This window comes from Acinetobacter sp. LMB-5 (genome assembly GCF_001541635.1).
Lineage (GTDB): Bacteria > Pseudomonadota > Gammaproteobacteria > Pseudomonadales > Moraxellaceae > Acinetobacter > Acinetobacter pittii.
In genome coordinates, this window is the sequence record NZ_LRDR01000001.1 from 230,686 (window position 1) to 461,371 (window position 230,686).

190 protein-coding genes and 6 tRNA genes (2 of these 196 running past the window's edge) are annotated in these 230,686 nt (G+C 38.5%); 95 read left to right on the plus strand and 101 right to left on the minus strand.

Going from position 1 to position 230,686, the window contains the following annotated elements; genetic code table 11:
• The 4 genes from AW165_RS01090 to abeS form a co-directional block, all read left to right on the plus strand.
• Positions 1–1,279 carry the 3' portion of a PLP-dependent aminotransferase family protein gene (locus tag AW165_RS01090; RefSeq protein WP_081410482.1) on the plus strand. Its footprint begins 188 nt before the window's first position, so 1,279 of the gene's 1,467 nt are visible here — the last part of the coding sequence; its start codon lies beyond the left edge, outside the window; its stop codon occupies positions 1,277–1,279.
• 56 nt (positions 1,280–1,335) lie between these two features.
• Entirely contained in the window at positions 1,336–2,706 is a 1,371-nt protein-coding gene (gene yegQ / locus AW165_RS01095) for a tRNA 5-hydroxyuridine modification protein YegQ (RefSeq protein ID WP_060464741.1), read from the plus strand.
• A 2-nt stretch (positions 2,707–2,708) separates the two neighbouring features.
• Positions 2,709–2,972 carry a YfhL family 4Fe-4S dicluster ferredoxin gene (locus AW165_RS01100; RefSeq protein WP_002118193.1) on the plus strand — a complete coding sequence of 88 codons (264 nt, stop codon included), beginning with the start codon at positions 2,709–2,711 and terminating at the stop codon, positions 2,970–2,972.
• Positions 2,973–3,208: 236 nt separating this feature from the next.
• Complete coding sequence (gene abeS, locus AW165_RS01105) at positions 3,209–3,538, plus strand: multidrug efflux SMR transporter AbeS (RefSeq protein WP_003650669.1); 330 nt, start codon at positions 3,209–3,211, stop codon at positions 3,536–3,538.
• 74 nt (positions 3,539–3,612) lie between these two features.
• Here abeS and AW165_RS01110 read toward each other — a convergent pair whose 3' ends face one another.
• The 5 genes from AW165_RS01110 to AW165_RS01130 all read right to left on the minus strand — a co-directional run bounded on the left by AW165_RS01110 (position 3,613) and on the right by AW165_RS01130 (position 7,879).
• Positions 3,613–4,389 (minus strand): ABC transporter ATP-binding protein, encoded by a 777-nt coding sequence (locus AW165_RS01110; protein ID WP_005068251.1) that lies wholly within the window; start codon positions 4,387–4,389, stop codon positions 3,613–3,615.
• Positions 4,390–4,398: 9 nt separating this feature from the next.
• Positions 4,399–5,112 carry an ABC transporter permease gene (locus tag AW165_RS01115; RefSeq protein WP_060464742.1) on the minus strand — a complete coding sequence of 238 codons (714 nt, stop codon included), beginning with the start codon at positions 5,110–5,112 and terminating at the stop codon, positions 4,399–4,401.
• On the minus strand, positions 5,109–5,798 hold the full coding sequence (locus AW165_RS01120) for an ABC transporter permease (protein ID WP_060464743.1): 690 nt from the start codon (positions 5,796–5,798) through the stop codon (positions 5,109–5,111). Before AW165_RS01120 ends, AW165_RS01115 begins: the two co-directional genes overlap by 4 nt.
• Positions 5,799–5,889: 91 nt before the next feature.
• Positions 5,890–6,675: an ABC transporter substrate-binding protein gene (locus AW165_RS01125; protein WP_014207231.1), complete on the minus strand. Its 786-nt coding sequence runs from the start codon at positions 6,673–6,675 to the stop codon at positions 5,890–5,892.
• 175 nt (positions 6,676–6,850) lie between these two features.
• Positions 6,851–7,879, minus strand: coding sequence for a LysR family transcriptional regulator (locus AW165_RS01130; protein ID WP_005068243.1), 1,029 nt, complete (start codon positions 7,877–7,879; stop codon positions 6,851–6,853).
• A 200-nt stretch (positions 7,880–8,079) separates the two neighbouring features.
• On the opposite strand from AW165_RS01130, the gene adeF reads away from it, so the two are divergent.
• From adeF to AW165_RS01145, 3 genes are read left to right on the plus strand one after another with little or no spacing between them, the layout of a single operon-like run.
• Entirely contained in the window at positions 8,080–9,300 is a 1,221-nt protein-coding gene (gene adeF / locus AW165_RS01135; RefSeq protein ID WP_057084841.1) for a multidrug efflux RND transporter periplasmic adaptor subunit AdeF, read from the plus strand.
• 6 nt (positions 9,301–9,306) lie between these two features.
• A complete protein-coding gene (gene adeG / locus AW165_RS01140) occupies positions 9,307–12,486 on the plus strand; it encodes a multidrug efflux RND transporter permease subunit AdeG (RefSeq protein WP_032035685.1) in 3,180 nt (1,059 codons plus the stop codon).
• Positions 12,487–12,498: 12 nt separating this feature from the next.
• The gene (locus AW165_RS01145; RefSeq protein WP_060464744.1) at positions 12,499–13,974 is read left to right on the plus strand and encodes an efflux transporter outer membrane subunit; all 1,476 of its coding nucleotides are present in this window, start codon (positions 12,499–12,501) and stop codon (positions 13,972–13,974) included.
• Between the two features lie 62 nt (positions 13,975–14,036).
• On the opposite strand, the gene glyA is transcribed toward AW165_RS01145, so the two are convergent.
• Positions 14,037–15,290, minus strand: coding sequence for a serine hydroxymethyltransferase (gene glyA, locus AW165_RS01150; RefSeq protein ID WP_060464745.1), 1,254 nt, complete (start codon positions 15,288–15,290; stop codon positions 14,037–14,039).
• A gap of 60 nt (positions 15,291–15,350) precedes the next feature.
• Between glyA and AW165_RS18950 the strand changes: the two genes are divergently transcribed.
• Positions 15,351–15,512: a hypothetical protein gene (locus AW165_RS18950; protein ID WP_081410483.1), complete on the plus strand. Its 162-nt coding sequence runs from the start codon at positions 15,351–15,353 to the stop codon at positions 15,510–15,512.
• A 23-nt stretch (positions 15,513–15,535) separates the two neighbouring features.
• On the opposite strand, the gene AW165_RS01155 is transcribed toward AW165_RS18950, so the two are convergent.
• A complete protein-coding gene (locus AW165_RS01155; RefSeq protein ID WP_060464746.1) occupies positions 15,536–16,765 on the minus strand; it encodes an alpha/beta hydrolase in 1,230 nt (409 codons plus the stop codon).
• A gap of 249 nt (positions 16,766–17,014) precedes the next feature.
• Between AW165_RS01155 and AW165_RS01160 the strand changes: the two genes are divergently transcribed.
• The 11 genes from AW165_RS01160 (at position 17,015) to AW165_RS01210 (ending at position 26,175) form a co-directional block, all read left to right on the plus strand.
• Positions 17,015–17,701: a putative quorum-sensing-regulated virulence factor gene (locus tag AW165_RS01160; RefSeq protein ID WP_060464747.1), complete on the plus strand. Its 687-nt coding sequence runs from the start codon at positions 17,015–17,017 to the stop codon at positions 17,699–17,701.
• 144 nt (positions 17,702–17,845) lie between these two features.
• Positions 17,846–18,475 carry a hypothetical protein gene (locus AW165_RS01165; protein WP_081410484.1) on the plus strand — a complete coding sequence of 210 codons (630 nt, stop codon included), beginning with the start codon at positions 17,846–17,848 and terminating at the stop codon, positions 18,473–18,475.
• 102 nt (positions 18,476–18,577) lie between these two features.
• Positions 18,578–18,654: transfer RNA gene (locus AW165_RS01170), tRNA-Arg, on the plus strand.
• Positions 18,655–18,771: 117 nt separating this feature from the next.
• Positions 18,772–19,707, plus strand: a complete 936-nt coding sequence (locus AW165_RS01175; protein ID WP_017386538.1) for an ABC transporter ATP-binding protein — start codon at positions 18,772–18,774, stop codon at positions 19,705–19,707.
• A complete protein-coding gene (locus AW165_RS01180) occupies positions 19,704–20,477 on the plus strand; it encodes an ABC transporter permease (protein ID WP_002118099.1) in 774 nt (257 codons plus the stop codon). Before AW165_RS01175 ends, AW165_RS01180 begins: the two co-directional genes overlap by 4 nt.
• Entirely contained in the window at positions 20,474–21,286 is an 813-nt protein-coding gene (queF, locus tag AW165_RS01185; RefSeq protein WP_060464749.1) for an NADPH-dependent 7-cyano-7-deazaguanine reductase QueF, read from the plus strand. The genes AW165_RS01180 and queF overlap by 4 nt, the downstream gene beginning before the upstream one ends.
• Before the next feature lie 23 nt (positions 21,287–21,309).
• Positions 21,310–21,960, plus strand: a complete 651-nt coding sequence (locus AW165_RS01190; RefSeq protein WP_002118229.1) for a hypothetical protein — start codon at positions 21,310–21,312, stop codon at positions 21,958–21,960.
• 126 nt (positions 21,961–22,086) lie between these two features.
• Entirely contained in the window at positions 22,087–23,229 is a 1,143-nt protein-coding gene (gene rodA, locus AW165_RS01195; protein ID WP_017386541.1) for a rod shape-determining protein RodA, read from the plus strand.
• Positions 23,230–23,248: 19 nt separating this feature from the next.
• Positions 23,249–24,250, plus strand: coding sequence for a lytic murein transglycosylase B (gene mltB, locus AW165_RS01200; protein WP_060464750.1), 1,002 nt, complete (start codon positions 23,249–23,251; stop codon positions 24,248–24,250).
• A 289-nt stretch (positions 24,251–24,539) separates the two neighbouring features.
• Positions 24,540–25,151 (plus strand): septal ring lytic transglycosylase RlpA family protein, encoded by a 612-nt coding sequence (locus AW165_RS01205; protein ID WP_002118141.1) that lies wholly within the window; start codon positions 24,540–24,542, stop codon positions 25,149–25,151.
• A gap of 574 nt (positions 25,152–25,725) precedes the next feature.
• On the plus strand, positions 25,726–26,175 hold the full coding sequence (locus AW165_RS01210) for a DUF962 domain-containing protein (protein WP_002118194.1): 450 nt from the start codon (positions 25,726–25,728) through the stop codon (positions 26,173–26,175).
• 43 nt (positions 26,176–26,218) lie between these two features.
• Here AW165_RS01210 and AW165_RS01215 read toward each other — a convergent pair whose 3' ends face one another.
• The 6 genes from AW165_RS01215 to rpsB all read right to left on the minus strand — a co-directional run bounded on the left by AW165_RS01215 (position 26,219) and on the right by rpsB (position 30,589).
• Entirely contained in the window at positions 26,219–26,536 is a 318-nt protein-coding gene (locus AW165_RS01215) for an AzlD domain-containing protein (protein ID WP_017386543.1), read from the minus strand.
• Between the two features lies 1 nt (position 26,537).
• Entirely contained in the window at positions 26,538–27,254 is a 717-nt protein-coding gene (locus AW165_RS01220; RefSeq protein WP_060464751.1) for an AzlC family ABC transporter permease, read from the minus strand.
• An 88-nt stretch (positions 27,255–27,342) separates the two neighbouring features.
• The gene (locus tag AW165_RS01225) at positions 27,343–28,167 is read right to left on the minus strand and encodes a helix-turn-helix transcriptional regulator (RefSeq protein ID WP_005068210.1); all 825 of its coding nucleotides are present in this window, start codon (positions 28,165–28,167) and stop codon (positions 27,343–27,345) included.
• A gap of 105 nt (positions 28,168–28,272) precedes the next feature.
• Positions 28,273–28,758: a DUF3465 domain-containing protein gene (locus tag AW165_RS01230; protein ID WP_060464752.1), complete on the minus strand. Its 486-nt coding sequence runs from the start codon at positions 28,756–28,758 to the stop codon at positions 28,273–28,275.
• 65 nt (positions 28,759–28,823) lie between these two features.
• The gene (tsf, locus tag AW165_RS01235; protein WP_002118238.1) at positions 28,824–29,699 is read right to left on the minus strand and encodes a translation elongation factor Ts; all 876 of its coding nucleotides are present in this window, start codon (positions 29,697–29,699) and stop codon (positions 28,824–28,826) included.
• Positions 29,700–29,836: 137 nt separating this feature from the next.
• Positions 29,837–30,589, minus strand: coding sequence for a 30S ribosomal protein S2 (rpsB, locus tag AW165_RS01240; RefSeq protein WP_002118204.1), 753 nt, complete (start codon positions 30,587–30,589; stop codon positions 29,837–29,839).
• Between the two features lie 210 nt (positions 30,590–30,799).
• Here rpsB and map point away from each other — a divergent pair, with 210 nt between their 5' ends.
• From map to AW165_RS01260, 4 genes are all read left to right on the plus strand, one after another.
• Positions 30,800–31,627 carry a type I methionyl aminopeptidase gene (gene map, locus AW165_RS01245; protein WP_002118165.1) on the plus strand — a complete coding sequence of 276 codons (828 nt, stop codon included), beginning with the start codon at positions 30,800–30,802 and terminating at the stop codon, positions 31,625–31,627.
• Positions 31,628–31,830: 203 nt separating this feature from the next.
• A complete protein-coding gene (locus AW165_RS01250) occupies positions 31,831–32,949 on the plus strand; it encodes an OmpW/AlkL family protein (RefSeq protein ID WP_032055410.1) in 1,119 nt (372 codons plus the stop codon).
• A 404-nt stretch (positions 32,950–33,353) separates the two neighbouring features.
• Entirely contained in the window at positions 33,354–34,700 is a 1,347-nt protein-coding gene (locus tag AW165_RS01255; RefSeq protein WP_014207247.1) for an MFS transporter, read from the plus strand.
• A 170-nt stretch (positions 34,701–34,870) separates the two neighbouring features.
• On the plus strand, positions 34,871–36,085 hold the full coding sequence (locus AW165_RS01260) for an MFS transporter (protein WP_060464753.1): 1,215 nt from the start codon (positions 34,871–34,873) through the stop codon (positions 36,083–36,085).
• Between the two features lie 243 nt (positions 36,086–36,328).
• Here AW165_RS01260 and sthA read toward each other — a convergent pair whose 3' ends face one another.
• Positions 36,329–37,741 carry a Si-specific NAD(P)(+) transhydrogenase gene (gene sthA, locus AW165_RS01265; RefSeq protein WP_002118117.1) on the minus strand — a complete coding sequence of 471 codons (1,413 nt, stop codon included), beginning with the start codon at positions 37,739–37,741 and terminating at the stop codon, positions 36,329–36,331.
• Between the two features lie 196 nt (positions 37,742–37,937).
• Between sthA and lipA the strand changes: the two genes are divergently transcribed.
• The 3 genes from lipA to AW165_RS01280 all read left to right on the plus strand — a co-directional run bounded on the left by lipA (position 37,938) and on the right by AW165_RS01280 (position 42,183).
• Positions 37,938–38,951 (plus strand): lipoyl synthase, encoded by a 1,014-nt coding sequence (gene lipA, locus AW165_RS01270; RefSeq protein ID WP_002118167.1) that lies wholly within the window; start codon positions 37,938–37,940, stop codon positions 38,949–38,951.
• A gap of 279 nt (positions 38,952–39,230) precedes the next feature.
• A complete protein-coding gene (locus AW165_RS01275; protein WP_060464754.1) occupies positions 39,231–41,693 on the plus strand; it encodes an acyl-CoA dehydrogenase in 2,463 nt (820 codons plus the stop codon).
• Positions 41,694–41,799: 106 nt separating this feature from the next.
• Positions 41,800–42,183 (plus strand): carboxymuconolactone decarboxylase family protein, encoded by a 384-nt coding sequence (locus AW165_RS01280; protein WP_060464755.1) that lies wholly within the window; start codon positions 41,800–41,802, stop codon positions 42,181–42,183.
• Positions 42,184–42,220: 37 nt separating this feature from the next.
• On the opposite strand, the gene AW165_RS01285 is transcribed toward AW165_RS01280, so the two are convergent.
• Entirely contained in the window at positions 42,221–42,757 is a 537-nt protein-coding gene (locus AW165_RS01285) for a cysteine peptidase family C39 domain-containing protein (protein WP_060464756.1), read from the minus strand.
• 221 nt (positions 42,758–42,978) lie between these two features.
• Here AW165_RS01285 and ahcY point away from each other — a divergent pair, with 221 nt between their 5' ends.
• The 6 genes from ahcY (at position 42,979) to AW165_RS01315 (ending at position 52,833) form a co-directional block, all read left to right on the plus strand.
• Positions 42,979–44,361, plus strand: a complete 1,383-nt coding sequence (ahcY, locus tag AW165_RS01290; RefSeq protein WP_033847673.1) for an adenosylhomocysteinase — start codon at positions 42,979–42,981, stop codon at positions 44,359–44,361.
• Positions 44,362–44,431: 70 nt separating this feature from the next.
• Positions 44,432–45,268 carry a methylenetetrahydrofolate reductase [NAD(P)H] gene (gene metF, locus AW165_RS01295; RefSeq protein ID WP_032004580.1) on the plus strand — a complete coding sequence of 279 codons (837 nt, stop codon included), beginning with the start codon at positions 44,432–44,434 and terminating at the stop codon, positions 45,266–45,268.
• 18 nt (positions 45,269–45,286) lie between these two features.
• Positions 45,287–46,009, plus strand: coding sequence for a 16S rRNA (uracil(1498)-N(3))-methyltransferase (locus tag AW165_RS01300; RefSeq protein WP_060464757.1), 723 nt, complete (start codon positions 45,287–45,289; stop codon positions 46,007–46,009).
• A 134-nt stretch (positions 46,010–46,143) separates the two neighbouring features.
• Positions 46,144–48,996, plus strand: coding sequence for a putative bifunctional diguanylate cyclase/phosphodiesterase (locus AW165_RS01305; RefSeq protein WP_060464758.1), 2,853 nt, complete (start codon positions 46,144–46,146; stop codon positions 48,994–48,996).
• Positions 48,997–49,232: 236 nt separating this feature from the next.
• Complete coding sequence (locus AW165_RS01310) at positions 49,233–51,503, plus strand: NADP-dependent malic enzyme (RefSeq protein WP_002118176.1); 2,271 nt, start codon at positions 49,233–49,235, stop codon at positions 51,501–51,503.
• A 91-nt stretch (positions 51,504–51,594) separates the two neighbouring features.
• Positions 51,595–52,833 (plus strand): multifunctional CCA addition/repair protein, encoded by a 1,239-nt coding sequence (locus tag AW165_RS01315; RefSeq protein ID WP_060464759.1) that lies wholly within the window; start codon positions 51,595–51,597, stop codon positions 52,831–52,833.
• A gap of 42 nt (positions 52,834–52,875) precedes the next feature.
• On the opposite strand, the gene AW165_RS01320 is transcribed toward AW165_RS01315, so the two are convergent.
• Positions 52,876–54,051, minus strand: coding sequence for a S1C family serine protease (locus AW165_RS01320; RefSeq protein ID WP_005068179.1), 1,176 nt, complete (start codon positions 54,049–54,051; stop codon positions 52,876–52,878).
• A 194-nt stretch (positions 54,052–54,245) separates the two neighbouring features.
• On the opposite strand from AW165_RS01320, the gene AW165_RS01325 reads away from it, so the two are divergent.
• The 7 genes from AW165_RS01325 (at position 54,246) to AW165_RS01355 (ending at position 57,094) form a co-directional block, all read left to right on the plus strand.
• On the plus strand, positions 54,246–55,004 hold the full coding sequence (locus AW165_RS01325; protein WP_017386556.1) for a Nif3-like dinuclear metal center hexameric protein: 759 nt from the start codon (positions 54,246–54,248) through the stop codon (positions 55,002–55,004).
• A gap of 145 nt (positions 55,005–55,149) precedes the next feature.
• Positions 55,150–55,776 carry a superoxide dismutase gene (locus AW165_RS01330; protein WP_000208083.1) on the plus strand — a complete coding sequence of 209 codons (627 nt, stop codon included), beginning with the start codon at positions 55,150–55,152 and terminating at the stop codon, positions 55,774–55,776.
• Positions 55,777–55,922: 146 nt separating this feature from the next.
• Positions 55,923–55,998 (plus strand) — tRNA-Asn (locus tag AW165_RS01335).
• Positions 55,999–56,006: 8 nt separating this feature from the next.
• Positions 56,007–56,082: transfer RNA gene (locus AW165_RS01340), tRNA-Asn, on the plus strand.
• 180 nt (positions 56,083–56,262) lie between these two features.
• Positions 56,263–56,338 (plus strand) — tRNA-Asn (locus tag AW165_RS01345).
• A 180-nt stretch (positions 56,339–56,518) separates the two neighbouring features.
• Positions 56,519–56,594, plus strand: a tRNA-Asn gene (locus AW165_RS01350).
• Positions 56,595–56,650: 56 nt separating this feature from the next.
• Complete coding sequence (locus AW165_RS01355) at positions 56,651–57,094, plus strand: DUF2726 domain-containing protein (RefSeq protein ID WP_005068176.1); 444 nt, start codon at positions 56,651–56,653, stop codon at positions 57,092–57,094.
• A 4-nt stretch (positions 57,095–57,098) separates the two neighbouring features.
• Here AW165_RS01355 and AW165_RS01360 read toward each other — a convergent pair whose 3' ends face one another.
• The 5 genes from AW165_RS01360 to glnA form a co-directional block, all read right to left on the minus strand.
• Positions 57,099–57,299, minus strand: a complete 201-nt coding sequence (locus tag AW165_RS01360) for a hypothetical protein (protein WP_031965257.1) — start codon at positions 57,297–57,299, stop codon at positions 57,099–57,101.
• Positions 57,300–57,411: 112 nt separating this feature from the next.
• A complete protein-coding gene (locus AW165_RS01365) occupies positions 57,412–58,869 on the minus strand; it encodes an alpha/beta hydrolase family protein (RefSeq protein WP_060464760.1) in 1,458 nt (485 codons plus the stop codon).
• 110 nt (positions 58,870–58,979) lie between these two features.
• The gene (ubiA, locus tag AW165_RS01370) at positions 58,980–59,858 is read right to left on the minus strand and encodes a 4-hydroxybenzoate octaprenyltransferase (protein WP_060464761.1); all 879 of its coding nucleotides are present in this window, start codon (positions 59,856–59,858) and stop codon (positions 58,980–58,982) included.
• Positions 59,855–60,364, minus strand: coding sequence for a chorismate--pyruvate lyase family protein (locus tag AW165_RS01375; protein ID WP_060464762.1), 510 nt, complete (start codon positions 60,362–60,364; stop codon positions 59,855–59,857). Before AW165_RS01375 ends, ubiA begins: the two co-directional genes overlap by 4 nt.
• A 125-nt stretch (positions 60,365–60,489) precedes the next feature.
• Positions 60,490–61,905 (minus strand): type I glutamate--ammonia ligase, encoded by a 1,416-nt coding sequence (glnA, locus tag AW165_RS01380; protein WP_002052696.1) that lies wholly within the window; start codon positions 61,903–61,905, stop codon positions 60,490–60,492.
• Between the two features lie 762 nt (positions 61,906–62,667).
• Between glnA and AW165_RS01385 the strand changes: the two genes are divergently transcribed.
• The 3 genes from AW165_RS01385 to AW165_RS01395 all read left to right on the plus strand — a co-directional run bounded on the left by AW165_RS01385 (position 62,668) and on the right by AW165_RS01395 (position 66,908).
• On the plus strand, positions 62,668–64,227 hold the full coding sequence (locus AW165_RS01385) for a peptide MFS transporter (protein ID WP_081410485.1): 1,560 nt from the start codon (positions 62,668–62,670) through the stop codon (positions 64,225–64,227).
• Positions 64,224–66,026, plus strand: coding sequence for an aminopeptidase P family protein (locus AW165_RS01390; RefSeq protein WP_060464764.1), 1,803 nt, complete (start codon positions 64,224–64,226; stop codon positions 66,024–66,026). Before AW165_RS01385 ends, AW165_RS01390 begins: the two co-directional genes overlap by 4 nt.
• Before the next feature lie 297 nt (positions 66,027–66,323).
• Positions 66,324–66,908 (plus strand): anthranilate synthase component II, encoded by a 585-nt coding sequence (locus AW165_RS01395; protein ID WP_000925676.1) that lies wholly within the window; start codon positions 66,324–66,326, stop codon positions 66,906–66,908.
• Positions 66,909–67,004: 96 nt separating this feature from the next.
• On the opposite strand, the gene AW165_RS01400 is transcribed toward AW165_RS01395, so the two are convergent.
• Complete coding sequence (locus AW165_RS01400; protein WP_081410486.1) at positions 67,005–69,770, minus strand: M1 family metallopeptidase; 2,766 nt, start codon at positions 69,768–69,770, stop codon at positions 67,005–67,007.
• A gap of 13 nt (positions 69,771–69,783) precedes the next feature.
• The gene (locus AW165_RS01405) at positions 69,784–72,516 is read right to left on the minus strand and encodes a TonB-dependent receptor plug domain-containing protein (RefSeq protein ID WP_060464766.1); all 2,733 of its coding nucleotides are present in this window, start codon (positions 72,514–72,516) and stop codon (positions 69,784–69,786) included.
• Positions 72,517–72,873: 357 nt separating this feature from the next.
• On the opposite strand from AW165_RS01405, the gene trpD reads away from it, so the two are divergent.
• The 3 genes from trpD to AW165_RS01420 are packed head-to-tail and all read left to right on the plus strand — an operon-like array spanning position 72,874 to position 75,444.
• Positions 72,874–73,923, plus strand: coding sequence for an anthranilate phosphoribosyltransferase (gene trpD / locus AW165_RS01410; RefSeq protein ID WP_002118605.1), 1,050 nt, complete (start codon positions 72,874–72,876; stop codon positions 73,921–73,923).
• Positions 73,924–73,932: 9 nt separating this feature from the next.
• On the plus strand, positions 73,933–74,739 hold the full coding sequence (gene trpC / locus AW165_RS01415) for an indole-3-glycerol phosphate synthase TrpC (protein WP_032035720.1): 807 nt from the start codon (positions 73,933–73,935) through the stop codon (positions 74,737–74,739).
• 9 nt (positions 74,740–74,748) lie between these two features.
• Positions 74,749–75,444, plus strand: coding sequence for a Smr/MutS family protein (locus AW165_RS01420; RefSeq protein ID WP_014207268.1), 696 nt, complete (start codon positions 74,749–74,751; stop codon positions 75,442–75,444).
• 10 nt (positions 75,445–75,454) lie between these two features.
• Here the strand turns inward: AW165_RS01420 and xdhC are convergent, their stop codons facing one another.
• The 3 genes from xdhC to xdhA are packed head-to-tail and all read right to left on the minus strand — an operon-like array spanning position 75,455 to position 80,321.
• Positions 75,455–76,438 (minus strand): xanthine dehydrogenase accessory protein XdhC, encoded by a 984-nt coding sequence (gene xdhC, locus AW165_RS01425; protein ID WP_060464767.1) that lies wholly within the window; start codon positions 76,436–76,438, stop codon positions 75,455–75,457.
• A 6-nt stretch (positions 76,439–76,444) separates the two neighbouring features.
• Entirely contained in the window at positions 76,445–78,820 is a 2,376-nt protein-coding gene (xdhB, locus tag AW165_RS01430; RefSeq protein ID WP_060464768.1) for a xanthine dehydrogenase molybdopterin binding subunit, read from the minus strand.
• Between the two features lies 1 nt (position 78,821).
• On the minus strand, positions 78,822–80,321 hold the full coding sequence (xdhA, locus tag AW165_RS01435; protein WP_060464769.1) for a xanthine dehydrogenase small subunit: 1,500 nt from the start codon (positions 80,319–80,321) through the stop codon (positions 78,822–78,824).
• A gap of 261 nt (positions 80,322–80,582) precedes the next feature.
• Here xdhA and folE point away from each other — a divergent pair, with 261 nt between their 5' ends.
• Together folE and blaADC are read left to right on the plus strand one after the other, a co-directional pair.
• Positions 80,583–81,131 carry a GTP cyclohydrolase I FolE gene (gene folE / locus AW165_RS01440; RefSeq protein WP_002118643.1) on the plus strand — a complete coding sequence of 183 codons (549 nt, stop codon included), beginning with the start codon at positions 80,583–80,585 and terminating at the stop codon, positions 81,129–81,131.
• A 150-nt stretch (positions 81,132–81,281) separates the two neighbouring features.
• Entirely contained in the window at positions 81,282–82,433 is a 1,152-nt protein-coding gene (gene blaADC / locus AW165_RS01445) for an ADC family extended-spectrum class C beta-lactamase (protein ID WP_060464770.1), read from the plus strand.
• A 69-nt stretch (positions 82,434–82,502) separates the two neighbouring features.
• Here the strand turns inward: blaADC and AW165_RS01450 are convergent, their stop codons facing one another.
• The 4 genes from AW165_RS01450 to hemE all read right to left on the minus strand — a co-directional run bounded on the left by AW165_RS01450 (position 82,503) and on the right by hemE (position 86,950).
• Complete coding sequence (locus AW165_RS01450; protein ID WP_060464771.1) at positions 82,503–84,395, minus strand: DUF4105 domain-containing protein; 1,893 nt, start codon at positions 84,393–84,395, stop codon at positions 82,503–82,505.
• Positions 84,396–84,456: 61 nt separating this feature from the next.
• A complete protein-coding gene (locus AW165_RS01455) occupies positions 84,457–84,927 on the minus strand; it encodes a DUF3015 family protein (RefSeq protein ID WP_060464772.1) in 471 nt (156 codons plus the stop codon).
• A 149-nt stretch (positions 84,928–85,076) separates the two neighbouring features.
• Entirely contained in the window at positions 85,077–85,871 is a 795-nt protein-coding gene (locus AW165_RS01460) for a DUF817 family protein (RefSeq protein WP_057074388.1), read from the minus strand.
• Positions 85,872–85,876: 5 nt separating this feature from the next.
• Positions 85,877–86,950 (minus strand): uroporphyrinogen decarboxylase, encoded by a 1,074-nt coding sequence (hemE, locus tag AW165_RS01465; protein ID WP_060464773.1) that lies wholly within the window; start codon positions 86,948–86,950, stop codon positions 85,877–85,879.
• Positions 86,951–87,251: 301 nt separating this feature from the next.
• Between hemE and AW165_RS01470 the strand changes: the two genes are divergently transcribed.
• Positions 87,252–88,490: a L,D-transpeptidase family protein gene (locus AW165_RS01470; RefSeq protein ID WP_060464774.1), complete on the plus strand. Its 1,239-nt coding sequence runs from the start codon at positions 87,252–87,254 to the stop codon at positions 88,488–88,490.
• Between the two features lie 125 nt (positions 88,491–88,615).
• On the opposite strand, the gene basJ is transcribed toward AW165_RS01470, so the two are convergent.
• The 8 genes from basJ to basE form a co-directional block, all read right to left on the minus strand.
• A complete protein-coding gene (basJ, locus tag AW165_RS01475; RefSeq protein WP_060464775.1) occupies positions 88,616–89,785 on the minus strand; it encodes an acinetobactin biosynthesis isochorismate synthase BasJ in 1,170 nt (389 codons plus the stop codon).
• Between the two features lie 124 nt (positions 89,786–89,909).
• On the minus strand, positions 89,910–90,665 hold the full coding sequence (locus AW165_RS01480; RefSeq protein ID WP_060464919.1) for a 4'-phosphopantetheinyl transferase family protein: 756 nt from the start codon (positions 90,663–90,665) through the stop codon (positions 89,910–89,912).
• Positions 90,666–90,675: 10 nt separating this feature from the next.
• Positions 90,676–91,410 (minus strand): acinetobactin biosynthesis thioesterase BasH, encoded by a 735-nt coding sequence (gene basH, locus AW165_RS01485; RefSeq protein WP_060464776.1) that lies wholly within the window; start codon positions 91,408–91,410, stop codon positions 90,676–90,678.
• A gap of 72 nt (positions 91,411–91,482) precedes the next feature.
• The gene (gene barB / locus AW165_RS01490) at positions 91,483–93,078 is read right to left on the minus strand and encodes an acinetobactin export ABC transporter permease/ATP-binding subunit BarB (RefSeq protein ID WP_060464777.1); all 1,596 of its coding nucleotides are present in this window, start codon (positions 93,076–93,078) and stop codon (positions 91,483–91,485) included.
• Positions 93,075–94,685 carry an acinetobactin export ABC transporter permease/ATP-binding subunit BarA gene (gene barA / locus AW165_RS01495; protein ID WP_060464778.1) on the minus strand — a complete coding sequence of 537 codons (1,611 nt, stop codon included), beginning with the start codon at positions 94,683–94,685 and terminating at the stop codon, positions 93,075–93,077. Before barA ends, barB begins: the two co-directional genes overlap by 4 nt.
• Positions 94,686–94,930: 245 nt before the next feature.
• Positions 94,931–96,082, minus strand: a complete 1,152-nt coding sequence (basG, locus tag AW165_RS01500) for an acinetobactin biosynthesis histidine decarboxylase BasG (protein WP_060464779.1) — start codon at positions 96,080–96,082, stop codon at positions 94,931–94,933.
• A 117-nt stretch (positions 96,083–96,199) separates the two neighbouring features.
• On the minus strand, positions 96,200–97,069 hold the full coding sequence (gene basF / locus AW165_RS01505; RefSeq protein ID WP_005138336.1) for an acinetobactin biosynthesis bifunctional isochorismatase/aryl carrier protein BasF: 870 nt from the start codon (positions 97,067–97,069) through the stop codon (positions 96,200–96,202).
• Positions 97,070–97,086: 17 nt separating this feature from the next.
• On the minus strand, positions 97,087–98,715 hold the full coding sequence (basE, locus tag AW165_RS01510; RefSeq protein WP_060464780.1) for a (2,3-dihydroxybenzoyl)adenylate synthase BasE: 1,629 nt from the start codon (positions 98,713–98,715) through the stop codon (positions 97,087–97,089).
• A 161-nt stretch (positions 98,716–98,876) separates the two neighbouring features.
• On the opposite strand from basE, the gene basD reads away from it, so the two are divergent.
• Together basD and basC are read left to right on the plus strand one after the other, a co-directional pair.
• The gene (gene basD, locus AW165_RS01515) at positions 98,877–101,819 is read left to right on the plus strand and encodes an acinetobactin non-ribosomal peptide synthetase subunit BasD (RefSeq protein WP_060464781.1); all 2,943 of its coding nucleotides are present in this window, start codon (positions 98,877–98,879) and stop codon (positions 101,817–101,819) included.
• A 47-nt stretch (positions 101,820–101,866) separates the two neighbouring features.
• Positions 101,867–103,177, plus strand: coding sequence for a putative histamine N-monooxygenase (gene basC / locus AW165_RS01520; RefSeq protein WP_060464782.1), 1,311 nt, complete (start codon positions 101,867–101,869; stop codon positions 103,175–103,177).
• 63 nt (positions 103,178–103,240) lie between these two features.
• Here the strand turns inward: basC and bauA are convergent, their stop codons facing one another.
• The 6 genes from bauA to AW165_RS20215 form a co-directional block, all read right to left on the minus strand.
• Positions 103,241–105,526, minus strand: a complete 2,286-nt coding sequence (gene bauA, locus AW165_RS01525) for a TonB-dependent siderophore receptor BauA (RefSeq protein WP_171254235.1) — start codon at positions 105,524–105,526, stop codon at positions 103,241–103,243.
• An 85-nt stretch (positions 105,527–105,611) separates the two neighbouring features.
• A complete protein-coding gene (bauB, locus tag AW165_RS01530; RefSeq protein ID WP_060464784.1) occupies positions 105,612–106,580 on the minus strand; it encodes a siderophore-binding periplasmic lipoprotein BauB in 969 nt (322 codons plus the stop codon).
• A gap of 6 nt (positions 106,581–106,586) precedes the next feature.
• Positions 106,587–107,357, minus strand: a complete 771-nt coding sequence (bauE, locus tag AW165_RS01535; protein ID WP_000582117.1) for a ferric acinetobactin ABC transporter ATP-binding protein BauE — start codon at positions 107,355–107,357, stop codon at positions 106,587–106,589.
• Positions 107,354–108,301, minus strand: coding sequence for a ferric acinetobactin ABC transporter permease subunit BauC (gene bauC, locus AW165_RS01540; protein WP_060464785.1), 948 nt, complete (start codon positions 108,299–108,301; stop codon positions 107,354–107,356). Before bauC ends, bauE begins: the two co-directional genes overlap by 4 nt.
• A complete protein-coding gene (gene bauD, locus AW165_RS01545) occupies positions 108,301–109,242 on the minus strand; it encodes a ferric acinetobactin ABC transporter permease subunit BauD (protein WP_060464786.1) in 942 nt (313 codons plus the stop codon). Before bauD ends, bauC begins: the two co-directional genes overlap by 1 nt.
• Positions 109,242–109,373 carry a hypothetical protein gene (locus tag AW165_RS20215; RefSeq protein ID WP_255787958.1) on the minus strand — a complete coding sequence of 44 codons (132 nt, stop codon included), beginning with the start codon at positions 109,371–109,373 and terminating at the stop codon, positions 109,242–109,244. The genes bauD and AW165_RS20215 overlap by 1 nt, the downstream gene beginning before the upstream one ends.
• A gap of 500 nt (positions 109,374–109,873) precedes the next feature.
• Between AW165_RS20215 and basB the strand changes: the two genes are divergently transcribed.
• On the plus strand, positions 109,874–111,904 hold the full coding sequence (gene basB, locus AW165_RS01550; protein ID WP_081410489.1) for an acinetobactin non-ribosomal peptide synthetase subunit BasB: 2,031 nt from the start codon (positions 109,874–109,876) through the stop codon (positions 111,902–111,904).
• 70 nt (positions 111,905–111,974) lie between these two features.
• Here the strand turns inward: basB and AW165_RS01555 are convergent, their stop codons facing one another.
• Complete coding sequence (locus AW165_RS01555) at positions 111,975–113,822, minus strand: AMP-binding protein (RefSeq protein WP_060464788.1); 1,848 nt, start codon at positions 113,820–113,822, stop codon at positions 111,975–111,977.
• 393 nt (positions 113,823–114,215) lie between these two features.
• Here AW165_RS01555 and AW165_RS01560 point away from each other — a divergent pair, with 393 nt between their 5' ends.
• Both AW165_RS01560 and AW165_RS01565 read left to right on the plus strand, forming a co-directional pair.
• The gene (locus tag AW165_RS01560) at positions 114,216–115,076 is read left to right on the plus strand and encodes a siderophore-interacting protein (RefSeq protein WP_014207292.1); all 861 of its coding nucleotides are present in this window, start codon (positions 114,216–114,218) and stop codon (positions 115,074–115,076) included.
• 190 nt (positions 115,077–115,266) lie between these two features.
• Positions 115,267–115,953 carry a pirin family protein gene (locus tag AW165_RS01565; protein WP_005068005.1) on the plus strand — a complete coding sequence of 229 codons (687 nt, stop codon included), beginning with the start codon at positions 115,267–115,269 and terminating at the stop codon, positions 115,951–115,953.
• A 35-nt stretch (positions 115,954–115,988) separates the two neighbouring features.
• Here the strand turns inward: AW165_RS01565 and AW165_RS20255 are convergent, their stop codons facing one another.
• Together AW165_RS20255 and AW165_RS01575 are read right to left on the minus strand one after the other, a co-directional pair.
• Complete coding sequence (locus tag AW165_RS20255) at positions 115,989–116,234, minus strand: hypothetical protein (protein ID WP_078225176.1); 246 nt, start codon at positions 116,232–116,234, stop codon at positions 115,989–115,991.
• 105 nt (positions 116,235–116,339) lie between these two features.
• A complete protein-coding gene (locus AW165_RS01575; RefSeq protein ID WP_017402695.1) occupies positions 116,340–116,963 on the minus strand; it encodes a helix-turn-helix transcriptional regulator in 624 nt (207 codons plus the stop codon).
• A gap of 254 nt (positions 116,964–117,217) precedes the next feature.
• Here AW165_RS01575 and AW165_RS01580 point away from each other — a divergent pair, with 254 nt between their 5' ends.
• Together AW165_RS01580 and AW165_RS01585 are read left to right on the plus strand one after the other, a co-directional pair.
• Positions 117,218–118,186 (plus strand): threo-3-hydroxy-L-aspartate ammonia-lyase, encoded by a 969-nt coding sequence (locus AW165_RS01580; RefSeq protein ID WP_060464790.1) that lies wholly within the window; start codon positions 117,218–117,220, stop codon positions 118,184–118,186.
• Between the two features lie 118 nt (positions 118,187–118,304).
• Complete coding sequence (locus tag AW165_RS01585) at positions 118,305–119,216, plus strand: ornithine cyclodeaminase family protein (RefSeq protein WP_060464791.1); 912 nt, start codon at positions 118,305–118,307, stop codon at positions 119,214–119,216.
• Positions 119,217–119,308: 92 nt separating this feature from the next.
• Here AW165_RS01585 and AW165_RS01590 read toward each other — a convergent pair whose 3' ends face one another.
• The 4 genes from AW165_RS01590 to AW165_RS01605 form a co-directional block, all read right to left on the minus strand.
• A complete protein-coding gene (locus tag AW165_RS01590) occupies positions 119,309–119,929 on the minus strand; it encodes a M17 family peptidase N-terminal domain-containing protein (RefSeq protein ID WP_060464792.1) in 621 nt (206 codons plus the stop codon).
• A gap of 18 nt (positions 119,930–119,947) precedes the next feature.
• The gene (locus AW165_RS01595) at positions 119,948–121,408 is read right to left on the minus strand and encodes an alginate export family protein (RefSeq protein WP_060464793.1); all 1,461 of its coding nucleotides are present in this window, start codon (positions 121,406–121,408) and stop codon (positions 119,948–119,950) included.
• Between the two features lie 109 nt (positions 121,409–121,517).
• Complete coding sequence (locus tag AW165_RS01600; RefSeq protein ID WP_060464794.1) at positions 121,518–122,432, minus strand: hypothetical protein; 915 nt, start codon at positions 122,430–122,432, stop codon at positions 121,518–121,520.
• A gap of 32 nt (positions 122,433–122,464) precedes the next feature.
• The gene (locus tag AW165_RS01605) at positions 122,465–122,896 is read right to left on the minus strand and encodes a DoxX family protein (RefSeq protein WP_032038770.1); all 432 of its coding nucleotides are present in this window, start codon (positions 122,894–122,896) and stop codon (positions 122,465–122,467) included.
• Positions 122,897–123,223: 327 nt separating this feature from the next.
• On the opposite strand from AW165_RS01605, the gene AW165_RS01610 reads away from it, so the two are divergent.
• Positions 123,224–124,090 (plus strand): LysR family transcriptional regulator, encoded by an 867-nt coding sequence (locus AW165_RS01610; protein ID WP_060464795.1) that lies wholly within the window; start codon positions 123,224–123,226, stop codon positions 124,088–124,090.
• Positions 124,091–124,128: 38 nt separating this feature from the next.
• Here the strand turns inward: AW165_RS01610 and AW165_RS01615 are convergent, their stop codons facing one another.
• Positions 124,129–124,689: a TetR/AcrR family transcriptional regulator gene (locus AW165_RS01615; RefSeq protein WP_060464796.1), complete on the minus strand. Its 561-nt coding sequence runs from the start codon at positions 124,687–124,689 to the stop codon at positions 124,129–124,131.
• Positions 124,690–125,408: 719 nt separating this feature from the next.
• Between AW165_RS01615 and AW165_RS01625 the strand changes: the two genes are divergently transcribed.
• From AW165_RS01625 to AW165_RS01635, 3 genes are read left to right on the plus strand one after another with little or no spacing between them, the layout of a single operon-like run.
• A complete protein-coding gene (locus AW165_RS01625) occupies positions 125,409–126,473 on the plus strand; it encodes a hypothetical protein (protein WP_155859628.1) in 1,065 nt (354 codons plus the stop codon).
• Positions 126,466–127,470 carry a restriction endonuclease gene (locus tag AW165_RS01630; protein WP_060464799.1) on the plus strand — a complete coding sequence of 335 codons (1,005 nt, stop codon included), beginning with the start codon at positions 126,466–126,468 and terminating at the stop codon, positions 127,468–127,470. The genes AW165_RS01625 and AW165_RS01630 overlap by 8 nt, the downstream gene beginning before the upstream one ends.
• Positions 127,471–127,521: 51 nt before the next feature.
• Positions 127,522–128,898: a hypothetical protein gene (locus AW165_RS01635; RefSeq protein WP_081410490.1), complete on the plus strand. Its 1,377-nt coding sequence runs from the start codon at positions 127,522–127,524 to the stop codon at positions 128,896–128,898.
• Positions 128,899–129,170: 272 nt separating this feature from the next.
• Here the strand turns inward: AW165_RS01635 and AW165_RS01640 are convergent.
• From AW165_RS01640 to efp, 4 genes are all read right to left on the minus strand, one after another.
• Positions 129,171–129,247 (minus strand) — tRNA-Val (locus tag AW165_RS01640).
• A gap of 166 nt (positions 129,248–129,413) precedes the next feature.
• A complete protein-coding gene (locus AW165_RS01645; RefSeq protein ID WP_081410491.1) occupies positions 129,414–129,719 on the minus strand; it encodes a YbdD/YjiX family protein in 306 nt (101 codons plus the stop codon).
• Positions 129,719–131,815: a carbon starvation CstA family protein gene (locus tag AW165_RS01650; RefSeq protein WP_005068001.1), complete on the minus strand. Its 2,097-nt coding sequence runs from the start codon at positions 131,813–131,815 to the stop codon at positions 129,719–129,721. Before AW165_RS01650 ends, AW165_RS01645 begins: the two co-directional genes overlap by 1 nt.
• A gap of 164 nt (positions 131,816–131,979) precedes the next feature.
• Entirely contained in the window at positions 131,980–132,549 is a 570-nt protein-coding gene (gene efp, locus AW165_RS01655) for an elongation factor P (protein WP_002118666.1), read from the minus strand.
• A 73-nt stretch (positions 132,550–132,622) separates the two neighbouring features.
• Here efp and epmB point away from each other — a divergent pair, with 73 nt between their 5' ends.
• The 3 genes from epmB to AW165_RS01670 are packed head-to-tail and all read left to right on the plus strand — an operon-like array spanning position 132,623 to position 137,508.
• Positions 132,623–133,639: an EF-P beta-lysylation protein EpmB gene (epmB, locus tag AW165_RS01660; protein ID WP_005067999.1), complete on the plus strand. Its 1,017-nt coding sequence runs from the start codon at positions 132,623–132,625 to the stop codon at positions 133,637–133,639.
• A 15-nt stretch (positions 133,640–133,654) separates the two neighbouring features.
• Positions 133,655–135,400 carry a hypothetical protein gene (locus AW165_RS01665; RefSeq protein WP_060464801.1) on the plus strand — a complete coding sequence of 582 codons (1,746 nt, stop codon included), beginning with the start codon at positions 133,655–133,657 and terminating at the stop codon, positions 135,398–135,400.
• The gene (locus AW165_RS01670; RefSeq protein ID WP_081410512.1) at positions 135,397–137,508 is read left to right on the plus strand and encodes an EAL domain-containing protein; all 2,112 of its coding nucleotides are present in this window, start codon (positions 135,397–135,399) and stop codon (positions 137,506–137,508) included. Before AW165_RS01665 ends, AW165_RS01670 begins: the two co-directional genes overlap by 4 nt.
• Before the next feature lie 62 nt (positions 137,509–137,570).
• Here AW165_RS01670 and rpmE read toward each other — a convergent pair whose 3' ends face one another.
• From rpmE to AW165_RS01690, 4 genes are all read right to left on the minus strand, one after another.
• The gene (gene rpmE / locus AW165_RS01675) at positions 137,571–137,795 is read right to left on the minus strand and encodes a 50S ribosomal protein L31 (RefSeq protein ID WP_001200845.1); all 225 of its coding nucleotides are present in this window, start codon (positions 137,793–137,795) and stop codon (positions 137,571–137,573) included.
• A gap of 197 nt (positions 137,796–137,992) precedes the next feature.
• The gene (locus AW165_RS01680) at positions 137,993–138,964 is read right to left on the minus strand and encodes a bile acid:sodium symporter family protein (RefSeq protein WP_014207306.1); all 972 of its coding nucleotides are present in this window, start codon (positions 138,962–138,964) and stop codon (positions 137,993–137,995) included.
• Between the two features lie 133 nt (positions 138,965–139,097).
• Positions 139,098–139,499 (minus strand): lactoylglutathione lyase, encoded by a 402-nt coding sequence (gloA, locus tag AW165_RS01685; protein ID WP_005067992.1) that lies wholly within the window; start codon positions 139,497–139,499, stop codon positions 139,098–139,100.
• 2 nt (positions 139,500–139,501) lie between these two features.
• Positions 139,502–141,685, minus strand: coding sequence for an AmpG family muropeptide MFS transporter (locus AW165_RS01690; RefSeq protein ID WP_081410492.1), 2,184 nt, complete (start codon positions 141,683–141,685; stop codon positions 139,502–139,504).
• A 165-nt stretch (positions 141,686–141,850) separates the two neighbouring features.
• On the opposite strand from AW165_RS01690, the gene AW165_RS01695 reads away from it, so the two are divergent.
• Complete coding sequence (locus AW165_RS01695) at positions 141,851–144,469, plus strand: Lon protease family protein (RefSeq protein ID WP_060464803.1); 2,619 nt, start codon at positions 141,851–141,853, stop codon at positions 144,467–144,469.
• Positions 144,470–144,520: 51 nt separating this feature from the next.
• Here the strand turns inward: AW165_RS01695 and AW165_RS01700 are convergent, their stop codons facing one another.
• The 3 genes from AW165_RS01700 to surE form a co-directional block, all read right to left on the minus strand.
• On the minus strand, positions 144,521–145,450 hold the full coding sequence (locus AW165_RS01700; protein WP_033847769.1) for a LysR family transcriptional regulator: 930 nt from the start codon (positions 145,448–145,450) through the stop codon (positions 144,521–144,523).
• A gap of 102 nt (positions 145,451–145,552) precedes the next feature.
• Positions 145,553–146,380 carry a peptidoglycan DD-metalloendopeptidase family protein gene (locus tag AW165_RS01705; protein WP_033847771.1) on the minus strand — a complete coding sequence of 276 codons (828 nt, stop codon included), beginning with the start codon at positions 146,378–146,380 and terminating at the stop codon, positions 145,553–145,555.
• A 111-nt stretch (positions 146,381–146,491) separates the two neighbouring features.
• Positions 146,492–147,262: a 5'/3'-nucleotidase SurE gene (surE, locus tag AW165_RS01710; protein ID WP_060464804.1), complete on the minus strand. Its 771-nt coding sequence runs from the start codon at positions 147,260–147,262 to the stop codon at positions 146,492–146,494.
• Between the two features lie 101 nt (positions 147,263–147,363).
• Between surE and AW165_RS01715 the strand changes: the two genes are divergently transcribed.
• From AW165_RS01715 to AW165_RS01755, 9 genes are all read left to right on the plus strand, one after another.
• On the plus strand, positions 147,364–147,735 hold the full coding sequence (locus AW165_RS01715) for an MCR_0457 family protein (RefSeq protein WP_057062852.1): 372 nt from the start codon (positions 147,364–147,366) through the stop codon (positions 147,733–147,735).
• A 154-nt stretch (positions 147,736–147,889) separates the two neighbouring features.
• Positions 147,890–148,312 (plus strand): MCR_0457 family protein, encoded by a 423-nt coding sequence (locus AW165_RS01720; RefSeq protein WP_002118406.1) that lies wholly within the window; start codon positions 147,890–147,892, stop codon positions 148,310–148,312.
• Positions 148,313–148,438: 126 nt separating this feature from the next.
• Positions 148,439–149,587, plus strand: a complete 1,149-nt coding sequence (gene dacC, locus AW165_RS01725) for a D-alanyl-D-alanine carboxypeptidase PBP5/6 (protein ID WP_002118558.1) — start codon at positions 148,439–148,441, stop codon at positions 149,585–149,587.
• A gap of 90 nt (positions 149,588–149,677) precedes the next feature.
• Positions 149,678–150,229 (plus strand): gamma carbonic anhydrase family protein, encoded by a 552-nt coding sequence (locus AW165_RS01730; RefSeq protein ID WP_014207309.1) that lies wholly within the window; start codon positions 149,678–149,680, stop codon positions 150,227–150,229.
• A 144-nt stretch (positions 150,230–150,373) separates the two neighbouring features.
• Positions 150,374–150,862: an NUDIX hydrolase gene (locus tag AW165_RS01735; RefSeq protein WP_060464805.1), complete on the plus strand. Its 489-nt coding sequence runs from the start codon at positions 150,374–150,376 to the stop codon at positions 150,860–150,862.
• A 4-nt stretch (positions 150,863–150,866) separates the two neighbouring features.
• Positions 150,867–152,000 (plus strand): tRNA 2-thiouridine(34) synthase MnmA, encoded by a 1,134-nt coding sequence (gene mnmA, locus AW165_RS01740; protein WP_060464806.1) that lies wholly within the window; start codon positions 150,867–150,869, stop codon positions 151,998–152,000.
• Positions 152,001–152,013: 13 nt separating this feature from the next.
• On the plus strand, positions 152,014–152,745 hold the full coding sequence (hflD, locus tag AW165_RS01745) for a high frequency lysogenization protein HflD (RefSeq protein ID WP_060464807.1): 732 nt from the start codon (positions 152,014–152,016) through the stop codon (positions 152,743–152,745).
• 55 nt (positions 152,746–152,800) lie between these two features.
• On the plus strand, positions 152,801–154,189 hold the full coding sequence (gene purB / locus AW165_RS01750) for an adenylosuccinate lyase (RefSeq protein ID WP_060464808.1): 1,389 nt from the start codon (positions 152,801–152,803) through the stop codon (positions 154,187–154,189).
• A 79-nt stretch (positions 154,190–154,268) separates the two neighbouring features.
• Positions 154,269–154,907 (plus strand): DUF2238 domain-containing protein, encoded by a 639-nt coding sequence (locus AW165_RS01755; RefSeq protein ID WP_060464809.1) that lies wholly within the window; start codon positions 154,269–154,271, stop codon positions 154,905–154,907.
• Between the two features lie 39 nt (positions 154,908–154,946).
• Here AW165_RS01755 and blp2 read toward each other — a convergent pair whose 3' ends face one another.
• The 8 genes from blp2 to AW165_RS01795 form a co-directional block, all read right to left on the minus strand.
• On the minus strand, positions 154,947–157,130 hold the full coding sequence (gene blp2, locus AW165_RS01760; protein WP_060464810.1) for an Ig-like repeat protein Blp2: 2,184 nt from the start codon (positions 157,128–157,130) through the stop codon (positions 154,947–154,949).
• A gap of 254 nt (positions 157,131–157,384) precedes the next feature.
• A complete protein-coding gene (sohB, locus tag AW165_RS01765) occupies positions 157,385–158,347 on the minus strand; it encodes a protease SohB (protein ID WP_005067965.1) in 963 nt (320 codons plus the stop codon).
• A 149-nt stretch (positions 158,348–158,496) separates the two neighbouring features.
• Positions 158,497–159,399: a phosphate ABC transporter ATP-binding protein PstB gene (gene pstB, locus AW165_RS01770; RefSeq protein WP_005067963.1), complete on the minus strand. Its 903-nt coding sequence runs from the start codon at positions 159,397–159,399 to the stop codon at positions 158,497–158,499.
• Positions 159,400–159,412: 13 nt separating this feature from the next.
• Positions 159,413–160,810: a phosphate ABC transporter permease PstA gene (gene pstA, locus AW165_RS01775; protein WP_005073268.1), complete on the minus strand. Its 1,398-nt coding sequence runs from the start codon at positions 160,808–160,810 to the stop codon at positions 159,413–159,415.
• Entirely contained in the window at positions 160,807–162,186 is a 1,380-nt protein-coding gene (pstC, locus tag AW165_RS01780) for a phosphate ABC transporter permease subunit PstC (protein ID WP_060464811.1), read from the minus strand. Before pstC ends, pstA begins: the two co-directional genes overlap by 4 nt.
• A 99-nt stretch (positions 162,187–162,285) precedes the next feature.
• Positions 162,286–163,317, minus strand: coding sequence for a substrate-binding domain-containing protein (locus AW165_RS01785; RefSeq protein WP_002118975.1), 1,032 nt, complete (start codon positions 163,315–163,317; stop codon positions 162,286–162,288).
• Positions 163,318–163,794: 477 nt separating this feature from the next.
• Positions 163,795–165,174 (minus strand): amino acid permease, encoded by a 1,380-nt coding sequence (locus AW165_RS01790; protein ID WP_014207315.1) that lies wholly within the window; start codon positions 165,172–165,174, stop codon positions 163,795–163,797.
• A gap of 140 nt (positions 165,175–165,314) precedes the next feature.
• On the minus strand, positions 165,315–167,036 hold the full coding sequence (locus AW165_RS01795) for an alpha-keto acid decarboxylase family protein (protein ID WP_060464812.1): 1,722 nt from the start codon (positions 167,034–167,036) through the stop codon (positions 165,315–165,317).
• Positions 167,037–167,170: 134 nt separating this feature from the next.
• Here AW165_RS01795 and AW165_RS01800 point away from each other — a divergent pair, with 134 nt between their 5' ends.
• Positions 167,171–167,656: an Lrp/AsnC family transcriptional regulator gene (locus AW165_RS01800; protein WP_060464813.1), complete on the plus strand. Its 486-nt coding sequence runs from the start codon at positions 167,171–167,173 to the stop codon at positions 167,654–167,656.
• A gap of 70 nt (positions 167,657–167,726) precedes the next feature.
• Here the strand turns inward: AW165_RS01800 and AW165_RS01805 are convergent, their stop codons facing one another.
• The 3 genes from AW165_RS01805 to AW165_RS01815 all read right to left on the minus strand — a co-directional run bounded on the left by AW165_RS01805 (position 167,727) and on the right by AW165_RS01815 (position 172,353).
• Complete coding sequence (locus tag AW165_RS01805) at positions 167,727–169,157, minus strand: aldehyde dehydrogenase family protein (protein ID WP_060464814.1); 1,431 nt, start codon at positions 169,155–169,157, stop codon at positions 167,727–167,729.
• Positions 169,158–169,444: 287 nt separating this feature from the next.
• Positions 169,445–170,977: a pyridoxal phosphate-dependent decarboxylase family protein gene (locus tag AW165_RS01810; protein WP_017399290.1), complete on the minus strand. Its 1,533-nt coding sequence runs from the start codon at positions 170,975–170,977 to the stop codon at positions 169,445–169,447.
• A 2-nt stretch (positions 170,978–170,979) separates the two neighbouring features.
• Positions 170,980–172,353, minus strand: coding sequence for a diaminobutyrate--2-oxoglutarate transaminase (locus AW165_RS01815; RefSeq protein ID WP_002118718.1), 1,374 nt, complete (start codon positions 172,351–172,353; stop codon positions 170,980–170,982).
• 467 nt (positions 172,354–172,820) lie between these two features.
• Between AW165_RS01815 and AW165_RS01820 the strand changes: the two genes are divergently transcribed.
• On the plus strand, positions 172,821–173,522 hold the full coding sequence (locus AW165_RS01820; protein WP_060464815.1) for an SIMPL domain-containing protein: 702 nt from the start codon (positions 172,821–172,823) through the stop codon (positions 173,520–173,522).
• 48 nt (positions 173,523–173,570) lie between these two features.
• Here AW165_RS01820 and AW165_RS01825 read toward each other — a convergent pair whose 3' ends face one another.
• A complete protein-coding gene (locus tag AW165_RS01825) occupies positions 173,571–174,665 on the minus strand; it encodes a fatty acid desaturase family protein (protein WP_002118415.1) in 1,095 nt (364 codons plus the stop codon).
• Positions 174,666–174,677: 12 nt separating this feature from the next.
• Positions 174,678–175,748, minus strand: a complete 1,071-nt coding sequence (locus AW165_RS01830; RefSeq protein WP_060464816.1) for a ferredoxin reductase — start codon at positions 175,746–175,748, stop codon at positions 174,678–174,680.
• Positions 175,749–175,888: 140 nt separating this feature from the next.
• On the opposite strand from AW165_RS01830, the gene fabR reads away from it, so the two are divergent.
• Positions 175,889–176,584 (plus strand): HTH-type transcriptional repressor FabR, encoded by a 696-nt coding sequence (fabR, locus tag AW165_RS01835; RefSeq protein WP_002118668.1) that lies wholly within the window; start codon positions 175,889–175,891, stop codon positions 176,582–176,584.
• Positions 176,585–176,750: 166 nt separating this feature from the next.
• Entirely contained in the window at positions 176,751–177,767 is a 1,017-nt protein-coding gene (locus tag AW165_RS01840) for an AI-2E family transporter (RefSeq protein ID WP_005067939.1), read from the plus strand.
• Positions 177,768–177,824: 57 nt separating this feature from the next.
• On the opposite strand, the gene rapA is transcribed toward AW165_RS01840, so the two are convergent.
• From rapA to AW165_RS01870, 6 genes are all read right to left on the minus strand, one after another.
• On the minus strand, positions 177,825–180,662 hold the full coding sequence (rapA, locus tag AW165_RS01845) for an RNA polymerase-associated protein RapA (protein WP_005073250.1): 2,838 nt from the start codon (positions 180,660–180,662) through the stop codon (positions 177,825–177,827).
• A 144-nt stretch (positions 180,663–180,806) separates the two neighbouring features.
• Positions 180,807–181,445 carry an RluA family pseudouridine synthase gene (locus AW165_RS01850; protein ID WP_005307342.1) on the minus strand — a complete coding sequence of 213 codons (639 nt, stop codon included), beginning with the start codon at positions 181,443–181,445 and terminating at the stop codon, positions 180,807–180,809.
• 132 nt (positions 181,446–181,577) lie between these two features.
• Complete coding sequence (locus AW165_RS01855; protein ID WP_060464817.1) at positions 181,578–182,282, minus strand: isochorismatase; 705 nt, start codon at positions 182,280–182,282, stop codon at positions 181,578–181,580.
• A gap of 62 nt (positions 182,283–182,344) precedes the next feature.
• Positions 182,345–183,643, minus strand: a complete 1,299-nt coding sequence (gene hemL, locus AW165_RS01860; RefSeq protein ID WP_060464818.1) for a glutamate-1-semialdehyde 2,1-aminomutase — start codon at positions 183,641–183,643, stop codon at positions 182,345–182,347.
• 42 nt (positions 183,644–183,685) lie between these two features.
• On the minus strand, positions 183,686–184,297 hold the full coding sequence (gene thiE / locus AW165_RS01865) for a thiamine phosphate synthase (protein WP_060464819.1): 612 nt from the start codon (positions 184,295–184,297) through the stop codon (positions 183,686–183,688).
• 115 nt (positions 184,298–184,412) lie between these two features.
• Complete coding sequence (locus AW165_RS01870) at positions 184,413–184,796, minus strand: DUF962 domain-containing protein (RefSeq protein ID WP_081274230.1); 384 nt, start codon at positions 184,794–184,796, stop codon at positions 184,413–184,415.
• Between the two features lie 165 nt (positions 184,797–184,961).
• Between AW165_RS01870 and AW165_RS01875 the strand changes: the two genes are divergently transcribed.
• Positions 184,962–186,425, plus strand: a complete 1,464-nt coding sequence (locus AW165_RS01875; protein WP_060464820.1) for a CYTH and CHAD domain-containing protein — start codon at positions 184,962–184,964, stop codon at positions 186,423–186,425.
• Between the two features lie 35 nt (positions 186,426–186,460).
• Here AW165_RS01875 and AW165_RS01880 read toward each other — a convergent pair whose 3' ends face one another.
• Positions 186,461–187,093: a hypothetical protein gene (locus AW165_RS01880; RefSeq protein WP_060464821.1), complete on the minus strand. Its 633-nt coding sequence runs from the start codon at positions 187,091–187,093 to the stop codon at positions 186,461–186,463.
• Between the two features lie 107 nt (positions 187,094–187,200).
• Here AW165_RS01880 and AW165_RS01885 point away from each other — a divergent pair, with 107 nt between their 5' ends.
• Complete coding sequence (locus AW165_RS01885) at positions 187,201–187,584, plus strand: DUF3144 domain-containing protein (RefSeq protein WP_002118682.1); 384 nt, start codon at positions 187,201–187,203, stop codon at positions 187,582–187,584.
• A 61-nt stretch (positions 187,585–187,645) separates the two neighbouring features.
• Here AW165_RS01885 and AW165_RS01890 read toward each other — a convergent pair whose 3' ends face one another.
• From AW165_RS01890 to AW165_RS01905, 4 genes are all read right to left on the minus strand, one after another.
• A complete protein-coding gene (locus tag AW165_RS01890) occupies positions 187,646–190,408 on the minus strand; it encodes a M16 family metallopeptidase (protein ID WP_060464822.1) in 2,763 nt (920 codons plus the stop codon).
• A 122-nt stretch (positions 190,409–190,530) separates the two neighbouring features.
• Complete coding sequence (locus tag AW165_RS01895; protein ID WP_060464823.1) at positions 190,531–191,346, minus strand: PhzF family phenazine biosynthesis protein; 816 nt, start codon at positions 191,344–191,346, stop codon at positions 190,531–190,533.
• Between the two features lie 148 nt (positions 191,347–191,494).
• A complete protein-coding gene (locus AW165_RS01900) occupies positions 191,495–192,889 on the minus strand; it encodes an L-cystine transporter (RefSeq protein ID WP_060464824.1) in 1,395 nt (464 codons plus the stop codon).
• A 208-nt stretch (positions 192,890–193,097) separates the two neighbouring features.
• On the minus strand, positions 193,098–193,979 hold the full coding sequence (locus AW165_RS01905; protein WP_002118709.1) for a LysR family transcriptional regulator: 882 nt from the start codon (positions 193,977–193,979) through the stop codon (positions 193,098–193,100).
• Between the two features lie 96 nt (positions 193,980–194,075).
• On the opposite strand from AW165_RS01905, the gene AW165_RS01910 reads away from it, so the two are divergent.
• Together AW165_RS01910 and AW165_RS18970 are read left to right on the plus strand one after the other, a co-directional pair.
• Positions 194,076–195,254 (plus strand): YbfB/YjiJ family MFS transporter, encoded by a 1,179-nt coding sequence (locus tag AW165_RS01910; protein WP_060464825.1) that lies wholly within the window; start codon positions 194,076–194,078, stop codon positions 195,252–195,254.
• Positions 195,251–195,376 (plus strand): hypothetical protein, encoded by a 126-nt coding sequence (locus tag AW165_RS18970; RefSeq protein WP_081410496.1) that lies wholly within the window; start codon positions 195,251–195,253, stop codon positions 195,374–195,376. Before AW165_RS01910 ends, AW165_RS18970 begins: the two co-directional genes overlap by 4 nt.
• A 34-nt stretch (positions 195,377–195,410) precedes the next feature.
• Here AW165_RS18970 and icd read toward each other — a convergent pair whose 3' ends face one another.
• Positions 195,411–196,667: an NADP-dependent isocitrate dehydrogenase gene (icd, locus tag AW165_RS01915; RefSeq protein WP_005067916.1), complete on the minus strand. Its 1,257-nt coding sequence runs from the start codon at positions 196,665–196,667 to the stop codon at positions 195,411–195,413.
• Positions 196,668–196,863: 196 nt separating this feature from the next.
• On the opposite strand from icd, the gene AW165_RS01920 reads away from it, so the two are divergent.
• A complete protein-coding gene (locus AW165_RS01920; protein WP_005067912.1) occupies positions 196,864–197,652 on the plus strand; it encodes an rRNA large subunit pseudouridine synthase E in 789 nt (262 codons plus the stop codon).
• A gap of 117 nt (positions 197,653–197,769) precedes the next feature.
• Here the strand turns inward: AW165_RS01920 and AW165_RS01925 are convergent, their stop codons facing one another.
• Both AW165_RS01925 and AW165_RS01930 read right to left on the minus strand, forming a co-directional pair.
• Entirely contained in the window at positions 197,770–200,007 is a 2,238-nt protein-coding gene (locus AW165_RS01925; RefSeq protein ID WP_002118624.1) for an NADP-dependent isocitrate dehydrogenase, read from the minus strand.
• Positions 200,008–200,408: 401 nt separating this feature from the next.
• Complete coding sequence (locus AW165_RS01930) at positions 200,409–202,112, minus strand: M61 family metallopeptidase (RefSeq protein WP_060464826.1); 1,704 nt, start codon at positions 202,110–202,112, stop codon at positions 200,409–200,411.
• Positions 202,113–202,283: 171 nt separating this feature from the next.
• On the opposite strand from AW165_RS01930, the gene AW165_RS01935 reads away from it, so the two are divergent.
• From AW165_RS01935 to AW165_RS01975, 9 genes are all read left to right on the plus strand, one after another.
• Complete coding sequence (locus AW165_RS01935) at positions 202,284–203,603, plus strand: D-alanyl-D-alanine carboxypeptidase PBP6B (protein ID WP_060464827.1); 1,320 nt, start codon at positions 202,284–202,286, stop codon at positions 203,601–203,603.
• Between the two features lie 97 nt (positions 203,604–203,700).
• Positions 203,701–204,987: an NAD(P)/FAD-dependent oxidoreductase gene (locus AW165_RS01940; protein WP_005067905.1), complete on the plus strand. Its 1,287-nt coding sequence runs from the start codon at positions 203,701–203,703 to the stop codon at positions 204,985–204,987.
• Between the two features lie 135 nt (positions 204,988–205,122).
• Positions 205,123–205,605, plus strand: a complete 483-nt coding sequence (locus tag AW165_RS01945) for an FKBP-type peptidyl-prolyl cis-trans isomerase (RefSeq protein WP_002118581.1) — start codon at positions 205,123–205,125, stop codon at positions 205,603–205,605.
• 118 nt (positions 205,606–205,723) lie between these two features.
• On the plus strand, positions 205,724–207,166 hold the full coding sequence (locus AW165_RS01950) for a cryptochrome/photolyase family protein (protein ID WP_060464828.1): 1,443 nt from the start codon (positions 205,724–205,726) through the stop codon (positions 207,164–207,166).
• A gap of 194 nt (positions 207,167–207,360) precedes the next feature.
• Complete coding sequence (locus tag AW165_RS01955; RefSeq protein ID WP_060464829.1) at positions 207,361–208,110, plus strand: hypothetical protein; 750 nt, start codon at positions 207,361–207,363, stop codon at positions 208,108–208,110.
• Complete coding sequence (locus AW165_RS01960) at positions 208,110–209,006, plus strand: hypothetical protein (protein ID WP_060464830.1); 897 nt, start codon at positions 208,110–208,112, stop codon at positions 209,004–209,006. Before AW165_RS01955 ends, AW165_RS01960 begins: the two co-directional genes overlap by 1 nt.
• Positions 208,993–210,243 (plus strand): glycosyltransferase family 2 protein, encoded by a 1,251-nt coding sequence (locus AW165_RS01965; protein WP_060464831.1) that lies wholly within the window; start codon positions 208,993–208,995, stop codon positions 210,241–210,243. The genes AW165_RS01960 and AW165_RS01965 overlap by 14 nt, the downstream gene beginning before the upstream one ends.
• The gene (locus AW165_RS01970; protein ID WP_032004456.1) at positions 210,244–212,088 is read left to right on the plus strand and encodes a hypothetical protein; all 1,845 of its coding nucleotides are present in this window, start codon (positions 210,244–210,246) and stop codon (positions 212,086–212,088) included.
• The gene (locus tag AW165_RS01975; RefSeq protein WP_005073204.1) at positions 212,066–212,986 is read left to right on the plus strand and encodes a hypothetical protein; all 921 of its coding nucleotides are present in this window, start codon (positions 212,066–212,068) and stop codon (positions 212,984–212,986) included. The genes AW165_RS01970 and AW165_RS01975 overlap by 23 nt, the downstream gene beginning before the upstream one ends.
• Here the strand turns inward: AW165_RS01975 and wecB are convergent.
• Both wecB and AW165_RS01985 read right to left on the minus strand, forming a co-directional pair.
• Positions 212,971–214,113, minus strand: a complete 1,143-nt coding sequence (gene wecB, locus AW165_RS01980; protein WP_032004455.1) for a non-hydrolyzing UDP-N-acetylglucosamine 2-epimerase — start codon at positions 214,111–214,113, stop codon at positions 212,971–212,973. The genes AW165_RS01975 and wecB overlap by 16 nt on opposite strands.
• 1 nt (position 214,114) lies before the next feature.
• Complete coding sequence (locus AW165_RS01985; RefSeq protein ID WP_060464832.1) at positions 214,115–215,332, minus strand: tetratricopeptide repeat protein; 1,218 nt, start codon at positions 215,330–215,332, stop codon at positions 214,115–214,117.
• 268 nt (positions 215,333–215,600) lie between these two features.
• Between AW165_RS01985 and AW165_RS01990 the strand changes: the two genes are divergently transcribed.
• Both AW165_RS01990 and AW165_RS01995 read left to right on the plus strand, forming a co-directional pair.
• The gene (locus AW165_RS01990) at positions 215,601–216,302 is read left to right on the plus strand and encodes a VIT1/CCC1 transporter family protein (RefSeq protein ID WP_060464833.1); all 702 of its coding nucleotides are present in this window, start codon (positions 215,601–215,603) and stop codon (positions 216,300–216,302) included.
• A gap of 118 nt (positions 216,303–216,420) precedes the next feature.
• Entirely contained in the window at positions 216,421–217,467 is a 1,047-nt protein-coding gene (locus AW165_RS01995) for an NAD(P)H-dependent flavin oxidoreductase (protein ID WP_060464834.1), read from the plus strand.
• Between the two features lie 37 nt (positions 217,468–217,504).
• Here the strand turns inward: AW165_RS01995 and dusB are convergent, their stop codons facing one another.
• Positions 217,505–218,530: a tRNA dihydrouridine synthase DusB gene (gene dusB / locus AW165_RS02000; RefSeq protein WP_060464835.1), complete on the minus strand. Its 1,026-nt coding sequence runs from the start codon at positions 218,528–218,530 to the stop codon at positions 217,505–217,507.
• Between the two features lie 83 nt (positions 218,531–218,613).
• On the opposite strand from dusB, the gene AW165_RS02005 reads away from it, so the two are divergent.
• A complete protein-coding gene (locus AW165_RS02005) occupies positions 218,614–219,822 on the plus strand; it encodes a DUF1615 domain-containing protein (protein ID WP_045126687.1) in 1,209 nt (402 codons plus the stop codon).
• Positions 219,789–220,445, plus strand: coding sequence for an HAD-IB family hydrolase (locus AW165_RS02010; protein WP_017386255.1), 657 nt, complete (start codon positions 219,789–219,791; stop codon positions 220,443–220,445). The genes AW165_RS02005 and AW165_RS02010 overlap by 34 nt, the downstream gene beginning before the upstream one ends.
• 26 nt (positions 220,446–220,471) lie before the next feature.
• Here AW165_RS02010 and proB read toward each other — a convergent pair whose 3' ends face one another.
• From proB to uvrB, 8 genes are all read right to left on the minus strand, one after another.
• Positions 220,472–221,605, minus strand: coding sequence for a glutamate 5-kinase (gene proB / locus AW165_RS02015; protein ID WP_002118789.1), 1,134 nt, complete (start codon positions 221,603–221,605; stop codon positions 220,472–220,474).
• Between the two features lie 15 nt (positions 221,606–221,620).
• Positions 221,621–222,841, minus strand: a complete 1,221-nt coding sequence (gene cgtA / locus AW165_RS02020; protein WP_002118576.1) for an Obg family GTPase CgtA — start codon at positions 222,839–222,841, stop codon at positions 221,621–221,623.
• A gap of 179 nt (positions 222,842–223,020) precedes the next feature.
• Positions 223,021–223,695, minus strand: coding sequence for a hypothetical protein (locus tag AW165_RS02025; RefSeq protein ID WP_017399268.1), 675 nt, complete (start codon positions 223,693–223,695; stop codon positions 223,021–223,023).
• Positions 223,696–223,706: 11 nt separating this feature from the next.
• Positions 223,707–224,432 (minus strand): hypothetical protein, encoded by a 726-nt coding sequence (locus AW165_RS02030; RefSeq protein WP_017399267.1) that lies wholly within the window; start codon positions 224,430–224,432, stop codon positions 223,707–223,709.
• Positions 224,433–224,581: 149 nt separating this feature from the next.
• A complete protein-coding gene (locus AW165_RS02035) occupies positions 224,582–226,039 on the minus strand; it encodes a glyceraldehyde-3-phosphate dehydrogenase (RefSeq protein WP_002118702.1) in 1,458 nt (485 codons plus the stop codon).
• Between the two features lie 216 nt (positions 226,040–226,255).
• Positions 226,256–227,203 carry an EamA family transporter RarD gene (gene rarD, locus AW165_RS02040; protein WP_079380990.1) on the minus strand — a complete coding sequence of 316 codons (948 nt, stop codon included), beginning with the start codon at positions 227,201–227,203 and terminating at the stop codon, positions 226,256–226,258.
• Between the two features lie 110 nt (positions 227,204–227,313).
• A complete protein-coding gene (locus AW165_RS02045) occupies positions 227,314–227,901 on the minus strand; it encodes a lipocalin family protein (protein WP_032055225.1) in 588 nt (195 codons plus the stop codon).
• Between the two features lie 93 nt (positions 227,902–227,994).
• On the minus strand, positions 227,995–230,016 hold the full coding sequence (gene uvrB, locus AW165_RS02050; protein WP_060464836.1) for an excinuclease ABC subunit UvrB: 2,022 nt from the start codon (positions 230,014–230,016) through the stop codon (positions 227,995–227,997).
• 179 nt (positions 230,017–230,195) lie between these two features.
• On the opposite strand from uvrB, the gene AW165_RS02055 reads away from it, so the two are divergent.
• Positions 230,196–230,686: the 5' portion of a hypothetical protein gene (locus tag AW165_RS02055; protein WP_002118650.1), read on the plus strand. 301 nt of this gene lie beyond the right edge of the window; 491 of the gene's 792 nt are visible here — the first part of the coding sequence; its start codon is at positions 230,196–230,198; the stop codon falls past the right edge of the window.

A 230,686-nucleotide genomic window follows, 5' to 3' on the forward strand; every position in this document is an offset into this window, starting at 1 on the left:
GTCTGGCTACTATGTTTGTCATGCGCCTTCAAACTTATTAGAACTCGAAGAGCGTTATGTCAGTGAAGAAAAAGTATCTCTTTCAGGAATTAGCTGTTTTCTAGCACAAATTGTTAAAAAGCAGATGGACCCTGACTATGTCAATTTGGCCCTAGCTTGCCCTTCTGGGGACAATTTCTATCCAATTGAACGCTTAAAACGCTTAACTGCTCAGGTGTTGCGCTCTCAATCAGATATTTTTAAAAGCTATACCTTGCCGCCCGGTTCTATACGTTTACGCACTCAAATTGCTAGGCGAAGCTTACAGCTAGGTATGTTTCTTTCAGCAGATGATATTGTGCTGACTCATGGCACGATGGAGGCTTTAAGTCTCGCGATTATGGCAACAACTCAAGCGGGTGACAGCATAGCGCTTGAGATTCCTACATTTCACAACCTCTATCCACTCCTTAATAATTTAGGTCGAAAAATTGTAGAAGTACCTACCTCACCACATACAGGTATGTGTCTGGATGCACTTGAAGAACTCTTAAAATCTCAAAGTGTACAAGCCATTTTAACCATTCCGACAGGACACAATCCTCTCGGTTTTAGCATGCCTGAGAGCAGCCGCCGTCGCTTGGCAGAGTTAGCTAATCAGTTTCAGATTCCTGTTATTGAAGATGCGATGTATGCCGAATTGCAACTCACCGAGCCTCTCTTGCCCAACATCAAAGCGTTTGACCAAAACGGATGGGTTTTGGTATGTGGGAGCTATACCAAGACTGTAGCACCTGATTATCGGATTGGTTGGTTAGAAGCTGGGCGCTTTCGTAATATTGTGCAGCAGCTTAAATTTACAACCACTGTTGCCGAGCCAGCTTTACTCACAGAAACGTTAGGCCTTTTCTTAGAAAATGGTGGTTATGACCTGCATTTACGTCAACTCAAAAAACGCTATCAACAACAAATTGACACCATCAAATCTTATATTTGCCGCTATTTCCCACTCGGTACCCGAGTCAGTCGTCCGCAAGCGGGATTTATTTTATGGTTAGAGCTTCCCGAATCAATTGACACACTAGAACTGTTCCATCAGGCCATGGATGAAAAAATCTTATGTATGCCGGGAATTTTGTGTTCAGCTGATAAACGTTTTAGTCATTGTTTACGTATTGCAGCTTGTTTTGAGTTAAATCCCAAAATGTTAAATGCTTTGATACGCTTAGGAGAGCTAGCAAAAAATATGATGCCCGTACAAAAAGATATTGGTCAAATCCCTACTAATTCAGTAGGTTGAATCCCAAATGCGGAGTTAATAAAATAAAACCATATACTTTTTATGCCTTTTATTTTATGAAAACTGAGCTTCTCTCTCCCGCAGGTTCACTTAAAAACATGCGCTATGCATTTGCCTATGGTGCAGATGCAGTATATGCAGGCCAACCACGTTATAGCTTACGTGTTCGTAATAATGCTTTTGATCATGACAACTTAAAAATCGGAATTGATGAAGCCCATGCTTTGGGTAAAAAGTTTTATGTTGTAGTGAATATTCAGCCACATAACAGCAAATTAAAAAACTTTATTCGTGATCTTGAACCAATTATAGCCATGCAACCAGATGCACTCATTATGTCTGACCCGGGCTTAATCATGATGGTACGTGAGCATTTTCCAGAAATGCAAATTCATCTATCTGTTCAAGCCAACGCTATTAATTGGGCCACTGTTAAGTTTTGGAAAGATTACGGTTTAAGCCGAGTCATTTTATCTCGTGAGTTATCATTAGAAGAAATAGAAGAAATCCAGCAACACGTACCCGATATTGAACTCGAAGTTTTTGTACATGGTGCTCTATGCATGGCCTACTCAGGCCGCTGCTTACTTTCCGGATATATGAACAAGCGTGATGCCAATCAAGGTGCTTGTACCAATGCTTGCCGTTGGGACTATAAACTGCATGAAACCCAAGAAGATGCAAATGGAGATGTGATTCCAGTCACTCAGCTAAATACATCAGAAAAGTCTTGCTGTTCATCAGCACAATTAGAAACAACCTCAGCTCAAACGCTGTTGGTACAGCGCAATGATGAAGAAATGTTTGCTGCTGAAGAAGATGAACACGGCACCTATTTTATGAATTCTAAAGATTTACGTGCGGTACAACATGTAGATCGTTTAACCAAAATGGGGATTGCCTCACTAAAAATTGAAGGCCGTACTAAATCCTATTTTTACTGTGCCCGTACCGCCCAAATTTATCGAAAAGCTATTGATGATGCTTTAGCAGGCAAACCATTTGACCCAAGCTTAATGAACCAACTCGAAGGTTTGGCAAACCGTGGTTATACCGAAGGCTTTTTAAGACGTCATGTACATAGTGAATATCAAAACTATGCTGATGGTTCATCGCATTTCGACTACCAACAATTTTGTGGAGAGGTTTTAGAACGTCAAGGCGATTATATTCGCATTGAAGTTAAAAACCGTTTTGTGGTGGGCGACTCACTTGAGCTGATGACGCCTCAAGGTAATATCACCTTTACTTTAACCGAAATGCGCGATTTAAAAGGTAACCCAATTACCGATGCTAAAGGTTCGGGGCATTTTGTTGAGATTCCACTTTCACAAGATGTTGATGTTAGTTATGCCCTACTCATACGCAATTTGCCGCATGCTAAGGAAAACATTACTGCCTCAACATTAGCTTATTCAGCGAGTTAAACATGGCACTTTTGATTACAAATGACTGTATCAATTGTGATATGTGCTTACCGGAATGCCCCAATACAGCTATTTTTGAAGGCAACAAAGTTTATGAAATTGATCCACTTCGTTGTACAGAATGTGTAGGCTTTTATGATGCCCCCACATGTAAGGCGGTTTGTCCAATCGATTGCATAAAACCAGACCCTGCACATATTGAAAATAAAGAGCAACTGCTAGAGAAATTTAAGGATTTAAATATACTCGGCGAATCTATCTCTTAAAAGTCTATCGAGGATCAGGCTAAGATTGCTGATCCTCTTTTTATGACTATACAGATCAATGATTAAATAAATGAATAAAATAGCTGAGAACACTTTGCTAGTGATAAAATCAATTTATCAGTTCAGTTTGATTTAATGGTCATTTTGTACCAAAAAAATTAAACAATCGTTAAAACTGCCAAACCATTTCAACATTTCATGTAGATTGATCAAAAATCATTCTGGCGCAGCTCCCCATGTCTTATCTTTATTTAGCAATTGCGATTGCTTGTGAAGTCATTGCAACTTCAGCTTTAAAAGCATCTCAAGGTTTTACTGTTCCTATTCCATCCATTATTACAGTTGTGGGCTATGCGATCGCTTTTTATTTATTGTCCCTTACACTAAAAACGATTCCGATCGGAATTGCATATGCCATTTGGTCGGGTGCGGGTATTATTTTAATTTCTGCAATTGGCTGGATATTTTACAAACAACATTTAGACTTGGCGGCCTGTATTGGTCTTACTTTAATGATTGCAGGTATTATCATTATTAATGTGTTTTCTAAAAATACCCATTTATAAAATATAAATAAAAAGAAACCGAGTACGATGAAACTCTTTTTATAAAAAATTTCACCTTACTCGGTATGAACAGCTTATTTCAAACTACCCGTCAAAAATTGTTTTAAACGCTCACTTTTCGGGTTATTGAGTACTTCATCAGGATGGCCCTGTTCCTCAATTTTCCCTTGATGCAAAAAAATCACTTGATTAGATACATGACGCGCGAAGCCCATTTCATGTGTCACCACAATCATAGTACGTCCTTCTTCAGCCAAGCCCTGCATTACCTTTAGTACTTCACCCACCAACTCTGGATCAAGCGCGCTGGTTGGTTCATCGAACAACATAACTTCTGGTTCCATAGCCAAAGCACGAGCAATCGCTACACGTTGCTGCTGACCACCAGATAAAAATGCCGGATATTTACTTTCAACACTTTCAGGTAATCCAACTTTGCGTAGATATTTCCTTGCACGCTCTTCAGCTTCAGCACGTTTTACCCCAAGTACGTGAATCGGCCCTTCAATGACATTTTCTAGCACTGTCATGTGTGACCACAAATTAAAATGCTGAAATACCATCATGAGCTGCGTACGCATTTTTTGTAGTTGCTTTGGTTCAACTACTTTTAAATTGCCTTTTTTATCAAAGACTGTGCGTAGTTTTTCACCATTGAGCTTAATCGTGCCATTGCTCGGTTGTTCCAAAAAGTTAATGCAGCGGAGTAAAGTACTTTTACCTGAACCCGATGAACCAATAATACTAATCACATCACCGGCATTTGCATCAAGTGATATTCCTTTAAGCACTTCATGATCGCCGAATTTCTTATGTAAATCGCGAATCACTAGTTTTGCAACTTGTTCCATTTATGTCTCCTAATGATTCGATGGCTTTAAAAATGCCAACCAACGTTTTTCAAGCTTACGAAATAGCCCAATCAAAATAAAAGCCAACACTGCATATAACACCGCGGCAATTCCAAAAGCATTGAAGGTGTCATAGGTTGCCGCATTCACATCACGCGCAATTTTTAAAATGTCAGGAACAGTTGCTGTAAATGCAATGGTTGTCGCGTGCAACATTAAAATGACTTCATTGCCGTAAAACGGTAAAGCACGGCGTAACATCGATGGAATGATAATGCGAGTGTACCGTTTCCATTTTGACATACCGAAAGCTTGTGCAGCCTCAATCTCTCCATGGGGAATAGAACGAATCGCCCCAGCGAAGATTTCAGTTGTATATGCACCAGTATTGAGCGCGAATGCCAAAATGGTGCAATTTATGCCCTCTCGAAAAAAAGCATCAAGAGTCTGGTGTTCATGGATATAATCAAAGCTGTAAATACCTGAGTAAATAATCAGCAATTGAATGTAAAGTGGAGTGCCACGAAAAACATAGGTAAACAGCCAAACTGGGCCACGCAACCAAAGATTTTCTGATACTCGTGCAAGTGATAAAGGCACAGCAAGCACAAATCCAATACCAATAGAAAGCACCAATAACCAAGCAGTCATCGCGACACCGGTCATTTGCAAACCATCGGTCCAAAGGTATGCCTGCCAATATTGTTGAAGGATTTCAATCATAATTGTCCCTTCCTTACACCAGCAGAATAACGACGTTCAAGCCACATTAAAATCAGATTCGACATGGTGGTAATCGCTAAATAAATGGCAGCAGCCACGATGCTAAAAAAGAACAGTTGCATGGTACTTCTACCTGCATCTTGCGTAATTTTTACAATGTCAGTCAGGCCAATAATAGAAACTAGTGCTGTCGCCTTAATTAAAACTTGCCAGTTATTACCAATACCAGGCAAAGCGAAACGCATCATTTGTGGGAATAATACACGGTAAAAAACCTGCCACGGAGTCATTCCATAGGCCATTGCTGCTTCAATTTGGCCTTTAGGAACCGATTGAAATGCACCACGAAAGGTCTCGGTAAAATATGCACCATAAATGAACGCTAAAGTAATCACACCCGCCACAAATGGGTTGATATCAATTTGGTCCATTTGCAGTGCTTCAGTAATTTGGTTGAGACCCAACTGCAAGCTATAAAATAACAGCAGCATAATGACCAAATCAGGCACACTTCGAATGAGCGTGGTGTAAGCTGTCGCTATATAACGTAAAATTTTAATACTAGAGAGTTTTGAGCTCGCACCAATTAAGCCAATAATCACAGAAAGTAAAAGTGACAACAACGCAAGCTGTATGGTCATCCATGTCCCGCTGAGCAGGAGTGGCCCAAAGCCAGAAAAAAACATGACTCATCTTCTCCTTAAAAACAATATCTAATATTGATGAGATGAGAATAGATTTAAAAATGTCGGCGCAAAGCCGACATTTTTCACATCATTAGTAAATGCTAAAGGAGAAATATTTTTTCTCGAGTTTTTTGTATGTACCATCTGCAATGATTGCAGCGAGTGCTTTATTAATATTGGCTTTTAAATCCGCATCTTCTTTGCGTAAACCAATCGCTGCACCTACACCTAGTGTTTTTGCATCAACCACATTGCCACCAGCAAAACTGAAGTTTTTGCCTTTTGGTTGTTTTAAGAAAGCGCCATCAACCATAATTGCATCTTGTAAAGTTGCATCCAAGCGACCTGACATCATGTCTTGATAAATCAAATCTTGGACTGGATAAGGTACAACCGTTACACCTTTTGGCGCCCAATAGGTTTTAGCATAAGTTTCTTGAATTGTGCCCTGTTGTACACCGACACGTTTACCTTTCAAAGAGGCAGCGGTAGGTAATAAAGGCGAGCCTTTTTTTGCAACCATACGGGTTGGTGTATTGTAGATTTTGCTACTAAATGCAATTTGTTTTGCACGTTCATCAGTGACTGTCATTGATGAAAGAATGCCATCAAATTTTTTCGCTTTAAGTGCTGGAATCATCCCATCAAAAGAGTTTTCAACCCAAACACATTTGGCTTTGAGTTTTGCACAAATTGCATTACCCAAATCAACATCAAAACCAGTTAACTTGCCATCTGGTGTTTTATATTCAAACGGCGCATAAGACGACTCAGTACCAAAACGAATCACCTTCCAATCCTTTGCTTGAACATTCGTTGCAACAGCAGCTAAAACTAAGGTTGTTGAAACGAACATTTTTTTCATAAAGCTTGCCATCTTGAAGCTTCTCCTTAAAATCCTAATAAGGTGATAAAAACTTGAGCAATTTCTAAATTACTCTTCTGCCGAAAGAATTGCAATTTCTATACCAGTAAATTAAGGATTTATGAAGATGACTAAACAGTGGATTCTATTAATTGATTAAATGTTGAAAAATCACTCAAATTTTAAGTTAGTTTTTGAGTGTATAAGCTTCTGCCATATTTTCATTTTCAACCAATGTCCGAATGGTGTATTCATGATTATGTTCTTTAGCACTGGCAAATTCACATTTTTGATCCAATGACATTGAACAACCACTCAACAATGGACAACCTGCAAATAATTCGGCTACCCAATCGACAAAGACTCGAACTTTAGGCGATAAATGACGATTTTGTAGATAAACGACTGATATTGGCATAGGTGCAGGTAACCATTCAGTCAATACTTCCCTAAGTGCACCAGATTCCAAATGTTTTGCTACCATGTAATATGGGCATTGAATTAAGCCAAAACCTTGCACTGCCAAATCAATATATGAATCACCATCGTTGACAGAAACACGCCCTTTCACACCAACGCTATGAATCTCACCGTTCACCATGAAATCCCAGTCGATATTGCGTCCTGTACGGCTGTTAAAGTAATGCACGACCTGATGTTTTTGTAAGTCTTCAATGGTTTTGGGTTCCCCATGCTCCATCAAATAACGTGGTGCAGCAACCGTCACACATTGAATTGTTCCGATACGGCGGGCAACTAAACTCGAATCTTTCAGTTGACCAATACGAATGACACAGTCCACCGCATCTTGAACCAAATCGACCGGACGATCACTCATTCCAATCACCAAATCAATATCAGGATACTTGGAATGAAAATCACAAAGCATTGGAATCAGAATCAGCCGCCCAATTGAAGCTTTAACATCAATACGCAGTCTTCCTCGTGGTCCGCGCTCCGAATCATGGAAAGTTGATTCTACATCTTCGACATCAGCTAAAATTCGCGAAGTACGCTCATAATAAACCGCACCATCTGGTGTCAAACTAAGTTTGCGGGTTGTTCGGTTAAGCAATCGAACTTGTAAATGTTTCTCTAAAGCCTGAATGGTTGTGGTCACTGAAGCACGCGGTAGGCCTAAACTGTCAGCAGCTAAACTGAAACTATTTGTTTCGACAACTTTGTTAAATACTTTCATCGCATGAAATAGATCCACACGCACACTCCTATCAATTAATGCATTTTTTAATCAAACACATCAATTGTTATAAAAATACGAATAGTGTTATCGAATTTAATATATTTATTCGTGATTGACAAACTTTTATGCTCCGTCCATCCCATAAACCCTGTTTCTCCCATACGGACCAAAACTAAAAGTCTGAAAACAGGTATCCAAATAACTAGGAGCACCTCATGTCATTTTCCCGCAAACAGTTCGCACTGTCTGCCATCTTTGTTGCCCTTTTAGCAACAGGAGGCAGTTTTATGTTTTTACATGAAAATGCCGATGCAAAAGCTGCACCGACCTCTGCCCAACAAGCTGCAACTGTTGATATTTCTAATGTCATCAGCAAAACCATTACCGATTGGCAAGAATATTCCGGTCGTTTAGAAGCAATTGATCAAGTCGATATTCGGCCTCAAGTTTCCGGCAAACTCATTGCCGTTCACTTCAAAGATGGCAGTCTCGTAAAAAAAGGCGACTTACTTTTTACCATTGATCCACGGCCTTTCGAGGCAGAACTGAATCGTGCCCAAGCTCAACTCGCTTCAGCTGAAGCACAAGTCACTTATACGAGTTCTAACCTTTCTCGTATTCAACGTTTAATACAAAGTAATGCTGTTTCTCGCCAAGAACTGGATTTAGCCGAAAATGATGCACGTTCAGCCAATGCTAACCTACAAGCCGCTAGAGCAGCCGTTCAATCTGCCCGCTTAAATCTTGAGTACACTCGTATTACTGCGCCTGTTAGCGGTCGAATTTCACGAGCCGAAGTCACTGTCGGCAATGTAGTTTCTGCAGGTAACGGAGCACAGGTTTTAACAAGTTTGGTCTCTGTATCTCGCCTTTATGCATCTTTCGATGTTGATGAACAAACCTACCTGAAATACATCAGTAACCAGCGTAATTCTGCACAAGTTCCTGTTTATATGGGACTTGCCAATGAAACTGGTTTCTCTCGCGAAGGTACCATCAACTCAATTGACAATAACCTAGATGCAACCTCAGGTACGATTCGTGTTCGTGCGACTTTTGATAATCCAAACGGAGTTTTATTACCAGGCTTATATGCACGAATCCGTTTAGGCGGAGGTCAGCCTCGTTCAGCAATTCTGATTAGCCCAACCGCAGTTGGGGTCGATCAAGATAAACGCTTTGTCGTAGTAGTTGATGCTAAAAATCAGACGGCCTACCGTGAAGTAAAACTCGGTGCACAACAAGATGGCTTGCAAATCGTGAATAGCGGATTACAAGCGGGTGATCGTATTGTGGTGAACGGTTTACAGCGAATTCGTCCGGGTGACCCTGTGACCCCGCACCTCGTTCCAATGCCAAATTCACAAATCACTGCTAGCAGTACTACTCCTCAACCTCAGCCAACAGATAAAACATCAACTCCGGCAAAAGGTTAATCACATATGAATATTTCTAAATTTTTTATTGATCGGCCGATCTTTGCTGGTGTGTTATCAGTACTGATTTTACTCGCCGGTCTGCTTTCGGTATTCCAGTTACCGATTTCTGAATACCCAGAAGTTGTTCCGCCATCTGTGGTGGTACGCGCTCAATATCCGGGTGCAAACCCTAAAGTGATTGCTGAAACCGTTGCCTCTCCGCTTGAAGAATCAATCAACGGCGTCGAAGACATGCTGTACATGCAATCTCAGGCTAACAGCGACGGCAACTTAACCATTACGGTGAACTTTAAACTTGGTATTGATCCAGACAAAGCGCAACAACTGGTTCAAAACCGTGTGTCTCAGGCCATGCCTCGTTTACCGGAAGACGTACAGCGTTTAGGTGTCACTACTTTAAAAAGCTCACCAACTTTAACCATGGTAGTGCATCTGACCTCACCAGATAGTCGCTATGACATGACCTACTTACGTAACTATGCAGTATTGAACGTGAAAGACCGTTTGGCGCGCTTACAAGGTGTAGGTGAAGTCGGATTATTTGGTTCTGGTGACTACGCAATGCGTGTATGGCTCGACCCACAAAAAGTAGCGCAGCGTAACCTCACCGCGACCGAAATTGTGAATGCAATCCGTGAACAAAACATTCAGGTTGCAGCGGGTACAATCGGTGCATCACCAAGTAATTCACCTTTACAGCTTTCAGTCAATGCTCAAGGCCGCTTAACGACTGAGCAAGAATTCGCAGATATCATTTTAAAAACTGCACCCGACGGCGCGGTTACCCGATTGGGTGATGTTGCTCGTGTTGAACTCGCAGCTTCACAATATGGCTTACGTTCATTACTCGATAATAAACAAGCAGTCGCGATTCCAATTTTCCAAGCACCGGGTGCTAATGCTTTGCAAGTTTCCGATCAAGTGCGCAGCACGATGAAAGAACTTTCAAAAGATTTCCCATCTTCAATTAAATACGACATTGTTTACGATCCAACCCAGTTCGTACGTGCCAGTATTAAAGCGGTTGTTCATACCTTGCTTGAAGCGATTGCACTGGTTGTTGTGGTTGTTATTTTATTCTTACAAACATGGCGTGCCTCGATCATTCCATTGCTTGCTGTACCAGTTTCAATTATTGGTACATTCGCGCTCATGCTTGCTTTTGGTTACTCGATCAATGCGCTATCACTATTCGGGATGGTACTTGCCATCGGCATTGTGGTCGATGACGCGATTGTCGTCGTCGAAAATGTCGAGAGGAATATTGAAGCAGGCTTAAGCCCAAGAGATGCAACTTATCGCGCGATGAGAGAAGTGAGCGGACCGATTATTGCCATTGCTTTAACGCTGGTTGCCGTGTTCGTTCCACTTGCCTTTATGACAGGCTTAACAGGGCAATTTTATAAACAATTTGCCATGACCATTGCCATTTCAACTGTTATTTCGGCATTTAACTCCCTTACTCTATCTCCTGCTTTAGCCGCCATGTTACTGAAAGGACATGATGCTAAACCTGATGCATTAACACGCATTATGAATCGTGTATTTGGACGTTTCTTTGCATTGTTTAACCGCGTATTTACCCGTGCGTCAGATAACTATGGTAAAGGTGTCAGCCGTGTTATATCTCATAAAGCATCGGCAATGGGTGTCTATGCTGCGCTTTTAGGTTTAACCGTTGGTATTTCTTATATTGTTCCGGGTGGCTTTGTTCCAGCTCAAGACAAGCAATACTTGATTAGCTTTGCTCAATTACCAAATGGCGCTTCATTAGATCGTACTGAAGCGGTGATTCGTAAAATGAGTGACACTGCACTTAAACAGCCTGGTGTGGAAAGCGCTGTTGCCTTCCCTGGTCTATCAATTAACGGTTTTACCAACAGTTCGAGTGCTGGTATTGTCTTTGTGACTTTAAAGCCATTCGACGAACGTAAGGCTAAAGACTTATCTGCCAATGCAATTGCTGGTGCTCTTAACCAGAAATATTCAGCTATTCAAGATGCATATATTGCAGTTTTCCCACCACCACCAGTGATGGGCTTAGGGACCATGGGCGGCTTTAAACTACAACTTGAAGACCGAGGTGCCTTAGGCTATTCAGCCTTGAATGATGCTGCACAAAACTTTATGAAAGCAGCACAATCAGCCCCTGAACTGGGTCCAATGTTCTCAAGTTATCAAATTAACGTACCTCAACTCAATGTAGATTTGGACCGCGTGAAAGCTAAACAGCAAGGTGTTGCCGTGACAGATGTTTTCAACACCATGCAGATTTATTTAGGTTCTCAATACGTTAACGACTTTAACCGCTTTGGACGTGTTTATCAGGTTCGTGCACAAGCCGATGCTCCTTTCCGTGCAAATCCTGAAGATATTTTGCAGCTTAAAACCCGAAACAGTGCGGGACAAATGGTGCCGTTATCTTCATTGGTAAATGTAACTCAAACCTATGGTCCTGAAATGGTCGTTCGTTATAACGGCTATACCTCAGCAGATATTAACGGTGGCCCTGCCCCAGGTTATTCATCTAGCCAAGCTGAAGCTGCGGTTGAACGTATTGCTGCACAAACTCTACCTCGTGGTATCAAGTTTGAATGGACAGATTTAACTTACCAAAAAATCTTGGCTGGTAATGCAGGACTCTGGGTATTCCCAATTAGCGTATTACTGGTGTTCTTGGTTTTAGCTGCTCAATATGAAAGTCTGACTTTGCCTTTAGCTGTAATTTTAATTGTACCGATGGGAATCTTGGCGGCTCTGACAGGTGTTTGGCTAACAGGCGGAGATAACAACATCTTTACCCAAATTGGTCTGATGGTACTAGTCGGGCTGGCCTGTAAAAATGCCATATTAATTGTTGAATTTGCACGAGAACTTGAAATGCAAGGTGCAACTGCCTTTAAAGCTGCTGTTGAAGCAAGTCGTCTACGTTTACGCCCAATTTTAATGACTTCTATTGCATTCATTATGGGTGTCGTACCACTGGTTACTTCAACTGGTGCAGGTTCTGAAATGCGTCATGCGATGGGTATTGCAGTGTTCTTCGGCATGATCGGTGTAACGCTGTTTGGTTTGTTTCTGACCCCTGCCTTTTATGTCCTGATTCGCACATTGAACAGCAAACATAAATTGCATTCGGCAGCAGTTCATGAAGCACCTTTATCTACCCCACATGATCATTAAGGAGGACATTTGATGGCTACAGCAAAACAAAGCTTATTATTGTCCTCACTCATGGGAAGCCTGCTGCTTGCAGGCTGCTCTTTGGCACCGGAATATCAACCTGCAAAGGTCATAGTTCCCGTCAAATTTAAAGAGTCTGACCCTAAATTTGAAGACAATAACTGGAAAATTGCTCAACCTGCCGATCAGCAGGTTCGAGGTGAATGGTGGCGTGTTTTTAATGATGCTCAATTAAATGAGCTCGAACAACAAGCCATTTCTGGAAACCAGAGCCTTAAAGCGGCAGCGGCTAATATTCAGGCTTCACGTGCGTTACGTTCCGCAGCACAAGCTGAACGTTTGCCAAATATTGGTGCTGGCTTTGGCCCAACTCGTCAAAAACCCTCTCCGGCTTCATTGGGTTTAGATGGCAACGCTCATACATCTGCACAAACCTTATGGCGTGCTCAAGCGAATGTTTCATATGAGCTCGATTTATTTGGCCGTATTGCCAGTAGTGTCAATGCAGCAACAGCTGATGTACAGCAACAAGAAGCTCTATATCAATCGGCGCTTTTAGCTTTACAAGCAGATGTTGCCCAAGGCTACTTTCTCATTCGTCAGCTTGATGCTGAACAAGCAATTTATAATCGCACTATTAAACTGCTTGGCGAGACACGCGACTTAGTTCAAACACGTTTTCAAAATGGTTTAGTCAGTGAATTAGATGTTTCTCGCGCACAGACTGAACTGGCTACCGCCCAGACCAATGCACTGAACATTGCTCGTAACCGAGCCAATGCAGAACATGCACTTGCAGTATTGTTAGGCAAAACACCTGCTGAGTTTAGCTTGGCAATGCAACCATTAACTGCAAACAGCATTCGTCTTCCAGCAGGTTTACCTTCAGCTTTACTGGAAAGACGACCAGACATTGCGGCTGCCGAGCGTGCTATGGCAGCAGATAATGCGCGTATTGGAATTGCACGTGCTGCTTTCTTCCCAAAACTAGACCTGACAGGTGCACTCGGTTATGAATCATCAAGTTTAGGTGAGTTGGGTAAATGGTCGAGCCGTACATTCTTGCTTGGTCCAGTCGCAGGTACTATTTTATCTTTGCCATTATTTGACGGTGGACAACGTAAGGCTGGAGTTGCTCAAGCACGAGCTGCCTATGAAGAAAGCGTTGCAAACTATCGCCAAACTGTATTGAATGCATTTCGCGAAGTTGAAAATGGTTTATCAGATCAAAGAATACTTGATCAGCAAATTCAAGCTCAAAGCCAAGCACTCTCCTCTTCTCGTCATGCAAATCAATTGTCTCATTTACGTTATCGAGAAGGTGCGATTAGTTATCTTGATGTGATTGACTCGGATCGGACTATTTTGCAACAAGAACAACTTTCTGCACAGCTTAATGGCACTAGAATGATGGCTAGTGTAAATTTAATCCGTGCATTAGGTGGTGGCTGGCATAATGCTGAGTCATCGGTAAAATCTAAAAGTTAATTCTTGTCTAATTAACTTGACATAAAAAAAGCGCCATATGGCGCTTTTTTTATGTTTACAACTTATTGTGCGTATACAGGGAATTTTGCACAAACAGTTTCAACTTTCGCTTTTACTTCAGCAATAACTTTTTCGTCACCTTTGCTGTCAATCACGTCAGCGATCCAACCTGCAAGTTCACGAACTTCAGCTTCACCGAAACCACGAGTTGTTACTGCTGGAGTACCGATACGGATACCAGAAGTCACAAATGGAGAACGTGGGTCATTTGGAACTGAGTTTTTGTTCACAGTAATGTGAGCAGCACCTAACCAAGCATCTGCATCTTTACCAGTTACATCTTGCTTGATTAAAGATAACAAGAACAAGTGGTTGTCTGTACCGCCAGAAACAACATCATAACCACGAGCGATTAACACCTCAGCCATAGCTTGAGCATTTTTCACAACTTGTTGTTGGTAAGCTTTGAAGTCATCAGACATAGCTTCTTTGAAGCAGATTGCTTTAGCAGCAATCGCATGCATTAATGGACCACCTTGGTTACCAGGGAATACAGCTGATTGAAGTTTTTTCTCAATTTCTTCATTCGCTTTCGCAAGGATTAAACCAGAACGTGGACCACGAAGTGTTTTATGAGTCGTCGTTGTTGTTACGTCAGCAATTTGAACTGGGTTTGGATATACGCCAGCAGCAACAAGACCTGCAACGTGAGCCATATCAACAAAAAGGTAAGCGCCAACTTTGTCCGCGATATCACGGAAACGTTGCCAATCTACAACACGGCTATAAGCAGAGAAACCAGCAACGATCATACGTGGCTTGTGCTCTAACGCTAAACGTTCAACTTCTTCGTAATCGATCTCGCCAGTTTCAGCGTTTAGACCGTATTGAACTGCATTATAAGTTTTACCAGAGAAGCTTACTTTTGCACCGTGAGTCAAGTGACCACCGTGAGCCAAGCTCATACCCAAAACTGTATCGCCCGGGTTAAGAAGCGCTAAATAAACAGCAGAGTTAGCTTGTGAACCAGCGTGTGGTTGAACGTTTGCGTAATCTGCACCAAAAAGTTCTTTAGCACGATCAATCGCCATTTGCTCGATGATATCCACATACTCGCAACCGCCATAATAGCGTTTGCCTGGATAACCTTCTGCATATTTGTTCGTAAGTTTTGATCCTTGTGCTTCCATCACAGCAGGAGAGCAATAGTTTTCAGATGCAATTAACTCGATATGTGCTTCTTGACGCTCACCTTCAGAAGCAATTGCTTGAGCTAATTCTGGATCAAATTCAGAAATGGAAATATTGGCAAACATTAGCGGGGGTCCTATAAATTAGGGCTTTTAAGCCGTGCTAAGATTGCGGCATATTGTAGCATGAACTTTATAATTAAACAGAATGAAGTTAGCTCAGTTTTAAATAAAAATGGCTCAAGTTTTATAAAAAATGAGCCATTGTTTATAAATCAATTAAAAAGCTCGTTTAAAGCTTATATTTTAAATGTCTTCATCGTTTATTTTAGCTTAGAAAAACATTAAAAATCCTTTAAATATCAACAATCCTATTGAGCCATCAGTAAAGTCTGAACATTTCCAACAATATTATCTACGTTACTGCTCATCGCTGTGCCATGATCCCAGTTACCAGTCACATAACTATTAATTTTAGTGCCTACAGCAGTGGCATTAGATATCAATAGATCAGTTGCCAATTTAGGTACTGTAGGATCAGCTATCCCTTGATAAATGATGATTGGAGTAGTGACTTTTATTTGTAAGGGCTGCGAATCTTTTTCCAAAAATGTTTTAACTAGCGGCACAGCCATAAAATTAGGTTGTGTACGCGTATAACCATCTAATGTTTCCCCATGAGTTGCAATATAAACTTGCATAGTAGCGCTAAAATCCCCGAGTAAAGGTTCATAACAAAAACCTTCAGCGCCTTGTGCAATCCTTGCAGTAGATTCAGTAAATACTTGAAGATAATTAAAGTCTGGATGGGTATTACGAATTCCTGCTACAACAAGCGCTGTAAATGCATCAAGCTGCGCATAGATTGCCTTTTTTTCATATACTGATGCACTTGCAGCTTTTAATTCCCCATTTAAAAGAATACTTCCTAAATTAGAAGCAGGTGCTACCGCTACTGTACCTTTATAGTCTAGTTGTGCACGGCTCGCATATTGTGCAGCACCTAATGCAGCATGCCCCCCCTGAGAATGTCCTACTGTTAACCATTTTTTTGAAGTTAATAAGTTACGCTGTAATAAATAATTGCGTGTTGCAACCACGGCATCTGTAATTGAAAAGGCCTCACTTTTAACATTTAAAAATGGATGTATGCCTGAAGTACCTAAACCTTCATAGTCAGGTGCGACCACAACATAACCAGCTGCTAGTAATTTACTAATTAAATCTTTTGTACTTTCTGCTAAAGCTGCTTTACTTGGTGCGCAAGCATCTGCCACACCCGTAGTGCCATGGGCCCAAACCACAATTGGCCAACCGCCTACTGGTGGTGGAGTGTTTGGTGTAAATACCAAACTGGTTGCCTGCACTTCTTGACCACTTTGACCCAACATTTTATAAGTCAAAATACTACTTTCTGCGGCAACTGATCCTAAGTTGGTACTTGTGTAAGCCTCAACTTTAACAACTGGATTCTGAATATTATTGATTGGTGTCCCTGATGGATTAGTAGGAGCTGGACCATCATCACTACTCCCTCCTCCACAAGCGACTAAAAATAAACTCGTGCTCAGAACGCTCGTCATTAATAGGTTCATTTTCATTAGTATATCTTCCCTTAAATTCCATTTTTGTTTTGCTTTAGTTTTTTAATCAACATTTCCTAATGTCTTAAAAATATTTACGCCTAATCTTTATTTTCCGCAAGTTCTATTGGATGAAATTAATCTCTGAAAACTTTATTTTTAATATAAATTAACGTTCTCACTACTCTCAGGCCTCACTTCATGTTTTAAAGTGGGTAGCCAACTGTTAACATTCTTGATTACTCGTGATTGATTAAAAGGCCAGTTATGCAAACCATTATTTTAGATACAGAAACACATACACTAAATGGTTTGCCTATTGAAATTGCGTATGCCCCAATTGAAATTAATGAAGGCAAATTGACTTTAGATAAGAGCAAATTGTTTGATCAGCTCTATCAAGTCGGTACCCCTATTTCTTACGCGGCTATGGCAGTACACCATATATTAGAGTCAGATTTAGAAAACCAGCCCCACTATAAAACTTTTAAATTGCCAGATACTACAACTTATATTATTGGTCACAATATTGATTACGATATTGCCGCGATTGCTCGTTGTGGTGTGGATGTATCGAATATCAAACCGATTTGTACACTAGCTTTAGCGCGCAAAACTTGGCCTGATGCAGAAGCGCATAATATTTCTGCACTCATCTATATGATTTCTCAAGGCAGCAGTAAAGCTCGAGAATTGCTCAAAGGCGCACACCGTGCCGATGCAGATATTATTTTGACTGCTAATATTTTGATGCATATTGTCTATCATTTAAATATTCAAGACATTGAAGAGCTTTACCGAGTTTCTGAAGAAGCACGTATCCCTACGACTATTAATTTTGGTAAGCATAAAGGCACAGCAATTGCTGAACTTCCTAAAGACTATATTCAATGGTTATTACGCCAAGATGAACTTGACGTCTATTTACGTAAAGCGTTAGAAGGCGCATTTTAAAGTCTTAAATAGATGATATTCATCAATTCTTCATCATATTGTCATTTTTGAGTTTTATGGTTAACCCCATTTATATTTTATTAAAAACAGTACTGTTCAACTGAGAAAATTGAACAGTCTGATTTATTTTTTATTTGGGGAAAAATGATGGCTGGTTTTTATCGAACCAATTTAGGAAGAGTCGCGCTTCAACAACGCAACATTACTTTAAATGCAAAACAAAGACGTTTACTGCTATTAATAGATCACGAAGATTTTCAAAATTTAAATAGCGAATTTAAAAAACGTATTGCATCTCCAGAGCTTATTCAACAGCTTATCGACTTAAAACTCATTGCTCCTTCTGGCGAAAATTATTCAGAATTAAATGAACAAATATCTTTCCCACAATCATCCGTAACTGCAATAGAAGCTCATCAAAAAAATACTATTGATGATAATAAAAGTGGCGATATAGTTGGAGAAATTCAGGTTACTCAATCATCATCTTTTCAACTTTCACCTACTGAAATTACCCAGCCATCAATTCCAGTTCAACAGCTCTCTTTTGAAGAGATACAACAGTTGATGAAGCAAAGCTTGAGTCAATATTGTGGGCTTATGGCAAAACCACTTATTCAGAAAATAGAGCAAATAAAAACGCTTCAAGAGCTTAAAATGTGCCAAATGCAATGGATTACCAGCTTACAGGAGTCGCGTATTCCCCCTAATGAACTAGCACATACGCTTCATTCTATTAATTATTCAATTCAATTTATTCAACAACGCATCTAAAAAAACAACAAGTTGCTGTTTAATTAAGCATTAAACCCACTTGTTACCTATTTCGTGCTTTACCTATTGGTATTTTTTTCCTATGATGTGGCCCACACATGTGCGCTCGTAGCTCAGTTGGATAGAGTACAGGTTTCCGAAGCCTGGGGTCGTGGGTTCGATCCCCGCCGGGCGCACCAGTTTATATATAATAACTTAATAAATTTATCTCAATTTTATAAAATTCCGACTATTTTACTTGGTTTATTAATCATTATCGCTCAAAATATACCCCTCTTTCATAATGTGAGAATTTCATGACTGATGCTTTGGTTTTAAGAGATTTGTCCAAAACATATCGTAATGGTTTTCAGGCGTTAAAAGGTATTAACCTCACTGTGCCTGAAGGTGAATTTTATGCGTTGTTAGGCCCAAATGGTGCCGGCAAATCAACAACCATTGGTATTATCAGTTCCCTCACGAAAAAAACCGAAGGAACAGTTGAGATTTTTGGACATAATCTCGACACTCATCCATCCTTGGCAAAACAACAACTTGGTGTCGTCCCTCAAGAATTTAACTTTGGACAGTTTGAAAAAGCGTTCGATATTTTAGTCACCCAAGCTGGTTATTACGGTATCCATAGAAAGATTGCAGAAAAACGTGCCGAACATTATTTAGAAAAACTAGGTCTATGGGAAAAACGTAATATACAAGCACGCATGCTGTCTGGTGGTATGAAGCGCCGTCTTATGATTGCACGCGCCATGATGCATGAACCTAAACTTCTTATTTTAGATGAGCCTACTGCGGGTGTTGATATTGAATTACGCCGCTCTATGTGGGATTTTCTAACCGAAATGAACGAAAGCGGTACTTCTATTATTTTGACTACACATTATCTTGAAGAAGCAGAAATGTTGTGTCGTCAAATTGCTATCATTGACCGCGGTGTCATTAAAGAAGACACCAGCATGAAAAGTTTCTTAAACCAGCTGAGTGAAGAATCTTTTATTTTCGATTTGGCAGAACCTATTGCCCCACTCCAGTTAAATATTATTGGTGTGAAGTTCAACTTAATTGATAGCAGCACTTTAGAAGTGACGATGGATAAGGCACATACATTAAATGACTTATTCCAACTTTTAGAATCACAAGGTATTCGTGTTCGTAGTATGCGAAACAAATCGAACCGTCTAGAAGAGCTATTCGTCAAAATGGTCGAGAAAAATCTTGAAGGAGAGGCAAAATGAATTTTAGCCAACTGCAAATTGCCCTCTGGACTCTAGTTCGTAAAGAAGTACGCCGATTTCTACGTATTTGGCCACAAACCTTATTACCACCTGCGATTACGATGAGTTTGTACTTTGTCATTTTTGGTAATTTGGTTGGTTCGCGCATTGGACAAATGGGCGGCGTGAGCTACATGCAGTTTATCGTACCCGGCCTGATTATGATGGCGGTTATTACCAACAGTTATGCTAACGTATCTTCAAGTTTCTTTAGTGTGAAATTCCAAAAGAGCATTGAAGAACTGATTATGAGTCCTGTGCCACTACATATTATTTTGTGGGGCTATGTCATTGGTGGTATTTGCCGTGGTGTATTGGTCGGAGCAATTGTGACGACAATGAGTATGTTCTTTACAGACCTTTTTATACATAACTGGTTTGTGACTATATATACAGTCTTAATTACCTCAGTTCTTTTCTCATTAGGTGGTTTTATTAATGCAGTTTATGCAAAATCATTTGATGATATTTCTATTATTCCAACATTTGTCCTTACACCTTTGACCTATTTAGGTGGTGTGTTCTATGCCATTAGTGCACTTGGCCCTTTTTGGCAAAAACTTTCTTTAATTAATCCTATTGTGTATATGGTTAACGCTTTCCGTTTCGGCATTTTAGGTCATAGTGACGTGAACGTTACGTTCTCTTTAATCATTGTGACATTATGCTGTGCTGTACTTTACGGAATTGCCTACTATTTACTTGCTCGTGGTTCAGGAATGCGTGAATGAGTGTCGAACAGTCTTTATTGGGTAAAGAAACTCAATATCCAACTAACTATCAACCTGATGTTTTATTTCCAATTGCTCGTGCTCAGTCTCGTGAAGCCTATTCGCATATTGAAGGTATTACACAAGGTAAAGATTGGTGGCATGTTTTTGAAATTTCATGGTTAAACGCTCATGCTATCCCGCAAGTTGCTATTGGCAGAATTACACTGCCAGCTTCTTCACCAAATTTGATTGAATCAAAGTCACTAAAACTTTACTTCAATAGCCTTAACTTCACACAGTTTGACTCTAAACAGTCGTTTATTAAAACGGTTGAAAAAGATCTATCTGCTGCGGCAGGTGCAAAAGTTGAGTTAACGTTATTTCAAGTAGATGATTTAGAGATTTCTAAGCCTCAAGGCATTTGTATTGATGACTTAGATCCAGAGCGTTTAGAGCAACATCCTGATGCAACTCTTTTAAAACGAGATGTGTCTGATGAAGAAGTCGAAATTGAACTGTATTCTCATCTTTTAAGAAGTAACTGCCCAGTCACGGGGCAACCGGATTGGGGTACAGTTTTTATCCGTTTTAAGGGCAAAAAACCTTGTTATCGTAGTGTTTTAGCTTATATTATCTCGTACCGTCAGCATAACGGCTTTCACGAACAGTGTGTCGAGCAGATTTTTGCTGATATTTGGCAAAATTTGCAGCCTGAAAAGCTGATGGTTTATGCAACTTATACTCGTCGCGGCGGACTTGATATTAACCCTTGCCGAGTATCGGATCTTTCATGGATGCCAAAACCGATTCGATTGGCACGACAATAAAACGAATAATTTGAGGATACACCATGCCGTTTTTTGGTTTTACCCCTTCTGAAGGCTTATTGAACGATATACAAACTGGAATTGCGAACAAAAATTCTAGTGAGCCTTTATATCCACTTCGCGATAAGATTGCTTTACAACTTAATGAAGAGATTATTGATAATGTCTTAATTCAGTTAGTTCAGCACTTCCCTGCAAGTGAAAAGCGCGATACTGCCGAAAAACTAGCAGGCTATGTCAAATCAACAGTCGCTGTTCTTTTAAAACAATTGTTAAGCAAAGCGCCAAACGATGTTGTTAAACAGTCAGTAGAGTTCTCTGAAAAAAGCTTATTTAAAGATCCACAAGGTCAATATAAAGTAGGTGTAACTCTAGATCCTAGTTTAGTCACTAATCTTCAGCATAACTTCACTGAGCTTAAGGCGGGTAACGATATCAATAAAGCTGCATTGGCTGAACTGTATAAACAGTTTGGAGATGCTATGGTTAAACATTTTATGTCTGATTTTAATAAGACATTAGACCTTGGCATGATTAAGCGTAAAGCAGCTGATATTGGTGCGGCAGCTGTAACAAAAGCAGTTCATATTGCGATCGACAAACTCATCCCTAGCTTAAATCGCACTGAACTAAAAGCGATGGCTGAATATCACGAAAGTCTATTCTTTAACTAATAAGAAATAGCCTATCGGAAACCTAGCGAGAGCTAGGTTTTTTTATTGCAAAATATTGATATACATTGCCATTAATCAGGTTTATGTTAGCATGCGCCAAGCACTGATTGACCTAGTTAACGCCGCATGTCTCCTAGCCCACAATATAAGTTTTTACGCCAAGCTCCTCGAGATGGTCTTAGCACCGCTATGCAACCATCAAGGTGGCAACAACTCCACATTGACCCGTGGTTATGTCTATTTTTGCTATTAAATGCGCTATTAGGTTTAACCGTACTATATAGTGCTTCGGCACAGGATGTAGGTCTGGTCAGTAAACAAGCCATGAGTTTTGGTATTGGCTTTTTAGTGATGTTTGGTCTAGCCCAAATTCCGCCCAAGGTCTATCAAGCGTTTTCTCCCTACTTTTATTTGTTCGGCCTATTTTCGCTTGTGGCAGTTATGGTATTCGGTGAAGTCCGAATGGGTGCTCAGCGCTGGATTGATATTCCGGGTTTCGGAAGTGTCCAACCCAGTGAGTTCATGAAAATCGGCATGCCGATGATGATTGCATGGTTTTTAGCACGAAAACCTCTTCCCCCTAGTTTTTCACAAGTTATTTTATCTTTAATGTTAATTGGTATTCCCTTTTTACTGATTGCAGAACAACCTGATTTAGGGACATCACTTTTAGTATTAGCAAGCGGTATATTTGTCTTATTTTTAAGTGGGCTATCATGGCGGATGATTGGTGCAGCTGCCGCATGTGCAGCAATCGTAATTCCAATTGCGTGGGAATTTCTTTTACACGACTATCAACGCCAAAGGGTTTTAACCTTACTTGATCCAGAGGCAGACGCGCTCGGTACGGGTTGGAATATTATTCAATCTAAAACTGCAATTGGTTCTGGTGGTTTTTCAGGTAAAGGCTTCCTTGAAGGTACCCAATCACATTTACACTTTTTACCCGAAGGACATACTGACTTTATTATTGCTGCATATTCCGAAGAATTTGGACTGATCGGTGTACTTATTTTAGTAATTCTTTATTTTGCCATTATTTTTAGAACATTCCAGATCGGTTTACAAAGCTTCCATAACTATGGACGTTTAGTTGCTGGCGCCTTTGGTTTGTCTTTTTTTGTTTATGTATTTGTAAATGCGGGAATGGTCAGTGGTATTTTACCTGTAGTAGGTGTTCCTTTACCTTTTATGAGTTATGGCGGAACAGCTATTATTACTTTAATGGCCACCTTTGGTTTAGTCATGTCCATTCATACACATCGATAATCTGGAATTTTAAAACGATATGTTGTCTCAACACTTAAATAAAACTTTAAAAATGCTCGCTTTGTGTACTGGCTTAATCAGTACAAGTCATTTCGCTCAGGCCAACGATTTTGCAACACATTCTGATTATTTGAATTTTAAACAAAAAACGATGAATGCTTATGGCTTAAGTAGCGATCAAGTCGATGCAGCCATGAGTGGCGCAAAAAATTTACCAAACATTCTAAATATTATGACTCGCCCGGGTGAAAGTAAGCCTTGGTATGATTATCGCTCTATGTTCTTGGTTGAAGGCACAATTCAACGTGGTGTCCGTTTTAAAAATCAATATGCAGATGCGTTAAATCGTGCAGAACAACAATATGGCGTATCTCAAGCTGTCATTTTAGGTATTTTGGGCGTTGAAACAGGTTATGGCGCAAATAAAGGTTCTTTTATTACACGTGATGCTTTAGCTACCCTTGCTTTTGGCTACCCTCGCCGTGCTGAATATTTTGGTGATGAGCTAGCTGCTCTTATTGCATGGACTTATAAAGAAGGCTACCCAACAAATAGTATTGTAGGCTCCTATGCAGGTGCGATTGGCTATCCACAATTTATGCCAAGCAATATTAGTAAATATGGGGTGGATTATGACGGTAATGGACATATCGACTTAAGAAACTCAGCAGAAGATGCTATTGGATCAATTGCAAACTACTTAGCAAAACAAGGTTGGCAACGCGACCAACCGATCGGGTTTATGGCTCGTTACACTGGGTCAAATCCAGAAAGTATTATTGCTAAAGATTTAACGCAACCTTTCCCATATGGTGCATTAAAGACACTCGGTATTTCTCCATTGAATCCTTTAGTTAAAATTGATGATCTCGATATGGTGAATGTTATTCAATTACAAGACTATAATGGTCCAATTTACTATTTAACTTACCCGAATTTTCAAGTGATTACGACTTATAATAAGAGCCGTATGTACGCTACTGCTGTATGGTTATTAGGCACCGAAGTAGCTAGCCGATAGGCTAGCTTTTTTATACTTTATGTAAAAGTCAATAAATATTTTTGTTAAATAGATCGCAATACATACATTTTTAATAACTTGTTACATTATTGATTATTTTTTAACCTAAAACTGTAAGTTTTTGCCCTTTTTGTAAAGATTTCTCGTTAAAGACTAGACACTCTCCGTAACCGATGAATATTATCCACCCCAATATAGCAATTGCAAAAGTGAATAATAAGGCATGTTCACTTTAAATTTCAGTCAATGGCTGGAAGAAAAAAGTACATGTTCTCAGGAGTTTATACAAATGCAGTTATCGCTGAAATACGTTCTTGCACTGACGGCTAGTTTAAGTATGGCCCCACTGCACGCTGAAATGGTGCAGTCATCATCATTAAACAGTGATGTAGATGGTCCTAATCTAGCAGCACGTGTATTGAGTAAAGATACTCAAAACTTTAATTCTCGTTTTTCTAACATTAACAGTCTTTCAATCACTGAACGTTCTGGCGATCAAATCCGTCGTCAAGCTATCGCAGCAAAAATTGAAATCCCTGAAGATGAGCCTTCAGTGATTGAAAAACTTAACACAGTAGCTTCAAACACTGTTCGTAAGTTTAGCCAAACTGGTATGGCATCTTGGTATGGCCGCCAATTCCATGGTCGTAAAACTGCAAGTGGTGAAACATTCGACATGAATGCTTTAACTGCTGCTCACCGTAGCCTACCGTTGAACTGTTACATTCGAGTAACGAATAAAGACAATGGTAAAAGTGTGGTTGTAAAAGTAAATGACCGTGGTCCTTTCCATGGCAACCGTGTACTTGACCTATCATACGGTGCAGCTAAACGTCTTGGTATTACCAATGCTGGTACAGCTAAAGTAAATATTGAGCGTGTTGATGGCCCAACTTCATAAGTTATAGCCTCTCGAGTTCATGTAAAAAGCCGCATTTTTTTCTGCGGCTTTTTTATATTTTAAGTTATCAAAATAATTCCTAACGTAAAGTTAAAAAATCCTCTTTTTTTGACCCTTATTCAGCTCTGAATTTGAATATTTTTTAAACAAAAAACTATGTTTATTTAATACCAGTTAATTTTACGTCTAATTTGCGTTTAGAGCGTCTTTTTTAAATTTGCGCTACCCTAGTACCATTTCCCCAAAATAAACGCTATTTATGGCGTTTTTAGAGTAGATGAGTAGAGCTTTTTCATACAATTTTCCCATCAATCTCAAAATTACGCTTTTTTAGATGATTTCATCATCTAGCAACACAGAAAAAATATTATGAAAAATCGCCCCATTCTTGTGGTCGAATTGTCCACCTTTTCAACTACAGTCACATTATTTTTTCATTTGCCCTTTCTTAGTTTTTTTTAATACAACGCTCCCTATAGTTGAATAGTGTTAGTTTCTTGTCGAGATCCTCAAGAACAGGCTAAAATATACTCACAAAAAATAAATCAAAGTTAAAACAAGGAGTGTGCTACTAATGAAATCCATTACTGAATGGTTTGATGAATATAGCGAAAGTCATCAAAATCCAACCAATAAACAAATTCACTGGCTTTGCGTTCCCGCCATTTTATTTTCTATTATTGGAATCATTGCACATTTCAGCACATTGCTTACTGCTTTATTACTTGTGTTGACCTTAGTATTTTATGCACGTTTAGATCTTGTACTTGCTGTGGCAATGGCTGCTTTACTTGTTGTTATGGCATGGCTCATTTATACCCTACCTGTAGGAGTCGGGTTTTATATCGCTATTTTTGTGATTGCTTGGGTTGGACAATTTTATGGACATAAAGTGGAAGGCAAAAAGCCCTCGTTCTTTAAAGATTTACAATTCCTACTAATTGGACCAGTTTGGTGTATGGATGCTTATCTCTCAAAAATCTTACCAAAATGGAAAAGCAGACAAAAACAAGCTCTTGCTTAAAGATGAATTTAAAGCTGAATCCTTTCGATTCAGCTTTTGCATGTTAGTAATTTATTAGAAAATTTATAAAATAAAAAAATCCTAAACTTGCTATCACACTTAAAAGAACTTTTTTTAGGTACATAGCAATCACAATACAAAAAATTGCTGCATAAATATAAGGATTATTTATCACGCCTCTTAAATGATTACCATCGAAAAAAATAACTGGAATACAAATTGCAGTTAACAAACAAGGTGCAGAATAGTTAAGCATTTTATTCAGAATAAGCGGCAGTTTAATTTTTACGTGAGGTTCTAAAAAATAATAGCGATTAAAAAAGACGATTGCTGCCAAGCCTAAAATCATAAACCAAGACATATTATTGCTCCTTACCTATTTCTTCAGTTAAAACAGCAATCAACATTCCCATCAATCCTGAAAGTAAAATCGCACCCTCAATTTGATAAAATTTAAATAAAAACCCACTTAAACAAGTTGTTAGCACCCCAGCTATGACCGGAAATCCTTTACATAACGGCACAATCATAGCAATAAAAATAGCAACGATCGAAAAATCCAAATGGTAATTTAAAAGATCAGGTATCACTGTCGCCAGCAGTATTCCCACCAAACTAAAAGCAACCCAAAATAAATAAAAACATAGTCCAGCTCCCAACAGATATTCCGAACTTCTTTTTTCAAATGGAGCACTCACCGCAAACAATTCATCTGTTAATAAAAAGCCTAAACTCAATCGTTTAGGTAGAGACAAGATAGAAATGTCATTTCTTAAAGTTAATGCATAAATAAAATGCTGAGCCGTTAAAAAGAAAATAGTCAAATAAATTGTAAAAACAGAAGCACCTTCCATAGCCATGCTTAAACTAACCAACTGAGCAGCTCCAGCAAAGATGAGCCCAGACATTGCTAGTGCTTTATAGAAAGATAATCCTGCATGAATTGCCATAGATCCCGCTAAGATTGCCCACGGAATAACAGAAATTGACAAGGGCAAAATATCCATTGCACCACGTAAAAATAAATAGGATGGCTTATTGTTTGAAAACCCAACTGGCTGATTAAGCTGAATATTCATATATAAAATCCAATATAAGAAACATCTCTATACCATGCTTGATGAGTGCCGACTTATATTGGATAAAATTGCTTTAAAACTAATTTATTTATATGTTCAAACTCGCTACATATTGAGTGGGTGTGACGCCCATTGCTTTTTTAAAGTGACGGTTAAAATGGCTTTGGTCAGAAAAACCACATTGTTGTGCCACCATGGCAATTTGGTCCCCCTGTTTTAATAACTGTCTTGCTTTTTGTAAACGTGCTTGTACAAGCCAAGCGTGAGGTGGCAGACCTACATATTTTTTAAATTGCCTTAAGAAATGCCAAGCGCTCAAGCCGACCATGTCAGCCAAATCTTGTAAAGAAAAGTTTGTTTCAGGCATTTCTACGAGTAATTCTTTAACTCTTAATATTTTTGAATATGCTTCTGGTAACTCACAAAAAGTATGATTTGATTTACCATGTCTCTTCATAAGACAAGCTAACGTTGTTAAATACATCGTTTCTTTGAGTAGGAAATTATCTTTTTGTTCTAATAAATCAAAAAGTAAGCAAAGCTGTTGAGCCAAACCTAGGTCGCGAATCACAGCTTGAGGAAACCATGGTGCTCCATGTGGATTTTCAAAAAAATCTTGACTAACTTCTGCTAACATTTCAGGTGTTGGATAGATCGCTCGATAACGCCACCCTGACTCAACAGCCGATGAACCAGTATGAATCTCGTCAGCATTGACTAAAATAATATCGCCTTTAGGAGCTACATGTAGCTGTCCTGTCCTAAAAAAAGACTGTGCTCCCTCTTCAATCACACCAATACAGTACCCTTCGTGAGTATGCTTTGAAAATTGTGTTTGGTGATAATGTGCTTTTAATAACTCTAAACCGCCCAACTCTCGCACATGCAGATAATCGGCTTGCTCCCGCTGCATAAATACGTCTCATCTATTCAATAAAAAAACCATAGCACGTTTTAATAAACTGAATAGAACAAAATTGCTCTATGAAAATAATCTGATTAAACGTTCACTTGAGCTTTATTGATAGATCTGTCCGTCATGTTTAAGCCATCCACCTTCATGACGACCTTGTGGATCGTGATGAGTCCAATGTAGTACACCACCTTTCGGGTTGTATTCATATTCGCCATAAAACTCAACGATGTCACCTTTATTTAGATTAGAAATTTTAGGTGCCAAATCGATATTATGTGCAACCAAAATTGAAAGACCATTTTTTAATACTAGAATGAATTTCTGGTGTCTTGACCCATCATTATCATCTCTTAAAATTGCTTTGACTCGACCACTTCCCTGCACTTGAACATTACTTTGTCTCTGCTCATAAGCAGCTTTTACAGTGTCCACCCCATTATTTGAAAGTGTAGTTTCATTACGCTGAGCTGCGGGTATAGTTGATGATGGTGATTGATTTTGCTTATGCCCAGATAAATCTAGACCAAAATACGCAGCAATCAATAAAATAATCACACCAGCAATACTGAGATTTTTTTTATTTGTCATTGTACACCCTTATTTTAACTGAGATAAAAAAAGCCCCAATGGGGCTTTTTTTATTGTGATACGAATTACTTCGCAGCAGCTTGAGCAGCAGCAACTTCTTCAGCGAAGCTAAGTTCTGCTTTCTTCTCAATACCTTCACCAACTTCGAAACGTACGAATTCAGCAACAGTAGTACCAGTTGCTTTTAATACATCAGCAACTTTCTTGTCGTTGTCGATTACATACATTTGACGATCAAGAGCAACTTCGTTCAAGTATTTATCAACTGAACCAGTTACCATTTTCTCAACGATGTTAGCTGGCTTACCAGATTCTAACGCTTTCGCTTCAGCAATTTCTTTTTCTTTAGCGATAAGGTCAGCAGGAACAGCTTCAGCATTTACAGCTACTGGGTTGAATGCAGCAACGTGCATTGCAATACCTTTACCAGTATCAGCATCACCAGTATAAGAAACTACAACACCGATTTTTAAACCGTGTTTGTAGATAGCCAAGTTTTCGCCTTCAACGATTTTCGCGCGACGAACTTGGATGTTTTCACCGATTTTTTGAACAAGTGCAATACGAGCTTCTTCAACTGATTGACCGTCTGCTAATTTTAATTCAGCGATTTTAGCAGCATCAGTTTCACCAGCAGCTAAAGCAGCAGTAGCAACAGCTTTAGAGAAGTTAGAGAAGTTTTCGTCTTTAGCAACGAAGTCAGTTTGACAGTTAACTTCAACTAAAATTGCTTTGTTGCCTTCTTGAACGATTGTGATTGCACCGTCAGCAGCAATGTTACCAGCTTTTTTAGCAGCTTTAGCTTGACCAGATTTACGAAGGTTATCAATAGCAAGCTCGATGTCACCGTTCGCTTCTGTTAATGCTTTTTTGCATTCCATCATTGCAAGACCAGTACGGTCACGTAATTCTTTTACCATGCTTGCAGTAATTGCAGTCATGTTGATCTCCTAAAATCGGTAGAAAATAAATCTTTTCAACAAAAACGGCCCAAAGAAACTCTGGGCCGTTTGCACTCTCGACGCTTAATTTGCCACCATTACATGTCGCAAAAATGACAAGCCTGCGTCAAAACGCATTAAGCCTCAGAAGCGTCTTTCGCAGCGTCATCGCCTTTTGCTTGAGCGTTCGCTTGAGATTGAGCGTATTCTTTACCAGCAAGAATTGCGTCAGCCATAGCTGAAGCATATAGAGTTACTGCACGGATCGCATCGTCGTTACCAGGAATAACGTAATCAACGTTGTCTGGGTTAGAGTTTGTATCAACGATACCGATAACAGGAATACCTAAGTTCTTAGCTTCTTTGATTGCAATCGCTTCGTGATCAACGTCGATTACAAATAATGCGTCAGGTAAACCACCCATGTTTTTAACGCCGCCTAAAGAGCGCTCAAGTTTTTCCATCTCACGAGCACGTTCTAAAGCTTCACGTTTAGTAAGCTTAGCAAAAGTACCATCTTGAGATTGAGTTTGAAGATCTTTTAAACGGTTGATAGATTGGCGAAGTGTTTTCCAGTTCGTCAACATACCACCTAACCAACGGTGATCTACATATGGTTGACCAGCGCGTTGAGCTTGTTCACGGATGATGTTAGAAGCAGCACGTTTTGTACCAACGAACAAAACTTTGTTCTTTTTGCTTGCTAATTGGTTAGCGAAGTTCAAAGCATCATTTAACGCAGGAACAGTGTGCTCAAGGTTGATGATGTGAATTTTGTTGCGCGCGCCAAAAATGTATTGACGCATTTTTGGGTTCCAGAAACGAGTTTGGTGACCAAAGTGCGCACCTGCTTGAAGAAGGTCGCGCATGCTTACGTTGTAATCTGCCATTTTCTTTACCTTAAAAGTTGGGTTAGGCCTCCATATATCCGCATTCTCCACCTTTTTACAGGCACCCAGAGTAATGTGACGATATATGTGCGGATTTTTTACTCCATCTATCAAAATTGTTCGTAAAAGATATTCACGAAAAGCATTTGATAAAATGGGCGGCTATTTATACCATAGACACTTGTAAATTACCAAAAGTTTTTAGAGATCATGAACAGTACTTATACAGCTCCACGTCGATTAATCAAAACTCCAGATGAAATTGAAAAAATGCGCATTGCAGGACGACTGGCGGCTGAAGTTCTAGAGATGATCAAGCCCCATATTAAGGCAGGTGTGAGTACACTTGAACTTGATACCATTTGTCGCAATCACATTGAAAATGTGCAGCATGCTATTCCTGCATGTGTAGGCTATGGTGGAGCTCCTGGGCGCCCTGCTTTTCAACACTCTATTTGTACTTCGGTTAACCATGTTGTCTGTCATGGTATTCCCTCTGAAAATAAAATTTTAAAAAATGGTGACATCCTTAATATTGACGTTACTGTCATTAAAGATGGTTATCACGGCGATACCAACATGATGTATGTCGTTGGTGGTGAAACTTCTATTTTAGCCAACCGTCTATGCAAAGTTGCTCAAGAAGCGATGTATCGTGGGATGGCAACTGTTAGAGATGGTTCATATTTAGGTGATATCGGCCACGCAATCCAAAAGTATGTCGAATCAGAACGTTTTAGTGTAGTACGCGAATATTGTGGTCACGGTATTGGAACTGTTTTCCATGATGAACCTCAAGTACTCCATTATGGTCAAGCTGGTACAGGTATGCGTCTGGAAGCAGGTATGACTTTTACAATTGAACCTATGGTAAATGCTGGCGTATGGCAAACTAAATTGTTAGGTGACAAATGGACTGTCGTAACGAAAGACCATAAACTTTCAGCTCAATATGAACATACCATTTTAGTTACCCAAACAGGCATTGAAGTCTTAACTGCTCGTCCTGAAGAAGACCTATCTCGCTTCAACCAATAATTTAAAAAACTTAAATAAAAGGCTACTTTGTGTAGCCTTTTATTATTTATTATGTACTTTTTATTAATAAATCTTTCTAAATATAAACAAATATTTCAAAAAAATTACAATTATTAATTTTTAATACACAATCTATTCAATAAAACAAGGTATGGTGGGCTCAATAAAAATCAGTAAACAAATGTCGGACATGGAGTCCTTTTATGATGAAAAAGTCATTATTTTGTATGACAGCTGCCTTTTTTGCTCTGCCAACATTCACTTATGCCGCTTCACCATATTTTAGTTTTAAAGATGGCGATGGCTTCAAACGTTTTTCTGTCTCTGCTGGCTGGTTACATGCGATGCCTCAAGGCTCAGGAAACCCTGTCAATATCAATACTAGCGTTGCAGAAGGTACAACATCTAAAGTTGGAGATGTATCTACAAAAGCCGTTTTAGATGCAATCGACCAAAGTAAAACTTCAGGAAAATTCTGGTATAGCACTATTAGCCTTCTTGATAAGTTTACAGACACTCTTCCCTCATCACTTGCAGGTACAGCAGAAGTTAATGGTCTCTCTCAATGGCAACAACAAGGTTCTGGCTTAGAAGCTGCTGATGTTGATACTGTTGGTCTTATGTTTAATTACAACTTTACGGACAATTTATCTTTAGAAATTAAAGGTGGTATTCCTCCTAAAGTAGATATTAATGGAAAAGGTAATATTTACGCTCCCCTTTCTGGAAAAGCGACTCCACTAAAAGATGGATCTTTAATAGGAGGAATCATAGGAGATGGAATTTCCGAGGCGGGTGGAGATATTCCTTTAAAACAAGACCTGCATATTACTGATCTTTCTCAGGGAGGTAAGGCTGCGACTGCTCGTGCATGGTTACCAGCCGTTGAACTACATTATCAATTTGGTAAATCAGGGGTAAATAAGTTCCGTCCTTATATCGGAGCTGGCGTGATGTATGCATACTTTAATGATTTAAAAATGAATCCCGGTATTGAGGCCGATTTAATTCAAGCGGGTCACATGATCCAGAATATCCATGATGGTAAAGCTGGTGCAGCATTAGATCGCAAAACATCATCAGCAAATCCTATCGTTAAACTAGAAGCAACCGATACTTTTGCCCCTATTGTGACTTTAGGTGCATCTTATGACTTCAACCCGAACTGGTTTGCTGTTGGTTCAGTTTCATATTCCAAAATGAATAGTGAAGCAAAAATCTATGTGACTGACCAAAATACAGGTAAAGAGCTAATTAAAGCGAATACCAAAATTGATATTGATCCACTCATTACATATGTTGGTGTCGGTTACCGCTTCTAATTTTTGTGTCACCCAAAGCTATAAAAACTTATGCACGTTTTTATAGCTTTCTTTTTTCCAAATTTTGCTTCTTTTTAAATCAAAATGCTAAAAAAATGAGCACTTTTATAAAGCCGATTGAAAAAATCTACCGCCTTCCTCTCTTATGAGCATTTACTGATTTATTTCAATTTTTTAATTAATTTTATTTTTAATAAACTAACTCAATAGAATTAGAAAGTAATTTTTCCTTTTTAGTAAAATTAATTTTTTGGCACAAGCTTTGCTTTATTCATAGCAAGATGAGTCAACGATGATTCAATGAATAAACCAAGACGGCCAACGATGTCCGCTCTGATCGGTCTGCAGATAGGCAATAAATTGCCATGCAAATTAAAATTTCGTTCAGTTCAGAGGGACGGCGTATGTCTTCAAATATCAATCTAGATGCAAAAAAAGCAACTGAAATAAAATTATTTAGCTTTTCTACTCCTGCAATGCGCGCTTTCCACATGACATGGCTCGCATTCTTTGTGTGCTTCTTCGCATGGTTTGCTTGCGCACCATTAATGCCAGTGATTAAAGGTGAGTTCGGCTTAACCAAAGATCAAATTGCCAATATCAATATTGCCGCCGTTGCAATTACGATTTTAGTACGACTCGCTGTCGGTCCACTTTGTGATAAATATGGCCCGAGGATTACCTATACAGCCCTTCTTTTACTTGGCAGTATTCCTGTATTTGGAGTTGCTGCTGCTAACAGTTATGAGTCTTTTTTATTCTTCCGCTTACTGATCGGTGCAATTGGCGCAAGCTTTGTTATTACGCAATATCATACAAGTGTTATGTTTGCACCTAATGTTGTAGGTACAGCAAATGCGGCAGCAGCTGGTTGGGGTAATGCTGGTGGCGGTGCAACCCAAGCTCTAATGCCTTTATTACTTGGTGCCATTGTAATGTTCGGTGTCGAACAAACTATGGGTTGGCGTGTTGCATTAATCGTACCAGGCGTAATGATGGTCATTGTTGGTATTCTTTATTGGAAACTCACCCAAGACTGTCCTCAAGGAAACTTCAAAGAAGTCCGCGCACAAGGTATTGAAGTTGGCAGTGGTAAAAAAGGTGGCATGGCTATTTTAATGCAGGCTGCTCGTAACTACCGTGTCTGGATTTTATTTGTGGCTTACGGTGCCTGTTTCGGGATTGAAATTTTCATCCATAACGTTGCAGCAATGTACTATGTTGATCAGTTCAAAATGGATTTAAAAACTGCTGGTTTAACCGCGGGGATATTTGGTCTTCTTGCACTCTTTGCTCGTGCACTTGGCGGTATTATTTCCGATAAAGTCGCACTCAAAAAAGGTTTAGATGGCCGCACTAAAGTACTAGTGCTCATGATTTTAGGTGAAGGTTTATTCTTAATTCTTTTCTCTCAAATGAATGTGGTTGCTCTTGCAATTATTTCCATGACCATTTTTGCCTTGTTTACTCACATGGCTTGTGGCGCGACATATGCTCTCGTACCATTTATTGATCGTAATGCTTTAGGTGGTGTTGCAGGGATTATTGGTGCAGGTGGCAATGCGGGTGCTGTTGCAGCTGGCTTCTTATTAAAAGGTTTGCTAGATGTTCAAACTTGTCTATTTATTTTAGGTGGTTTGGTTATGGTCGCAGGCTGTAGCGTAATTCTAATTCGCTTCACGACTGAACATAAAGAAAAAGAACAAGTACTTTTTGAACAAGCATTACTTGAACGTAATTCCGCAGCATAATTTCTACAAGAAGCAGAGATCAAAATGATGTCTGCTTCTTTAATTTTCTTGTCATAAAATACGATCCTTAAGAACTTTTTAATTCTTCTTAAATATTCTCTCCAACTATATCGATATTTTTCGATATATCTTCTACAATAAATCATCATTATTATAATTTTCCATTAATCATGACTAAAACTGACAACCAATTTTCTCAGTCCCTCATCTATATGCTGATTGGCAGTGCAATTATTTTGGCCCTTTCATTAGGTGTCCGTCATGGTTTCGGTCTCTACCTTGTACCCATGAGCCATGAATTTGGCTGGGGACAACATGTTTTTAGTCTTGCAATAGCCATGCAGAACCTGATCTGGGGAGCTGTTCAGCCTTTTACTGGAGCAATTGCAGATAAATATGGCAGTAAAGTTGTGGTTGCTGTTGGTGGTTTACTTTATACCCTAGGCCTACTTTTAATGGCTTTTAGTTCAAGTGTACTCATTTTGAATTTAAGCTTAGGTCTTATTATTGGTTTAGCTTTATCAGCAACCTCTTTTACTGTTTTACTGAGTGCAGTAGGCCGAGCTGCCCCTCCAGAAAAAAGAAGTATGGCAATGGGTATTGCCAGTGCAGCAGGCTCTTTTGGTCAGTTTATTATGTTACCTTCCACCCTTCTCTTGCTTAAAACGGTAGGATGGTCGTCAGCTTTGATGGTGAGTGCACTATTAATTGCTCTTATTATTCCCCTAGCGTGGATGCTAAAAGGACCAAGCAATCAAACGCCAAAAGCAATTGCTGAACCACAGCTCACATTTAAACAAGTACTGAATATTGCTAGAAAACATAAGCCATTCTGGTGGTTAGCTTTAGGCTTTTTAGTCTGTGGGTTTCAGGTGGTCTTTTTAGGCGTTCATCTGCCGGGCTATTTAATCGATCATGGCTTTGATGCAGCTACAGGAACTGTGTTTCTGGCATTAGTAGGACTATTTAATATTGTGGGAACTTATGGGGCGGGTTGGCTGGGAGATCGATTCTCAAAACCTAAATTATTAATGGCACTTTACGGTAGCCGCGGCATCGCAATCATCGCCTTTTTACTATTACCTCTAAACACTTATACGGTATATGCTTTTGGCGTCATTATGGGACTTTTATGGCTCTCTACAGTTCCACTTACCAACGGCATTGTCGCAAATATGTTCGGTGTTAAATACCTTTCAATGTTAAGTGGTATTGTGTTTTTCACCCATCAAGTCGGTTCTTTCTTTGGCGGTTGGCTTGGCGGTGTTAACCATGACTTAACAGGTAATTACAATGCTATTTGGCTATGTTCAATAGCTTTGAGTATATTAGGGGTAATCGTACATTTCTTTGTAAATGAGGAGGCTGTTATTCATGACGCATAATGCCTTACTTTTGAAAACAATTATGACTTTGCTCGTGATTACTCTGCTGGCCTGTTCAATCATTTTATGGAAACAAACTCCTGATTTATTTGTATATTTTAATCAAGCATTTTGTGCCCACTAGAGATATAGACAGCCAGACGCATACTGCAAATTGTCATAAAAATATAAAAAACCTATGGTCTAATGAAAATAAAAAAGCCCGCAAGTTTGCGGGCTTTTTTATGAAAAACTTATTTAAAATCAAAACAAACGATTCATACCATTAAGCGCAGCTACACGATATGCTTCTGCCATTGTTGGATAGTTAAATGTCGTTTCAACGAAATATTTCAAGGTATTGTTTGGGCTGTGCATAACTGCTTGCCCAATGTGGATAATTTCGGCAGCGTTATTACCAAAACAATGAATACCTAAAATTTCCATAGTGTCGCGGTGGAAAAGAATTTTTAACTCACCCACTGTATCACCAGTAATTTGCGCACGAGCCAAATGACGGAAAGAAGCCTGACCTACTTCATACGGAATTTTCTCTTCCGTTAATTCCTGTTCATTTTTACCAATTGATGAGATTTCTGGAATGGTATAGATACCTGTTGGGATATCACGTACTGGTTTCGCATCTTCACCACTCATGTTTGCGCCAGCACAGCGCCCTTGGTCATAAGCAGCAGAAGCAAGTGATGGCCAACCAATCACGTCACCAGCAGCATAAATATTTTCAACTTCAGTTTGGTATTGATCATTTACTGAAAGTTGACCACGGTTATTTGGTACTAAGCCAACATTCTCAAGACCTAAACCTTCAGTGTTTCCTGAACGACCGTTACACCAAAGAATCGCATCGGCTTTAATCTTTTTACCACTTTGTAAATGTAGTACAACATGGTCATCAAACGTTTCAAGATGATCCATTTGCTCATTGTGACGAATCAATACACCTTGTTCACGTAAGTGATAAGACAATGCATCAGCAATTTCATCATCTAGATAACTTAATAGTTTTTGCTGAGTATTGATCAAGTCAACTTTATGATCTAGACCAATAAAGATTGAGGCATATTCACAGCCAATAACACCTGCGCCGTAAATAATAATTTTTTGAATTGAATAATCAAGATCAAGGATTTTGTCCGAATCGAATACGCGAGGATGATCAAAGTCTAAACCTTGCGGATGATAAGGACGACTACCTGTAGCAATCACGATTTGCTTACAGATAATTGTTTCTTTAATACCTTCATGGCTAAAAACTAAAACTGTATTTTTATCTTGAATATATGCACGGCCGTGGAATACACCGATTTTATTGCGATCGTAAAAACGTGTATGCGTATCAACCTGTTGTTGAATTACTTTGTGTGCATTACGCAAAACCTGTTTCATGGTGAACTGTTTCCATTCACCTACTTTTTGAAACATTGGATCGCGCTGATAGCGGATAATACTAGAAACTGTTTGACGCAATGCTTTACTTGGAATGGTACCTACGTGTGCACAGTTACCACCCAGTTGATCACGCACATCTACAATTGCAACACGCTTACCCGCTTTTGCAAGCTTCATTGCCGCGCCTTCACCTGCAGGTCCAGAACCGAGAACTACCGCATCGTATTTAACGAAATTCCCACTAACGACCTCTTTTTTACGTGGCATTGAAAGCTCCTTCCTCACTTGAATGACCATATTTTATAATAAATTATGGCTAATATGCGGTGAATTTATGTATTTCTCAACCCTATATTTCTGAATAACCACATTTATTATATGAATAGTTATTTTCCGCTATTAACTGAAGAAGTTCGCTATAATACAATGTCAATGTCTCTATAAACGAGTGGAAAAGTTAAATATGTCAGAACACCGTAAACCTGAACAGGGTGTAAAACTTCGTGGCGCAGAAAAAGTCGCAAGAATTCCTGTAAAAGTTGTACCTACGGTTGAAGTGCCGCGTAAACCTGACTGGATTCGTGTCAAGATGACGGCACCAGAAGAAGTTCAGCGTATTAAAACCACTTTACGTGCTCAAAAACTCCATACCGTTTGTGAAGAAGCTGCTTGTCCAAACCTACCAGAATGTTTTGGTGGTGGTACAGCAACATTCATGATCATGGGTGACATTTGTACACGTCGTTGCCCTTTCTGTGATGTAGCACATGGCCGTCCAAATGCACTCGATGCAGATGAACCTCGTCATATGGCAGAGACAATTGCTAATCTTAAGCTCAAATATGCGGTAATTACTTCGGTTGACCGTGATGACTTACTTGACGGCGGTGCACAACACTTTGTGGACTGTATCAAAGAAGCTCGTGCACTAAGCCCAAATACATTGCTTGAGATTTTAGTACCAGATTTCCGTGGACGTATGGATATTGCTTTACGCATTATGACTGAATGTCCGCCAGACGTATTTAACCACAACATCGAGACTGTGCCACGTCTATATAAAGCAATGCGCCCAGGTTCAGACTATCAACATTCTTTAAACTTATTAAAAATGTTTAAAGAATATTGCCCTGATATCCCAACAAAATGTGGTTTGATGGTGGGTATCGGTGAAACTGAAGAAGAAGTTATTGCATTACTTGATGACTTGCGTGCTCACGATGTTGACTATGTGACTATTGGTCAATACTTACAACCTTCTAAACAACACGCGCCAATTGACCGCTTTGTAACACCAGAAGAGTTCGAACGTTATGCAGAGCATGGCCGTAAACTTGGCTTTAGAAATATTTGGTCTGCACCAATGGTTCGTTCAAGTTACTTTGCTGATCGTCAATACCACGGTGAACCAGTACCAGAAGTTCGTCGCAAAGTAGATCCAGCTAAAAAAATCGCTGTTCAAGTTGTCGAAGCTTAAAAATTAAATATCTATAAAAGCCCTCTACGTTAGAGGGCTTTTTATTTGTATAAGAAAATCAATAACATTTCTTGACAAATCGATAAAACAACCCATTACACTTTCACTTAAAAATATCTTATACCTAAAAGTACGATATATCCCTGCTCTAGCATATACATCAATTGCGACATAAAAAATTAAATTTAAACAGCATTAAAAATTAGCTAGTTAAGCCTTAAATCTCTCCTCGCTTTTTTGTAACTTCTAACTTGAGGGCTTATCTAGCAAGGAGCAAGTATGATTTTCCTACTCTTTGTTTTAAGCGTTGTCATTCAGCTTTTTGCAATATGGGCAATTTTCTTTTTTAATCTAAACAGAACCATTGGTAGTGTTATTACGATTGCTGTAGCCATACTTACTGCACTCATACTAACGCCATGGGCTCTCCTTTTAGGTATTCCCCTTATTGTCCTTAGTATCATTATTTTATTTGCACCATTACGCTTTAATCTAATTACTCAACCTGCATATAAAACATTAGCAAACTCAATGCCGAGCATCAGTACGACTGAACAAGAGGCTTTAGAGGCAGGTACCAGTTGGTGGGAAAAAGAATTATTTATGGGGGCACCCGATTGGTCTCAATTTGAAAAATATCCCTACCCAACCTTGTCAGCAGAAGAACAAAGTTTTATCGACAATGAAGTTGAGCTCCTTTGTAGCATGTTAGATGAATGGGAGATTCATCATCACTTAAAAGATCTACCACCAGAAGTTTGGCAATTTATTAAAGACAAAGGATTTTTAGGACTCATTATTCCAAAATCATTTGGGGGTAAAGAATTTAGTTCGTTTGCTCAAAGCCGTATTATGAGCAAAATTGCTTCCCGCTCACTCACCACAGCTGTGAGTTGTATGGTTCCAAACTCATTAGGACCGGGTGAGCTACTCATGCACTACGGTACAGATGCACAAAAACAACAGTATTTACCGGGCCTTGCTAAAGGTGAAGAGATCCCATGCTTTGGTTTAACCAGCCCAGAAGCAGGTTCAGATGCAGGTGCCATTCCAGATTCGGGCGTTGTTTGTTACGGCGAATATGAAGGTGCTCAAGTCCTTGGACTTCGCATGAATTTCTCTAAACGCTGGATTACGCTTGCGCCAATTGCCACAGTCGTAGGTCTTGCATTTAAACTTTATGACCCAGAAGGCCTATTGGGAGATAAAGACAAAACAGAATACGGTATTACTTGTGCCTTAATTCCTGCAAGTCATGTGGGTGTAAAAATAGGAGCACGACATTTTCCAGGTTCTCCATTTATGAATGGAACCGTAGAAGGAGAAGATGTTTTTATTCCTATTGACTGGATTATTGGTGGTCAAGAAAATGCCGGTAAAGGCTGGCGTATGCTCATGGAATGTTTAGGTGTGGGCCGTGGTATTTCCCTTCCAGCATTAGCCACAGCCGCAGGTGAAATGAGCTATTTAACCGTTGGTGCTTTTGCGAAAATTCGTCAACAGTTCAATATTTCTGTCGGTAAATTTGAAGGCGTACAAGAAGCAACCAGTGAAATTGCCAGCGATGCCTATATGCTTGAAGCATTCCGTTATTTAGTGACATGTGGCCTAAACCAAGGTGGAACACCTGCCGTGATGACTGCTATGGCAAAATATTATGCAACTGAAACGATGCGTAAAGTCGTAAATCACGGAATGGATATTGCTGGCGGACGTGCTATTCAACTTGGGCCACGTAATTTCCTTGCCCTTACCTATCAAGCAATTCCAATTGCTATTACGGTAGAAGGCGCAAATATTTTGACCCGTTCATTGATGATTTTTGGTCAAGGCTCAATGCGTTGTCATCCTTATCTATTTGAAGAGTTACAACTCCTGCAATCTGAAGATAAAAATAGCTCGGTCAAAAAATTTGATGATTTGTTATTTAAACATTTAGCCTATACCTTTAACCGCGGTGCTAGATCATTTGCCTACGGTTGGACAGGTGGCTCAAGCGATGCGCCTCAGTCAGCAGATCAATTCACTGCAAGTTACTATAAGACGATTAACCGTTTTAGTGCCAACTTTGCACTTGTTTCGGATATGTCACTTGGTTTACTTGCAGGAGACTTAAAACGCAAAGAAATGTTATCAGGACGCTTGGCAGATATTCACGCGCACCTCTTTATTTCTACTGCGATTTTAAAATTTTATGAAGCTGGCCAAAAAACTGAAGCCGAACAACTTCACGCTAAATTAGCTCTACAAAAAGCTTTCTTAAATATTCAGGAAGCATTTTGGGGATTATTTGAAAACTTCCCAGCTAAACTTCCAGCAGCATTTGTAAAATGGATCTGTTTCCCGTTAGGTCGTGTCATTTCAAAACCTGACGATGAGTTAAAACAGCAAGTCGCTGAACTTATGATGCAAGAGCATCCTTTTAGAGAGCAGCTTAAACATCATGTATTTTATTCTACCAAAGCCGATGATGTGACTGGACGTTTAGAACATACGTTCCAAATTCTACAAACTCTTGAACCACTTTGGGATAAGTTTAAAAAAGCTGAATCTAAGGGTAAATTTACAGGACTCACCTTTGAGGAAAATATTGAACAAGCGATAAAAGAAGGCTTTATTTCTGAAAGTGAAGCTCAACAATTATTGCAATACAACGCAATTCGATTCGATAGCATGCTTACAGATGTGTTTGATGAAGATTTAAATAAAGATCTTCCTTTGTCGAACCCTCATCAAATTTAGTGACTGATGCCTCCACTAATTCACTATTGCAATCATTTTTGATTCGCATTAATTAATAAACAGCCATAAAAGCGTCAATCGACGCTTTTATTTTTAGGAGAAATTAATGTCTAAGCAAGATTACGAAAATGGATTAAAAGTTCGCATAGAAGTGATGGGAGAAGCTTTTGTAAAGCGCGCCCAAGAAAATACCGTACCCTTTACCCAGCCTTTACAAGACTGGATTAATGAACATGCATGGGGATCGACTTGGCAGCGTGAAGGTGTGCTACCTCGTAAATATCGCTCATTAATTACTTTAGCGATGTTAACTGCACTTAAGTCACCAACCGAACTCAAAGGCCATGTTCGTGGTGCACTCAACAATGGTTGTACAGTTGAAGAGATTCAAGAAACTTTATTGCACAGCCTGCCATATTGCGGCGCCCCTGCTACACAAGAAGCTTTTCGTGCTGCTTTAGAAGTCATTCAAGAATATCAACAAAAATAACTTCAATATGAGCCAGCACTCTACTGGCTCTTTTTATCTAATTCAATTTGGATGAATACATCTGAAAATTACAATCATCAATCACAATAGCCTGACGGCAAATCCCTTCTACTTGACGCTGCTTTTCAAAAACTGCCGCTGACATCGGTTCAAAACTATCAAAAAAGCAGATTTCATTTTGATCTATAGAATAAATGAGCGACTGATTTCCAACACCTTCTAAAGTATCGTAGTACACAATCACCATTTTTCCGTTTTGAATTGCAACTTGAATATCTTGATAGCTCAGCGCAGGTCCAGTTGGAATTCTTAATACCTTTGCTTCTTTATAGCTCATGCGTTCGCTTTGGCTAATGCTAGGATCCTCATCTGAATGAAATGACACTTCAAATCCTAGTTTTTTTAAAGCAACAGCTAAGGCAATAGTATAGGTGCCTCCTTCATCGTGTCGGCAAACATTAATCAGCTCAACCACATCAATTTGTACTCCATGATGCTGAAGCACCATCCAAACTGCAAAAACACCACAGTTTGACTCTAGGCTTGCCAATGACTCGGGAATATTTAATGCCATAATTAGAATCTAAAGTGATAATTACGCAGATAATAAACAAAACTGGATTGGCACTAAAAGCTTTTCCAAGTACAATGTTTCGCTAGTCGAGGGATGCTGCGACAATTGATCGGCACTAAAGATCAATTTGCCAGGCTCGACGATCGGTTAAACACTCGTTTTAACCAACAACGGCATCCGCGAACAGAATGATCAATACTATTTTTTCCTAGGAGATCCTGATGAACGCGGTTAATGCTTCATTTACAGATTACAAAGTTGCTGACATCTCTCTTGCTGACTACGGTCGTAAAGAAATCAAACTAGCTGAAGCAGAAATGCCAGCTTTGATCGGCTTACGTAAACGCTATGCAGCTTCTAAACCACTTGCTGGTGCAAAAATTCTTGGTTGTATTCACATGACCATTCAAACAGCTGTTCTTATTGAAACGCTTGTTGAATTAGGTGCTGAAGTACGCTGGACATCATGTAACATTTTCTCTACTCAAGACCACGCTGCTGCTGCAATTGCTGCTCGCGGTATTCCAGTTTTTGCTTGGAAAGGTGAAACTGAAGAAGAATATGTATGGTGCCTTGAACAACAGATCAATGTAAATGGCCAACCTTGGGATGCCAACATGATTTTGGACGATGGCGGTGATTTAACTGCTCTTGTTCATGAAAAATACCCTGCTCTTTTAGAACGTATTCACGGTATTACTGAAGAAACTACAACAGGTGTTCAACGTCTTATCGAAATGTGGAAAGACGGTTCTTTGAAAGTTCCTGCAATTAACGTAAATGACTCAGTTACTAAATCTAAAAACGACAACAAATACGGTTGCCGTCACTCATTAAATGACGCGATCAAACGTGCAACTGACATGCTTTTGTCTGGTCGCCGTGCACTTGTAGTTGGTTATGGTGACGTAGGTAAAGGTTCTGCTCAATCTTTACGTCAAGAAGGCATGATCGTTCGTGTAACTGAAGTTGACCCGATTTGTGCAATGCAAGCATGTATGGATGGCTATGAAGTTGTATCTCCATACAAGAACGGCGTACAAACAGGTAAAAAAGAAGATATTAACCAAGATCTTCTTGGCAACACTGACCTCGTTGTAACAACAACTGGTAACTACCACGTGTGCGATGCAGCAATGTTAGACAGCTTAAAAGCTGGTGCAGTTGTATGTAACATCGGTCACTTCGACACAGAAATCGATACAGCTTATTTACGTGGTTACAAGTGGGTTGAAGTTAAGCCACAAGTTCACCAAGTTTATCGTTCAGAAGATGAAAATAACTACCTTATCCTTCTTTCTGAAGGGCGCCTTGTAAACCTAGGTAATGCAACTGGTCACCCATCACGTGTAATGGATGGTTCTTTTGCTAACCAAGTTTTAGGTCAAATTCACTTATTCCAAGAGAAATTTGCTGATCTTCCTGCAAATGAAAAAGCTGCAAAAATTCGTGTAGAAGTTCTTCCTAAGAAACTTGACGAAGAAGTTGCCGCTGCAATGGTTGCAGGTTTCGGTGGTGTACTTACACAGTTAACTCAAGAGCAAGCCGATTATTTAGGTGTAGCTGTTGAGGGACCATTCAAGTCTGACGCTTACAAATACTAAGAACTTAAGGGCAGACGGTGAACCGACTGCCCTTTTTTCTAAAATGTTTCGCTGTTTACAAGGATTTGACATGACTAAACGTACACCTATTTCTTTTGAGTTTTTCCCGCCAAAAACTGATGCTGGTGCTGAAAAACTTCGTATTGTTCACCAAGAATTACAACTTCTGAACCCTGAGTTTTTCTCAATTACTTATGGGGCTGGTGGTTCTACTCGCGAACGTACTCTAGCTGCTATTGATGATTTCAATGGTAAAGGTACACCAGTTGCACCTCACCTTTCTTGTATTGGTGATGATAAAGCTCGTATTGCTGAGTTACTGGATTTATATAAAGCTCAAGGTATTAACCGTATTGTTGCTTTACGCGGTGATTTACCTTCTGGTCAGGTTGGACTTGGGGAACTTCCTTACGCACAGGATTTAGTACGTTTTATTCGTGAGCACTCAGGTGACCATTTTCATATTGAAGTTGCAGCTTATCCAGAAATGCATCCTCAAGCTGAAAACCTTGATTCAGATATTCAACGTTTTATTGAAAAAGTACAAGCTGGTGCCAATGCAGGGATTACTCAATTCTTCTTTAATCCAGATTCCTACTTTTATTTTATAGAGCGTTTAGAGCAAGCTGGAATTAACATTCCGGTGGCTCCAGGAATCATGCCAATTACCAACGCAAGTAACTTAATTCGCTTTGCAGACGGTACTGGTGCTGAAATTCCTCGCTGGATCCGTAAGCAATTACAAGCCTATGGTGATGACAGTGAAAGTATTAAAGCTTTCGGTCATGAAGTTGTTGTTAAGTTGTGTGAACGCCTTATTGCAGGTGGTGCGCCAAGCTTACACTTCTATTCAATGAATCAAATCGAACCAACTCGTCAACTTGTTGTTGATCTTGGTTTAAATTAATTTTGTAAGGCGTACCCAATGAACCGTTTTTTTATCGAAACTGAACTTACAGTTGGCTCAACAATTCAACTGACAGAATCAGTATTCCATCATTGGGTGCGTGTTTTACGTGCACAACTACAAGAACAAGCGACTCTATTTAATGGACAAGGTGGGGAATATCTTGTGACTTTGACAGAAATTAATAAAAAAAATGCGTTTGTCACAATTGAGGATTTTAACCCTGCAAACCGTGATGCCCCTTTTAAAGCTATTTTAGGTCAAGTCATGAGTAAAGGCGATCGAATGGATTATGCCATTCAGAAAGCCACTGAATTAGGTGTAAGCCAGATTCAATTGCTAACAAGTGAGCGTTGTGAAATGCGCTTAAAATACGATCGAGATCAAAAAAAATTAGATCACTGGCAAGCTGTTGCAATTGCAGCATGTGAACAATGTGGCTTGAACTTGGTTCCAGAAGTATTAGCGCCTATTTCTCTTCATGAATGGTTAAGTTCTTCTGAGCTTCCACAATCTAAATTTGTTTTAGCACCAGAAAAAGAACAAAAAGATGTATTGGCGGGAATACAGCCTGAACTTGCCTTATTGATTGGCCCAGAAGGTGGACTAAGTGAAAATGAAATTACCCAAGCCAATCAAGCTGGATTTATGAACTGGTGCATTGGTGACCGAGTTTTGCGTACAGAAACTGCCCCTGTTGTTGCCTTGTCTATTTTAAATTATCGATTTTTATCCACCTAAGTTCTCTGCACATTGATTAAATCATTATTTAAAGTTAACTTACTTTTATTGTATGAATAAAATTTCAAATTCTTTTTCACTGATAAATCAGATTCTTTCTGTATATATGTAAAAAAATAGGATAGAAAAATCTTATGTCTGGGCTTCAGGAAGAATATCTACAGCATCAAACAAAAATTGAACAGCTGAAACTTTCAACTCAATATATCCGCTGGTATTTAATTAGCCTGATATTACTGTGCCTCATTTCATATGGTATTTTTTCTTACTATTTTTCATCTACAATAACAATATTTAGCTGGTCTATTGGCCTTACCGTCGTAGCTCTTGTCTGCTTATTATTTATTCCAAATATTTTAACTCACTATCGCACGATTGATTTTACAAAAAAAGCTGATCTTGTCTTACAAAGTATTTGTTTATTCTCAGGAATTTTAATTGGAATAAATGTCACAATTATTCATTTCTATCTTCCTCCTGAATTAATTGCACTACCAGATGCGCATATTTTAATTGCTTTATTTATTACTTCGGCTCATATCATTGGACTTACTTTTTTAACACAGCAACCCCGATATTTTTATCTCTTATTTATTCCTAGCACCTTCCCTCTACTAATTGCTCAATTCACACATAAACCAATTACTCAGCTACCTTTTTATTTCGCCTATAACCTCACCTTTGTCGCAACTGTGCTTTGTGCATATGCAACTCAACGCAATTACCAAAAGATCTCTCAATTATTATTAAAAAATAAACAGCTTGTTCAAATTTCAGACCAACATACCCAATGGGCTGAAGAATTATGTGTACAACTCCAACAAGAAGTGAATAAGTCCAAAGATATTGAAGCCCAGCTTCAATTTAATAATCATTTGCTTGAGCAAAAAGTACGAGAACGTACCTATGACCTCACCAAAATGAATGAGCAACTCGAAAGCCATCACTATAATTTAGCTTTTGCACATGAAACTGCGGGTATTCGACCTTGGGATTGGGATATTGAAAGTCAAAGATTGGAAATTACATTTTTCGATCAACAAAAACAAACTCAAACTGCCGTTATTCATCTCAATACAATATTAGATCGTATACACCCAAGCGATAAAAAACTTTTTGACGAACGTTTAAAACAACATTTGGAAGGCATTACAGATCATTTTAATATCACCTTTCGAATTTTACGTCGAGATGGTTCTTGGAGATGGATTCATGATGTAGGCCGTGTCATCACCAGAGATCCAAAGACACAAAAAGCGCTTCGTATGGTGGGAATGACCCGTGATATACATCAAGAGAAAAAGGATCAAGAACATCTAAGGCTATCTGCAATTGTGCTCGAGCAAGCTGCGGAAGGAATATTTATTTTAGATGAGCACCTAAACTATATTGATATTAATCCCTACTACGAAAAATTAACTGGATTTTCCAAATCAGAACTTCTGAATAAAGAACTATTTAGCATTACAATTAATCAAAAAGAATTGCAACAACAGTTTCATACATCAATAACCCAACAGCTCTTGGAGACAGGAGAATATATGGGTCAGTTTGACGAAAAGTTTAGTTCTGGTAAAAGCGTATATTTATGGTTGCATATCAATGTGGTCAAAGATGAATTCAATCAAATTACCAATTATATTGGATTTGCAAGCGACCTCACTGAGCAAAAGCGCCAAGAGCAACACCTATCTTACTTAAAAAACTACGATAGCCTCACCCACCTGCCTAATCGTCTTTACTACTATAATCAATTACATCAATATCTTGTAAATCCTTCATATAACATTAAAAATTTAGCATTAATACGGGTAAATATTGACCGCTTCCGAGCGTTCAATGAATTTTTAAATAATGATAGTGGTGATGAATTACTTAAACAGTTCGCGCAAAGGTTACGCTTAATCAATATCAATGCGATTTTAGTCGCCTATTTAAATAGTGATGATTTCGCAATCATTTATGAGATTTCGCCAATTCACCCAAATGTTGAGCAATATTGCCAAAATATTTTACAAGCACTCAATGCACCTTTTTACATTGATAATCACGAATATTTTATTACCGCATCTATCGGTGTTGCATGTTTTCCTGAACATGGCAGACAAATTGATCATCTCAACAATCATGCAGAGCAAGCACTTTCAGAGGCAAAACGTTTAGGTGGTAATACAATTTGCTATTACTGCAATAAAACAAATCACTCATATAAAACTGCCGATTTAGAACAAGAGCTACGTAAAGCTATTCAAAATGATGAATTTGTCGTTTATTACCAACCCAAAATTAATCTACAGGATCAATCAATTATCGGTTTTGAAGCACTCATTCGTTGGCAGCATCCTGAAAAAGGATTAATCCTGCCGAATATGTTCATACCTTTTGCTGAGCGTAGTAGCCTGATTTCAGACATTGGTAAAGTTGTTTTAGATAAAGTTGGAAAACAACTCCAAGAGTGGAAAAATGCAGGCTATATCAATATTCAAGTCTCTGTAAATATTGTCGCTCAACAAATACATCGAGGCTTATTACTCAATGACTTAGATGAGGTTTTGCAAAAATATAATATTCAAGGTTCAGATCTCGAACTTGAAATTACAGAGTCAGCCCTTTTAGATAATACTGCCAATGTAAAAACACTATTACATGCGATAAAACAACGAGATATCTCAATTGCTTTAGATGACTTTGGTACGGGTTATTCCTCTTTAGCCTATTTGACAGAGTACCCAATTGACGTATTAAAAATTGATCGTGCTTTTATTTCTAAAATTGGTGACCATAAACAAGAAGCAATTGTAAATGCAATGATCGCGATGGGTAAAAGTATGGGACTTAAACTGGTTGCTGAAGGTGTAGAAACAAAAGAACAAGTCACCTATCTACAAAAACAACAATGTGATTTTTTACAAGGCTATTTCTTTAGTCGTCCTATTCCTGCCGAGCAGATTATTCCTTATCTACAAACAAATCCGCATATTTCTTAATTGTTCCAATCATCTATTTTACCTATGCTGCTTTTTCCAAAAATGAGCGTTTTTGACTGTGAGAAATAAAGAAGTAGTGTTATATTCTTTAGCATTTAGCTCACAACGGGGCTATTGGCAATTCGTCTACTATTCTCTTAATTGGTAAAAATTAAAGCGTAGTTAAAGAAGTGAGTTGCCTCTCCCTAAATGAGCAATTTGACTAGTTTGCTTTTTTGTATCAAATAGAGACTCAGATGGACGATCAATCTTTAAAACAGGCCGCTTTAAATTACCATGAATATCCAAACCCAGGGAAAATCAGCGTCACCCCAAGTAAGCAACTTGTCAACCAACGAGATTTGGCTCTAGCCTACTCACCAGGAGTTGCTGCGCCATGTTTAGAGATTGAACGTGATCCATCTGCTGCTGCTAAATATACAGCTCGCGGAAACTTGGTTGCCGTAGTCAGTAACGGTACAGCTGTTCTTGGTTTAGGTAATATTGGACCATTAGCATCTAAACCTGTAATGGAAGGTAAAGGCGTACTTTTCAAGAAGTTTGCTGGTGTTGACGTATTTGACATCGAAATTGCAGAAAACGATCCAGATAAAATTGTAGATATTGTTGCCTCTCTTGAGCCAACTTTCGGTGGTATCAACCTCGAAGATATTAAAGCGCCAGAATGTTTCTATATCGAAAAGAAACTTCGCGAACGCATGAAAATTCCTGTATTCCATGACGATCAACACGGTACAAGTATCATTGTAGGTTCAGCTTTGCTCAATGCATTGCAACTTGTAAATAAGAAAATTGATGAAATCAAAATTGTAGCTTCAGGTGCAGGCGCTGCTGCCCTCTCTTGTTTAGATTTACTTTGTGCTTTAGGCGTAAATAAAGAAAATATCATTGTTGCCGATTCTCGCGGTCTACTCACTACTTCACGTGAAGGCTTGGATGAATCGAAAAAACGTTATGTTCAAGATATCAAAGCGACTCAGTTACATGAAGTGATGGCTGGTGCTGATATGTTCTTGGGTCTTTCTGCTGCTGGTATTCTCACCAAAGAAATGGTGAAACAGATGGCTGAGAACCCTATTATTTTTGCTTTGGCAAACCCAGATCCAGAAATTTTACCTGAACATGCACATGAAGTACGTCCTGATGTAATCATGGCAACTGGTCGTTCTGACTATCCAAACCAAGTAAACAACGCATTATGTTTCCCTTACATTTTCCGTGGTGCGCTTGACGTTGGTGCAACAACGATTAATGAAGACATGAAAATTGCATGTGTACATGCAATTGCACGTATGGCACACGTAGAAGCAGATGCAGCAACTTATGGCGAAAAATCTGCTTCATTTGGCCGTGACTACTTAATTCCACGCCCACTTGACCAACGTTTAATTTTAGAAATTGCTCCTGCTGTTGCTAAAGCTGCAATGGACTCAGGTGTCGCGACTCGTCCAATCGAAGATTTCTCTGCATACCGTCAAAAATTATCTGAGTTTGTTTATAACTCTGCATTCTTGATGAAACCGATTTTTGCTCAAGCAAAAACTGATCCTAAACGCATCGCATATGCTGAAGGTGAAGATGAGCGCGTATTACGTGCAGTGCAAATCGCAGTTGATGAAGATTTAGCTAAACCAATTTTAGTAGGTCGTACTGCTGTAATTGAAGCTAATATCAAAAAATTAGGCTTACGTTTACAACATGGCGTAAACATTGAGATTGTAGATCAAGAACAAAACCCGATGTATGAAGAGTTTTGGAAAGACTACTATCAAACAATGCAACGCAAAGGCATTACTGTTGAATATGCTCAACGTGAAGCTCGTCGCCGTTCAACTTTAATTGCATCTTTACTGGTTAAATTTGGTAAAGCAGACGGTATGTTATGTGGTACTTACAGTAGCTATAACATTCACCTTGACTTTGTACGCAATGTTATCGGTCTTAAAGAAGGCATGAACAACTTCTTCACATTAAATGCATTAATGCTTGAAGATCGTAATTTGTTCATTGCAGATACCTATGTAAACACTAATCCTACTGCTGAACAACTTGCTGAAATGACTATTTTGGCAGCTGAAGAAGTACGTCGCTTTGGTATTACTCCACGCGTAGCACTTCTTTCTCATTCAAGTTTTGGTAGTGACCAAACTGATTCAAGTGCTCAAAAAATGCGTGAAGTTTATCGTATTTTATCTGAGCAAGCTCCTGAGCTTGAAGTTGAAGGTGAAATGCACGGTGATGCAGCATTAGACGAAAACATTCGTCAATTTGCATTCCCTGGCTCACGTTTTAAAGGTTCTGCAAACTTGCTCATTATGCCAAACCTAGATGCTGCAAATATTTCATTTAACTTGTTGAAAGCAACTTCTGGTAACAACGTTACTATTGGTCCAATTTTACTTGGTGCAGCAAAACCTGTTCATATTTTGACACCGACAGCAACAACTCGTCGTCTTATCAATATGACTGCTTTAACTGTTGCTGAAATCCAACAACAAGAAAAGTAATTTAGAAACTGCTTTTTACGAAAAGCATCTCTAATGACTTGAGAAAACCTCTATTCTGTAGCATGATTGCTTGAAGAATAGAGGTTTTTTCATGCAAGTGTATTTAGTAGGCGGTGCCGTCCGTGATTTTTTACTTGGGCATCCCTATCAAGAAAAAGATTATGTTGTTGTCGGTGCAACGCCGGAACACATGCTCGCCCAAGGTTTTCAACCTGTAGGCAAAGATTTTCCTGTGTTTCTTCATCCTGAAACGAAAGAAGAATATGCACTTGCACGTACTGAAAGAAAATCTGGTAAAGGCTACCACGGCTTTCAATTTTTTACCGATAGCACAGTAAGTTTAGAAGAAGATTTAATCCGCCGTGATTTAACCATCAATGCCATAGCAATGGATCAGGATGGCAAACTATATGACCCATATGGCGGTCAAACAGATTTAGAAAATAAAACTTTGCGTCATGTTTCAGAAGCTTTTGCTGAAGATCCTTTACGTGTTTTACGTGTTGCACGTTTTGCGGCTCGCTATTCTTCATATGGTTTTCAGATTGCGCCAGAGACAATGCAGCTTATGCAAACTATGGCTGAGTCAGGTGAGCTTGATGCCTTAACACCAGAGCGTGTGTGGAAAGAGACTTCTCGCGCACTTTTAGAAGATCATGCGGACGTTTATTTTCAGACATTGCGTGACTGTGGGGCGTTGAAACATCTTTTCCCTGAAATTGACGCATTATTTGGTGTACCACAGCGCCCTGAATATCATCCAGAAGTGGACTGCGGCATACATACCTTAATGTCATTACAGCAAGCTTGTAAATCAAACTATTCACTTGATGTTCGATTTGCTGTTTTAGTACATGATTTGGGTAAAGCATTGACTCCAGCTAACGAACTTCCTCGCCACATCATGCATGAAGAACGTGGAGTAAAACCTGTTACCGAGTTATGTGAACGTTTAAAAGTTCCAACTCAAACTAGACAGTTGGCATTATCAGTGTGTAAAGAACATCTAAAATGTCATCAAATTATGTCGTTAAAACCAGGAACTGTATGGCGTCTATTACAGCGTCTAGATGTATTACGTCGTCCTGAGAGAGTTGAAGCTTTTGTACAAGCATGTGAATGTGATGCTAAAGGAAGATTAGGTTTAGAAGACCGACCTTATCCACAAGCTCAATACATGTTGGATGCGATGCAAATCGTTCGCTCTATTAAAGTTCAGGATTTACCTGAAAACATTAAAGGTGCTGAGATTGGTGAAATGCTCATTCAGTACCGTATTGATGCTTTAACTGAGTTCAAACATCAGCATCAAGCACTATCTCATACTTAATTAACACCAAGAAAAAAGCCTCATTACGAGGCTTTTTTATCTTTACTGTTTAGGCAGCGGTATAAATTGTGATTGAGTATTTTGGTTTTTTCTTTCCCCTACTGTCACCACAAAGTTTTGTTGCTTCCCATCTCGCTCGACCATTACATTAATTTCACTGTTAGGTGCTTGTAATGCAACGTAATTAATCAAATGAGATGCTGAAGTGATTTGTTGATTATTCACCTGAATAATTTTATCACCAATCTTAATACCTGCTGAGGCAGCTGGACCATTTTTCAAGACATCTGCAACCACAACCCCAATTTGCTGTTTTGGTGCCAATACATCTTCTTGTGTAGGTGGCACTAAACTAATCCCTAACCATCCACGAACTACACGGCCATCTTTCAAAATTGAGTTTAGTACTTGTTGACAAACTTTAGCAGGAATTGCAAAACCAATTCCTAAAGAACCACCTGACTGAGAGAAAATAGCAGTATTTACCCCGATTAAATTCCCAGCCACATCAATTAATGCTCCACCAGAGTTACCTGGGTTAATTGCGGCGTCTGTTTGAATGAAGTCTTCATAGGTATTAATGCCTAAATCAGAGCGTTCAGTCGCAGAAATAATACCTTGAGTTACCGTTTGGCCTACGCCAAATGGGTTACCAATTGCTAAGACCACGTCACCTACTTCATTACCACTCAGTTTAAATGGCAATACCGGTAATTTATCTAAGTCGATTTTAATTACAGCCAAATCGGTATCTGGGTCAGTTCCAACAATCGTTGCTTCTGCACGACGGCCGTCATGTAATGCAACTACAATCTGATCAGCTTGAGCAATCACATGATTATTCGTCAAAATATAACCATCAGCTCGTACAATAACCCCAGAGCCTAAGCTATTTTCATTTTGCTGTTGTTGTTCAGGAACCTGATTTCCAAAAAACTCACGGAAGACCGGATCACTTAATAATGGATGATTTTGTTTAACTTTCTGGGTCGTAAAAATATTAACAACTGCTGGCGCTGCAACTTTTACTGCAGCGCTATAAGATACCACCCCGCCCGCTCGCGAAGTATCAACGAGTGGTTCAACTTTCTCAGCAGGCATTTGCACCCCATCAACTGCAACAGTTGGTTTCGGCTGATGGTATTTTTGCCATGCAATAAAACTGGCAATTACAATAATAAGTAACACCCAAGGTAACCATGTAAAGGTGCGGCGCACGTTCATATCCTCTACGCAAAGAAGTTTTTAATTAAATTAATATATTGAACAAAAAGAGTTTTCAGTTAAGCATTTTAAATTAAATATGTCGATATACATAAAAAAGTCAAAAAAGATTTGTCTAGCTTTAGTTACACAACAAAATATGTTTCTATAGCTTTAGCAATTATTTACTACTCAATTCAGGAAATATCATGGCAAATTTGCATGAAATTATTCAGTGGTGCGACCAAACCTTAAAAGCGGCAGAATTTAAAGATTACGCACCAAATGGCCTGCAAATTGAAGGTTCAACTGAAGTAAAACGTATCGTTTGTGCGGTTACTGCTTCCGAAGATGCGATTGATGCAACAATTGCTCAAAATGCAGATTTATTACTCGTACATCATGGTTATTTTTGGAAGGGTGAACCGTATCCAATTACTGGAATGCGAGGCAACCGCATTAAAAAACTCATTCAAAATAATATTTCATTAGTCGCTTATCATCTACCTTTAGATGCACACCTAACTTTGGGCAACAATGTAGCGATTGCAGAAAAACTAAACTTGAAGAATTTAGAACCACTCGATTTAACCGAGAAACATCCGATTGGTAATATTGGTTATTTAGAGCAAGCAGTTTCTGTAGATGAGTTTAAAGCACAGCTTCAAAACAGTTTTGATTTTAAAGTGATTCATTTACCAGCAGAAAAGCAAAGCATTCAAAAAGTAGGCTTCTGTACAGGCGGCGCTCAAGATTTTATTGCTAAAGCTGCTTTGCAAAATTGTGATGCTTATATTTCAGGTGAAGTCAGTGAACGAACTTTTTATGAAGCAAAAGAATTAGGGGTTCACTATTTCGCCTGTGGTCACCATGCTACTGAGCGTTATGGAGTTCAGCGTTTGGCACAAGCGATCTCAAAACAGTTTTCAATTGAGGCTGAATATTTTGAATTGAATAATCCGATTTAATTAAGTCTTTTTTTCAATCTGTGTTATGCGTATTAATTAGATCTTTATTGTGTATAGTTCTTTAAAACGATGCCCTATTGTTACCAGAATCATTTACAATAGAGCCACTTAATTGTATAACCCAGCAAATGCAAGGAATAGGAACATGACAACCATTACTTTACCTGCACTTCCATATGGCTATGATGATTTAGCGCCACATATTAGTAAAGAAACTTTAGAATACCATCACGATAAACACCACAATACCTATGTTGTTAACTTAAACAACTTAATCAAAGGGACTGACCTTGAAGGTAAAACTTTAGAAGAAATCATTAAAGCGACTGCTGGTGATGCATCTAAAGCTGGTATTTTCAACAATGCTGCTCAAGTTTGGAACCACACTTTCTACTGGAACAGCATGAAGCCAAATGGTGGTGGTAAACCTACTGGCGCAATCGCTGCTAAAATTGATGAAGCTTTTGGTAGCTACGAAAAGTTTGCAGAAGAATTTACTGCTGCTGCAACAACTCAATTTGGTTCAGGTTGGGCTTGGTTAGTTGCTGATGAAGTAAATGGTAAATTATCTATTACTAAAACTTCTAATGCAGACACTCCACTTGCACATGGTCAAATTGCTGTTTTAACAATTGACGTATGGGAACATGCTTACTACATCGATTTCCGTAACTTACGTCCTAAATACATCGCAACTTTCTTAGAAAGCCTTGTGAACTGGGACTATGCAAATGCAAAACTTGCAGGTCAACCAGCTGGCGTAGAGAAATAATTTTATTTCTTTATAAAAAACCACCCTATTTTGGGTGGTTTTTTTATTTTTAATACAACAAAAGCATATTAATCAAGCAAACGATTCATTTTCTTTAATATTCTTATTGACGCTTTTAGATTTCATCCATAAAATGCGCATCAGATTCTCCAATAGCTCAGTCGGTAGAGCGACGGACTGTTAATCCGCAGGTCCCTGGTTCGAGCCCAGGTTGGAGAGCCATCTACTAATCTCCCATAGCTCAGTCGGTAGAGCGACGGACTGTTAATCCGCAGGTCCCTGGTTCGAGCCCAGGTGGGAGAGCCAAGATTCTAAAAGCCCGCATTTATTGCGGGTTTTTTCTTTTCTAAGATTTAATAATTTTTCATTATTTTGAATAAAATCAATGTTTCGAGTATTTTTAAACCAAACGACAAGATATTCTCTCTAATTCTGCTATTAAGGCTTGACCCAGCCCTCTTTCCTGCCTAAAATCCTTTTCCAGATTCTCCCATAGCTCAGTCGGTAGAGCGACGGACTGTTAATCCGCAGGTCCCTGGTTCGAGCCCAGGTGGGAGAGCCAAGATTCTAAAAGCCCGCATTTATTGCGGGTTTTTTCTTTTCTAAGATTTAATAATTTTTCATTATTTTGAATAAAATCAATGTTTCGAGTATTTTTAAACCAAACGACAAGATATTCTCTCTAATTCTGCTATTAAGGCTTGACCCAGCCCTCTTTCCTGCCTAAAATCCTTTTCCAGATTCTCCCATAGCTCAGTCGGTAGAGCGACGGACTGTTAATCCGCAGGTCCCTGGTTCGAGCCCAGGTGGGAGAGCCAAGATTCTTAAAAACCCACTCATCATGAGTGGGTTTTTATTTGTATGATGCCTTCACATGTTCGAATCGAGTCACTTATTTTTTATTGTTTTAGGTTGCGTAAGTACCTGTATTTTTCTTCTTGTTTGTTTACGCCCTTATTTATTTCCAAAACAAAAATTCTTTGCTCGCCCTGTCATTACAAACTTTGAAACTCAAATGTTTATACGCTTAAAACAAAGTTTTCCCAATTATCATGTGTTAGCACAAGTGGCTTTTAGCGCTTTAATTACCAGTAATGACTATAAAATTCGTAGTCAGTTCAATCGTAAAGTTACTGACTTTGTGGTGCTCAACGACAAGATGGAAGTCATGGCCATTATTGAGCTAGATGACCCTACCCATCTTGAAAAAGTAGAAGAAGACCGTATTCGTGATCAAATGCTCACTGAAGCAGGCTACCTTGTAAAGCGTTACACAAATATTCCTACTGTACGCCAATTACAAAAGGATATTCATTAACAAGCTATTTTGTTTCAGAGTTTGCAGCTTCTTTCTCAGCTATTCTTTTTGCCATCTCTAAACGCTGCTGTTCATATTGTTTTTTATTCTTAGCATCACTTTTTGCAGCCAAGAAAAGTATTCCAATAATCAGAAAAGGAATAAGTAAACCTAATCCCATTAATAACCAAGGAACAGATTTTTTTTCAACAGGTTGCTGGCTCATAAGTTCTTCAAACTCAAATAGTATCGATTTCAGAATGCGTAACAATATAACAAAAAGAGCCACTATAAAGTGGCTCTTTTTTAAAGCTATTTTCTAATTCAACAAATAAATCTTAGAATTTACCTGTGCAGTGTGGACTTTGGCTGGCATCTTTCTGTGCATCAGTTAATACAATACCTGTACCCGCTGACATTTTAGCTTGAATGAAATCTACAGCATTGGCATTTTGACATATGATTGCTTGAGTATGGGTCGCATTCGGTACAATGGTTAGCTTATAGCCTTGATCGTAGGCTGCTTGAGGGAAAAACTTCAAAGCATTCGCTTTCATATTCGCGAATAAGCCTTGCGTCACCACAGGCAATACCGCTTGATCTTTTTTGCCTTGAATAATAAATACCGGTGTTTTAATAACTTTCTCAGCAGTAGCATTTGTTGCAGGCTGAGTTGCTGTCAAAAAGTTTTGAACGACTTGATCTGCTTTAAATTTATTTAGATCAATACCATACTGGGTAATTTGATGTGTAGGGTCGGCCAAGAAAGCTAAGATTCCTGCTTTAAATTTCTCTTGCAAGCCATTCGCACTATCAGGTGTAGGATAACTTAGACATGCACCATCATCCCCTGTACGACCATAAGCCAATTCTGCAATGTCAGCTGCTCCCGATGTAAAAATTGCCTTCAAGTCATAGTCTGGTTGCTGTGCTTTAATCCCTGCACTTGCGAATGCTGCATATGCTAATAATTCGGCATATCCTTCTGCAGTTTTATCAATTGTAGGTACAGCAAGTGCTAGTGGATCATTTGGAGACATTTGACCTGCTGCTATCGCTGCATCAATTTGTCTACGCGCTATAATCGCTTGATCTAGCTTACTAACTGCAAAATTACTGTCTTGATTCATTTCAGGATCAATATAAATCTGAATAATTGTTCCTAAGCTTGATGCAGGTGCTCCAGCTACAGCACCTTTATAACTTACATCCGTATTAGCAAACTCAGCAGTACCCAATGATGCATGGCCACCTTGAGACTGACCAATTGACATCCAATCACCTTTTAACTGAGCACCATAATGCTCTTTTACTGCTTTAACTGCAGCTAACGCTGATTTTGCTTCGCTAGATAAGTTTAAGTACGGATGCACCCCTGGTGTGCCTAACCCCTCATAATCTGGTGCCACAATCACATAACCTGCTGCTAATAAAGACTCAGCAAGGATTTTAAATCGAGGATTAATAGCATTTTTGCTTGGCGCACAACCATCACCCACCCCAACAGTTCCATGTTCCCATACCACTACACGATAACCATCTTTCGGTTGTATTGCTTTTGGAAACAATACCATTGCTGTAGCAGTTGCTGTTTTTCCTTGAACATTTGCCATGTTATAAGTCATTACTTTGATCGTTGAAGCATTATCAACTTTATCAATTGCGTAATTACTTTCTGAGACATAAGCTTTATTTGTGTCTATCCCTGTGTAGTCATCATCATCGTCATTACACGCTGTAAGAAATAGTGCTGAAATTGATAATGTTATAGCTAAAGCAATTTTTGACCGTTTCATAGAATATCCTTTTTATGTGTTATTTATTCCGCATATTTTTTATGCACAAATATTAAGACATAAAAAAAGTGCTCTGCATAGAACACTTTTCAACCTCACGGTCATTTTTACTATATGAAATTTAAAAATATTCCTAGAAAAATGATTAATCCAACCCAACGATTGTGACGGAATGCCCAAAAGCAGACTTGAGGGTTGCGGTCTTTGGTTTTAATTGTTTGATATATAAAATCGAATGCTACAATCACTAAAGCGATGATCGCCCATGGGAATAAAATATTTTCTAAATATAATGCAGTACCAATCAAAACAAGACTGGTTGCCTGTAAGAGTGCAATAATCTGGATGTCATATCGGCCAAAAAGAATAGCTGTAGATTTCACACCAATTTTTAAATCATATTCACGGTCAGTAATTGCATATTGAGTGTCAAAAGCCACTGTCCATGCCAAATTACCAAAATAAATTAGCCAACACGTTATATCTAAAGGCTTACCCATTGCAGTAAATGACATTGGAATCCCCCAAGAAAATGCCATACCTAACACTACTTGCGGTAAATGGGTATAACGTTTCATAAAAGGATATATAAATGCTAACGCTAGGCCCCCTAATGCACAGTAGAACGTCGCGATAGGTAAAAAGAACAATGTACAAGCACTGGCAAATACTAATGCTAAAAATACATACACCGCTTCTCTTGGACTAATTACCCCTGTTGCCAAAGGGCGTGTTTTTGTACGCTCTACATGTCCATCTACTTTACGATCAGCAAAATCATTAATTGCACAGCCAGCGGCACGCATAAAAATTGTACCTAATACCATCGCCAAAAGAATATGTAGAGGTGGCATTCCCTCTGCTGCAATCCAAAGTGCCCACATGGTTGGCCAAAACACCAGTTCTGTTCCAACAGGCTTATCAAATCGACATAGATAATAATAAGCCTCTAAACGCTGACGCCATGTTGTACCTGTTGCAGTCGTCATAGTAATTCCTTGTCGTGCTGCTGATTTAAAAAAGCTTCAAAAGCCGGTAAGAATGTTTCTTGGACGATAAATTTACATCCATGCCAAGTATAGCAACTTTGTCGCGTCCAGCCTTCTGACAAACGAATGACACGACGGTCACAAAGCGGAGTTGTTCTTTGAAATAGGAAAAAGCCAATCGGTTTAGAACCGATGTGCTGAAATATACGCGCTCTTTTTTGTAAGCTTTGAATTGGAAAAATACTTTTTGCTTTCACCCATGGTTTTGCTTCACAACCATATAAATAGGTTTCCCTTACCCATGAAGTATGAGCATGAGGCATGTTCATCCATTGACTATCTGCCAAAGTTAAACGCTGAAAGTGTTCTTTAAAAGGCTTCACGCTGAACTGGCCACCACCAAGCTCAGTGAGTTGTTGAGTCAGAGAACCAGACGCATACAACCATGTTTTCAACTCAGGATTTAAAGTCTTTTCCTGTTTAAGTACTGGTTGTCGTTTACGCATAATCTGCTCACATGAAAACTCGCACCTAGTTTACCCCAATTTTTTGATAAAAAACGTAGAGAATTCAATCAACATTCTAAGCAATAAAAAAGCCTGCATAAGCAGGCTTTTTTACGAAATATGTATTACAAGCTGTAGTACATATCGAATTCAACTGGGTGAGTAGTCGTGTTAAGACGACGTACATCTTCAGTTTTAAGTTCGATGTATGCATCAAGCATTTCTTTAGTGAACACGCCGCCTTTTAATAAGAATTCGTGATCTGCTTGAAGTGCTTCAAGAGCCATATCTAGGCTATGAGCAACTGTTGGGATTTTTGCTTCTTCTTCTGGAGGAAGATCATACAAGTTCTTATCAGCAGCTTCGCCCGGATGGATCTTGTTTTGGATACCGTCGATACCAGCCATTAACAATGCAGCGAAACCTAAGTACGGATTCATCATTGGGTCTGGGAAACGAGCTTCGATACGCTTACCTTTAGGGCTAGAAACGTATGGAATACGGATAGAAGCAGAACGGTTACGCGCTGAGTAAGCAAGCATAATTGGTGCTTCGAAGTGAGGAACCAAACGCTTGTATGAGTTTGTAGATGGGTTTGTGATTGCATTCAATGCACGAGCGTGCTTGATGATACCACCGATGAAGTACAACGCCATTTCTGAAAGGCCTGCATATTCATCACCAGCAAACAAGTTCTTGCCATCTTTAGAGATAGACATGTGAACGTGCATACCAGAACCGTTATCACCTACCATTGGTTTAGGCATAAAGGTTGCAGTTTTTGCATATTGATGTGCAACGTTCCAAACAGCATATTTGAACTGTTGAACTTCGTCAGCTTTACGTACAAGTGTATTGAAGCTCACACCAATTTCTAACTGGCAAGAAGCAACTTCGTGGTGATGTACTTCTACACGACCTGGACCCATGATGTCTTCGATTTTTGCACACATTTCTGCACGCATATCTTGTGAAGAATCAACTGGAGGAACTGGGAAGTAACCGCCTTTAACACGTGGACGGTGACCAGAGTTACCAGACTCGTAGTCTTTACCAGTAGACCAAGCAGCTTCTTCAGCGATTAATGTATGACGAGCGCCAGACATATCGATGTCCCACTTCACTTCGTCAAATACAAAGAATTCTGGTTCTGGACCAAAGAATGCAGTATCACCGATACCTGTAGATTTTAAGTATTCTTCTGCACGGCGAGCAATCGAACGTGGGTCACGCTCATAACCTTGACCAGTTGAAGGTTCAATAACGTCACAAGTCACAACTACAGTTGGTTCAGCAAAGAACGGGTCGATAAAACCAGTTTCCGCATCTGGACGTAAAATCATGTCAGATGCTTCAATGCCTTTCCAACCAGCGATTGAAGAACCATCAAACATTTTACCGTCTTCAAAAGTATCTTCATCAATAGAATCAGCTGGGTAAGTTACGTGCTGTTCTTTACCCTTAGTATCAGTAAAGCGAAAATCGACCCATTTTGCGCCACTTTCTTGTATGAGTTGAAGGACCTTGTTCGCCATGCTCATTTTGCTCCAATGAAATTTTGTTGCACTTGTTAAGTGCGTGATAGTTGCTGGTATTTATATAGCAATTCTCATACCAACTTTATAAGACTTACCTAAAACATTGAATTGCTTATAACTATCCATGATTTAGGCCCCTTGTCTTGAACCCATTATACTGTTTGCATAGTTAAATGCACCATATTCAGACATTTTCAAATTATGGCATACAAGAATAGCTCGCAATCGCCCTAATTTAGTGCAAAATTGTTGCGCTAATATGAATCACCGCATCAATATCTAACAGTAATTTGTGATCATAATACTTTCTTATATAGAAATCTGACTTTCTTACTGTAATCCTTAAAAATAATAATCTATTCCCGATAGAACTATTAATCTCTAAATTAGACGATGTTATCTACAATATGCCCTTGCCAAAAAAGTTTGAACATAAATACGATTTCTAAGTAACTCTACACAATTTTTTTAAATAATATCAATTACCACTCTTCACTGCCCATCCATAGAAAGGTTGAGATTTTAAAGTGCTAATTTAATTTTTCTCATCGTAGTTTTACGCTAGGGCTAGCCTGATCAGCTTTGGTGCACCAAGAGGAATCTTTTCGACTGATAATTTCAACTTTCTAATTTTTTACCATTTGTTATATACCTTTTTTATACATGACCAACTTGCTTTTTCATTTTAAAAAATCTAAAAAATAAAACATAACTTTTTTTTATAATTAAACAAACTAAAAGTTTTGTTTTATCTAAACTACAAATATGTTCAAAGGATTTGAAATGAAGCATGAACTCGAACAATATGACAGAGCTTTTTTCGGCCATCCAAAACCATTAAAAACTTTATTTTTTACAGAGCTTTGGGAAAGATTTTCTTATTATGGTATTCGGCCTTTACTCGTTCTTTATATGATTGCAATGGTTAATGACGGTGGTTTAGGTCTTGACCGTCCAACTGCAGCCGCAATTGTTGGGTTATTCGCTGGATCTATGTATTTAATGACTGTTTTTGGTGGCTGGATTGCCGATAACTGGTTAGGTCAGGCACGATCGGTCTGGTATGGTTCTATTATTATAGCACTAGGTCATTTATCTATTGCTCTCACTACCATTTTTGATCAATTCTTTTTTTATTTCGGTTTAGTCCTTATTGTTTTAGGTACCGGATTATTTAAAACCTGTATTTCAGTGATTGTCGGAACGTTATATAAAGCTCAAGATAGTAGGCGCGATGCTGGTTTTTCCATTTTTTACATGGGGATTAATTTAGGTTCTTTTATTGCTCCTCTTCTTACAGGCTTATTAGCACGTGATCATAACTGGCACTTAGGTTTTGGAATTGGTGGCCTTGGGATGTTAGTTGCATTACTTATTTTTCGTGTATTGGCTGTTCCTCAGTTACAAACTTTTAATGAGTTACGTCAAGAAAATGACAATTGGAATAAACCTGTCGTAGAAAATAAAAATGCGCCTAAAATTGTATTTAGCTTTTTATTTGCAGTTGCAGTCATTATTACGCTTACCTTATTTGGTGTCATTCATATTAATCCGGTCGCGGTAGCAACTTATTTAACAGTTGGGATTGGCATCGGCATTATTGCTTACTTTGCTTATTTATTACTTTTCTTGAATTTAGAGCAGCATGACAAATTTAAAATTATTATTTGTTTTGTTTTATTAGCAGCCTCTGCCCTATTCTGGTCAGCTTTTGAACAAAAGCCCACAACTTTTACTTTATTTGCACAAGACTATACAGATCGTATGTTTTTTGGATTTGAGATTCCAACTGTATGGTTTGAATCAATTAATGCCCTATTTATTATTATTTTTGCCCCAGTTGCAGCATGGCTTTGGGCAAGACTAGGTAAATCAAATAAAGACCCAAGCTATATCAGCAAATTTATTATTGCATTGTTATTCGCAGCAGGTGGCTTTCTTGTTATGTCTTTTGCTAGTCGTTTCGCAATTGCTGGCGGGCTAGTTTCACCATTTTGGTTAGTAGGAACTTTATTTTTACTTACCATAGGAGAACTTTGTTTAAGCCCAATTGGGCTATCAACCATGACTAAACTTGCACCTGATGTCATACGCGGTCAAATTATGGGGCTATGGTTTACTGGCACAGCTTTAGGTAATCTCATCGCTGGTCTTATTGGCGGGCATGTATCAGCAGATAATATTGATCATTTACCGAATCTCTTTATGCGATGCGTTTTGGCATTAGTCGTTGGTGCAATCGTGTTATTTTTATTAAAGAAACCTATTAATAGATTAATGAACAAAAGTACCAGTAAAGTTCAACCTGAGTTGGAAACTATATGAGCGTTTTAACTGTTCCAGAAAAACTTGAGAAACTTCGTCAACTCATGCGCAATCAGCATATTGATGCTTTGATTGTGATGAGTGCCGATCCACATATGTCAGAATATTTACCAGACTACTGGAAAGCAAGGCAGTGGTTAAGCGGTTTTAGTGGTTCGGTTGGTACACTCGTCGTGACCCAAAACTTTGCTGGTCTCTGGGCGGATGGTCGCTATTGGGTACAAGCCGAGCAACAACTCGCTGAAACTGGCTTTCAATTACAAAAACTAACCAGTGATGAAACTTCAACACATCTCGCTTGGATTGAGAAAAATTTACCAACTGGTTCGGTCATTTCAGTAAATGGCCAAACATTATCCATTCAACAATTTAAGGCGCTCGAACATACTGCACGACTTAATCACTATAAACTTGAAACCCAGCAAGATTTAGTTGGAGAGATTTGGGTAGACCGTCCAGAACTTCCATCAGAAAAAATCCATTTGATGCCTGAAGGGTTAAATGCCCTCTCTCGTAAAGAAAAAATTCAGGCAATTCGCGAGAGCTTAGCTAACAAGAATATTGCGGGTCATTTTATTTCATCTTTAGATGATATTGCATGGGTCTTAAATGCACGTGGACAAGATGTAGAGTATAACCCTGTATTCCTTTCACATTTGTATATCAGTACTCAACAGGCTGTTTTATTCATTGATAGCAACAAAGTTGATTCAACCTCTCAACAAGCTTTCAAAGCTGATGACATTGAGATTCGTGACTACGAAGATACAGCTAAGTTTTTATCGAATATTTCTGATACCTCGGTACTTTTAGATCCAGCCAAAGTCTCGATTTTTCATGAACAGGCTATCGCAAAAGATATTCAGGTTGTCTACGACATCAACCCAAGTACACTTTTTAAATCGCGTAAGCATGAAAGCGAAATTGCGCATATCCGTCACGCAATGGTTAAAGATGGAGTCGCGCTTTGCCACTTTTTTCACTGGTTAGAGAAAGCCCTTCATCATGGTGAAAGCATTTCAGAACTCACTATTGATGAGAAGATTACAGCTTGCCGTGCTGAGCAAAACGGATTTATAGGCCCAAGTTTTTCAACGATTGCTGGCTTTAATGCTAATGGTGCTTTACCTCACTACCGTGCAACTGAAGAGCACTATTCATTTATTGAAGGCGATGGCCTATTACTGATTGACTCTGGCGGGCAGTATGTTGATGGAACAACGGATATTACCCGTGTTGTTCCTGTAGGAACGCCAACAGAGCAACAAAAACGTGACTATACTCTGGTTTTAAAATGTCACATTGCTTTGGCAAAAACGATTTATCCAGAAGGTTTAGCTGCACCACTACTCGATTCAATTTGTCGCCATACTTTATGGCAATATGGTTTAGATTATCGCCATGGCACAGGTCACGGTGTAGGCTTTGCACTTAACGTTCATGAAGGTCCGCAAGTTCTTTCTTATTACGCGCCTATACATGCCTATAGTAAGTTGCGTGAAGGAATGATTCTCTCTAATGAACCGGGCTTATACCATGAAGGACAATACGGCATTCGTATTGAAAATCTGGTTGCAAACAGACTTCACTCAGGGTTTGAGAAAACCTACGGCGATTTCTTAGAATTTGAAACGCTAACCCTTTGCCCGATTCATTTAGATTGTATCATCGTTGACATGCTAACGAATGAAGAGAAAGACTGGTTAAATGGTTACCATCAAACTGTTCAAGAAAGACTGGCCGAACATTTATCTGGCGATGTTTTAGATTGGCTGATCTATAACACACGTAAGATTTAATCTTCTTGTATGACCAAGGCAGAATAGTTTTTTATTTTTAAGAAAAGCTTATTCTGCCTTAATTGTACTTATATATCATCTCAAAAAGGCTCACCTCTCAAAGTCTTTTTTTCTGCAAATTTCTAACGAATGAAATAGTTAAACTGGTTACTTCTTTTTTTGTTATATTAGCCGCTTAGAAAGTGGCTTTTTATTTTTTAATCAATAAATGTTCTTTCTAAAAAGTGAGTATTAATGTGAGTAACCACTCTAATCACTTATTAAATATATATTAATTATTATGAGGTTAAGTTCATCATGCTTCTAATGATCGACAATTACGACTCTTTTACCTACAACATCGTCCAATACTTTGGCGAGTTGAATCAGGAAGTAAAAGTAGTTCGCAATGATCAAGTCACATTAGAGGATATTGAACGATGGCAACCTAAATATCTCGTGATTGGTCCTGGCCCTTGCTCTCCAAGTGAAGCTGGTATTTCAATTCCTGCAATTAACCACTTTGCAGGAAAAATTCCTTTGCTTGGCGTGTGTTTAGGGCATCAAAGTATTGGGCAAGCTTTTGGCGGAAAAATTGTAAGAGCCAAAACGGTAATGCATGGACGTTTATCTGACATGTACCATAGCAATAAAGGTATTTTCAGTAATCTTCCTAGCCCTTTCTCGGCAACTCGTTATCATTCATTAGTGATTGATCAGCAAACACTACCTGACTGTCTTGAAGTAACGTGCTGGACTAATGAAGCAGATGGCTCAATGGAAGAAATCATGGGTGTTAAACATAAGACACTTCCTGTTGAAGGCGTGCAATTCCATCCCGAGTCGATCTTGAGTCAACATGGCCATCAAATCTTTAAAAACTTTTTAGATATATATGCATAAGGCAGCCGTAAATAGATTGTTTTAAAAGTAATTTGATAAGAATCCTTAATAAAAAAGCCAACTAAGATCAGTTGGCTTTTTTTATGGCTGAATCAATTACAACTTTAACTGCTGCACAATCGATCCATCTTGTTTTGCCACCAAAGATTCGCAGAGTTGAATTCGCTCTTTGGTCTGTTTCAATCCTCTTTCCACCCCGACCAATTCTTTAGTTCGTGGTGCAAAAAAGTCATTTAACTGCGCCGCTTGTTGTTGGGTACATGCTGCCCCACTAAACATTGCAGGGAAACGCCCAGCTGAAGATTTACCTAAACGATCAAACACAGCGTCATGATTTACCTTAAACCAAGACCATAAGCCACCTTGTTCATCTCCATAATTATTGATTGAGTTGACCACGGTACGAACTTCACCGACTTTAACACGCGGGTTTAAAATCAACTGACGGGCTTGTTGGCGCGTTGCGTCTTGGTTTGCTGAACCTAAAGCGGTAAGTATTGCAAGACGTTGTGTCGGTTGAGTCACGCGTTGTAACTCTCCAGACAATCGGTCAAAAGCTGGTTGACCTTTTTCTTGTACACGTACTGCTAAAATGGTTGGCAATAATTCAGGTGTTACTTGCGCAAAATTAAGCTGCTTTTGAGCAAAGAGAGTATCTGACTGTTTTAACAGTTGTGTACGAACTTCTGAAACTTGAATATCTAAAGCAAGAAATCTAACCAACTCACTACGCCATAAACTGTCTTCAGCTGGTTCACCTGTTTTGCTGACATAACCCAACTGATTTAATTTAGGTAAATATAAATTAGCTAAGACTTTTCTAAAATGTTCACGTTCAGCTTCTGTTTTCAATACATGACGATAAATCGTACTTAACTGGGAAAACAGCGCTGTACTAATTTGTCGGCTATTTGAATTGGCAAATTTCTTCGCAGCATCTACGACAGCCAATAAATTAATATCACCGTGGTTAAAAGCAGCTGAAATCGCGTAGGCGTAGGCCAACTGTTCAGTATTAGAAAGCTTTTCTGTAGCAGCAGTCAGACGAGTAAACTCTTTTTGTGGCAAACTAAATTGGTAATATCCTGCCGCATCTGCATTTGGAATATACCAACTGCCAAGGCTAGCACCTTTGAGTTCAATCTTGGCTTCTGCTTGATCTACCAATTCACATTGCACTTTACTACCTGCATTTGGAACTTCATAACGTACACATAAAGGTACACCCCACAGGCTTCTTGCATCACCTTTTGAACCCACAGGTAAGTAACGGCTTTGCTTCACATTTAAAAAGACTTTATTGCCTTCTTGCTGTAATGCGGTGTTAATTAAAGGCACACCAGGTTGATCAAGGAAACTTTTCATCGCTCTGGCAAAACGCTCACCTTGTCCAGACTGCTCTGCTAAAGCGCTAATTAAATCATTGGCTGTCGCATTACCATATTGGTGCTTATTAATATAATTGCGTACCCCTTGTTTGAATTTTTCCTCACCTAAGTAGCTTTCAAACATATTTAAAACAGCTGCACCTTTTTGATAAGTGATGCCATCAAAAGCCGTTTGAATATCGGCATTGCTTAAAATAGGTTGACGAATACGGCGCACACTCACCAAGCTATCACTTTTCATCGCATCGGCAGTATCTGCAATACGTTCTAGGTCAGCATTAAATTCCGGATGTAATTTTTGAGTGATTTTACTTTGCATCCATGTCGCAAAAGATTCATTTAGCCATAAATCATCCCACCACGGCATCGTGACGACATCACCAAACCATTGATGCGCCAGCTCATGTGCATTGACATTAAATGAATTCTGTACAAAAGAGACTGGCGAGTCCTTATCTAGCAACATCAAGTAATCTCTAAAAGTAATTAGCCCTGGGTTTTCCATTGCACCAGCGGCAAAGTCTGGTGCTGCCAGTAAATCTAGCTTGTCAAATGGATAACCAAAGGCAAAATAATCTTCTAAAGTTTTTAAAATGGCTGGCGTTTCAGATAAGGCATGCTGCATTTTTTCAGCTTTTACATCGGGTGCAATACCACGTAGCTGGATAGACTGCTTACGCCATGAAGTTGCACCAATATCAGGCCCTTTTTGTAATTGCCAAGGTCCGACAGCCAACGCAAGTAAATAAGTGGGTAGTGGTTTAGTTTGTGCAAAACTGAGTGTTTTCCAACCTGACTTATCTGCTTGCTCAGATGTTTGTTGGGTATTGGCAAAACCTGAATATTTGCTTGGAATCGTCAAACGAATATTAAACGGCGTTTTAAAACGTGGCTCATCAAATGACGGAAATGACTGGCGTGCACTAATTGCTTCCATTTGAGTCATCACATAAGGTTTACCCTCAAACTCGATTTTATAAATACCGTCAAGTTGCTGGTCATACGCTGCATTAAAATCTAGAACAAGTTGATACTGTCCTGCGGGCAAGGTCTTGGCAAATTTAATTTTACTCACCCCATCTACTTCAGAGGCTTGCTCATATTTTGCTTTGGTTTTGACGCCCTCTGCCGATGTGATATTCACATCTTTCACCGTCAAAGATTTACCATGAATCCAGATGTGATCTGTGGCTTGAGCCAGTTTTAGATGAATCGTAGTTTTACCGGTATAGCCTTTTTGTGCGGGATCAATCTTAAAATCTAAATCATAAGATTCGGGTACGACCCACTCGGGTAATTTACCAATCGGGATTTGTTCACTGTTATTCGATGCAAAAATCTGTGTCGCAGATAAAGATAATAATGTTGTAAGTAGCAATCTTTTTTTAAATGAAGGCTTGACCAGCATAAGGGGTTTTATCCTCTGTAGTTTTAAATAAAAAGATGCAGCAAATGCTGTACCACTTCGCTGCATCCATACATCATTCTTAGAATTTATAGTTAAACTCCAACCAACCTTGACGGCCAAATGGTGAATATGATCCTACCGGATAATACGGCCAACCGCCTGTGTCATCTCGTTTCACTTTGTCAAACAGGTTATTAATAATGATTGAAGCAGACGCTTTTGGAGAGATTTGATAAGTACCGCTCCAGTTCACTAAATACGTTGGGCTTAGATAGGCAGTCTGGTCGCCGTTTGGAATTTTGCCATAACGATTAACTAATACTGTTGATGCCCAATCACCAAAGCTCCAGCTGAGACTGGTATTAAAACGGTCACGCCAATCAGGAATGGTTAAATCTTTTAAATAGTCATCTTTCTCGCCATCTTTTGATTGTTGATATTCATGTTCTAGTACACGGCTATAATTGATCGTCCAGAGAAAGTTACCAAAGCTCTCTGTTTTCCAGCGCCATCTGCTAGTGAAATCAATCCCACGGGTATGGTCTGATGCAGCATTAATCGGAACAATATTAATATTCTTAATCACATTTGGATCGACAACTGCATTTGCAGGGTTACGCTCTACACGTGCCAATGCATCAATACAAGCTGCAGAGTTAATATCTTGGTTGCCTAAACGACAATCTGCCTCTAAACGTAGAATTTTATCTTCACTTAAATTGGTCACAAGATTATCAATTTTGATATCCCAGTAATCGATGCTGATATCAAATTTATTGGTTGGTGACCAAACAAAACCTGCACCATAAGATTTACCCTCTTCAGGTTTCAGCTCTTTGTTTCCAGTTAAAGTATAGTTCGCCCCAGGCGAGTAATCTTTAAAGCTACATTTATCTAAAGGTTGTCCCGTTTGGCTACAACGTAAATAATCGGTCGTACTTGCGAAATAACCTTTTTGCTTATTTAAGAACAGATAGTTCATATCTGGTGCACGAAAGCTAGTCGCGTAGTTACCGCGCACCAATAAAGTCGGATGTGGTCTAAACTCGAGACCCGAACCGAAAGTTAACTTATCAATGCTGTTATCTGACAAAGCATAACGGTCATAACGTCCAGACAGCGTTAAATTTAATGGTTTCGCTAAAGGCAAGAATAATTCTGCACCAAGTGCTTGGCGTGTACGAGTGCCACTATATTCGCCACTAGAACTCGCATTATAAAACTCACCATTTTCAAGTGCCTGATCTGGCTTAATTGAAAAGCCTTGACGCCCAATTTCAGCCACTGCTGCAAGTTTGGCAGTTCCCGCAGGTAACTTAAACACATCACCATTCGCACTTAAGGTTAAACTTTGTGCCCATGACTTATCTTTTTCTTTTGTTGTGCCCGAAATACTTTCAAATTCACTTGCTGTTAGTGGTCGACTTAAACGATCTAAATGAGGGGAATAAATAGGAATACCATCTGCATCTGTGCCAAGTTGCTGACCTAAGAAGTACTCATCAACATTCGAACGTAATAAGCCTTGGCGGCGTAGCTGACTAGTATAGATGGAACCATTATAGGCCGCCTCATAACTCCAGCTCGTCTCCCCAATATCGCCTCGAATTCCAAAATTTAAATTTGAAGAAAGTTCTTTCCATTTTTTATTTACGCGTTCTACCCCGCCTAATTCTTCAGGTGCAAAACGACGATTCCAAATTTCATAATTTCCCGAATCTTGATTTAGGAAATAACCACTCGATGCGCCTAAAGATGTCCATGTCGGACCACGCGTATTGTTTTCAATTTGATTGGCGCCAATTAAAAAATCGGCAAACAATTGAGTTTTATCATTTAACTCATAGTCTAAACCGAGATAACCATTTTGACTGCGGTTTTGGGTTTGGACCGTCCAATAGGTTGGTCGTGCCAAACCACTAGCACAATTGTCTGCACCAGCTTGTCCTATATTACTGACTGAACCTTTGAATAAACCATTAAAGGCCTGACACCCACCAATGGAAAGATATTTTCCAGTATTGGCATTTTTACGACCTACAACCGTATCTGGTTTTTCTCCCAAACGAGTTCGGCTCGACATAAAATCTCGATCGGCTGCCCAAATCGGTTCACGGCCACTGAGTTCAACCCCATAAACAAGGCTGAGCTTGTCTAAAGTTTTACTACCACTCAGTTGTAAACGTAAGTTTTCACCGCCTTCTTTTGTTCCGCCTGCCTTAATATTAAATTGAGTACCGTCTGTTTTCTTTTTTAGAATGATATTCACAACACCTGCGATTGCATCTGAACCATAAATTGCAGAGGCACCACCGTTTAATATTTCAATACGATCAATAATAGCAGTTGGAATATTGGCTAAATTTACGAAATTGACAGAGCCATCATAAGGTACAGGATAGTCTGCAACCCGATGTCCATTAATCAAAGTCAAAGTATGATTCGGTCCTAAGCCTCGTAAGCTAATAGCGTTAGCCGCAGGTGTAAAAGTATTTCCATAATCGGCACCTTGTACAAAACCCGTGTTCTGCGTCAAATTATTGAGTGCATCAAATGCATTACTAAAACCTTGTTTTTCAATATCGGCTGCGGTAATTATGGTCACACTAGTCGGGCCATCTTTTTGTGCTTTTGAAATCCGAGACCCTGTCACAGCAACACGGACTACTTTATCTGTTTTAGCTTGCTTTTGTGGTTGCTCTACAGCTTCTTGCGCATAGCTTTCTAGTGGATGAAACAGTGCAACAAATACAAAAATAAATGAGCGCTTATTTTTTAAAGCTCCTACATATTTCAAGTTATTTAAATACATATTTATTAATAGACAAAATAAAGATCGCCCTACTATATCCACTTTTATTTGGCTGATTTATACGCATTTTTCCTAGATATATTTATGTTTAAGATATACCAAATGGTTAATTATTTATCATAAAAACTCACAACAAACTAAAACCTTTTTCAATGAATAAATTCTGTTTATTAATCAAACTAAAGTAATAAACCAGCAAATTTTTTAAAACTCGTATCGAACAACAAAAATCTTTGGTTATTTTCTGCTAACATAGCTCCCCGTAGCTAGTGAAACATGGAACGCAACAAGCTGAACATCCCACTCTTGATCAACTTCACCTAAAAATTTTAATCATTAATGCTGTAAATCATGACTATGAATATCCAACAGGCGCTCAACCACATTACCAAGAACATTCATTTGACTCAGCCTCAAATGGAAGAAATTATGCGCAGCATCATGCAAGGTGAGGCAACCGAAGCACAAATTGGTGCTTTAATGATGGGCCTACGCATGAAAGGTGAAAGCATTGACGAAATGACAGCTGCTGCACGTGTCATGCGCGAATTTGCGATCAAGATCGATGTAAGCGATATCAAACACTTGGTTGATATTGTGGGTACTGGTGGTGATGGCCAAAATTTATTTAACGTCTCTACAGCCTCAAGCTTTGTCATTGCAGCAGCAGGTGCAACCATTGCAAAACATGGTAACCGTGGCGTTTCAAGTAAATCAGGCTCATCAGACCTACTTGAACAAGCAGGTATTCATCTTGATTTAGATATGCAACAAACCGAACGCTGCATCCGTGAAATGGGTGTAGGTTTCTTGTTTGCTCCAAACCATCATAAAGCCATGAAATACGCTGCTGGACCACGTCGTGAACTTGGCATTCGAAGTATTTTTAATTTACTCGGCCCACTGACCAATCCAGCTGGTGTAAAACGCTTTGTAATTGGTGTGTTCTCAGATGAACTGTGTCGCCCAATTGCCGAAGTGATGAAACAACTAGGTGCTGAACACGTGATGGTTGTTCATTCAAAAGATGGTCTTGATGAAATCAGTCTTGCTGCTCCTACTGCTATTGCCGAACTCAAAGATGGTGAAATTACTGAGTGGACGCTTAATCCTGAAGATGTGGGAATTGAGTCGCAAACTTTAAGTGGTTTGGTTGTCGCTGATGCAACAGCAAGTCTAAAGTTAATTAAAGATGCTTTAAGCAAAAATAAATCCGATATTGGTGAAAAAGCAGCAAACATGATTGCGCTTAATGCAGGTGCAGGCATCTATGTGGCGGGCATTACCAAAACTTATGCTCAGGCTGTTACATTCGCTCAAGATATTATCTATGGCGGACAGGCTTTAGAAAAAATGAGTGTTTTGGCTGAATTTACCAAAACATTAAAGCAATCTCAGGCAGATTAAGGATTTCTCATGATTAATATTCAAAATACCATTTTAGGTAAAATTGTTGACCGTAAACATGAGGAACTTGCTGCGCGTTTAAAACAACGTAATTTGCAAGATGTTGAAGAACTAGCAAAAGCTGCGACTCCAGTTCGAGGCTTTGCAAATGCTTTAAAACATAAACGCCCTGGTGTGATTGCTGAAATTAAAAAAGCGTCTCCATCAAAAGGAATCATTCGCGCAGACTTTAATCCTGCCGAAATTGCCCAGCAATATGAACAAGCTGGAGCAGCATGTCTATCGGTACTGACCGATGTTGATTTCTTTCAGGGAGCAGATGAAAATATTGCGATTGCTCGCAATCATTGTGCCCTCCCTGCTTTACGTAAAGACTTTCTGATTGACCCATATAATGTAGTTGAAGCTCGTGCTTTGCATGCTGACTGTATTTTATTAATTGTTGCTTGCTTGTCTGACCAGCAACTTGAAGAAATGTCTAAAACTGCGTTTGAGCATCAACTTGATGTATTGGTTGAAGTTCATGACGAAGAAGAAATGGAACGCGCTTTAAAGCTTTCTGAGCAATGTTTATTAGGCGTGAATAACCGTAATTTAAAAACGTTTGATGTAGATTTAAATACATCCATTCGATTGAAAAAATTACTTCCGACCTCACGTTTATTAATTACTGAAAGCGGTATTGCGACACCAGATGATGTACATATGATGCAAGAGCATGATATTCACAGCTTCTTGGTGGGCGAAAGTTTTATGAAACAACCTCGTCCAGATCAAGCTTTTACTGCCCTTTTTGGACAACCCCAAACGGTTTAATGAAGATATATGAGTAATAAAGATTCATCGCTTTCTAAAGAGCAACAGAAGTTATTGAAGCAATTTAAAAAGCAAATCTCCAATCCTCATTCAAGCAAAATCACAAATCAGCCTGAGACTAAAAAATCTCAGGCTGAGTCTGAAGAATTGGAAGATACCCATCTGTTTCAACAGGCTGTTGCAGGTGTAAAACGCATCAACAATAGCAATGTTGCCGATGTAAAAATACCTCGTGCCAGAAAAGTCGATGCACAAACGCTAGCGAAACGTGCAGCTGCCGAAGGTGGCCGTGATACCGAACATGCTGAGTTATCAGATACGCAAGCTGCTTTAAATCCGGTCGCAAGCCAAGCAACTTTGAGCTATCGCATTGCGACTCTTCAACATAAAGTTTTTGAAGATTTAAAAGCAGGCAAGATGCGCTGGTTTGAAGCTGTAGATTTACATGGCTGTACCATTGAACAAGCACGTGACGCAGTTTTACAAATTATTCAGATGGCAAAAGATGAAAATCAAAATGTCATCAAAATTGTGCATGGTAAAGGCCCAGAAGCGGTCTTAAAAACCTATGTCAATGGATGGTTACGTCAGCATCGTGATGTTTTGGCCTTTGTAAGTGCCCCTGAAAATCAAGGTGGTACCGGCGCTGTTCTCGTGCTGCTTAAACGTGCAGAAAAAAATCCTAAGTTCGAACAAAAAAAATGATCCTTTGGGATCATTTTTTTACATCAAACACCTGCAATAATTGAGCAACCACTGCAACGGCAATCGTTGCAGGTTGTTTCGATGAAATCCCTTCTATCCCGATCGGGCAAACCAAACGTTGCAAAGTTTCCGGAGTATAACCTCGCACCTGCATGCGTTTTTCAAAAATAGCCCTTTTACTTTTTGAGCCAATCATCCCAACATAAGCAAATGGTTTTGCCGTAGGTTTTAAGGCTGTAAAACACAGTTGCAAATCTAGTTGATGATCGTGCGTTAAAATTAAAACTGCACCTGAACGGTCAAAATGCTCAATCTCGGCTTCTAAGGTATCAGTCGTTAAGCATTGCACCTGTTGCAGTAAATCTGGTGGAAAAATATCATCACGCGGATCAATCCATTTCACCCGAACACCAATAGGCAATAAACAACGAACAATTGCTTCACCCACATGCCCTGCACCACAAATCAGTACTTGCATGGCATAAGGCTGAATCTGCTGGCCAAATTGCCATTGCTCACTACTGTCAGAATCAAACTCGAAACTTGGTTGTTGTTCCCTATCCATAGTCTGCCAAGTGGATGCATATTGATGTGAGACGTTACGCCATATATGCCTTCCAGCTCGCCATGCTTGCAAACTCACGGATAAATCCGATGTGACCGTAGCGGGTGATATTTTTTCAAACAATAACCACATTACTCCGCCACAACACTGCCCTAACCGAGCACTGAGGTTAAAGCGTTCAATACGCCTCACACAAGTTTCCTTTTCTTTTAAAATTGCTTTAGCAATATCAATCGCCTGAAACTCTAAATGCCCACCGCCGATCGTATCTGACTGCTGCCATTGCTGTTGCGAATTAAACCGCAATAACATGGTTGCACCAACTTCTCGTGGTGTTGAACCATCAGCGCGGACTACTGTGACCAATACCATAGGCAGAGCATCAACTTGCCACGCTACAAAATCAGTCCACCATTGTAAACGTTGCATAATCTTCTACATTTTAGCCTGTGGGCGAGCAGCCAAAGCTTGTCCCCGTCCAATCGCAATTGCACGTAAAATTTCTTCGGCAGTTGCTGGAGCATTGAGCACGAGCGGAGCTTTTTCGGGAATAGCCGCCTGTACCGCCTGACGAATTGCAGAGAAAACAGATAATGCCAACATAAATGGGGGTTCACCTACCGCTTTGGAGCGGTAAATGGTGTCTGCCTGATTTTGATTATTGAACAGTTTGACATTAAAAATATGAGGAATATCTACACTGGTCGGGATTTTATAAGTTGAAGGCGCATGGGTAAACAAATGGCCTGCGTGTGGTCCATGCGGCTGCCAATACAGCTCTTCTGTCGTAAGCCATCCCATCCCTTGCACAAAACCGCCTTCAATTTGTCCAATATCAATTGCAGGGTTAATTGACTGCCCGACATCATGCAAAATGTCAGCACGTAATACTTTCATTTCCCCAGTTAAGGTATCTATTGCGACCTCACTAACCGCTGCACCATAGGCATAATAGAAAAATGGACGCCCTAAATGGTTGACCTGATCATAGTGAATTTCTGGAGTTTTATAAAAACCACTGTCCCATAGTTGTACACGTGCCATATATGCTCGTTGAACCAAGTCAGGAAATGTCCATGAATGACCATTCGCTGTTGAAACCATACTATCTTCAAACTGGACTTGTTCAGCTTCACTTTGACTTATTTCGGCTGCAAGTTTAGCCAGACGCTCACGAATTTTAATACAGGCATTTTGAACAGCTTTACCGTTTAGATCTGCGCCACTTGATGCTGCAGTTGCCGAAGTATTTGGTACACGAGAAGTATCGGTTGCAATTAAACGAACGCTATCGATTGGTAAACCCAACTCATGTGCAGCGACCTGCCGTACTTTGGTATATAGCCCTTGTCCCATTTCTGTACCACCGTGCGTAATCGCGACAGTGCCATCCATGTAGACATAGACCAGTGCACCTGCCTGATTGTAATGCACGGCGTTAAACGAAATACCAAACATTAATGGGGTTAACGCAATACCACGTTTAATGATGTCATTGTTCTGATTAAAGGCCTGAATAGCCTGTTTGCGTTTCGCATAATCGCTAGTCTGCAATAATTCAGCTACCAATTTTGGCGCAACATTATCACGGACTTCTGCCCCATAGTGCATACGGTCACGTCCAGCACCGGGCTGTTCGGCAAAGAAATTACGTTGACGAATTTCAACCGGGTCACAACCTAAATAACGAGCAATGTCATCAATAATATTTTCAATCACAAACATGCCTTGCGGTCCACCAAAACCACGGTATGCGGTATTAGAAACAGTATTGGTTTTACAACGTAAGTTACGCAACTGAACTGCATTTAGATAATAGGCATTGCCAATATGGCAAATCGCACGTTCATTTACTGGCCCAGAAAGATCAGCCGAAAAACCGCAGTTTGAAGCCAGTTGTACCTTTAAGCCTTGCAGAACACCACTGTCATCAAAAGCTACAGACCACTCATAAGCAAAACCGTGACGTTTGCCTGTAGCACTCATGTCATCGTCACGATCCAAGCGTAATTTACACGGACGACCTGTTTTTTGTGCTGCCAAAGATGCAATGCATGCCCACTGCGCCGACTGTGACTCTTTACCACCAAAACCGCCACCCATACGGCGACTTTCCACACTGACCTGATGCATATTCATGCCTAATGCATGACAAATCAGTAACTGCATTTCGGTTGGATGTTGTGTCGAGCAATAGACTTTTAAACTCTGATTTTCTTGTGGAATCGCATAGGAAATTTGCCCTTCAAGATAAAAATGCTCTTGCCCACCCAGCTCAATGGTTCCAGAAAGTTGATGGGCTGCGTTTTGAAATGCCTGCTCAACTTCACCATGGCTAAATTCAACAGGCGGTAACACCCACGATTCTTTTTCAATTGCATCTTGAATCGTTAAAATTGGGGTTTCGGGCTCATACTCAATTTTTGCCAAGCGAACTGCCTGACGGGCTTGTTGATAACTCTCGGCAACAACCACAAACAAGGCTTGTCCATAAAACTCAACCTGCTCTTCGGCAAAAATTGGGTCATCTTTAACAATCGGCCCCCAATTATTTTCAACCTCAATATCCTTTGCCGAAAAAACTGCATAAACACCTTCAGCCTGACGTACGGCATCCAAATCAAACTTACTGATTTTACCTTTGGCACAACTTGAAAATCCGACCGCCAAATGCATGGTATTTTCAAGCTCGGGTAAATCATCAATATAAGTTGCCTGCCCCGTTACGTGTAAATGCGCGCTCTCATGTGGAATCGAGTCGCCTGCTTTAGCTGATTTTTTAGAAATATTTAAGTCAATGGTTTGATTCATGTTAGATCTCCACCATAGCAATCAAGTCATTCACACGAGTGATCGTTTGAGACAGGATTTTTTCTACATAAAACCGCTGTAAACAGTTTTTTGCGACGTGTAAACGATATGCCGAGCTAGCACGTCCATCATCTAAGGGTTGATAGTCTTGCGACAAGGCCTCTTGTGCCAGAACGATCAATTCTGCTGTAAGTTGCTGACCTTCCAATATGGCTTCTGCATATTTTGCACGTTTGGGAATAGCAGCCATACCACCAAAAGCAATTCTTACATTGTGAGCGACATCATCATTATCTAAATCGCATGAAATGGCTGCACATACCGCAGAAATATCTTGCTCAAAACGTTTGGCAATTTTATAGCTGGCAAATTTAAAACGTGTCTGCCCTTCGCGAAGCGGAATAACAATCGCCTCAACAAACTCACCAAGTCGTAATGCTGTTTTTTGATAGTCTAAATAAAAGTCTTCCAAAGCAATTTCACGGGTCTCTTCACCTACACGCAAAATCAATCGTGTACCTAGTGTAATTAATGCCGGCATTGAATCGCCAATCGGCGAACCATTGGCAATATTTCCACCTAAAGTTCCTGCATTTTTAATCGGCATGGAAGCAAAACGGCGCTGCAATTCTTGAAAGTCGGAATAAAAATCTGAAATTTTAATGAGTGCATCGCTCAAACTTACATTTGCTCCAATCGTTAAAGCATGGTCTGTGACTACAATCTTTTTCAGCTCTTCAACTTGACCGATATAAAGCATATCGCCCAAATCACGGCCCTGCTTTGTGACCCACAAACCTACATCTGTGCTACCTGCAACAATACGTGCTTGCGGCAACTGTAAACGTAAAGTAGCAAAATCCTGCAAAGTCTTGGGTGCAAAAAATTGCTGCTTTTGATCATTCAAATGCAATGCAGGTAATGTTCTGATCTCTTTTAATACATCAATTACTTTTTGACGTTCTAATACAACACGTGGATAGTCATAAGCTTTTTGTGCTGCATCTAAAATAGGGCGATAGCCTGTACAGCGACATAAGTTTCCAGAAAGATAATCACTGATTTTATCTTTGCTTGGAGAATGTTGTTCATTTTCGTACATTGACCACAACGACATGATAAAACCGGGTGTACAAAAACCGCATTGTGAACCATGCATATCAACCATCGCCTGTTGTACCGGATGAAGTGTGCCATCTTGTACAGGCAATAAGCTATGAAGGTCTTCTACTGTAAATAAGGCTTTACCATCTAAAGTGGGTAAAAACTGAATACACGCATTCACACTGCGTAATTGCAGGTTGTCATTGACCAACTCACCAATCACTACTGTACATGCACCACAATCGCCCTCAGCACATCCCTCTTTTGTACCAGTCTGCCTAGTCTTACCAGTTTGGGTATATTCTCGTAGAAATTGTAAAACCGTCATTGTAGGTACTACATTTTCTACTTGCTGCTGACCACCACGAAAAAAGAAGGTGATTGGACGTTCTAACATGTTTTATCCTTGTGCTTTATAATAATGCTTCTGTGCAAATATGATGCCATTACGCGATCATTTAGAACTTACCAATATTAAGCGCACATTTCATGTCCAAACACTTGACTATTAACGATAAAAAACATGAAATTTATTCATCTTTTATTAAGCTTGCGCAAAACCAAAATAAATATAGTGCGAGGATTTATGAACATCAGGTCATGTTTCTGATACAATGCCGAGCTTGTCTAATAGAGTAAATTTATACGTCTTATGTCAATGCAGCAATCGTACGCAAATATCCTGACTGCCGTCGGTGAAGATCTTGATCGTCCCGGCCTTAAAGATACGCCTGTGCGTGCGGCTAAAGCTTTTTCATATTTAACTTCTGGCTATAGTAAAACTTTAGAAGAAGTCACCAATAATGCTGTTTTCCCATCAGATAACCATGAAATGGTATTGGTGAAGAATATTGAATTCTATTCGCTTTGCGAACATCATCTCCTCCCATTCTACGGTCGTGTTCATGTTGCCTATTTACCGGAAGGCAAAGTTCTCGGTCTATCTAAATTTGCACGAATTACCGAGATGTTTGCTCGCCGTTTGCAAATTCAGGAAAATCTGACTCAACAAATCGCAGAAGCTGTCGCAGAAGTGACTGGTGCTCGCGGTGTTGCTGTAGTCATCGATTCAGCACATATGTGTATGATGATGCGTGGTGTAGGTAAACAAGAGTCTACAACCCGTACAGTTTCATTTGTCGGCGATTTTAAAACCGACAAAGAAGCACGTCGTGAATTTTTAAGTGCAGTACCAGAAAGCTATTAATCCAGTTTTACTGCCAAAATAAAAGCCCGACGAAGTTGGGCTTTTTTTATATCTATTTAAAGCACTTAACCAATAAAACATAACAATTAAATTTGGTGATTTTTGTTATAAAAGTACGCATCTTTATTTTTAAACGATTTAGAGTTAATCATGCGATTTAAAAAAATTTCTTGTCTACTTTTATCCCCGCTTTTTATTTTTAGTACCTCAATTTATGCGGGCAATACACCAAAAGACCGAGAAATTAAAAAACTGGTAGATCAAAACTTTAAACCTTTATTAGATAAATATGATGTGCCGGGTATGGCCGTGGGCGTTATTCAGAATAATAAAAAATATGAAACGTATTATGGTCTTCAATCTGTTCAAGATAAAAAAGCCGTAAGTAGCAGTACCATTTTTGAACTAGGTTCTGTCAGTAAATTATTTACCGCGACAGCAGGTGGATATGCAAAAAATAAAGGAAAAATCTCTTTTGACGATACGCCTGGTAAATATTGGAAAGAACTAAAAAACACACCGATTGACCAAGTTAACTTACTTCAACTCGCAACGTATACAAGTGGGAACCTTGCTTTGCAATTTCCAGATGAAGTACAAACAGATCAACAAGTTTTAACTTTTTTCAAAGATTGGAAACCTAAAAACCCAATCGGTGAATACAGACAATATTCAAATCCAAGTATTGGCCTATTTGGAAAAGTTGTTGCTTTGTCTATGAATAAACCTTTCGACCAAGTCTTAGAAAAAACAATTTTTCCGGGCCTTAGCTTAAAACATAGCTATGTAAATGTACCTAAGACCCAGATGCAAAACTATGCTTTTGGCTATAATCAAGAAAATCAGCCAATTCGTGTTAACCCTGGTCCGCTAGATGCTCCAGCATACGGCGTTAAATCGACACTACCAGACATGCTTAAGTTTATTAATGCCAACCTAAATCCACAAAAATATCCAGCAGATATTCAACGTGCAATTAATGAAACACATCAAGGTTTCTATCAAGTCGGCACCATGTATCAAGCATTAGGTTGGGAAGAATTTTCTTATCCAGCGCCTTTACAAACTTTATTAGACAGTAATTCAGAACAAATTGTGATGAAGCCTAATAAAGTGACTGCTATTTCAAAAGAACCTTCAGTTAAGATGTTCCACAAAACTGGCTCAACCAATGGTTTCGGAACATATGTCGTGTTCATTCCTAAAGAAAATATTGGTTTAGTCATGTTAACCAATAAACGTATTCCAAATGAAGAACGCATTAAAGCAGCTTATGCTGTGTTAAATGCAATAAAGAAATAATCTTTTGCTAAAACAAAAAAGGGAGAAATGATTTCATTCATTTTTCCCTTTTTTTATTCGTAATGCTATTTAAAAGAACCAAACATATCCTAGACTTGATTTCATCCAGTCTTGATGATTTTGTTGTTCATAATCCCAGTTTAATCGAACAGCATTATTGCGATTAATCAGATATTGCCACTGCGTATTGACTCTCAAATTCCATTGATTTTGGTCTTCCCAATAGGGCAATTCGATTTGCACGACAGAGTTGAAACGCTCAAACCATTGGTTCATACAACCTAAAGTCGGGCCCATTCCCACACGCCATCCTTTATCTAGATTTGAACCTGTTTGTACGTAGGTCTGTAGTTGCCCATAGCAAATATGTTTGCGCTCATAGTCAGCAAGACTGTAACCGACCTGAGCATTAAAGCTTGCTACACCGTGTTGTTTGTCTTCACTAAAGCTTCCATCATGAATGGCTTCCTGACGCCAACCTAAATTAAATCCCCAACTCAGCGGTGTTTTAAAAGGTTGAATCGGGTTATAAGAGTTCACTTCTAACAAATCAAGACGTTCTAGTTTTAAATGATCATCTCGCCACTGTGCATTACCATTTAAAAATAGTAATTGAGTACCTGCACGATAGCCGCCTTGAGGGTCTATTAAGTCGTGATAGGCTTGTCGATGGCCAATTTCGATAAACTTATCACCTTGCACCTCACCAGCTTTCACGGAAAAGTTACGCGCGTTATGACCTTGAGTCGGTTCCTTTATTGGTCTTTTTGGTTCTTGACGCTGTTTGTCTAAATCAATCTGACTTCTGAGCGCTAAAAGCTGACGTAACTGCGGCTGAGCAACACTTTCTTCTATTTTTCGGCTAATAAATTGGAGGTATAAATCATCGTAAGCCATCTCTAAAATCTTAGCCTGATCCTGCTCAGTAAATGATTTTAAAATCTGAGAAGACTGCTGTGTCGGCATCATCGTAATTTGATGAGCCACCTTCGCCAATGAGGCACCATGCTGATGAGCTTGTGCCAATAATTGAGTTTCTAAAGCAGGTCGATACACAGGAGCTTTGGTAAGTCCCTCCTGCTGCATTGATTTAATAGTTTCCATTGGAATGGAGGCATAAGTAAATTTTTCTTGTAAGTTAGATTCAGGTTTTACTAAATCCACTAATCCCAACAATCGATAGGCACAGTTATCACTCACAAAGTAATAAGGGAAACTCACATGTTGCATTTCCCAAATGTGAGACACCAAGAAACGTGTTTCCTCAGGAGTTAAATTTAGCTCATATTCCCATAAATCACGGCTTTCAAAATCGCCATATTCTTTTACTTTACGGTAATAAGGCATTAGTGAATATTCACCCGGATACTGCCCTGTTAAACCTTTCCATGCATATGACCAGTTGTCGTTGCCTGCCACCGTTGCTGCATAATTTACAGCATAGGAAACTAAATTTAATTGCTGCTGATCTTTGGGGTCTAAACGCAATAAAGTATGCCCAAACATGGAGCTCGGATTGCCCATAAAATCGGTCGCATAAATTAATGTCGCTTTGTAGGGCTTAATTTGCCCAATCCAGTTTTCAAATTCGGTACACTTTACTTGAGGCAATTCATTTTCTTGAATGCCTAATTTTCGTATGAGCCATTGGCTACGTGCAGGGAACTTACAACGAATCGACTGATTATCTTGAGCGGGCATAAATAATGCCGAGATATCCGCTTTCAGTTCTTCTTTTAAGTTATTTTTTCCATTTTCTGATAGAAAATAGCCACCGTAAGTGACCTCACTTTTCTGGTTTTTATTGGCATACATGAGCCTTTGCCATGTAATATCTTGATCTAGATTTTGTTGTTCTGCGATTGACCAATATTTTTGAATAGATGGATTTATATCTGCTGAATACGCAATATTCACTGCCAAAGAGGCAAAAACTAAAACAACTGACTTCATTAAGCTCATCAATTTTTATCATTAAATATAAGAAAAACCCTGCCATACGACAGGGTTTTCAGTTTCAAACTTATACGTAAGCTTTTAAAACTTCATCTTTAGCCATTACAGTTTGTAATGATGCTAAAACTTGAAGCGTATTTTGGTTATTTGCAGAATAGATTTCACCAAAGTTTGCTTTTGAAATTTTAAAGAAACGGTCTTTGTCTTGAGGTTTAATTTGCATTAACTCAGCAAGTACGTTCAGGCTTTCACCTTGGCCTACTGCCATATCACGTGCTAAAGCTTCAGCATTTTCATTTGTGAATGTAACCACTTGCGCAGTTACTGTTCCGCCTTGACGGCAGCCTAAAGTACCGAAAGTGATCCCTAATAATTGGTTAGTAAAAATACCGTTTGTTGTTGCAGCAAGAATTTTAGGCGCTACTCCTTTTTTGCCAGCCCATACTTGTGTACCCACACCACAACCTACGTCGTTGTCAGCCATTGCAACACTTGAACCAGCCGCTAATAACGCAGCTAAAGCTAATTTTTTTAACATAGATGTAAATCTCCAAAATCATTATTGATTGTTTCTTATGTGTTGTATTGTTATGTGTAATTTTTATTACACGCTATTAAAGATAGCGAGATGGTTGTGAATTAGCAATTAAAAAATAAACAATATGATAAAAAGTGCAAAAGAAAAATTTATCTTAAATTCCAGTTACCTTGATTATCTCGATGACCCAATATTTTAAGTACCAGTACTAAACTTAAGAGTAATAATAAATACCATGACCCCAATTTACCCCAGCCCACCATATGCCAAGCATCTACCTGACTTGGATAGAGCCAGATTTTATAAAAAGTACTAATATTTTCAGCAATCCAGATGAGAAAAGCGAGTGTAAACAATACAGGCAACATCGGGATTTTAAATTTATGTTCATTGAGCTGAAAATAAAGCTTAGTCTTCCAAAAAATAAAAATACTGATCGCAAATAAAATATATCGGATATCAGGTACAAAAAATTTACTCATAAAGTTTATATATGAGAAAAATGCCAGTAAAAGCATCGTTCCAAAACTTGGGAGCTTTTCAAAAGAAACTTGAAACAGTCGAATTGATCGTGCAAAAAAACTACCTACAGCCGAATACATAAAGCCTGCAAATAAAGGCACAGTTAAAATTTTAAATACCGCAGGCTGAGGATATTGCCATGATGCAATCGCGGGATGCGTTAAAAATATTTCCATGACCATCGCCATGACGTGAAATAAAGCAATAACTTTGGCTTCTGCCCACGATTCAAGTTTTAAATATAAAAGACAGATCTGAATCAGCACTGCATAGATGAGTAAATAATCATAGCGATAAAAACCCATATATTCATGGCTTCCCATCGGTGCTGTGAAAGCAAAAGCAATTAAAAGCAGAATACCAAACAAGGCTGCCGAAACAGCCTTGCCGATAAAATGAATTGGTAAAGTGAGATGGCGCACAAAAACTATCCTAGATATTTAGCACTATACTCATGTACTGTATCTACAAAGATTTTTGGTTGCGCAGGGTCTACCCACTGGGTAATACCATGACCTAAGTTAGCAACGTAACCTGTTTTTTCACCGTTTGCGTAGGCATCGTCTAACATTGCTTTTACTGCTTTTTCAATTGAAGCAGCCGAGCCATATAAAACAGCAGGATCAAGATTGCCTTGTAACGCTACACGCCCAGAGACAACATTTCGAGCTGTATTAAGCGGAGTAGTCCAGTCCAGTCCTAATGCATCTGCACCAGTGGTAATCATTGGCTCTAACCATTGACCGCCACCTTTCGTGAACACAATAACAGGAATACGACGGCCATCTTTCTCACGCTGCAAACCAGCAATGATTTTATTCATGTAGTTTAAAGAGAATTCGACGTATTCACGGTGTGCTAATGCCCCGCCCCAGCTATCAAAGATCTGGATGGCCTGAGCACCTGCATCAATTTGAGCATTTAGATAGTCAATCACTGAATCTGCTAAATGATCAAGTAAGGCATGCAAAACTTCTGGTTGTGCATACATCATCTGCTTGGTAAAACGGAATTCTTTACTTGAACCACCTTCAACCATATAAGTTGCTAGCGTCCAAGGGCTACCAGAGAAACCAATCAGTGGAACTTGACCACCTAAAGCAGAACGAATTGTACTTACCGCATTCATTACATAATCAAGGTCTGATTTTGCATTTAACTTGGGTAAATTCGCCACATCTTGTTCAGTACGTACCGTTTTTTGAAACTTAGGACCTTCTCCTGTTTCAAAATAAAGCCCTAAACCTAATGCATCAGGAATTGTTAAAATATCTGAAAATAAAATCGCTGCATCTAAGTCGTAGCGGCGTAAAGGCTGCAAAGTCACTTCGCAAGCAAATTCTGTATTTTTACATAGAGATAGAAAGTCGCCTGCTTTTGAACGTGTTTCACGATATTCAGGCAAATAACGTCCTGCTTGACGCATCATCCATACCGGTGTGGTATCTACAGTTTCGCGTAACAAAGCTCGTAGGAAACGATCATTTTTCAAAGTCGTCATTACCAATCTCTATATTCTTTATGTGGCAGCATCATATCAAAAACATAAAGATTTTTATAATTTCAATTTCACACAAAAAACTCGTCAATCTACTAAAAAATGCATATTTACACAAAAGTCTACTGCAAGCAGCAAGGTTTTCTGCAATACTTGCAACATGTTACATCGGGTCTATTGATATTCTTTTAACCACTAAATTGCCAATCTTGAACTCATAGAGATGAGTTATTGGTATTTTTATGCACTTTTAGATTAGATCAAGTCCCTATTGCTTATATGAAAATTCTTAAGGTTGAATTACATGTTTGTTCGCTCATTACTCGCTATGAGTTTAAGTTGTATTATTGCTAATGTTGCTTTTGCTGCTTCAACAACTGAGCAACCCCTGAACCCTAAAAAGGTATCAGCTCCTGTAGAAGATCCGATTGATCCTTTAGCAGTAGATGCAGCTTCAACTGTAAAAGCTCAAGCTTCGACACAAATTACCGCTCAAGAACAAAATGACCTAAATCGAGCGTCAACAACATTACAAAATTTGCAAAAAACTGAAGACCCAAATGCCGAGTCTGGTATTGCTGCATCTACACCAGTAGCAGCTAAAACCACAACTGCCTCTGCTACAACACAAGCACCTGCTGCGTCATGGACTTTAGATAGCTTAAACTCGGCTGAATGGTCTGAAAATATTGGTAAAGGCCAGCTTCCAGTTTATGCTCGTGCGCATGTTATGCTCAATAATGCACATGCATCGCCAGGTGCGATTGACGGCATGAGCGGTAAAAACACTTTAAAAGCAATTTCTTCATTCCAACAAATGAATGGTTTATCACCTACTGGTGAACTGACTAAAGAAACTTGGGATGCATTAGTTGCTAAACAAACAAAACCAGCATTTATTGAATACACAATTTCTGATGCTGATTTAAAAGGTCCATATGCTGAGTCAATTCCTTCTGACTACGCATTACAGGCCAAAATGAAAGGTTTGTACTACACTCGTGTTAGCGAAATGTTGGGTGAGAAGTTTCATATTGATGAAGCTTTCTTAAAGAAAATTAACCCAACTGCGACATTCAAAAAAGCGGGTGAAAAAATCATTGTTCCAAACGTACGCAATGATTTACCAGAAGACATTCATTTGATTATTGCGCATAAGGGTGCAAAACAACTGTACCTCTTCAACAGTCGTAACCAAATGATTGCGTCATTTCCTGCAACAATTGGCAGTACTGATACGCCTTCTCCGACCGGTACTTACAAGGTAGTTGGTGTAGCACGTAACCCTTGGTATAGCTACTCACCTTCTAACTTCGTACAAGGTAAAAACTTAAAACCGCTTTCTTTACCACCTGGCCCAAATGCTCCTGTAGGTAATATCTGGATCGGTTTAAGTAAAAAATCTTTTGGTATTCACGGTACACCAAACCCGTCTTTAATTTCTAAAACTGCATCACATGGTTGTATCCGTTTAACTAACTGGGATGCTAACGATTTAGGTAATAAAGTACGTTCTGGCGTAACTGTTAAATTCTTAGAATAATCCTTTTAAATAAAAATAAAAGAGCCTGCTTTATGCAGGCTTTTTTATTAAATTTTTAATATATCTCAGTGGAATATTTAGTTATTGTTTTGACTATAAACATAACACCAGCCTAGGTTTAATAATTACACAGCAATTTTTGTATTTAGAATATTTAGCATGGTTTGCATCTTAGCTTCTGTTTCTAGCCATTCAGCTTCAGCATCTGACCCTTCAACAATCCCCGCACCAGCATATAAGCGCATTTTATTTTCACTGAGTAGACCACAGCGAATCGTCACTACCCATTCTCCATTACCCTCGGCATCCATCCAGCCTACTAACCCCGTGTAATAATGTCGGTCATAACCTTCATGATCTAAAATAAACTGCTTAGCAACATGAGTTGGTGAGCCACAAACCGCTGGTGTTGGATGTAATTCTAATGCAAGGTTTAATGCATTCGGTGCCTGTTGTTTGAGCATACCTTGGAATTCTGATGATAAATGCAACATTGTTGATGTTTCTAAAATATCTGGAAATTCAGAAACCTTAAGCTCTACACAATGAGTGGCTAAATTTCTAATAATATTTTCAACCACAATTCGATGTTCATGTTGGTCTTTCTCAGAATGATTTAATTCTTGTTGGCTGACGAAATTTTTTTCGGAAATCTGAGATTTGGGTCTAGAACCGGCCAAAGGATTACTGGTTACAATACGACCTTGTTTTGATAAAAGCAGTTCTGGGCTTGCGCCTAGAATATAATTATTATGTTCTACTGGAATCACAAAATTATAAGCATTTGGATTTTGTTTTAATAAAGCAGCTAATAAGTTTTCTGGCTCTTGATGACGGTTGAACTCATATTCAACAGCCTGAGAAAGAACAACTTTTTCTACCTTCTTTTTCTCAAAAGCATCTAATGCTAACTGTACTGTACCTTCAAATTTTTGGCGTTGAATGAGTAATGATTTATTAATTATCTCAATGTTATTACGATTTTTTAATGAGTTAATCGTAGAAGATGCTTGTGTTATTTTTTTATGATCAGCATAAAAATTTAAGCTACTTTTCTTTGTAATATCAAAAGGTATAGCACCAATTAAAACTGGATTTTGATGGCCTTGCTTTTTAATTTCTTCAAAACATTTTGCAATCTCATCATTAAATAGTGCGGTATTTGCTGCAGGTGTATTTAGCGTTTTAACGAATTCGTTCACTTCGAGATAATAATTTTTCGTAGAGAAACATGAAAATTTCTTTTGACCGACATGATCTAAATTTTGCTCTACTGATATTTGAGTCTGCATCATCTGTATATCACCTCTCACATTGATTTTTTTCAAGCAAATTCTGTAGTACTTCTTTTTAAATATAGGAGTATAAAAATACTGAAACACACATTAATGCAAATGATTATTATTATCAATAATAAAATTAGTTTTCAATGCAAGAAATTGTAATTATCTCGTTATTTGTATAAAAAAATTGAACTTTAATCTCTAGATTTATCTCGATTGAACTTTCTTGACTAAGGTAAAAATAAAGAAACTCGCCATCTAGTTGTTTAAAATTTATATTTTTAAAATCAATAATTTGCTTATATTTTAAATAAATTGCTTTAATGATACTTTCTTTAGCAGAGAATATTACCAAATATAAATATGCTTGTTTTTTTTGCAGCTTTTCAATTTCTGCTTGTTCATTTTTATTTAGAAAAACATCATAAAACTCATCTTTCTTTTGAAAAAAAATATAATGTTTTTGAGACTCTATATCGATCCCAAATATTTTTTCTTGAACCGTGTTATTTCTAGCATATGCGATGGCATGACATGATTTTTTTGATCCAACATGGCTAATCCCACCTATCACTCCTTCGGGCCATAGGGGTTCCCCATGTCTACCTTGATAGACAATAGAATGTTCTAAATTGAGGCTTTGTAATGCATATTTTGCTGCTAAGCGCCCCGTCAAGAACTCTAATTGTCGAATGAAGCGTGAGTTTTTTATCTTCGGTGGAAGAAATATATTCAGCTCCTGATAGATATGATCAAGCTGAGGTATTTCTTTGATTTCACTGAGCCGGACTTTATGTATATCTAGCCCGAAAGCTGTTAGCTTTTCATATTGAATATTTATTTCATCCAGGCATGGATTAGCCCCTCTACTTAACTGCTTCTCCGTATTCATAGCCTGTACTTTATTCAATATTCACTGTCAATGTTTCAACGATGGCAGCAATGTTTTCAAGCATCTTTAGTCGGGTCTCGCGATTGAGAAAGTAGAAATGATCCCCTTCAAACTCAATACTTCCTAACCAATTTTCTGTGTGTTGTTGCCATGCATCCATCATTCTCTTATTAGGAATATCAGGGTCCTGTTTGCCATAAAATGCAACAATCGGAACCTCAGTCTTGTGTATATTCTCGCTAAGCAATTGATCGCTAAGATAGAAGTCGTTATGAATGATTTTAAGAAAGAATGTGAGTGCATCCTGATTATTTAAAATTTCGTCAGGAAAATTATTGTATCGCTTTAATTCATCAATAATTTTTTCATCAGTTAGCTCATGCTTGTACCGCATATGTTGAATATAGTGATGCTCAGGTCGGCTACTTATAACGATTAATCTCAACTGATCAATTATGGTTTTTCCATTCAAATAATTGAGTACTTTCCAAATCAAGCCACCTCCTACACTATGTCCAAATAAAATAAACGGTGTGTCTGAATAAGCTTGTATTTCATTGGCAATTTGCATAGCCAATAGATCAGGATCATCAATCAGTGGTTCATTTATTTTTATACCATGCCCCGAATATTCAATAGGAATAATACGAATATTATCAGAGATCTGCTTTTTCCATGGATGATAAATACTCGCGCTACTCCCCGCAGGCGGTAAACAGAACATATTATATTGAGGTTTATTCATTTAAGAATTCTCCAAATATTAAGCATTTTTCTTTTATAAAAAATGCTTAAATCAGGTTTCTGCGCTTTTTTTTTAAACAGAGGTTGAAGCTAAATTTATAGTTTGAGTCGGTTGCCAAATAGCTGAGTCACGATGTGTCACAAAAATAACCGTCGAAGAAAGAGCACGTATCGTTGCAACGATTTCTTGCTCAGTCTCTTCATCCAAGGCAGAAGTGGCTTCATCAAGTATTAAAATCGGCGCATTTTTGAGTAATGCTCGGGCAATTGCGACCCGCTGACGTTCACCACCGGACAATGCGGTGCCTTGTTTACCTACCGATTGATTAATTCCCTCTGAACTACGGTCAATCATTGCCCCTAATGCGGCATCTCTTGCAGCCTTTTCTATTTCATCATCAGTTGCATCAGGTTTTCCTAAACGGATATTTTCAGCCAGTGTTCCTGTGAACAAAATAGGTTCTTGTGTGACATAAGCAATATTCGAGACCAAATCTTCATATTTCATTTGATCAAGAGCTATGTCACCTAGGGTAATTTTTCCTCTTTGTGGATCATCAAACCGTGTAAGCAATTCAAGTAAAGTGCTCTTACCACTACCGCTTGGTCCGGTAACCCATACTCTGTTCCCCAATGTGATGTCGAGAGTCATATTTTCAAGTGCTGGCGCATAGCTAACGCCTTGTACAGAAATATGATGGCCAGTAGGAATTTGAGGATGTAATGGCTCAGGCAACTCAGGTGGATGTGTGATCTGATTAAAGTTGCGCAGTGCAGCAAACAAATCATTGATATGTAACCCTGCGGTAGCAAGTTCACCTAATGGCGCTGCTGCACGTCCAATTAAGACGAGTAATGCCAACACCAAAGCAGCATGATTGACACCAGCAAGTACCAGATAAGTTGCCATCCCAGCAATCGGTAAAACACTTGCCAAGGTTGCAACAAAACTTGCAAATGCAGCAGCACGGTTGATCCGTACTAATGTCTCTTCTTGCTCTTCCCAACGATGTTCTAGCCTTTGGACCGCACGTTCTGGTCCCGCGGCTGTGCGTAATAACTCAACATGATCAACCAATTCCAGCGTTGCTTTTGAAGCCGCTAAATCGGCAGTATTACGTTTTTTATCAATATGCATGAGTGCACGTTGTGCTAGGAATTGAGCAAATAAAGAGAGTAAAAGTAAGCCTAAAGCGACAAATGCTACGCCTGCTCCAGCAAGCAGGCCTATTCCTATTGTTAGAAATAAAGGCATAAAAGGCGCATGTAAAAAGGTTTGCAATTGATGAGCAGGAATACTCATAAACCCAGGAATTCCCTGTCCAGCAATCGTCTTAATCTGAGCACGCTGTTCATTGGTAAACCAAGAGAGCTTAGCACGAGCTAAAGATTTGCCTAACTCAGCAAATAGGTCCCCTGCTAAACGCACACCCGTGAGGAAGCCAGCACGAGTGACTATAACTGTCACTAATATTGCTACAATTGCACTGATGAGAACCCAGCTTGGTGACCATTGATTGACAATTGCAAATGCCAATACGGTATATGCGATTGCTTCAATTGCGGCAACAATGATCCATCCGATACCAACAATAATTAATTTTTGTTTGGCTGCACGAGGAAGCATCGAAAAAATCTGATCTTTATTTAATTTAGCAGCATTATTCATAAAGATTTCCCTGAGTCAGTTGGGCCGTTAAGCACTAACCTGCTGTCGGCATGAGCAGCTAAGGCAAGATCATGAGTGACCATGACGATGGTTTTATTCTGGTTTTTAGCTAAGTCGCTTAATTCCAATATTATTTTTGTCGCATTGGTCTGGTCGAGTGCGCTCGTCGGCTCATCTAATAAAATAATAGGAGCTGAGGATAAAAACGCACGCGCTATTCCTATGCGCTGTTTTTCACCGCCTGAAAGTAAAGTTGCATCTGCATTTAAATCTACTTTTAATTGGGCCTTGAGTAATGCCTGCTCAAGTTGTTCATCATTTGCATTAATGGCAGATAAGGACAAGTTTTCTCTTACTGTGGCCGGTAATACATCTCCACCTTGTGGAATAAACAAAACCTTTTCATGTCTTAGTTTTTCATGTAATTGCAAAATATCTGTTTTTGCTAATTGAACGACACCTTCTTGCAATACAGCGAACCCAGCAAGTGCTCGCAGTAAGGTTGTTTTTCCAACTCCACTCGGTCCCGTAATTGCAGTCATTGAATTTTTTGGAAATGCATAACTTAATCGATCCAATACTTTTTGATTTTCAATTGCAAAGCTTGCATTAACTATTTCAAGTGTTACATCTTGCTCAATCTGTTGTAGATTGCCCGATGAGAGTACTGGCTCTTTTAAGAATGCAGATAAACGACTAGCTGCAGCTCGCCCAGCAGCGACATAATCAAGACCATGCCCTAAACGTAGTGAAGGTGTCACGATGGCCAAGCTATAGAAAAGTGTTGCAGCCAAGGTCATGCTGTCGTATTGATAAGCTACAAAATAGGCTATGGCAAAGGTTGCAACAGCTTGTAGTAATGCAGTGGCAACAGCAGCGAGTGTTGCGACTTTACTCACCCAAGACACCATATTTTGAGTGAAATTTTGTGCTGATTGAGTATAGGCTGTTAAAGCGCCTGATTGTTGCCCATATATTCGATTATCACGAATGCCGCGAGCATAATCATCAGCAGAACCAATAATATCTAACATGACCTGCATACGTGCAGCGCCATCCCGTTTTGATACATGGGGAACAATAATTAAATAATAGAGTGAAGCAATTGCACCCGGTAATAATACCCAAAGGGCCATCGGGCCAACCAACACAATTAATAAAACAATAGAAACTAAAGGGATTACAGCAAAAATCGCAATTTCTGACGGTAAATGCGCCACCATATGATGTAAGGTTGCGATATCATCTGAAACCAGTCGTTTTAAGCTTTGGTCACCCTGTTTTGATAGGGTTGTGGTCGGTAACCGAATTAAATGATGAGCAATTTGACGACGTAATCGTGCCGAAAATCCAGCCTCTGCATCATGCACTAACCATGAAGCCAGTGCTGCCAATGCTGCCCCAACTATCCAAAAAACCGCTGAAAAGATTACCCAATAAGAAGATAAATAACCAATCAACTGAATCATGCCCCACAGAGCAGTTAAAATGGCTAAACCAGAAAATACGGCAGCAAGCGTTCCTGCAAATAATTTAGGAAATGCTGGCTTGAGTGCAGGTGCCAAGGAAGAGTCTGTCACCAGATGAGATAACTTTAAATCAGACATACTTATCTCTCTTTATATTCATAAAAAAAGCGGTACTTAAAATGAAATCTCGCTTCAATTGACCAGCAAGAATTGCCATTTCCGGCTTTAAAAAAGCATGAATAAGAAAATCATATAAAAAGTATTTTTTTAAAAACTTTAATTGCATCAAAAACTTCCTAACCACCCTATCAAAATATTTTTAGATCATTTTCTAGACTGTAAAAATTAATATGGATTTGTCTAAATCATCTTGATTGATATGACTAAAAACCAACTGTACGTTTAGAGCTACCTTGTAAATCAAAAATAACGTCGTCAATTAAGCTATCAATCTGACGTGTATCTCGGTGATGTGCCGTAGTAATTAAATGAGCCATATTTCCAGAGGTTGCCAGATAATGCTTTTTCCAGATGTGTTCAGAAGGACACGGAAATACCACAGTGATTGAATTCGGATTCCGCCAAGCAGGAATTCCCACTGCCTGAAAGCGATCAACTGCGTACTGGGCCATTTTTAGACAATGTTGAATTCTATGTCGTCTTTGTAAATTAGTTTGGCTACGTATGGCCGCCCACATCAACAAGACAGTATGGCCATTGCGAGAACCACTTATGGTTTGATCACGTGTAGAGATATAGTCAACATCTACCGATATACGCTCTACATTTTGGCGCTTGGCCACAACAATGCCACATGGAATCGGTGAACCAATCATTTTATGACCAGACACACAAATCGAGTCGATGCCATGAGCAAAGGAAAACGCTTGAGGATGATCAACAAAAGGTAAAATCATGCCACTCAAGGCAGCGTCGGCATGAATATAATAATCTCGGCGTATGATTCCGATTTGCGCTAAGCGCTCTTGAATCATTTCAATATCATCAATTGCGCCCGTCATGGTCGTACCAATATTTGCAAAAATAATGGGGTGACTTTCTTTATTGGTTTTTATTTTATGGATTAAATCATCATAGTCGATTTCACCATTATCCAATGATTCGATCACACAAGATTTCATCTGCAATAATTTGGCGATTTTTCCAACCGAATAATGCGTATCTTTTGAGTAATATAATGTGGAATCTGGAAATAGCTCACGCGCCAGATAGCAGCCAAACATATTACCTTCTGTGCCACCATTGGTCACATATCCCCAGCTTTCTTCAAAGGGAATTTGAAAAATTTCAGCAAAATATGCCATCACATCTTTTTCAAAATCAAAAGAATTCAATGCGTAATTGCTATAGTCTTTCCAATCACCACAATTATTAATAGAGAATTTGAAAAAACGGAATAAAGCTGAATAATCAAAATCTGCAGATTCAGGATATCCAATATTGAAGTATTGATGTTTTAAACAGTAATTCCAGAATGTCTCTATTTTCTCTTGATCAGCAGGCGATAAAATCATTTTTTGCTCCGTTAATATGACGATTACAAGTCGTCTAAGGAGTCGCTATGAAAGATATAAATTTTATGTATAAATTTAGCGACCAGGATTTGTCGTATGCCTTATGATGGCAACCCTCTACCCTGCAATCCTTTGCCGTGCATCAACCAATGACCACCAATTTGATAAAGTGGGTGTGCGTCCTAATTCTTCAAAACTAATATTGATTCCTTGTGCTTTGAGTTCCGAAGAAAACTGCATAATTCGTAATGAGTCCAATCCATAAAGAATCAGGTTTTCTTCGGGATCTAATTCATCTTCTTCAATCAGTTGCTGGACCTTTTGCTCTAGCCAAGGTCGTGTAATGCCTGTTGCCACCTGCCCCACTACAGATTCGGTATCAATGACTTGACCACAACGTGAAGACACATATTTCAAAGCTAAGCGGTGTTCTTCTTCTGAAAAATCGGCAACTGCATCCCCAACCAGAAAGGGTTGTATGTCGCTCATAAAAGCTTCAATTGCCGTAACCATACACCCGATATGAGCATAGACTCCGCCAATAATGAGCTGATCACGATTCCAGTTTTGCATTCTTTCTAGCAAATCCGAACGTTTAAACGCGCTATAACGCCATTTCGTTAAGACAATGTCATGTTCAGCAGGAGAAAGTTGATCAATAATTTTTTGCTGATCGATTGTTGAGGCTGGCAAACCCGGTCCCCACATCGCATTCAGTAATGCTCGATCTGCCACTGGCTGCTCATAAGGCTGTGCGGTATAGACAACAGGAACATTGTTCTGATGTGCCCAAGTTCTTAGTTGAACTAAATGATTAACAACCGTTTTAATTAATTCACTTTCAGCATCGTAAAAATTTAAAAAGTAACGCTGCATATCATGAATTAATAAAACTGCTCGAGAAGGATCTAACTGCCAGTCTGTTTTATTATTTGGATAACTCTCTCGTTTGGGCATGAGATAAGTAGAAATTTTTGAAATAGCCATATGCTGCTCAATATTTATTAAGATGTTGTAGATGTATTTAAAATGCTGCGAAGTTGTTTTTTGTCCACCTTACCGACTGCAGTCAGTGGCAAACTTTCGATTAATTTGATCTGGTCTGGAAGTTTGTATTGTGCAATACCCAACTCCATGAGATGGCGTCTGAGCACAACAGCTTTAAGTTCAGGATTACGAGAAACAATAAAGGCACAACTCTTTTCACCGAATTGTTCATCAACAATCGCGACCAAAGCTGCGTGCATAACTTCTGGATGCAAAAGAATAAGTTTTTCTATTTCTTCCGAAGCAATCTTTTCACCACCACGGTTAATCTGGTCTTTAATTCTTCCTACTACACGTAAATTGCCATCCGAAGTACGCTGCACGAGATCGCCCGAATAGTAATAGTTGTCCTCATCAAAGACCTGTGAATTATGTTCAGGGCTTTGGTAATAACCGCAAAAGGTATAAGGTCCCCGAGTCGCAAGCATCCCTATTTCACCTTCTGGAACCTCTTTATACTGTTCATCCACAATTTTGATTTCATCATCAGAACTGATAGGACGCCCTTGGGTCGTAAAAATTTGCTCATCGGAGTCATCTAGTCTGGTGTAATTGACTAAGCCTTCGGCCATTCCAAATACTTGTTGTAATTTACAATTGAGGACTTCAGGAACTTGACGGGCTAAAGATTCAGGGAAACTTGCTCCGCCCACTTGAAGCAACTTTAAAGACTGGATTTGATCTTTATATTGAGCGGCTTTTTCTAGCCACATAATGACAGCACTCGGCACTAAAGATGCCATATTGACTTGATGTCTTTGAATAATAGAAAAACAATTGAGCGGTTCAGGATTTGGTGCCATCACAACACATCCACCTGCATGTAAAACACCTAATGCACCGGGTGAACTCAACATAAAATTATGCGGAGCTGGCAGAGCACACAATAACCGTGTATTCGAGTTTAAACCGCAAATCTCGGCACTGGCCCGCACACTATAGTCATAGTCATTATGCGTGCGTGGAATAAGTTTTGGTGTTCCCGTACTTCCACCTGACAACTGAAAGAAAGCAACTTCATCAGCAGGTGTAGATGAAAAATCGACAAAGGTCTCTGCTGATGTTTCAATCCAATCTAATAGTCCGAAATCGGTAGCTTGATGATTGAGCATCAAAATAATTTCAGGACTTAAATTTACATCATGAAGTGAGTCAATGAACTGATTATTGCTAAAGACTTCATGCTGACGCGAACCAATTAAAAGCTTAGGTTGAATCTGTTTAATAAAGGCATTTAGTTCATATTGGCGATGACTATATAGCGCATTGAGCACAGCCACACCAGCCTTAAGCAAGGCAAAAAAGACAATATAAAACTCTGCAACATTGGGAAGCTGTACTAAAGCTGTATCACCCTTGCCCAAGCCTTTTTCAGCTAGTCGAGAAGCTAAATTTGTTGATAACCGGTCCAGCTCGATATAACTCAACTGACGCTCACCACAAATAATTGCCGGCGAATGCGGATGCGATTGAACCCCTACCGTTAAAATACGCGTCAAAGGTTGGTCAATCCAATAACCTTTATTTCGATAGTGTTGCGCTCTCTCTGGAGACCAGCGAACAAACTCAATCAACTGTTTTTTCATGACATTCTAAATATTCAATTTAATTTAATGGTTATCAAGCTATTGATTCTTGGTAAATTTTCTTACATATCGGCATAAATATTTAATTTGAATACCGACAAAAGAAAACTCTTAAGACGGACAAGCTATATATTCACAGCAAAATTGGAAATGATTAACAAATGCAACTGGTAATCATTTTCATTTGTTTGTATGATGCTGAAACAAGATTAATTTGTCAACCGAGTTATCGTTCAATGTGTGAATTAACTTCGATGCAAGCGGCCTGCTGGTTTGGTCGCTCTGGCAACGCAACTTTAGGTGGGGTTGCTGCCCATCTCTATGCAGAATTTGACGGTCAATTTATTGATCTACAAAAATTACATTTAGCACTTCAACGACTTTATAAAGAACACTCTATTTTGAGATTAAGTTTGAGTGCCGATGGCATCGCAAACATCATGGCTGAGAAGGCTCAACAGATATTAGAAGTCGATGATTTTTCAAAGCTTAGCGATCATGAAATTGAGCAAATGCTCATGCAAAAACGGGAGCAATGGACCCATCAAAAACTTGATTTAAGTCAGGGCCAAACTGCAAGATTTTCTGTAAGTGTTCTTAAAAATAATATTTTTCGTTTTCATATAGATACAGACATGATTGCTATAGATCCATCCAGCTTCTTGAATTTAATGGAAGATCTTTCTTTGTTTTATGAAGACCCAGAAATATCATTCTCCCGTCCGCCTAATTTTTTTGACTGGTATCAAAAAGTACGGACGGATCCTGACCTAAAAAAATTAAACCAACGAGACCGCTTATGGTGGAAACAACGTCTGCCTCATATTAGCCCTGCTCCGTCTCTACCTTTCATTCATCAAGAATTCAAAACAGCAAAAAGTGATCGTTTAAGTACGTGGTTATCGCCAGAAGAACGAAAAGCATTACAACAACTTGCTAGAGAACAACGCATTACTGTGACCAATCTGATATTAGGTCTATTTGCCTATATGCTTGGTCATGCAACCAAAGATCACAGCTTCCGATTAAATATTCCTACTTTTTGGCGTGAGCCGGTTTTAAAAAATGTCGAAGGCACTATTGGTGATTTTGCTAATCTAGTCATCCTTGATGTCGATATGAATGAGATGACTACCTTAGCTGCATTCTGCAAACAAATAGCAAATCAAATGCTTGAGTTATTAGAGCATTCACATTATTCGGGTGTGAATGTTCTACGTGATCTGTCTCGTTATCATGGTAGTGCACAGATTGCTCCCGTGGTATTTACAGCGGCGCTCGACATAGAAAATGATAATTTGCTTTCTGAGCGTGTCCGCCGTGTTTTTGGCTCAATGAATTGGGTCATTTCACAAGGGCCACAAGTTGCACTTGATGCACAAGTTGCTCATGTAGATGACGGTATTTTAGTTAATTGGGACATCCGTTTAGATGCTCTACCCAAAGAATGGATCACGAATTTATTTGAATCTTTCATTCATTTACTTAAAAATCTTGCCGCCCATCCTGAGCAAATTAATACACAAATTATAAACTCAGCACAAAATACCTCGTCAGATCGTACGTCTCAAAAACCATTAAATGCATTACAACAAGCCTACCTATTAGGTCGAACTCAAGCCCTTCCTTTAGGTGGTGTTGCCATGCAAGAGTTTAGGCAGTATCACGGCAAAATGGATATTGTTTTATTAAGACAACGATTGGCAGAAATGGTACGGCGGCATGACAGCTTACGAACCTATATTGATAAAAATAGGTTAATACAATATGTAAGCGATCAAGTGAGTGTCAATTTAAAAGAAATAGACCTAACTACATGGGAACCTGAACATGCTTCTCACCACATCGAATCCTATAAAAATAGTTATACGCATGAGCTATTTGATTTAAATCAGTCGCCTTGGAATATCACCGTATTTTTATTAAAAAATAATCTATTAACGATTTTTGTCCGCTTTGATGCATTGATTTTAGATGGCCGATCTATAGCTTCACTTATGTTAGAACTATTCGACGGACAACAACATGATATCCAAACACAAATAGAAGAAAATGAAGTTGAAAATAGCTTGTCTGTTCATCAGACAGATATGGCTTACTGGGAAAGAAAATTTTCTAAATTATCGGCTATTCCTGCGCTTCCGTGGAAAACATCCTTACAGCATTTACCGACTTCACGTTACCAACGTAATAGTCTGGTTATAGAAAAAGCTCAATTTAAACAGTTGTCTAAAATTGGCGCAAAACATTCACTGTTTAAAAACTCAATCATCATGGCGATTATTTTGGAAGTGCTATCTCATTGGAGCACGGACAAATCTCTATGCGTTGCTGTTCCTACACTTCCTCTCTATGCCGGACCATTTTCCAATAGCTCTACGTTTATTGCAGTTGAGTGGAAAGCTTTAGATCAATTTGCTGAACAAGCAAACCGCTTACAAACTGAAGTTTTAGAGGGTTTACAGCATCTTTCATTTTCAGGCGTTGATCTCGCTCGACTATTATTTGAAAAAGTTGGCACTGCTCCAGTATTGCCAATTGTAATTACAAATGGTTTGTCATGGCCGGTATTATCTGAATCTCATCCTATTCAGCAACTAGATGGCCTTACTCAAACACCTCAAGTTGCAATTGATATTCGCTTTAGCACAAGAAATGACGGCGCTTTGATTTTCGATATTGATTATGCCCAAGAAGCATTTCCACCCAACATGATTGACGATTTCTTGGATGCACTGCAATTAGCAATCAAGCAAATTATTGGTTCAGAAATATTCAGTTTTGATCTCAGCAATTTTTTCAGTGAGCTTCAAAATAAACGACCATATTTTAAAAATAATGAGTCCGATCATTCATCTATACCACTTGAAAATAATGCTAAACAGCGAAATCAACTACTGGACATTTATTTAGAAGTGATAGGTCACACGCAAAATAAGGAAGTGGACAACTCAACTCATTTTACTCATCTCGGGCTGCGTCCACATCATTTAAAGGTTGTTTCAAAACGTATTAATGAAACATACGCGATTCAGCTCTCACCTGTTCAACTTATTCAATGTCGCAATATTGCTGATGTAGAGAAACTACTAACACCACATTAATTCGTATTTTTAACTTTCATCATTTTGGAAACAGATAAAGTATAAACATGAAAAAAATAGATATTACCGGAATTGGTATTGGGCCATTCAACTTAGGTTTAGCTGCTCTTTTGTCTCATCATCCCGAAATCAAAAGTGTATTTTTAGAACGCAAACCAGAATTTCGATGGCATGAAGGGTTGCTATTGCAAGGCACGACATTACAAGTTCCTTTCTTTGCCGACTTGGTTACTATGGCCAATCCTTGCCATCCATTAGGCTATATTAATTATTTACATCAACATGATCGCTTACATCAGTTTTATTATTACGATAGTTTTTTAATTCCACGCCGTGAATATGACCATTATTGCCGTTGGGCTTCAAAACAATTACCTGATTGTCGATTTGGAGAAAACGTAAGCCATGTGGAATATGACGCCAAACTCGATAAATTTATTATAGAAAGTGAATCAGCCTCGGGTGAAAAACAAAAATATATAAGCCAAAATCTGGCAATTGGTATTGGGACTAAACCTCGAATTCCTACATGGCTAGAAACATGCAAGCACCCTTTGGTAAAACATTCTGCGGAGTTTGCAAAAATTCAGGGACAACTCAAGCAATGTAAACAAGTCACGGTTATTGGCTCGGGCCAGAGTGCGGCAGAATGTGTACTTGCTTTATTTAATTCACTTACCCCAGAACAAGTAAAAGCAGGCGCATCTATTCGTTGGATCACACGTTCTGCCGGCTTTCACCCAATGGAATATTCTAAACTTGGACAAGAATGTTTTACCCCTGCATATATGCAATATTTCCAAAGCCTGCCTAGAGATAAACGTCGTGACATTGCTGCTAGTCAGGGCCTGATCTATAAAGGAATTAGTTTCTCAACCATTGGTGATATATATGATGTTCTTTATGAGCGTTCAGTGGCGGGTGAGAAATCTGGTTTAAGCCTATACACAAGCTGTGAGGTTGAATCGGTTGAACAACTTGAATCGGGTTCTCTGCGTTTAACCTGTTTGCATACTCAACTCGATCAACGTTGCGAATTAGAAACTGATGCCCTTGTCGCAGCTACAGGCTATGTTCATGATTGGCCTGAATGGTTCCAAAATATGAAAGGTTCTATTTTAGCTGTTGATAATAAAAATGATTGTATTGTTCAAGAAGACTTTACCGCTTTACGTTGTGATAAAGGACAAGGTCGTATTTTCATTCAAAATGCCGAGATTTTTCAGCAAGGTGTAGGTTCTCCAGATTTAGGAATCGGAGCAACCCGAAACTCAGTGATTATTAATCAATTACTGGGGCGTAATGCTTATCGAATTCCTAAACAGTCTTCTTTCCAGCACTATGGTTTGCCAGAATAAAATATGAATATCATAAAAAACCCGCGATTGCGGGTTTTTTATTCGGTTGAAGATTACAACAAATTAAAAGTCATATGATACAGATAGCATATATGTTCTTGGTGCACCTAAAGCCAAATTCGATAGTTTAGGCATTCCCCAATAGGCTTTATTCGTCAAGTTATTGATGTCTGCTCTAAAAGTAATAGGATGATTTGAGATTGAAGTTTTATATCGTGCACCGACATCGATCAGCGTACGACCAGGAATATGCAATGTATTTTCTTGATCGATATACTGTTTCGAAACTGCGGTTGCATTGCTAGATAAAGTTAAAACGCCTTGTGCAACTTCACTATCCCATTCAACACCTAATTTCCCTTGTGTTTTAGGGACACCTACGGCCATATTTCCTTCATTGCTTTGGATGGCTGTTTTAGTCACTTCAGGTTCAATATAAGATGCACCGCCCATCAAACGTACATTTTCAATTGGTGAGCCAAAGAAACTCCATTCAATCCCTCGATTACGTTGCTCTCCCCCAGACGTATATATATTAGTTACTAAATCAGTGTAAGCACTTGGTTTTTTGATTTCAAACAATGACAAGGTATGCGCAAATGTACCTTGATCAAACTTCACCCCAAATTCTGTTTGCTTTGTTTTGTAAGGTGCAAATATTGTTGGATAGTTTGCCGCAGTAAGGGGGGCGGCATCACCTTTGGTTAAGCCCTCGATATAGTTTGCATAAATCGAAACTTTATCTGTCGCTTTAAATAGAATTGCGGCGCCTGGTGTCGTTGCATTCTTTTTATATTTAGTCAAAGTCGATGTCGGTACAAATAAATTACTACTTTCTACCTCTTGATAACGCACACCTAGAGTTAACTGTAAGCGATCTTCAATAAAAGATAGGGTATCTGCCAAACCGTAACTATTTAATTGCAATTCAGAATTAGATATTAGGGGTGCATTAAAAGGGACAGCTTTCCCCCAAATTGGATCATAAAGATTAGTCGTCCATTCAGCTCCTGCCACATTTCTTACCCCATAATCATCTTGATTATGTTTGTAATATGTCGCATTGACTACCCATTGATGTCCTACTGCTCCGGTATTAAATTTTCCTTTCAGCCCTACATCTGCCGACTTTTTTTCAACATTAAATGCCAGTTGACCAATATTTGTTTGGAGGGTTCCATTGTTATCTAAAACTGTTGCTGACATCGCACCATTATATTTATATTCTGTTTTACTTTGTCCATAGGTTGCGTACCCCATCACGTTATTGGTCAGATCATATTCACCGCGTATCATGGCGCCCTTGTCTTTAATGTCCACAAAAGACCAATCTGGATTGAGTAAAGTCTCAGGTTTAGGTGGTTTCGGAATCGCGATATTTTTTCCGAGGTTGATGCCTCGTGTTACGCCATCCACTCGATCTTTGGATGTGTAAAGATCTGTCGAAACACGTGCACGATCACCATGCCAATCCATTCCTAATGAAAATAACTCAGTTTTCAAATCCTGTTTTTCTACTGGTCCAGAGCCATCCCGATATACCGCATTTGCTCGCACACCGAATTCTTTGTCAGCACCAAATCGTCGCCCAAGATCTAAATGCCCACCAAACTGAGAGTCAGACATATATGTCGTAGTCAAACGTGTTAATGGTTCATCCGTTGCACGTTTGGTAGTGAGGTCAACTGTCCCACCAATGGAACCTGTTGGCGGCATTCCATTGAGTAATGCAGAAGGACCTTTAAGTACATTTATTTTTTCAAACATTTCAGGTGAAGTTCGATAATAAGGGGTTATACCAAACAATCCATTCATAGACATATCACTCGGGCTCGACTCAAAGCCACGAATATAATAGTTTTCACTCCAGCCACCACTTGCCGCATTGGTGAACACGGATGGATCTGTTTTCGCAATCACACTTGTTATATCTTTTGCCTGTTTATCGGCGATATATGTATCCGTATACGCAATAGTATTAAACGGGGTTTCCATAACGGCTTTATTACCTAAAAAGCCAACTGAGCTTTTCGACGAAACCTGCCCTCCCGCATAATTATCTTCTTGTTCAGCTTTTACAGTAATTGCTGGTAAAGCTGCTACATTTGTTTGAGCAGCTTGTTGTTGTTCTAAAGTTTTTGTTGAATTATCAATAACAGCAGCATAAGTATTTGATGCACATAGAACAAATACAGTGCCTAATGCATAGCCTAATCGCAGGGCCATTTGTGCAGATGCAATACCATTTAATACAAAAGAACAGTGATTAATTCTTTGATCATTCCCACTTTTAAAATTACGGTTATCGCTAACGTTGTTCATTGAAAGACCTTTAATGTTGTGATTCATTTTTTATTAACTATCTGCTTAAAATACAAAGCAAAATAGTGAAAATTTATGCTGTAAAATTTGATTAAGTGATGTACCTAAAAATTTATTGGTAGCCTTTTTTCACATCTTCCATCACAATTTTGAGTGAGGTTGGGCTTGCAGCCGTGGTGTACCACGCATCGGCATCGACAAAAATGACACGACCGTTTTTCCACGCTTTGGTTTGACGTAATAATGGATTTTCAACACTGGCAGCATTAATGTTTGAGCGATGTTCCATCACAGCAGTTCGGTCCACGATATAGAGAATATCCGGGTCCGCTTTTTTGATGAATTCACTCGAAATAGGTTGCCCATGTAGACTTGTATCCATCACACCACTTGCAGGCTTTACCCCAAAGGCATTAAAAATAAAGCCATAGCGTGACTGAATACCAAAATTACTAAATGCCCCATTGTTATGAAGAACAACTAACGCTCTTTCTGGGCGATTGGCCGTTACGGCTTGTACTTGCTTCACCTGTTCATCGAGTTCAGAAACTTTCTGGCGGGCTAAATCTTCTTTATTAAATATTTTTCCTAAGGTCATCATATGATCTTTAACTAGACCAATATGATTACTCTTACTATTGTTGAAGTTAATATCGTAGTGAATGGTCGGGGCAATTTTTGACAGTTCCTGATACTGATTAACGTGTAATGGTGTCATCAAAATCAAGTCTGGTTTTAATGCATATATTCTTTCCATGTTGGGCTGCACAATTGCACCCAAATCCTGAATTTGTATATCTTTTTTATATTTTTCCAAAAAGTGTGGAACATAATCTTTTGGCATTCCCATAATCGGGACATTGAGTTGATCTAGAAAGTCAGCTTCATTCATATCAAGTACGGCAACGCGTTGCGGTAAATGATCTATCACCGTAGTTCCAAGCGCATGTTTCACCGTAATCGGTTCTGCGAGCTTCTGAGAAGCTTGAGTGGTATCTGCAACTTTTTGATCACATGCTTGTAGAGTGACAGCTGCCGCTATGATGAGGGCTACTCCCCCATACTTTTTCTTCCAGTTCATATGTATTCAAGCTCCAGATGAGTTGAAGTAATTACACATACAGCCACGCTCACTGTATGTAATTTCAAAATCAAGCTCGTACAGATCATTTAATTGCGCCTCTGTAATCACTTGTTCGGTTAACCCACTGAAATGAAGCTTGCCGTTCTTCAGCGCGACAATATGATCCGAATAATTCGTGGCAAAATTGATGTCATGAATAACTAAAATCACAGTGCGCCCTTGTTCATCACATAAGCGCCTGAGTGCGCGCATAATTTGAACGGCATGTTTCATATCAAGGTTATTTAAGGGTTCATCTAACAAAAGTACGTCTGTTTGCTGTGCGATCGTCATCGCCAAAAAGGCCATTTGCCTTTGACCACCACTAATTTCATCTATGTAAGATTTGCGCAGTGGTTCTAAAGAAAGAAACTCAATCGCCTCATCAACCACCTGACGATCTTGCTCGGTTAAAACACCACGGCTATAGGGAAAGCGTCCAAATGAAACCAGCTCTTCTACGGTTAAGCGCAAATTAAAGCCGGGTGCTTGACGTAAAGTCGCGACATGCTTCGCGTAAACAGCGGTTTTAATATCCGCAATATTTTGATGATTAAGAAAAATCTCGCCTTTATCCGGCTCAATTAAACGTGCCATCATCATGAGCAAAGTCGATTTTCCAGCTCCATTTGGACCAATGAGTGACGTCACCTGACCTGTAGGAAATTCAACATTTACGTCAGTCAGTATTGGCTTATTTCCATATGACTTATTGATATTCTTGACATGAATCATGCGACACCTCGGGTACGAACCGTCAGCGCAAGGAAATAAATGCCACATACGAGATTGACCAAAATGCTGACGGTCGTTTTGTAATTAAAAACGTGCTCAACTAAAATTTGAGCAGCAATAAATATGGCAATCGTGATGGCACAACCCATGGGCAGCGTTAATTTATGCTTATAACTTCTTGCTAGTGCATAAGTAATATTGGCAATGAATACGCCCATAAATACTGTCGGGCCAATCAGACTGGTAGATACCGCAACCAAAATAGCGATCAGGGCTAAATAGAAACTGACATAGCGGTGATGATGAATGCCTAATGAAATGGCTTGCTCACGTCCTAAAACCAGAACATCCAAAACAGGGAGTGCTTTTCTACCGAGGAATAGAACAATGACTACAGCTACACTGGCATAAAATAAAGTTTCTGGTTGAGAACGATTAAACGAAGCATAGCTAAGGCCTTGGAAAACAGAAAATTCACCAGGGTTAATTTTGAGTTGAATAAATTGAGTAACCGTCCCGACGACCATCGTAAGGACTAAACCTAAAAGTAACAGGAGAAAGACATCATTTCTGCCATATGGCAATAACCACTTATGGATTACCCACGAATAAAGCAGCATTAAAACGATTGAGATAAAGAAATTACCATTTACCCCTAACTGACTTAATCCATGTGTTCCCCAAAAAAACAACAACAAAACTTGCCATAAGAGATAAATCGCTTCATAGCCCATAATGGAAGGGGTCAAAATACGATTACCGACCAGTGTCTGAAAAACAATCGAGGAAAAAGCAACGCAAATACCGGCTATCACAATCGTGGCAAGACGCAGAAGTCGGTTAGGAATGACGTAATCAAAATCTAGTCCTGAGTTTAAAAATAAAAAACCTACTGCTAGACAGATGACAATCAGATAAATCGTCCATAGCTTTGTAATACGCATTATCTAAACTCCCTCAAAATGAGGATGAGGAAAATAATTCCCCCCACACCACCTGCGGTAAGTCCGATTGGCACTTCAAATGGATAAATAATCGAGCGACCAAGAATGTCGCAAACCAGTAATAGAGACGCCCCACCCAAACCCACAATGGGCAAGGTTTTAGCTAAGTTTTCTCCGTATTTCAGTGCGACCAAATTGGGGACCACGAGCCCGACAAAAGGAATAGCACCAACCGTAATTACTGTGGTCGAAACTGTAATGGCAACCAGTATTAAACCAATCGCGGCTATAGCTGCATAACTAAGTCCCAAGCTAGAAGCCATCTCTTCACCCATACCAATCACGGTAAAGCGGTGTGCAAAAAGATAAGTCAGGACAACAATCGGAAAAATAATGTAAATAACTTCATAGTGACCTTGGACAATTTTTGAAAAATCTCCTAAAAGCCACCCTTGCATACTTTGTAAAATATTAAAGCGATAGGCATAAAACTCAGCTAAGGCACTCAATACACTGCCGTACATCAAACCAATAATCGGTACTAAAACCGTATTTCTAAAACGGATCCGGCGGATAATTGCGATATAAATTAAGCTGGCAATAAAACAAAAAATGATCGCAAATATCATCTTACTCAGCGTGCTGGTTACCGGAACTAAAGTTAACGACACTAAAATTCCCAGTTTGGCAGCATCTAAACCGCCCGACGTTTCCGGTTCAACAAACTTGTTACGCACAATATGCTGCAAGATGACACCACATACCGCCAACCCGATACCGGTAAGCACAATAGTGATTAAACGAGGGATACGGCTGGCTGTAAGAGTGAGCCAACTCTCATAAGAAAAAGAAAATAAGGTAGACCACTGTATTGGCTCGGCCCCGAGCAATAACGAGCAAATACATAAAAGGATAAAAATACAAAATAAGCCGAATTGCATCAGTGGCGTGCCCCACTTGAGCGTAATAAAGCCAATGCAAATTGCAAATTTAGTCCCATCAAACCAAAGCGAGGGAAAATTTGTTCAACATTTGATGGGCTTATTAACCTTTCATGATTGAATATTCTCATGAAAATTCCTCAATTTTATCGAGACAACAAAATAAGTTCCTTTTGAATAGGCAAAATCACAGCCCTATTCTTTGGATCGTTTTTTTCATCTTTAAATTATTTTTGCTGAACCAATTTCGAATTAAATAAATATTAATCAATCACTTATTATTTATTTTCTATTTTAAAAATTCGTCATTCTCAATTGGCACCATCTTCTTGCAAATAATAATCTTGATGTAAATGAGAATCAATTATAGTATGTTTAAAGGTAAAATGTAACCCTACTGTTACATCAGTACAGTTCATGTGGACATCAACTCATTAGAAAAAGGTCAATTTTTGTAAACAAGCAAATCTATAACATTATGAATTATATAAAATTTAATCTAATGTAAAAAATTTGCGAAATAAAAATTGATGAAAATAGCCATTTGATAAACCAGGATTCATTTATGTTGGAACAATTTTCCAAATCGCCCTCTCTCCTTTCGGTTACTGATTACGAAGAACATATCTGGATGTTGCAATTACAGCAGCCTGAACAAGTTAATCGACGTTTTCATTTGTGGAAAGTTAATCAAGGTTTAGACATTCAACTGCTGATTAAAGCAATTCAAGACATTATTAAAACTACACCTGACTTAAATGTTCGTTATACATTTAGTGACGAAGGCGATTTATACAAATATCCATTTGATGATCATTCAGCTTGCCTAGAATTAAAAAAGAGCAATACAGAACAAGTATTTGAGCAGGTAGCTACCTTAAAAGCGCAATCATGGAATGCAGAATTTCATCCCCCTTTTTTTACAAGTCTCGTAGAAACTGAACAAGACTATTTTCTTATTTTAGCGCTCCACCCGATTCTTGATGAAAGCTATCAAAAGTCAGATTTCATTCAGGCTATACAAAATCGATATCAACAATATTCACCAAATAATATGCCATTGGTACTGACTGAAATTGATATCTCACATCATCTAGATACAAGTTTCGGAAAAGCGCCACAACAACCTAACCAAACCTATGTTTCAAAAATTATTTTAGAAGAGTTCCGAAATACGCTCGCTGAACCAGAAATGAGCCAACATGATGACTTTTTTGATTTTGGCGGCCATTCACTCTTAGCAACACGAATTATTGGAAACCTACTCAATAAACATGGAATTGAGATTCAATTTAATGATTTCTTTAAATCCCCATCTGCTGCTGACTTAGCCCAATACGCTTTCGTTAAATCTGCAAAAACTGAAAAATCCACCTTACAAAGTGTCGATAAAGCCCCGCTTACTTTAGCTCAAGATTTCCTGTGGCAAGCTTATTCTGCGTTCGATTTTAGCCCAATTTATAACTTGCCATTTGCCGTAGAATTCCTTGCAGAAATTAATGAAGATATTTTCTTTCAAGCCTTTACAGATATTGTTGAGCGCCATGCAGGTTTACGCACAATTTTTAATAGCGCCAATGGTCAAACCTATCAACAGGTGGTTCCTACATCTGAACTTCATCAATTCAAATGGTTTTGGAACAGTGCCGAAAGTCACGATGCAACGCTTGCAAGTGAAGCTTCATATAAATTTGATTTAACCCGCGAACTTCCATTAAGAATTCGTTTAATTCGTAATACTAAAGGCCGCCAAACTCTATCGTTTTTAGTTCACCACATGGTGATTGATGAATGGTCTTTAAATACCATTATGGCTGACCTTGCGCATGCTTATCTTGCTCGCTCAAATGCTCAAGCACCAAACTGGAAGGCACCCGCTCAATCTATTCTTGATTTTTCTTTACTCCAGCAAAAGCAAGGGATCAACCAAGACCATCTAAATTATTGGACTAACCTGCTAACAGGGGCAACTAAAGGTCTAAGCCTCCCTATTTCGCAAAATGAATTAAATGCTGAAAAGGAAAAACCTCCAGTCCAATGGCTCGAACTTAAATTTGCACCGGAAATGCATGACAAGCTCCTCGCATTTTCGAGACAACACGGCTCTTCTATTTTCGCAGTTCTCTATACTGCTATCGCCAATGCGTTACAGCAACAAGGCGATTTAAAAGATATTGTGATTGGTACTTCTGCATCTGGACGAACTGATCCTGAGTTTTTTGATACGGTGGGTTACTTTACGACCATGGTTGCGCATCGCACACAGTTTAGTGATTCAGATTCGTTCCAATCATTGCTCCACAATATCAGCACAATGATTAATACATCGATGGCCTATGCAGATATTCCCATCAACCATATACAAAATGCATTAGGAATGAGCGCCGATGAAGGATTGTTATTTGATGTGTTTATTCATATCCATTCAAATAACGCTTTAAACGGCGCGCTTAAAACACCTCAGGGACAAGACCTTCCTTATCGTCAGATCTTGCCGGAACGTGATGAATCGATGTTCGGATTACATTTTGAAATTATGGAAAATGTGATTGATGGACAACATCAGTTAAGCATGATTATTACGTATCAAGCCCACCGCTTCCCGACTGCAACAGTGAAAAGTATCTGTGAAAAAATTAAGGCAACCTTAGCTCAAATCTAGTTGCCCTAAAACCCACCATGTGCTTAAAAGCAAACATCTCGACTCTGCTTTTAAGCACATTTCAATTTTTCTATTTTATTTGCTGCTCTACTTTATTCACCACATCCTGAATTGTTTTACAGCTAATGAGTGTATAAAAATCAATTTCTGTATTGAGCTTTTGAGAGAGTTTCTGAGCAATACTCATGAGTTGTTTCGGACGAATGCCTATCGCTAATATTTCACTTCTATAAAAAATATCCATTCTTTCAGCCTGGCTGTCAGCTATGCATTCACGGAAAACCGATAAAACCGAGTCTCCCACCCCAGCGACTGATGACTGTGTTTTAGTGGAATTTGTAGACAACGTAGAAGGTATATAAATTTTCCCCTGAGCGATTTCTTGCACAGCTTTACGATCAATTTTTCCATTTCGGGTCAAAGGTATGGTTTCGATGCCTAAATATTTCGAAGGAATATGTGAACTCGGTAAATGCACTTTTAAAAAGTTCTTTAATTCGGAGCTATTTAAGCGAGTAGTTTTGTATTTATTTTCTAGAGTATAAACGGCGACTAGCTCTTGAGTTTCAGTCGTTGGATGTACACAACTTACCACCACACAATTATGAATATACGGGTTCTTCGTTAAAGTATTTTCAACCTCGGCCGCAGAGATTCTCACGCCTTTTATTTTTAAATAACCTTCCTCACGTCCAGCAAAAATAATATTTCCATCTTCCCTAAAATATCCTTGATCACTCATGCGAAAAGCAGTTTGAGTTTCATTTTCACTCACTTGAATTTCAACAAAATCTTTATAATAAATTTCCCCATCAAGTAAATAACCATTTGATAAATTCAAACCAGTCATATACAGCGTACCGACTTCGCCCATTTGGCAAGGCTTCAGATTTTCATCCAAAATAAAATAATGGTTATTTTCTAAAGCTTTTCCATACGGAATAATTTCCTGATCTTGCTCATTTATTTCATGCCATATACTCCAAATTGTTGTCTCGGTAGGTCCACCTAATGAAAATAAACGAGCGTTAGGCAATTGTTCTCTTAACTTCGAAATGAGTGAAGGTTTGATATAGTCGCCGCCTTGGGCAATTAAACGCAAAGACTGTAGTTGTTCTTTTTGAGCTACACTGAACAGCATATCGACAATGGCAGGCACACTGCTCCAAAGCGTAACCTTGTAACGATCTACTAAATTGGCCCAGACAACAGCATTTTTACTTTGCTCAAAAGATGGCATCACCAAAGTTGCACCCACTGCCATTGAAGCAAATACATCAAATACCGACATATCATGATGAAACGGTGTTACCGCCATAATCACATCGTCAGCAGTAATTTCCCATTCCGAGATCGTCTGTTGTAGGGTATTTTCTGTGGCTTGATTATTTAAGACCACACATTTCGGAGTCCCTGTACTTCCCGAAGTATATAAATAATATGCCGGAAGTCGGTTAATTTCGGCATTAAAGCTCGGTTTGTACTCAGTTGTAGCCGATAAAATTTCGTTAATATTTAGGTTTTGAACACCAGCAATGGATGAGTCACTCACCACAACATCTGCCCGACTATTCGTCAATAAATAGTTCAGTCTCGACGGCGGTGAATCCATATCTACAGGTAGCCAAATGATGCCTGTGAGCGCACATGCCAAGGCTGTATAAATATGCTCAGGACTTTTTCTCAAGCAAATTGCAACCACAGACCCTGTCGCCAAATCTTGCTTTTTTAGCGCATACATAACTTTGGCGACCTGAGTCCCTACCTCAGCATAACTAATGCTACGGTCTTCAAAAATGAGTGCTGTTCGATTGGAATTTTGTTCAAAAATATTTTCATAAATTCGCTTTAAGAAATTTTCTACGTTGTTATTTTTATCATTCGTTTGCCCTAAATTTTGACTCAAATCTTTTAGCATTTATGTTGGTCCTCACCCTATTCTTTATGCAATACCACCCCACCTAATATTCAAAACAAAGTTATAAAAATGTCGTCTTTATCGCTGTTTGTTCGAATAATAGATATCCCAGCACAATAATACAAATGATAATCATTTACAATTAATATTGTGAGAAATATCTATTTTCCTCCTTTAAAAGCACTTTATAAAAAATAATAAATATCAAAACAATAAGATAATTTTTAACCTTAGGCCTAATCATTTAGAGGGCTATATTTATGAACTAAAAACCACAATTAATAATGATTATTATTTACATTTAGAGCTAACTTGGTTATCGTAATGAATAGAGAGACTACATCTATATCAATTATTACGCTCTATAGTAATCATGAAGCTTGGGTTATATGTATGACAAAAATTGCAGAAAAATCGAAACAAGAATATGGCGAGTTACTAAAAGAAAAAGACCATTTACAAGATATGGAACAACTTGAGATGACCATCGTCTCGATCCATACGCCATACCCATCCATTGTAAGAATTCAAGGAAAAATCAACACATTACAGCCAGAGCTTTGGCAAGCTCCCAATTTAGCAATTCGGTTAATTGTGAGCAATCCGCCAGAGGGACAACCCATCTCACGCGTCTATACGGTCCGTTCATTCAATCCTGTAAATGCTCAAATCGAAATTGATTTTGTTAAACATGAAGATTTAAGCCCAGCAATGGAATGGCTTAATTCGGCTCAAGTGGGTACAAAAATTGGGCTTATTGGCCCCCGCCCGCATTTCATTCCCAATTTCATACATAAAAAACATGTGGTCATGTTTGCCGACGATACGGCTGTACCTGCGTTATATTCAATATTGAATGAATGGGAAAATGGCGTAAGTGCTGATATTTTTATTGAAAGTTTTGAAAAAGATATTGCTAGCCAATTACCCCGTCATGACCACGTCAAAATTCATTCGTTCCATAAAGAACATCACACGCCACAAAAAGGTCTTCTTTTAAAAGCAGCATTTGCACTAAAAACTTATGACAATATTACGATTTGGGCGGCTTGCGAACGCAAAGAAGCCAGAGCTTTACGCCAGTTTTTTCTAGAAGATAAACAGTTTAATAAAAATGACGTGCGTATTGCTGGCTATTGGAGAGATGGCGTATCAAGTTCAGAACTAGACATACTCCGTGCTCAACATTATCAAAAACATATTCAGCAAGGTAAGACCTTGAATGAATATGATGACCTTGATCTAGCGAATTAAGATCAGCAATTATTTGAATAAAACCTGCTTCGTGCAGGTTTTTTTTATGGGTCAACCTACATCTATAAATATAAAGCTATACGACCATATCAATTATGCAACGACATGTTGCAGTTAACCTATTTTTTAGCCCCACATAGAACATTACTATATTTCTCAAGAGATAAATAAAAATTTGGGAGATTAGATCATGAATGCTTATCTACATCGTAGTGAAGATCGAGGTCATGTAAAAGCAGGCTGGTTAGAGTCTTATCATAGCTTCTCATTTGGTAGTTGGTACGACCCTAAATATATGGGTGTAAGCGCTCTACGTGTAATTAATGATGACCAGATTGATGCGCATAATGGTTTTGGTACGCACTCCCATGACAACATGGAAATCTTAACCTGTGTGCTAGATGGTGCAATTTCACATCGCGACACGATGGGAAATGAAGGCCAGATTAAAGCGGGTGAATGGCAACTCATGAGTGCCGGCACAGGTGTTGCCCACAGTGAAATCAACAACACTGACACGCCTGTACATTTACTACAAATCTGGATTATTCCTGATGAAAGAGATGCCGAGCCAAATTACCAGCAAATTAATCTTGACCCGCGTAAGGATCCAAACAAATGGCATTTAATTGCAGGGCCTGATGCAAATGCACCAATGCATATTCGCCAAAATGCAGAAGTAAAATCTGCCGTATTAGAAAAAGGACATGAGTTAACTGTTGATACGGTTAAAAAAGTGAACTATGTGCACGTGATTTCAGGTGTAGTCCGCATTGGCGATCAAGAAGTTAAAGCAGGTGATGCTTTAGTTTTTGAAGATAAAGCGACAATTCACGCAACTGAAGACAGTCAATTTATCTGGTTCGATTTACCTTAAATCATAAAAAAGCCCTTTGCATAAAAGGGCTTTTTTTAATCTCCCCCGCCACCGCCGCCATCACATCCTCCTGAATCTGAAGATGATGATGAACAGTCATTTGAATAACTAGAGCTATGATGATGACTCGGACTATTATCGTGAAAATGATGTGTTGAAGCAGATGAATGATCATGCTCACCAGATGGTGAATAATTTTTTAAATTTCTGAGTAGTGCGATTAAACAAATGAGCCCAATACTAGAAAAAATGACTATGAATATAATAATAAATAACTTCAAATAACGACCTCCTAGATCAAGCTATAGAGATGCTTGTTGTGTTCCCATTTATTATATGAGTCATGTTTAATAAACAAGTTGTTTTTTGATAGATAAGAATAACTTTTAAGTTTCCTTCACATACAAATAGGCACTCGCTCTGGATATACCCAAATGTTGTGCAACCGTCTCCACTGCCTTTTTAATGTCTAATAAGCCATTGTTCTTTAACTCATGGATTAATTGTTTTCGCTCATTAAGTTTTAACATGCGCGGTGTAGTAGCATGTTTTGATGCAAATTGATCAATATATCTTCGAATTGCTTCTGTACCATTCGGTTCTAAATTTTCAATAATGTTATTAGTTTCAATTTTAGTAAACTGATCTAAAGCGCTTTGCATTCCTCTAAATAGAGTTAAATCAATATTCATACATAAAGCGGCCACATACTCGCCTTCTTCATCTTTAATACCAATAGAAGTACTTTTTGCAGGGCGACCATCAGCAAACTGGTTTGCATAGTTTGAAATAAGATTTGGAAACTCTGGAGACATGATTCTAGCCAGTCCTAACTCGGTTGCTGGATCTCCAATTTTTCGGCCTGATAAATTATTGTGTATCGAGAGTATGGCATGCTCAGGATTTGTTAAGTCATGGACAACAACTTCACAAAAAGGAAATAGGGTTTCACTTAACCCCTTCGCGATAGTATCTAGTTGAGTGAGTAAATGTTTATCACGATTGCCCAATGTATTTCCTCCTAATGACTTAATTACTATTTCAAACCTAGCGTAAAGCATGCAATAGTAATTTAGACTTTTTATCTAATTTTAAACTTAATGTAAATCAAAATCTTATATCTCCTTGTTATCACATTAGAAAATAAAATTAGACATTTTATCTAAATATATATATTTTATCTAAACAAGGTCAATATATTGAGTGTTCCTTGCGCAATAGGAAATCTTGCATCTAAAAACATTGAATAGAATTAGGTTTAATTATGAAAAATTTAACCCTTCCCACTTATGAAGATGTAGCGGCCGCTGCTGAACGTATAAAAGGTTTTGTAAATAAGACTCCTGTTTTAACTTCACGTACGGTTAACAATGAATTTGAAGCAGAAGTATTCTTTAAATGTGAGAATTTTCAACGTGTTGGTGCTTTCAAATTTCGTGGTGCAATGAATGCACTTTTGCAATTTAATAACACTCAAAAAAAAGCTGGTGTGGTTGCTTTCTCTTCGGGAAATCATGCACAAGCGATTGCACTTTCAGCAAAAACTCTTGGTATTCCAGCCATAATCGTTATGCCTCAAGATGCTCCTGCTGCAAAAATGGCAGCAACGCGAGAATACGGCGCTGATATTGTTGAATTTGACCGCTATAGAGAAGATCGGGAAAAAATTGGAAAAGAAATCGCTGAAAAAAATAGTCTAACCTTAATTCCATCTTATGACCATCCACATGTAATTGCGGGTCAAGGAACGGCAGCAAAAGAGTTATTTGAAGAGGTTGGTGAATTAGATTACCTGTTTGTATGTTTAGGTGGTGGGGGTTTATTAGCAGGTTCTGCCCTGTCTGCTCGCCATCTCTCTCCTAACTGTAAAATATATGGTGTTGAACCTACTCTAGGAAATGATGGACAAATGTCTTTTAGAAAAGGAGAAATTGTTCATATTGATACGCCGCAAACCATTGCTGATGGTGCTCAAACTCAATATTTAGGCAAATTAACATTCCCTATTATTCAAAAGAATGTGGATGACATTTTGACAGTAGAAGATGAAGACCTCATTAGCTGTATGAAGTTCTTTGCTGAAAGAATGAAAATGGTGGTTGAACCGACAGGATGCCTCGGATTTGCTGCTGCGCGTAATTTAAAACATGAGTTAAAAGGCAAACGTATAGGCATCATTATTAGTGGTGGAAACGTTGATATTTCTAAATATGTAGAGTTTTTATCAGCTTAATAAAAGTCGATATCTATCTATGATGTCAGCTAAAACGTCATAGATAGATAGAACTTCAATATACACATACCTCTCGACTTAGCCGTATTTTAATTTAAATAAACTTTTGGAGATGGTGATGAGATTTATTTCTGAGTCTGAATCTTCTGCTCTCATCAATCACGAACTGGCTTATGACGCCATTTACCAAGCTTTAATTGCTGCAACTCAACCCCATACTAAAAGTTTTCCTGTGGTTCATGGTCAAGCTTCAGATAACAAAAATACATTTAGTGTTAAGTCATCGGCGACTCAGCATTTAGCTGGTCTTAAAGTCGGTTCTTTTTGGGAAGATAACCCTAAAAATGGTTTGCCTCGACATAATGCGCTGATTTTATTATTTAATCAGGCCAATGGAAAAATGGCAGCAGCCATCGAAGCAGGTAAGGTCAATGCATTCCGTACCGCAGCTTCTAACGCAATTGCAACTCATGTACTGGCAAGAAAAGATTCAAAAATATTAGCCATATTTGGCACTGGAAATCAGGCTAAATATGAATGCGAGGCATTAGCGAGAATTAGAAATTTCGAACAAATTTTGATAGTAGGACGCGACTCAAGTAAAGCTGAAAAAATGGCAAAAGACCTCAAACACTTAGGGATTAAAACTGAGGTTTCAGAAGCAAAAGAAGCCTGTGAACAAGCCGATATTATTGTGACCGCGACTTCCTCACACGCTCCTCTTTTTAAAGCAGAATGGGTCAAAGCTGGCACACACATTTCATCTATGGGGTCTGATAAACAAGGTAAACAAGAGCTTCCACCACAGCTATTTCTGCATAGTGGTTTATTTTGTGATCTTAATACTCAGTCCAAAGTCATTGGTGAATTTCAACATACGCCTGAGTCTGCAACTTTAACAAATATAGGTGATGTACTTTTAGCAAAGGCTCAAGGAAGGCGGTCTCAGGAACAAATCACAATTTATGATAGTTCAGGGTTATCTATACAAGATTTATATATCGCTCAGAAAATTTTAGAAATTTCTTAATCTTTACATTTAACTGCATCGTTTAGGCTGATGCAGTTAAATTAAAAGCATATTCATTTTTTACAGTGCTTTACCAGATTCTCTTTTTAAAATCAGAATGAATCTTGAGTAAAAATTTTAGAAAAAGACTTTATATATTGCTCGGCCTTCTCATCATAATTTTGAAAACCAGCATCAAAAACCCATCTTTCAATTTCAGATTTTTTGACTAAATTTTGCAAATGAAGCTGATGATGTCGGTCTAATTCCTCTTTGAGAGCTTGCAGCATCACTTCATTTAAACCAGAGGGAGGATTCAGACCTGTATCTAAAATACTAGGGGCAAATGCCACACTTTTGAGTTCCAGTTGATGCGCTGTCTTTACAACAGTTTTTATCGCGGTCTCGACTCTCTCTAACGTAAACTCTTCTGGAGTGCCCATTCCTATCAGTAAAACTTTAGAGGCTTGTATGGTCGATGGCGTTTGATTTATTAAAAGAGCATCGTTCAATTTCGCACTGAACCAATTATTTTTCCGTATTTCATTTAGCCTTCCATTTAGTGCTTCATCTAAATGTGCTAAACCGCCCGAAAAAGAACGGTTATTCATTTCATGTTCAAAAATACAAGCACAGGAAAGTTCAACCTCAGCCGAGGTGCAGTCCCAAGTCACCAGTTCAATAGTTAGATTTTGATAATAGCCAATTTTTGTTTGCTTTATATCTGTACTCATATTTTTTCTCTTCTCGATTTACCATGCATATTTAAGCTCAAGGCCTAAATAGTTTGCGTCTTTACCACCTGCTTTCTTAATGGTATCTCCCACCTCAAAATGCACTCCTTCGGCAGCAACAGACAGATTAGAATTTATTTTTTGATCTGCTCTTAGTTGAATATATGCTCCCGTCCAGCTTGAACCTTGTCCTGCTGTGTTCGCCATGCTGTTATTGCCTTGGAAATAAACTGCATCATTGGTGGTTTCACGCCATTGAAAACCTAATGCGGTTAATAGGGTGAGTTTATCGGAAGGCTTAAGTGTCAGAGATGGTTTGATGTGAATAATATTGCTGTAGCCACTATAACCTGCCAAAGTAAAATATGAACCATTTGCAAAGAGTTGGTTAAAGGTATTGAGCTCATTATCATTAGCGCTTTTATCACCTGTGGCTATATCAAACTGGATGCCTAAACGTGGTGACCAAGCTTGCTCAGCAAACGTATATCCCGTAATGCTACTGAGTCCCCATGCCTGAATAGTTTGTCCACCAATCTTTCCACGCTGAAGCATGCCTTCAACATCCCAATCAATATTATTCTTTTTACCCATATGACGAGCATCATATAAGTCTCGAATCTCATTTCCCTTAACACTTGTAAAAGATGCGTTATCGCGTTCATAACGTGAGTAATAACCAGATAACTCACCTCCCCATACATTTTGTTTATCTACACGAAAGCCGCTAAAACTTAAATCGCTTTTCGAGTGGTCATTAAAAGTTGAATCTTTTTCAATCTGAACAGGTCTAGTGAGATAACCTAAAACTCTCCAATCGCCATATTCATAACCAGACCAAATGCCATCAAAAGCTTGTCTAACGTTTGGCCCTTCGCGATTCGAAATAAAGCGCTGCAAGTCAAAAGCCATCTCTTGACGGCCCACTCTAAACTTAAAAGTTCCATTATTTAAAGGACTCACCCACGCAATAAAGGCTTGTTCTACATCAAGTCTATTTTGATCGGTACTGCTAATATTCTTTTTATCAAACGCTCGCGCATCACTGAGCTGAGTAAATAATTGTAAATGATCACCTATATGTGCATCGGCATGAACTTGTAATCTTTGAATTAAATAGCGATCGGCTTGATTATTTCCGCTACCAAATCTCGCATTATTATTGACTTCAAAACGCTCGCGAATATTTGCCCCTAGTGATAAATAATTATTATCGCCAAAAGGTATATATTTGAAGTCGTCTCCTATTTTCTTTGGCACACACGGATTTTTTAAAACATCCCAATTTTCTTGCCAACGATTCGTTGAGATTTTTGGACGAGTTGGACATGCATTTGTATTTGAAACTTCATTTTCTGCATAAGCAGATTCGTAGAAAAATAAACTGCTGGTTAATAACAGACTCATTTTTATTATTTTCAGGTAAGTCTCTGAGTGCTTAGTTCGATATGTTCTAACTTTAAAAACATGCGAGGCCATCAAGTGTTATCCATAGTAATAAATAGGTCATTGCAGAGACTTAGTCGTTTACACCCACATTGCCCTTAAGCAATATGAGTGTTGTTTTATCAATCATTAAGGCAATAAATTACTTTGTAGCGGCATGAATTTCAGCAATATAACCGCCCGGGAACTGTACCATCGCGGCCTCGCGACCATCTGATTTATATGCATTCACCAAGACTATAGCACCAGATTTTGTCGCTTTATCTAAAGTCTCAGATAAGTTTTTGACTTCATAACCCGTCATATCATGCCCATATGGGTAAGGAAGATGACCATCGGTAACCAACACTGTCATTTTGCCGAAATCAGATTCCACGCGAATACGTCTATAGGTTTCATTTGGACGTCCAATTTCTACACCAGCCGCTTTAGGGTTGTCTGAAACCACTTTACCGTGTGAGAAATTGACGAATTTTTTAACAAAAGAATCCGCACTTTGTTTTGAAATATAAATACGATTTTCTGGCACAGTTTCTAGTTTGTTATAGCTCGGTTTAGTGGTGTGCCAATAAAGTTGCATATTCACGCCACCCGGCCATTGAATGACTGCATCACGCCCGATCGGATCTGGAAATGTCTCAACAATGACATCGGCGCCATTCGCTTTAGCAGACTGCACTGCCGCATCCATATCTTTGACTAAATAGCCTGTTCTTTCCAAGCCAAAAGGATGTGGGACTGGAGTTTTAAAACCGAATACAGACAATGTTCCTACTGGGGTCAATACAAGTTGGGAAATGGTCTGGCTTGGTGTTGGAGTGACCTGAAAAATGCCTTGTTTAGATTTAGTTCCCCCAAATGTTGCCACTAAGCTATCGGTAAATTTATCGAAGTCTTCGGGGTTAACATACACATGTGTTGTATCGTATTGAGGAGCTACGCCGGGTGCTTCACTTTTTACACTCGTTGTTGTCTTGGCTAAAACCTGAGGAACAATGGCAACATTGGTGCCCACTAGCATTGTGCTTAAAAGCAAAGCTGATAATGATTTACGCATAAAAGACTCCTATTAGAATTAGATGCTGTAGCTTATTGTTTGTTTGGTTGTTGATTAGAAAGAATAGTGACCATCACCAGAGCAGCGATAAGACCGAGGTGTTCGAAAAAACTATTAAACGTACTAAAAAATGCAGGACCTGTATGATTCCAAAAGTCGTTGGCAACTAGCATCGCTATTGCGGTTAAGCAGCCTAAAGCCCCTGCTCCTAACCAGACAAAACGATTAAAAATAACCAAGAGCGAACCCACAATTTCAATCACAATCGCTGCGGCTGCCCAGAGCCAAGCCGGTTGCAAACCAAAACTTGCTTGCTCCTCAATAGCCGCATGAAAACCGATGAACTTATTAATTCCACCAACCAAATAGGCTGAAACTAATGCAACTCGAAGAAGTGGAAGCAATCCATGAATTGATAAAATCTTTTTAACCCATACTGGATTATTATTAATCAAGCCACTCATTTCTTTACCTCATTGATATTCTTTATTTCTAATCATTTATAAACACTCACCCCAGTATTAATAAAATTATGTATTCAATTAAAAACAACCTCTTAAAAATATTTTTTAAAGCCAGATAAAATTTTTAATTTTAAAAATATCACCTATATATTTTTATAAACCACCGAGTAAATCCAAATAAAAGACAAGATATATAAAATCAAAAATAAATGTAAACTACTAGATACCCATTTAAATACAAACTGTATCCTCAAAAGATACAATGATTGATAAGTAAAAGATCATAATATAGTTTAGCGACACGCCAAGTTAACCTTTCAAAATTTAATGGATAAACTAGACTGTATTTATACTTTCATTAGTGTCGTAGAGAATGGAAATTTTAGTAATGCCTCTAGAAATTTAGGTATTACTCGAGATCAAGTCTCTAAAAGAATTTTTTATCTAGAAAGTTTATTCAGTACATCATTGTTTACGCGCAACACCCGAAAGATGGACCTCACCCGCTCAGGAGAGAAGTTTTATCAGCGTTGTAAAGTTATTGTTAAAGAGTTAGATTTGGCTGCCAATGACTTCATCTATGACCAAAAGTACCCAGAGGGTATATTAAAAGTTAGTGCTCCACATGCTTTTATTCAAACTTGCTTTTCAGATATTATTTCTAATTTCTTAATTCAATATCCTAATATCGAGATTGATTTATTATTTTCTGAAAAAACATCGGAAATAAATGAACATAAATTCGACATTATTTTAAAAATTGAAGAGGAAGTTAGAGAAGAAAATATTTTTATTCTAAATAGCTATAAAAGAAACTTCTATGCAACAGCTGCCTTTTTAAACAAATATGGAAAACCTAAAAGCATAGAAGAATTAAGAAAACATAATATATTTTTATATTCAAGAACAGACTTAGAAAATAAAATCATTAATTCGACGCCTCAATTAATCTGCAATAATATAGAAATACTTTTGGATCTATGTAAGAAAAATAAAGGTATTTTATATATTCCTGATTTTTTGGCTAAAAAATATGAAGATGAGGGAGTGATTATTAATTGCTCTCAAGACATTTTTTCCACCAAACTTCATTTTTATGCTACCACGCCCTATGGATCAAAAGTTCCAAAAAAGGTTCAGCTTTTCTTAAACACGTTAAAACAACATTTTCAATCTATTACTGAAGCTTTATAGCTTAGGACTTTTCGATCTCATAGAGCTATTGGTTTTCATTAGCCACAAACCAACCCCGCCAAAAAAAAATCCAGCACCCTTTCCCGTTCAAATGCCACACTCGAGCTTAAAAGTTGAATAATTGCACCTTCAATCATATATAAAAATAATTTGGCATCCTGAAAAGTCGCATCGTTTTTGAGTGTTCTAAGTTGGCTATAAATTTCATTGATGAGCCATGTTCTATATCTCACTGCGGTGATATAGGCTTTTGGATAGGTGAGTTTGGTTTCAAAAATTGCTTTAAATAATAAATAGTACGGCCCTTCTACATCGCTATGTAAGAAATAAAGTTTCTTAAGTTTATCCTTCACGTTTGTACTTTGATCGTACTCAACAATTGAGACTACTTTTTCTTTTAAGCGTTCTTTTTGCACGATCAAACAGATTTCAATAAATCGCTCTTTAGAATGAAAGTAGTTATAAAAAGTTGCTTTTGGAGTGTGAGACTCTTTCACGATTCGATCGATGCCCACTGTGTGAAATCCGTGATGGTGAAACAAATGAATTGATGTATTAATGATTTGGATCGCACGTGTTGAGAGAACTAAATTTGGCATATTTTTACCGTTATAAATTCTTGTTGTTTCTAAACGAGATACTTTTTTGGGAGAAAAAAGGCATAGCAAAGCCGTAAGACTGTGCTTGGCACATCTCAAGTTTTATAGTTAATGCAAGTTTTTTGAGCCGTAATGACTTAAAGCCTGAAAACCCTAAAGGTCATCAAGCTGCTTTAAATTTTTAAGTTGTGTCGTTATAGCTTTTGGCAGTCGCTGCCAAGAAATTATGAATGTGCAAAGCCAACTCCTTTTTATTGGGAGTTCTGCCAGACATTTATACAATTATGGTGGCAGAACGGAAGAAGGTTGACAGACTAGTAATAACTCAAACTAGCACACCCGAGGGTGTCCCTCTCCCGTCCTACCGCTACGGGAAAGGAACGAGTAGCTACCACACAAGACTATTCCTCAGAAGGAATGATTCTGATGCGGGAGTTATTTTGCAGCCTGTCAAAGCCGGCTGGCAATGTGGCCAGCAGGCAAAGGATAGTGCTCTGCCCTTTAGCAGTCAAGCACACAAAATGACATTTGTTTTAAATTAGATCATTAAAAAGTAAGGATAAATAATAAATAAGTGATTGTTAAATGAGGGTTTATAAAATTGTTTTTTTGCAGTAAATTTTAAAATTACTTTCACTAGATAAAGTCATAGATTTAATAGTTAAAAACATTACATTTTAATAAGTTTTTATAAATCCAATAAAAGCTCGGGAGTAGAAATGAGAATAGAACAAATGCCAGGATATGGTTATCCTGCATTAGCTTACTGGTTAGAATATTGTTATGAAGTGGGTAAATGGAAAATTATCGAATATAAATACCTACCTGATGGAACACTAAAATGGTTTGATCAATACTATGAACATTCTAAAGATGTTATCAAGTTATCTATTTTTAATACAAAAAAAGAAGCATTACAGTATGTAAATTTTGAAAATTTAAACATACATTCTAATATTTCTTCTTTAGCTTTGTCGGAGATAGAAGAAATATCACTTAGCTTAAAAGTTGAAAAATCTATACAAGCGAAGAGCAGACTAATGAAAGAAGAAGAGCTAATGCTCACAGCTGCTGTAAATAAACATACAAATAAAGAAAAAATCACATATGAAGAAGTAATTCTTCCTGCTAATGAAGAAAGTTTTAAAGATGATCTTTTTAAACAATTATCTACAATGCTCTACTTAAAAATAGCTTTAGTAGATAATGGTAAAGAAAAAAGAATTATATATAAAAGTTTTAAAAATGATTGGTCTAAGACATATATACCTTATCTTAAAACCCTCCGTTATGCTGAAAGAGCAAAAATTGCTAATGCTTTCAATTTAAGTTTTGACGAACATTGGGGAAGAATTAAAGCAAAGATTAGAATCGAACTACTTCCTTTAGCTAATAAACTATTACAACTTGAAAGTGTAAAAAAACTCTTAAAAGAGGCTGAGGCAAAAGGAAAAAAAGTACTTGTATCGAATGGTTATGTATTTTGGTTTGAAGAAGATGGAAATATTGGATGGCAAATTAAACAAGTTAAACCAACTGAATCATCAAATACTCTAGGGGAAACTATTTGGAAAGAAGGAACTATTTTATCAAAAAATCATGGTCGTTTAGTAATTTTACCTTATGTTAAAGAGAATGGAGAATACGTGCAAGGACACACAAAAAATGCACCTCATGATGGGCCTGCAAAACCTAGAGCGCCATCTGAATATGTGGAACTACCTTTTGAAATGCTTGAAGATGATTTAATGATAGGTTTGTTTGGGGAACTAAAATATGAATAATAGTAAGAATTATAGAAAACAAATAGAACGTGGTTTTTTGTTCGAAGATATAATTAAAGATTTATTAGTAAAACTTAAATATAAAAATGTAACACAAGATATAGAATTGTCAGGAAAATATTCCGCTGACATTATATTTGGTGAACTCAATAATTTAAGTGTTGTTGAAATAAAGGCTTATCGACCTTTATCAAAACCTTCTATGAGTGTAATTGAAGAAGCTCTTAAACACCTTGAAAAGGTCTTAGAACCTTCCAATAAGTTCCAAAATGGAATATTAGTGATCTCAACTCATTTAGATCATGAACGTTATAATAAAATCCACCCCAATATAGAAATATGGGATTTAGATAAAATACTTAGCCTAGCTAAAGATTTCCCAGATATTCATAATAAAATAATTGATCTATTTGAACTTGATCCTTCTTATAAAATAGCTATTGAAACCGCAAATAATTTGATTGAAGCAAAACAAATTATTGATCAAATTTCGTTGATTCCCGAAGGTAGAAACAATGCATCAAAGTTTGAAGACTGGTGTATTGAAGCTTTAAAATATTTATTTTTTGAATATTTAACGGGGTGGCAAGAACAAAGTTCAACAATGGATGGTTTACAACGAAGAGACCTTGTATGCCGTGTAAAAGACTCTCAAACCGAAGTTTGGCAATTTATTTCGCATACTTTAAAAAGCAGATATGTAGTATTTGAATTTAAAAACTATACAGATAAAATCACACAAAGAGAAATTATTACTACTGAGCGTTATTTATACCCTATGGCTTTAAGGAATTGTGCTTTTATAATTTCTCGAAAAGGAGTCTCCTCTTCTGCTCAGACAGTTATTGATGGTGCAATGAGGGAACATGGAAAACTTATTATTTCTTTATCTGAAGAAGACCTAATTAAACTATTAGAGGGAAAAGATAAAGGGGAAGATCCAAATGTTTATCTTTTTGATAAAATTGATAGGTTTTTAATGGGTTTAAATAGATGATACAAAAAATTAATTTAAAAATTTCAACAACATTTTAAAATGGTAAGATAAATGTTAAATATTATTACAGATAGAGAACTTGAAAATATACGAAATTATACTTTTGAAATGCACTGCCCTTCAGTCAAAATATATCAACAGCAAGGTTTAATTTTAGAGGGTTATGGAATTATAAAAATTAATGATTTTGGTACTTTTTATCTAGAATTTATCTGTTTAAAAAAAGAAAATATTCCTTACTTAAGATGGGATATACGCCTTCCAGATGATATTTTAGATGAATCTCAAAAACTATATTTAGAAGCTACTGATACTCAGGGGAAAATTTTTAAATCCCATGGATTCAGACTATCTTTAAACTTAATTTCTATTAATAAAACATCCATTCATCATATACTTTTAAGTGAATTAACAATTAAACACCAATCAACCAACTCTAAAAATTTTCTATATTTAGAGTTTAATCAAAGTATAAATATCCCAAGAAATAAATCAAATAAAATCACGTCTACCTTAGGTAGTAGTTCAATATCATGGAATGAATCTATAATTAATTTCGACGAAGAAAATTATAAGATTAGAATAGTTAATGACTCTCAAAATAATCAGAATTATATAACAGTTGAAGGTGCTGAAAACTTCGATACATTATTAAGTTGTTTAACTTTTTATCTTGGTATAAGTTCTGGTATTTTATTACAACCTTATTATTCAAAGTATAGTTCCAACAATGAAGAAATTATTACATTATATAGTACTAATAAAATTTATCTAAATAAGTGTTATATTGAAACTATTCCCTCTCCTCTAGGTGATAAAGAGTATCAAGATGGTGAATATCACTTCAATATTTTAAGGAAATCCATTCAATTAAACAAAGAAAGTCCAGAAGTTTTCCTTAGTATTTATGCTCAATGGAAACGTACTTGGTACTCTTATAATTCAGAACAAGATATTACTAATCTTACTTTAACAACAGCAATTGAAGGTTTGTTAAATGATATATTTATTCCAGTTTTATCTGAATTAAATAAAGATGAGAAATTAGAAAATGATATTAAAGAAGTTAAAGGTTTGATAAAAAGTTTAGAAATAGATCAACTATATAAAAATAGAATTATAGGTTCTATTTCATACCTAAAAATTATTACTGCGAATAAAGCATTAAATTTATTAGTAGATTCAAATCTATTGAAAAAAGATGAAATTGAAGCTTGGAAAGCTCTTAGAAATGAAGTAGCACACCCAAAAGCGAAAAATTTTGATTTATCTAAAGAATATGAGAGAAAGGAAAATTTTATATTATGTCTTAATTTATTTAATTCTCTTATTTTTCAAACATTATCTTATATTGGCCCCAGAAATTATTTTACAGGATCTAAAGATACAAAAATCCTTATATTTACTCCTACTAAATTAGCCAATTAATTTCAATATGAATTTATACATTATCTGCAAGGTCCTTCGTATTGGTTTAGTAAAAATAATCCATTTAAACTAAGTATCAAGACCTAATTAAATACAGCATTATAGTAGAGAGAAAAGCTCCATCCAACTTTGATTTAGGAAATAAAATTTCAGTTGTAGATATTATTTAAACTGAAAATAATTTATAAAACAATAAAAAAGCCCTAAACCATTATAGTTTAGGGCTTTTTCAGTCATGTAAAGCTATTCGAGTTTATATGACTTTAATGTCTTGGTAGGTATATCCAGACTCGAACTGGAGACCTCTACGATGTCAACGTAGCGCTCTAACCAACTGAGCTATACACCTAGAATGGAAAGCATAATATTCATTTTTCAAAAGCAAAACAAGTGATTTACCATCGAAAAAAATACAAATGAGCAGACTTTAAGCAAACTCTTTTTCATTTCAAAAAAAGAAAAACGGTACATGGTTTAACCACATACCGTTTCTTTAGCTGACTATTAATCTCAACTTAACAAGGACATTTATTTAAGTTACCACCTGCCGATGGATATCTCGAATCAACACAATGACGATAGAAAGTCGTCGCATCCATTGGGGTTAAATCAGGATGATGAGCTTTCATGTGCTCCAGATAAGTTTGGTAGTCTGGAACCCCAACCATGAGCCGAAAGCTTTGCTGCAAACGCTGCCACAAAGTTGCAATACGCGACCAGTTCTTTGGAGAAAGTAATAGCTCTTTTTGCGAGAGCACTGTCATTTTGATGATTTTCGCAATAATGACAGTTCCATTTTTTGCAAATTTAAAATTCATCATTACTCTCCTCGTGGGGTGACCACTTTCGGATCAGCATATACAGCTGGTGCTTCATGAGCAGTTGGTGTCGGGCTTGCTAACGCACGGCGCACAATACCAATTGCAGCAATTACCATCACAATCGCAACGATCATGAAGAAGCCACAAAGCGCAGCGTTGATTTGATTTGACATCACAATCGTCTGCATTTCTTCAAGTGTTTTTGCTGGTTTAAGAATTTCACCACGCGCAATCGCATCCGAAAATCTATTCGCTTGTGCTAAGAAACCAATCTTTGGATTTTCGTGGAAAATCTTTTGCCAGCCCGCAGTCATACAGGTAATGAATAAGAAAATTGTTGGGAAAATCGTTACCCATACATATTTTTCTTTTTTCATTTTAAACAGAATAACTGTACCCAAAATGAGTGCCATTGAAGCCAACATCTGGTTACCCACACCAAATAAAGGCCAGAGTGAATTGACACCACCTAACGGATCAATCACACCTTGATAGACGAAGAAGCCCCATCCACCTACCGCAACAGCAGTACCTAGTAAATTACCAAAGAACGAGCTTGAAGATTTAACCGCAGGAATAACAATACCCACAGTGTCTTGCACCATGAAACGACAAGCGCGAGTACCCGCATCGACAGCAGTTAAAATGAATAATGCTTCGAATAAAATCGCAAAGTGGTACCAGAACGCCATCATTTGACGGCTGTTAAAAATTTCAGAAATGATATGTGCCATACCAATCGCAAAGGTAGGTGCACCACCTGTACGTGAAAGAATCGAGCTTTCACCTACTTCTTGAGCCAACACCGTTAGCATTTCAGGCGTAACGACAAATCCTAAATTACGCACAGCTTCTGCCGCAGATTCTACAGTTGTACCGAGTACAGCCGCAGGCGCATTAATTGCAAAGTACACCCCCGGATCTAAGACAGTTGCACAGATCATCGCCATAATACCGACGAAAGATTCCATGAGCATGCCGCCATAACCAATCACGCGAATGTCAGCTTCGTTATCAACAAGTTTTGGTGTTGTACCACTTGATACAAGCGCATGGAAACCAGAAATGGCACCACAGGCAATAGTAATAAATAGGAATGGAAATAAACTACCTGAGAATACTGGACCAGTACCGTCAATAAAATGAGTCACTGCCGGCATTTTCAATTCAGGTAATGCAATCACAATACCAACGGCCAAGCCAAGAATGACACCAATTTTAAGGAATGTTGATAGATAATCACGTGGTGCTAACAATAACCAGACTGGTAAAACTGATGCGATAAATCCATAAATGATTAAGCACCATGTAAGCTGTGTTCCTGTTAAGGTGAAAAATTCACCCCAGTATGGATCTGCTGCAACCTGTCCACCATAAACAATGGCAAGCATCATTAAAACGAAGCCGATAATAGAAACTTCGGCAATACGTCCCGGGCGAATAAAACGCATGTAAACGCCCATAAACAATGCAATTGGAATCGTCGCTGCAATACTGAAAACACCCCATGGACTATGGGCAAGTGCTTTCACCACAACTAATGCCAGTACCGCAAGGATAATAATCATTACCCCAAGCGCACCAAGCATGACCACAATACCGGCAAAAGAACCAAGTTCTTGTTTTGCCATTTCACCAAGTGAGCGACCGTCTCGACGTGTTGAAATAAATAAAACTAAAAAGTCTTGTACCGCACCCGCCAAAACCACACCGACCAATAACCAGATCGTTCCTGGTAAAAAGCCCATTTGTGCAGCCAAAATTGGTCCGACTAATGGCCCCGCTCCTGCAATTGCAGCAAAGTGGTGACCGAAAAGCACGTATTTATTGGTGGGAACATAATCCAGACCATCGGCTAAACGATGTGCTGGGGTTAAACGTCTTGGGTTTAATTCAAATACTTTAGTTGCAATAAATAAACTATAAAATCGATATGCGATGCTATATACACATGCTGCAGCAAGTACAAGCCAAACCGCATTGACATGTTCACCACGACTGAGTGCCAACATCCCAAAAGAAATTGCACCTATTATTGCCACTAGGCTCCAGACCAGCTTGGAGGGAAGCGTAGATTTCGCTTGCATTGTGTCCATTCTTAACCTCTCAATAAATAACTACAGCATTTTTATATTGTTATGTACTGTTTCTCTTAATCCCTGTGACTCTACTCCTCCTTTTTCTTTTTTCCTCTTATACTTTCGCATAAAAAAAGGGATGATTTACATCATCCCTTCGATAATAGTGTATTTTTTAACTATTATGCACGCTCTAAATAATCGCCAGTACGAGTATCTACACGAACGCTTTCTTCTTGCTGAACAAATAACGGAACACGAACAACCGCACCTGTTTCAAGCTTAGCTGGTTTACCGCCGCCGCCAGATGTATCACCACGTACGCCCGGATCAGTTTCAACAATTTTCAATACAACGAAGTTCGGTGGGCTTACTGTTAAAGGTACGCCGTTGAACAACATAATTGTACATTTTTCATTTGAATCGTCTTTTAACCATTTAGCAGCATCGCCCATAGCAATTTTGTCTGCCGCGATTTGCTCAAAAGATACAGGATCCATGAAGTTCCACATTTCACCATCGTTGTATAGGTATTCCATTTCAACTTCAACGATGTCAGCTGCTTCTAAAGAGTCACCTGATTTGAAAGTTTTTTCTAATACTTTACCGGTTTTAAGGTTACGTAATTTTACACGGTTGAACGCTTGACCTTTACCTGGTTTTACATATTCGTTTTCCATGATTGAACATGGGTTACCATCAAGCATAACCTTAAGGCCTGCTTTGAAATCATTTGTAGAATAATAGGCCATGAAAGGCACACTCCAAACTTAACAAGTCAACTATGCGATATAATGCGTTGTTGCATTATCTTAATCGTGTCAAATGATAAACTATTTATACCAAGAGCAAAACTGGCAATCTCAACTGAGTGACCTTATTACTGATCCTTCGGAATTGCTAAGCCTACTCGAGTTATCCTCAGAACAGCTATTATCGGGTGCGATTCTGGCTTCTGAAAAGTTTAAATTGCGTGTTCCTCGTGCGTTCGTCGGAAAAATGAACGCTAAAAACCCGCTTGACCCGCTTTTGCTACAAGTATTACCCCATCACCTAGAACTCGAAGAACATCCTGAGTTTGTGACTGACCCATTAGGCGAAGAAGCAGCAAATCAATTACCGGGTGTATTGCATAAATATAAATCGCGTTTTTTATTAACCTTGACTGGTGCTTGCGCCGTACATTGCCGTTATTGCTTCCGTCGTCATTTCCCCTATCAAGAAAATTTGCCAAAAAATGAAGATTGGCTAAATATTAAAAACTATATTGAAGCAAACCCGAACATTAACGAGATCATTTTGAGTGGTGGTGACCCGCTTACTCTTTCTAACCGTAAATTAGCACTTTGGTTAGAACGCCTATCATCTCTCAAACAAATCCAGATTCTGAGAATTCACTCACGAGTCCCAATTGTTATTCCTAACCGGATCGACGAACAGCTAATTTCTTTATTAAAAAACAGTAGGCTGCGTATAGTTCTGGTGGTACACTCAAACCATGCTTCTGAACTCGATGACTTTACTTGTTCAAAATTGTTGCAGTTATCTGACCATCACATTACTGTACTAAATCAGGCAGTATTGCTGAAAGGTGTCAATGACTCTGCACAGACGTTAATTGATTTAAGTTATCGTTTATTTGAAGCTCGCGTTATGCCTTATTACTTACATGTTTTAGATAAAGTAAAAGGTGCACAACATTTTGATTTAGAATCATCCAAGATAGATGATATCTATCGTGACGTGTTAGCGAACCTACCGGGGTATTTGGTTCCTAAACTCGTCAGGGAAATTGCGGGCGAAAAGAATAAAACACCGCTTTTTGGGGCTACAACTTTTTGAGTTATATAATAAGTGATGATGAATAATGCGCTGTCGGACATTTTTCACAATCAAACCGAACTCACTCGTGAACGGTTAAGCTTTTGTGAAGCCAATATTAAAGATCTTAATGAATGGGTCACTACCCTTTCTATTATGCAACTCGGTGATACGTCAAAAGCATTATTCACAGCCATTTTAGAACTCAATGAATTAAAATGTAGTGAAACCTTACGTTTCGACCTCATACAAACGCTTCATCCGACCATTAACAATGTACTCGCCAGCCTAGAGAAAAACTTCTTTAACCAAGGCGTGATTAGTACAGATCGTAATGAGCACATTATTGAATTAGCGATGTTGCTCCGCTGCTATTTCGCCAGTATTTATTTAAATATTGCGCAAAATAGTCATGAGCAACTACAGCATCAAAAGTTTTCACTCTTTGCCTATAAGCAAAAAAAGAATTTGCAAACGGCGCGTATCTTATCAACGTTTCATGCCCTGCAACAATTAACCAATCTCCTCTATCAGCAGCATATGCTTTATAGCGAGCCTCTTAAAGGTCAATGGTTAATAGCGCATCAGCTGTATGAAACCGCAGTTCAATACAAATACCATCTCATCAATATCAATCATATTCAGGGCATACAACACCCTTTAGCGAATATTACACAAGCTTATGCTCAGCTGATTTTGCTGGATATTTTAAATACGAACCAGATTCGTCAGTCAGAAATTCAGGCATTATTTCAATGTAGTTTTGACTGGGCAAGAATGATTCATATTTTGCCGAAAGATACCGCGTTAACGAAATATGTGGTCGATCCAAATAAAGACCATCCACCTGTTTATAATACAAAGCGTAGCTCTAACTTTAACCCTAGCATCTTCATCGGTACGCAAGCTTTACTTGAGCATGTCACTGCAACCATGCATAAAAATGCTCAATATATTTCTAAAAATGAAAAGTTTTATTTAAGCCCAGCTTTAAAGTTTCATGTTCAAACGATTTTAGGAACCACGGCTCAACGTCGTCATGAACGTTATGAGTACAATGCAGAGCTCCAAATTTGTTTTGGTTTAAGCACTGCCCATTTCTATCTATCAAAAGCAAAAAACTTTGAAGAAACGCTACAGCTTAACCATAACTATAACTTACAAAGCGAAGCTAAAGTTTTATCCAACTTAGAGAAAAAAGAACAACAAACCAGCTCTTATCAACGCTTAAGTCGTGAAAGTAAAACCATTTATCAAACCACCGTTCTCGATATTAGTGTTAATGGATATCGTATTAAATGGTCTGGCGAAGCACCAAAGAACTTAAGAACTGGTGAATACATTTTAGTTAAAGAAACTTTGCATGGACAATGGCGGGGCGGTGTAATTCGCTGGATTAAACAATCGACAGAAAAATCCCTAGAGTTAGGTTTAGAGATTTTGTCGCAAGCCATGTTCCCTTGTTCAGTGCATATTCAAGCTGAGCGCCATACTCGCAATTATCATCCCGCACTATTACTACAAACACAAAATCTAGAAGAAATACAAAATACGCTTATTTTACCGGGCTCTCAAATTTTTAGAGAGCAACAAACAATTCATTTACGATTGGGGACAGAAGAAATCAAAGTGTATCTACTCAAAGCACAGCTCATTACGCAAAGTTTTATTCAATTTCATTTCGAACTTTTAAATGAGCAGCAACAAGGTCTGCTTGATCAGTTCATGATGAAAAAGGGTAATAACTCTAGCACTCAAGATTTATGGGAAGCACTAAAGTGAGAAACTCTTTATTATCTAAAAAGTTAAAACGTACTGAAACACGTTTACTCATTATTGATGACAACCAGCTACGTTATAACCAGATTTTAAATTTATTATTGGGGAATGATTATCAAGTTCAGGCATTATTACTTGATGATTTAAAAAGTTTTGAAAAACAGTTAAATACGCCGTGGGATGCTATTATTTTTGGTCGTGCTTATGACCTAAAAATTGAACAAACTCTCTCCCTCATTCAAGCATCTGAACAGCCAAATTTACCTGTTTTATTATTACAGCCCGACGATTATCAGCCTCAGCAATATCAGGCTTATATTCAAAAAGGTATCTATGATGTAGTTCCATTAGAACCATTAGATTATTTTTATATCACTCTTATTCGGACCTTGTCGTATAGCCACTTATTGCAGACTGAACAACGCCTGACAAATGAGTTAGAAACAATTCACTCCCATACACAAACATTGGTCAACAATAGCCATAAAGCAGTTGCACTTTTTCAAGAAGGAATGCATGTTAAGGCAAACACAGAATACCTCAACCTTTTTGGCTTTAAACAAGAAGACGAGATTATTGGTCTACCGATTTTAGATGTTTTACAACCTGATGATTTAAATGTTTTTAAACAAAGATTTAAGAAAATTTCATTAGGCCAATTTGATCAGGCACGTTTTGAAATTCAGAGTCAACATTCCGCAATTGCAGGTAACAATGCTCTAAAACTAGAGTTTATTCCTAGTCAGGAAGAAGATGCAGTACAGCTAACCATTGACTATCAACTGGATTTAGCAACCCCTGCAAATACACTTTTTTCAGAAAAGAGTTATGGTGTACAAACGCCTTGGCAACAAATTAATCGACAACTATCGACCTACCCTGCTCAAGCCAACGCATTAATTTTATTTAAATTAAATCAATGCCCAGAGCGAGTATTTCAACAAGATTGGCAAACTCCTGCACAATATTTCAATCAGCTGCACAGTTTCTTAAAAGAACACGCGCAAATGCCGATTTTTAATATCGAACTTGGTGCATATGTTGGCGTTTTACAAGCTGAAAACAGCACAGTCCTTAACTCCCAACTGACTAGTCTGCAAAGTTTGCAAAAAGAGCATTTATTAAAGATTAATGAGCTTAATTACTCGATCCAATTTAAGCTGAGCTATGCCCCAATTACTGAACCTTTAAATGAAGATAGCTTTTCAAGCTTACTTGCTCAAACAAGTCAGCAAGAGTTACCTAAGGCGCAGGCAGAAATTGAGTTGGCACCAACCATCGATATTATCGCTCCCGAACCTGTTAAATCTTCTATATCGCTTGATCTAAGCCTTGAGCAAGTCGATGCTCCTTTGCAATCTTCGTTATTGCAGCAATTAAAGCAGCAGTTAGCTCGAAGTGAAATTCATTTAAAATATCAGCAGATCTACGATAAACACGATCAAGAAACCCATAACTATGAGGTGACTAGCGGTTTTATCAGCGATGAACAATGGTATGACATAAATGACTTGGCTGAATTAAGAGAAGACAGTGAGCTTTCTATTCAATTAGATCGCTGGATTTTGGTTGAGGCATGTAAGCAACTACATAACTTTATTACTCAGTACCCTAAAGCCAAACTGATTATTAACCTGAATATTGATATCTTGCTCAAAGATAAATCCTTCCCCGAGCTAATTTCAAAACTACTCACCATTATTGGTAGTAAGCTTGAAAGCCCCCTAGTTTTACAATTTTCAGAACAAGCAATTCAGCCTCATCTTGCAATTGCCCAGCAACACATAGCTCGCCTGCGTCAACACGGCGCAGAAATTTCGATTCGGGATTTCAGCTCCTCTATGTATAGCGAATCAATATTGCAACAACTAGACGTTCAATATTTAAAACTGCAATCGAAGAAAACTGAGCTATTAAACTCAGATGATGGTCTAACACGCTTACAAGAAAAGGTTTTGAACTATTTGACTGTAAAACCTGTAGGGATTTTACTTAGTGATCTAGATGATATGAACTTATTTGCTAATGCATGGAATGTGGAAACACGTTTCTTACAAGGTCGCTATTTCCAGAAAAAACTTGATCGATTAACAGACGTACAAGACCAATAATGGTCTTGTACTGAAAAACAAAAAACGGGCATAAAGCCCGTTTTTTGTTTCGTGTTGCAGTATTAACGCTTGATAGAGCGAGACATACCAGCAAAACGTTGTTTGAATTTGTCGATACGACCACCAGTGTCTACATTCTTTTGCTTACCAGTGTAGAAGGGGTGGCAAGCTGAACATACGTCAAGGTAGATAGTTTCTTTACCTAAAGCAGAACGAGTTTCGATTACGTTACCGCAAGAACAAGTTGCAACTAATTTTTCATATTTTGGGTGAATATCGGCGCGCATCGTCGATTACTCCTAATTGGAAGAAAGGCTTAAGCTGTCATCGCAATTGATCACTCTCAACTTAAGTTGAGGACAGGCTCAAAATGAGCAGATCAACACCACAACAGACCATTCTTTTGGCCCACCGAAACCTCTAGGGTTAGAGCTAAGCACAACAAGTGGGCAACATTATACGTCAAATAATTTTCTTTTGCGAATTAATCTTGGGATTTAGCCAAGTAATTTGCGATCACCCCACACACCATTAACTGTATTTGGTGAAAAATCATAATAGGTAACACGATCATGCCTAAAGGTTGGCCAATAAATAAGATTTGCGCCATCGGAACACCACTCGCCAAGGTCTTTTTGGAGCCACAAAAGAAAACTGTAATTTGATCTGCTCGGTTAAAACCTAAAGCACGCGGTAGATAAAGTGCTAATAGCATAATAATTGTTAAAAGTACTGAACACGCAATTGTTAGAATGAGTAAAGTTTTCCAACTTACTTGATGCCAAAGCCCTGCAACTACTGCTCCACTAAATGCGCCATACACCACCATCAAAATCGAGCCTTGATCGAATGCTTTAACAATACTCGGAACTTTTGCCATATAAGGGAAAATATAAGGACGTAATAATTGACCTAAAATAAATGGCACTAATAGTAATAATGTAATTTGTATAATTGAAGTCGTCGGGTCAAATCCATGTTGGCTTTGGCCTAGAATAAAGAAGCTCACCAATACTGGTGTAATAAACATACCAATCAAGTTTGAAAAAGATGCACTGCACACCGCTCCCGCCACGTTCCCTTTTGCAACCGACGTAAATGCAATAGATGATTGAACTGTAGAGGGTAAAAAGCACATAAATAAAAAACCCCAGTACAGCTGTTGACCTAACAGAGGTAATAAAATTGGCTTAGCCAACAGACCAATCACAGGGAAAATAAAGAAAGTAAATGCGAAGACCAGTAAATGCATTTTCCAATGCAAAATACCTTCAATTACAGCCTCACGTGATAGTTTCGCGCCATGCAAAAAGAATAAGATTGCAATCGCGACTGTGGTCAGTGTATTGAAATATTGAGCTGCTTGACCACTGACTGGAAAAAATGTTGCGAGTAGTACCATTCCAACTAACAAAACTGTAAATCGATCAAGAGCCAATAACTTCAGCATAGCCATATCCTATGATTATTCTAGATAAATAAAAAACCCAGTTGATAAATTGACCATTTGGTCAAGCGTTCATCATACTGGGCTAAAAAAATAAAGCTAGGCTTTTAAGAACTAATTCTTAAAGCATCACAGTCAATTTTTAGTTATTTGTCGCATTAGCATCTTGTTGAATCAATTCGACTTTATAGCCGTCTGGATCTTCAACAAATGCGATAACAGTAACACCACCTTTCATTGGCCCCGCTTCACGCACAACTTTGCCACCACGTGCTTTAATTTCTTCACACGCTTTGTAGGCATCATCAACACCAATGGCAATGTGGCCATAGGCATTGCCTAAATCATAACTTGATGTATCCCAGTTATGGGTAAGCTCAAGCACGGTATTGGTTTCTTCATCGCCATAGCCAACAAATGCTAGTGTAAAGCGCCCTTCTTCATAATCACGCTTACGAAGTAACTTCATCCCTAATACTTCGGTATAGAACTTTAAAGATTGTTCTAAATTGCCTACTCGCAACATTGTATGAAGCATTCGCATGTTTATTCACCTGCCTTTTCTGATTCATGTGTTTGATGATCTCTTAGCAATTTTCCCACCCAAACCACTAAGATCAAGATTGGAATACCAATAAGAGTTGTCATCAAAAAGAACTTTGGGTATCCAATATTACTGACTATGGTACCTGAATATCCACCCAAAAGTTTTGGAGTAAGTGTCATGAGTGAACTAAAGATTGCATATTGAACAGCTGTAAATGAAACACTCGTTAAACTTGAAAGGAATGCAATAAATGCCGCACCAGCCAAACCAGAAGCCAAGTTATCGACAATAATGGCAAAATAAAGCCATAAAGAACTATATGGTTTAATGACCTTACCGCTGACTTCCACTGGTTGACCAGAAAGTGGATCAATATAAGCTACCGGTTCAATATTCACATCAAGTTCACTTGCCGCTTTTTGATTTGAGCTAACAGCATATGGATGAGATGCAGAAAGTATTTTTTGTTCGCCATCCATTACAGCTACGTTAAGCTCTTTACTGGTCGATGCCACTAGTTTTTTTGCATCAATGGCTGCACTAAAAACACCTTTTTGATCAGACATTTTTGCATCAAAATTTTGCCCATCAAGGCTAATGATAATTTTTTGCGTAGGAGTTAATGCTTGTCCAAAGTATTGCCCTCGAACCACAACACTTCCCTCACCATCTTTGAGTGAGACCTGATCATTGCCCATAACAGGTAAAATTTGTAGAGGCGATTTAGCTAACTCAGTTGTAAGTAATGGCTGAGTACGTGTAACAGGCGCTACATCATTTGAAGCATAAGCAGCTTTTACTTCAATTTGTTTTGTTCCGCTAAAAGCAGAACTTGGTACTTCTAATTTCCATAATCCGACTTCATCTGGCTTGACTTGATAGCTATGTTCACCAACTTTTACGTCTACCATATCTAATGGCTGACCAGATTTTACTAGTCCAATAAAAATTAAATTGGTAGAGCTAGCCAAAACAGCACCGACAAACATCAGTTTCATAATATTGATGCGCTGTGCTAAAAGACCACCTAAGAAACCGCCGACTAAACTAAATAGTACCCCATAGATTTTAACTGCTTCTGCAATTTGCTCTTTACTGAAGTTAAGATCTTGGTAGAACACATTAGAGATAACACCAGCAATAATGTCTGAAATACGAAAGAAACCAATAAGTAGCAACAACACTAATGCGAGTTTGACACCATAACGTTTAAAGAAATCAAGAATTGGTGCAATCCATGTCTCTTTAGCCATTTGCTGGTTAACTACACCAATTTTAACGAGTAGATAACCTACAAAAATCGCAGTAGCAGTTGCAGTTAAAAATCTTAAAGCCTCTAAACCAAATAACGCAGCACTGTCTTTAATATTGCCAGCTTGTGAAATGGCCTCGGTAATGTGTCCCGAATAAATATAAGTGACTACGAATGAAATAACGGCAATAAAAAATACGAGAACCAAACGGTAGTAATCACTACTCTTATAATTTTTATAAACTCGATTTACAACAGGCTCACGCACAAGTAGGGTCGTGACAATACCCAGTAACATAACGCCTGCCATGGTTAAATAAGTCGTTTTCCAAGCTTCGTAAATGTAATTACCTTTAGCAGTTCCCAAGTGGGCAGCTAAAAATAATGCACCCGCTCCAGCCACAATCATGCCAATTCGGTAACCAGCATTATAGGTTGAGGCCAATACTGTTTGCATTTCTGTTTCTGCTAATTCAATACGGTAAGCATCAATCACAATATCTTGGGTGGCTGCCGAGAAGCCGAGTAATACAGCACCTACCGCCATTTGGATAAGATAACTTTGACCTAAAGCAGGATCAGAAAAAGCCATAATACAAATAGCAAGAACGATCAAACACTGTGCAATTAACAACCAAGCTCGTCTTCGGCCTAATGTTTTAGTTAAGACAGGCACAGGTAACTCATCAATAAGAGGAGCCCAAACGAACTTAAAAGAGTAACCTAGGGCAGCCCAACTAAAAAAAGTGACTGCACTTTTATCAATGCCCGCCTCTCCAAGCCATAAAGAGAGACTAGAGAAAATTAATAAAATCGGAATTCCGGCAGAAAAACCTAGAAACAGCATAATTAATGCACGGCGATCTAAAAATGCTTTAAAAGCCGAGACCCAACCCGAAGCTTGTGTGGTCATTCGTTTTTTATTTTCCATAAATTATAAATGTGCCTATTCAAACCCTTCTTACAATTCCTTTCAAGATTCTTTATGCAATCAATTTTGTTTTGGCGATAAAAACGGCAAGTTTGCTTGATATTTTATGCTAAACCTGTATACCTTTAAGCTTCAACCTTCGTTTTCTTTTGCTGGATATCAACAGTGACACAAAAACTTGATCAAGTGACCATCTCAACTTTATCACTCGCTAAAACAAACACCACAAACGTCACAATAAATGCATTTCCTTCAGCTTTTGAGCAACCTGATATAAAAATGACTTTGGATAAAACAGCCTTAAAACCCGAACAACTTACACATATTCCAGATTTTGAAAAAATTCCAGCTTCTACAAAACGTATAAAACCGCTTAATAATTTTTTAGGGCAAGACCGTGCCAAAGCATCGGTAGAAGCAGGGATTTCTTTACCCTACTCTGGCTATAACATTTTTGCGGTAGGAACAGCAGGCTTGGGTAAACGCACCATGATTAAGCGTTTACTCCAACAACATGCGAAAACAATGCCGACTCCAGATGACTGGGTATATGTCTATAATTTTAAACAAGCACGCCAACCACTTGCTTTACGCTTTCCTGCTGGACAAGGAACCAAGTTTCAACATGCCCTTCATCAAACTTGGCAAATTATTTTAAAACAGCTTGAACGCCGTTTTAGTGCCGAGACCTATCATAACCGTATTGAGCGTATCCGTGAGGAAACTGGAGATGAGCAGCAACAAGCGCTTGTCGAGTTAACCAAAGAAGGTGAAGAGCTCGATTTAAAACTCATCTCTCGCAATGAAAAGCATGGCTTTGTACCTGTACAAGTAAAAGATGATCAGTTGCAAGAACTCACTCAAACAGAAATTGATGCTTTAAATACTAAGCAACGTGCTGAAATTGCCGCGAATGTTCGCTACATGGATAAAAAGCTCGAGCGTCTTGGTTTGCATTTAGGTGATTTAGAAGATGACGCACGTGACAAAGTCTCTGTGTTGAATCGGGACATCGCGACTCAAGTGGTTAAGCCACGCATGGATTTGATTTTAAATAAATATGGTCAAGTCAAAGGCCTTGAAGATTATTTAAAACAATATGCTCAAGATGTAATTGATAATGTTGAACTCATTTTAGAGCAAGAAGAAGATGACTTTGCTCCGGCAATGTTCAATCGTGTGCCTGCACGTTATCAGGCCAATGTAATTGTCTCAAACAAACCAAACAGTGGTGCACCGGTTATTTTTGAAGATTTCCCAACCCACTACAATTTGCTTGGTCATGTTGAACAACTTACTCACAACGGCACAATTACCACAGATTTCACGCTCATTCGTCCAGGTGCTCTACATCAAGCGAATGGTGGCTTTTTAATGCTTGAGGCCGAGCAATTACTCGAACAGCCTTATGCATGGCAAGGTTTAAAGCGTGCCTTGAAATCAGGTCAGCTCAAGCTTTCTTCTCTTGAACATATGCTGACGTTAACAGGCTCTATCTCGATTGAACCTGCTGCGGTTCCACTTGATATTAAAGTGGTTCTTATGGCAGAGCCTGAGATTTATTATGAAATTTTAGAAGTAGAACCAGAGCTTGGCAGTGTCTTTAAAATTCGTGCAGATTTTACCGATACTCTGCAACGTAATGACGAAAATGAACAAGCCTACATGCAGCTAATTGCTGATTATGTACAAGCGGATAAATTACTTCCGTTTGACCGCAGTGCTTTAGCAGCTTTACTTACCGACTCAAGTCGTCAGGCAGAAGACCAAAGCTCACTGTCGTTACATGCTTCAACTTTAGGCGACCTCATTCGCGAAGCACATCATCATGCATTTAAAGCCAATGAAAAGCTTGTAACTGACCAGCACATTAACTTGGCACTACAACACAGACAGTATCGCTTAGGTTATTTAAGAGAGCTTTACTGGCAAGATCTGTCACGTGGAACTCAGTTAATCGAGACTTCCGGTCATCGTTTAGGTCAAATTAATGCCCTCTCTGTCATTCACTATGCAGATGTTGAGTTTGGTTTACCTTCACGTTTGACTGCATCAGTCTATCAAGGTGGCGGTGATATTCTTGATATTGAGCGTAGTGTAGAACTTGGCGGTTCACTACATGCCAAAGGCGTGTTACTCATGTCTAGCTTCTTAAAAGCTCACTTTGGTCGTGAACAGATTTTACATTTCTCTGCTGCGCTTGCATTTGAACAAAGTTATGGGCAAGTAGACGGCGACAGTGCAACAGTTGCCGAGCTTTCTGCATTAATTTCTGCAATTAGCCAAATACCAATTGATCAATCATGGGCAATTACGGGTTCTATGAACCAGTTAGGCCAAGTTCAACCAATTGGTGGTGTAAATGCAAAAATTGAAGGCTTCTATGATGCTTGTAAATTACAAGGTTTAACTGGCAAACAAGGCGTCATTATTCCTCGGCAAAACATGCAGCATTTGATGTTACGCCAAGATGTGATTGATGCGGTACAAAGTGGTCAATTCCATATCCATGCGATTGACACGATTGATCAGGCGCTTGAAATCCTAATGGCCCGCCCTGTCGGTACACTCGATAAAAAAGGTAAATACAGTAAACACTCTATTTATGCTGCTGTAATGGAGCAACTCGAATATTGGCAAGCCATTGAAGATGGCGCAGAAATTGAAGAGGAGCCAAAGAAGAAAAAGAAAAATAAGAAAAAAATTAAGAAACATGAAGAACTTACTGCGGAAGATCTACCACAAGAAAGTGTAGAAGAAGTCGCAACCTTAAAACAGAAGTAATAAAAAAGGGCCTGTCAAATGCAGGCCCTTTTTACTTTTAGAGTGGCAAAATTAACGAACGATTTGGATCGCTCGTCCTCCTGCTAACTGACTAAAATATTGTTTAAGTGCTTCAACACAGCGCTGAATTTTCATTGGCTGTTGGTCATGCTTGGCAACTTCTGCATACAAAGTAAAAGTTGGTAATTTCCAATCTGGCATGAGTTCAATCAAAGAACCATTTTTTAACTCTTTTTGAGCATCTAAATATAGAATTCTTGCAATACCATGTCCTTGCTGACATAGCGCTTTTGCAATTTGTAAATTATTGCTCTGCAAACGGCTTTGCATTTCAATATTAAGTGTTTCACCTGTTTTTACATGTTGAAAATTGAAATGACGCGCGTCATTCATGACATTAATTGATAATAATTCATGATCTCTTAAATCATTAGGATGCACAATTGGACTAGATTGATTCAGATAACTTGGCGAAGCTACTAAAATCTGATCGACAAAAGCCATCGGAATGACAGAGCTACTTTCTTCTACTGGCGTAGAACTCATGCGCACTGCAATATCAATTCGCTCTTCAATTAAGTCGATATAACGATGCCCAACTTCAAAATGCACTGATAAACCGCGATGAGCTGACATCCAGTGAGATAACGCAGGAATAATGTGCTGAACTGCTAAATCAGGAGTAGTTGCGATACGCAAATCCCCAATTAAGTCATCCCTCAACTCATTAATTCTGATTTTCCCCCTTTCAGCAGCGGCCAACATTTCTTGACAGCTTGAAAAAAAAGCCTGTCCGGCTTCTGTCAAACTAAGTTTACGAGTGGAGCGATGTAAGAGAATTACATCCATTTCATGCTCGAGGGAGCGAATCTGCTGGCTCACTGCACTTGTTGTAATTCCTAATTCACGTGCCGCACCACTGAATGAACTTTTTTCAACCACACAAGCAAAAACACCCATCGCACGAAGCTGATCTAACATAGGTTTCCTCAAATCTAATTCTAAATTTATAAAAAAATGCTTATTGTTGTAATGAAAGCAACCAATTATATTATACGAGGAAACCTAAGTTTGATGCATTAGCTATTTTGGTAAAAGATTTATAGGATTAATTGGTTTTCCATCCAAACGGATTTGGAACTCAAGCATGACCTGTGAAGCCCCAGTAGAGCCCATCTCGGCAATTTTTTGTCCAGCAGTTATATTGTCACCGCTTTTTACAAACATCTTGCTATTGTGGGCATAGGCACTGATATAGCCGTCAATATGCTTAATTAAAACCAGATTGCCGTATTCTTTTAAACCATCAGCTGCGTAGACAACTTGACCATCTGCTGCGGCATAAATAGGGTCACCCTGATTTCCACCATAACGGATTCCTTTGACATTATTTGCCAAATTAAACCCTTGAATCACTGGCCCATTATTCGGTTTTATCCAGCGTAAACTAGAATTTGGTGCAACCGAAGTCACTGTCGTATTCGTTGACGGCGCGGTCGTTGTAGGCTGAGTTACTGGTGTAACAGGTTGTGTGGTTGGTAGAGCAATGGTTTGACGTTTGATTTGCTCAGGTTGTGCCATGACTTGCGTAGATACTGTTCTTGGTGAAGAACCTTTCTTCAAACGCAAAGACTGATTAACATAAATACGATATGGCGGAGCAATATCATTCATTTCGGCAATACTGATATAGTCGAGGCCATAACGCATTGCGATACCACTTAAAGTATCACCTGAACGAACTGTGTAATAGTTAGGAGCCATTGCATAGCGAGAACTATTATTAATTTGTGGTTTAGAAGCACACCCTGCCATAGCAACGGTAAAACCTACAGCCACAGACAACAACATAATTTTCATTATTTTGTCTTTTTGGATATGCACTCTGCTTTGTTGCCCAATTAAATGCATTGATCTCCCTCACTAAATGCTACAAATCATTTCGGCTAAGAGTACCAAAAAAGTAAGAGGAAACACGTTCCTCTTTTTCTTTATTCACAAAGTTATAACATTCGAGGCAAATTATTGACTCAAACTGATCTGTAAATCTTCTAAAACAGCGTAATTTGTTGCATCCATTTGAATAGGAGTAACACTTACATAACCGTTTGCAACGGCAAAGAAATCAGATTGAATCTGGCTAGAAACACGTTGCGGATCTGTAACCGCCTCACCTGCTAGACCAATCCAGTAAACTTGACGGCCTCGTGGATCGACATGACTGGTAATAGGCTTAGATTGAGCACGACGCCCTTGATACGTAATCTGAGCCCCTTTTAACTGTGGCACGTCAGGAATATTGATATTAAAGATATGTCGCGGAGGCAAAGCTGGTAATCCGCTTGCAATAAAATCATGAACCCACTGCGCAGCCTGAGCATAATCTTCTTTATTGTTATAGGCACGCACATCAGATCCAGCTAAAGACACAGCGATTGCAGGTTGTTTCATTAAACGACCTTCAAATGCGGCCCCTACCGTTCCCGAATATAAAACATCATCACCTAAGTTCGCGCCACTATTGATTCCGCTCACGACCAAGTCAAATTCAAAATCAAACAAACCATTCATGGATAAGTAAACACAATCTGCTGGTGTACCATTCACTGCCCAGACATCTTCGGCAATTTGAATGGGGCGTAATGGTCGATCCAATGTTAATGCACTTGAGAAACCACTTCTTTCACTTTCTGGTGCAACCACAACCACGCGTCCAAGTGGTCTTAATGCTTCAGCTAAAGCCTGTATACCTGGCGCAAAAACACCGTCATCATTCGCAATTAAAATATTCACTAAAATCTTTCTCTACAAATAAACCTAAAGGTTTTCACAATTGAATTATTTGTTGAATTATATATATTTATGCATCCATAGCATTATAAAATTGTGAAAAAATGAAAACTTTCGCTCCTTTTTTTCAGGTATTGGGGATCAGTATCACATTGTGTACGCAAGTGGTTTTTGCAGATGAGGATATCTCAACACAAGAGGCTGATAGCTTAATTAAAGATGACATTGCCGCAACGCAAGTTTTGCAGGAAATCTGCCCAGCTTTTGTTGGAACAAATAAAAAACTTGAGTCAAACGCTCAAAAAATTATTGCGATGTATTTAAGTGGTTATTCAAATAAATCAATGACCTTAACGACTCTACAAAACGATGCTGAATTTAAAACTTTATTAAATGAAGCACGTCTTGCGGCAAAACAAATGGACCATCATGAACAACATGAGCTCTGTGAAGAGATCGTTAATTATAAAGAATAGATCTTACTCTTTTTTGATCTAGAGACTTATTCATTTTGGGTTTTCTGTTTGCCATTAAGCAGAAAACCAACATAACAATACATTTTTTCCATTTTTTTAAATTCTAAATTGGTTAAGCTAACGGCATATTTAGAAATTTTATTTTGGGTTATCGATGTTTATGAAGAAAAGCTTAGTTCAATCGCTCTCTTTGGTTTTACTTATGAGCATGGCAACAGCTGGTTTTGCTGCTGATAAGAAGAAAACAACTGAAAAGAAAACCGAAAATGAAAATGTTGTTGAAGTCACTCCACAACAAGGCACGACTCCTGAAGAATTAGCTGCAATTCAAGTGCTTTCTGAAATTTGTCCAAGTTTGATTGGTAAAAAAGACGCTGATTTTGCTCAAGGCTATGAACGTTTAGTTAAAGACTACCTACCAAATGAAACCGATGCTGTTTCTGCATTAGAAAAACGTAGTAAAGACAAAGCTTTCAAGAAATACTTAAAAGAAGCACGTAGCGATGCGAAAGCTGCTGGTGATGAACAAAACACATTAGTTTGCCAAGACGTGAAAGCATATCAATCGCAAAACTAAATTAGTAAAAAACTCTTGAGTTACAATACTGTTTGAAAAAGCCGACTTCTCCCGTAGAAGTCGGCTTTGCTTTATCCTAAAATGCTAGGCTCTTCTGCTTCATACAAGATATTGGAATTACCTAGAATGACTCGAAAAAGCGCTATTGCTGCACTACTCCTCTTACCAAGTTTTTCTTATGCAGCAACTGTCTTATCAGCTCCGCCAGAATTAAATAATAAGTCTTATGTATTAATGGATTATGAGACAGGACAGATTCTCGCTTCTAAAAATGAAAACGAAAAGCTTGCACCTGCGTCTATGACAAAAATGATGACCAGTTACATCATTGAACAAAAATTATTAAAAGGTGAACTGACTGAAAATGAGCAGGTTCGTATGAACGAGTCTGCATGGTGTAAAGGAAGTAGCTCTGAATCATGTATGTATGTTCCTTTAAACGGTACAGCGACAGTTCTAGAAATGCTCCGCGGTATTATTATCCAGTCAGGTAATGATGCATCAAAAGCAATGGCTGAACATATTGCCGGAAATGAAGGCACGTTTGCTCATATGATGAATCAGGAAGCAAAACGTATCGGCATGGTGAATACCCAGTTTATTAACTCGACTGGTATGCCAGCTGAAGGTCACTATTCAACTGCAAAAGATATGGCTGTGTTAGCACAACATATTATTAAAGACAGTTCAAAATACTATCCAATTTACTCTGAAAAAGAATTTACTTTTAATGGTATTAAACAAGGTAACCGTAATGCCTTGCTTTACACTGACCCAAGTGTAGATGGTTTAAAAACAGGTCATACAGATGAAGCGGGCTACTGCTTAACTACTTCTAGTAAACGCGGTCCAATGCGTTTAATTTCAGTGATTTTTGGTACTCCAAGCATGTCTGAACGTGCAGACCAAACGCGTACGTTACTGGCTTGGGGCTTTGCAAACTTTGAAACTGCAAATGTTCAACCAGCCAATCAAGTTCTTGCAAAAGCAAAAGTTTGGTTTGGTAAAGAAGATGAAGTTCAAGTCGGTTTGGCTGAAAACTTTAGTGTGACTATGCCTAAAGGTAAAGCTGATGGCATTAAAACTCAGTTAGTCGTTCAACCTAACCTAAATGCGCCACTTCAAAAGGGTCAAGTTGTGGGTAAACTTGTTGCTAGCTTAGATGGCAAAGTAATTGCTGAAAAGCCTTTAGTTGCATTAAAGCCAGTTGAAGAAGCAGGTTTCTTTGCTCGTTTAATCGACCATATCAAGCAATTCTTCAGCAATTTATTCTAATTTTAGAATAGTTGAATTAAGCACTCATGCTATTTAGCCTGAGTGCTTTTATATTTTATAATTCGACTAAATTTTATTTTGATACTTCTTATGGCAAAGAACATTCGTCCTTATCTTGAACACCACCCTCAAGTAGATACAACATGTTATATCGATGAAATGGCTGTTGTAGTTGGTGACGTTAGCTTAGCTGAAAATGTTTCTGTCTGGCCCTTTGCAGTCATCCGTGGTGATGTAAATAGTATTCAAATTGGCAAAAACAGTAACGTACAGGACCATTGTATGTTGCATGTAAGCCATAAAAATGATGCCAAACCGAATGGCTCACCTCTGATTATTGGTGAAGATGTAACGGTTGGACACCATGTGACTTTGCATGGCTGTACCATTGGCAACCGTGTTTTAGTCGGAATCAACACCGTTATTCTAGATGACGTAATTATTGAAGATGATGTGATGATTGGTGCAGGAAGTTTAGTTCCTCCGCGTAAAGTCTTAAAAAGTGGTTATCTTTATGTAGGAAGCCCTGTACAACAAGTACGACCACTGACTGAAAAAGAACTGGCGTTTCTTCCTTATTCAGCAAGACATTATGTAAAAGTGCAAAATAATCATAAAGCTGCACAAGCAAATCAAGATTAATTATCTATCTTGATTATGAGTAATAAAAATTCTGCTTTTTAAACGATATGGTTTTGTCGTATTGCTCATATCGTTTAGCAGATCACCGTAGCCAAAAACCCCTAAATTTCGTATTATACGTTTTTTAAATCATGGTGCTTTTTTATGGCCGCATGGACTCCTCATGTCACTGTTGCTACAGTCGTAGAAAAAGACGGACGCTATCTGTTTGTAGAAGAGCATAGCGAAGGTTTTGTACACACAGTATTTAACCAACCTGCTGGTCATGTGGAATGTGGTGAGTCATTAACAGAAGCTGCCATTCGAGAAACACTTGAAGAAACAGGCCATCATGTTGAAATTGATGCCTTGCTTGGTATTTATACTTATACCCCGCCAATGTTTCCCGATCGCACTTATTACCGTTTCTGTTTTCTAGCACATGTAACTCAGGTTGAAAGTGATCCTCAACTCGACACAGGTATTATCGCTGCTGTGTGGATGACACCCGATGAACTTAAAGAATCTGCCCGTGCCCGCAGCCCTCTTGTGCTAAAAGCAGTTGAAGATGCTATGAAAGGCCAACATTATCCTTTATCGCTTATTTATGAGCACCCCTTCTCTCCCTCATTAACTTCTCATTTGGATGCCTAGTCCTATGCAACAACGTGTCATCGTCGGTATGTCTGGTGGTGTAGACTCTTCTGTTTCTGCAGCACTTTTACTTCAACAGGGTTATCAAGTTGAAGGTCTTTTCATGAAGAACTGGGAGGAAGACGACGGCACGGAACACTGTACGGCAATGGAAGACTTAGCCGATGCCCAAGCAGTAGCTGATAAAATTGGCATTAAGCTGCATACAGCAAACTTTGCTATGGAATATTGGGATCGAGTGTTTGAACTTTTCCTAGCTGAATATGCTGCTGGTCGCACGCCAAACCCAGATATTTTATGTAATAAAGAAATTAAATTCCGCGCATTTTTAGATCATGCCATGACTTTAGGTGCAGACTTTATTGCGACTGGTCATTATGCACGCCGTGGTGAAACCGCATATAACTCTAAAGGTGAAGCATATGCGCCATTATTACGCGGTGTAGATAACAATAAAGACCAAACCTATTTCTTACATGCCGTTCATGGTAGAGAAATTAATAAAACCTTATTCCCAGTAGGCGAAATCGAAAAACCTGAAGTTCGCAGAATTGCTGAAGAACTTGATCTTGCTACAGCCAAGAAAAAGGACTCAACAGGAATCTGTTTTATTGGGGAACGTCGTTTTAATGACTTCCTTAAACAATATTTACCCGCTCAGCCTGGGAAAATTGTACTTGATACAGGTAAAGAAGTTGGTGAACATCACGGTCTGATGTACTATACGCTCGGTCAACGTGGCGGAATTGGTCTAGGTGGTTTGAAAGGTGCAGCTGAAGGTGCATGGTTCGTACTACATAAAGATCTTGCCAATAATCGCCTCGTTGTTGGTCAGGGACATGAACACCCACTCATGCAAAGTACTCAACTGTGGAGTGAGTCAATTGACTGGGTAGCTGGTGAACAAAATATTCCAGTTGAAGGATTACGCTGTACAGCTAAAACGCGTTATCGCCAACCTGATCAGGCATGTACAATTTTTATTGATGAAAACACTGAACACGGTGTTCGCGTTGAGTTCGATGAACCTCAGCGTGCTGTTACACCAGGTCAAAGCGTTGTATTTTATTCAGATGAAGTTTGCTTAGGCGGGGGTGTCATTCACCATACAAATGCCCCTACACCAAATTTTATTTAAGGGAATGAATGGCATGGTGGAGTTACCATTTCAACAATCACAAGCCTTGAATGTTCGCCAAAACCGTGCCCTTGCCTTGGCTGGGGTATTTCAGGCCACCCAGCTCACCCACATGACAGCCATGACTGGTCAGCAAAGTATTGGTGAAACTGGTAACTTCTATTTTGAACTATTAATCAAAGCAAGTTTAAATATTCGCCCTACAGCCAACAATGGTGTTCAAACCTTAGATTTTTTTAATCAGTTGGCAGATATCTCTTTAGGGCTTAAAACACTCGAAAATTGTATTACTCAACCTTTTTCAAACATGCCTAAGTCTCGCCTTCCAAAAATGGGCACGGCCAAATTGCCAATGTCCTATGCGATGTCGCTCTTACAGCTAGAAAAAAAGGTTTATAGCAATCCTGAATATGTCGCAATCATTGAAAAAGCTCAGCAGAAAATTTTAAAACAGCTGTCTTTTTTTGATAATAACTACTTACACCCAAGCATTTTAGCCAATTTGGCGCAAACTTATGTTGATACGGCTGGCCAGATTAACCCACGCATTTTAGTTCGTGGTAATGCAGAAGCATTTAAAGATACCAATCATACTAACCGCATCCGTGCTTGTCTGTTTACTGGCTTGCAAATGGCCCATTTATGGCGACAACTCGGCGGTAGTTCGTGGAACATGATTTTTAGCAAACGTAAATTGCTACAAGATATTCAAGCACTTGCTCGTTTACAGTACCAAGTCGTTTAAGACTATAAACGAGATTTTTTTAGTTTTATGTTTATTCCAACATTAAGGAATCGTTATGAACGCTTTAACCGCACTATCACCATTAGATGGACGTTATGCCAGCAAATGTGATGCGCTACGCCCTTTTCTTTCTGAGTTTGGTTTAATCCATGCTCGTGTCACTGTAGAAGTGCGTTGGTTACAAGCACTTTCTAACCGTCCGGAAATTGTTGAAGTTGCACCTTTTTCAAATGAAACAAATGCAGCTTTAGATGCAATTGTTAGCAACTTCTCTGAAGAAGATGCAAATCGCATTAAAGAGATTGAACGTACGACTAACCATGACGTTAAAGCAGTTGAGTATTTCTTAAAAGAGAAAATTGCTGGTATCGCTGAATTACAAAATGCGGGTGAATTCATTCACTTTGCATGTACTTCTGAAGACATCAACAACTTGTCTCACGCGCTTATGCTTAAAAACGGTCGTGAAGTTTTAGTATCAAGCATGAAGCAAATCCTTAATGCGATCTCTGCTTTGGCAACGACTCACGCTGAACAACCAATGTTGTCTCGTACACACGGTCAAACTGCTAGCCCAACAACTTTGGGTAAAGAAATGGCGAACGTGGCATACCGTTTAGCTCGTCAAATCAAACAATTTGAAAACGTTGAGTTACTTGGCAAAATCAATGGTGCTGTAGGTAACTACAATGCTCACCTTTCTGCTTATCCAGATGTTGATTGGGCTGCTCACGCACAAGCTTTTGTTGAATCTTTAGGTTTAACATTCAACCCTTATACAACTCAAATCGAACCACATGATTACATGGCAGAGTTGTTTGATGCGTTACGTCGTTTCAATACGATTTTAATCGACTTTAACCGTGACGTATGGGGTTACATCTCTTTAGGTTACTTCAAACAAAAATTGAAAGAAGGCGAAGTTGGTTCATCAACAATGCCACACAAAGTTAACCCAATTGACTTTGAAAACTCTGAAGGTAACTTAGGTATTGCAAATGCAGTATTGGCTCACTTAGGTGAAAAATTACCAATTTCTCGCTGGCAGCGTGACTTAACTGACTCAACTGTATTACGTAATATGGGTGTTGGTTTTGCGCAAAGTTTAATTGCTTTCGATGCGTGCTTAAAAGGTGTTGGTAAACTTGAGTTAAATGCAAACCGTTTAAATGAAGATTTAGACCAAGCTCAAGAAGTTTTAGCTGAACCAATTCAAACTGTAATGCGTCGCTACAACATTGAAAAACCATACGAAAAATTAAAAGCGTTAACTCGTGGTCAAGCAATGACTCGTGACATGATGGTTAATTTCGTAAATGGTGATGAGCTTTCTCAAGTACCAAGCGAAGAACGTGCGCGCTTAGCTGAACTTACGCCTGCAACTTATACAGGTAATGCAGCTGAACAAGCGAAACAAATTAGCGATTTAATTAGCAAAATTTAATTAAAAAGTTTACAAAAAGCGGAGCTTAGGCTTCGCTTTTTTATTACACTCATATAAATCACAATAAAGACTTCATAAAATGATCGAAAAACAATTTAAACTTAAACACTATATTGCTCTTGGCTTGCTTTTGATTGCGATTGTCATTTCAGCTATTCAGCCTCTTGAATTTGAAGCCTATTTACTTCATCAAGCGGGCACAGTGTTTATGTTGATTTTGCTCTTTGTTATTTTTAAGAAGATTGGACTCGATTTTTTAAGTTTTACTTTCTATCTGCTGTTTTTACTCATCCATATTGTTGGTGCACATTACCTGTATTCATACGTTCCATATAATGATTGGATCCAACAAGCATTCAATTTTAACTTAGATCAATATATGGGTTGGTCCCGTAATATGTATGATCGTTTGGTTCATCTTGCCTATGGTATTTTTCTCTACCCTCTTACTTATCGCGTGTTTCAAGTGTGGTTACCATCAGTAAAGCCATTCAGTCTTTTTTTATTAGTAGTTCAATTTGTAATGGCATCAAGTGTTTTATATGAACTTATTGAATGGGCAATTGCTATTGGACTATCTCCGGAAGAAGCCGAAAATTATAATGGACAACAAGGCGATATGTGGGATGCCCATAAAGATATGCTGTTAGCAACTATTGGGGCAATTTTCTATGGACTTCTTGCACTGATGCTTCTATCTAAAACAAATAACTCATAAAAAAAAGCGCTCAATGAGCGCTTTTTTTTTAAAGGTTCTTTAGACTACGGGATAAGTCTGTTCTAAAAGGTTTTGTAAAACTGAAGAAGTTGTATCAGGTAAAACATGCTCAAGATTGGGAGTAATATTACTAGCGTTCGTAGTTACATCACTTTGATCATTTACTTGCGTAGGCTTTACTGCAGCTGAAGACAAAAGAGTTTCAATTGGGTCTGGTTCACTAGATGTAGAGCTTTTTAACAAATCATCTATTGGCACAGATTTCTGCTGCTGGCTATCCGTTTCATTTGTTGTGCTTTGTACTAACTTTAATGTATTTAACCCAACACTATCAGCAACAGATACAGTTTCTGTATGAGCAGTATCAACAGCTACCTCACTTAAACTTGTAACCTTTGGAGCGACCACATAAAACGTAAATGGTGAACTCACTTCACTGGTAAACCCTGCAGCATCTTTTTGCATTAGGGTAATCGTATGTTTACCAAGAGATAATTCTTTATCCAATGTAAATGACCAAGACGTATTCTTACCTAAATCACCTATTTCAATCATTGAAATTGCTACGCCATTATCATAAATAGTTAAAGTTGCATGTGATTCAACTTTGGCAGTAAATTTTGGAGTTGTATCTTCTGTTTCAGCATTGGCAGAAATTTGTTTTAAACTGGTACCATTATCATCATATACACTAAAACTAGGTTTAGCAGGAGGGGTTGTATCCTTGGTACCTGTTACCTCAAATGCTCCAGAACTATTACCTGCGCCATCTATTGCAATAACATCCGCAGTCTTATTATCAGTTAAAGCGGGTGAAATCGTAATTGTAAATTTCCCATCCGCATCAGCTACTCCACTACCAATAACCTTAGTACCTATTGTTATTTGTATTTTTGCATTAGCTTCGGCTGTTCCTGTTACTGTTGTTCCATCAGCATTAATTTGAGCTGTAGGTTTATCTGGTGCTATGGTGTCATAGCCAGATTTAATTTCTAAAGGCTTAGAAGTATTACCCGCCGCATCTTCAACAATGACTGTCGCCTTTTGTGTATCTTTTAATGCAGAAGAAAGCGTGATTTGAAATTCACCTTCTGCATTTGCCGTACCAGTTCCGATCACCTTACCATCAGCATCTTTTATCTGAATTTTTGCATTCGCCTCAGCTTTTCCTTCAATTACTGTTCCTTCTTTATTTACTTCCAGTAAGGGGATTTTTGGAGGGATAGTATCTTTGCCAGCAAAAATAAGTGTTGCTTCAGATTCATTTCCAGCAGTATCTACAACAACAACTTTACCACCCATCAAAGGTGGAGTAAATTTATAAGAAAACTTCCCTTCTTTACTTGCAGTTACAGTATCTATAAATTTGTCATTAGCATCATAAATGAAAACTTTTGCATCGGGTTCAGTCTTACCATCCAAGATTGAACCATCTTCATTTAATTGAGCTTCTGGTGCATCTGGAGCAATTGTATCTTTCTTTCCAATAAACTCACTTTCTTTAGAGATATTGCCAGCAGCATCCTCAGCAACAACCTTTAGTTTATTTCCATCTGTTAAAGGTTTATCGAGCTTAATCGTAAAGTTTCCACTTGCATCTGCCACACCCGATGCGATCGTATTCCCGTTCAAATCTCGAATATAAATTTTTGCATTCGCTTCGGATTTTCCTGTCACAGTAACAGTATCATCACCCACAGTAGCAGTCGGTGCAGCAGGAGCTAAGATATCTACAGGTCCTGAAGAATCATCTTTGTCATCATTATCAAAAGCCCAAAGATATAAGCCTTCGGCAACTAAAACCGCTAAACCTGCTTTTAATACATTACCCATCGAAAAAGTTGGGGAATCATCAACCGCCATTGTTGAGGCTGGTTGGCTCGTGCTGGTATAGGCTAAATCTGTGACATGGTTTAAACCTGTATAGTCGATTACTTTACCCTGAGCATCAAATTGTGCTTCAACAAATTTTCCATGCTCAGTCGGAAGAACAAGTGAATGTTCTGTCGTATTCGTTACTTCATTAAAGAAATTTTCTAAGACAATAGTCTCTCCATTTTTTAAATGGACGACTAGATTTCCACCTTGTTTTTCCACCGATGCTATATCTTTTTGACTTACGCCAATTTGAATAATAGAAGGTTTACTTAACACGACCTTATTGAGCTGACCATCTTGCAGAACGTCCAAACCCTCTTTGGATGCTACAATTATTCTTGTCATTATTTCCTGTCCTAAATTTCAGTTATATTTTTAAATGTCTAACTTTTTAAATATTTCATTTAAAAGCTATTTTATTGCTGTTTAAAATATCAAAACCATGTGGTTATCACAATTCAAAAATTATATTTATCAACATTTATTTTTTACTTTCCATTAAAAATCTAAGCATATTTAATCAGACAATTTTGAATATTAATTTTATAAAAAAACCAGCATTTAAGCTGGTCTTTTTATAACATTTGAATTATATAAACTTATAGTTTTGGATCACGCACTTGTACAAGCGTCGTGTTCGCTTTTGCTAGGCTTTCCATTACTTTGCCGATTACAGTAGGAATCAAACTATCTGCCATTTGCGCTGCTTGTAAACCCAGCTTTTCACCTAAGGTCGCTTTCTTACGTGTATTAATCACATACACATCATGTTGCGGCAATAAAGCTAATAAGTACTCATCAGATGTTTGTAATTTATCAACAAGGTTCAGATCTAGGGCATCTTCACCATACCAATGTTCACCTGTCGCCACTTTATCGACATTAAGCTGTGGGCGATATTTTTCTACAAAGTGCTTAAATAACACATGAGTTTGTTGCAGTTCTTCTTCAAACTTCGCTTTACCTTCAGGCGTATTTTCACCAAACATAGTTACAGTACGCTTATACTGCCCTGCTGTGTAAAGCTCAAAATCCACATTGTGTTCTTTTAAAAGACGATTAAAGTTTGGAACTTGAGCAACCACGCCAATTGAACCCACAATAGCAAACGGTGCTGCAATAATTTCATTTGCAATACATGCCATCATATAGCCGCCACTTGCAGCGACTTTATCAACACAAATTGTTAAATGAAAACCTGCATCGCGTAAACGCACCAACTGAGCTGCTGCTAGACCATAACCATGCACCATACCACCTGGGCTTTCAAGACGAACCACAATACGGTCACGTCCTGCTTTAGCAGTTGCTAAAATCAGAGTAATTTCTTCACGCAAGTTTTCAACTGCCGAAGCTTGAATATCACCTTTGAAATCTAAAACAAAAATTTTCTGATTATTTTTACGGCGAATTTTAGCTTCTTTAGCAAGTTGTTGAGCTAATTGTAAAAGTTCTAAACGGCTTGCCGTAGTTTGCGCAATTTTTTTTCTCTGTTCATTGACACGTGCATTTAAATGGCTGACACGTATTTCCGCAGGGAGTTTAGGCAAATGGAATAACATAAAATTCTAAGCTCATAAGTTTATCTTTATAGCCTTAAGATGTGGTCCTTTTGATTAAAATTCAATAGCGATTTTGCAAAATAGAGCCATTTTCATTTATAAAATAAAAAAAAAGAGCACATGGCTCTTTTTCTTTTATTGTTTATTAATCAACCGAAGCGACCAGTAATATACGCTTCCGTTAACTGATGGTCAGGTTGAGTAAAGACTTTTTCAGTTGAGTTGACTTCAATTAAATCACCTAAATGGAAATAAGCAGTACGATCAGAAACACGTGCCGCTTGTTGCATTGAGTGAGTCACAATCACAATTGTGTATTGATTCGACAATTCAGAAATAAGTTCTTCTACTTTTGCTGTTGCAATTGGATCGAGTGCAGAACACGGCTCATCCATTAAAATCACTTCAGGACTAACAGCAATGGTACGTGCAATACATAAACGTTGTTGCTGACCACCTGATAAACCTGTACCTGGCTGGTTCAAACGGTCTTTAACCTCATCCCACAAACCAGCTTTACGTAAGCTATTTTCAACAATTTCTTCAAGGTCATATTTATCACGCGCTAAACCGTGAAGTTTAGGCCCATAAGCCACGTTGTCAAAAATAGATTTAGGGAATGGGTTTGGCTTTTGGAACACCATACCAACCTGAGCACGCAATAATACAACGTCTAGATTTGGGTCATAAATATTGTGGTTATCGAGGGTAATTTTACCTGTTACGCGGCAACCATCAATCGTATCGTTCATACGGTTTAACGTACGAAGAAACGTTGATTTACCACAGCCTGAAGGACCAATAAATGCGATCACTTCATTTTGGTAAATATCTAGGTCAATACCTTTGATAGCTTCAAAATCACCATAGTAAACATGGGCATCTTGTGCACTAATTTTGATTTCGTTTGAGTTCTGCTTTTTTGAAGTATGTGGTTCAAAATGCGAAACATACGAAGTGCCATGATTCAGCGATTTATCTGTAAATTGAGATTGTTCAGTATTCACTAACTTATCCTTTTCTAAGGAATTCGTAATATCAATAGTATTCATGATTTATCCTCTATTACCAACGCACTTCGAACTTTTTACGTAACCAAATTGCAAGACTGTTTAAACCAATCATTAATGCAAGTAGTACGATAATCGCAGCAGCAGTACGGCCTTCGAAGAAGTTACGCAACTCATTACCCTGCCATAAGTAGACCTGTACAGGTAAAGCAGTTGCTTGATCAAATGGAGTTGCTGGAATACTTGCAACGAATGCACTCATTCCAATTAAAAGTAAAGGTGCGGTTTCACCAAGCGCATGTGCAACACCAATAATTGCACCTGTCATAATGCCCGGTAATGCCAACGGTAAAACATGATGGAAAATCGTTTGGAACTTAGAAGCTCCCAAACCAAGTGCCGCTTGTCGAATAGAAGGTGGTACTGCTTTTAATGAAGCGCGCGTGGTAATAATCACTGTTGGTAGTGTCATTAAGCTTAAAACCAAACCACCCACCAGCGGAGCTGATAAAGGCAAATGCATCCAGCCAATGAAAATTGCAGCGCCAAGTAGACCAAATACAATTGAAGGAACAGCAGCAAGGTTATTGATGTTAACTTCAATAATGTCGGTAAGAACATTTTTTGGAGCAAATTCTTCAAGATAGATTGCGCTGGCAACACCAATTGGGATCGCAATGATGATCACAATCAGCATCATGAATAATGAACCCATGAATGCACCTGCAAGACCACTAATTGCTGGAGAACTACGAGAGTCAGGATTCTTAAATAAGTTCAAGTTAAATGTACTTTCAAGAACACCTTTCGCCTTTAATTCATCTGCAAGCTTACGCACTTCTGGATCGAGTTGTTGCTGATCATCTGGTAATGAACGGTCAATATTACCTTTTAACCAAACATCAACGTTCGCATCACCTAAGAAGGTAATATTTTCTTTTTTACCAATAAGTGATGGATCTGCAAAAACCATATCACGAAGGCGATAAGCTTCCGAGCTTGCATATAAGCTACTCAAGTAGTCACGTTGTGATGCAAGTGCAGGATCTTTAGCAATCATTCCATTTACAATGATGCCATCCCAATCGACCATACCCATTTTAGTTTGCCAATCAACATAACGTTCTTGGTAATGCGCAGGTGTTTCACCTTGAGTACGTACAGGTACTGGTCCTGCATCAATCACTTTAGGGTCAAAGTAAATTGGAACATTCATACTGGTTTGCCAAAAAGCAGGTAAACCTTTTGCCAAAATACTACCGAACAAGAGAGCAACGAATGCAAGACCAATAATGACTGCCGAGAAACCCGCAAAACGGAAAGCTTTTTCTTTACGATGACGTTTAGCCAAAGATTTTTCAATAACCTGTTTACGTCGTTCACGTGTTTCGGCAGCAGTTTTCGGATCAAATACGTTCTGATCCATAGGAGACGATGTATTTGATGTACTCATTCGTATTGCTCACGGTATTTACGCACAATGTACAGTGCTACAATATTTAATCCCAAGGTAATAACAAATAGTGTTAAACCTAGCGCGAATGCAACCAATGCTTGTGGACTTGAGAAGTCTGTATCTCCAGTCAACTGTTTTACAATAGTTACTGTCACTGTCGAAACAGCTTCAAATGGATTTGCGTGTAAAAGTGGACTGTTCCCTGCTGCTAAAACCACAATCATGGTTTCCCCAACAGCACGAGAGACTGCCAATAAGAAAGCGCCTGTAATCCCCGGTAAAGCTGCTGGTAATACAACTTGGCGAATTGTCTCAGACTTAGTCGCACCAAGTCCTAAAGAACCGTCACGTAGTGCACGCGGGACTTGAGTAATAATGTCATCTGACAAAGATGACACAAACGGGATAATCATAATTCCCATTACAAAGCCAGCAGTTAAAGCACTCGTCGCATTAATCTCTAAACCAACATATGCACCCGCTGCTTTAAAGAATGGTCCAATAATCATCATGGCAAATACACCATAAACAATTGTTGGAATACCAGCTAAGACTTCAATTGTTGGTTTTGCCCATGAGCGGAACCATGGTGAAGCATATTCAGCTAAATAAATTGCGATCATTAATCCAACTGGTACAGCAACGAGTAGAGCGATACTACTGACCATGAGCGTACCCCATAGCAATGGTAATAAACCATAACTGCCTTCAGCATTACCAGAAGTACTAAAGCCCGGATTCCATTCTGTACCAAAGAAAAAGTCCATTGGACTGACAAAACGGAAGAAGTGCATTGCTTCGCCAAACATCGACATTACGATACCGATGGTTGTCAAAATCGCAACACCAGAACATAAAATCAAACCAACATTAATGGCACGTTCAACTTGGTTACGAGCACGATATTGTTGGCTGATTTTTTTCTTTGCCCAAACCAATCCCAATAAAGCAGCACAAATTACAACAGCAAATTTGGCAAAAGAGCCAATGGTTTGAAATTTTGCAAACTGTTGAGCAGCAGCTAATTCGTAGGCTGCCGGTTTATCGCTTACCCCAAAACCTGAAGCAATTGATTGAACACGATCAACCAATACACTTCTACCCGCTTCATCAAGAGAAGCACTTACAGACGCCGGAATATTATTAAAAATAATATGATTTAAAATACTTGGTTCAACCAAGTTCCAAATGATCAAAATTAAAAAAGCAGGGATACCGCACCAAAGACCAACCAGTGCGCCATAATAACCAGGACGAGAATGTAACGTCGCCGAGTTGCTTCCCTTACCTGCTATGTTACGGCTCTTTCTCAGCCCAAGTTGATATGCAATTGCCACGAGGGCTAACAACACACCGATAAGTAGCAGATTCATGTACTCTCCACTGTTTTCTCAATTGTCATAATTTGGAAAAACAAGTTAGACAAAAAGGCTGATGAACTCTTAAGATCACCAGCCTTCATTCAAACTAACTTATTTAACAGTTTTACCTGCTTTAAAGTCAGCCAAAACTTTTGCACGTTCAGCATCAGACATCGCGATTAAACCATCACGTTCAGCTTTAGAACCTTTACCAGTTGCTTTCTTGCTTACGAAATACTCTACATATTGCGGTAAGCCTTTAACTGATTTTAAGTGTTCGCCTTTCACGTAGAAGTACAATGGGCGCGATACAGGGTATGTACCATTCAATACTGTCTTCTCAGATGGAACAACGTTGTTTACTGTTGCTACACGTAACTTGTCACGGTTCATGTCATAGAAACTTAAACCAAAGACGCCTACAGCACTTGGAGAAGTTTTTAAGCGCGCTAATGTTTCTGTATAGTCGCCAGCGATTTCAATTACACGGCCATCTTTACGGAAAGTAGAACATGCTTTCTTCTGAGCATCTTTATCTAAGCTCTTGAAGTATTCATATGCTTCACAACCAGCTTCAACCATTTTCTCTTGGAAAACTTCACGAGTACCGTGGTTAGATGCAGGGATTACAAGAGTAATCGGTTCATTTGGAAGTGTTTTATCAATTTGATTCCAGTTTGTATATGGGTTTGGAACCAATTTACCTTTTGAAGGTAACTGTGCAGCTAAAGCAGCAAACACATGGTAAGGTTTTAATTTATAAGCTGCTTTGTGTGAGTTAGACGCGAATACAATACCGTCATAACCGATTTTGATTTCTTGAATTTGTTTTACACCAGCTTTGTTACAAGCTTCGATTTCAGTGCTTTTAATTTTACGAGAAGCGTTAGCAACGTCGATCGTGTTATCGCCAACACCTTGACAGAATTGTTTCAAACCAGCAGAAGAACCGCCAGAACCAACTACAGGAGTTTTAAATTGAGGGAAAGTATTACCAAACTCTTCAGCTACAACGCTGGCAAATGGTAATACAGTTGAAGAACCAGCAATTTGAATCGTATCACGAGCTGCATTTGCAGTCGTTGTTACAGCTGCCCCAGTTACTGCTAACGCAATTGCGATTTGACGTGGATTTAAGCGCATTCTGTTCTCTCTCATTAATGCAATAGGTTGTACGTCACTTTTTGTTGAGTGCTTGTACGCTCTTCGATAGCTGCATTGTGAATAGAAAATATGACAATTAAGTTACAGTATGATGACGCTTTAATGATTTCGATATTGTTAACTGTCACATTAATATTTTTTATGTACTATCAATTAGTTATTTTAAATATAGAGATTATTTTACCCTCTCTATCAATCTATATTATGACATTAACTAAAAATATTAAATTTTAATTTTTTATAAAATATAAAAACAAAATTTATTATAAATATATTAAAAAACGGTAATTTAGTGATTTATTAATTTTATTATTTAAATATTTTCTGTCATTAAAATTATTATTAAAAATTTCTAGAAAAAAACAATTTCTTTGTAACATGAAAATAATATGACAAGAGATAAAGGGTTACCAACCTTAAGGCTGATAACCGCAATATCATTGTCAATTTAAAGGATCAATTCGATTGTACTTCTGGCAGAACAACCATTTTTTTACGATATTTTAAGAAGTACATCACAGCTAAAACAGCAAGCCAGATTGGCCCTAAAATAACTGCCAATCTCATATCTGGAGTCATCGCCATAATAATAAGAATAAAGCATACAAAGCTAATGGTTAAATAATTACTCCAAGGACTCATAATGCTTTGGAACTTAGTTTGGCGTCTTTGCAATTTCATTGCTTTAGTAAATTTCAAATGCGTCACTGAAATCATGAGCCAGTTAATGACAAGTGCAGCCACCACAAGCATCATGAAGAGCTGAAAAGCTTGACCAGGAATCAGATAATTCACGACCACACATATTGCTGTAATAGATGCAGAAACAACTGCTGCTGGAACCGGAATACCGCGACTGTTTACTTTTTTCAAAATTGCAGGAGCATTACCCTGCTCTGCCAAACCATGCAACATACGGCTATTACAATAGATACAGCTGTTATAAACTGAAATAGCAGCAATCAAGACCACAAAGTTCAGAACGTTCGCAACACCGTTACTATTGAGTGACTGGAAAATCATAACAAATGGACTGCCGCCTTCTGCCACCATGTTCCATGGATAAAGACATAAAAGAATACCGATTGCACCGATATAAAAAATTAAAATACGGTACACAATCTGATTTACTGCTTTAGGAATAGTCGTTTCAGGTTTCTTCGTTTCAGCTGCAGCAATACCAATTAATTCCAAGCCACCAAATGCAAACATAATGACAGCTAAAGCCATGACAAAACCGTGAATCCCGTGCGGGAAGAAACCACCGTGTTGCCATAAATTTGCAACACCCGCTTGCGGACCTGCTGAGCCTGAAAGTAAAAGATAAGCTCCGAAACCAATCATACTTAAAATGGCAACAATTTTAATGCAGGAAAATAAGAACTCGGATTCCCCAAAAAAGCGGACATTTACCAAGTTAATGCCGTTAATTAAAATAAAGAAAAATAAAGCAGTCAGCCATGTCGGAATTTCAGGCCACCAAAACTGTATAAATGTCCCAATCGCACTCAATTCAGCCATACTGACGAGTACATACAATACCCAATAGTTCCAGCCAGACATAAAACCCGCCATTTTGCCCCAATATTTGTTCGCAAAATAACTAAAAGAACCACTGACCGGCTCTTCAACAACCATTTCACCTAAATGGCGCATAATTAAAAAGGCAATAATTCCTGCAATTGCATATCCTAATAAAATTGAAGGACCAGCCAATTTAATTGTTTGTGAAAGACCTAAGAATAATCCTGTACCAATCGCCCCTCCGAGTGCGATGAGTTGAATATGCCGATTGGATAAGCCTTGTTTTAACTCGTGCTTATTGTTTGCATCCATAACATTATCTCCAATGTTGGTGTCACTTCCTGTACACCTTTATTCAGCACCATATCCGAAGGCCAGAACCCGGCCTTCGGAAATAAGTAGCTTTAATATGAGTCCATTTAATTTTTGAGAAGACTTGTCCTGTCTTCTATTTAAAAAGAGATTGCATCCTTACATTTAATCGGTTGGGAACGCTCCTTTAAAATTTCGTAACCGCGATCACCGTAGTCAAAACGAGCAATCACAGAAGCAAATTTTTTCAAACTTACCGGCGCATCCATTGCTGGTAGTTTTAATTCAATGAAAGTTAACTGATCATTTTGCTGAACATTATCTAGAACGTTCTTAAGCTGGCCAGCGGTTTCAACCACATAAGTTGTATGGCCTTTTTTACCGTTAAATACCGCAGGAATTTCAGTGTATTTCCAGTTTTGCACGTCGTTATAGGCCGCGTTTTCACCCATAATTAAGCGCTCAATGGTATAGCCGCCATTGTTCAGCAAGAAAATGATTGGTTTTAAACCATGACGGATAATTGTAGAAAGCTCTTGTACCGTAAGCTGGAAAGAACCATCGCCAATAAATAAAATTTGACGGCGTTCAGGAGCTGCCAGCAAGCTACCAAGTAAAGCTGGCAAGGTATAACCAATAGAACCCCAAAGCGGCTGAGCAATATATTTAGCTGTAGCAGGAAGCTTTATTCCTGACAAAGCAGAGTTTGATGTCCCTACTTCACCAATAATCACATCATCTTCTTTTAAAAACCCTGAAATGTAATTCCAAAGCACATCTTGGCTTAGCTTTTGTTGAGCTGGAGCTTCAATTACTTTGTGAGGTTGTTTTTCAAGAAGAGGTGTTGTTGATTTACGTGGCGCAACTTTTTTATTTAGCTCCACAAGTAATTGTCCAATTTCAATACCCGGAAAATCCTGACCAAAAATATTTAGGCCATAAGATTTAATTTCGATGTAGTTCTTGGTCTCAATTTGATGAGTAAATACAGCGGAGCCTACATCGGTAAAGCGTGCGCCAACACCAATTAAACAGTCAGATTGTTCAATGATATTTTTCACATGCGGTTGGCTTGCCCCACCCACATAAGTTCCAATGTAACGAGGTGAGCCTTCATCCATAATATTTTTTGCAGTATTCATCCCTGCAAATGGAATTGAGCATTTTTGAGACAAATCATTTAAAAGTGAAGTTACACCAAAAACTGAAGCTTCATTATCAATAAGAAGTGCTGGGCTTTGAGCATTTGCAATAATGTCACAAAGTTTGCTTACCACACTCTGCAATAATTCAGGTTCAATAGCTGGGTAGCTTAAGTCAAGCGGACGCTCAGATACTTCAATTTTAACGTGAGTAATATCGCCTGGTAGTTGAATGTGTACAGGACGGCGTTCCAGGAAACACTGACGTAATACACGGTCAATTTCAAAAGCTGCATTTGCTGGAGTTAAACGTGTTTGGGCAACTGTGAACTCTTTCATACAGTTCATAATATTGTCGTAGTTACCATCGACAAGCGTGTGGTGTATTAGTGTGCCCTTTTGAACCGCATGTAAAGGCGGAATACCTGAGATATGAATAAGAGGTACATTTTCTGCATAGGCACCTGCGATGCCATTAATGGCACTTAAGTCACCTACACCATAAGTGGTTGCCAAGGCAGAAAAACCGTTAATTCGTGCATAACCGTCTGCTGCATAGGCAGCATTTAATTCATTACAATTTCCAATAAATTCGAGTTGTGGGTCTGCTTCAACTTGTTCTAGATATGAGAGGTTAAAATCACCAGGTACTCCAAAAAGATGTTGGATACCCATTTGTTTTAAACGAAGATTTAAAAAGTCACCGATTTCTATGAACATTGCTCTATATCCTTTGAGACCAATTTTTATTCCATAGAAAAATAATATTTCATCTATCTTTTAGATTTCGTGCATAATGAAAACGCATTTTAATAAAAATACATGATTTGTGTATCATAAAAGGATTTTATGCAATGGATAAGTTCGACTGGCAAATCATTCAGGCACTACAAAAGAATGGACGGCTCACCAATCAGGAAATAGGAGATTTAATTGGTTTATCTGCTTCGCAATGTTCACGACGACGTCAATTACTCGAGCAAAAAGGCATAATTCTAGGCTACACTGCACGCATCCAGCAGCAGGCACTAGGCCTAGAAGTTACAGCGATGATTCACATTAACTTAAGGACACACGAGGCAAAATCACAACAGGCTTTTCAAGAGCTCATTGAAGCTGAAGACAACATTCAGGATGCATTCTCCATTAGTGGTGATGCAGATTTTATTTTAAAAGTCGTTGCAGAAAATTTAGAACAGCTTTCTCAATTTGTGACCGAAAGATTGCTTTCTTATAATTTTATTGGGCACATAAAGTCTTACATCGTTCTGAAAAAAATTAAAGAACAGAATCATTTTTTAATCAAACCTAAAAGCGTGAGCTATCATCACTCCCAATAAACAGCTCAGCTTTTCACTCATACAAGTGAAAATAAAAAGGCGGATACTAGATCCGCCTTAAAATTAATATTTAGACTTTACTAATATGAACTGTTTGCCCGATCGTATTTTCAAGTAAACCTTCCAAGCCAAATTCAGCACCTAAACCAGACATTTTCCAGCCGCCAAAAGGCGCATGAGGAAGAACTTCTGCATGGGTATTAATCCAAACAGTACCACATTGAAGCTGACTAGCGTAAGTCTGTGCTGCTTTAATATCTGACGACCAGATTGAACCACCCAAACCAAACTCACTGTCATTGGCACGAGCAATAGCATCGTTGATATCGGTATATTTTAAAACAGGTAACACAGGGCCAAATTGCTCTTCTTGTACCACACGGCAAGAATCAGAAACTTCAGTCAAAATAGTTGGTGCAATAAAGTAGCCTTGCTCTGGTAACTGCCGTTGACCAGAAAGTGCTTTTGCACCTTGTGCAATCGCTTCAGCAATAAGAGCTTTCACTTTGTTATATTGCATTTGGTTTTGTACTGGACCAAATGTTGTAGAAGATGCCATTCCGTCACCCACAACTTGGGCGTTGGCAATATCAGCTAACTTTTGAGATAAAGCTTCATATTGGCTTTCATGCACATATAGACGTTTTAACGCCGCGCATGTTTGACCAGCATTCAAGAATGCCATATTAAAAATCTTAGCTGCAATTTCATCAATATTTGCATCTGGTAATACAATACCAGCGTCATTACCCCCAAGTTCTAAAGTTAAGTGTTTTAGCTGCTGAGCTGCACCAGCCATAATGTGCTGACCTGTTCGAGTTGAACCCGTAAATACAACTTTTTGTACATCTGGATGCGAAGATAATGCTTCGCCAATCTCACCAGCACCAACCACAATTGAAATAACACCAGCAGGAACTTCTTGCTGAATGATTTCACACAAACGCAAAGTCGATAGTGGTGTGTATTCCGAAGGTTTACTAATGACAACGTTACCTGCACGCAAAGCAGGCATGATATGCCAAACCGCAATCATGAGTGGCCAGTTCCATGGCGTAATTGAAGCCACTACACCTAATGGTTGGCGATGGCGCTCAATACGCTTAGTTTCACTGTCTTCAATTACTTCTACAGGTAAATCCATTGCAGCCGCATAACGCGTCCAGCCAATTGCACCCTGCACTTCCATTTGAGCAAGTGCGAGTGGCTTACCTTGTTCAAGCACAACCAACTCTGCGAGCATTTCAGCATGCTTTTCAATGCCATCTGCAATCTTATTTAAGATCGACTTACGCTCTTCGTGCGAAACTTGTTGCCAAGCTTTAGATGCTTGTTTAGCAGCACTCACTGCCTGATTTACTTGCGCAACCGATGCTTTTGCACAACGTGCAGCAGTTAAGCCAGTAGCAGGGTTAAGAATTTCTAGTTCACCTTGTTCACCTGAACAAAGTTGACCGCCAATAATGAGTTTAAATTCATTGAGCATATTCGCTTGTTGCATTTCTTCTTCCTTGTCTTAATTGTAATTACAGCCACTTACTTTTTTCAGTTAAAGCGGGATTATTTAAATTGAGTACGATATTGATATATCAATGCGACCCAAAATATGGGGAACATACCAATACAATAAGAAATTTGCTCCCCATAAATCATGCATAATTATTTTTGTTTTTTGAAAATATGCATGTTTTGTGCATATCAATCTCTTGTGATGCACACTTTAAATAAAAATAATATGTAATAAAAAAGCCCGGCAATAAACCGAGCTTTTTTTTGTTATCAACTCAATTAGTCGATTGGTGGTACATAGTTACCAGAAGCAATTGCATCTTTAATGCGGTCAGCTTCAGCCAATACTTGACCTAAAAGGTTTTTAACGTTTTCAAATGTCACAACAGGGCTTAATGTTGTCATTTTCAATGACTGTACATTACCAACTTTTGTTACACCGATATTTGCCTCACCACGTGCAAACAATTCGTCTGCTACGTTTTGGTTCAAGCTATCGATAAACTCAGCTGGGTAGCCTTGTGGAACAACGCGGAACAATACCGAAGCAAACTGTGGTTCAACTAAAAGTTCTAAACCATCAGTTGCCTTGATGTAATCTGCAACTTCACGAGTAAGTTTTACACCATGGTCAATCATTGAACCATAAAGGTCTTCACCTAGTGATTCAATTGTCATCCACAATTTCAATGCATCAAAACGACGAGTCGTTTGTAATGACTTAGACACAAGGTTTGGTACACCGTGCTCTTCGTCATAAGCAGAGTTCAAGTATTCAGCTTCGTAGTGCATGAAACGATAGTTCGCTTCATCTTTCAACAAGAACGCGCCACAGCTAATGCTTTGGAAATAATGCTTATGGAAGTCGAGAGTAATTGAGTCAGACAACTCAATACCATCAAGCATTGCACGGTAGTCATTTGACAGAATTAATGCACCGCCCCATGCCGCATCAATATGCATCCATGAACCATATTTATTGGTAATTTCACGGATTTTCTTCAATGGGTCAATTGCACCGGCATCAGTCGTACCTGCTGTCGCAACGACACAAGCAACAACTTTACCTTCAGACTGAAGATGCGCCATCGTTTTTTCGAGAGCATCTACATCCATCTGTGCATTTTCATTCACAGGAACAGTTACAACTGACTGGAAGCCCATACCCATCATTGCCATGTTCTTTTGCACAGAGAAATGCGCATTTTCAGAACAGATGACTTTGACGTTTTTCATTGCATCGGCAGGAATACCATCACGCTGTACAGACCATGGATTACCATTTTCGTCTTTCCAGTTTTTCGAGATGCACCAGTCACGAGCAAGTAACACACCCATCAAGTTAGATTGAGTACCGCCAGAAGTGAAAACACCTGCCTGACCAGAACCATAACCTACTTTTTGACGCAACCAATCAATGAGCTGAACTTCCATTAATGAACCCGCCGGGCTTTGATCCCATGAGTCCATAGACTGGTTAGTTGCATTGATTAACACTTCCGCGATCTGGCTCATCACCATAGTTGGGCAGTGTAAATGTGCTAATGAATGTGGATGGTGTACTTTCAAGCTTTTATTCAAGAAAAGCTCAATCATACGTTGAAGAGATTCTTGTACACCCATACCTTCTTTTGAAGGTTGGAAAGAAATTGCTGAACGCAATTCTTTAATGCTACCACCAGTGTACATCTTTTCATTTTGCAACCATGCTGAAACGGCTTTTACCGCTTCGCCCATTGCTGACTCATAGTCAGCAATGGATTGTGCATCATTGCAGAGTAACGCTTTACGATGTTCTGCAAAATCCACCATACTTATGCGCCTCGTACTGCAACCAATGCTTCTGCAATTGCTTTCTTAAAGCGAGCAACTACTTCAACACACTCGTCTTGAGTGATGATTAGCGGGCAAAGTAAACGAATTACCGTACCGTTACGACCACCTTTTTCAAGCAATAATTTATTGTTGAAACAAGCAGTTTGAATTGCAGCAGCTAATTGTGAGTCAGCAGGATGCGAACCAATACGATCAGCTGGTTTACGCTCGTCAACGATCTCAACACCGATCATTAAACCGCGACCACGTACGTTACCGATACATGGGAATTCTTGAGCTAATTTTTTAAATTCAGCTTGTAAGAAGTCACCACGCTCTTGCGCATTTTGAGCAAGATTTTGTTCGCTAATCGTTTTTAATACGACAAGACCAGTGCCCATAGCAAGTTGGTTACCACGGAAAGTACCCGTGTGACCAGCAGGCTGCCAAGCATCAAATTTACGTTTAATACCTAATACTGCAAGTGGTAAACCACCACCTACTGCTTTAGACATTACAACAACATCAGGTTCAATACCTGCATGTTCAAATGCAAACATTTTGCCCGAACGTGCAAAGCCAGCTTGAACTTCGTCTAAAATTAAAACGATGTTGTGCTTTTCAGTCACTTCACGGATTTTTTGCAACCATTTTACTGGAGCTGTAACTACGCCGCCTTCACCTTGAATCGCTTCAAGAATAACAGCAGCCGGTTTTGTTACACCGCTTTCTACATCTTCAATAAAGTTTTCAAAGTAGTAAGTTAAAGCGTCAACACCAGCTTCACCACCTAAACCAAGTGGGCAGCGGTATTCATGCGGATATGGCATGAATTGTACGCCTGGCATTAAACCGTTAACTGCATTTTTTGCACTTAAGTTACCAGTCATAGCAAGCGCACCATGGGTCATACCATGATAACCGCCTGAGAAACTGATCACTGAGCTACGGCCAGTGTAAGTCTTAGCAAGTTTGATTGCTGCTTCAGTTGCGTCTGCACCTGCAGGACCACAGAACTGCAAGCAATATTCTTCTTTACCACCAGGTAAATATGCTAACAATGCTTCAGTGAATGCATCTTTTAAAGGTGTGGTTAAGTCTAAAGTATGCAATGGCAAACCACTTGCCAATGTATCTTGAATACTTTGAATCACCGCAGGATGATTATGACCTAAAGCCAATGTACCTGCCCCAGCTAAACAATCAAGGTATTGTGTACCTTCAACATCAGTAACCCAGCATCCTTGTGCTTTCGCTATCGCTAACGGTAATTTACGTGGATAGCTACGAACATTTGATTCCATTTGACTTTGGCGAGTCAAATAATATTCGTTAGTAGCATTAGTGGCAGGGTTAACGGAAGTAACGCTCATATCGGATTACCATCTCTGATAGGGGTAGAAAGAAATAAGTCTGGTGACGATTGGTCCTTTGACTCGGTGCTTTATAGAACTAGTAAAGACACTTATTTTATATCTTGTAACTAGGAGCGCGATGATACCTAATTTTACAAGAAAAAAAACGTCTTTTATGTACTTTACTCATCTAATCTTATTGAAAAAATGTATCATCCCAATAGTTATGATGAATTATCATCATACTATGTGACAACCTAAAGAAAATATTCTTTTTTTATATTACTTTGATTTTTTAAGTTACATTGAAACACTTTAATTTTAAGCTTTTAATTTTTAAAGACTTTACATTTACCAAAATTTAAAAAAACCTGATCTGAATATTACAAATACGCCACAAAATCTGCAAAAGTTATGCATAAGTTATGTTTAACATTTCCTAATGAAAAAAATTAAATTTATATTAATTTTTAAAGGAAAAATTTATGCGTACTTTAGCCGTATCCACCCTTCTTTTAGGTTCCCTCCTTAGCCCTTTAGTTTTTGCTCAGGATGACAATACTTTGAACTACAATATTGTAAATGTACAAGCTGAAGCTTCTCGCCAAGTTTCAAACGACGAAATGCATGCAACTTTATATATTGAAAAAAGTAACAAACAACCAGCCGAGCTTTCAAATCAAATTAACCAGTTAATGAACCAAGCACTCGCGACTTCGCGTAAATATCCTCAAGTAAAAGTGGAAACTGGTGCTCAAAGTACTTACCCAATTTACGATAACGATAGCAATAAGTTAAAAGAATGGCGTGGCCGTGCTGAAATCCGTCTTGAAAGTAAAGACTTTAAAGCTGCTAGCCAGTTAGTAAACGAATTACAGCAAAACTTCCAAACTCAATCGATTAATTTTACGGTTTCTGATGAACAACGTAAAAAAGTTGAAAATGAGTTAATGGTAGAAGCATCTAAAAACTTCCAACAACGTGCTCAAATGTTGACCCAAGCTTGGAATAAAAACCAATATACTTTGGTCACTCTAAACCTGAACACAAATAACTATTTCCCACAACCTGTAATGCGTGCCAGCATGGCTAAATTTGCTATGGCCGAAGCTGCACCAGCTCAAGATATGGCAGCTGGTGAGTCTAAAATTACTGTAAATGCAAACGGTTCAATTCAGTTTAAATAATTTGTTTCTCTAAAAAAAAGCCCTGAACTCATCAGGGCTTTTTTTGACTTATTTTTTAAAAGGTAAAGCATATTTAAAGATACGGCCTACCACCTGTCCAAACTGTTTAGCCAGACTTGCGTTGTTATAATTTAGACCATATTTTTTACATACAGCTTCCACTTTTGGAGCCATTTGGCGATAACGACGCGCTGGAATATCTGGGAATAAATGATGCTCAATCTGATGGCTCAAATGTCCGCTTAAAATATGTAATGCTTCTGAACCTTTCAAGTTAGAAGAACCACGAATCTGGCGCATATACCAGTGACCACGGCTTTCTTCTTGTAAAACAGACTTTGGAAATACTTCTGCGTCTTTTGTGAAGTGACCACAGAAAATAATCGTAAATGTCCAGATATTACGAAGACCATTCGCAACCAAATTACCAGTGAATACAGGTAAAGCTGCTGGGCCTGCAATTAAAGGGAAGAAAACATAGTCTTTAAAAAGTTGTTTACCAATCTTTTTATTAACAGGTTTTAACTCTTCCAAGAACTTTGCCATACTCTTACGTTTATAAAGGACACGTCCAATTTCAAGATTCTGAATAGCTACGCCCCATTGGAACAATAAACAGAATGGGATGCTATAAACAGGTTGAAGTAAGAAACCCGGCTTCCAGCGTTGCTCTGGGAATAAACGAAGTAAACCGTAACCAATGTCATCATCAATACCTTTAATGTTGGTATAGGTGTGATGTTTATAGTTATGAGTTTGGCGCCAGTTATCAGAAGTACCGACAGTATCCCACTCGTAAGTTTGACCATTAAATTTAGGATCGTTCATCCAGTCATATTGACCGTGCATCACGTTATGACCGAGTTCCATGTTTTCCATAATTTTAGAGAAGCCTAACAGGCCTGTTCCTAAAATCCACGCTGGTGGGAACCAGCCTGCAAACAAACATGCACGACCTAAAAAACTACTATAACGAATCGCAGCATAAACACGGCGGATATATTTAGCATCTTTCTCACCCAAATCATCCAGTACCTCTTGCTTGATCTGATCGAGCTCTTTTGCAAATGCATCAAGTTCTGCTGGAGTCAAATCTCGATTTTTAGGATTTTTAAAATATTCGACTTTCACTGGCATATTCATAAGAGTTCTCTCTTAAAGATCAATAACTAGATCGGATTGTGCTGAGTTCACACAAATTTTGAGTAATTGGCTTGGTTCAATGTTTTCACTACCGTTGAGTAAATTACGTGTTGAACCTTGTGATTTATTACAAACACATTTATTACAAATTCCCATACGGCAACCATGAGTTGGTTTAAGGCCTTCATGTTCAAGGCTAACCAGAATTGATTGGCCTTTAGGAATTGCAATAACCTTATTAGACTGGGTTAATGTGACATTCACATAACCAATATCATCAGCAGAGCTTTCATTTGTTAAGCTAAAGGCCTCTGTTAAAACGGCTGGAGCTTTTTCAAAAAGTTGCTCAACTGTCGCCACAAAGCCAGAAGGTCCACACGCATAAATTGTGCTATTTTCGATATCATCAACTAAAGCTAAATGCTCTGCATTTAAACGCTCATCATTTGGGGTTTCTTGTGTATAGAAAACTTGATAATTAAAGTTTGGATATTGCTGTGCAACTTTTTCAAAGTACTCAACAAAAGCTGCATCTGAACGCTGCTTTACCCAATATAAAAGTTGTACCTGAACTTTATCTAACTGCTGGCTTTGTTTAATCGCAGTAATTAGGCTCAACATTGGGGTAATACCACTACCCGCAGCCAACATAATTAAATTCGGTGTTTTGATGTTTTGTTGCATGTCACCATAAGGTTGACCAAGCTCAAAAACATCACCGATTTTGCTTTCAGAAATAAACCAGTTACTCACGATACCATCAGCAACTTTTTTTACGGTTAAACGTAAGTGCTGCGCATCTATTTGCGTCAAACTATAAGTACGTTCATAGCGACGACCAGCAATTTCTACAATTACAGGATGATGCTGGCCTGCAACGCCCATTTTCACTAAGCGGTTACATTTTAGCGTCAGGCTCACCATATCGTGAGCGACAAATTCTTTTTTTACAATTTGAACAAGGCCATGTTTTACAGACCATAAAGGATTAACTTTTTGTAGCCAGAAATTAGCCATTTCTTTATCAAAGATGGCTTGTGTCAATGAATTGAATAGAGAATTTCTCTTTTCGATTGCTTGCATAACTGAAGGCTCTGTCGCTCTTTTTTAATTATTATACACATGTATATATATTTGTATATACACCCGTACTTTTAATTACAATTTCACAAGTTCAGCTTCTAAGGCTATAATCCTGAGAGTTTACAAATATATTGAACAGCATGACCCAATCTTCACTTTCTCAGAACCTGAATGACACACCTCAACAACAAGATGTCATTGAAATTAAAACAGCTACGCGTTCTGTTGGAAGAAAAGCGACAATTACTAAAGAAGAACTTTTTCAAGCCGCTTTAAACCTTATTGGTCCGCAAAAAAGTATTGCTTCATTGAGTTTACGTGAAGTAGCTCGAGAAGCAGGAATTGCCCCAAATAGTTTCTATCGACATTTTAAAGATATCGATGAATTAGCAATTTCTCTAATTGACCGCGCAGGTATCGTTTTACGTAAAATTATCCGTCAGGCTCGCCTACGTGCTTCTTTACAAGAAAGTATTATTCGTAGTTCCGTCGATATTTTCCTTCAACAACTCGATGCCGATGAAGGTAATTTAAGTTTATTACTACGTGAAAGTTTTACAGGTTCTGCTTCTTATAAGGCTGCCGTAGACCGCCAGCTCAACTTTTTTCAGCAAGAGCTACAAGAAGATTTAATTCGTCTTGAACGGTTAAATAACAATCACCTGTATCACCCAGACCTTGTTGCAAAAGCAATTACTCAACTTGTGTTTCACATGGGCGCCAAAGTGATTGATTTGCCGATCAATCAACGTGCAGAAGTTGCTGAACAAACCATGATTATGATTCGGATGATTTTAGAAGGCGCACGTCATCTAGATGAAGCAAAAATTCGCTAAAATGATCTAATGAATGGCTTGTTGATGAACAGGCCATTTTTACATCTAACTCCTCTATTTTCCAATAAAAATATAATTCACTGATTGAAGCGAATAGCTTGCCAGAGTATAAATAATCATTCCGTTTGCTCTTTCTCCTATATTCCCAACGATCTCAGGGATCCACATGCAAAATTTGAATAATCGTCAAAGTCTGATTGCAAGCTACATTCTAATGGGCATCTTTTTGCTTTCGGTTATCCCATTACATCTATTAGCAAGTTTTTTTGCAGGCTTTCTCATTTATGAAATTATTATTAGTTTAAGTTCGGTTGTAGAACGTTATATTGATGGCCAAAGAGCCCGTATTTTTATTAGTATTTTACTCAGTATCGTCACCATCTCACTTATTGGTTTTTTCATAACGAGTCTGATTAGTTTCGTTGTATACGATCTAAAAGGCGTCGGATTACATAGTATTAATAGCAAAGTTGATCAAACCTTACTTCATTTGCAAGCAGAGATCACAAAATATCTTCCAGGTTATATTCCTGATAGCGTGACAGATCTAAAAGACGAGATCTTTGCATTTATGAAAGATAACGTGACTACTCTAAAAAACACCAGTTCCGATATTTTGCATAACTTCGTGACTATGGTCATGGGATTAATTATTGGTATTTTGGTGGCGATACATGGTTTTCATCGCCGTACGCCTCAGCCTGTTTTTAAATCTCTTCTGATCCAACGTATTCAAAAATTATCAATTTCATTTAAAAATGTTGTTTTTGCCCAAATAAAAATTTCAGCGATTAACACGCTGCTCTTTATTTTATTCGCCTTTATTTTATTGCCGCTTTGGGGAGTTCACCTTCCTTTTGCCAAAACTTTAACTATTTTGACCTTTATGTTTGGTCTCATTCCAATTTTAGGGAATCTGCTTTCAAACACTTTAACGTTTATTGCAGCTCTTACAATTTCCCTAGGACTAGCAGGAGCAGCATTACTTTATCTCGTTTTGGTTCATAAGCTTGAATATTTTATTAATGCTAAAATTATTGGGCATAAAATCAATGCAAATGCATGGGAGATTTTATTAGCAATGCTAGTATTTGAGTCAATTTTTGGCTTAGGCGGTTTAATCGCAGCTCCAATTTTTTATGCGTATTTAAAGCTAGAATTAAAAGACGCTGGTCTCATCTAACTCAAAATCGATGTATAAAAAAAGCGCCCTCTAGGCGCTTTTTTTATTTTGAGTAAGTTAAGGCTTAACCACAACTAACACTTGAATTGCTTCTGGTGTAACAGTTAAACCATCAAGTAAGCTCAAGCCTTCTTTTTGCAGTTTCTGTAAACGTTCAATTTCGTCTTGACGAATACTTGGGTTGAACTGTTTTAGATAAGTTAAACGGTCAATTTCATATTGCCATTTATTGCCATAATGTTCTTTTGCTTGTTGCTGAAGCTGCGGTAAATCAACTTTCGCAATCTCTAACGCTTGTTTATAGCGCTGCTCAATGATATCACGGCGAGCTTTAACTACTTGGCGGCAGCTATTGCCATCTAAATGGTGCAAATAAGGTTTTAAAATTGTTGGATCAATCTTTTCAGATAAATCCTGACCATTTTCACTTAACAACACGCGAATGAGCTGTTTCGGTAAACTTGATGGCAAGTTCAGTGACTTCGGTGCAACAACATCCACTTTAAACCAGACTTCAATTAATACTGAACCCTGCTTTAAAGCGTTAGATTTGAGTACAGCAACATTGGTACTACCAAACGATTGTGTACGGATCATTTCCATAACACTTTCAATGAATGGATGCTCTAAAGTTAAATATTGAGCATCTTCACGAAGCTGAGCTTGATCACGATAGAAAGTTGCTGTCATACCTTCTTCGTCTAATGCCAAACCTTGCACTTGCATTTGGTCGGTCGGTTTAATAATCACCGTACCATTACTTTGCTCATCAAAGTCGATATTGGTTGATGACATGAAACGCTTCACAAACATTGGTAGCGTAGTATTGTCGTCATAATCTTCAAGAGCTTGAACAATTTCTTGTGCCACAATTGGACGACATGAATTATATTCAAGTAAACGGTCTCGGCCAGCTTGAAGTTCAGCTTCTAAGGCTTGACGTTGAACATTCACTTCTTCAAGCAAATCTTCAAATGTTTGACCTTGGTCTGCAAGTAAACAGTCTTTTAATTCAACAATAAAATTCTCTTGCAGCGTTTGCGCTGTCGGAGAAATATTGCTGAAAATATTTAGTGCTTCGTTATACCAACGGAACATACGCTCCTGAGCTGTTCCCACAAGGTATGGCACATGAATTTGGATACGGTTTTCTTGCCCAATACGGTCTAGACGGCCGATACGTTGCTCTAAAACATCTGGGTTAGCTGGTAGATCAAATAAAATTAGATCACTGGCGAATTGGAAATTACGGCCTTCCGAACCAATTTCCGAACACAATAGAATCTGAGCGCCATAGCTTTCTTCAGCAAAATAAGCAGCAGCTTGGTCACGTTCTAGTAAGCTCATGCCTTCATGGAACATTGCAGTACGAATACCTGCATGCAAACGCAATACATTTTCTAAAGACTCAACCACTGGTCCGCTACGCGCAATTAAAAGCACTTTTTTATGCTTAAGATCTTTGCGTAAAATTTCCATTAACCATGGCACACGCGGATCATTTTGCATCCATGAACCATCAATTTGTGCTTCTTCAGGCCACATCTGCTCACGCAGTTTGCCATCTTTTGACCAATCTTCTGGTGCTGGTAATGGTGCTGGCTGACAATCACGCCCCGGGAAGCCCTGAATAGCTTCACGTGTATTACGGAATAAAATACGTCCAGTACCATGACGGTCTAATAATTCGTGAATTGCTCTAAAGCGTTGGTCCGGCTGGTCTTCAATACTGTGGCCTAATAAACCTTCTAAAGCAGATAAATGCTCTGGGGTTAAAGCTTGATCCGACATCAGCACTTCAGCAATTTTTGCAGTCTGCTGATATTGAGTCTCTTCATCTAAGAAGCGCTCTAAACTACTAAAACGCTGTGGATCAAGTAAACGTAAACGTGCGAAATGACTTTCTACACCTAATTGTTCAGGTGTTGCAGTGAGTAATAGTACCCCTGCTGTATTTTCAGCGAGCTCTTCAATTAAATCGTAACGATCATTACCGCCTTCTTCTTCGCTCCACATCAAATGATGTGCTTCATCGACGACGAGCAAATCAAAACCAGCTTCTATGGCTTGCTCACGCAAATCATCATGGTCAACCATTAAGTCAACGCTGGCAATAATGCATTGCTCAGTCAAGAATGGGTTAAGCTCTGGATCATGTTCTTTAATAGATGCAGTACGCGTTAAATCAAACAGAGAGAATTGCAAGTTAAAACGGCGACGCATTTCAATCATCCACTGATACTGAAGAGAATCAGGGACTAAAATCAGAATTCGTTCTGAACGACCAGTTTTAAGCTGTTGGTGGATAATTAAACCAGCTTCAATTGTTTTACCTAAACCAACTTCATCGGCAAGTAAAACACGAGGTGCAAAACGTTTACCAACTTCATGTGCGATATAAAGCTGATGAGGAATCAGGCCAACACGCGCACCGACCATCCCACGGAGAGGACTGGTCTGCATTTGTGCTTGCATAAGCATTGCTTCAATACGCAGGTCATACCACTCTTTATAGTCAACTTGACTTGCAAGCAAACGATCTAAAGGTTTAGATAATTGAATTTGCGCACCAATACGAGTTTCATTGAGTGCTTTACGCTCTTGCTCGCCATTTTCTAAAGTACGAACAACGTTGTAACGCAAAACGCCATGACGATCTTCAACAGACTCAACGATCCACTTCTGGCCTTCTTGATCTTGAACTTCATCATTCGTATTGAAGATGATACGAGATAGTGGAGCATTATTACGTGCATATACACGTGTCTCATCACTTTTGGGGAATAAAATGCTGACAGATCTTTCATCTACATCAATAAGAACACCTAAACCGAGCTCAGTTTCTGTGTCTGATAGCCAACGTTGACCAATAGCATACTGCTGCAATTTTTCCACCTTTCTCTCAAGTTCGCACTACATATTGTACGATGCAAATTAGCTTATTTTTGCATCTTTTTATGTAGTCTTTAAAGCAAAATTTTGAAGCAAAAACCAATTAAATCGCTTTGCTACAAAAAATCACGCATTAAAATTTTTACATTAAAACGGTACAGGACAGTCAAAAGTTAATGTTTCTGCTGTGACAGGATGATTAAAACTTAACTGTTTGGCATGCAAACATAAACGCGGAACAAGTTGCTGCTCCGGTGTTGCATACAGCGTGTCACCTACAATTGGATGCCCAAGATATTGCATGTGTACACGGAGTTGATGAGATCGGCCCGTAATTGGTGTTAATTTCACACGAGTTACAGGCTGTCCCTGAATCTGAAAATGTTCTATGGCCTGCCAATGTGTTAAAGCAGGCTTGTTGTGAGAAGCGTCGACAATATGTAAAGGTGGTCGGCTTGGGTCATAGATGACAGGAATATCTACAGTTCCCTCGCCCTCTAAATGACCTGCGACAAGCGCTTCATATATTTTTGAAGTCTGACGATCTTGAAATTGACGCGCAATCGCACTTTGACCGCGCTTCGATAAACCAAATACTAAAATACCTGAGGTATCTCGGTCTAGACGATGAATGAGCAAAGTTTTAGGTTCAATCGCAACCAACCTTGTCAAAACGCTATCATGTAAATCACCCTTACCAGGAACACTCAAGATGTCCGAAGGTTTATGAATCACCATAAAATCATCATCACGATAGATCAGATGTTCACTTAGAAAATCACTCAAAGTTGTATTCCCAAGGTAAGATGAAAAACAAGCGGGCAATAATAAAAAGCTTACGTCCGAATTACAATGCCGTTCGGGTAAATTAACAGCAGAATTTGCAAATATTATGGATCACTTGAGATCTATAGTCAGTCAAGGCTTCAATAACTGCATAATATGTTGCAATGTCGGTGTTTGCATTATCTCTTCAGCGCTTAAGCTCGCACCATTTGCACGCCATAGATCGACCAGATAATTCACAGCAGACTGATCTAGTCCGTAGTTTCTTAAATCAATTTCAGGATGGATCTCCATAGGATGTCGCCCTACCTGTTCAGCAATTGCCAATAAGATTCCTTTATCTGACAAGATATATGAGGACGGCGCACTTAAAGACCATAAGCGTATTAAGCTCTGCGTATTTAAATGTTTTATATGGTCAAAACTGATCTTTTCAACCCATTGGATATGCTGCTCTAGATTAGCCGCCAAGATCGCATCATTTACAACACTGACCTGATCTGTAATCGATAAAACAAGCTGCATGACTTGTTTAAACAGAGGCGACAAATCACCAGCCATCATAACTTGGGCTTTAGTATTTGATGACAAACGCTGACCAAGCTCCAACATGGTTTGTTGAAGCTGAGATGTCTCAATAAAAATAATTGGAATTTCGAGTGATTGAGCGCGCTTACTTAACAATTCTAAATGGTTCGCCAATGGTTGCTCAGACCAATATGGTCGTAGTTTAAGCTCATTGAGCCCAACCATGAGCAAAATACTTTGCGCTGACTCAATTGACCAATTTGAAGTACTTGCAGCTAATTGGATTTTTCGAGGTAAGGGATAAAACATTGTTCTCTACAAATATAAAAATAGCTCAAATTAAAAAGCCCGTTTAACACGGGCTTTTTTGCTTACTTCATTTCAGCGAATGTTTCTTTTGCAGCCTGAATCGTATATTCGATATCTTCATCAGAATGTGCAGATGAAATAAAGCCTGCTTCAAATGCTGAAGGTGCCAAGTTTACACCACGCTTTAACATGCCATGGAAGAACTTTTTGAAAGCTTCAATATCACATGCCAACATTGAGTCAAAGCTTGTAATATCTTCTTGGTCGGTAAAATAAAGACCGAACATTGCGCCAGCTTGTTGAGTCTTAAATGGAATACCCGCTTCATCAGCTGCAGCTTGTAAGCCTACAAGTAACTTTTCAAGTTGAGCAGATAATTTGCTGTAAAAGTCTGGTTGGCGTAAATGTTTAAACATTTCAATACCAGCACGCATAGCAAGTGGGTTACCAGATAATGTACCGGCTTGGTATACACCGCCTAAAGGTGCGATGCATTCCATAATTTCACGCTTACCACCAAACGCTCCAACTGGTAGACCTGCACCAATAATTTTACCTAAAGTCGTTAAATCAGGTTTAACGTTATAAACCGATTGCGCACCGCCTAAAGCAACACGGAAGCCTGTCATCACTTCATCAATAATGAATACAGATTTGTATTCATCACAAATATCACGAATGGCTTGTAAGAAACCGTCAATTGGTTTCACCATATTCATGTTGCCCGCGACTGGTTCAATAATAACACCCGCAATTTCATGGCCGAACTTAGCAAAACATTCTTTTAATGCTGCAATATCGTTGTAAGGTAACGTTAAAGTGTGTTTAGCAAAATCAACAGGAACACCTTTTGAAGTCGGTTCACCCTCACCTAAAGTAAGTAAGCCCGAACCTGCTTTTACTAAAAGTGAGTCTGAGTGGCCATGGTAACAACCTTCAAACTTTACAATCTTGTCACGACCAGTATAACCACGCGCTAAACGAATAGCAGTCATGGTCGCTTCTGTACCCGAGTTAGTCATACGCACCAATTCAATGGATGGCATGATTTCGCAAATAATATCTGCCAACGTTGTTTCGTGTACGGTTGGTGCACCAAAACTTAAGCCATCTTCTGCTGCTGTTTGTACAGCCTTAATAATCTCTGGATGAGCATGACCTAAAATCATTGGTCCCCAAGAACCAACATAGTCAACATAACGCTTACCATCGACATCCCATAAATAAGCACCTTTTGCTTTCTCGATGAAAACAGGTGTTCCTCCAACGCCATTAAAGGCACGTACCGGAGAGTTCACACCACCTGGAATGTGTTTGCTGGCTTGTTTAAATAACTGTTCTTGCTTTGGAGATAAACTCATGGAAATGCTCGTCTTAAATATCTAAAAAATAATTTTGAAAGCTTAAGAAAATAATTGTGCCCAGGCCTGTATACGGGCAGGAATTTCAGCAGTTGATCGGCCTAATATATCACTAATGACTGCACACAGGTCAGCCCCAGCTTCAATCACAGGTTGTGAGTTTTCAACAGTTAAACCACCAATCGCACAAATTGGTACATCATATTGGGCTGCTGCTTGCTTAATTACTTCGATCCCCACATTACCTGCTTCAGGTTTTGTAGAGGTCGCATAAACCGCACCAAATGCAATATAAGTCGCGCCATCTGCAATTGCTTTTTGCGCAAGTTCTAATGAGTTCAGGCAAGTACGACCAATAATGACGCCTTCTGGTAATTGCAATTTTGCATCAGTAATTTCACCGTCACTTTGACCTAAATGCACACCTAAACCAAACTGAGCGGCCAGTTTTAAGTCATCATTAATGACAAAAGGAACCTGATATTTTTCACATAAAAGTTTGATTTTTTCAACTTCTGCGGGTTGGTCGGCTTTCTCTACTTTCTTACGGCGGTACTGTAAAATTGCGACCTGACGAGTTGCGAGCGCGGCATCTAGTTTTGCTAATAATAGTTGGATTGGGTCATCATTGGTAATGAGATATAAACCGCGCATACTCTACTCTCGCTTTAAAAAACTTGGCTAGTATAACGGATTTATAGGACATCATAAGTACCGATTGATATAGGCTTACCAGTACCAATCGGTATATTTAGAATAGAAAGTAAAATTAACTTGGTATTTTATCGTGCTTGCGATCAACCAAACTCAAACGGCCACGTGCAACATCAGACAACATTCGCCAATCAGAAATAAAACTATAGAAAGGCTGTTTAAAACTGGCAGGCTTATTTTTTTCAAACACAAAATGTCCAACCCAAGCATTTGCGTAGCCTGCTACCAAACCATAGAGTACATATTTGGCTTGCTTCTTACGGACTGCTTTTGAAAAAAAGTATAGACCAATGCTACTGCCCACCACGTGTAAGCGTCTGCTCATAATGTTACGGTGTTCAGTTAAATAAAAACGATAAAATTCCTGATAGTTTTTAATCGGCAATTCAAACTCTGGCTGAGCTTCATGGCTAAAGTTTATTGGTGCATTCACGATCATCTTCCTGATTTTTATTTGATCAAAACGTCACCTGATTGTACACCTAAATAAAAGTGTAGCGTCATATGTTTGATTGTAACTTTCTCTATCAAAACCATTATTTTTAACACTAAGCTATTATACTTATTCAAGATAGTCTAAATACCTGATTCAGGGAGATATATTATGGTCGAAGTCGAACTAAAGTTTCAGTTACCTGAATCGAAGAAAAAAACTGTCCTGCAATACTTAAAAAAACACAAAGCAAAGAACATTCACTTACAGGCAAAGTATTACGACACTCCTGATCGATTACTTGCAAAAAATGGCATGGCCTTACGTTTACGTAAAGAAGATGATCAATGGGTACAAACATTTAAAGCCGCAGGTCAAAGTCATCTGCACCGTGTTGAAGAAGAAACTCATTTAGGCGTTTGTGACCAAGAACCTGACTTAAACCTTGAGTTATATCAAGATAATAAAGTGGTAACTGATTTAATTAATGCGGCCTTAGGAACGCAAGCTGAAAAACTAAGTTTGCAGTTTGAGACTGATGTACAGCGCACCTATCATGTGTTTGAAGCAGATAATACAGCGATTGAAGTTTGCTTAGATGATGGGGTCGTAAAAACAGCGGATGCACAAAGTGTAATTTGTGAAGTCGAATTTGAACTCAAGCAAGGGGCTGTGAAAACGCTCATTCAGTTTGCGCAGCAATGGATTAATCGTTATGCACTTTGGCTTGATGTAAGAAGCAAAGCCGAACGTGGAAATTTATTAGCATTAGGACAAGCCGCCTCACCTGCTGTTCATGCTAAAAGTCTGACATTAAATAAAGATATTACTGCTGAACAGGCTCTAAAAAAGATTGTCGAAAACTGTTTAGGGCAATTCTTACCAAATATGGCTGTCATTGCCGATGGAGTTGCCGAAGCTGAGCATATCCATCAGGCACGCGTAAGCTTACGCCGTTTACGTAGTGCCCTTAAGCATTTTGCAAGTTGGTCAAGCGAGCTAAATCCTGTTTGGGAAGAACAAATTGCTGAGCTTTTCCGTAAACTTGGAGACACTCGTGATGAAGATGCGATTCGCACCGAAGTGTTACCTATTATTCAACAACACGGTTCACCTGAACTTTTACTACCAGTTTCATCCCAGCCCTCAAAAGAACTCTCAACAATCTTTACCTCTGCGGACACGATTAAGCTATTACTCGATTTATTAGCATTTGCTTATTCAGAAGAAGATTCAGAGCGTAAAACTGGTGCGTTAAAAAAACATATTAAAAAGAGTTTAGATAAGCTACATCACAAAGTGATTCGCAATGCTGACCATTTCTCTGAGCTTGAAGTGACTGAACAACACAAAATAAGAAAGCAAGCTAAACAGTTACGTTATTGTGTTGAGTTTATTTCGAGTCTTTATCCAAATAAAAAAGTACAGCAATATTTAAAACAGCTACAACCTGTGCAAAATACCCTAGGTCAATATAACGATTTGTTTATTGCAGAAGGTATTTTTAACAATGTGGTGGAACAAGATCCGTCTTTCTGGTTTGCTCTAGGGTGGGTCAAAGCCAAACAGCCACAATTACAAAAGCGCTCAGCAAAAGCTTTACAAACTTTTAGTCAGGCTGAAACTTTCTGGTAATTTATAAAAAGTCGCTGTAAACAAGCAGCGACTTTTTATCGGTATTTACCAAATACTTTCCATACGCCGTTATCTGCTAAGGGATCACTATAGCTATCGCTGCGTTGCTTTCTTGGCTTATCACGAGCATCGACCAGTTTAAAATGCGGCTCAACCCCTAGCACAATCCCATTGGTGTAAAACCGTGAACGTGTATATTCGCTTTGCCCATGTTGAAACACATAGGTTCTTAAATCGATGAATTCACGGTGAGCAACCAAAGCCGCGGTATCATCACTTTGCAACCATTCTTGCATCGTAAATATCTGGTCTGTTTCAAACTGCCCGCATTTTTCAATAAGACTCGCAACACCGCGGAAAGTTTTAGATTCTTTTGCACGTGTTTTATTGATCCGAATTCGGTCTACATGAAAAAAGAATAGCGGTAAATTTAAATGACTTGGTAAATGAATGGCATCTGGTAATTCATCTTCCATAAAAGGCTGAAAAAGCTCTTGCGCCCTTTCAATTAGCCCCTGCCATTGACGGTAATAATTTTCGACTTCTTCTTGCAAGCCATAATAAATCGGCAATCCTTCAACATGCTCTAAATATTGGGGTGGGAAAATATGCTGGCGTAATAAAGCAATATCTGTCTTTAAACTTTGAATAGCAATTGCATCTTGCATATTAGTCTCTCCTACCAATACTTAGGCTATTTACAGACTAAGTCAAAGGTTTTGTTTCCGCAAGCGTTTGCCTATAATAAGCAGCTCTATTTTTGCGGGAATAAGTCATGTCTCAAAAGATTAATGCAACAGATATTACTGAAGAAGAAGCGTTAAATGCGGTTTTCTTTGAGCGTGCGGATGAATTCATTAAACAAGCCAATGATTTTTGTCGCCCGCCAAAAGATAAAAAAGTTGATCCGGCTGAGCTACGTGGTCAAGTGAGTGCTGCAATGTTATTTGCTACTGCCCGCTTCAATACATGGGTAGCAGCAAATAACTTTAAAGATGGTAATGAAATGCGTGATGCGAAAGATCAGGTTATGTCTTACCTTCTTCAGCAATTTCAGATGATGCTTGAAGATAACTTCGATGAATATTGTGAACAATTTGAAAATTATTTACGTTTCCGTAAAAATGAAGATTTTCACGCGCATAAACATGACCATTAATATGATTTAAAGACCTAAATAAAAAGCCACAATTTAGTGGCTTTTTATTTGCGAGAAGACTTTATTTCTTTGCTGCCTGACCATATTGATCAGCCATTACTTCAACCAAATGTTCAGGTTTAATATACTTCTTAATTACTCTGTTAACGTCAGCAACAGTCAATTTAGTTAACTCTTGATCATGACGAATTCGGTCTTGCAATGTTTTGTTTGTTTCAAGCTGTAGATTTAACATGCCATGAATATTACGCTCATCTTCTAATGCCGTAACTCGTTTCTTCATGATATCTGCTTTAGCAGCTTCAAGCTCTTGCTCAGTTACCCCATTTTTAACCAAGTCATTTAACACTTTATGTATTGAAGCAGACACTTGTGCTGAGCGACCCGAAGTATAATTTGCACTAATACTCAAAGCTCCTACATTTGTGTCACGATCAAGTTGCAGCCCACTTCCAAAACCATACACCAGCGCATTTTTCTCACGAAGCTCTTGAGCCAAACGTGATGAAATTTGAGATTCCCCTAAAATATAGTTCATTAAAATGAGAGCAGATGCATCTGGATGGTTTTTCCCAACTGGAATTGAAAGCACACTTTGGTAGCTACCAAATTCGCGCTGCTCAGACAGAACATGAACTTGCTGTGCTGGAAAATCAACGTGATCAATCAAGATTTTTTGATATGGTTGCTTACCGTTCCAACGACCAAATTCCTGATTCAGTAATTTCTGCATCTTCTTCGCATCAAATTCGCCTGTAATGGCAATTTGAGCATGGTTCATTGCAAAGAAACGCTCATATAACTCTTTCACTTGCTCTTGAGTTGCGTTTTTCAACTGCTGTTTTGCCAGTTCAGGTTCGAAGTGATAACGCAAATCACCCGGTTGATATTCTTCAAGTAAACGTGAAAGTGTTAAACCCGCCACTACATCTGGCTCAGTATAAGGACGATCGAGACTTGATAAACTTTGAGATTTAATTAAATCAAATTGAGATTGTTCAAATTTTGGATTCTTCATCACATCAAGAACAAACTTGAAAAACTCATCAAATTTTTCTGATTTAGACTGAATATTAATGGTCATGCCATTGCCGTCAGCACTTGCATAAGCCGCACCGCCTGCATCAATTGATTTATCGGCAATGTCTTGCAAACTGTATTTATCAGAACCACGGAGCAATAAGTACGAAGTTAGATCAACTACTGTGCCTTTATTAAATAAAGATTTTTCTGTTCCGAAGTCCATCGTAATCGTTGCGTAAGTACGATCATCGCGTGTTTCAACTGGGAATAGAGCATACTTCATTCCATTTTTTAGTTTTCCACGGATAATCTTTTTCTCATTGCTTTCAACATATTGCTTTGAAGTTTTTAAAAACTCAGCAACTTCTTGTTGATATACCTTAGGATCTTTTAAAGGTTCAGCCTTTGCTTCGACCTGATCTAGAGTTTTAGGTGTCTCTTTTGAATTTTGCTGTTGCGCTTTTTTCTGGTCTTCAGGTGTTGGCAAAATATCGCCATCAATACGATGATCAGCCACAAGGAACTGTTTTAAAGTTTGATTCACATCATCTAGCTTAACTTTTTCTACAGAATCTAAATCTTTAAAATATTGATCCCATTGCCCGCCAGCGACGGTGTAATCACTTAAACGTGACCCCAGTGCTACCGCATCTTTCGTGATTAAGTCACCTTGAGTTTTCATTAAACTTTTAACACGATTTAATTCAACTTCAGTAAACAGCTTCCCTTTTTCAATGCCTGCTAACAAAGAACTTTCAACTTTTTTAGGGTCATTACTTGGTGAATAAATAGCACCTAGAAACACCACGTTAAAATCTTGGTCTAACCAAGTACTCGCTTCAACATTTGTGGTAATACCTGTTTCCACCATGTTTTGGTATAGGTGACCACTTGGCTGCATGGTATATAACAAAGGAGCTAAAGCAAGTGTCGGCTGAATTTTGGTATTTTTACCATTCATATAGATATGGAACTTAGCCAGATCACTGCCCTTTTTCACCATGAATTGACGATTTTTTATTTTTGTAGAGTCAAGCACAGGAATCTGTACAGGCTTTGGAACCTCTCGTGCCGCAATTGGACTAAAATATTGATCAATTGTTTTTAAGACATCCGTCTTATCAAACTTACCTGAAATCACCATGACTGCATTATTAGGCGCATACCAGCTACGATAGAACTGGTTTAATTCAGGCATCTTAATAGATTTAAGCTCAGGCAAATCGCCAATCGGTAAACGTCCTAGATATTGATTACCATAAGCTGACTTCCACATTTGATCCATCAGCACAGCAAATGGCTGATCCATGCGAACTTCGCGTTCACGCTTTACAATTTCAATCTCGGAAGGAACAAACTTTTCTTGAAGAACTAATTTATCCATACGCTCAGATTCAAGATACAGTACCTGATCAAGCGCGGTTTTTTCTGGACGAACGATATTGGTATATTTTGTTGAATAATAATCAGTGCTGGCGTTTGTCATCAATGTATATTGATCTAAACGACGCTGGAATTCTTCCCCTTTAACATTTTGTGTTCCCTTAAAAGCCAAGTGCTCAAGCAAATGAGCTAAGCCACTTTTACCTTGTGGGTCATTTAGTGAGCCTGTTAAATAAATGGTATTAATAAAGATTTTATTTTCTTTGTCATTCGGTGCAAGCACAATCCGAAAACCATTATCTAATTTATATTCCTCAATATTTTGCTTACTTTTTACTAGTGTAGTTTGTGCCCAAGACGCAGCACTTAAACCAAGAATACATAGGGAGAGTGTCAGTTGTTTAAACTGCATAAACATATAAATACCAATTAATTTGAATAATAAAAAATCAATAGTTGTGGGACTATAGTAGGAAATTTGAACTAACTTTCATAGTAAAGTTTTGAAAAAAAAGCCGTTTATTTAAACGGCCTTATATTTTAAGGAAAAATTTCAGCTTGCATATAAAGCTTCCCATACCCTGAAACTTCAATACGTTCCTGATTCAGGACATTGCAATATAAAACGCCTCCACGGCTAGAAGCCTGATAAGCAATAATATTATTTTTATCAAGTTTCTCTGCCCATAATGGCGCTATTGCCGTATGAATTGAACCCGTAACAGGGTCTTCTTCAATGCCCGCGACAGGGGCAAAATAACGCGATACACAATCATATTGTTGATCGGCTTTTGAGGTGATTGCAACATCCATCCCTGCAGTAGTAATCGCAGTTCTCTTACCTAGAGCTTTGAGCAAATTCATGTCAGGCTGCTCATCTAATACGTCCTGCACTGATTCATACTCAACAATGTAGGCTTGAACATTTTGATAAACTGCTTTAAAAGGTTTTGTTAAAGCTTGACGTAAAATAGCTGGATAATCTTCAACTTGATGAGCTTTGCGAATTGGAAAATCCATTCTGATTTTACCGTCTTCATCTTGGTGAACTACAAAAAGACCTAAGTTTCGAACATGGAAATTAATGGTCTTTTTCTCGGTAAAATCTTTAAATAATACGAAAGCGCTGGCAAGCGTGGCATGCCCACAGAAATCAACTTCAACCGTTGGCGTGAACCAACGGATTTCATAGTTTTCAGAGTCTATAATTTTTACAAAAGCAGTTTCAGACAAATTATTTTCAAGTGCTATCTTCTGCATTAAATCTACATCTAACCACTCTTTTTCAACAACGACAGCGGCTGGATTTCCACGAAATAACTCTTTTGTAAAAGCATCGACTTGATACATTTTCATGATAGTGCTCTCTTTTGTAATAGGCCTATTTTCGAAAATTATTTAAAAGAAAAACAGATACAGTTTTTTTAAAATTAACATCACAGTGGCAATTTATGCATATAAAAAAACGGCTCATCCAGAGTGGAGAGCCGTTTAATACTCATTCTTAATGATGTTGAGTTAACTCAATTTCATCTTCACTGTTTAGTATTTCTTTATCAGTCTGGCCCATCAATTGGCTCGTAACAACACCAGCAGTCATTGAACCATTTACGTTTAACGCAGTACGTCCCATATCAATGAGAGGTTCGATTGAAATAAGAAGCGCAACCAATGTTACAGGTAAACCCATTGCAGGAAGCACAATCAACGCAGCGAAAGTCGCACCACCACCTACTCCTGCAACCCCAATTGAACTTAAGGTCACAATACCAACTAACGATGCAATCCACATTGGGTCTAAGGTGTTAATACCCATAGTTGGTGCAACCATTACTGCCAACATTGCAGGGTACAAACCCGCACAGCCATTTTGACCAATAGTGGCACCAAAAGAAGCAGAGAAACTTGCAATAGATTCGGGCACACCCAAACGACGAGTTTGTGTTTCAATGCTCAGTGGAATACTTGCTGCACTTGAACGGCTAGTGAATGCAAACGTTAAAACTGGAGCAACTTTCTTAAAGAATTTAAGAGGAGAAACACCCGTCATAGTCAAAATAATGGCATGTACGACAAACATAATCGCCAAGCCTAAATAAGATGCAACCAAGAAACCGCCTAGATTTAAAATATCTGCGACGTTTGAACTTGCCACGACTTTTGTCATAAGCGCAAATACGCCATATGGTGTAAGTGTCATTACTAAGCGCACAAGCTTCATTACCCATGACTGCAACGTCTGAATCGCAGTCAGAATACGTTGACCTTTTTCTGCGTCGTCCTTCATTAGGTTAAGCGCTGCTATACCTAAAAAGACGGCGAAAATAACTACACTAATAATTGATGTTGGGTTTACACCAGTCAATTCAGCAAATGGGTTACTTGGAATAAAGGAAAGAATAAACTGCGGTACACTTAAATCGGTAACTTTGCCTACATAGTCCGTATTAATGGCAGTTAAGCGTGCAGTTTCAGCAGCACCTTGCACCAAACCTTTTGCCGTTAAGCCAAACAGGTTGGTAACAAATACCCCTACCAGTGCAGCAATCAGTGTTGTAAAGAGTAAAGTACCAATCGTATAAAAACTGATTTTGCCTAAAGATGAGGCTTGGTGTAATTTTGCAACCGCTCCCAAAATAGACACAAATACCAAAGGCATCACGACCATTTGTAAAAGTTTTACATAGCCGTTTCCAACGATATTAAACCAGCTAATAGATTCAGCAAGAATCGGATGGCCACCGCCATAAATCAAATGTAGTCCTAAACCAAACACCACACCTAGAACTAAGCCAGCCAGAACTTTTTTAGATAAGCTCCAGTCCGTTTTACGTGTTTGGGCGAGTAAAAATATTAACCCGACAAAAACCACAATATTGATGATTAAGGGTATATTCATTCCCAAACTCCAAATTATTGCTTGTGTCATCTTTCAAGGGGGCATATTTGACCATAGCCGGCCTATATAAACTACCCTTTTCCACAATTTTATAGCATCAAGATGATTACAAACCTCTGTGAGAATATAAAATGACTTTTTCATACATATATATCACTTTTAATTTATAAATTAAGTTGGATATTTACGTATGAAAATCAATCACAACCTAAGCAACCTTTAATTCAAATTGTTGCTCAATAAAATGAATAAACTGCTTTAAATTGGTTCCCCAGGTTTCAGGCGACTGGGCAACCAAGTAGGTAGTAAAATGAGCGGATTCAGTATTAAGTTCAAAACAACTTAATGACACTTTCTCGACTACTTTGTTTAGATATGACTTTGGCAATAAAGCAAAACCAACACCTAATTCCACACAGCTTACAATCCCGTCCAGACTGCCCATTTCCATAATTTGTGAAGGTGGAACACTGTGATCATTTAAAAATAACTCGATTGCATGACGATAAGAACAACCTTGTCGAAACGCAATAAATCGGGTCTTTGCAAGCTTGGCAACATCTGGAAAGTGAGTTTGCTGTTTCGGACAAACCAAAACCAATTGTTCTTGCCAAACAGGTAAACTATACAACTCTGGAATTAAATATTTAGAAGCAACAAAAGCACAGTCGACCTCTCCTTGCTGCACAGCGCTTAACAAATATCGTGTCGGGTGAGTTTGCAGCTCAATCGGCAAATTCGGATATTGCTGCATACATTGATTGAGTAATTGAGGTAGACGTATTGCTGCTGTCGTTTCCATACTGCCCAAACGAATGGTTTCGTTCGGGTCAATATCACCCTCTTGAAAGATTTTTTTCGCTTTATTATGTAGAGCAATCATTTGAACAGCATAACTATGCAGCTGTTGTCCAGCATTCGTTAAAGTCACAGGGTTATTACGATTGAATAAAATAACCCCTAACTCTTCTTCAAGTTTTTTCACATGGCTCGTGATATTCGATTGCACGGTATACATTTTTTGTGCAGCCAAGGAAAAACTTCCACTCTCTGCAACAGCTAAAAAAAACTCTAGAGACTTAAGCAACATACTACTATCTCAAAATAAGATAATTACCATCATATTAAATCATTTTTAAAGATTTAAAAACTCGCTTTTAATAATAAAAAAATTGAGCGTCCTCTCATGTCTACGTTTTATCGAATGAGCTTAATTGTCTTTTTGGCAACTTGTTTGGGAATTGGTGTTTTTAGATTTTCATATACTGCGCTTATGCCCATCATGATCGAGCAATACCACTGGACTCACGATTTTGCCAGCTTCTTAGGCAGTGCAAATTTATTGGGATATCTCATTGGTGCCTTATTAGCGCTCTTAAGTATTAAAGAAAAGTACATCCCACCCATGATTGTATTGTCGGCTATAGCGGGGAGCCTTAGCCTACTCTGCTGTTCATTCATGGATATGCCTTTGGTGTGGTTCATTGTCTGGCGTACGATTTCAGGTATTGCTGGCGGCTTACTAATGATTTTGGCGCCTAGCTTTGCAATGAAATACATTCCCACCACGCAAAGATTAAAAGTTAACTTTTTAGGATTTAGCGGGATTGGTGTAGGGGTTTTATCCGCCACTATTATTATTCCTCTACTTCAAAATATGCCTGTTCATTATGTTTGGAATATTTTTGCGGGTCTTTCGCTATTAGGAAGCTTAACTCTTTACCGATTATTAAGCCGTAATACTGCCCAATTTATTAAGCCACAATCGAGCGCTCTTCAAGCCTTACAAAAATCACGTTTAGGCCTTGTCATTATTATTGCCTATATGTGTAGTGCCTTTGCATATATTCCACACTCTTTGTTTTGGATGGATTATTTATCTGGAACTCTGCATTTCCCATTACAGCAAAGAAATTTATTTTGGGTTCTCTATGGAGTAGGAAGCTGTATTGGTGCACTTGTCGCTTATTGCTTAAGCAGACTAATCGGATATCTACAGGCCATTAAATGGTTATATACCATTTACAGCTTAGCCGTTGTTTTGCCGTTCCTTTCACATACCGCATCTTTACTGGCCTTATCTTCGCTTCTGACAGGCTTACTGACTCCCGCAACCGTATTTATTAGTTCTTATAGTCTGCTACAGATTTATGAGCACCGTTATCAAAAGCTTTGGAGCCTTGCCACCATTGGCTTTGCCAGTACTCAACTTTTGGGTGGTGTTGTCATTAGTACTTTGCATCATTTGCATTGGTCTTATGCCCATCTATTTCTTTTGGGTGGAACCGTTCTTCTCTTTGCGGTTTGCCTTTTAATTCCCCTACGCCCTTCTTTCACCTCAACTTTCGGAGAAACCAAATCGTGAAAACTCTGCTCTTTCCTTTATTTCTAGTTACTTTCGTTCTTGTTATTCAAGCCCTAGACCAGAGTTATCAAAAGAAAATCGGCTTTATTAAAACTCCGAAACATCCCGAATTTATGCAATAAAAAAAGCCCTCAACCGAGGGCTTTTAATAGAAGATTACTCTCCCATATGTTTGATAATAGCATCACCAAATTCAGAACAACGTAACAAGGTTGCACCCGGCATTAGGCGCTCAAAATCGTAAGTTACGGTTTTGGCTGCAATCGCCCCAGAAATTCCTTTAATGATCAGATCAGCAGCCTCTGTCCATCCCATATCACGCAGCATCATTTCCGCAGAAAGAATAATAGAACCAGGGTTTACTTTATCCTGACCTGCATATTTAGGAGCAGTACCATGAGTTGCTTCATACACTGCAATTGCACCGCCAATATTTGCACCCGGTGCAATACCAATACCTCCGACTTCTGCTGCCAAAGCATCAGAAATATAGTCCCCGTTTAAATTTAGCGTAGCAATAACAGAGTAATCGGCTGGGCGCATGAGAATCTGCTGTAAAAACGCGTCTGCAATGACATCTTTGATAATGATGTCTTTACCAGTCCTAGGGTTTTTAATTTTAACCCATGGGCCACCATCAATTAGCTCTCCACCGAAACGATCCAGAGCCAACTCATAGCCCCATTCTTTAAATGCACCTTCAGTGTATTTCATGATATTACCCTTGTGAACCAGCGTCACAGAAGGCTTATCATTTTCGATTGCAAATTGAATGGCTTTACGAACTAAACGCTGTGTTCCTTCTTTTGAAACTGGTTTAATTCCAATCCCACATCCTTCAGGGAAACGGATTTTTGTGACACCCATTTCTTCTTGAAGGAACTTAATGACTTTTTTTGCCTCTTCAGAATCAGCTTTCCATTCAATCCCTGCATAGATATCTTCCGAGTTTTCACGAAAAATCACCATATCGGTTAATTCGGGGTGTTGAACGGGTGATGGAACGCCTTCAAACCAACGCACTGGACGTACGCAAACATATAGATCTAATTCTTGGCGTAAGGCAACGTTGAGTGAACGAATGCCTCCACCAACTGGTGTGGTTAAAGGACCTTTGATTGATACAACGAACTCGCGAAGTGCTTCAAAAGTTTCTTCTGGCATATAGTTGCCATAAATTTTATTGGCTTTTTCGCCGCAATACACTTCCATCCATTCGATCGAACGTTTGCCACCGTATGCTTTTAAAATAGCAGCGTCTACGACTGCTTTCATGGTTGGTGTAATATCCACACCAATACCATCACCCTCAATGAAAGGAATAATTGGATGATTTGGTACGTTCAATGATAGGTCTGCATTTACTTTGATTTTGTCGCCGTCGGCAGGAACCACGATCTTCTGATAGCCCATTGTGTAGATTCTCCCTTTTATAATACTTAATTAACTAAAAATAATTATCGATAAACAATACTTTCAACTTTTATTAACGCATAATAGCTTAATCGAATTTAATTCTTTTTGAGATTTATGTGGGAAATAAGCAAATTTCGCACTTAAATATAGCTCAATGTTTTCTCTAGTTATTTGAAAGAAGAAGCCATTTTTTATGAAAATTGTGATTCTCAACAAGCCTTATGACGTTCTCTCCCAGTTTCGTAAAGACGAAGCGCACATGACCGTCTCTGACTTTGTTGATGACCCGACTTTGCGCTTGGCAGGCCGTCTCGATATGGACTCTGAGGGTTTAGTTTTTTTAACCGATCATGGTGGTCTGAATCAGTTCATTACCAACCCTGCAAATAAAAAATACAAAACGTATTTAGTTCAAGTTGATGGCGATGTAACCGAAGAAGCGCTTGAGCAACTTCGTAAAGGTGTAGAGCTAAATGATGGTATGACGCTTCCTGCCAAAGCCATTAAAGTCAGTGAACCTGAATGGTTATGGGAACGTAATCCGCCAGTACGTTACCGTGCAAATATTCCAACATCTTGGATTGAAATTTCAATTTGCGAAGGCCGTAACCGTCAAGTTCGTCGTATGACTTCTGCGGTAGGTTTTCCAACTTTACGTTTAATTCGTACTAAAATTGGCTCAATCGACTTAGTTCAACTTGGTTTAAGACCGGGTGATGTAAAAGAAATTGAACCATTACTCTACCCTGACTTTAAAGATGTACCAGCTGAACAGCCTTATCGCTCGCGTTCATACGTGAAAAAGCCAGGCGGTACGGGTGGCAAACCAATGGTTCGCAAGAACAAAGATGGTTCTGCTAAAAAGTCTGGGACAAAACGTATTTGGCAAATGGATGAAAGCGAGAAACCACGGCGTAAGACTAATGGTACAACTCGTCCAAATACCAAAGCACCACGTGGTCGTGGCCGCAACGGTCGATAAGATTTAATCTTTTAAAAGCTCACATCAGTGAGCTTTTTTAATGTCTTTTTATTTTAGGCAATAAAAAAACCGGTGCATATGCACCGGCTCTTAAGCTATTTACTAACGAGTTAGTAATTAAGCTTCAACTGTTGCAAGAGCTGCATTAAATGTAGCACTTGGACGCATTACAGCATTTACTTTAGTTGGGTCAATTGCGTAGTAACCACCGATGTCCGCTGGTTTACCTTGTACTTGAGCAAGTTCAGCAACAATCTTCTCTTCATTTTCAGCTAAAGCTTTAGCAAGAGGAGCAAATTTAGCTTTCAACTCAGCATCTTCGTTCTGAGCAGCAAGTGCTTCAGCCCAGTAAAGTGACAAGTAGAAGTGGCTGCCACGGTTATCGATCTCACCAGTACGACGTGATGGAGACTTGTCATTGTCAAGCAATTTACCAGTCGCTTCATCAAGTGTCTTCGCAAGTAACTTAGCACGAGCATTATTTTCTTTAATGCCCATTTCTTCTAAAGATACTGCAAGCGCAAGGAACTCACCAAGTGAATCCCAACGTAAGTGGTTTTCTTCAACAAGTTGTTGTACGTGTTTAGGGGCTGAACCACCCGCACCAGTTTCGTACATACCACCGCCCGCCATAAGCGGAACGATAGACAACATTTTTGCAGAAGTACCAAGTTCCATAATTGGGAACAAGTCAGTTAAGTAGTCACGTAAGATGTTACCAGTCACAGAAATCGTGTCTAGGCCACGTACTACGCGCTCAAGTGTGTAACGCATTGCACGTACTTGAGACATGATTTGGATATCAAGACCAGTCGTATCATGATCTTTTAAGTACTTTTGTACTTTCTTAATCAATTCGTTTTCGTGTGGACGGTACGGGTCAAGCCAGAAGATTGCAGGCATACCTGAGTTACGTGCACGAGTTACTGCAAGTTTAACCCAGTCACGAATCGGAGCATCTTTAACCTGACACATACGCCAGATATCACCCTCTTCAACATTTTGAGTCAATAACACTTCACCAGTGTCAAGATCGGTAATGTTTGCAATACCAGCTTCTGAAATCTCAAAAGTCTTGTCGTGAGAACCGTATTCTTCAGCTTTTTGAGCCATCAAACCAACGTTTGGTACTGTACCCATAGTCTTCGGATCGAAGTTACCATGCCATTTACAGAAATTGATCATTTCTTGGTAAATACGAGCAAATGTTGATTCTGGCATTACTGCTTTAGCATCGTATTGCTTACCATCAGCACCCCACATTTTACCACCAGCACGGATCATTGCTGGCATAGAAGCATCAACGATGATGTCGTTTGGTGAATGGAAGTTAGTGATGCCTTTTGCCGAGTCAACCATTGCAAGTGCAGGACGGTGTTCTTGACAAGCATGTAAGTCTTCAATGATTTCTTCACGTAATGAAGTAGGAAGAGTTTCGATTTTCTCGTACAACCCAGCCATACCGTTATTAACGTTAATGCCTAATTCGTCAAATAACTTACCGTGTTTTTCGAAAGCTTCTTTGTAATAGATTTTCACACAGTGACCGAAAACGATCGGGTGTGAAACTTTCATCATTGTCGCTTTTACGTGTAAAGAGAATAAAATTCCCGCTTCTTTACAATCATCAAGTTCTTTTTCATAGAAATCACAAAGTGCTTTCTTGCTCATGAACATTGAATCAATGATTTCACCTTCTTGAAGCGCAACTTTTGGCTTAAGAACAATGCTCTTACCACTATTCGTGATAAGTTCCATTTTTACATTACGTGCGCGATCAAGTGTCATTGATTTTTCACCATGGTAGAAGTCACCTTCTTCCATATGTGAAACGTGAGTTTGTGACCACTGTTTCCACTCGCTCATTGAATGAGGGTGTTTTTTCGCATAGTTTTTAACTGCTGCTGGAGCACGGCGGTCAGAGTTACCTTCACGAAGGACAGGGTTTACTGCTGAACCAAGGCACTTACCATAACGAGCTTTGATTGATTTTTCTTCTTCAGTCGTTGGATTTTCCGGATAATCAGGAATTGCGTAACCTTTTGATTGAAGCTCTTTAATACATGCAGTTAATTGCGCAACAGACGCACTAATGTTCGGGAGTTTGATAATGTTTGTATCTGGATCTTGTGTAAGACGACCTAGCTCTGCAAGGTTGTCGGATACCTTTTGCTCTTCACTTAGGTAATCAGCGAATTCTGCGAGCACACGTGCAGCTACAGAGATGTCACTTTTAATAATCTCGATGCCAGCTGGCTTGGTAAAGGTCTCAATGATCGGCAGTAGCGAATAGGTCGCCAATAATGGCGCCTCATCAGTCAGTGTGTAAATAATAGTTGACTTTTCACCAGCCATATATAGCCCCTTCCGTTTGATTGAGTGTTGAGGACCGAGCTTGTGGCCCAGTGCCTACGAACCGATATGCTTAAATAAAACCCTGAGAGTATCGGCTCTCATTGTCTTCCAGTCAACGAAATATCCAGTGATAACGACATTTCGCAGCGAAATAATACATAATTTAAATCTATTGATGATATTCCTATACCCAACTTTAAGTAATACATAATTCATCATTACTTTTTTAGGGACTGAATACGATTAAATTACATGAGATATCTTTCAGAGTTCTGACAATTATTATACTTTTCATTCAAAACAAACTCAAAGATAAAACGAATCTCATCGTTTAGTAGCACTTAAAAATAAAAAAACCGATGTACAAAACATCGGTTTTTTATAAACTATTTAACTGTTATTTAAGCTTTTAACCATTTTTCAGTTTTAGCCTGATCTTCAATAATAAGTTCAACTTCAGTTAAATCAGATGTAGCACACTCAACTTCAAAAGATAGTAACTCATCGCGACGGAAAGCAAACACGGTATAAGTACCGCCCTGCTTTGCATACTTCTCAACAAGTTTAGTGGTCGCTTTTAAACCATCAATTGCAATAATTACATCATTGGCAGAAATACCTGCTTTAGCTGCTGCGCTATCACGGCGAGCACTTTGCACGAGTACACCTTCTGGCTTATCAACAAGTTTCAAACCAAGTGGCAAAGATTTGTCAGTTTTAACTCTATAACTTAAGCCAAACTCAGGGAACAGTTGATCAAGTGGCAATTCATCAGTGGTATTAATCAAATGATTAATTTGTTCAATCCAGCTATCACCCGTCAGTTCTTTACATAAATCAAAAATGGTTCTTTCATTTACTTGCATACCATTTTGAGTATTTTCATATAACCGACGCATTAAAGCATCAAGACTAGAACCACGCAGGCGTAAACCTAAATCTAGACATAATGCAACTAACGAACCTTTATTGTAGTAACTGGTGCCCGCATTATTCGAGTTTTCATCTTGACGATAAAATTTAATCCATGCGTCAAAACTTGATTCAGCAACTGTTTGAACAAAACGGCCCGGGTTTTGCAAATAACGGTCAATTTGTGCTTTGAGTAAATCAAGATAAGACTTCTGAGAAATTACGCCACTACGTAATAAAATCAGGTCATCGTAATATGAAGTAAAGCCTTCAAATATCCAAAGTAAAGAAGTATAGCCTTCTTGATGCAAATTATAGTTTGCAAAGTTTTCTGGGCGGATAAACTTGACTAACCATGAATGAAAATATTCATGACTACATAAGCCTAAAAAGCGTTGATAATCTTTAGAAGGTTCAGTTGGTTCATTCGACTTTGGCAAATCATCACGCGGTGTAATCAAGCTTGTGCTATTGCAATGCTCTAATCCACCATAACTATTACCTGTTGCCATGGTCATAAAGGTATAGTTTTTAAATGGTGCTGAACCGAACATATTTATTTCAGCTGCACAAATCTTTTCAATATCGGCTTTTAGACGATCAATATTGGTATTGTGCGAACCAGAAATTACGAACTCATGTTCAATGCCGTTCGTCTCAAAACTAAAGCGTGTTTGATCAGCCAATTCAAATGGACTATCGATCAGTTGATCGTAGTGATCTGCTTTTAAAGTAAATCGACCTTTAACTAAGCTTTTTGAAGCTAAGCCTGTTGCTAACTGAAAATGCTTTAATTCATCCGGCAAGAAAACTTCGACTTCACAAGCAGACTGCTCCTGCCCCTCTAACGCTAAACATACACACGCAGGATTAATATATAGACGAGTCTGATCTACATAAGCACCACGGACAGACAAATCATATGCATATACATCATATTCAATCGTCATTAATTCATGATCTGTATTAAATAAACGCCAGCGATTCTTGCTCGTTTTTTTAATGTCCAGCAGACGTCCAGCTTCATCATAAGCTTTAAGGGATTCAATATGTTTTGAGAACTCTCGAATTAGATAACTACCCGGAATCCACGTTGGTAGCCAAAGTTCCTGATTCGGGTTGGCTAAAAAACGAATTGTCACGTGAACAAGGTGCTGTTTGTAATCATCGAACTCAATTTGATAATGCAACATAAATTCTTCAATTTAAAAATAAGAACGGCTTCACATTAGATTATCACTTTTTTGTATCGTCTTGCGTAGATGTATTTTTTGGCAACAATTCCCACTAGCCTTCCACGAAAAAAAGGCATAGCATGCTGTGCATCTGTGTCCCGTATTTGCCAGTGAAAGTTAAGGTCATCCGTGAAATTTTTTCTATCTCTTTTTACCCTATTTAGTATTTTTTGTACTACCCTAACCAATGCTGCATTACTCAATATTGCACCTGAAAGTGTTGAAGCTGCTGCATGGACTATTGTAGATACTCAATCGGGTCAAATCATTGCTGAGCATAATAGCCATGTTCAACGTGCACCAGCATCTTTAACCAAAATGATGGTTGCATACATTGCCCTAAAAGAGATTAAAGCTGGAAAACTGAAAAAAGAAGAAATCATTACTGCAACTCCAGTGGTTAGTGTTGTGCAGTGGGATGAATCACAAATGTATCTTAAAGCTGGTGAACAAATTTCAGTTGATCAGTTATTGGCAGGTCTAATCGTGATGTCTGCTAATGATGCAGCCGTGACTTTAGCTGAAAAAATCTCTGGTGATGTTCCGCGCTTCGTACAACGCATGAATCAGGAAGCTCAAGCTTTGGGTATGAAAGATACTCATTTTAGTAATCCTGCCGGAATTACGATGCCTGACCATTTCACTACAGCACACGACCTTAGCTTATTGAGTCAGGCATTAATTAAACAAACCCCTGAATATTTACATTATTCAAAAATGCCAAGCTTTAGCTATAACCAACGCTTCCATCATGCGACAAACCTTGCTTTAAAATATGACCCATCTGTTGACGGTCTAAAAACTGGATATACCAAAGCAGCGGGTTATAACTTGGCACTTACAGCTTCACGTCCTTCTTTTTCATCTGACTTAACTCAAAGACGTTTATTAGTCATTGTTTTAGGTACGCCGAGTGCTGTAAAACGCGCTGAGATTGCAGATAAATTAATGAATCTTGCGTATGCCTATACACGTGATGAAGTGATTATTCCTGAGCAGAAATTAATTGCTGAACTACCTGTTGTAAAGTCGACTTTAAAAATGTTTAAGGTTGAAACAAAGCAACCAACAATTGTAACGACATCTTTATATGCAGACCCAGCACCAATTGACCTAAATACTTTTGATAATGTGACTCAACGCGTTCAAGTACTCGATAGTACTCAACAACTTAAGGTGATTGCTCCACTTGAAACGACTCAAACCCATGTAAACATTGAGCTCAATGAAAAACAACTAACTGCGCCATTAATGAAAGTTGTAAGTTTGGCAACAGTATCGATTTATCAAAATAATCAACTTATCCGTAGTCTTCAAATCGAAGATAACGTACATATTGAAGAAGCCAACATTTTCCAAAAAATCGCAATGTGGTTTTCTAGCCTCTTCTCTATTTTTTCATCAAGTGAACATAGTGCTGCAAAACTCTACCCAGTAGATTCGCACTAAAAACATCAAATTGTGCACAGACGCACAATAATTTTTATAAATAAAAGATGGCATAATTTAGCCATCTTTTTTTATAGAAAAATAATTAGGTGAAAAAATGACCCAAAATTTACATCATATTGTAATTGTTGGTGGTGGTGCTGGCGGCTTAGAACTGGCAACACAACTCGGTGAAACTTTTGGGAAAAATCGTAAAGCAAAGATTACATTGGTTGACCAAAATCTTACCCATATTTGGAAACCATTGCTTCATGAAATTGCTGCTGGCTCTTTAAATCCGCACGAAGAACAAACTAACTATTTTGCGCACTCAGAAAAACATCATTACGAATTTGTACTTGGAACATTAGTTGGGGTTAATAAAGATAAAAAATTAATTGAACTAATGCCCCCTCAAGTGTCTAAGGATCAACAGAATCATTCGCAAGAGCTAAGTTATGACACACTTATTTTAGCGCTTGGTTCAGTATCAAATGACTTTAATACCACGGGAGTGCGTGAAAACTGCCATTTCCTTGATAGCAGAAAGCAAGCCGATATTTTCCAGCAAGATTTATTACATCTTTATATTGAAGCTCAGAATCAACCTAATCAGCGAACTTTAAATATTGGAATTGTTGGTGCGGGAGCAACAGGTGTGGAACTGGCAGCTGAGTTAATTGAGACAACTAAAAACTTTTATCGATATGGTTTAAAGAAGATTCATCCAAACCAAGTCAAAATTACACTAATTGAAGCTTCTGAGCGTATTTTACCTGCTCTAAGCGATAAAACTGCTGAACACAGTGCTGGGCAACTCAAAAAAATGGGTGTTGAAATTTTAACTCAACACCGCGTTGAAAAAATTGATGAGCATTGCATCTACTTTAGCAATGGCAACCAACTTAAAAGTGATATTACCGTTTGGGCCGCAGGCGTAAAAGCACCAAAGGTATTAGAAAGTTTTACCGATTTTAAACGCGATAACATTAACCGCCTAATGGTCTATGCAACGTTGCAGACCTATTCTGATCCAAATGTATTTGCGTTTGGTGACTGTGCTCATTGCCAACTTGATGCAAGACATCCTCCACTTGGCCCACGTGCCCAAGTTGCAAGCCAACAGGCCAGCTTTTTAGTCGATGCTATGGCTGCTCGACTAAATGGCCGATCACAGCCGATGTTTACATTTAACGACAAAGGTTCTCTCGTGTCTTTAAGTCGTCATAAAGCCGTTGGAGAATTACTTGGAGATGTCAGCGTACAAGGCTATATTGCGAAAACAATGTATGTGTCTTTATATCGTTTACATCAAGCAACGATTCACGGATATACTCAGGCTGGACTACTCACAATGAAAGATTTACTTACAAGACGTGTACGTCCAAAAATTAAGCTGTATTAAGTTGAATTTTTTAAGTTCGTCCCTATTTATATAAAAACGCATCAGAAAAAGTGCCAAAGATTAAGATTTTGTAGTCTACAAAATTTATTTTTCACTTTATGATGTACGCTTCAATTGATTGAATGGATCAAAAACATGACTGCTATTGCAAATAACCACGTGGTTTCATTCCACTACAAATTAACAAACGCTGAGGGTGAAACACTTGATCAATCTCAAGGTGAACCACTTGCCTATTTGCACGGTGCAGGCAATATCATTCCTGGTTTAGAAAATGCATTAACAGGTAAAACTGTTGGTGAAAAATTCACTGTTAACGTTCCAGCTGCTGAAGGTTATGGCGAATACAACCCAGACCTAGTACAAGAAGTTCCAGCTCAAATGTTCCAAGGTGTTGAGAACATTCAACCTGGTATGCAATTCCAAGCTCAAACAGATGACGGCGTACAGATCGTTACTGTTAAAGCGGTTGAAGGCGACAACGTTGTTGTTGATGCTAACTTCCCACTTGCTGGTCAAGATTTAACTTTTGAAGTTGAAATCGTAGAAATCCGTGATGCTTCTCAAGAAGAATTAGATCACGGTCACGTACACGGTGCTGGTGGTCATCACCACTAATTCATCTTTAAAGATGATAAGAGCAAAGCTTCGGCTTTGCTTTTTTTATGTATTTATTTTTATATAATATTTTGATAATAATTCTTTAACTCACCTCACTCTATAAGGACCAATTTTCATGTCAAACGTAAATCAGCTAATTTGGTTTCGTCAAGATTTGAGAGTTCGAGACCATGCTGCTTTATGGCATGCCTCTCAACAAGGGCCTTGTATTGGGTTAATTATTTTATCGCCTGAACAATGGCAAACACACCACGATGCACCTATAAAAATTAATTTCTATTTACGTCAGCTTCAACAGCTCAAAAAAGAATTAGAACAGCTTAACATTCCACTTATTATCCAAGTCATTCCTTACTGGAAAGATATCGCTGATTATATTGGTGAACTTAGCATTCAACTTAATATTGAAAATGTCTATTCAAATATAGAGTTCGGCGTTAATGAATTAAAAAGAGATAAAACTGTACAAGATTTTTTAAATCAACAAGGTAAAGAGCTCTTTTTATTCCATGACCGTACGATTTTTCCTTTATGCTCTATTCGCAATCAGTCACAGCAGCCCTACCAGGTTTTCGGTGCATTCAAAAAAGCATGTTATTCAAAATTGGATATCAGTGGTTTACCTCAATGCTATCCAATTCCTGAAAAGCAAAGTAGCTATCCAGCGTCTTTTTCAAAAATAAACAGCTTAACTCTAGAAGATATTGAAGCTTTTTTTGATCCTTCTGTTTCTAAAGAGCAACAAGGCTTATGGCCAGCTGGAGAAAATTTTGCTCTAGAGCAGCTCGACATATTTATTAAAGATCATTTATCTGATTATAAATTAGAACGTGACTTTCCCAATGTAAGAGGAACTAGCCAACTTTCTCCCTATTTAAACATTGGAATTTTGTCTATCCGCCAGTGCCTGCAAGCTCTTTTTAGGGCTGAACATCGCAACTTTCATTTGACAAATGAAGGCCAGCAGACTTGGTTAGATGAACTGCTTTGGCGAGAATTTTATCAGCATATTTTATTTGATTTCCCCCATGTTTCTAAACATATTCCATTTAAAAAAAACACTCAGAAAATTAAGTGGAGTCACAATCCAGAGCACCTAACCGCATGGCAAACGGGCCAGACAGGTATACCAATTATTGATGCTGGAATGCGTCAACTTTTAAAAACTGGCTGGATGCATAATCGTGTACGCATGATTACAGCCATGTTTTTATGTAAAAACTTGCTCATCGATTGGCGAGTAGGTGAACAATGGTTTATGGAGCATTTAATCGATGGGGATTTAGCAGCAAATAATGGGGGTTGGCAATGGTGTGCTTCTACTGGAACTGATGCTGTACCTTACTTTAGAATTTTTAACCCTATTGCTCAATCAAAGAAATTTGATCCAAATGGAGATTATATTCGTCAATGGGTAGATGAATTAGCCCATCTAGACAATAAAACCATTCATGAGCCCTACTCGACCAAAACAAATACTCAGTTAAATTATCCAAAACCAATAGTTGATTTAAAAGTAACCCGCCTTAAAGCAATTGAAACTTTCAAGAGTATTTAGATAAGAGTTACGTCTTATCTGTTTATTTTTAATTAAAAAATAAGAACAATATTTGACTAAATAGTGACTTTGATCTACAAATAAACATAATAGTTACTTAAAAAGGCCATAAACAACAATAACTTCGCAATGTCTCACATTTAGTAATAAAAGTATAAAAAAATTAACATTACAAGAAGGTAGCCATAGCTCGCATGCAACAGCAACAAAAGAACCCTGGAAGAACACTCGTCTTATGGATTATCGCAGCTCATCTATTTATGGGCATAGTGGCGTATGAGTGGTTGCCTGTAAGTTTTAGAGGAAGCTGGATCTTTATTCTTATTCTTTTAATTTCTGGAGCTTTTTTACAAGTTGGCGCATCTTTAATTGTGGGCTTAGTCGCTTTTATCGGTGTTGCAGTATATTTTCTACTCGACTTAGGAGCTCAGACACATATTGAACGTCAGCTTCTTTTACTTTTTATTATTCCCCTCATTCCTCTTTTTCTGAGTGCTGTTCGCCATAATATTGAAATTAACGTTCAAAAATACCGCGATATTCAAAGTTATGACCGTAATTATCGCCGTGATATTTTCCCGCTTAGTGCACTCAAGTATTTCCAACGTAGTTTCTTTAAGCTTCTTGATCATCATAACATACAAGACTATGAAGTCTTTGAAATTAGAATTCTCAACCGAAGCTTAATTAAAGAAATGTTAGGCGACGATGTGTGGAAAACCACTCAAAATGAGATGATCAAAATTTTGAGTCAGCATCATCCACAAGAAATCGTTTTCCAGTTTGCTGATGATGATCTTGAAACTATATACAGTATTGTAATTCGCAAGCAAAAAACGGATGAAGAGCCTGATTTCATTAAAAAGCTTAGAGAAATTATGACTTTGCGGCTTGACGTGGAATATAAAATTATTCAGATTCCACCGGAAGAGGAGATGACCTAATGTCTAATCTTCTTAATATTTGTGGAATTATTATTGCATCTAGTCAATATCCTGATGCCACTTTACAGCAGTTCTATCGACAATATTATCATTGTGAGATTAAAACGGAATACACCAAAACAGAAGTTCAAAGTACCGATGATCTTTCCATGTTTTTTCCATATCAGGATACATGGTGGCCTATTTTTACAATTGACCAGATCAGCTCGGATAGCTTTCAACGACTTATTCATAAAGGGATCAAGCCCGGCATTATATTGCCGGATGAAGTTTTTAGCTTTTCTCATTATTTCCTGCTCAAAGAGGCAGTCAGCCAAGGTGCGATTCCGATCGTACTTTTTAAGTCTGAACAGCCTCAATATTTTGCGGCTAAAGCCACATTTTCGACTGCAATTGGGTTACGCCCAATGGCTGCTTTTGTCTCAACGGGATGGGATGAAAATTTAATTTCACAGACCGCTGGTAGTTATATTATTCAATTTAACCCTTCGCAGCTCCCGTTACCCTCTAGAGAAATTAAGCAAAAACAGCATTTATTTTATTCGGCTAAACGTTTTAACAGTCATATTTCTGGCTATGAAATTATTATTAATCCTCCTGCTGATCTACCCACAACAAATATTCGATATCCTCAACTTGGAATATCTTGGAAATTTAATAAGATTAATTACATAAGTACGCCAGAGCATGTAAAAACTAATTTTCTTGGATACATTTTTATCGGTTTAAGTACTGTTGTAGTTCCACTCGATCTAATTCTCACGAGTACCTACCCAGACCTCCTTGGTACGTTTGGCAGCTATATTTCATGGTTCTCTCTTGTAATCGGGTTGATTTTATTAGTCTTGCTCATCTCCTCTATTATCAGGAGGGTTAAATCAAATGGCTCCCATTGATATTCTCTTCTTATTTGGATTTTTAGGGATTTGGATTCCACAAGCATTTTGGGCGTGGTTAAGTTATCAAGCTTGGAAATATTCAAAAACAGCAGAAAAAGAGTTACAAAACCTTCCAATACCAGAGAGATGGCCCGTTTTGAGTGTCTTGATCCCTGCCTATAATGAAGGTGTTGTGATTGAAGATACTTTGCATGCAATTGCTCAACAAGATTACCCAGCCGAAGCATATGAAGTTTTACTCATTAATGATGGGTCAAAGGATAACACCCTAGAAATCGCCGAAAATTTGGCAAAAATTTATCCTTGCATAAAGATTGTTAATGTTCCTAAAGGAATGGGGGGTAAAGGTAAATCTAGAACGCTGAATAATGGCCTCCCCCATGCTCGAGGTGAATTGATTGTTGTCTATGATGCGGACAGTACACCAGAACCCGATTGTGTTCGCTTGCTAGCTCAAACCCTGCTTGCCGATAAAAAATTAGTAGCCGTTAATGGAAAAGTAAGAACACGTAATTGGCAAGATAGTATTTTGACCCGATTTATCGCAATTGAGTTCATCTTTTTCCAATGGATTTTCCAAGGCGGTCGTTGGCAACGTTTTGAGTTATCGACATTAATGGGTACTAACTATGTGATTTGGCGTGATGCTTTAGAAACCTTAGGTGGTTTTGATGAAAAGTCATTGGTCGATGATACAGAAATGAGTTTTAGGATTTTCATTGGCCAAAAACGGATTAAATGGGTGCCGTATGCAATTGGTTGGCAGCAAGATCCTCCATCTCTGAGTGTGTTTGTTAAACAGCGTTCACGTTGGACCCAAGGTAATTTTTATGTGACTCGTAAATATTTACCCGTCGCATTAAGAACGCCTTTTCCTATCGGAATTGAAATTCTTAACAACATTATGTGCTACATACTTTTTGTACCCGCTTTATTCTGGAGTCATATCACCTTAACCCTTGGCATACTTGATATTGCGGGTATTTCAGTTCCAGGCCCATTCACAACTCTATGGGGTCTGTCGTTTTGCCTATATGTGGCACAAATGTGGTTTACTCTCTCTTTAGAAAGGGTCAAACCAGAACTCTACTTTTATTCAGTTCTATCTTACGTAAGTTACTCACAAATATTTCTATTTATTGTTTTTAAAGCCGCATATGACATGCTTAAAAATAAAATACAGGGCAACTCCCTTCAATGGTACAAAACGGAACGTAGCAAGGAGAAAAAATAAATGAAAAAGACTTTTGATCTTTACAAAACAGCTCAAGTGCTCCTTGCCAGCACCAGTCTTATGCTCGCCATGTCTGCTCATGCATACATATGGAAACTTGACGATATTAGTACTTCTACTAAATACACAGTCGAGCCTCATTTTTTCTATATTGGCAAAGGTGCCCAGTGGCAAAACATTCAATTTTCAAGTGATTATTCCACTGAAAGCGATACAACTTTACTTGTAAAATATGATGATAAACTCATTTATAACACTACCCTAAGTGGGGATGGTCAAGTCAAATTTGATATTCCAGCAAGTCAGAGTGGCTTTCATCGTTTAGATTTTATTATTCAACAATATGCTAAACCCACTACGCTGAATCAAACCAAAGAAACATTCTGTACAGAAGATATTGATCACTTAACTTATTTAAGCAATTCCCAACTCGACTTTACGCCTATCCGTAATGTATACCGTTTAAAAGACTTACCAGACGCTTTAGCTAATCCACAAGCGAGACGGCCTACTCCGTTTGTTGGTATTTTAAAATATAACCGTAAAGAGATTATAGAAGCTTCTATGCTCGCTAGATTAGCAAGTTCATGGACTTCTATCACACCAATTGAATGGGTTGATTCAGGACAAACTAATTTAAATGATGAAACAAATTTTATTATTGAAGTGATTCGCTCAGCTACGCCACTTAAAGGGGGAGCATTCGTACAAATCGCAAAACCAGCAGATGGAGTGGCTACTCTTTCAATTACTTATCACACCCCACAAGAACTCACTGCTGCCATAAATGGACTAATCAATCCCTCATACGTAGAGCAACTTGATACAGGAAGTGCAATTTTCCCCACAACAATCTCCACCCCAACTTGGGCACAATTTAAAAAAATCAATACACTTGCCGATTTAGGCATTGAGGACTTCAGATTAAATCATGCTGAAAAGAACTTATTCCTTGATTTCCCTGCAGTATGGCAACCAACCGATATCTTGCAAGGGCAAATTGCACTTCGTATTCAAAGTGGTTTATTACAAGGTTCCAATATTACAGCTTGGATTGATGGAGGACTTGCTGGAAGCATGAAAACAGCCGACCTTGCTTCCGATCCGGTAAACCGACAATTCAACATTTTTGCAAAAGCTATTTCTAATACGACCAATTTTAGTTTAAAGCTTGAAAACTCGGTGATTGCTAACTCTCAGTGTTTACCCACTGCACATGGTTCGCTCTGGATTGATACAGCCAAGTCTACTGTAAAACTACCCCACAAACTCAAAAATGGTGTAGCCGCAATTTCAATGACTCTAGCAACGACTCCGACAATTGCGATTGATGATCAATCAGGTGCGTTAAATATCGCTATTGTATTAGGTCAAACCGCGAAAAAAATGCTTTTAACACAAGCACCAATGCCTCTCAACCTAGTCCGTTATTCACCGAGCGCGCCACAATCTGTAAATGTCCGCGTTAACAAAGATATTTATCAACAACAGGTGTTAATGCATCAGGATATTATCTATGCTCCTGCTGCTCAAAATGGTTTTATTGTCAGTTATAACAATAACCGCTTTGATGTGATTACCGACTCACAAGGTGGCGCACAAACGTTTATGCACCTTTGGGAAAAAATACAACATAAAATTCCAAACAACGTGACGAAAATGCTGGTTTCAGAAAATGGAAATATCTATGTTTTACAAAAACTCATTGTCGGAAATCAAAAGGCGCCTCTAGTCCAACAGTCTTCTTTCTTCTTACTAGTTGTGATTATCTCTGCAATTATGATAATAATTATCTTCTTGTGGTACTGGTTAAGACGAAATAATGAGAAAACAGATACCAATTAAAATAGCTGCTTTTATTATTTTAATTATATGTAGTGTCATTGGATATGCGGGGCTTTTCAAACATCAAGGTCAAGCCCCTCATATTGAAGGCATTTTCTGGCAACCTGACAATAACACGACTCCTCCAGAAGGAAATTGGCACTACTTAGGTGTCGATACATTTGTTCCTCAATGGTCTGTGGTTGAATCTAAATCTTGGTGGAAAGAATCAAATTTTCCTCAATGGGAAAAAGCTATTAATTTAGAAAAGATTAAACAAGAACCTTGGGCAAAAAATCTTATATTAGGCTTAGCAGGTGAATATAATGAACCTAAAGCTCGGGCTAATGTCATTGAATTAGGCGAAAAATCTGCCCAAATTATAAAAGAGCAAAAAACAGCATTTAAAGGTTATTACTTTCCGGTAGAAGCAGATCCAACTTGGCTACGAGTCAGTGCTTTAGGTCATGTGTTATCGAAGCTTCCTTCACCAGTCTGGGTGAGTATTTATAGTGGCGAAACTGAGCCTGAAAATTATGATTTATGGGTTAAAAGCTGGCTGCCTGACCATACGGGAGTTTTTTTCCAAGATGGTGTTGGCGTAGGCGTTCGATCACCTAAACAGGCCAAACATATTTTAGATCAGCTTGAACATAAACTTGGAAAAGACAAAGTAATTATAGTATTAGAAGCTTTTAGAGTGAAAAAGAATGGGCAATTTAGAGCCGCATATCCTTGGGAAATTATTTCTCAGCTAAAAGCATATGAAGGTAAAACTGTTTATATTTTTGATGGTCCTCATTACATGAGCCGCTGGTGCGTTAATATTGTGAGCTTATGGTACCGCCTCACTTATGGTCATGCCAACAAAACCATAAATGAGACGAGATCCTTAAATCATAATTATGCCGATTCATAAGATTTAGCAATTTGATTGAGAATACGTTGAGCAGCTTGCCCATCGCCAAATGGGTTTTCCACATGTGCCATTTTTTCATAATGCTGTTGGTCGGTGAGTAACTTTTCAGCTTCTTCAATAATTTTTTGTTGATTTGTACCCACCAAAACGCCTGCTCCCACCTCAACAACTTCTGGTCGCTCGGTAGTGTCTCGCAAGATTAAAACTGGCTTATTAAATGATGGACTTTCTTCTTGTAAGCCTCCTGAATCCGTCAAAATAAAAGTAGATCGGTCTATCACTGCCAATAGACTTGGGTAGTCTAATGGTTTAACAAGATGAATTTGGGAATGGTCTTTAAACTTATCATGGACTACGTCATGGACGGCTGGGTTTAAATGTACAGGCCAAATGAAATGTAAATCCGGATGTGCTTGAGCTAAGTGCTCAACCGCATTGCAAATATTTTGAATTCCACCGCCAAAGTTTTCACGACGATGGGCAGTAATGAGTACTACTTTGTCATCTTGCTTTAATTGAATTCCATAAGGTTCAAGCTGGTTCTTCAAATCAGATTTTTCAGCAATTAATTTACGCCCTAAATACACAGCGTCAACAACTGTATTGCCTGTAACTGTAATGAGCTCTGGCGGAATTTGTTCATTGAGTAAATTTCTTTTTGATTGTTCAGTCGGAGCAAAATGCCATTTGGTAATACGTGAAACTAACTGGCGATTTCCTTCCTCTGGAAAAGGATGATCTAAATCATAAGATCGTAAACCAGCTTCAACATGCGCAACAGGAACTTTCATTGAAAACGCGACTAAGCCAGCTGCTAAAACAGTTGTTGTATCCCCCTGAATGACAATTGCATCTCTTTTTTGTCCATCAGTGTACACATTCTCGATTTGACTCAAACCATGAATTAATAACTGATTTAAACTTTGTCCAGCATTCATAATTTTAAGACGGTGGTCAATTTCAACCCCAAAGAAATCTATCGCATCTCTTACTAGTTCGTCATGCTGTCCAGTAAAAATCACTTCAACTTGAAAGCGAGGGTCTTGTTTTGCCAATAAAATAACAGGGGCAAGTTTGATTAATTCAGGACGGGTTCCAAATACAATAGATATAAAAATTTTATTCACTTTAGAAATCCTTATAAAAAACGAGCTCTACTCGAGTATTGTTGTAATGATCTTTCGTATTTACTGGCACATCTTTAAAGTAATTGCCATATAGACGTTCAACACGTAGTTTTATTGGTTGATAATTAAAAGGCTGCCATGAAATACCTGGGCCATATTCAAATAAATTATTGTAATACTCATCTTTGCTGTCAGCTAAGCCATGCAATTTCATATAAGCCTGTACAGTGCCATTCTCACCTTTATAGACATTCAAACCCGTTCGTAATCGCAAGTCACCAATAACGTTATAATCTTCTCTAGAATAAGTTGCTGCGTTGCCATATAAATCAGTGAAGTAATCATTAAAACAAAGTGACTGATTACAACTATTTTGAGAGTACCACTCTTGATAACCTGCTACCCCACCCACAACACTTTCACGAAATTTATCTCTATTTCGATCAATCAGATCATAGCTTCCACCTACTTCTAAATACATGCGCACAGGTATAGAAGTCCAAGGTTGATAATTAGCGCCTACACCTAGAGTTACTGCATTTTCATCAATAATTTCAGGTCGTACACCACCTTGAGATTGAGTATCGCGGTTTAGATTTAAAAAGCCATACACCTGCGCTCGACCATTATCGAGGTTCTTACCATAGCGAGCTTTAAGTGGGAAAATTACATCGTCGTAACGTGATTCATATGAAGGCGCAAAATACACATCACGGAAATAAGTTTTGACCTCTCCTCCACTCAGATTTTTTACAGCCTGTGTCGCTTTAGTCGCAATATCAGCATCTTTAGACTGGGTAAGCTCCTTAAAAACCACCAGAGCCTCTTTGTTATTTTTTTGAGAATTCAGTAGATAGGCTTCTTGGAGTTTTAAATTATCATCTGCTGGATCTAATGCCTCTGCTTTTCTCAGACTTTGCAAAGCTGCATCTTGTTTCCCCAGCCGAATCTGTAAATAAGTTAAGCTTTTCCAAACTTTAATATCTTGTGGTGTCATCTCTCCAAGTTCTAATAATAACTTCTCGGCATTTTCAGGTTGAGTCTTCTCAATTTTATAAAATTGATCCCATTTATCATAAATTGGGTTTCCAGGTTTGTATTCTTGATTAACAATCTCTTGTGCAAATGTAGTCTCAATACTTAAGAGGCCTAAAGCTGGACACATCGAACCAATAACGATAAAGGAACGGGTTATAGATTTTATTGTTTTGCTATTCATTGGGACCTCTAGAGTAAAATAGATAGAATGCTTGCGTAGCAATCAAATTAAAATTTAATCAATAAGTATTATAATTAAACCCATAAATGACACTGTTTTATATAAGTAGATGAGTTCTTTAAATTGTTCATTTTATCTCCTTTAATATGATGTTTTAAAAAAGTTCTTATCTGTTTGTTTTTCCTATAATGACACATTTTTTAATCGTATTATTGTAAATAATCTTATAGGATAAGATAAAAATTTATAACTACAAATAGGGGAAAACATGTCCTTTTCTCAACATCCAGAACATCATTTTATTCACCGCTCAGGTTGGTTAAGGGCAGCCGTTTTAGGGGCAAATGATGGAATTATTTCTGTTACTAGTCTAATTATGGGAATGGCTGCAAGTGGGGCCTCTGCTCATACACTTCTTATTGCCTGTATTGCTGGTTTAATTTCCGGTGCAACCTCTATGGCTGCAGGAGAATATATTTCAGTAAAATCACAAGAAGATATTGAAAAAGCCGACTTAAAATTTGAAGAACAAGAACTCAAAAAGCATCCGCAGCGTGAACTGGACGAACTCACCCAAATTTATATATCCAGAGGCTTAGGACCTGACTTAGCTCTACAAGTTGCTACTGAACTTACAAATCATGATGCTTTAGGGGCTCACGCGCGTGATGAAATTGGTATTCATGAAAATACCGCAGCAAATCCTATTCAAGCCGCATTAGCTTCAGCTGGCTCATTTTCATTTGGGGCATTGTTTCCTATGCTGGCTATTTTACTCAGTCCAGATATATGGATCGAAAAAACAGTCTTAATATTTGGCATTATTTCATTAGCCTTTTTAGGAGCACTATCAAGTCATTTCGCGGGTACTTCGAAGCTTAAAGGGAGCCTACGCATTACCTTGTGGGGAATTTTAGCGATGGCTTTTTCAAGCTGGATCGGCTCTTTATTTCATATTACTCCGCTTTAAAAAAATCAGAACTTATCAATGTTTAAGAACTCAATATTTAAAAACTAAATGCCCAATATTATTTGCTCTTGGTTCGGTTTTCACGCTATGGTGAATAGAAAGAAATGAGGTGAATAAAATGGACCTATTACAACAACTTGAAATTAAACATCCAATTTTTCTTGCCCCTATGGCAGGTGTATCTACACCTGAACTTGCAGCAGAAGTTTCTAATCAGGGTGGTCTTGGATCCTTAGGTCTAGGTGCAAATACGGCGCAAAGTGCACGTGAACAGATTTTAAAAACCCAAACACTTACAGAAAAATCATTTCAGGTTAATTTTTTCTGCCATCAACCCGAACAACTTAACCTCCAAACTTCTGCTCAGTGGATTGAATATTTACGTCCACAATTTGAAAAGTTCGGAGAACAGCCTCCTCAAAACTTAAACTGTATTTATCCAAGTTTTCTTGATAACGATGATTTTCTAAATGTCGTATTAGAAACCAAACCTAAAGCGGTCAGTTTTCATTTTGGCATTCCCCATCCCCATCAAATTCAAGCATTAAAAGATGCCGGAATTATTACGATGGTGTCTGCTACCAATTTAGTTGAAGCACAAGCCATTGACGCGGCTGGTATAGATATTATTATTGCTCAAGGGATTGAAGCAGGTGGACATCGTGGAATCTTTAATAAAACCTTTGATGCAGCAATTAAAACAAGCGATTTAGTACACCTTATTGTCAAGCATTGCAAACCACCTGTGGTAGCCGCAGGCGGTATTATGAATGGAGCTCAGGCACGACATATGTTGAGCTTAGGAGCTACTGCGGTTCAACTCGGAACAGCATTTGTGCAATGCCATACATCAAATGCATCTGCCGAGTATCGTAAGGCTTTATTTACTGAACCTGTAACACAAATCAGCGCCAGTCTTTCTGGGCGTCCTGCACGTGGATTGCTCAACCATTGGCACACACAAATTGATTTACCTAATCGCCCTCCTCAACCCGAATATCCATATGCATACGATCTAGCCAAGCAATTAAATGCCATTGCAAGCAAGAATAAAGACTATGGCTTCGGTGCTTTTTGGGCGGGTAGTAATGTCTCTCAAATACGAGAGCTAGATGCTGCTGATCTGGTTAACCAGTTAGTTGTAGAAATGCTAGAAGATGAGTAAATCTTAAAAAGCCAGTAATCATATACTGGCTTTTTATTTAATGGGTTTCTAGTAAGTTAACCTGCTCAACCTGAACATCACTCATCAAATTGCCTTCAGCTAATAACTCATTAAAATAGTTTTCGACCACTAATGCTTGTTCAGCAGTGCTTTCAACTTTATACATATTTTGGCGAAATTCGTTACTTGAGCGTAAACCTTTTGTGTACCAAGCAATGTGTTTGCGGGCAATACGGCAGCCAGAGTATTCACCATAAAATTGATAAAGTTCTGATAAATGTCCTAGTAACACCTGCTTCACCTCTTCAATATTAGGTGCAGCTAAGTGTTCACCAGTTTTTAAATAATGAGCAGTTTCACGAAAAATCCATGGTCGACCTTGAGCAGCTCGACCAATCATAATTGCATCTGCCCCAGTATAGTCGAGTACATATTTTGCTTTTTCAGGACTATCAATATCACCGTTCGCAATAAGTGGAATATTGATTAATTCTTTAACATGTTTGATCAAATCATAACGCGCTGTATTTAAATACATGTCTTCGCGAGTACGGCCATGTAAAGCTAGCGCGGCAATCCCCGCTTCTTCTGCCCTTTTTGCGACTCTTAAAATATTTTCCTGACCATTTAAAAAGCCCAAACGGGTTTTCAAAGTCACGGGAACATCAACAGCAGCGACCACTGCATCAAGTATTCGGGCCACTAAGTCTTCATCTTGCAATAACGCTGAACCTGCGAGTTTATTACATACTTTCTTGGCAGGACATCCCATATTAATATCAACAATTTGTGCGCCATTTGCTACTTGATAGCGTGCAGCCTCTGCCAATTGTTCAGGATCAGAGCCTGCAATTTGAGCAGAGATCGGAGCGAGCTCACCATCAAAGTTCGCACGGTAAAGGCTCTTTTTGCTCATCCGCAAAGTTTTATCAGCAGTCATCATTTCACTGACTGCATGGCCTGCGCCAAAATACTTGCAGAGTGTTCTAAATGGACGGTCAGTAACTCCCGCCATAGGAGCAACAATTAAATTATTTGACAGTTGATAGGGACCAATATACATATATATTCATACAATTGATGATCAACATAGTATACTTCATCCGCTTAATCGGCTCATCTTTTTATGCAGGTGCTTTCCTCGCCATGAACAAACCGTTGTCTTCCCGTTTTTTATTAAAATCATTCGGCATGGCTGCCGTATGCATGAGTTTAGCTGCTTGTGGTGATAAAGCTTGGTGGTCAAACAATGATGAGCCTGAACTAGAAAGCCAACAGATTAAACGTCTAATTCCATCGCGTGTGCATGACCGTGAGTCATGGGCTAAAGATATTGATGACATTATGAAAGACTTGGATATTCCTAAAACCAAGAAAAATGTCTGTAGTATTGTGGCTGTAGTGGATCAGGAATCCAACTTTGTTGCCAACCCTCAAGTGCCTGGGTTAGGACAAAAGGCAGTTGAAGAAGTTAGTACACGTTTAAATGAAAAATTTGAAGATAAGCTTGGCAAAACCGTTGGTGGAACAATTGCTGGTTACTTTGAAGAAGTTCTAAGAACTCAGCCCTCTCCTGATAACAACTATATGAGTCAAATGCGTAAAGTTAAAACCGAGAAAGAACTCGACTTACTTTACCGAGAAATTTTCGACTTCATGGCTAAACACTATCATGTGAGTGCCTTAACTGGTGCAGCCAAATTGGTTGGTCAAGATATTGGCGAGAAAATGAACCCTATTACGACTTTGGGCTCAATGCAAGTTCATATTAATTATGCGAAAGCCAATAAGCGTTCGAGTATGAGTACTGCTGCGCTTCGCGATGACCTATATACTGAATACGGTGGTTTATATTACGGCATACATCGTTTAATGGTTTATCCGGCAGACTACGATAAAGCCATTTATCGTTTTGCGGATTATAACTCTGGTATGTACTCTAGCCGTAATGCAGCTTTTCAAAAAATGCTAAAAGAACTTACCGATAAAGATATAAGTCTTGATGGCGATCTACTTCTTTATACAAAAGATGGTGATCCACGCGCAGCTCAAAGCGAGTCAGAAAAAGAGCTGATTACGGTATTTGCAAAAAATAATGTATTGGTTACCCCACGACAAATCCGTGATGATCTTAAATTAGAAAAAGAGAAAAAGTTTGAAAGTACTCAAACTTATATTGCGCTGACTAAACTTTATAAATCAAAAACTGGCAAAGAACCACTCTATGCAATTATGCCTCAAGTGGTAATTTCTGGGCCTAAATTAAGTCGTGATTATAATACCAATTGGTATGCAACCCGCGTAAACGGACGATATGAAACATGTATGCAACGAGCGAAACGAATAAGACTATAAAAAGTCTCGCCCTGTTCGATTTTGATGGAACCTTGTGTAGTAAAGATAGTTTTACAGGGTTCATCTTTTATGCTTTATCTAAGCGTCACATTGTTAAGCAAGGCTTGAAAATTCTGCCATGGATTCAAGCCTACTATCTTAACTTTTATCCTGCCCATGCTATGCGTGCTAAGTTATTCCGTAGCATGTTTAAAAATACGCCTGCAATTGAATTACAAAAATTAGGTGAAGAATACGCACAAGAGTTAGTCTCTGCGCTTTCGCCTGAAATTTTTACTCAGTTACAACACCATCAATTGCGTGGTGATCAAGTCGTATTAGTTTCAGCTTCAATTGATGTCTATCTTGCTCCACTTTGCAAGTTACTAGATATCGAGTTGATTTGTACCGAAACTCAAATTAAAAACGGCAGGATGACGGGTTACTATTCTACTCCAGACTGTAGTAGTGAACAAAAGAAGTTAAGGATACATCAGCAATATACGCTACAGCATTACCACCAGATTTATGCTTATGGTAATAGCTCGGAAGACTTAGACATGCTTAGTCTTGCCACACATCCATATATGGTAGGTGAAGATCGTGTTTTACCTCGTTTAACGCCAGAAAAAAAGCTCGCATAAAGCGAGCTTTTTTATTTGAGCAAAACTTAATAAATTGCCATATGATCACGATGAATCATTTCAAGTGAACGAGCTTCACCAAGTACTTGATAAACCTTATCTGAGGCTAAGCCTTTAATAATTTCAGCAGATCTTGAACTAAAGTTTACTCGACCTACCGCAATACGTTTACCTTGTTTATCGACACATTCAACCACATCACCACGATCAAAATGTCCTTCAACATTTTTAACTCCAACAGGGAGTAAACTGCGATGCTTCAATTTAATCGCTTCAACAGCACCATCATCAATCACAAGACGGCCTGCCGTTTGTAAATGAGCAGCGAGCCACTGTTGATGAGCAGTCATGCGGTCTTTATCTGTAGTAAACAAAGTGCCTAGCATCTCACCTGCCATCGCACGTGATAAGACATTATCACTTTCGCCACTCGCGATGAGGGTTGGGCAGCCCGATTTAGCAGCTAAACGCGCAGCACGAACTTTAGTGACCATCCCACCTCGCCCAAGCACACCACCACCGCCGGCCATATCGAATAAATCATCATCCATAGCCCGAACAGTAGAGAGTAATTTAGCATCAGGATTATGACGCGGATCTGAGTCAAACATACCTTGCTGATCGGTTAAAATGATCAGCAATTCTGCATGAACCTGACCTGCAACCATCGCAGCTAAAGTATCATTATCACCAAAACGGATCTCATCGGTAGACACCGTGTCATTTTCATTAATGACAGGAATCACACGCCAATCAATCAAGTTTTGTAAAGCATCACACGAGTTCAGATAACGACGGCGATCTGCCAAATCATCATGAGTCAATAAAACCTGAGCAGTACGAATACCGTGGTTTTCAAGCACACTAGACCAAGTATGAATTAAGCCCATCTGCCCAATTGCAGCACAGGCTTGTAGACTGGGTAGATCGGTGGGTCGACTCGCAAGCTTCATACGAACCATACCTTCTGCTACAGCTCCTGATGACACTAAAATAATCTCGTGTCCGGCATTGTGCAGATCTGCAATCTGTTTCGCCCAATGCGAAATAGCATCTAGATCTAAACCTTGCCCATTAGCTGTAAGTAAAGATGATCCGATTTTAACAACGATTCGTTTACACTCACTGAGCTGACGTTGCCCATCGACCACTTCTATCATGTTTCCCTCGGTTTTCTAGTCACGAACGTAGATGACTTCTACATCATTGTCGTCTTCATCATCGTCAAAATCATCATCATCGTCCATCATGCTTTCGAGACGCTGTGCTCGACGCATTGCACGATATGCTTCTTTTGCCGCAATGGTTTGTTCACGCGTTTCAACTTCTAGTTGTTCACGGAAAGCTCTTACTTCTGCTGCATATTCAGGATCTTCAACTTCGCGTTCACGTTGTTGTTCAATCTGATCCATCAGGTAATACACAACTTCTTTTGTACCTTCGCTTAATAAGCCCGATGTCTTAAAGACAGGTCCAGTCCACTCTAGTTCATCTAGAATGTGCTGACACCACTCTTCGCGGCTTTCTTCAGCAATCTGATCAAGTTTATTGAGTACTAAAACAACTGGTAATTTAGCCAAAGTTGGTGAGAACTTAGCCAACTCATTCATAATCGCTTTTGCATTATGTGCTGGATCTGAACCATCAATTGGTTGTACATCAATAATGTGTAAAAGAATACGAGTACGTGCCAAATGTTTAAGGAAACGGATTCCTAAACCTGCACCTTCTGCTGCACCCTCGATTAATCCTGGAATATCGGCCATTACAAATGAACGATGGCGGTCAGCATCGACTACACCCAAGTTTGGAACCATGGTTGTAAATGGATAATCTGCCACTTTTGGTTTTGCAGCACTTACAGCACGAATGAAAGTAGATTTACCGGCATTTGGCATACCTAGCAAACCAACATCTGCCAATACTTTTAATTCAAGACGAATTTCGCGGAACTCACCTTTTGTACCAGTCGTACATTTACGAGGTGCACGGTTAGTTGATGATTTAAAGTGAGTGTTACCTAAACCACCTTCACCACCACCAGCAACCAGAATTCTTTGGCCGTCTTCAACCAAATCGCCAATAATATCGCCTGAATCTGTATCAACAATTGTTGTACCAACGGGTACTTTTAAAACCACATCTTCACCACCACGTCCAGTACAGTTAGCACCTGCACCGTTTTTTCCACGCTCAGCACGGAATTTACGTGTGTAACGGTAATCGACTAGCGTACTTGTATCGTCATCAGCTTGAATATAGATACTTCCACCACGTCCGCCATCACCACCATCTGGGCCACCAAATGGTACAAATTTTTCACGGCGAAAACTGGCTACGCCATTGCCACCGTCGCCAGCCTCTACGGTAATGACTGCTTCATCAACAAAGCGCATCTGCCAATCCTCTAAAAACTCTAAAACCGCCTATTCTGCCATATTTTCATAAAATTCTCGAATAGAAAATGGAACAATTCCATTTATAACGATCTGTTTTATCTTTAATCCAGCAGATGCTTTTAGTTTTGCAAATAGGATCCTTATAAAAAATAAAATTTAGCCAATTTATTTAATTATCAAGGATGAACATTGCGCAGAGGTAAGGTCATTTGCATATCAAGATTTGCTTTTGTTTTTGGCACAGAATTATACATGATGGCATTAAATGAAGAGACATTCCCCATTTCCATAGGATCATTTACGTTTAGGCTTGGTTTAAACTGATGTTTCACCGATAAATTTACGGGTTCATCGAATTCAAAATAAACTGGACCATCAAAAACAATTTTAACGGGAACGGTATAATTACGTTTTAAATTAAAAGGCACATCTAATTTAATAGGGATATCTAATTTAAGGGGAAATTTTGGTAAAAACTTACTTTGATAAACCAAGTCTGTGGTGGTTTCTAAAGGCATAACCTGATCAATTTTTAGAGTCGTTGAATAATCGACACTTACCGTAATAGGTGTTTCTACAGCAAAATTTAAATCTGCCAAATATTTTCCTTTTAGGGGTAAAGTTAATTGGCGATCTATATCTAAAGTTGTATCAAGTTTACCAATAGACTGAACCTGCAAAGTATTACCAACTTGAATCTTTGTTTCTAAAGAGTCAGGTAAACTAATATCGGCATTATGAGCCGAAACGACTAAATTTGCTTGAATATTGAGATACACCCAAAACATAATAGCGGCAAGTATCATCATTAAAAAGAAGCTAATTAACATACTCTTGAGTGAACGGAACATTAGCATCCACCCTATTGATCAGCTGTCTTTTGTGATGTTTCTGAACCTAATACTCGATTTAATCGCATAGTGGACAGAGGAATCTTTAACTCACCATTTGCAATCTTAACAGGCAAAGTATTTTTCACATCAACTGAAGCATTTAATGCAGTTTTAACAGGTACATTTAAATTACCCTCAATTGGGATATTCGTGTCTAATCTTGCTTTTAAAGGAATATGTAGATTTTCTTTTAATACCGTGCGTACTGGGGCATCAAATTTTAAATGAACCTTTTGCTCAAGCGGGACATTAATATCAATTGGCACATCAAGTTTTAATGGAATTGTCCCTTTCAATGGCAACGTAATATCACGGCCTAAAACTCGCACCTGAACCTTAGTATCAATTGGTAGATTTTGCTCAACTTTTAATGTTTCTTTGACCGGGATGGTTGTGCTAATCGGCACCATATTATCGAAGTAAACACGTGGAGTTAATGTTTGTGTTAAAGGAATATTCAGTTTCTCATCAATTGGAATACTGGCATTTACGCGCCCTTTTACATCCACATTTAAAGCATCTTGTACTTTAACCTTAACCTGTAGAGGCTCTTGCAAATCAATAGCAACCGCCTGATTTTTAAGTGGAATATAAATATTAAAGTGCTTAAATACCCATATTGCAATGAGTACACCACATAAATTGGCAATAATGATGAATACAAAAACGACCAACAAACGTTTAAACTGCGACAATTCCTATCCCTTACTATTTTCTTTTTTTCCTTAATTTGTATTCTCATTTATTTACAAAAAATAGTCAGCATATATTTTGTACGGTTGTAAAAAAACCCAGTCTAAACTGGGTCTTTTTGTGAAAATATTTTATAGATCGTTAAATGATCTTAAGCATTCAATTCTGCTGGGATTTTTTTGTAGCTTACGCCGCACATTTGTTCAGCAATACGTAATACCTGACAGCTATAACCAACTTCGTTATCGTACCAAACGTAAGCAGTTAAACGGTTACCAGAAGTAATCGTTGCTTGAGCATCGTATACACCTGCTGTACGAGAACCGATAAAGTCACTCGATACAACTTCAGTCGAGTTGGTATAACCAATTTGACCTTGAAGGTTAGAGTTAATCGAAATTTGACGAATGTATTCGTTCACTTCTTCACGATCAACTTCTTTATCAAGTGTTAAGTTCAAGATTGCAAGAGATACGTTTGGTGTAGGAACACGTACAGAGTTACCAGTTAATTTACCTTTCAATGCAGGTAATGCTTTAGCAACTGCTTTAGCTGCACCAGTCTCTGTAATTACCATGTTCAAAGTAGCAGCACGGCCACGACGATCTGCTTTATGGTAGTTATCGATTAAGTTCTGGTCATTTGTAAATGAGTGAACAGTTTCAACATGACCGTTAAGAACTTTATATTTGTCATCCAATACTTTAAGAATTGGAGTAATTGCATTTGTTGTACAACTTGCAGCAGAGATGATTTTGTCTTCATCTAAGATATCTGTGTTGTTTACACCAAATACAACGTTTTTCATTTCGCCTTTACTTGGTGCAGTCAATACAACACGTGCAACGCCTGGGCATTTCAAGTGTTGGCTTAGACCTTCAGCATCACGCCATTTACCAGTGTTGTCGATTAAAAGTGCATTTTCAATACCGTATTCAGTATAGTCAACTTCACTTGGGCTAGACGCATAAATCACTTTAATGAAGTTACCGTTAGCAATGATTGCTTCGTTTTCTTCATCAACAGAAATTGTACCAGCGAAAGTACCGTGAATAGAGTCACGACGAAGTAAAGAAGCACGTTTTGCTAAGTCACCGTCAGAAGACTTACGTACAACGATTGCTTTAAGGCTTAAACCACGACCTAAACCTGATTGGCTAATGATTAAACGAGCCAAGATACGACCAATACGACCAAAACCGTAAAGAACTACATCTTTAGGTTGTTCAGAAGTTGCGCTACCTTTGATTGACTCAACTGATTGAGCAACAAAAGCATCAACATCACCGCCTTTTTCTTTGTATTCAACAGCAAGTTTACCGATATCAACTTCTGCAGAACCAATATTTTCAACTTTTGCTAAAGCTTCTAAAATTGGGAATGTGTTTACAACAGAAAGTTCAACGTCTACAACACGTGTACGACGGTGAGTTTTCAAAATTTGGATAACAGAACGGTTAATTAAAGAGCGACCGTAAACAGATACGACAATATTTTTTTCACGGTATAATTGACCGATTAATGCAATCATACGTTCCGCGATTTCTTCACGGTTTTTCCAACGGCCTTGGTGTTCAGCGTGCAGGGCGATGATAGTGTCTTTGCTCACAGATACGTCCTCTAATTAATTATATCTAGGCGTGATTTTTAAAACCCCGTAATTGTAATGGAATTATTGGCAAGAATGAATCAAAAGCTGACATTAGTGACTAGATTTTCCTAAAATTCATCATAAATTCATAAAATACCTATAATTATTTTTTATTATCTTATTTTTTAAAGCAGCTAAATTTTTGCTTTTTCTTACTTTTTAGGTTCTGACGACCTACTTGAGTTCATCATTTTTTAATCTTTTTTGATATTTCGTGATATTAAGTTGCAGATTTTGGGCTTTTTGCCGTTGTTGATAAAGATGAATTGCTCCTTCTAAAACGAGTACAAAAACAGCACACCAAATCGGAATATAAGTGAACCATTCTTCCTGGCCAATGCTCTCCCCTAAAACTAAAGAAGCTAAAGCAAGTAATACAGGTTCCAAATATCCTAAGAGTCCAAACACAACTAAAGGTAGAAAACGACTTGCCAGAATATAACTTCCCAGACCAATAGCACTTAAAATTCCAAGCCCAATAATGATCAAAGAAAGACTCGGTTGGTCTATAAATTTACTGTATGGCAGCAAACCTGTATGAGTTAAATAAATTGCAATGGGCATAATAATGACCAAATCCCACCAAAAGCCCCCTAAATTATCTGTTTTAATTTTTTTACGTAATAAAAAGTAGGCAGAATATCCAACTGCTACCAATGCCGTTTCCCACGCAATACTTCCTAAACGCCATATTTCATGGCTAACGCCAATAACTGCAAGAATAATTGCTACCCATTGAAATTTTGATATTTTTTCGCCATACAACACACTTCCAGCTAAGACAAGAACCAGCGGTAATAGGAAATATCCCAAAGAGACTTGCAATCCACGCCCATGCATCGGCCCCCACAAAAACAGCCAAAGTTGTACTGAGGTTAAAATAGAGGTTGTGATTAATAATAATAGTAAAGAAGGCTTAGCCAAAATACGTTGGTAGATATTCTTGATATAGGCTAAATCACCACTCCACCACATAAATAAAGTAAGGAACGGTAGTGTTGCAATAATCCGCCATCCAAAAGTTTGTTCACTATCTAGCTGGCTTAATAATTGAGTATAAAAATAAAGTACACCAAAAGTGAATGATGCCATGACAGACAAGATCACGCCCTTAAACATCATCAACCTCTTAGACTTTAGTAAAAACAACTCACTACAATACTTGATTTATCCACTATAAAAAAGAAAAAACCATGTAAAAACATGGTTTTTTCTTAATCAGACATATACCACTATTCTTTATGTTCTGTACGAATAACATCTCGAATATCAAAACCTAATGTTTTTGCATAATTTAAATATTCATCCACCACTTCTTGCTCTGGATGAGGATTTCTTGATAGCACCCAAAGGTATTTACGTGAAGGCTCCCCGACTAAAACAGTCTGATAGTCTTCATCTAGCTTTAAAATCCAGTAATCCCCACGTATTACCGGAATCCATCTTACAGCTTCCGGTAAAAAACTTACCTTCAATTTGGTGTTATATGGCGGGTTAACCACAAAGGCCTCCCCGATAGATTGCTGTAATTGTTTTCTATTATCGTAGCAGCGATTATCTACTACTACATTTCCATTTTCGTTTAAGGTGTAGGTCGCAGATACATTATAAGCACACTTTTTTTGGAAAAATGCAGGCTTACGCGCGACTTCATACCAAACACCTAAATATCGGTCCAGTTCAACTTTATAGACAGTTTGCAAGGGTTTCGGCTGGGCATAGACATAGGTTCCAACAGCCAAACCAGCCAAAACGACACCGCCCAACGCAATTTTAGCCAAACGCCAGCTGGCTTGCGGAACATTATTTCGAAATGCCATTGTTGCCCTCAACGATTAGTTGTGAATACAAAAGAACTCAAATACCTACAGTAGCTTGTTTTTTAAACACATTATGTAGCGTTATGTATTCGTTTATTGCAACATTTGCGCTTTTAGTCGAATGATTTCATCACGTATCCGAGCTGCCTGCTCGAACTGTAAATCTTTCGAAGCTTTTAACATCTCTTTTTCAAGCTTAGTAATATGCTTACTAAACAATTTTGGGTCAGAGAGAATATGTCTTTCGTCAGCACTTAAAGCTTGTGCTTGTTCAAGCACCTTCTCATCAATTTCGTCGTCTGAAAGCACTTCGCCTGAATCAATTTCTTTGATGACCTGACGAACAGCACTACGTGGAGTAATACCATGCAACTCGTTGAACTCGATTTGTTTAGCTCTACGGCGTTCAGTCTCATCTATTGCTTTTTGCATAGAATCAGTAATTCGGTCAGCATATAAAATTGCTTTACCTTTCACGTTACGCGCGGCACGACCAATTGTCTGAATGAGTGAACGTTCTGAACGTAAAAAACCTTCTTTATCTGCATCTAAAATAGCAACTAAAGAAACTTCTGGCATGTCGAGACCTTCACGCAACAAGTTAATACCAACTAAAACGTCGAATACACCTGTACGTAACTCATGAATAATTTTGACACGTTCAACAGTATCAATATCAGAGTGTAAATAAGCGACTTTAACCCCGTATTCTTTTAAATAAGAAGTCAGATCTTCCGCCATACGCTTTGTTAAAGTAGTCACCAACACACGTTCATTTAGGTTCTTACGAATATTAATTTCAGAAAGAACATCATCGACTTGAGTTAATACAGGACGAACTTCAATTTCAGGATCAATTAATCCTGTTGGACGTACCACCTGTTCAACCACTTGGTCAGACTTTTCTAACTCATATTTAGCAGGTGTTGCACTGACAAAAATGGTCGTCGGTACAATGCGCTCCCACTCTTCAAATTTCATTGGTCGATTATCAAGTGCGCTTGGTAAACGGAACCCGTAATTCACTAAATTTTCTTTACGCGATCGGTCACCTTTATACATCGCTCCAATTTGCGGAACTGTAACGTGTGACTCATCAATTATCAGCAATGCATCTTCTGGTACATAATCAAATAAAGTTGGAGGCGCTTCACCAGCTGGACGACCAGACAAATGTCTTGAATAGTTTTCAATACCATTGGTATAGCCCAACTGTTGCATCATCTCTAAATCATAACGGGTACGCTGCTCAATACGCTGGGCTTCCAGCAATTTGTCATGTTCACGGAAGAATTTAAGTTGATCTTGTAATTCATCTTTAATTGTATCAATTGCACGAGTCAGATGATCTTTCGGGGTTACATAGTGGCTTTTTGGATAAATCGTAACACGTGGAACTTTACGAACCATTTTACCCGTTAACGGATCAAACCAACGGATCGAATCGACCTCGTCATCAAATAGTTCAATACGAATCGCATGTTGATCAGATTCGGCAGGGAAAATATCAATAATTTCGCCGCGAATTCGATATGTACCACGTAAGAACTCAAGTTCATTACGCGTATATTGCATTTCAACCAAACGGCGGATAATTTCATCACGACTTACACGGTCGCCCTCAACCACATGCAGTAACATTTGCATATAAGCATTTGGGTCACCCAAACCATAAATTGCAGAAACCGAGGCCACAATAATTGCATCACGACGCTCTAATAAAGCACGTGTTGCTGATAGTCGCATCTGGTCAATGTGATCGTTAATGGCAGCATCTTTTTCAATAAAAGTATCTGAGGATGGAACGTAAGCCTCGGGTTGATAGTAATCATAGTAACTTACGAAATACTCAACTGCATTATTAGGGAAGAACGCTTTAAACTCTCCATAAAGCTGGGCAGCCAAAGTTTTGTTATGAGCCATCACAATTGTAGGTCGCTGTATTTGAGCGATCACATTCGCCATGGTATAGGTTTTACCCGAGCCAGTTACACCCAGCAATAACTGATTACGAAAACCATGCTCGATACCATTTACCAGCTTTTCAATGGCCTGTGGCTGATCACCTGCTGGCTGATAATGAGTGACCAAATCAAAAGGTTGATTTTCGTTCAAAGTTATCTCTCTTTATGAAAAATTGAATTTAACGTCTCCCCTTTTAATGGGGATTTTTATCTTAATTTAAAGTCTAAATTGAGCTGGAAATTCAATGTAAAAGATTAAGCATCTTAACACTTGACCAATACCCTAATCGGTTGCAACATGAAGCTATCCATTAAACAAAAAGTATAACCATGACCTATCAATATCATGATGAAAGTATTGTAACTGAACTTCCCGAAGATACAGTTTTTGTATTTGGAAGTAATCTTGCTGGACAACACGGTAGTGGTGCAGCGCGCGTTGCAAGTCAGCACTTCGGAGCAGTTGAAGGTGTAGGTCGTGGCTGGGCTGGTCAAAGCTTTGCAATTCCAACTTTAAATGAACACATTCAACAAATGCCACTTTCACAAATTCAGCATTATGTTGAAGACTTTAAGATATACACAAAAAATCATCCTAAAATGAAATATTTCATTACTGCATTAGGTTGTGGCATCGCAGGCTATAAAGTTTCTGAAATCGCTCCTCTTTTTAAAGGTATTTATCACAACGTTATCTTTCCGGAATCTTTTAAACCCTATGTAGAAGATAATGCAGTATCTCAATTTCCGACTTTAACTCAAAAGATGGTACAAAGTTTCATTAATGATGAAGTTATTTTTTACTTTAATCATGGCAGTGA

Bases quoted from the DNA above. Each gene is read 5' to 3' on its own strand.
- icd (WP_005067916.1), bottom strand. From the start codon at position 196,667: ATGGGCTATCAGAAGATCGTGGTTCCTGCCGACGGCGACAAAATCAAA.
- AW165_RS01810 (WP_017399290.1), bottom strand. From the start codon at position 170,977: ATGGTGGATTTTGCAGAACATCGTAAAGCGTTACTCTGCAATGATGCA.
- AW165_RS01910 (WP_060464825.1), top strand. From the start codon at position 194,076: ATGTCTACGTTTTATCGAATGAGCTTAATTGTCTTTTTGGCAACTTGT.
- AW165_RS01920 (WP_005067912.1), top strand. From the start codon at position 196,864: ATGAAAATTGTGATTCTCAACAAGCCTTATGACGTTCTCTCCCAGTTT.
- AW165_RS02005 (WP_045126687.1), top strand. From the start codon at position 218,614: ATGAACAAACCGTTGTCTTCCCGTTTTTTATTAAAATCATTCGGCATG.
- AW165_RS01405 (WP_060464766.1), bottom strand. From the start codon at position 72,516: ATGTATTTAAATAACTTGAAATATGTAGGAGCTTTAAAAAATAAGCGC.
- AW165_RS01175 (WP_017386538.1), top strand. From the start codon at position 18,772: ATGACTGATGCTTTGGTTTTAAGAGATTTGTCCAAAACATATCGTAAT.
- blp2 (WP_060464810.1), bottom strand. From the start codon at position 157,130: ATGACAAGAATAATTGTAGCATCCAAAGAGGGTTTGGACGTTCTGCAA.
- AW165_RS01820 (WP_060464815.1), top strand. From the start codon at position 172,821: ATGCGTACTTTAGCCGTATCCACCCTTCTTTTAGGTTCCCTCCTTAGC.
- AW165_RS01945 (WP_002118581.1), top strand. From the start codon at position 205,123: ATGACTGCTATTGCAAATAACCACGTGGTTTCATTCCACTACAAATTA.
- AW165_RS01115 (WP_060464742.1), bottom strand. From the start codon at position 5,112: ATGATTGAAATCCTTCAACAATATTGGCAGGCATACCTTTGGACCGAT.
- AW165_RS01210 (WP_002118194.1), top strand. From the start codon at position 25,726: ATGAAATCCATTACTGAATGGTTTGATGAATATAGCGAAAGTCATCAA.
- rarD (WP_079380990.1), bottom strand. From the start codon at position 227,203: ATGATGTTTAAGGGCGTGATCTTGTCTGTCATGGCATCATTCACTTTT.
- AW165_RS01815 (WP_002118718.1), bottom strand. From the start codon at position 172,353: ATGAGCGTTACTTCCGTTAACCCTGCCACTAATGCTACTAACGAATAT.
- AW165_RS01880 (WP_060464821.1), bottom strand. From the start codon at position 187,093: ATGCAAGATGCAATTGCTATTCAAAGTTTAAAGACAGATATTGCTTTA.
- AW165_RS20215 (WP_255787958.1), bottom strand. From the start codon at position 109,373: ATGAGAATATTCAATCATGAAAGGTTAATAAGCCCATCAAATGTTGAA.
- basB (WP_081410489.1), top strand. From the start codon at position 109,874: ATGTTGCAATTACAGCAGCCTGAACAAGTTAATCGACGTTTTCATTTG.
- ubiA (WP_060464761.1), bottom strand. From the start codon at position 59,858: ATGACGACTGCAACAGGTACAACATGGCGTCAGCGTTTAGAGGCTTAT.
- AW165_RS01280 (WP_060464755.1), top strand. From the start codon at position 41,800: ATGTCTAAGCAAGATTACGAAAATGGATTAAAAGTTCGCATAGAAGTG.
- AW165_RS01555 (WP_060464788.1), bottom strand. From the start codon at position 113,822: ATGCTAAAAGATTTGAGTCAAAATTTAGGGCAAACGAATGATAAAAAT.
- AW165_RS01870 (WP_081274230.1), bottom strand. From the start codon at position 184,796: ATGATCGTGAATGCACCAATAAACTTTAGCCATGAAGCTCAGCCAGAG.
- AW165_RS01960 (WP_060464830.1), top strand. From the start codon at position 208,110: ATGTCTAATCTTCTTAATATTTGTGGAATTATTATTGCATCTAGTCAA.
- AW165_RS01795 (WP_060464812.1), bottom strand. From the start codon at position 167,036: ATGTTCATAGAAATCGGTGACTTTTTAAATCTTCGTTTAAAACAAATG.
- AW165_RS01110 (WP_005068251.1), bottom strand. From the start codon at position 4,389: ATGGAACAAGTTGCAAAACTAGTGATTCGCGATTTACATAAGAAATTC.
- AW165_RS01755 (WP_060464809.1), top strand. From the start codon at position 154,269: ATGATCGAAAAACAATTTAAACTTAAACACTATATTGCTCTTGGCTTG.
- metF (WP_032004580.1), top strand. From the start codon at position 44,432: ATGACTAAACGTACACCTATTTCTTTTGAGTTTTTCCCGCCAAAAACT.
- AW165_RS01900 (WP_060464824.1), bottom strand. From the start codon at position 192,889: ATGAATATACCCTTAATCATCAATATTGTGGTTTTTGTCGGGTTAATA.
- AW165_RS01205 (WP_002118141.1), top strand. From the start codon at position 24,540: ATGCAGTTATCGCTGAAATACGTTCTTGCACTGACGGCTAGTTTAAGT.
- AW165_RS01230 (WP_060464752.1), bottom strand. From the start codon at position 28,758: ATGACAAATAAAAAAAATCTCAGTATTGCTGGTGTGATTATTTTATTG.
- basE (WP_060464780.1), bottom strand. From the start codon at position 98,715: ATGAAAAAACAGTTGATTGAGTTTGTTCGCTGGTCTCCAGAGAGAGCG.
- hflD (WP_060464807.1), top strand. From the start codon at position 152,014: ATGGTGGAGTTACCATTTCAACAATCACAAGCCTTGAATGTTCGCCAA.
- AW165_RS01455 (WP_060464772.1), bottom strand. From the start codon at position 84,927: ATGTTAAAAAAATTAGCTTTAGCTGCGTTATTAGCGGCTGGTTCAAGT.
- AW165_RS01100 (WP_002118193.1), top strand. From the start codon at position 2,709: ATGGCACTTTTGATTACAAATGACTGTATCAATTGTGATATGTGCTTA.
- AW165_RS01715 (WP_057062852.1), top strand. From the start codon at position 147,364: ATGAAAACTTTCGCTCCTTTTTTTCAGGTATTGGGGATCAGTATCACA.
- AW165_RS01160 (WP_060464747.1), top strand. From the start codon at position 17,015: ATGCAAACCATTATTTTAGATACAGAAACACATACACTAAATGGTTTG.
- AW165_RS01615 (WP_060464796.1), bottom strand. From the start codon at position 124,689: ATGCCAAATTTAGTTCTCTCAACACGTGCGATCCAAATCATTAATACA.
- fabR (WP_002118668.1), top strand. From the start codon at position 175,889: ATGACCCAATCTTCACTTTCTCAGAACCTGAATGACACACCTCAACAA.
- AW165_RS01925 (WP_002118624.1), bottom strand. From the start codon at position 200,007: ATGGCTGGTGAAAAGTCAACTATTATTTACACACTGACTGATGAGGCG.
- efp (WP_002118666.1), bottom strand. From the start codon at position 132,549: ATGGCCTATTATTCTACAAATGATTTCAAAGCAGGCCTTAAGGTTATG.
- AW165_RS02045 (WP_032055225.1), bottom strand. From the start codon at position 227,901: ATGGCATTTCGAAATAATGTTCCGCAAGCCAGCTGGCGTTTGGCTAAA.
- AW165_RS01665 (WP_060464801.1), top strand. From the start codon at position 133,655: ATGATGAATAATGCGCTGTCGGACATTTTTCACAATCAAACCGAACTC.
- thiE (WP_060464819.1), bottom strand. From the start codon at position 184,297: ATGCGCGGTTTATATCTCATTACCAATGATGACCCAATCCAACTATTA.
- AW165_RS01995 (WP_060464834.1), top strand. From the start codon at position 216,421: ATGGACCTATTACAACAACTTGAAATTAAACATCCAATTTTTCTTGCC.
- bauA (WP_171254235.1), bottom strand. From the start codon at position 105,526: ATGAATCACAACATTAAAGGTCTTTCAATGAACAACGTTAGCGATAAC.
- barA (WP_060464778.1), bottom strand. From the start codon at position 94,685: ATGTCTGATTTAAAGTTATCTCATCTGGTGACAGACTCTTCCTTGGCA.
- rodA (WP_017386541.1), top strand. From the start codon at position 22,087: ATGTCTCCTAGCCCACAATATAAGTTTTTACGCCAAGCTCCTCGAGAT.
- AW165_RS01125 (WP_014207231.1), bottom strand. From the start codon at position 6,675: ATGGCAAGCTTTATGAAAAAAATGTTCGTTTCAACAACCTTAGTTTTA.
- sohB (WP_005067965.1), bottom strand. From the start codon at position 158,347: ATGTTATTCCATTTGCCTAAACTCCCTGCGGAAATACGTGTCAGCCAT.
- folE (WP_002118643.1), top strand. From the start codon at position 80,583: ATGCAGCAATCGTACGCAAATATCCTGACTGCCGTCGGTGAAGATCTT.
- AW165_RS01355 (WP_005068176.1), top strand. From the start codon at position 56,651: ATGTTCGAATCGAGTCACTTATTTTTTATTGTTTTAGGTTGCGTAAGT.
- AW165_RS01180 (WP_002118099.1), top strand. From the start codon at position 19,704: ATGAATTTTAGCCAACTGCAAATTGCCCTCTGGACTCTAGTTCGTAAA.
- AW165_RS01985 (WP_060464832.1), bottom strand. From the start codon at position 215,332: ATGAATAGCAAAACAATAAAATCTATAACCCGTTCCTTTATCGTTATT.
- AW165_RS02025 (WP_017399268.1), bottom strand. From the start codon at position 223,695: ATGTTCCGTTCACTCAAGAGTATGTTAATTAGCTTCTTTTTAATGATG.
- AW165_RS01955 (WP_060464829.1), top strand. From the start codon at position 207,361: ATGCAACAGCAACAAAAGAACCCTGGAAGAACACTCGTCTTATGGATT.
- AW165_RS01470 (WP_060464774.1), top strand. From the start codon at position 87,252: ATGTTTGTTCGCTCATTACTCGCTATGAGTTTAAGTTGTATTATTGCT.
- abeS (WP_003650669.1), top strand. From the start codon at position 3,209: ATGTCTTATCTTTATTTAGCAATTGCGATTGCTTGTGAAGTCATTGCA.
- rpmE (WP_001200845.1), bottom strand. From the start codon at position 137,795: ATGCGCGCCGATATTCACCCAAAATATGAAAAATTAGTTGCAACTTGT.
- AW165_RS01400 (WP_081410486.1), bottom strand. From the start codon at position 69,770: ATGCAGCGAAGTGGTACAGCATTTGCTGCATCTTTTTATTTAAAACTA.
- glyA (WP_060464745.1), bottom strand. From the start codon at position 15,290: ATGTTTGCCAATATTTCCATTTCTGAATTTGATCCAGAATTAGCTCAA.
- AW165_RS01680 (WP_014207306.1), bottom strand. From the start codon at position 138,964: ATGGCTATGCTGAAGTTATTGGCTCTTGATCGATTTACAGTTTTGTTA.
- AW165_RS01395 (WP_000925676.1), top strand. From the start codon at position 66,324: ATGCTTCTAATGATCGACAATTACGACTCTTTTACCTACAACATCGTC.
- rpsB (WP_002118204.1), bottom strand. From the start codon at position 30,589: ATGGCAGATTACAACGTAAGCATGCGCGACCTTCTTCAAGCAGGTGCG.
- blaADC (WP_060464770.1), top strand. From the start codon at position 81,282: ATGCGATTTAAAAAAATTTCTTGTCTACTTTTATCCCCGCTTTTTATT.
- AW165_RS01930 (WP_060464826.1), bottom strand. From the start codon at position 202,112: ATGTTGCATTATCAAATTGAGTTCGATGATTACAAACAGCACCTTGTT.
- AW165_RS01805 (WP_060464814.1), bottom strand. From the start codon at position 169,157: ATGCAACAAGCGAATATGCTCAATGAATTTAAACTCATTATTGGCGGT.
- bauC (WP_060464785.1), bottom strand. From the start codon at position 108,301: ATGCGTATTACAAAGCTATGGACGATTTATCTGATTGTCATCTGTCTA.
- AW165_RS01155 (WP_060464746.1), bottom strand. From the start codon at position 16,765: ATGAAAATGAACCTATTAATGACGAGCGTTCTGAGCACGAGTTTATTT.
- xdhB (WP_060464768.1), bottom strand. From the start codon at position 78,820: ATGAATCAAACCATTGACTTAAATATTTCTAAAAAATCAGCTAAAGCA.
- AW165_RS01940 (WP_005067905.1), top strand. From the start codon at position 203,701: ATGACCCAAAATTTACATCATATTGTAATTGTTGGTGGTGGTGCTGGC.
- AW165_RS01875 (WP_060464820.1), top strand. From the start codon at position 184,962: ATGGTCGAAGTCGAACTAAAGTTTCAGTTACCTGAATCGAAGAAAAAA.
- AW165_RS01215 (WP_017386543.1), bottom strand. From the start codon at position 26,536: ATGTCTTGGTTTATGATTTTAGGCTTGGCAGCAATCGTCTTTTTTAAT.
- barB (WP_060464777.1), bottom strand. From the start codon at position 93,078: ATGAATAATGCTGCTAAATTAAATAAAGATCAGATTTTTTCGATGCTT.
- AW165_RS01605 (WP_032038770.1), bottom strand. From the start codon at position 122,896: ATGAGTGGCTTGATTAATAATAATCCAGTATGGGTTAAAAAGATTTTA.
- AW165_RS01330 (WP_000208083.1), top strand. From the start codon at position 55,150: ATGACAACCATTACTTTACCTGCACTTCCATATGGCTATGATGATTTA.
- tsf (WP_002118238.1), bottom strand. From the start codon at position 29,699: ATGACTGCAATTACTGCAAGCATGGTAAAAGAATTACGTGACCGTACT.
- AW165_RS01650 (WP_005068001.1), bottom strand. From the start codon at position 131,815: ATGGACACAATGCAAGCGAAATCTACGCTTCCCTCCAAGCTGGTCTGG.
- AW165_RS01965 (WP_060464831.1), top strand. From the start codon at position 208,993: ATGGCTCCCATTGATATTCTCTTCTTATTTGGATTTTTAGGGATTTGG.
- yegQ (WP_060464741.1), top strand. From the start codon at position 1,336: ATGAAAACTGAGCTTCTCTCTCCCGCAGGTTCACTTAAAAACATGCGC.
- AW165_RS01360 (WP_031965257.1), bottom strand. From the start codon at position 57,299: ATGAGCCAGCAACCTGTTGAAAAAAAATCTGTTCCTTGGTTATTAATG.
- AW165_RS01635 (WP_081410490.1), top strand. From the start codon at position 127,522: ATGTTAAATATTATTACAGATAGAGAACTTGAAAATATACGAAATTAT.
- AW165_RS01690 (WP_081410492.1), bottom strand. From the start codon at position 141,685: ATGGAAAATAAAAAACGAATGACCACACAAGCTTCGGGTTGGGTCTCG.
- AW165_RS01645 (WP_081410491.1), bottom strand. From the start codon at position 129,719: ATGATGAATTTTAAATTTGCAAAAAATGGAACTGTCATTATTGCGAAA.
- AW165_RS01970 (WP_032004456.1), top strand. From the start codon at position 210,244: ATGAAAAAGACTTTTGATCTTTACAAAACAGCTCAAGTGCTCCTTGCC.
- pstB (WP_005067963.1), bottom strand. From the start codon at position 159,399: ATGAATACTATTGATATTACGAATTCCTTAGAAAAGGATAAGTTAGTG.
- AW165_RS01300 (WP_060464757.1), top strand. From the start codon at position 45,287: ATGAACCGTTTTTTTATCGAAACTGAACTTACAGTTGGCTCAACAATT.
- AW165_RS01600 (WP_060464794.1), bottom strand. From the start codon at position 122,432: ATGCGTAAATCATTATCAGCTTTGCTTTTAAGCACAATGCTAGTGGGC.
- AW165_RS02010 (WP_017386255.1), top strand. From the start codon at position 219,789: ATGTATGCAACGAGCGAAACGAATAAGACTATAAAAAGTCTCGCCCTG.
- AW165_RS01735 (WP_060464805.1), top strand. From the start codon at position 150,374: ATGGCCGCATGGACTCCTCATGTCACTGTTGCTACAGTCGTAGAAAAA.
- AW165_RS01895 (WP_060464823.1), bottom strand. From the start codon at position 191,346: ATGAAAATGTATCAAGTCGATGCTTTTACAAAAGAGTTATTTCGTGGA.
- AW165_RS01785 (WP_002118975.1), bottom strand. From the start codon at position 163,317: ATGCGCTTAAATCCACGTCAAATCGCAATTGCGTTAGCAGTAACTGGG.
- AW165_RS01275 (WP_060464754.1), top strand. From the start codon at position 39,231: ATGATTTTCCTACTCTTTGTTTTAAGCGTTGTCATTCAGCTTTTTGCA.
- AW165_RS01305 (WP_060464758.1), top strand. From the start codon at position 46,144: ATGTCTGGGCTTCAGGAAGAATATCTACAGCATCAAACAAAAATTGAA.
- xdhA (WP_060464769.1), bottom strand. From the start codon at position 80,321: ATGTTAGAACGTCCAATCACCTTCTTTTTTCGTGGTGGTCAGCAGCAA.
- map (WP_002118165.1), top strand. From the start codon at position 30,800: ATGAACAGTACTTATACAGCTCCACGTCGATTAATCAAAACTCCAGAT.
- purB (WP_060464808.1), top strand. From the start codon at position 152,801: ATGAACGCTTTAACCGCACTATCACCATTAGATGGACGTTATGCCAGC.
- AW165_RS01730 (WP_014207309.1), top strand. From the start codon at position 149,678: ATGGCAAAGAACATTCGTCCTTATCTTGAACACCACCCTCAAGTAGAT.
- cgtA (WP_002118576.1), bottom strand. From the start codon at position 222,841: ATGCGCTTTGTTGATGAAGCAGTCATTACCGTAGAGGCTGGCGACGGT.
- AW165_RS01480 (WP_060464919.1), bottom strand. From the start codon at position 90,665: ATGAATACGGAGAAGCAGTTAAGTAGAGGGGCTAATCCATGCCTGGAT.
- AW165_RS01580 (WP_060464790.1), top strand. From the start codon at position 117,218: ATGAAAAATTTAACCCTTCCCACTTATGAAGATGTAGCGGCCGCTGCT.
- bauD (WP_060464786.1), bottom strand. From the start codon at position 109,242: ATGCAATTCGGCTTATTTTGTATTTTTATCCTTTTATGTATTTGCTCG.
- AW165_RS01450 (WP_060464771.1), bottom strand. From the start codon at position 84,395: ATGAGCTTAATGAAGTCAGTTGTTTTAGTTTTTGCCTCTTTGGCAGTG.
- AW165_RS01385 (WP_081410485.1), top strand. From the start codon at position 62,668: ATGTTCAAAGGATTTGAAATGAAGCATGAACTCGAACAATATGACAGA.
- gloA (WP_005067992.1), bottom strand. From the start codon at position 139,499: ATGCGAATGCTTCATACAATGTTGCGAGTAGGCAATTTAGAACAATCT.
- AW165_RS01885 (WP_002118682.1), top strand. From the start codon at position 187,201: ATGTCTCAAAAGATTAATGCAACAGATATTACTGAAGAAGAAGCGTTA.
- AW165_RS01165 (WP_081410484.1), top strand. From the start codon at position 17,846: ATGATGGCTGGTTTTTATCGAACCAATTTAGGAAGAGTCGCGCTTCAA.
- xdhC (WP_060464767.1), bottom strand. From the start codon at position 76,438: ATGCAACGTTTACAATGGTGGACTGATTTTGTAGCGTGGCAAGTTGAT.
- mltB (WP_060464750.1), top strand. From the start codon at position 23,249: ATGTTGTCTCAACACTTAAATAAAACTTTAAAAATGCTCGCTTTGTGT.
- basG (WP_060464779.1), bottom strand. From the start codon at position 96,082: ATGATTTTATCGCCTGCTGATCAAGAGAAAATAGAGACATTCTGGAAT.
- AW165_RS01190 (WP_002118229.1), top strand. From the start codon at position 21,310: ATGCCGTTTTTTGGTTTTACCCCTTCTGAAGGCTTATTGAACGATATA.
- AW165_RS01225 (WP_005068210.1), bottom strand. From the start codon at position 28,167: ATGCAGCGGGAGCAAGCCGATTATCTGCATGTGCGAGAGTTGGGCGGT.
- basJ (WP_060464775.1), bottom strand. From the start codon at position 89,785: ATGATGCAGACTCAAATATCAGTAGAGCAAAATTTAGATCATGTCGGT.
- basF (WP_005138336.1), bottom strand. From the start codon at position 97,069: ATGGCTATTTCAAAAATTTCTACTTATCTCATGCCCAAACGAGAGAGT.
- AW165_RS18950 (WP_081410483.1), top strand. From the start codon at position 15,351: ATGAACTTTATAATTAAACAGAATGAAGTTAGCTCAGTTTTAAATAAA.
- AW165_RS01255 (WP_014207247.1), top strand. From the start codon at position 33,354: ATGTCTTCAAATATCAATCTAGATGCAAAAAAAGCAACTGAAATAAAA.
- AW165_RS01260 (WP_060464753.1), top strand. From the start codon at position 34,871: ATGACTAAAACTGACAACCAATTTTCTCAGTCCCTCATCTATATGCTG.
- basC (WP_060464782.1), top strand. From the start codon at position 101,867: ATGAAAAAAATAGATATTACCGGAATTGGTATTGGGCCATTCAACTTA.
- AW165_RS01800 (WP_060464813.1), top strand. From the start codon at position 167,171: ATGGATAAGTTCGACTGGCAAATCATTCAGGCACTACAAAAGAATGGA.
- trpC (WP_032035720.1), top strand. From the start codon at position 73,933: ATGATTAATATTCAAAATACCATTTTAGGTAAAATTGTTGACCGTAAA.
- AW165_RS01905 (WP_002118709.1), bottom strand. From the start codon at position 193,979: ATGTTGCTTAAGTCTCTAGAGTTTTTTTTAGCTGTTGCAGAGAGTGGA.
- AW165_RS01250 (WP_032055410.1), top strand. From the start codon at position 31,831: ATGATGAAAAAGTCATTATTTTGTATGACAGCTGCCTTTTTTGCTCTG.
- sthA (WP_002118117.1), bottom strand. From the start codon at position 37,741: ATGCCACGTAAAAAAGAGGTCGTTAGTGGGAATTTCGTTAAATACGAT.
- dacC (WP_002118558.1), top strand. From the start codon at position 148,439: ATGACTCGAAAAAGCGCTATTGCTGCACTACTCCTCTTACCAAGTTTT.
- glnA (WP_002052696.1), bottom strand. From the start codon at position 61,905: ATGAGCATGGCGAACAAGGTCCTTCAACTCATACAAGAAAGTGGCGCA.
- AW165_RS01145 (WP_060464744.1), top strand. From the start codon at position 12,499: ATGGCTACAGCAAAACAAAGCTTATTATTGTCCTCACTCATGGGAAGC.
- lipA (WP_002118167.1), top strand. From the start codon at position 37,938: ATGTCAGAACACCGTAAACCTGAACAGGGTGTAAAACTTCGTGGCGCA.
- AW165_RS01700 (WP_033847769.1), bottom strand. From the start codon at position 145,450: ATGTTAGATCAGCTTCGTGCGATGGGTGTTTTTGCTTGTGTGGTTGAA.
- adeF (WP_057084841.1), top strand. From the start codon at position 8,080: ATGTCATTTTCCCGCAAACAGTTCGCACTGTCTGCCATCTTTGTTGCC.
- AW165_RS01220 (WP_060464751.1), bottom strand. From the start codon at position 27,254: ATGAATATTCAGCTTAATCAGCCAGTTGGGTTTTCAAACAATAAGCCA.
- AW165_RS01630 (WP_060464799.1), top strand. From the start codon at position 126,466: ATGAATAATAGTAAGAATTATAGAAAACAAATAGAACGTGGTTTTTTG.
- AW165_RS01705 (WP_033847771.1), bottom strand. From the start codon at position 146,380: ATGCATTTAATTGGGCAACAAAGCAGAGTGCATATCCAAAAAGACAAA.
- epmB (WP_005067999.1), top strand. From the start codon at position 132,623: ATGATAAACTATTTATACCAAGAGCAAAACTGGCAATCTCAACTGAGT.
- AW165_RS01990 (WP_060464833.1), top strand. From the start codon at position 215,601: ATGTCCTTTTCTCAACATCCAGAACATCATTTTATTCACCGCTCAGGT.
- pstA (WP_005073268.1), bottom strand. From the start codon at position 160,810: ATGAGTACATCAAATACATCGTCTCCTATGGATCAGAACGTATTTGAT.
- AW165_RS01590 (WP_060464792.1), bottom strand. From the start codon at position 119,929: ATGAGTACAGATATAAAGCAAACAAAAATTGGCTATTATCAAAATCTA.
- AW165_RS01625 (WP_155859628.1), top strand. From the start codon at position 125,409: ATGAGAATAGAACAAATGCCAGGATATGGTTATCCTGCATTAGCTTAC.
- bauB (WP_060464784.1), bottom strand. From the start codon at position 106,580: ATGAACTGGAAGAAAAAGTATGGGGGAGTAGCCCTCATCATAGCGGCA.
- pstC (WP_060464811.1), bottom strand. From the start codon at position 162,186: ATGAATCTGCTACTTATCGGTGTGTTGTTAGCCCTCGTGGCAATTGCA.
- dusB (WP_060464835.1), bottom strand. From the start codon at position 218,530: ATGTATATTGGTCCCTATCAACTGTCAAATAATTTAATTGTTGCTCCT.
- adeG (WP_032035685.1), top strand. From the start codon at position 9,307: ATGAATATTTCTAAATTTTTTATTGATCGGCCGATCTTTGCTGGTGTG.
- hemE (WP_060464773.1), bottom strand. From the start codon at position 86,950: ATGACGACTTTGAAAAATGATCGTTTCCTACGAGCTTTGTTACGCGAA.
- AW165_RS01365 (WP_060464760.1), bottom strand. From the start codon at position 58,869: ATGAAACGGTCAAAAATTGCTTTAGCTATAACATTATCAATTTCAGCA.
- trpD (WP_002118605.1), top strand. From the start codon at position 72,874: ATGAATATCCAACAGGCGCTCAACCACATTACCAAGAACATTCATTTG.
- AW165_RS01610 (WP_060464795.1), top strand. From the start codon at position 123,224: ATGGATAAACTAGACTGTATTTATACTTTCATTAGTGTCGTAGAGAAT.
- AW165_RS01285 (WP_060464756.1), bottom strand. From the start codon at position 42,757: ATGGCATTAAATATTCCCGAGTCATTGGCAAGCCTAGAGTCAAACTGT.
- AW165_RS01375 (WP_060464762.1), bottom strand. From the start codon at position 60,364: ATGCGTAAACGACAACCAGTACTTAAACAGGAAAAGACTTTAAATCCT.
- basH (WP_060464776.1), bottom strand. From the start codon at position 91,410: ATGAATAAACCTCAATATAATATGTTCTGTTTACCGCCTGCGGGGAGT.
- basD (WP_060464781.1), top strand. From the start codon at position 98,877: ATGCAACTGGTAATCATTTTCATTTGTTTGTATGATGCTGAAACAAGA.
- AW165_RS01595 (WP_060464793.1), bottom strand. From the start codon at position 121,408: ATGGCCTCGCATGTTTTTAAAGTTAGAACATATCGAACTAAGCACTCA.
- AW165_RS01565 (WP_005068005.1), top strand. From the start codon at position 115,267: ATGAATGCTTATCTACATCGTAGTGAAGATCGAGGTCATGTAAAAGCA.
- AW165_RS01310 (WP_002118176.1), top strand. From the start codon at position 49,233: ATGGACGATCAATCTTTAAAACAGGCCGCTTTAAATTACCATGAATAT.
- AW165_RS01315 (WP_060464759.1), top strand. From the start codon at position 51,595: ATGCAAGTGTATTTAGTAGGCGGTGCCGTCCGTGATTTTTTACTTGGG.
- ahcY (WP_033847673.1), top strand. From the start codon at position 42,979: ATGAACGCGGTTAATGCTTCATTTACAGATTACAAAGTTGCTGACATC.
- AW165_RS01855 (WP_060464817.1), bottom strand. From the start codon at position 182,282: ATGTTTTATCCCTTACCTCGAAAAATCCAATTAGCTGCAAGTACTTCA.
- AW165_RS01585 (WP_060464791.1), top strand. From the start codon at position 118,305: ATGAGATTTATTTCTGAGTCTGAATCTTCTGCTCTCATCAATCACGAA.
- AW165_RS01890 (WP_060464822.1), bottom strand. From the start codon at position 190,408: ATGTTTATGCAGTTTAAACAACTGACACTCTCCCTATGTATTCTTGGT.
- proB (WP_002118789.1), bottom strand. From the start codon at position 221,605: ATGATAGAAGTGGTCGATGGGCAACGTCAGCTCAGTGAGTGTAAACGA.
- AW165_RS01120 (WP_060464743.1), bottom strand. From the start codon at position 5,798: ATGTTTTTTTCTGGCTTTGGGCCACTCCTGCTCAGCGGGACATGGATG.
- AW165_RS01325 (WP_017386556.1), top strand. From the start codon at position 54,246: ATGGCAAATTTGCATGAAATTATTCAGTGGTGCGACCAAACCTTAAAA.
- AW165_RS01720 (WP_002118406.1), top strand. From the start codon at position 147,890: ATGTTTATGAAGAAAAGCTTAGTTCAATCGCTCTCTTTGGTTTTACTT.
- AW165_RS01390 (WP_060464764.1), top strand. From the start codon at position 64,224: ATGAGCGTTTTAACTGTTCCAGAAAAACTTGAGAAACTTCGTCAACTC.
- AW165_RS01975 (WP_005073204.1), top strand. From the start codon at position 212,066: ATGAGAAAACAGATACCAATTAAAATAGCTGCTTTTATTATTTTAATT.
- AW165_RS01825 (WP_002118415.1), bottom strand. From the start codon at position 174,665: ATGAATATGCCAGTGAAAGTCGAATATTTTAAAAATCCTAAAAATCGA.
- bauE (WP_000582117.1), bottom strand. From the start codon at position 107,357: ATGATTCATGTCAAGAATATCAATAAGTCATATGGAAATAAGCCAATA.
- AW165_RS01950 (WP_060464828.1), top strand. From the start codon at position 205,724: ATGTCAAACGTAAATCAGCTAATTTGGTTTCGTCAAGATTTGAGAGTT.
- AW165_RS01840 (WP_005067939.1), top strand. From the start codon at position 176,751: ATGCAAAATTTGAATAATCGTCAAAGTCTGATTGCAAGCTACATTCTA.
- AW165_RS01830 (WP_060464816.1), bottom strand. From the start codon at position 175,748: ATGCAAGCAATCGAAAAGAGAAATTCTCTATTCAATTCATTGACACAA.
- hemL (WP_060464818.1), bottom strand. From the start codon at position 183,643: ATGAGTTTATCTCCAAAGCAAGAACAGTTATTTAAACAAGCCAGCAAA.
- mnmA (WP_060464806.1), top strand. From the start codon at position 150,867: ATGCAACAACGTGTCATCGTCGGTATGTCTGGTGGTGTAGACTCTTCT.
- AW165_RS01560 (WP_014207292.1), top strand. From the start codon at position 114,216: ATGACAAAAATTGCAGAAAAATCGAAACAAGAATATGGCGAGTTACTA.
- AW165_RS01790 (WP_014207315.1), bottom strand. From the start codon at position 165,174: ATGGATGCAAACAATAAGCACGAGTTAAAACAAGGCTTATCCAATCGG.
- queF (WP_060464749.1), top strand. From the start codon at position 20,474: ATGAGTGTCGAACAGTCTTTATTGGGTAAAGAAACTCAATATCCAACT.
- AW165_RS01420 (WP_014207268.1), top strand. From the start codon at position 74,749: ATGAGTAATAAAGATTCATCGCTTTCTAAAGAGCAACAGAAGTTATTG.